The organism is Stenotrophomonas indicatrix, from assembly GCF_050573115.1.
GTDB classification, from domain to species: domain Bacteria; phylum Pseudomonadota; class Gammaproteobacteria; order Xanthomonadales; family Xanthomonadaceae; genus Stenotrophomonas; species Stenotrophomonas lactitubi_A.
In genome coordinates this window covers 54,808-273,555 of sequence record NZ_JBNYZT010000005.1, presented here as the reverse complement: position 1 = coordinate 273,555, position 218,748 = coordinate 54,808, and the positions used below count along the sequence as shown (strand labels likewise).

Below are 218,748 nucleotides of genomic sequence, written 5' to 3'. Positions count from 1 at the left end.
CCCATGCCGTGTTCGAACGCGGCGTGGCCATGGCTGTCGTACATGCGGCGCTTGTTGCCGTCGGACAGTACTTCGTAGGCTTCCTTGCACTCCTTGAAGGAGGCTTCGGCCGCCGCATCACCCGGGTTGCGGTCCGGGTGGAATTTCATCGCGCAACGACGATAGGACTTCTTCAGTTCTTCGTCGGTGGCGGTGCGGGCAACGCCCAGCACTTCGTAGTAATCGCGCTTGCTCATATCGTGGATCGCATTCCGGAAAGTCGGGATTCGTCAAAGCGGAAGAGCGGAACCAGGTCCGCTCTTGCGTCGGGCGCCCCGACACGCCAGAGGGCGGTCAGGACCCTGATACGACAACGGGACGCTGGCAAGCAGCGTCCCGCGTCGGTCCGGATCAGGACTTCTTGTCGTCCTTGACTTCGGTGAACTCGGCGTCCACCACGTCATCCTGCGCCTTGCCCGCATTGCCCGCGTCGGCACCCGGGGCTGCATCGCCCTGGTCGGCCGAAGCGGCAGCGAACAGCGACTGGCCGGCTTCTTCCAGCACCTTCGACTTGGCTTCGATCTGTGCCTTGTCGTCGCCCTTCATCGCGGTTTCCAGATCAGCCAGAGCCGCTTCGACCTTGCCGATCACTTCGCCGCCGACCTTGCTGCCGTGCTCGGTGATCGCGCTGCGGGTACCGTGGATCAGGGCATCGGCCTGGTTGCGGGTCTGCACCAGCTCCTGGAACTTCTTGTCTTCTTCGCGGTTGGCTTCCGCGTCGGCGACCATGCGTGCGATCTCTTCCTCGGACAGACCCGAACCGGCCTTGATCTCGACCTTCTGTTCCTTGTTGGTCTTCTTGTCCTTGGCCGACACGTGCAGGATGCCGTTGGCGTCGATGTCGAAGGACACTTCCACCTGCGGCAGGCCGCGCGGGGCCGGCTCGATGCCGGACAGGTCGAACTTGGCCAGCGACTTGTTGAAGCGGGCCTGTTCGCGCTCACCCTGCAGCACGTGCACGGTCACGGCCGACTGGTTGTCCTCGGCGGTGGAGAACACTTGCGAGGCCTTGGTCGGGATGGTGGTGTTCTTCTCGATGATCTTGGTGAACACACCGCCCATGGTTTCGATACCCAGCGACAGCGGGGTCACGTCCAGCAGCAGCACGTCCTTGACGTCGCCGCCGAGCACGCCACCCTGGATCGCAGCACCCAGTGCCACGGCTTCGTCCGGGTTGACGTCCTTGCGCGGTTCCTTGCCGAAGAATTCGGTGACAGCCTGCTGCACCTTCGGCATGCGGGTCTGGCCACCGACCAGGATCACTTCGCTGATATCGCTCGAACGCAGGCCGGCGTCATTCAACGCAACGCGGCACGGCTCGATCGACTTCTTGATCAGCTCTTCCACCAGCGATTCCAGCTTGGCGCGGGTCAGCTTGATGTTCAGGTGCTTCGGACCCGACGCGTCAGCGGTGACGTACGGCAGGTTCACTTCGGTCTGCTGGGCGCTGGACAGCTCGATCTTGGCGCGCTCGGCAGCATCCTTCAGGCGCTGCAGGGCCAGCGGATCCTTGCGCAGGTCGATGCCCTGGTCCTTGTTGAACTCTTCAACCAGGTACTCGATGACGCGGTTGTCGAAGTCTTCGCCACCCAGGAAGGTGTCGCCGTTGGTGGCCAGCACTTCGAACTGCTTCTCGCCGTCGACGTTGGCGATCTCGATCACCGAGACGTCGAAGGTGCCGCCGCCCAGGTCGTACACAACGATCTTGCGATCCTTGTTGTCGCCCTTGTCCAGGCCATAGGCCAGCGCGGCCGCGGTCGGCTCGTTGATGATGCGCTTGACGTCCAGACCGGCGATGCGGCCTGCGTCCTTGGTCGCCTGGCGCTGGCTGTCGTTGAAGTAGGCCGGCACGGTGATGACCGCTTCGGTGACCTTCTCACCGAGGAAGTCCTCGGCGGTCTTCTTCATCTTCTCCAGCACCTTGGCCGAGATTTCCTGCGGCGCCATCTTCTTGGCGTCGCTGGTGGACACCCAGGCATCGCCATTGTCATGGGCCAGGATGCCGTACGGGACGTGCGCGATGTCCTTCTGCACTTCGGCGTCGGTGAACTTGCGGCCGATCAGGCGCTTCACCGCGTAGAAGGTGTTCTTCGGGTTGGTCACGGCCTGGCGCTTGGCCGAGGCACCGACCAGGACTTCGCCGTCCTTGGTGTAGGCGACGATCGACGGGGTGGTGCGATCGCCTTCCGAATTTTCGATGACGCGGGCCTTGCCGCCGTCCATGATCGCCACGCACGAGTTGGTGGTGCCGAGGTCGATACCAATGATCTTGCCCATGGGGGACTCCTTGAAGGATGTTGTTTTTGTCAGTCCGGCCGTTCGGCCGGTGGATGAATGGGATGTGGGGGAGGCTCGTGGAACATTCAAGCCACCCCCCGAACGCTGTGTTTCCGTTCGCCCAACACGTTCAGCGTCGGTCGTGCCGAGGCCCCGTACGGGGCGAGGACACCCGCGCCAGGCCTGGCCCAGCGCGCGGGGTCAATCGGCGGCAACCACCACCAGCGCCGGCCGCAGCAGGCGCTCGTTGAGCAGGTAACCCTTCTGGAACACGGTCACCACGCTGCCCGGGGCGGCGCCGGGGGCGGCGACCTGGCTGATCGCCTGGTGGTGTTCCGGGTTGAACGGCTGGCCGGTCGGGTCCAGCAGGACCAGGCCGTTGTCGGCGGCAACCTTCAGCAGCTGCTTGTAGGTCATTTCCAGACCTTCACGCAGCGGATGGGCATCGTCGCCGGCGGCCTTGAGGCCGGCATCGAGGCTGTCGAATACCGGCAGCAGCTCACCCAGCAGCTTTTCGTTGGCAAACTTGCGCGCCTGCTCGATATCGCGGGCCACGCGCTTGCGCTGGTTGTCGAGGTCGGCGCGCTCACGCAGCGCTTCGGCCTTGACCTGCTCCACTTCGGCGCGGAGCTGTTCGATCTGTTCGTTGACGCCCTCGGCGGCAGCTGCGTCGGCGGCGGCCTGCTGGGCGGCGATGTCTGGCTGATCTTGATTCATGTCTGGGTCCCTGGCGGTCACTCTCCGCCTCCACCCACCCTAGTGTGGGCGGGATGCTGCGTTTCAAGCGTCCGATGCACCTGGACTTCGCCCGCCGGGCGAAAAGGCCGCTCCGAGCACATCGGCGGTGGCTTGGACCAGTGGGATCATGCGGTCGTAGGCCATCCGTTTCGGCCCGATCACGCCCAGCACGCCCAGTACCTGGCCATTGGCGGTGTACGGCGCGGTGACCAGCGAGACGCCCTGCAGGGGCACCACGCCGGTTTCTTCGCCAATGAAGATGCGCACGCCGGGGGCCTGGATGGTCCGCTCCAGCAGCTGCAGGATCTCCCGCTTGCTGGAGAACAGCTCGAACAGTTCGCGCAGGCGCTCCAGGTCGGACAGGTCCTGCACCCCCATCAGACGGGTCTGGCCGGCCACCAGCATGTCGTCGGCCGGCGGCTGCAGGGCCTGCTCGGCCAGCTCGATGCTGTGCGCCAGCACCTGTTCCAGCTCGGACCGCGCGTCGCGCAGCTCCAACAGCAGGCGGGTACGGATCTCGGCCAGGGGCAGCCCGGCGAAGTGGGCATTGAGGTAGTTGGCCACCTGCTCCAGCTGCCCCGGCGCGAAGTCCTGGCGGGTTTCGATCACCCGGTTCTGCACCTCATTGTCGGCAAACACCAGGATCGCCAGCACCCGGCGTCCGTCCAGCGCCACGAAATCGATCTGGCGGAAGGCGAACTGCTCACGGCGCGGGGCGCTGACCACGCCAACGAAATGACTCATCGCCGACAACAGCTCCGAGGCGCTGCCAAGCAGGGCCTGGGTACTGCCGCCTCCGGCCAGTTCCTGACGCAGCCGGGCCAGCTCACCTTCGCCCGGCGGCTGCATCTGCAGCAGGCTGTCGACGAACACCCGATAGCCATGCGCGGTCGGAATGCGGCCTGCCGAGGTATGCGGTGAGGCCAACAGGCCCAGGTCTTCCAGATCCCCAAGGATGTTGCGGATGGTGGCGGGACTGACCTCCAGGCCGGCCACACGCGCCAGCGTCTGCGAGCCCACGGGTTCGCCGTCCTGGATGTAGCGCGCGATCAGCGTGCGCAGCAGGTGCCGCGCGCGAGGGGCAAGTTGGTCGGGAGAACCGTGCATGGAATCAACCTGTGAGACAGGGACATTAGATAATGGCGACGCATCCCCTTGGCAAGTCATTGGACGACCCCGCCGCGCGTGCTAGCGTTGCGCGGCTGCAGACACCCCCTTACCCATGCTCAGACATCTTTCAATCAAGGATTTCGCCGTCGTCCGCGCCACCGAACTGGAGTTCGGGCCGGGCATGACCGTGGTTTCAGGCGAGACCGGCGCGGGCAAGTCGCTGATGGTCGACGCGCTGGGCTTCCTGTCCGGCCTGCGCGCCGACAGCGGCGTGGTGCGCCATGGCGCCGCCAGGGCCGAACTGTCGGCCGAGTTCGCGCTGGACCAGCTGCAGGCCGCCCGCCAGTGGCTGGCCAGCAACGAGCTGGACGATGAAGACCAATGCCAGCTGCGCCGCGTGATCCGCGCCGACGGCGGCTCACGCTCCTGGATCAATGGCCGCCCGGTCACGCTGGCGCAGCTGGCCGACCTGGCCGGCCTGCTGGTGGAGATCCATGGCCAGCACGAGCAGCAGGCCCTGCTGACGCGTCCGTCGCAGCTGGCCCTGCTGGACGCCTATGCCCGCAACGAAGGCGAACGCCGCCAGGTACGCCGCGCTGCCGCCACCTGGCAGGCGCTGGTCGATGAATCCCTGGCACTGTCGCAACAGGGCGATGTGAGTGACCGCATCGGCTTCCTCGAGCACCAGCTGCGCGAACTGGATCGTGAAGATCTGGAGCCGGAGTCGATTATTGCGCTCGGCGCCAGCCACCGCCGCCAGGCCCATGCCAGCGCCCTGCTGAGCGCCTGCCAGACAGCTACGGACCAGCTCAACGGTGACGAAGGCCATTCGGCGCTCGATCTGCTGCAGCAGGTCCGGCATGAACTGGCGCGAGTGGCTGAGCATGACCCGCGCCTGGGCGATGTCGATGCCTTGATCGACAGCGCCTCCATCCAGCTGCACGAAGCGCTGGCCCTGCTCGACCGGGTACATGACGACCTGGACGCCGATCCGGACCAGTTCGAAGAGAACGAGCGCCGCCTCGGCCGCCTGCACGATCTGGCCCGCAAACACCGCGTGCCGATGGACGAGCTGGGTGCGCAGCGCGAGCGCATGCACGCCGAAGTAGAACAGCTGCGCGGCGCCGACGAACGCCTGCAGCGCCTGGCCGGCGAGATTGAAAAGGCCGCAGCGGCCTGGCGTGTCGAGGCCGCGGTGCTGACCACCAGCCGCCGCACCGCTGCTGCCGAGCTGTCGGCCACCACCACCGGCATCATCGCTGAGCTGGGCATGGGCGGCGGCCAGTTCCTGATCGATCTGGAGCCGCAGGACAACGGCAAGCCGGACCCACAGGGTGCCGAGCGCGTCGAATTCCTCGTCGCGGCCAATGCCGGCCAGCCGCCGCGCGCCCTGCGCAAGGTCGCTTCCGGCGGCGAGCTGTCGCGTATCTCGCTGGCCATTGAAGTGGCCGCACTTGATCTGGATGCGGTACCGACGATGGTGTTCGACGAGGTCGACTCCGGCATCGGTGGCGCGGTGGCCGATATCGTCGGCCAGAAGCTGCGCGCCCTCGGTGAGAAGCGTCAGGTGCTGTGCGTGACCCATCTTCCGCAGGTCGCCTCCAAGGGCCACGCGCACTACCGGGTCAGCAAGGCGCCGGTGGAAGGCATGACCCAGAGCGCGGTGGAGAAGCTCGACACCAAGGCGCGCGAGGAAGAGCTGGCGCGCATGCTGGGTGGCGTGGAAGTGAGCAAGGAAGCCCGCGCCGCCGCGCGCAAGCTGTTGCAGGTGTAAGCCCGCATGCGTTTATCCACGCATGGCGTGGATCTACGGGTAGTGCCGGCCGCTGGCCGGCAACCCGATGCGGGTGGACGAAGGTCATGAGGTTGCCGGCCAGCGGCCGGCACTACCCTCGCGGCTGCGTCAGGTCGACGTTCTCCACCAGGAAATCGAGGAACGCGCGCACGCGCAGCGGCAGGTAGCCGCCCTGCCCCAGGAACACGGCGTGCACCTCTTCGAGGTCGCCCGGGTTGGCCTCCTCCAGTACTGGCAACAACCGCCCTGCCGCGATGTCGGCCTGCACCTGGAACGCCGCCAGCCGGGCCATGCCCAGCCCGCCCAGTACCAGCTGACGCAGCGCATCGCCATTGCTGGCACGCGCATTTCCGCTGGGCAGCACCCGCTGCTGCTGGCCATCCTGCAACAGCGGCCAGCCCTGTACCGACCGTGCATGGCCGATATCCAGCCGGTTGTGGGCCAGCAGCGCGTCGGCATTGCCCGGCAGTCCGTGTCGTGCCGCATAGGCTGGGGCGGCCACGATCATCATCCGCGTTGCCCCCAGCCGGCGCGCGACCAGGCTGGAACTCTTCAATGGGCCAGCACGCACCGCCACATCGGTGCGCTGCTCCAGCAGATCGATCACCTCGTCGGTCAGGGTCAGGTCCACCCCTACCTGCGGATGCCGCTGCAGGAATTCCGGCAGCAGCGGCAGCAGGAAGTGCTGGCCGAACGGCACGTTGGCATTCACCCGCAGCCGCCCGCGCGGCTCGGCGTGGGCGCTGGCGCAGCGTTCGGCCTCTTCCAGATCAGCCAGCACCCGCAGGCCACGCTCATAGAACGCGCAACCCTCCGGGGTCAGCTGCAGCTGGCGGGTGGAGCGCTGCAGCAGGCGCGTCCCCAGACGTTGCTCCAAGCGCGCAACCAGCTTGCTGACCGCCGACGGCGTCATCTCCAGGCTGCGGGCGGCGGCGGAAAAACCGCCGGTTTCTATTACCCGCACGAACACTTCAAGTTCGCCGGATCGGTTGATGTCGGTGCGTGCCATTTCAGTGAATGCGATTCACAGATAATTGTCCAGGCGCAGTCTAGTTCACAGATGGCTCCAGACGCACCATGGCGCTTCCTCCCACCGGGTCATTCCCATGAATCGCCTGAGCCAACTGACCGCCACCGCCTTGCTTGCCATTTCCGGCAACGCCGTCGCGTCGCCTCCCTCGCACTGGGTCGCCAGCTGGCAAGCCAGCCCGCAGCCGGTATGGGGCGGCGACTTTTTGTTCCCTGCCCTCATCCCCGGCCAACTGCAGGACCAGACCTTTCGCCAGAGCACCCGCCTCAGCCTGGGCGGGCCGCGCCTGCGGGTCCGGCTGAGCAATGCCTATGGCACACGGCCGTTGCGGATCGGCGCTGCCGGCGTCGCCGCGCATGCAGGAGACGCGCCCCAGCCGCTGCGCTTCGACGGCCAGCCCGGGGTCGTGATTGCGCCCGGGCAGGACCGCCTGAGCGATCCACTTTCCCTTCCCACCGCTGATCGGCAGGCCTTGCAGGTGAGCGTCTATCTGCCCGACCCCACGCCGCTGCAGACCTTCCATTGGGACGGGCGGCAGACCAGCTGGATTGCGCCGGGTGACCAGCACCGGCTGCCCGCATTGCACGGCGCCAGCAGCACCACGGCCCGCCTGCTGTTGTCGGGCATCGAGGTGGAGGCCGCGGCCAGTGCGCGCAGTGTGGTGGTGATCGGCGATTCGATCACCGATGGCGCCACCGCCAGCCTCGACCAGGACCAGCGCTGGACTGATCACCTCGCCGCGCGGCTGGCGCCGGAGGCCGTAGCGGTGGTCAATGCCGGCATTTCCGGAGGCAGGTTGCTGCGCGATGGCATGGGCCAATCGGCGCTGGAGCGCTTCCAGCGTGACGTGCTCGACCAGCCTGGCGTCGCCAGCGTGATCGTGCTGATCGGCATCAACGACCTCAGCTGGCCGGGCACGGCCTTTGCCCGCGACGAGACGCGGCCGACCCTGGCCGAGCTGCAGGCCGGCTACCGCGAACTGGCCGAACGCGCCCATGCCCGCGGGCTGCGCATCCTCGGCGCGACCCTGACACCGTTTGCCGGTGCCCTGCCCGGCACCCCGCTGGACGACTACTACGCCCCTGGCAAGGATGCCCTGCGCCAGCAGCTCAATGCCTGGCTGCGTACGGATGGTCCATTCGATGGGGTGATCGACCTCGACGCCGCCCTGCGCGATCCGGTCGATCCTTCACGGATGGCGGCTGCCTTCGACTCCGGCGATCACCTGCACCCCGGTGACGCCGGCAACCGGGCGATGGCCGAGGCGGTGGATCTGGAGGTCCTGATGGGGCCATCCACGCGTGGCGTGGATCTACTGCCCCGGTGACGCGGCCGCTGCGGTAAACGAAAAACCCCGGGCATGCCCGGGGTTTCGTCGCAATCAGCTGGCTGCGGGCCTTACTTGCGCTTCTTGCGCACGTACAGCACCAGCGAGTGCTCTTCCAGCTCGTAGCCGTGATCGGCGGCGATCTTGCGCTGCAGCTCTTCGATCTCGGTGCTTTCGAACTCGATGATCTTGCCGCTGTCCACATCGACCATGTGGTCGTGGTGACCGCCGCGGTCAAGTTCGTAGACGGCCTGGCCGCCTTCGAAATTGTGCTTGAGCACGAGGCCTGCGGCCTCGAACTGGGTCAGCACCCGGTACACCGTGGCCAAGCCGATCTCGTCGCCATGCTCCAGCAGCTGGCGATAGATGTCTTCGGCGGTCATGTGGTGCTGGGCATTGCGCTGCTCGAGCAGCGCCAGGATCCGCATCCGCGGATGGGTCACCTTCAGGCCGACTTTACGCAGGTCGTGGGTTTCCATAGGTCTCCGTTCATTGGCGATTTAGCGCCAGCTGCCTCGGATTGGGTCGCGGTGGCACGCCGGGAGTGTATCATCGGTTTGATTTCCCCAACCGCCAGTCCCGATGCGCAATCTCCTGTTGGTCGCCGCCGTCGCCTTGTCCACCACCGGGTGCGGCATCATCTACAAGCAACCCATCTACCAGGGCAACCTGATCCGGGAAGATGCCGTTGCCAAGCTGCAGGTCGGGCAGAGCAAGCAGCAGGTCACCGCGCTGCTGGGCACCCCGTCGGTGCCGGATCCGTTCCACGCCCAGCGTTGGGACTACACCTCGACCGAGCGCGTGAACCGCCTGGGCCGTACCGACGTGAAGAACTTCGTCGTGTACTTCGAAAATGATGTGGTCACCCGTTGGGATGGCGATTACTTCCCGGCCAACGACAAGGCCCTTGCCCAGCAGACCGTGCGCCAGTTCGGCCGCAATCTGCCGAAGGACAAGAAGAAGAAGGGCGGCCGCTGAGCCACCCTGCCCGTCCCTCGGGACGGGTCTTGAGGATCAACCGCCGCGCGCGCGTCGCCGGCGGTTGTCCTTCGGGTCGGCCTGCAGCACACGCAGCAGCTCGACACGATCACCATCCAGCAGCACCTGCTGCGGCCGCGCCAGCACGCCATGCACGGCAACGGCCGCACAATCGGCACTGCCTTCGAGCCCGGCCGCTGCCACGGCATCAGCCACGGTCGCCCCTTCCTCAAGCTGCAACCGGCGCGACAGCACCTGCTGTGGCCAGGCCAGCACGACCTCGACCTCGATCATGTTTCAGTCCTCGTCGGCGACGCGGACGAAATCGTTGACCATGCGATCGGCCAACCCCTGGAAGCCGATGGCCAGCGCCGGGCCCAGCAGGCGTGAGCTTGGTTCGAAGTCCAGGGTGAGGGTGACCTTGCAGGCATCTTCGGCCAGGGCATGGAATTCCCAGCGGCCGTGCAGCTGTTTGAACGGCCCCTCGCGCAGCTGCATGTCGATGCTGTGCGGACGCTGCAGGGTGTTTTCGGTCTGGAACCAGGTGCTGAACGAACCCAGGCCCAGATCAAGGCGAGCGACCAGCCGGTCTTCGCCCTGCTCGAGGATGCGGGCGTCCGAGCACCAGCGGAAACGGCGCGGATAGGCCTGGACGTCGTTGACCAGATCGAACATGCGTGCGGCCGAATGTTCGACCAGGGCACTGCGGCGGATAGTAGGCATGAATACAGGACGCTTCGGCAATCGACCGGGCGGGCCCGAATCGGAGACAATACGGAAATGAGCAAGAACACCGGCAAGGATAAAGCAAAGAGCGCGACGGCCAACAAGACCATCGCGTTGAACAAGCGTGCCCGTCACGAGTACCACATCGAAGACCGCTTCGAAGCCGGCCTGGCGCTGCAGGGCTGGGAAGTGAAGTCGATCCGCGCTGGCCGCGGCAACATCGTCGACGCCTACGCCTACGTGAAGGATGGCGAGATCTTCCTGATCGGCGCGCAGATCACACCGCTGATCCAGGCGTCCACCCACGTGGTGGCCAACGACCGGCGCGAACGCAAGCTGCTGCTGCACCGGAGCGAGATCGACAAGCTGGTCGGCAAGGTCGAGCGCGATGGCTACACGATCGTGCCCACGGCCATGTACTGGAGCAAGAACAAGATCAAGCTGGAAGTGGCGCTGGCCAAGGGCAAGCAGACCCACGACAAGCGCGATGCCGCCAAGGATCGTGACTGGGCGATCGAGAAGCAGCGGGTGATGCGTCGCGGCAACCGCGACGCATAAGGACCCCGCTTACCTTTTTGTAGAGCCGAGCCATGCTCGGCTGCTTTCAGCAGGGCTTCGATCAAGCCTGATCAGGGCCCCGGCCCTGCACAAGACCGATCAACCCGCCAACACGCCCTGCCCGCGCAGGCGCGGCGACAGCGCCGCGTGCATCACCGCCAGGTGCATCACCACCGACAGCTCCGGGGCATGGCGATCATCACCGGCCCGCCACTGCTGCGCCAACCGCGCGGCATCGACCGGCAGCAAGGCCAGCAGCTGGGCATCATCCAGCGCATCGGCGGACGCCTGCAGCTGCCGGGCCAACTGCCGCGACTGCCACACGTGCACGCCGATACTGAGGCTGGCCAGCGACATCAGGGTCAGGGCCAGGCCGTGCTCGAACCACTGTGACAGCACATCCGGGCCCCACAACAGCGCGGCCAGCACCGCCAACGCCGGCAGCCGCCAGCCCAGCCAGTGGAAGCGGCCACGCCGAGGCCAGTGCACCACCACCGCACTGGCGATCAGCGCAGCTGCAGCCGTGGCCGGCAGCTCGGTGGCCCACGTTCCAGCCAGCAACACCGCCAGCACCGCCCAGACCCAGCCGGGCGGCAACGCCCGCCGCTGGTAATCGGCCCCTACCGGGCCAACCAGCTGACGCAGGCTGCGCTTTTGCATTGCTTCGGTCACCGGCCGTCTCCGTATCTGTGCTGGCTCGAATGGTCGTGGCCAGTGTGTCGCAAATTCGTGCCAGCGACGTTAGCAATCCGCTATGACGGAGGCTCTACAACATGTTGTGGATTGACGTGGACGGTTGGGCCGGCCGGGTGACTGTTCAGGCTTTTTGGCGTAGCATGTGCGGTGTTAGGCAGGTACTGGCCGTGGCAACACGGAACAGGCCTTGTACCTTGCAGTACTTGAAGAAACCGGGGGTGCATTGGTTTCGACGGGGGTTGTGAAGTCGCCTGGCGCATGCCGAGGGGGTAGCTTTCCTCGTAAATCCAGCTGCAAAACTCTAGTTGCCAACGACGACAACTACGCTCCGGTCGCCCTCGCAGCCTAAAAACTGCGGTGCGTGACCTTCTGCCGACTTAGGCGGAGCCTCGAAACTGCTTGTGTCCATGCTCGCAGCGTAGAGTCATTATCATGGAATCGCGCTGGGCGGCTGCCTGTCAGTCCGGCACAAGAACACAACAGGCTGGTCCTTGGATGCGCTTTGCACGCCGTGCTGTCCCGGGATGAGATTCAACGGTGAGCTAAGCATGTAGTGCTGGGGATGGAGTGCCTTCGGACGGCGGTTCAATTCCGCCCACCTCCACCATTTGTACCGCCCTTCGGGGCACGAAAAGCCAGATCTCCCGTCGATTGGGGTCTGGCTTTTTTGTTGGCTGCTCTCCGGCCGTTCCAGATTTTCCGGGCAGCGCCGATACTGCCCGTTGGACCGGCGGACAACCCGCCCAGGACACGGAGCAGAACGATGGCGTTGGTGAATTGTGTGGAGTGCGACCGCGAGGTCAGTGACAAGGCCTCTAACTGTGTGGGCTGCGGCGCCCCGGTCGGATCGACCCTGCCGTCACCGCCACCTCTGCATGCGGGGCAGGTCTACGCCGCTCCGCATGCACAACCGCAGCCTGTCGCCCGTACCCGCGTTGCCTACATTCTGCTGGGCCTTTTTCTGGGCGGTTTGGGCATCCACAACTTCTATGCCGGCTACCACGGCCGCGGCATCGCCCAGCTGCTGATCACCCTGCTGCTGGGCTGGCTGATCATCGGCGTGGTCATCACCGGGTTGTGGGCGCTGATCGAGATCCTCACTGTCGATACCGACTCGGCCGGTGTACGCATGGTGTAAGCCTCGCGCGGGCAGTGGCCGCCGCCGGGTCTTGCCCGGCCAAGCCGCCCTCCCCCACACTCCGGGCATGCGAGGGGCTGACAGTACGGCCCCTCGCCTCCCCGCGAATTCCAGAAGGACCTGCAATGTACAAACCCCTGATCGCCCTGTTGCTGGGCCTGGCCTCAAGCACCGGCGCACTCGCTGCCGCCCCCTCCCCGCACGCAACCAGCACCGCCGCTCTGGAAGCCCTGCTGGCCTGCAAGGCCGGCTCCGACTTCACTGAAGCACAGGTGGACCAGGCATTCCATGCCGCCGGCCTGACCCGCGACCCCGGGAGCGTGTTCGAGCCGAAGAACAAGCCGGTGGCGCTGTTCGGAGGCACCGTGGCCAGCGCGGATGTGAGCGTGTCAAATGTCCACAAGAGCCTGCACGTGTACCTCAACAACGTCGACCACAAGCGCCTGGCTAAAGCGTGGTCGGTGACGACCGTCGACGATGCCGCCCAGACGGAGGAACCGTCGTACATCAAGCAGACCGACGCCCGTCACACCCTGCATGTCGGCGCCGCTGACGACTACGAGGGCTATTCGGCCTCGGTGACCTGCCAGATCCATCCGTGACCGGACCGATGATCGACTGAAGAGCCGATCCGGGCGCTACAACCAACGCCGGACCTTCTGCCGGAACGCGCTGTACTGGGCGCCGAAACGCTCGCCAAGAACACGCTCTTCCGGATGGATCTGAAAGCGCGTGATGTACAGGACAAACATCGGCACCACTGCGAGTGCCAGGAGGTTCTGCAGATACAGCATGCCTCCGAGCAGGAACGCCGCTTGCCCGAGATACATGGGGTTTCGGGTATAGCGATAGACCCCTCTGGTGATCAGCGCCGTGGATGATGCCGGCCGCATCGGATTGACCGTGGTACCCGCTCGCTGGAATGCCAGCTTGGGCAACAGGTTCATCACCAGCCCCGCGGCCATCACCACCACCGCAGCCCACCATGGCGTGGGCAATTCCGTTGCGGGAAGCCAGCGGCTGATGCCGAGACCGAGCAGACCGCACAGCAGCATTACAAGAGGCGGGGGAACGCGGGTTTCCAGCAATCGCATCGGCTGTCCCGGCATCGGATGTCCGAACCAGTGTCACACGCCGATGCCGGAGCCGCACATCGGCCAGCAATGACCCAGCTGCGCCCTGCTTCCGCGTTGACACGCCTGCCGCTAGAGTGGCGCCAGCGCAGGGAGTCCACATGGCAAGAACACGCATCGGCTTCATCGGCCACACCACCTTCGTCCTCATTGCCCTGCTCACGCTGAGCGGCTGCGCGACGCTGCGTCAGTTCGGCCCATCGGTGCAGGTGGGCACGGTCACGCCGGGCCAGTACATCGCGCTCAAGCGCGGTGACATCCTCACCAGCGGCAAGCTCAGCGCGGCCACCATGGAGACCCTGCGCGTGGCAGGCCTCGACGAAGGTGCCTGCGCCAAACCGGGCCTGCCGTGCATCGAAGCAATGGAGGCCAGCATCGTCGTCCGCGAGGAAGACAAGCGCTCGTCGCTGGCCGAGCTGTGGGTGCAGTACGCGATGACGATGCCGGCGCCGAAGCGCGAGTCAGCGTCGGTGGCGCGCAGCAAGGCCGCGACCGCTCAGCCCGACCCGACCTTCCAACCACGCCTGGATGCGTGGATGCAGATCGCACGGCAGTCCTATGCGTATCTGTTCTTCACCGAACGCACCGCCAACCAGCGTGGTTTCGAAGACCGCCAGACCCAGGTACGCGACTACTACAACCTGGCCGTGCAGGAATCAGCCGTGCTGCTGTTCGAGGCGTATTCGAGCAAGCAGGTACGCAACGACAACGGGCGATTCCAGTTGGGTCGCTGGACCTTCGTGCTGGCGCCTGCCGACGATGGCGCGGCCGCGGACACGCGCGAACCGATCGAACTGGTACCGGCGGCATCGATGTCCTTCACCGGCACCCTGCGCAGCGTGCATCGCCGCGATGGTTTCGGTGCCGAGCTGGTGGCGGTGATGGCCGACCCGGCCAGTACCGGACTGGCGGCGGCCGCTGCAGGCAACGCACCGGCTGCCGGGCGCGACTGGAGCGAGATGCCGTCGCCTTCGATGACCGTGCTGCTGCGCTTCTCGGGCAAAAACCTGTGGGAAGTGCTGCACGACGACGAACCGGAACTGGAGATCCACGACCCCTACCAGGTGGCGGTGGTGGAACTGCATGGCGAGCAGGTGCCGCTGGCGGCGAACTTCACCGCCGGCTATGCGCTGTGGCTGGCCCGCTCCAACTTCAGCCGGCAATCGCTGCGTTCGTTGTTCGGTGGCAAGGGTGGCATCGAAAAGCCGCATCTGTTCATGATGCAGCCGTACGATCCGAACCGGCGCGTGCTGCTGATGATCCATGGACTGGCCAGCAGCCCGGAAGCGTGGGTGAACGTGGCCAACGAGCTGATGCGCGACGATGAGATCCGCGGCGATTTCCAGATCTGGCAGTTCTACTACCCGACCAACATGCCGATCGCGCTCAGCCACGATGAGATCCGGCGCATCCTGCACGAGGCACTGCAGCACTTTGATCCGAGCGGCCAGGCGCTCGCATCCCACGACATGGTTGTGGTCGCGCACAGCATGGGCGGTGTGATTTCGCGGCTGATGGTGTCCTCCTCGGGTGATCATCTGGTCGACACCCTGTTGGCGACCGCGCAGATGACCCCGGCGCAGCGCGAACTGCTGCGCACGAAGGGCGCGCCGGTGCTGACATTCCAGCCGGAACCAGAAATTTCACGGGTGGTGTTCATCGCCACCCCGCATCGCGGCACCGATGTTGCCGGTACGCGTCTGGGACGCTGGCTGGGCCGTTTCGTGCGACTGCCGCTGACCGTGCTGGAGGATGTCGCAACGTTGGCAAACGACGGCAAGGTCGAGCGCAACGACGACAAGCACGGCTACCAGATGAACAGCATCCAGAACCTGGACAAGGACGATGCCTTCGTCAAGGCCGTGGCCGATCTGCCGATTTCGCCGAAGGTGCGTTACCACTCGATCATCGCGCGCACCCAGGCAGAAGGTCCGCTGGGAAAGACCGATGACGGGCTGGTCCCGTACTGGAGTTCGCACCTGCCCAATGCCGTCTCGGAAAAGGTGATCGTGTCCGGTCACAGCGTGCAGGAAGCTACACCGGCCATCGTCGAACTTCGCCGCATCCTGCATGAGGATATGGAGGCTCATCCTCTGCCGGCGAAGTAGTACACGAAATCCAGCAACCGTGGCCCGCGCTTGCCCATCTTCGGGTGCGGGAGGTTGAGTTCGTTCCCATGGGGCAACGTGCCTCATTGTTGAATGAACGGACTGCGGTCTGTAGCGTTGCAGCTGCCCATTCGGGCTACAACGGAGAACACGCATGAAGAGGATGTTCAGGCTGTCTGTTGCTATCGGTGCCGTGGCGCTGGTGTTCGGATTGAACGCTGTCGCGGCCGAGCCGACCCCTTGCGATGAGTGCTACCGCGGTTACCAGATCTGCCTGTCGCAAGGCAAAAGCGAGATCTGGTGTTACGGCGCACTATCCCGGTGCCTGAATTCCACCGGATGCAACTCGCCATACTGACTGCGCACTCCGGTCGATCCAGTACCCCGGTGAAACGGCGGATCGGCACCGCCAGTCCCACGCTGATGGGACTGGCATCTGCCAACTGGCGGCCCTATTGAGGGAAAACCCTCATCGTTCCTGCGCATCGCTCTGGCTAAGCTGGCCACTCTCTTCGCAGGAGGTCCACATGAACACGTCAGAGCCCAGCCGCCAGCCCAGTCCCGATCCCGCTGAGCGCGATGCGTTTTTCCCATCGCCGTATTCGCTGTCCCAGTTCACTTCGGCAACCACCGACCTGTCCGGCGCAGACTATCCCGATGCCCGTCGTGACGGACGCTGGAAAGTGCTGATGATCGCCGCCGACGAACGGTATCTGCCTACCGCCAATGGCCATCTGTTCTCCACAGGCAACCATCCGGTGGAGACGCTGCTGCCGATGTACCACCTGGACAAGGCCGGTTTCGAGATCGACGTGGCCACGCTGTCCGGCAACCCGGTGAAGTTCGAATGGTGGGCATTCCCACGCGAGGACCGCGAAATCGGCGGCCTGTACGAGCGCTACGAATCCCGCTTCCGCCAGCCTCTGCAGCTGAACGACGTGGCGGCCGCGCTCGATGCCGGTTCGGACTATGCCGCGGTGTTCATTCCAGGTGGTCACGGTGCATTGATCGGCCTGCCGGAAAGCCGCGCAGTGAAGGCCACGCTGCAGTGGGCGATGGACAATCAGCGCCACATCATCACCCTCTGCCACGGCCCTGCCGCGCTGCTGGCGGCCGGTGTGGATGAAGCCGAGGGTGACTCCCTGTTCCGCGGCCATCGGATCTGCGCCTTCCCCGATGCGATGGACCGACAGACACCGGATATTGGCTACATGCCTGGTCAGTTGCCTTGGTTCTTCGGCGAGCGTCTGGCCCAGCAGGGCGTGCAGATCGTCAACGAGGGCATCGATGGCAGCGTGATGCAGGACCGCCTGCTGTTGACCGGCGACAGTCCGCTTGCGGGCAATGCGCTTGGCAAGCTGGCCGCGCGCACCCTGCTGGATGCGTTGGCCGCGCGCTGAGAGGACAGGCACTTCCTGCCGGCGCAGGCTGCGTGCTACACAGGACCGCACCTGCGTTCTGCTGCAGGTGTGGCGCCGGCACGCTGTTGCCAGCCGCGGTCGGCAGTCATTGCATCAATGGAGTTTGGTAGCACCCACGACAACAAGGAGCGTGTTCGATGATGCTGCACAAGAAACTGTTCGCGTGTTCATTCGGTGCCGTGCTGGCGCTTGCCGCGCTGGTGCCTTCAGCGCCGGCAACTGCCGCCGAAGAGGTCGGCCTGCAGGAAGAGTGCGTGCCCTTCCGTGCCGGCTTCGGCATCCACCAGCGTTGCACGCTGTACGTGGTCTATGACGATGGCACCCGCGTGGCCAGCGACCACTACAACCGCGACGAGAACGGGATGATGTACGACCCCTGATCGCCCAGTGGCATCTGCCGGGCGGTCGCACACCGTCCGCCCGGCACCATTGCAGCCGCCCGTCCCGGCATACCGCTGCCCTTGCCTTCCGTGGCATCCTCCATGAAACCGCTTTCATGGAATGGAGGGATTCCACGATGTTGTCTCGCTTCCGCACGTCCGCGCTCTGCGCACTCCTGGCTTTTGCACTGCCCGCCGTCACCTGGGCAGCCTCGCCCGCGCCGTTGAAAGTGATGTCCTTCAACGTGCGTACGCCCGCCGACACCGACCCTGGCAAGCGCTGGGAAGATCGCCGCGATGCGATGGTCAAGGTGATCCAGCAGGCACACCCAGCCGTGATCGGCACCCAGGAACTGGTGCTGGAACAGGCCAATTACCTGGCCGAGCACCTGCCCGACTATCGCTGGTTCGGTGAAGGGCGGCGCGGTGGCAGCGGCGACGAGCACATGGGCGTGTTCTACGACAGCAAGGTGCTGGCGGTGGAGCAGTCCGGCAACTTCTGGCTGTCCGATACACCTGACGTTGCGGGCAGCATCAGCTGGGGCAACCTGTTCCCGCGCATGGTCACCTGGGCAGTGTTCCGTCGCCTGGATGATGGCCGTCGCTTCTACTTCATGAACACCCACCTGCCCTACCGCGACGAGGACGAACCACGACGGATCAAGGGTGCCGAGCTGATCGCAACGCGCGTGGCTGCGTTGCCTTCGGATCTGCCGGTCGTGCTGACCGGCGATTTCAACAGCGAGCCAGGCGGCGGCACCTACCAGGCCTTCACTCGCGTGCTTCAGGACACCCGGCGCCAGGTCAAGTCGCCGCAGGGTCCGCGCCTGACCTTCCACAACTTCACAGGAACGGCAACCGCCGAGCTGGACTGGGTGCTGGTACGCGGCTTCCAAGCACACAGCTTCCTCACCGATGACCGCCGCATCGACGGCGTGCTGCCCTCCGATCACTTCCCGCTGGTGGTTGAGCTGAACTGGCCGAAGCGCTGAGCACTGCAGCGACCCTCGCTACGGCGGGGGTCGCTTGCCCAGCAGCCTATACAGCGACTGGTGCTGGTGGTGTGCCTGGCAGATGCGGGCGCCGACGGCCAGGAACACCGCGATGCCGACAAGACCAACCCCCAGCATTGAATCGGGCAGGCGCAGGAAGCCGATCAACGCGGCCATTGCTGCCAGCACCACCAGCACCACTACGCCGACCGACAGCCCGGCTCCCGGCAGGCCGGGATCGCCCAGCAGCGTCCGTTGGGCCGATTGCTTCTGTTCGCTCATGTCCTGTGCTCCGTTACCTTTCCCACCTAGTTACACGGTGGGCGGTGCTTCCGGCAGAGTCAGAAACGTCATGGCGGCGAGAACGCGTGCGGCAACGTACGCGCTACCCTGCCGGCACCCTCATTGAGCGGAGACGGCACATGGCCCATCGCAGCCGACTGGCCGGGTTCATCATCGATTGTCAGGACACGCCTGCCGCGGACAGCGCGCGCTTCTGGGCCGCCGCGCTGGGCCTGCAGGCTGAGCCCGCCCGTGGCGAAGGCGACGCAGAGTACGCCGACCTGACAGGTGCGCCGGCAGGCTTGAACGTAGAAGTGCAGCGGGTAGATCACCCGTCACGGGTGCATCTGGATATCGAAAGCGACGACATCGACGCCGAGGCCGAAAGGCTCGAAAAGCTCGGTGCGCGCCGGGTCGGTTTCGTCAAACGCTGGTGGGTGATGGAAGCGCCCACCGCTCATCGTTTCTGCATCGTGCGCATGCGCGACCACGATGCCCCGGCCAACCTCTGGCCATAGCGAAAAAAAGGGGGACGGAAGCCGATGCTCCCGTCCCCTGCCGATCAGCGCGCTTGGGCCACGCTCGGCGCCTGCGGTGACTGGCCCCAGCCACCCAGTGCCTTGTACACGCCCACAACGCTGACGTTGACCTCTGATTCGGCAGCCGCCAGTGCATCATCGGCCACCAGCTGCGTGCGCTGCGCATCAAGCAGGGTCAGGAAGTCTTCCGAGCCCTCGCGGTAGCGGATCTGCGCCAGCGATTCGGCACGTCGCGCCGCCTGTGCCTGCTCGACCACGATGGCCAGTCGCGCCTGCTGCTTGGAATAGCGGGTCAACGCGTTTTCGGTGTCTTCCAGCGCCAGCAGCACCGCCTGTTCGTACTGCGCGGCTACGCCCTCGGCCTCGGCCTTGCTGGCACGCAGGCGTGCCTTGACCGTACCGAAGTCGAATGCCGCCCAGCTCAGCGACGGAGTCAGCGACCAGGCCTTGTTGTTGCCGTTGACCAGGCCACTGGCATCGCCACCGAGGAAGCCGACGAAACCGGACAGCGACAGCCGCGGGAACAGATCGGCTGTGGCAACGCCAACACGCGCGGTGGCGGCCGCCAGGCGACGTTCGGCGACCCGCACGTCAGCACGCTGACGCAGCAGTTCGCGGGTATCGCCCAGCGGCAATGCCTTGGCAAACGCCGGCACTTCATGCGGTGCCAGCATGGCGGTCAGCACTTCCGGGCGCTGCCCAAGCAGCACGGCAAGCCGGTTGCGCGACTGCGTCTCGGCCACTTCCAGCAGCGGGATGTCGGCCTCGATGGCCTTCAACCGTGCGCGGCTGCTCTGCACGTCCAGCTCGCTGCCGGCACCCAGTTCCCAGCGTGCCTCGGTCAGCCGCTGCGTATCGCGCAGATTGACCAGGGTGCGCTGGGCCACCGCGATGCGCTTCTGCGTGCCACGCAACTCGAAGTAGTTGCGTGCCACTTCGGCAGCGATCAGCACCTGCGCGTCGGCGAGGTTGGCCTGCTCGGCGTCCAGGTCGGCACGCGCGGCCTCTGCAGCACGGCGCTTGCGGCCGAACAGATCCAGCTCCCAGCCCGCATCGAAGCCGAGCTGGTAGCTTTCACTGAACACCCGCTGCCCACCCAGCTGCGGATCGGGTTGCTTGCGGCGGTCGTAGCTGCCGCCAGCGGTAACGTGTGGCGCCTGGTCGAAGCGGCTCTCGACGAACACTGCACGGGCCTGGCTGACACGGGCGACAGCCACGCGCAGGTCCAGGTTGTCCGACAGCGCGCCGTGCACCAGCTCTTCAAGCACCGGGTCATCGAACTGCGCCCACCAGCTGGCCACCGGCGAGGTGGTGCTGAAGACCGGCTGCTGCGCACCCTGCAGGACGACGGGCTCCTGCACCGGTGCTTTGTAGTTGGGGCCGACGCTGACACAGCCCGCCAGCACCAGGCTGGAGACGGCCATCGCCAGGGTGCGGATCACCATGGCAGCACCTCGCCCAGGTAAGTGAAGCTGCCGCTGGCGCCAGACTCGCCGATCAGCGACATCTGCACGCTGGAGCGTGCGCCCTCGGCGATTTCGATCTCGCCGTTGCCACCGTTCATATCGGTTTTCACGTAGCCGGGGTGCACGGTGTTGACCTTGATCGGCGTGCTGCGCAGCTCATGGGCCAGGGCCAGGGTCCAGCTGTTCACCGCGGCCTTGGACGCGTTGTACGCCGGGATCTTGAAATCGTAGATGCCCGAGGTCGGGTCGGCATGCAGCGTCTGCGAGCCCAGCATGCTGGAGACGTTGACGATGCGGCCGGACTTGGCCTGCTTGATCAGCGGCAGGAAGGCCTGGGTCACTGCCACCAGTGCGTACACGTTGGTGTCGAAGGTGCGACGCCAGGTGTCCAGCGACTGCTCCGACGGCAGCTGTGCCGGGTTCTCTATCATGATGCCGGCGTTGTTGACCAGGATGTCCAGACGGCCATGGCGCTGACGTACCTGCTCGACCGCCTCGGCGATGCTGGCGCCATCGTTGACGTCCAGCTGCAGCGCCTCCACCGGCAGGCCTTCTGCCTGCAGCTTCAGTGCCAGTTCGACAGCGGTCTCGCGCTTGCGCCCGGCCAGCAGCGTATGCACGCCGGCCTGCGCCAGCTGGCGCACGGTTTCCAGGCCGATGCCGCGGGTTGCGCCGGTGACCAGCGCGATCTTGTTCTGATGGGTGTTCATGGATTCATTGCCTTGGTAGGGGGAAGCGGGCGCCGGTGGTTGCCGGCGCCGCTGTTTTCCATGTCAGTGGTGGATGGTCGGCTCGCCGTGCTGCACCAGCTGGCCACCACCGTTGCGGGTGACGAACTTGCGCAGTGCCACGTAGAACACCGGGGTCAGGAACAGGCCGAACAGGGTCACGCCCAGCATGCCGGCGAACACGGTGATACCGGTCACCGAGCGCACTTCGGCGCCAGCACCATGCGACAGCACCAGCGGCACGGTGCCGGCGATGAAGGCGATGGAGGTCATCACGATCGGGCGCAGACGCAGGCGGCAGGCTTCCAGTGCCGCTTCGACGATGCCCTTGCCGCCCATCTCCAGCTCTCTGGCGAACTCGACGATCAGGATCGCGTTCTTGCACGCCAGGCCCATCAGCACCACCAGGCCGACCTGCACAAACACGTTGTTGTCGCCGCCGGTCATCCACACGCCGAACAGCGCGGACAGCAGGGTCATCGGCACGATCAGGATCACCGCCAGCGGCAGCGACCAGCTTTCGTACAGCGCGGCCAACACCAGGAAGGCCAGCATGATCGCCACCGGGAACACGATGAAGGCCGCCTTGCCCTGGGTCGCCTGCTGGTAGCTCAGATCGGTCCATTCGGTGGCCATGCCGACCGGCAGCACCTTGGCGGCGATGGCGGTGAGGTTGTTCATCGCTTCGGCCGAGGACAGCACACGCGGGTCGGCTTCACCGGCCAGGTCAGCGGCCGGGTAGCCGTTGAAGCGCAGCACCGGGTCCGGACCGTAGGTTTCCTTGACGGTGACCATCGAGCCGATCGGCACCATCTCGCCACGATCGTTGCGGGTGCGCAGCTTGCCGATGTCCTCGACGCTGTCACGGAACTGGCCATCAGCCTGTGCGATCACCTGCCAGGTACGCCCGAACTGGTTGAAGTCGTTGACGTAGGCCGAACCCAGGTAGGTCTGCAGCGTATCGAACAACTCGGTCAGCTGTACGCCCTGGGCCTTTGCCTTGACACGATCCACCTCGGCATCCAGCTGCGGCACGTTGGCCTGGTAGCTGGTGATCGGGAAGGCCATGCCCGGGGTCTGCGCAACTGCACCCTGCATCGACTGCACCGCGTTCTGCAACGCGCCATAGCCGAGGTTGCCACGGTCTTGGATGAACATCTGGTAGCCGTTGCCGTTACCGAGGCCAAGGATCGGCGGCGGCATCATGGCGAAGGCGAACCCTTCCTGCAGGCCTGCGATCTTCTGGTTGATCTCCGCATTGATCTGCGCGGCGGTGCGGCCATGGCGTTCGCTGAACGGCTTGAGCGGAATGAACGCGACACCGGTGTTGGGCGTGTTGGTGAACTGCAGGGCGTTCAGGCCCGGGAACGAGATGGTGTGGGCCACACCGTCGGTTTCCTGGGCGATCTTGGCGACCTTGCGCAGCATTTCATCGGTACGCGCGATCGACGAACCCTCCGGCAGCTTCACACCGGCGATCAGGTACAGCTTGTCCTGGGTCGGAATGAAGCCCGGCGGCACCAGCTTGAAGATGAAACCGGTACCGACCAGCAGCACCGCGTACACGACGAACACCGCGCCACGACGACCGAGGATCTTCGACACGCCACGCTCGTACTTTTCCGAGCTGGACTTGAAGAAGCGGTTGAACGGACGGAACACCCAGCCGAACAGGCGGTCGATGATGCGGGTCGGGGCATCCTTCGGCGCGCCATGCGGCTTCAGCAGGCGGGCGGCCAGGGCCGGCGACAGGGTCAGCGAGTTGATCGCCGAGATCACCGTGGAAATGGCGATGGTGACCGCGAACTGCTTGTAGAACTGACCGGTGACGCCCGACAGGAACGCCATCGGCACGAACACCGCACACAGCACCAGCGCGATGGCGATGATCGGCCCGGACACTTCGCGCATCGCCTGATGCGCAGCGGCCAGCGGGGTCAGGCCTTCTTCGATGTTGCGTTCAACGTTTTCCACCACCACGATCGCGTCATCGACCACGATGCCGATCGCCAGCACCAGGCCGAACAGGCTCAGCGTGTTGATCGAGAAGCCCAGCAGGTAGAGCGCGCCGAACGTACCGACGATCGACACCGGCACCGCGATGAGCGGGATGATCGAGGCACGCCAGGTCTGCAGGAACAGGATCACCACCAGCACCACCAGCGCGATGGCTTCCAGCAGGGTCGAGACCACTGCCTTGATCGAGTCGCGCACGAAGATGGTGGTGTCATACACCGCCTCATACTTCACGTCGGCCGGCATGGTCTTCTGCATCTCGTCCATGCTGGCCATCACCGCATCGCGGATCTCCAGCGCGTTGGCACCGGGGGCCTGGAAGATGCCGATACCCACCGCGTTCTTGCCGTCCAGCTGCGAGCGCAGCGTGTAGTCGCCGGCACCCAGTTCGACCCGGGCCACGTCCGACAACCGCACCACTTCACCGTCGGTGCCGCTCTTGAGCACGATGTCGCCGAACTCCTGTTCGCTGCGCAGGCGGCCCTGGGCGTTGATCAGGGTAAGGAACTGGCTGTTGGGCATCGGCTCGGCGCCGAGCTGGCCGGCCGAAACCTGCACGTTCTGCTCGCGCATGGCGCGCACCACATCGCTGGCGGTCAGGCCGCGCGAGGCTACCTTGTCCGGGTCCAGCCAAGCGCGCATGGCGTAGTCACCACCACCGAAGATCTGCGCATCGCCCACCCCCTGGATTCGCGCCAGGGCGTCCTTGACGTGCAGGCGGGCGTAGTTGCGCAGGTACAGGGTGTCGTACTTGCCGTTGGGCGAGGTCAGGTGCACCACCATCAGGAAGGTGGGCGACTGCTTCTGGGTAGTCACGCCTTGCCGGCGCACGTCCTCGGGCAGTCGCGCCTGGGCCTGGGCGACGCGGTTCTGCACCTTCACCGCCGCTTCGTCCGGGTCGGTGCCCGGGCGGAAGGTGATGGTCATCTGCAGCACGCCGTCAGAGCCGGCCACCGACTTGAGGTAGATCATGCCCTCAACGCCGTTGATGGCTTCCTCAAGCGGGGTGGCCACGGTTTCGGCGATCACCTTGGGGTTGGCGCCGGGATACACGGTACGCACCACGACCGACGGCGGCACCACTTCGGGGTACTCGCCGATGGGCAGCATCGGAATCGAGATCAGGCCGGCGGCGAAGATCACGATCGACAGCACCGCCGCGAAGATCGGCCTGTCGATGAAGAAACGGGAAAAGTCCATGGAAGAATTCCTGGAAAAGGCCGTCGGCGGGCAACAGCCGCCCTGCCCCTCACCAATCTGGTGAAGGCAGTGACGGCTGCCGCTGGCACCGGCAGCTAAGCGGGGACGCGGATCAGGAGCCGGCGGATCAGTGGTTCAGTGCAGCAGTTGCATCGCGACCCGGCGCCGGCGCAGCGGTGGGCTGCATCGCCACCGCCTTCGCCTGCACCGGCATACCGGGCATGAAGACCTTCTGCACGCCATCGATGATCACCTTGTCACCGGCAGCCAGACCCTTCTCGACAATGCGCAGGCCTTCGGCGGTGCGGCCAAGCTGGATGTCGCGGCGCTGGGCCTTGCCATCCTTGTCGACCACGTAGACGTACTTGCGGTCCTGGTCGGTCAGCACGGCTTTGTCGTCGATCAGCATGGCCTGGAACTGGCCGCTGCCGAGCAGCTGCACGCGGGCGAACAGGCCCGGGGTGAACTGGCGATCGGCGTTGTCCAGCAGCGCGCGGACGCGGATGGTGCCGGTGCTGCGGGTCACCTGGTTGTCGAGGAAGTCGACCTTGCCCGTGTGCGGGTAGCCTTCTTCACCCGACAGGCCGACCTTCACCGGCAGCTCGCTGTCGCGCTCGCTCGGGCGCTCGCCCTTGCGTGCCATCTGCGCGTACCGCAGGAAGGTGCTTTCGTCGGCATCGAAGTAGACGAACACCGTATCCAGCGAGACCAGCGTGGTCAGCACGCTGGCGCTGTCGCCGGCGGTGACCAGGTTGCCGGCGGTGACCATCGCGCGACCGGCACGGCCGTCGATCGGCGCACGCACCTTGGTGAACTCGAGGTTGAGGCGGGCTGCATCCAGGGCGGCCTGCGCAGCCTGCACTGCCGCACCGGACTGGTCGGCGGCCGCGCGACGCTGTTCGGCCGTTTCGGTGGAGATTGCCTGCTGCTCGGCCAGGCGCTTGGCACGCTCGGACTCGCTGCGGGCCAGCACCGCCTGGGTGCGTGCACGGGCCAGTTCGGCGTTGGCGCGGTCGTACTCGGCCTGGTAGCTGCGGGCATCGATGGTGAACAGGACGGCGCCCTTCTTCACTTCTTCGCCTTCAACGTAGTTGACCTTGTCGATGTAGCCGGACACGCGCGGGCGCAGTTCGACGCTCTGTACGGCCTCAACGCGACCGCTGAATTCGTCCCACTGGCTGATCTGCTTGAGCAGCACGGGGGCAGCGCTGACCTGCGGCGGGGGCGGTGCGCCGGCTTCTTCGGCATGGCCACCGCTGCAGGCAGCCAGGACGGCGGCAGCGAGGATCGACACGCCAGCCATCGCCAGGCGATGACGGAAACGATGTGGAGTGGTGTTGGGGGAAGTCATGGCATGCATCCGTACGGAGGGGTGGTACAGCTATTTGAGAATTGCTATCAACTTTTGGCGGCGTATCCTGCGACCTCAACAAAGGTCGAGGTCAAGCAACGCCTGCGGTGTCGCGCCACAGCGGCGGTATTTCCAGGTGCAGCAGGCCGCGCGGCAGTTCGGCATCGCTGCTGTCGCAACGGACGATCGCGCGGTTGTCGCGGCAACCATCGAGCAGGGACACCACGCGGCGACCGACCAGCAGCGAACTCGGCCATTCAATGCAGGCGTTGGCGGCATTGGCCGGCGTGCAGACCGGGCTGCACACTTCCAGCATCTGCGCGCGAACGCCCACGGCCTGCGCTTCCTGGTGCACCACCTGCGCGTACATGCGCAGCGCGGCCGTGGTGATCGAGGTCTCGCCATAACCGGCCCAGGGCTTGAGCCCGGCCGGGCTGCCGATCATCACGTAGCGACGGGCATGCACGTTGTCCTGCAGCAGCGGCAACAGATGGCGCACCGCGTGCACATGCGGCATCAGGTCAGCCTGCAATGCCGCCGCCAGTGCGTCACCGCCGCGCTCGACCACGCGACCGCGGTTGTACGGACCACCCATTGCGGCGATCACCGCTGCCAGCGGACGCGGACGCTGCGCCACGCGTTCGGCCAGCACGCGTGCCGAGCTGTCGTCACTCAGTGAGCCCAGCATCGTCTGCAGGCCCGGCTCATCGGCGAACTGCTCGTGCAATGCAGCCAAGCGGCGCGGATCGCGGCCGACCACCAGCACGGGGCTGCCGGCCTCCAGCAATGCGCCGACTACACCCTGGCCGACGGCACCAGTGCCGCCGAGAACCAGGACCTCGGGGGTCAGAATCCCATTCACGGGACATTTCCTCCCAAATCCGGGATAGTCCCGATTCGACGTAGTCGGTCACCCTTGCTCGAAGCAAGGCGCAAGGCCCCGCCACGCTGCTGACGCATGGGTGCGGTAAACTCACGAAAGTCCTTGTGTACCAAGGAACTAGGGCGGGATTCGACGGTCATCGCCAGGTCCATGGCGTTCTGGCCGGCGATCCGGAAGCGGGCAAGAATGTTGCGCAGGCTCATGGCGGACGGGCTCCAATTAGCGAATGGCGCCACGATAGACCTCAAACCCCTACTTGATTAGTCCTGATTAAGGGGAATAATCATCCCGTCCCCGGTCCAATCGTTCTGTCACGATTGCCCCATCCCCGACGTCCAGGATCCCTGACCATGTCCCACGATCTCAACGAGACGCTGATCTTCGTCAAAGTGGTCGAGCAAGGCAGCTTCATCGCAGCTGCCAAATCACTCGGCCTGCCCAAGACCACGGTCAGCCGCAAGGTGCAGGAACTGGAAACGCGCCTCGGTGCGCGCCTGCTGCACCGGACCACGCGCCGCCTTGGCCTCACCGAAGCCGGCTCGATCTATCACGAGCATTGCCAGCGCATCGCACGCGAGCTTGAAGAAGCCGAAAGTGCGGTCAGCCAGCTGCAGTCCGGCCCACGCGGCTGGCTGCGCTTCACCGTGCCCTATTCCATAGGCATCACCTGGATCGCACCGCTGCTGGGCCAGTTCCATGCGCAGTACCCGGAGATCCGTCTGGACATGCACATGGGCAACGAGAAGCTGGACCTGATCGCCGGTGAGGCCGATCTCGCCCTGCGCGTGGGTGCCCTGCCCGATTCCAACCTGGTGGCGCGCAAGCTTGGCAGCCTGCGCACGCAGGTGTTCGCCAGCCCCGCCTACATCGAGCGCTACGGCGAGCCGCTGCATCCGGAAGAGCTGCAGTTCCACCGCATCCTGGCCATGCGCAAGCCGTACCACACCGGCAACTCGCCGCGCTTTACCTGGCAGCTGGGCGAGAACGGTGGCGAACTGCGCGACTTCCCGGTGACACCGCTGATGACGGCCAACGACATGTCTGCACTGAATGGCGCGCTGGTGTGCGGCGAAGGCCTGCTGCTGACCGGTGACGTGATGGCCAAGCCGTTCGTCGAGTCGGGCATGGTGCGCCGCGTGCTGGCCGGCTGGACCGGGCCGGAAGTGGATTTCAATGCGGTGTTCGCCGGCGGCCGCCTGGTCTCGCCGAAGGTGCGCGCGTTCGTCGATTTCCTGGTGGAGAAGCTCAACTTCGACGCCAACTACATGCTGGCGCAGTGCCCCGGTGCGAAGCTGGCGCGGCAGCAGCAGGAACAGGAAGAGGCAGCGCTGGCGAGCAGCGGCAAGCGGATCCTGGAGAAGGTGGCGGCTTCGGCGGCGTAATCCACAACAATGCCGCGCGCCAATTTTCTGGTGGATGCCGACCTTGGTCGGCACGGCTCTCCACATGCGCTATCGGCGTGCCGGGCAAGCCCGACACCCACAAAAATGCCGCCTGCAAGGGCGGCATTTTCGTTCCGGCCGATAGCCTGACCGGCTCAAGCAACAACGCTAGGCATTATTGTTTGAGAGGAATCACACGGATCTCGACGCGGCGGTTCTTGGCACGACCCGCATCGGTGCTGTTGTCGGCAATCGGGTAGGACTTGCCAGCGCCCAGGGTCTCGATGCGCACGCTCTGCACGCCCTGGCCGATCAGGTACTGCGCCACCGAATCAGCGCGCTCCTTGGACAGGCGGTTGTTGACCGCGTCGCTGCCGATGCTGTCGGTGTGGCCGACCACTTCAATCATGGTCTGGTTGTAATCGCGCAGGGTGCCAGCAACGCCATTGAGCGAACCGTAGAACTGCGGCTTCAGTGCCGACTTGCCGAAGTCGAAGGTGATGCCGTCCGGCAGGTTCAGCATGATGTTGTCGCCCTGGCGCTCGACGTCGATGCCGGTGTTGGCGGTGCGCTCGCGCAGCGCGCGCTCCTGGCGATCCTGGTACTGACCCACGGCGGCGCCACTGAGTGCACCGATACCCGCGCCGATCAGCGCATGCTGACGACGTTCGGTCGCGCTGTCGCCGGTCAGCAGGCCCGCGGCCACGCCGATGGCGGTACCGATGAGGGCGTTGCGGCCGGTGCGGTTCTGCTGCTCGGTCGGGTTGCCGTACGGATCACTCTGCACATAGGAGCCGCCGGTGGCGCAGGCCGACAGGACGGCCGCACTCATCAGGGCCAGTGCGACGTTGCGGGTGGTGTTGCGGATCATGGTGTTCTCCTTGGTTTCCGGTCGGGCCGGCGGCTTGCGGGCGGCAACGAGGATAAACAGCCGGACGCGATGTCGGCATGATGATCGCGCCGGTCGACAGGGACGTGTTCAGCTAGCTGTCTGGACCGCTCAGCCAGCGCTTTACCCGGCGGCCGACTGCCGGTAAGCAGCGAGTGCCGCATCCCGGCCTGCCGCCAGGTCCACCAGCGGCGTGCGCGGGTACCCGGGCGCGCGTTCGGCCAACAGCTGCGGATGCTGCCAGGGAGCGAACCGCGCCTTCACCGGCAGCGCCGCCAGCTCCGGCACCCAGCGACTGATGTAGCGCGCGTGTGGATCGAACTTCTCGGCTTGGGTGACTGGATTGAACACGCGGAAATAGGGAGCCGCGTCGGCACCGGTGCCAGCCACCCACTGCCACCCCATCGTGTTGTTGGCCAGGTCCGCATCCACCAGCGTGTCCCAGAACCAGTGCGCGCCATGCAGCCAATGCGCACGCAGGTGCTTGCACAGATAGCTGGCGACGATCATCCGCACCCGGTTGTGCATGTAACCGGTGTGCCAGAGTTCGCGCAGGCCAGCATCGACGATGGGGACGCCGGTGTTGCCGCGCTGCCAGTCCTGCAACTGGGCAGCACTGGGGTTGGCCCAGGGGAAGCGATCGAAGCGTGGATTGAGATTGTCGGTCGGCGTCTTCGGAAAGTGGTGCAGCAGGTGGTAGGCGAAGTCGCGCCAGCCGAGCTGGCGCAGGTAACCGTCGATGTCCGCATCGGTCCCGGCGCTGCGCAGGCCTTCCAACGCGTGGGCAATGCGCCACGGAGCGATTTCGCCGAAATGCAGGTGCGGCGACAGCCGCGAGGTACCGACCCGGTCCGGCAGATCGCGCTGCTCGCGATAGCCGCGCAGCGCACCATCTTCGAACACGGAAAGCGCCTCGAGCGCGCCGGCCTCACCCGGCTGCCAGTGTTCCCAGAAACCGGCGTCCCACGGCAATGACGGCGCCAGCTGCAACGCGTCCAGCGCCAGGCCTTCAACCGTGTGTGCGGCCAACGTGCGCGGCGCCTCCTGCAGGGCCGGCAATCGCCAATGACTGAGCACGTTGCGCCAGTAGGGGGTGAATACCTTGTATGGCTGGCCCTGCTGGGTGGCGATGTCCCAGGGCTCGAACAACAGACTGCCGTTGCAGCTCTGCGCATCGATGCCCTGCTCTCGCAGGGTGCGTTTGACGGCGGCATCGCGCGGTTGCGTCGCCGGTTCGTACTTGCGGTTCCAGTACACCGCCTCGGCGCCGGTCTGGTCAATCAGCGCCTGCAGGGTCAGCAGGCTGTCGCCGGCACGCAGCACCAGCGAGGAGCCGCGTGCACGCAGGTCGGCATCCAGCGCCGCCAGCGAGCGGTGCCGCCAGGCGTTCGACGCGGCGCCCGGCGCCCAGTCGCCCTCTTCGTGCGGGGCGTGGATGTAGACCGGCACCACATCGTGGCCCGCGTCGAGCGCCGCCTGCAGCGCCGGATTGTCCTGCAACCGCAGGTCCCGACGGAACCATACCAACGCTACCGACACGTGCACTGCCTCTCTGTTGCTGGGCAGCCATGATAGCCAGTGACGGTGAAGGCGATGCGTGCGACCGGCTCTGCTAGGCTGCGCGCTCCTCCGCTTCCGCACCGCCCTCGTCATGGATGATCTTCGCGCCACGTTTGCCCGCTTCGGCCCCCTGCAGCCGCAATCCGCCGACGCGTGGCAAGGGCCGTTCCCGCTGCCTGACGTGCTGGCTGGATTCTATGCACACGTCGGGCCGTTCGGTGAGGTGTTCAACCCTGCCAAAGGCCCCAGCGGCATCACCGTACCGGGCGTAGAAGTGTGGCTGCCGCCGTTGCAGCGCCTGTGGGCGTACCAGGCAGGTTATCGCTGGAACGGCGTCGATGGCGAACCGATCAGCGACTGGCCGGCGCACTGGCTGGTGATCGCCGACCACGGTGCCGATCCCCTCATCCTCGACATCAATACCGGTCGCGTGCTGTTCGCCCGTCATGGCGCGGGCCACTGGGATGCCGACGAGTTCGTCACCGACGTACCGACCTTGATGGCCGCACTGGCGGCGGCCGGCAGCGTTTACCTCGAGGCCGATGAGGATCTGTACAGCGATGACGATGATGGCGGAATCCGTCCCGAGCATCGCGAAGCGGCACTGCGCGCTGTCGCTGCAGTGCTGGGCGGCACGGACGAAGCAGAACTGTTCCTGGACGCGATGCAGTAGATCCACGCCATGCGTGGATGGTGTACGGGTGGGTTCAATCCACGCGTGGCGTGGATCTACTCCATGCCTCCGCTGATCACCCGCCCGGCTTTCTTTCCTGCGGCGCCTGCTTGGGCGGTGCTGGGCGGCACGGACGAGGCACAACTGTTCCTGGACGCGATGCAGTAGATCCACGCCATGCGTGGATGGTGTACGGGTGGGTTCAATCCACGCGTGGCGTGGATCTACTTCATGCCTTCGCTGATCACCCGCCCGGCTTTCTTTCCTGCGGCGCCTGCTTCGGCTGTGCAGCCAGGAACGGGTGCAGTACCGAATCCGCAGCAGCCAGCGCGCTGCCCATCAGCAGCAGGGCAGCGGCAATGGCGGCCATCGGACCGAAGCGCGGTCGCGTTCTCATCGGTCTGTCTTCACTCCCAGCAGCGGTCAGTGCGACCCTTGGCGGTCTGGGCACGTGCACAGTCACGCGGTGCAATTCGTCCTTCCTGCAGCTCCACCCGTTGCTTGCTGCCACTGCCATCGCGCTTCAGTTCGAAGGCGTCGTACAGGCGTCCGGTGACCGTGCGCGCTTCGTAACGCAGGTGCTGCGGATCGATGCGCAACACCTGGAACAGCTGGGTGTCCTCGCCCACAGGTTCCATCGTCCTGCGTGCTTCGTCGGACAGCCGGTACTGCTTCGGCCCTGCCACGGTCACCACGTACTGCGGCGTTGCTGCCTGCCCTTCACCGCGACGGCCGTAAGTGTGATCATGCCCCTGCAGCACCAGATCCACCTTGTGGCGTCGCACCACCGGCAGCAGCACCTTGCGCAGGGCTGCATTTTCGCGGCCCTCGCGCGGCGAATAGAACGGTTGGTGCAGGAGCACGATTGTCCACGGCTGCCGGTTGCCGGCCAGCACCTTGTCCAGCCACTGCGCTTGCGCCTTGGCGGTTCCCAGATCCAGCGCTGATGTGCCGTCGACCACGGCCACGCGCACACCCTGCGCATCGAACCAGTAGCTGGTACCCGCCGCTGCATTGGCACCGTTGCCCGGCAGGGCGAAGGTCACCGGCCAATGACGGCCCAGCACGCGGCGTTCCTGCGGGGTGTCCTCGAACTCCTCGAAATACTCGTGGTTGCCGATCGCCGGCGCCACCAGCGTCTCCTGCGCCAGCCAGCTGGTGGCGGCGAACCATTCGCCCCATTCGCTGTCGTCCATGTTGTCGCCACCACTGACCAGGTCACCGGCGAACAGGCTGATCCGCGCATCCGGTGCAGCCTTCTGTGCAGCCCGCACCACGCGGCTGACATGGCTGACGTTCTTGTTCTGGGTATCGCCGAAATACAACAGGGTCAGCGGCTGGTCGGCAGCGGCCAGCGTACGCAGCTGGTTCCACGCGCTCCAGCTGCCGTTGCCTTGTACGCGGTAGACATAGAGGGTGTCCGGCTGCAGGCCATCGATGTCGGCGCGATGATGATGCGACAGGCCGTTCTCGGTCTGCAGCACCTGGGTCGTCGCGCGCACCTCGCGGATGCCTTCGATGGCCGGCGAATCGTCGGCCAGTGCGATTTCCAGCAGCGGCGCCTGCACGCTGCCATCGGTGCGCCAGGCCACCGCGAAACCGTGGCTGGGGTCGACCGACGGAGAGGCGACGATGCGGTCCGGCACCGATGCGGCTGCGTAGTAACGGCTGCCCGACGGCACCTGGGTGTTGGGCTCGGCCGCCGCCATCGCCAGCGATGGCAATGCCAACAACAAGCCGATCGCAAGCCTACGCATCGAACGCGCGCTCACGAACCACACTCCAACGGCAGGGCCAGCTGCTTGGCAATGCTCTCCCAATCAAAGGCCACCACGCCTTGGTCATCGTGCACCGCGTACAGGGCACCGTGCGGGAACCGCGGCGTCGGCTGCTGCATCATCCAGATGCCATCGGTGTTGGCCACGGTATTGCCCTGGAACGCGCCCACCGGCTTCAGCGTATGGCGGTCGAACAGATGGAACACGCTGCGCTGCTTGCCCTGCTCGGTGGTGATCCACCAGCCGTCCTTGCCACAGGTGCGCAGCATCACGCCTTCGGCCTGCGCCTTGAAAACATCGCGACCGAAGGTGGTGCCGGTGAAGTGCCCGGCCAGGGTGTAGACCTTGAATTCGCTGGCGTAGCTTTCGTCCTCTTCGGCGATCAGCAGGCGATCATTGGCCGGATCACCCCAGATCGATTCGACCACGCGCAGCGCGCCGGCTTCGCTGGTATCACCGATGCTGGCCGACAGCGTTGCCTGGACCTTGGTACCGTCGCGGGTCACGTGGTACTGGCGCACGCGCTTGTCCAGCTCAGCCAGCGGCGGCAGGATGTCCTTGCCCTGTGCATCCTCGCCGTTGTCCCAGGAGTCGGTGACGTAGACGCTGTAGCCATCGGCGCGGCGGTCCACCCACAGGCCGTAGGGCTTGCGCAGGTCGTCGGCACCGAAGGTGGCCAACGGAGCGAAGTCCGGCAGTGAAAGCACCTGCACACGGTGGTTGTCGCGCTCGACGATCCACAGCAGGTCATCGATCACCGCGATGCCATTGGGGCGATCAAACTGGCCCAGGCCGGTGCCAGTGCTGCCAACGTCACGCAGGTGCTGGCCATTGCTACCGTCGTAGACCACCAGCTTGTCGGTGGCCTTGGCCGTGGCGATCAGCCAGGTCTTGCCATCCGGTGCCTGCCAGGAGGCCGGCGAATCGATGTTGTCGGCCGGGGTCATCGGAGTCAGGAACGCCTCGGCGATGGTCGCCACCTTGCGCTCGACGGGTGCCACAGCACCCGTCGCGGCAGCCGCGGCCGGCGCCTTGTCCGCTGCAGGCGTGCAGCCGGCGGCAAGAACGGCGGCCAGCGAGACGGCCATCAGGGTCATGCCACGCACCATCACAGTGCCACCTTCAGGCCAACGGCGTAGGTGCGGCCGTACTCTTCCAGCTGCAGGGTGCGCGAGCGCGTGCCCTGGTACAGCTCCAGCGGCTTGTCCAGCAGGTTCTGCGCTTCGAAGTACAGGCTCACGTTCGCGTTGAACTTGTAGTCCAGCGAGAAGTCGAGCTGGGTGTTGGGTGCCACGTAGATATCGAACGCACGGCCCTTGCCGATGGTGTCCAGGTACTCGCTGCGGTACACCGCCGCCAGGCGCGTGCTGAGTCCGTACTTTTCATAGCCGATGTGTGCGCTGTATACGTGCTTGGAGGCGCGCGGCAAGGTGAAGTCCTCACCGGCGCGATCCTCGATGCCGGCGTCGAATTCGGTGTCCAGCCAGGTGCCGCTGGCGCCCACCAGCAGGCCGTCCAGGCCGGCGGGCAGGAAGGCCAGCTGCTGCTGCCAGTTCAGCTCCGCACCACGCACCGTGGCCTTGCGGCCATTGATCGGCTGGGTCACGTCGAAACCGCCGTACGCCGGATCATTGGTACGCACGGTCTGCACGATGTAGCCGTCGATGGACTTGTGGAACAGACCGAGCGAGACGATGCCGGTGCTGCCGAGGTACTTCTCCACCGACAGATCGATGTTCTTCGACTCGTACGGGTCCAGCGCCGGGTTGCCCAGGCGCACTTCCTCGTCACCGCGGCTGTAGCCGACGCGCGGCGAGATATCGCCGAAGGACGGGCGCGAAACGGTCTTGTTGGCCGAGGCGCGCAGCACCCAGTCATCGGCAGCGTCGTAGCGCAGGTGCAGGCCCGGCAGTACGTTGGTGTAGCTGCTGTTGGCCACGCGCGGGGTCACGGTATAGCTACGGCCGTTGGCAGCCACATCGACCTGATTGCCCTCGGCCTTGAAGCGGGTGTTCTCCACGCGCACACCACCGATGATGCGCAGCGCGCCGACATCCCAGGTGCCCATGGCATAGCTGGCGAAGATGTCTTCACTGGCGGTGTAGTCCTCTTCCAGCGAGGTCATCGCATTGGCACCGACGTCCTGCGGACGGGCGCTGTACTGGCCGCCGTTGGCCGCCCAGAACGCGCGCATGGCATCCGAATCCATGCCATCGCCCAGGGTGCCATGACGGTAGTCGGGCGAGCCGGTGGTCCAGCTCGACAGGGCAACTTTCGGGCCGACGCGCAACTCGCTTTCGTCCACGTTGACGTCGCGGTCGCGCCAGCGGCCCAGCAGGCCGAACTTGATGCTGCTGTTGTCGCCGTCGAAGCGCACGTTGACCTGCGCACTGTATTCCTTGTCGTTCACCTGCTTGGGCGAGATCACGAAGCGGTCGAACGCGTAGTTGCCGTTGTCCAGCCACTGCGGGTTGTGGAAGCTGTAGCTTGGCAGGCGGCTGCTCTGGTCCAGGGTGCCGTTGAACGCCTTGCCATTGAGCTTGAAGCGCGCCTCCATCTCATCGTTCACCCGCTCTTCGGTACGGGTGAAGCCGAGCTTGTAATCGACCACGGCGTTGGTCAACTTGTTCTCGCCACCCACGCTGGCGGCGAAGGTGTTCTCTTCCTTGGTGCGGTAACGCATGCGCTTGTCGATGGAATCCTTCGGCATGCCGTCCAGACGGTACTGGTCGGTACCGGTCTTGACCATTTTCGCGTCGTCGAAATTGAAGATCACGCGCTGGCGGGTTTCGGCATCGTCGAACTGGCTGTACAGCGCACGCAGGTAGTACTTGCTGTCCTCGTTCGGGCGCCAGTCCAGGTTGAGGTTGGCGCCGATGCGCTTGCGCTCGATCTCATACTTGCGGTGCTGCAGGTTGATGGCGGTGACGTCGCCCGGCGCGGCATCGTCTTTGCCGTCGTACTCCACTTCGGTGTTGTCCGATTCGAACTTGCGCTTCTGGTAGTTCACACCCAGCGCCACGCCGAAGGTGTCGTTGAACACTTCGCTGTAGTTGAAAGCGGCCTTCGGGCTGGTTTCGCCGGACAGCTGCTGGTGGCTTGCTTCGATCTTGCCGCGCAGGCTGCGGCCGTCACGGTCGAAGGCCGAGGCCGATTCGACCAGGATCGCGCCACCGATGGCGTCGCCCGGCATATCCGGGGTCGGCGACTTGACCACGCGTAGGCGCTCGGTCGAATCGGACGGAATCACGTCCAGCGGTGCAGCACGGCTGGAATCTTCCGGGGTGCCGATGGCGATGCCGTCGACGCTGACGCTGTTGAGGTTGGCATCCAGGCCACGTACCACCACGAAGCGGCCTTCGCCCTGGTCGCGGGTCACGCTGATGCCCGGCAGGCGCTGCAGCGACTCAGCCACGTTCTTGTCAGGGTACTGCCCCAGCGCATCGGAGGACACGGCATCTTCGATGGCATCGCTGCTGCGCTTGAGGTCAACGGCGCGGACCTGCGATTCCAGCTGCGCACGTACTTCGATGCGGTCCAGATCGGTCGCCGCAGCGCCGCCGCCGGCCGCTGCAGCAGTTTCGGCTGCCAGCACCGACGGGCTGGCCGTCACCAGCAGTGAGAGGCTGATTGCCAGGCCCAACGTGTTCTTCTTCTGCACAGCTATCCCCAACGGTGTAAAGATTGGGTCAGCACGGTATGTCCGCGAGGTTGCATGGGCATGACACCGGTGGAGCCTGGCCTGCCGGACCCGGCTCGGCACCACCGCGCATTCCGCTTAAAATGGGGCTCTCCCCTTCTGCCAGACCCTCCCATGAAGATCGTCGAAGTGCGCCACCCGCTGGTGCAGCACAAGATCGGCCTGATGCGCAACGCCGCGCTCAGCACCAAGGATTTCCGCGAACTGGCCAACGAACTTGGCACGCTGCTGGCCTACGAGGCCACCGCCGACCTGGAAACCGAGCCGCACACCCTGCCGGGCTGGTCCGGCCCGGTCACCGTGCAGCGCATCGCCGGCGCCAAGATCACCGTCGTGCCGATCCTGCGCGCCGGCCTGGGTATGCTCAGCGGCGTGCTGTCGCTGATCCCGGCCGCTCGTGTCAGCGTGGTCGGCCTGCAGCGCGATGAAGAAACCCTGCAACCGGTGCCCTACTTCGAGCGCCTGACCGGCCGCCTGGAAGAGCGCGACGCGCTGATCCTCGACCCGATGCTGGCCACCGGCGGCACCCTGATCGCCACCATCGACATGCTCAAGCGCGCCGGTGCCCGCCGGATCAAGGGCATCTTCCTGGTTGCCGCACCCGAGGGCATCGAAGCAGTGAAGGCCGTGCACCCGGACGTGGAGATCTACACCGCCGCGATCGACGCGCAGCTCAACGAAAAGGGCTACATCCTGCCGGGCCTGGGTGATGCCGGCGACCGCATCTTCGGTACCCGCGTGGGCTGAGATCGACCGGGGTCGGAGCGCTTTCGAAAGGAAGTGCTCCACCTGCTCCAGGCACCTTCACGCCGGCTTTGCGGAGACGGGCGAATGCTCCGCGCACCCGCCCTGCCCTGGAGCCACCATGAAAGCATCATTCCTGCTCGCCGCCGCCCTGCTGCTCAGCCTCCCGCTTGCCGCCAACGCCGCCACCCCGCAGCAGCAGCGCATGGCCGACTGTTCGGCCAAGAACAAAGGGCTGAAAGGCGACGCTTACAAGTCTGCGCAGAGCACGTGCCTGAGCTCGCACGCAGCCGCCCCGGCAGCCCCCACCACGCCGCAGGAACGCATGAAGAAATGCAACGCCGACGCCGCCACCAGGAAGCTCGCCGGTGACGCCCGCAAGACCTTCATGAGCAGCTGCCTCAAGGCATCGTAAAAACAGCGAAGAAAGGCCCATCCACGCATGGCGTGGATCTACTGACCGTCACTTGGAACCTGTCCGTCGAATGGGGTCAGAGCCCGTTGCGCAGCAACAGGATCCGACCCCGACGGGTCACGAAAATCTGTCAGCGGCGGGGCGGTGTCGGATTGCGGGGTGTCAGCCGCATGGATGCGGCTGCCAAGCCCCCAGGGATGGGTTTACGGCGTCCCCGCAATCCGACACCGCCCCGCCACCCCTCGGATAACCCGCTTTTGCCGTTGACGTTGACGTTGATTCGGCAGATGCAGGGCGCAGCCCTGCCCGCAAACGTCACCCCAACGCCCGCGCCTTCAGCTCGCCCTGCTCATGCAGCGTAACGAAACGCCCCTTCTCATCCCGCCCGACCTGCGCCAGCGCCACCTGCGGGTCATGGGTGAAGAACAGATGCACGTTGCGCGCCAGCTTGTCTTCCAGGAACTGCCGCTTCTCGTCGATCAGCAGCTCGGCATTACGGTCGTAGCCCATCGTGATCGGCACGTGCACCCACGAACGACCGGGAATCAGGTCGGCGCAGAACACCACGCCGCCGTGCGCCCCTTCGCCTGCGCGTCCCTGCCCCACGATCTCGGCCAGCATCAGCCCCGGTGTGTGCCCGTCGCTATAGCTGAAACGCACGCTGTGGCCGAGCACCTTCGAATACTCACCGTTCACCACTTCCAGGCGTCCACTGGCCTGCAGCAGGCCCGGCAGTTCCGGAATGAAGCTGGCGCGATCGCGCGGGTGCGGCTGCAACGCGCGCTGCCAATGCTGCGCACCGACCACGTACGTCGCATTGGGGAACAGCAGTTCCGGTTCACGGCCTTCGCGCCACGCCGCCAGCAGGCCACCGGCATGGTCGAAATGCAGATGGCTGAGCACCACCACATCGATGTCTTCGTGCTCGAAGCCGGCTTCGCGCAATGAATCGATCAGCACATGCTGGCTTTCCTGCACGCCATAGCGCTCGCGCATGCGCGGATCGAAAAACGCACCGATGCCGGTTTCGAACAGCACCGTCTTGCCCTCAAGCGGGCTTGCCAATAACGCACGACAGGCCAGCTCAATGCGATTGAGCTCGTCCGGTGCTGCCCATTTCTCCCACAACGCACGCGGTGCATTGCCGAACATCGCACCGCCATCCAGGCGCTGAGTATTACCGCGGATCGACCATAGTTTCATGGCGCAATTATCGGTCGCCGCTCGTTAAATAATCGCTAGCCGGGAAATGAAAAACCCCGCCGTTGCGGGCGGGGTTTCGGGATCGACCTGATTGCTGGCCAGCGGCCGGCACTACCGGATCAGGGAGCCTGCACGACCTGGGAGCTGCCGACCGGGTTGCGCGGATCGCTGCCGCCAAACAGCTTGTTGGCCTTGCGGTCCCACTCCACCGTCTGCAGGTTGCCCCACACATGGCTGGAACCACGGCCACCAGCGGCGACCTCGCCCGGCAGATCGATCTTGTGGCCCATCGCCTGCAACTGCTTGATGGTGCCAGCGTCGAAAGCGTTGCTCTCGGCCTCGATCAGGTCCGGCAGCCACTGGTGGTGGTAGCGCGGCAGCGCGGCGACCTGCTGCGCATCCAGGCCAGCGTCGTAGCCGAGGATGCCCAGCAGCACCATGGTGATGATGCGGCTGCCACCGGGCGTGCCCAGCACGATCACCTTGTCGTCGTTCTCCATGAACGTCGGCGTCATCGAGCTGAGCATGCGCTTGCCCGCTTTCGGTGCATTGGCGGCGTAGCCCATCACGCCAAAGGCGTTGGGCGTGCCCGGCTTCAGCGCGAAGTCGTCCATCTCGTTGTTCAGCAGCACACCGGTGCCCTTCGGAATCAGGCCCGAGCCGTACAGCAGGTTGACGGTCTGGGTGGCACCGACACGGTTGCCGTCACGGTCGATGATCGAGAAATGGGTGGTCTCGTCATCTTCCAGCGGCGTCGGGTTGCCCGACAGCAGGTCGCTGGGGGTGGCCTTTTCCGGGTGGATGGTGGCACGCAGGCCCTGCGCGTAATCCTTGCTGGCCAGCACCTTCTGCGGGATCTGCACGAAATCCGGATCGCCGAGGAAGAAGGTGCGGTCACGGTAGGCACGGCGCATCGACTCGACCACCAGATGGGTGCGGTGCGCGGCATCCATCTGCTTGATGTCCCAGCCTTCCAGGATCTGCAGCATGCTGGCCAGGGCGATGCCACCGGAGGACGGCGGCGGCGCGGTGGTGATCTTCCAGCCGTTGTAGTTGAAGACGATCGGCGCGCGCTGCTTGACGCGGTAGCCGGCCAGCTCCTCGGCGGTCCACTTGCCACCTGCCTGCTTCACGCCGGCCAGCAGCAGCTTGCCGGTCTGGCCCTTGTAGAAGCCATCGAAACCGCCGGCTGCCAGGCGTTCCAGGGTCTGCGCCAGTTCCGGCTGCTTGAACAGGTCACCGGTGGCGATCGGCTTGCCGTTGCGCAGGTAGACCTCGCGCGTACCGGGATAGCGCTCCATCACTTCGCGGCGCGAGGCATAGCCCTTGGCCATGCGCTCATAGACCGGGAAGCCGTCGCGGGCAATGCGGATCGCCGGCTGCAGCGAGGTCACCAGCGGCAGCTTGCCGTGCTTGGCCGACAGTTCGACCAGCGCCGCCGGCAGGCCCGGAATGCCGGCCGACCACGGGCCGTTGACCGAGCGGTCGCGGTCCAGGTCACCCTTCTTGTCGAGGAACGCCTGTGGCGTGGCTGCGGCCGGCGCGGTCTCGCGCGCGTCCAGCATCACGTCCTTGCCGGTGGCCGCATCATGCAGCAGGAAGAAGCCGCCGCCGCCCAATCCAGAACTGATCGGCTCGACCACGGCCAGCGTGGAGGAAACCGCCACCGCCGCGTCGAAGGCGTTGCCGCCCTGGGCCAGGATGTCGACACCGGCCTGCGTGGCCAACGCGTGGCCGCTGGCGATGGCCGCGCCATCAGGGCGCTCGGCGCGGGCCGGGGCATCAGCCCAGGCGACGGGGCTCAGCAGCAGGCCGAGCAACAACAGGGGGCGGGCGAACGGCTTCATTCGGATGGGGGCTCCGCATAGAGTTCGGGATGATCGTGCTGCAGCTGGCGCAACTTCGCCAGCAGCTCGATTTCGGTTTCGACAATGTCCGGATCGGGGTCGATGCATTCGACCGGACAGACGACCACGCACTGCGGTTCGTCGAAATGGCCCACGCACTCGGTACAGCGGGCGGGGTCGATCACGTAGATGGTTTCACCCATCGTGATGGCCTGGTTCGGGCAGGCCGGCTCGCATACGTCACAGTTGACGCAGAGCTCATTGATTTTCAGCGACATGGCGATACTCCACGCCCGCGCCTTGGGACAAGGACCGGCCTGCGCGGGCGCGCGGGCCGGTCAGGTCATCAGCGGCGCCCATCGCAGGGCGCCGCCCGGGTCGTGCCGCAGCACGACCGCCTCGGCTCGGTCTTACTTGGCTTCGACGAAAATGTACTCGGCACCGGTCGGCTGGACCACGGCCTGGACACGGGCGTTGTCGGCGGACTGGCCGATGAACACGACGCGCACGCCCTTCATCGAATCCGGCGAGACGTCCTTGAACACGACCTGGATCATGTCAGCCATCTTGCCCGAGGCCGACGAGCCGAAGGCCAGCATGTTGCCCGGCTGCACGCCACGGGCCACGGCCTGGGTCGCGCTTTCGGTCTGGCGCTCGTACTTGGCCTGGAAGTCCGGGTCGGTTTCCGGCGAGAGGTAGTACAGGAACGGGCTGTTGGTGATGTTGCCCATGTTCTGGATGGCCACTTCCTGCAGGTACTTCTTCCAGCCTGCGTCGTCTTCCTTGGCCGGGGCGACCAGCGCCTGCTTGGCTTCGTCGACCGGAGCGGCTTCTTCCTTCTTGCAGGCGGTGAAAGCCAGGGCAAACGAGGCGATCAGCATCGCGCGCATGGTGTTGTTCATGGGTTTCCTCCCGGAATGTTGCGTGTTGGTGTGCGTAATGGGGTGCGTGGTACTACAGGATCTACTGCTGGCCAAGGCTTACGACTGCGCCGACTTCGCTTCGCGGACCTTGCGCAGCGCCTCGAGCACGGCGGCCGGCACGAAGCCGGACACATCGCCACCCAGGCGTGCGATCTCGCGGACCAGCGAGGACGAGATGAAGCTGTGCTGCTCGGCCGGGGTCAGGAACAGGGTCTCGACCTCCGGAATCAGGTGGCGGTTCATGCTCGCCATCTGGAATTCGTACTCGAAGTCGGACACCGCGCGCAGACCGCGCAGCAGCACCCCGCCCTGCACCGAACGTACAAAATGGGCCAGCAGCGTATCGAAGCCGATGACCTCGACGTTGCTGTGGTGGCCAAGGGCGCCACGCGCCAGCTGCACGCGCTGTTCCAGCGGCAGTGCCGGCCCCTTCGAGGGGCTCTGCGCCACGCCCACCACGACCTTTTCAAACAGCGGCGCGGCCCGGCTCACCAGGTCGATATGACCGTTGGTGATGGGGTCGAACGTGCCGGGATAGACGGCGATGCGGCGGTTGGCCACGGTCATGGGCGGTTGCAGATGTTCAGATGAGGTCAAAGTGTAGCAGCGGCACGGCGGTACAGGGCAAAGCGCACCTCGCGGGTGCTGCCATCGCGGTGCAGCAGCCATTCCGGGGGCAGCACCGGCACGTGGCTGGCCGGCGACTCCAGGTACAGCCAGGCATCGGCAGCCAGGTGCCGCGGCAGCTGGGCCAGCACGTCCTGCCACAGGCCATCGGCGAACGGCGGGTCGATGAACACCAGATCTGCCTGCTGCGCCGGCGCGGCCTGCAGCCAGCGCAGCGCGTCGGCCTGGGCGACCGTGACGCTGTCGCCTGCCTGCAGTTTGGCCACGGCAGCGGACAGATTGCGCGCCAGTTGCGCATCGCGCTCGACCAGGGTGGCATGCGCGGCACCGCGCGAGACGGCTTCCAGCCCCAGCGCGCCACTGCCGGCGAACAGGTCCAGAACGCGGGCCCCGCCCAGCTTGGGCATCAGCCAGTTGAACAGGGTTTCGCGCACGCGGTCGCTGCTGGGCCGCAGGCCCGGCAGCGTCGGCACCGGCAGCCGGGTATTGCGCCAGCGCCCGCCGATGATGCGGACCTGGCCGTCGTTTGCACCCCGGCCGCTCATCGGCGCCCCCGGCGGGAGGTATTCGAGAATTTCAGCATGAGCGGGATTGTAGTTCGGCCGGGCTGCGCCCGGCACCCACAGAAGCCACAGCAACGGCCGAAGCAACGGCAAAAGCCTGCTATCCGTGGGTTGGCGGGGTGGGCCCGGTTGAGGGGGCCGCTGCAAGTACGTCCATGTAAGCTCGGTCGCCGCATCCATGCGGCTCACGCCCCCTCAACCGGACCCACCCCGCCTTCGACAGTTTCCTGCGATCTGTCGAACGGCTCTTGGGGTCAGATCCGTTTTCCCGCGGAAAACGGATCTGACCCTGGTTTGGATTTCGATATGTGGGAGATTTCATCCACGCATGGCGTGGATCTACAGATCGCGACGATCTGTCGAAGGCGGGGCACTGTGGGTTTGCGGGGTGTGAGCGGCATGGATGCCGCGACCAAGCCCCCATGGACGGGTTTACGGCGTCCCCGCAAACCCACAGTGCCCCGCCATCCCACGGAATGCCCGCTGTTGCTGTTGCCCTGGCCTCTGCGGGTGCAGGGCGCAGCCCTGCCAGAACAACCCCTTGATTTCGGGACAATCACCCTTACCCCTTGGCGAGGCCGCACGCGCTTGCGCGGCACCGCACATGGAGCCTTACCCGATGACCGAGACGATCCAGACCGAAACCCTTGGCTTCCAGACCGAAGTCAAGCAGCTGCTGCAGCTGATGATCCACTCGCTGTATTCCAACAAGGAGATCTTCCTCCGCGAGCTGGTCTCTAATGCCGCCGACGCCGCCGACAAGCTGCGCTTCGAAGCCCTGACCCAGCCCGAGCTGCTGGAAGGCGACAGCGAACTGCGCGTGCGCGTCAGCTTCGATCCGGCCGCGCACACCATCACCATCGAAGACAACGGCATCGGCATGAGCCGCGCCGACGCCATCACCCACCTCGGCACCATCGCCAAGTCCGGCACCGGCGACTTCCTGCGCCAGCTGTCCGGCGACCAGAAGAAGGACTCGCAGCTGATCGGCCAGTTCGGCGTCGGCTTCTACAGCGCCTTCATCGTCGCCGACGAAGTCGAAGTCACCTCGCGTCGCGCCGGCCTGGCTGCCAGTGGAGGCGTCCGCTGGACCTCGCGTGGCGAAGGCGATTTCGATGTCGCCACCATCGACAAGGCCGAGCGCGGCACCCGCATCGTGCTGCATCTGAAGGACAGCGAACACGATTTCGCCGACGGCTGGCGCCTGCGCAGCATCCTCAAGAAATACTCCGACCACATCGGCCTGCCGATCCAGATGCCCAAGGAAGATGCTGAAGAAGGCGCCGCGATCGAGTGGGAGACCGTCAACCGCGCCAGCGCGCTGTGGACCCGTCCGCGCACCGAGATCAGCGATTCGGAGTACACCGAGTTCTACAAGCACGTCGCCCACGATCACAGCGATCCGCTGGCCTGGAGCCACAACAAGGTCGAAGGCAAGCTGGAGTACACCTCGCTGCTGTACGTGCCGGGCCGTGCGCCGTTCGACCTGTACCATCGCGATGCACCCAAGGGCCTGAAGCTGTACGTGCAGCGCGTGTTCGTGATGGACCAGGCCGAGCAGTTCCTGCCGCTGTACCTGCGCTTCATCAAGGGCGTGGTCGATTCCAACGACCTGTCGCTGAACGTCTCGCGCGAAATCCTGCAGTCGGGCCCGGTCATCGATTCGATGAAGGCCGCGCTGACCAAGCGTTCGCTGGACATGCTGGAGAAGCTGTCCAACGACAAGCCCGAGCAGTACGCCGCGTTCTGGAAGGAATTCGGCCAGGTGCTGAAGGAAGGCCCGGCCGAGGACTACAACAACCGCGAAAAGGTCGCCGGCCTGCTGCGCTTCGCTTCCACCCGTGGCGAGGCCGATGCGCAGACCGTGTCGCTGGCCGACTACATCGGCCGCATGGCCGAAGGCCAGGACAAGATCTATTACCTGACCGGCGAGAGCTACAGCCAGGTGCGCAACAGCCCGCACCTGGAAGTGTTCCGCAAGAAGGGCATCGAAGTCCTGCTGCTGACCGACCGCATCGACGAGTGGCTGATGGGCTACCTGACCGATTTCGACAGCAAGGGCTTCGTCGACATCGCCCGTGGCGATCTGGATCTGGGCGCCCTGGAAAGCGAAGCGGACAAGCAGGAACAGGAAGCTGCTGCCAAGGACAAGCAAGGCTTGGTCGAGCGCCTGAAGAACGTGCTCGGCGATGACGTGGCCGAAGTGCGCGTGTCGCACCGCTTGACCGATTCGCCGGCGGTGCTGGCCATCGGCGAACAGGACCTGGGCCTGCAGATGCGCCAGATCCTGGAAGCCAGCGGCCAGAAGGTGCCCGACAGCAAGCCGGTACTGGAGATCAACCCGGGCCACCCGCTGATCGCCAAGCTGGATGCCGAAGCCGACGGCGCACGTTTCGACGACCTGGGCCGGGTGCTGTTCGACCAGGCTGCACTGGCCGCCGGTGACAGCCTGAAGGATCCGGGTGCGTACGTGGCCCGTCTGAACAAGCTGCTACTGGAGCTGTCGGCCTGATTGATGCCGGGATCGCCCGGTCTGGTGGGTGCCAACCTCGGTTGGCACCGCCATTGACCTGTAGAGGCCAACCTTGGTTGGCGCTGTCGCTGCGCTGGTAGGTGCCAACCTTGGTTGGCGCTTGGTTCGACTGCAGAAGCGTGCCAACCAAGGTTGGCACCTACCAAAGCGGATCGCGGTTGTCCCCCGAAGCACGGCGAGGTTGGTATTCCGCAGAAGCAGGCCACGGTTGCCCAAGGCCAGCCACCGGCCCGCCCAGAGCCGATCGGATCAGGCCTGTCGATCCAGCAGCGAGCCCAGCATCTGGTCCCCGCGGCGGATCACCGCCACGTTGGCAGCAAAGGCCACCACCTCGGCCTTGGCGGCCAACAGGTCACCCAGCGGCGCGGACGGGTCTGTGTCGCCAGTGGAGATCACGCGGGCGTCCACCCCGCCCTGCGCTGCGGCTTCGCGCTGCAGTTGCAGGCGCGGTGCATCCGCGGTCGCCAGGTTGGCCACGTTGTGTGCGGCCACCTGCACGCCCCGCTGGGCCGCACGCATCCCGCTGAGGGCAACACCGGTCACATCGTTCATCGGGGGTCTCCCAGGCCACCCAACGCAGCCTTCCGCACCGGTTAACGGCCGCGCGGCTGCGACCTTGAGTCCACGCCGGCCAGACAGGCCCGGGTGGTAGCATATCCCTCTGATTTCAGCGCCTTTTGCCAATGCTCAGTTTTTTCCGCCGCAAGAAGCCCCAGGACGCCGCCACACCGGACGCGCCCAAGACCCAGCACTACTCGGCCGAAGAGCTGGCGGCGGCATTCCCGTCGGCCGCGCCGCCCGAGCAGGCCCCGGCCACACCGGTAGCCCCGCCCGTGGCGGAAGCGCCGGTGCCAACCGCCACCCCCGAAGTCGTCGCGCCCGCAACGTCAGCAGCGCCGCCCGCGCAGGCGACGCTGGAAGCACCGCAGGAAACCACTGCGGAAGCCCTGCCGGAACGCGTGCTGGCACCGGAGAACTTCGCAGCCGAAGCGGCCGCCGCCGCTGCGGTCCTCGCTCCGCTGGCCCCGGTCATCCCCGCGCAGGAACCGGCCGCCCCCGCCGCCGACCTGCCGGTGCTGGTCGATGCCCCGCCTGCCACGGCCGGCAAGCCCGGCTGGCGCGAGCGCCTGCGCAACAGCGCTTTCGCCCGCAGCTTCGGTGGCCTGTTTTCGCGCAATCCCAAGCTCGATGACGACCTGCTGGACGAGATCGAGACCGCACTGCTGACCGCCGACGTCGGCGTTGCCGCCACCACCGACCTGATCGCCGACCTGCGCAAGCGCATGAAGGCGCGCGAATTCATCGATGCCAACGCCCTGCTGGCAGCGCTTCGCGCCGACCTGATCGCGATCCTGCAGCCGGTGTCCAAGCCGCTGATCATCGACCGCAACGCCAAGCCCTTCGTGGTGCTGACCGTCGGCGTCAACGGCGTTGGCAAGACCACCACCATCGGCAAGCTGGCCAAGCGCTTCAAGGACGAGGGCCATAGCCTGATGCTGGCCGCTGGCGATACCTTCCGTGCTGCCGCCGTGGCCCAGCTGCAGATCTGGGGCGAGCGCAACGGTGTGGCCGTGGTCGCGCAGGGGCAGAACGCCGATGCCGCCTCGGTCGCCTACGACGCGTTGCAGGCCGGCAAGGCCCGCGGGACGTCGGTACTGATCGCCGATACCGCAGGTCGCCTGCACACCCAGTCCGGGCTGATGAACGAGCTGGGCAAGATCCGCCGCGTGCTCGGCAAGATCGATGAGAACGCGCCGCACGAAGTGCTGATGGTGATCGATGGTACTACTGGTCAGAACGCGCTTTCGCAGCTGCGCCAGTTCAATGCCGCGGTCAAGGTGACCGGCCTGGTGGTGACCAAGCTCGACGGCACCGCCAAGGGCGGCGTGGTGTTCGCACTGGCCCGTGAGTTCGGGATTCCAATCCGTTTCGCCGGCATCGGCGAGCGCCCGGAAGACCTGCGCGTGTTCGATCCGGAAGCTTTCGTCGACGCCCTGTTGCCCGAAGCGCTGGGTGCCTGAAACACCGTGCAGCCACGCATGGCGTGGCTCTACTGCAACCCGGTAGAGCCACCCCGTGGGTGGCTGCCTTTTGGAGTACCAATGCCCCGCCAGCAGAACGCCAGCGCCATGCCAGCCCCCGAGCACGGCTTCGTCGCCCGCCTGCTGCACTGGTTCGACGACCACGGTCGCCACGACCTGCCCTGGCAGCATCCGCGCAGCCCGTATCGGGTCTGGTTGTCGGAAATCATGCTGCAGCAGACCCAGGTGGCAACGGTCATTCCGTACTTCCACCGTTTCCTGCAGCACTTCCCCACCCTGCCCGACCTTGCCGCCGCCAGCAACGACGCGGTGATGGCGCAGTGGGCCGGGCTGGGTTACTACGCCCGCGCGCGCAATCTGCATGCGGCCGCCAAGCGCTGCGTGAGCGAACACGCGGGCGACCTGCCGCGTGATTTCGATGCCCTGCACGACCTGCCCGGCATCGGCCGCAGTACCGCCGGCGCGATCCTCAGCCAGGCCTGGAACGACCCGTTCGCGATCCTCGACGGCAACGTCAAGCGCGTGCTCAGCCGCTATCACGGCGTCGAAGGCTTCCCCGGCCTGCCCGCCATCGAAAAGCAGCTCTGGGCCATCGCCGAAGCGCAGGTCGCGCAGGTGCCGGCGGGGCGCATGGCCGACTACACGCAGGCGCAGATGGACCTCGGCGCGACGGTCTGCAGCCGCGCTAGACCCGCCTGCGTAATCTGTCCCCTGCAGGCCGATTGCGTGGCCCGTCGCGAAGGCCGCACGGCCGAACTGCCAACAGCCAAGCCGAGCAAGGTGCTGCCCGAACGCGAGGCGGTGGCCCTGCTGCTGCGCGACAAACAGCAGCGCGTGCTGCTGCAGAAGCGGCCGGATACCGGCATCTGGGCGCAGTTGTGGACACTTCCGCAGGCCGATGCGGGCAGCGAGCTGCAGGACTGGTTCGACGTGCACGTCGATGGTTCGCTGGAAGATGCCGAGGAACTCCCGGTGCTGCAGCACACCTTCAGCCACTACAAGCTGCATCTGCAGGTATTGTCACGGCAGGTGCACGGCCTGCGTGTGGAAGAATCCACGCTGCGCTGGGTCGACGCCGCCGAATTGTCTGCACTGGGCTTGCCAGCCCCTATCCGAAAACTGCTTGATGGCACGCCCATCAAGGCCCCGAAGCGCCCCCCCGCGAAATCCCGCAACCACGAGTGAGTACCATGCCCCGAACCGTCTTCTGCCAGTACGAACAACGCGATGCCGAGGGCCTGGACTTCGTGCCTTACCCAGGCGATCTGGGCCAGCGTGTGTTCAACCACATCGGCAAGCCGGCATGGACCGCATGGCTGGCGCACCAGACCATGCTGATCAACGAGAACCGCCTCTCCCCGCGAAAGCCGGAGCATCGCGCCTTCCTGGAAACGGAACTGGTGAAGTTCCTGTTCGAGAAGGATGCAGAGAAGCCCGCTGGTTTCGTACCGGAGGCCTGACCCCGGTAGTGCCGGCCGCTGGCCGGCAACCTGGTATATCGGGGATGCCGGCCAGCGGCCGGCACTACCGCATCACTTTGCGGGCGACGCGGATTCTTCGCGTTCCTGCACCTGCGCCTGGCGCATTTCCTTTTCCTCCGCCCGCAGTGACTTCACGTCCAGCTTGCGGATGGTCTTGATGAAGCACGGCATGCGCGGGCCACCGGTTGGGTCGCGTACCAGCACTTTGTCGAACGGCGCCGAGACGCGGCCCATGTGGCTGGTCAATCCGATGGCCGGTGCGTAGGACAGATCTGGGCACGGCCCGCTCAGTTCCAGCAGGTAGGCCTCGCTGGGCTTGGTCCAGACCGCCAGCGCGCTGTCGCCCAGTTCGGTCCAGCCATTGAGGCTGCCGAAGAACTGCATGTCCTTCTGCGGCGTGCCGGCGTGGGCACGATACAGCTCCAGCTTCTCGGCACTGCCCAAGCGGCCGGTGGTTGCGCAGCCAGCCAGGGCCAGGCACAGCCCGGCGATCAGCAGCGGGGTCTTCATGGCGATCTCCACAGGGGAACTGTGTTGATCATGCACCCACCGGGGTGGCGCCGGCGCAACGGCCGGCAGCCCAGTTCAGCCGTTGGTCGGCAGCTTCAGGTCGCTTGCAACCGCGGTAGTCGCCAACCTTGGTTGGCGCTTGGCCTGCAGGAGCAGCCGACCAAGGTCGGCATCTACCAGAGCGGGCCCAGCCCGCTCAGACGTCGGCGTGCGCCAGCGCGTGCAGGCGCCCTTCGCGCAGCTCCAGCACCCGGTCCAGGCGCCGTGCCAGCGAGCGGTCATGGGTGACCAGCACCAGGCTGGTGTGGCGGGCACGGTTGAGCTCGAGCATCAACTCGAACACGGTCGCGGCCGTGCGGTCATCCAGGTTGCCGGTCGGCTCGTCGCCCAGCACGCAGGCCGGGTGATTGACCAGCGCGCGCGCCACTGCAGCACGCTGGCGTTCGCCACCGGACAATTCGCCGGGCTTGTGGTCCAGGCGATGGCCGAGGCCGACCGATTCCAGCAGCGCAGTCGCACGCGTGCTGGCCTCTGCCACCGCGGTACCGGCCAGCATCACCGGCATCATCACGTTTTCCAGCGCGGTGAATTCCGGCAGCAGGTGGTGGAACTGGTAGACGAAACCCAGCGCCTGGTTGCGCAGCAGGCCGCGCGAGGTGTCCGACAGCGCAGACATGCGCTGGCCGGTGACATAGACCTCGCCCGCGGTCGGCGTATCCAGCCCGCCCAGCAGGTGCAGCAGCGTGCTCTTGCCGGCACCGGAGGCGCCGATGATCGCAACCGTCTCGCCTGCGGTCACCGTCAGGTCCAGGCCATCGAACACCGGGGTCTGCATACGCCCTTCAGCGTAGGTCTTGCCCAGCGCTTCGGCACGGATCACTTCATCGCCGCGATTGAAGACCTTATTCATAACGCAGGGCCTCCGCCGGCTGGGTGCGTGCTGCCCGCCAGGCGGGGTACAAAGTGGCCAGGAAGCTCATCAGCAGCGCGATCAGGGTGATCACCACGATGTCGCTGGTCTGCATGTCGGTGGGCAGGCCGGTGATGTAGTACACATCCTCCGGCAGCAGCTTGATCTTGAACACCGCTTCGATCGCGCCGAGGATGCGCTCCAGGTTCAAGGTCAGGGTGATGCCGCCGATCAGGCCTGCGAGGGTGCCGAAGATACCGATCAGCGAGCCCTGCACCATGAACACCTGCATCACCCCGCCCGGGGTCAGGCCGAGGGTGCGCAGGATCGCGATATCGGCCTGCTTGTCGGTCACCAGCATCACCTGCGAGGACACCAGGTTGAATGCGCCCATGGCAATGATCAGCGAGAGCAGGATGCCCATCACCACTTTTTCCATGCGCAGCGAGTGATACAGATTGGCGTTCTGCTGGGTCCAGTCGCTGACCCGATAGGCGCCGCCGAGGTTCTGCGCCAGGTCCACGCCCACCTCCAGCGAGCGGTCCATGTCATGCAGTTTCAGGCGGACGCCGGTGGCGCCATCGGAACGCAGTACGCGCTCCAGATCTTTCATGTTGGCAAAGCCCACACCGCGATCGACTTCGTTGTAACCGGCCTCGAAGATGCCGCTGACGGTGAAGCGTTTCATCCGCGGCACCGCGCCGGCCGGCGTGCCCTGCACTTCGGCGAAGGTCACCAGTACCTGGTCACCGACATCCACGCCCAGCCAGACGGCCAGTTCCTTGCCCAGCAGCAGGTTGAAGCTGCCCGGGGTCAGGCTGCCGTAGCTGCCCTTGGTGACCTTCTTGTCGATCACCGACACCTTCGGCTCCAGCGCCGGGTCGATGCCCTGGATGATTGCCCCCTGCACGCGCGGGCCGCTGATCATCGACTGGATCTCGATATACGGTGCAGCGCCGGCGACGCGCGGATCCTTGCTGGCCACATCGACCACGCGCATCCAGTCCGGCATCGGTTCGCCGTCGCGGCTGATGGTGGTATGTGCGGTCATCTGCAGCAGGCGGCTGCGGATCTCCTTCTGGAATCCGCTCATCACCGCCAGCGTGGTGATCAGCACCGTCACCCCGAGCGCAATGCCCAGGATCGATGCCATCGAAATGAAGGAGATGAAGCCGTTGCGGCGCTTGGCGCGCAGGTAGCGCAGGCCAATGGCCACGGGAATGGGTTTGAACATGCAGGCACGCCAGTCGATTCAGCCTATGGTGCCACCGACCGGGGCTTACGGGAAACGGCGCGTGCGGATACGGCCAGTCGCAGTTCACGTCGCTGCCCGCGATCGAGTACGTCCGGCCAGAACAACAGCCGTCGACGGTGCCAGCGATCACCCCATTGCAGCAGCAGCCAGGGCCCACGCACCACCAGTCGCGGCGCGGGAATGTCCTGCCCGTCCACGCGCAATGGCTCCGGTAGGGGTGGCAGCTGCAGCATCACGGGGGGTCGCCGCAGCCGCCACGTCAGTTCGCCCAGGCCCAGCACCCATACCCCGATCAGCGCGGGAACCAGATGCGCGGAAGGCAGATCCGAAGCGCGCAGCAGCCACGGCGCGGCGAGCAGTACGGCCAACTGGGCACCGGCCTGCAGCCGCGACGGGCGCCACTCAAGGCTTGAGGGCGAGGATCTTGTGCATGAGGGGGACGGCGTGCGCATGTGGGCAGGCCTCGTAGCCCATGAACCAGCGCCACAACTTATCGTCCTCGCAATCGAGCAGGAACAGGAAAACCTCGCGCTCTTCGGTCGGTGCACTGCTCCACTCACGGTCCAGGTAGCGGCCGAACAACTGGTCCAGTTCGCGCATGCCGCGCCGGCAACGCCAGCGCAGCTTCTTCAGCAGAACATCTTCTTCCATCGTGTTTCTCCAGATACAGCAAAGCCACGCATGGCGTGGCTCTACTGGGGTCATGCAGCTACCCGGCGCCGTATCAGGCGCGGCGTTCCATCATCAGCTTCTTGATCTCGGCGATCGCCAGTGCCGGGTTCAGGCCCTTCGGGCAGGTCCGGGCGCAGTTCATGATGGTGTGGCAGCGGTACAGCTTGAACGGGTCTTCCAGATCGTCCAGGCGCGCACCGGTGTCCTCGTCGCGCGAATCGATGATCCAGCGGTAGGCCTGCAGCAGGATCGCCGGGCCCAGGTAACGCTCGCCGTTCCACCAGTAGCTTGGGCAGCTGGTCGAGCAGCACGCGCACAGGATGCACTCGTACAGACCATCGAGCTTCTTGCGGTCTTCCGGCGACTGCAGGCGCTCACGGTCCGGCGGTGCCGGAGTCTGGGTGCGGATCCACGGCTTGATCGACGCGTACTGCGCATAGAAGTGGGTCAGGTCCGGAACCAGATCCTTGACCACGTTCATGTGCGGCAGCGGGTAGATCGGCACTTCCTTCTTGCCGCAGTCCGAAATGGCTCGGGTGCAGGCCAGGGTGTTGGTGCCGTCGATGTTCATCGCGCACGAACCACAGATGCCTTCGCGGCACGAGCGGCGGAAGGTCAGGGTCGGGTCGATCTCGTTCTTGATCTTGATCAGCGCGTCCAGGACCATCGGGCCGCAGGCGTCCAGATCGACCTCATAGGTATCGGTGCGCGGATTGCTGTCGTCGTCCGGACTCCAGCGGTAGATCTTGAAGGTGCGCACGTTCTTGCCGCCGCTACTGGCGGGGAAGTGCTTGCCCTTCGTGATCTTGGAATTCTTGGGGAGTGAAAACTCGGCCATGGCTGCTCTCGTTGGCTCAGGCGGCCCGCGCCCGAGGGCGCGGATTGCATGTTAGGCGGGGTCGGATCAGTACACGCGCGGCTTCGGCGGCACCACGGACACGTCATCAGTCAACGTGTACATGTGCACCGGACGGTAGTCGAAGCTGCACTTGCCCTTCTCGTCCACGCTGACCAGGGTGTGCTTCTGCCAATTGACGTCGTCGCGGTTCGGGAAGTCCTCGTGCGCATGTGCGCCGCGGCTTTCCTTGCGCTGCTCGGCCGAGTTGATCGTCGCCACCGCGTTCAGCAGCAGGTTGTTCAGCTCGTAGGTCTCGATCAGGTCCGAGTTCCAGACCAGCGAACGGTCGGAGACCTTCACGTCCTGGAACGAGTCGAAGATCTTGTCCATCTTCTCGCAGCCTTCCTTCAGCGTCTGGCTGGTTCGGAAGACCGCCGCGTCAGCCTGCATGGTGCGCTGCATGCGATCACGGATGACCGAAGTCGGCGTATCACCGTTGGCGTGACGCAGCTTGTCGAGCAAGCCCAGCGCCTTGTCGCAGGCGTCGGCCGGCAGGGTCTTGTGCGAAGCGCCGGGGGTGATCGTCGCAGCGCAACGATTGGCCACCGCACGCCCGAACACCACCAGGTCCAGCAGCGAGTTCGAACCCAGGCGGTTGGCACCGTGCACCGAAACGCAGGCCGCTTCGCCGATGGCGTACAGGCCCGGCACGACCGCATCGGGGTTCTCGCCATCCTTGCGCACCACTTCGCCGTGGTAGTTGGTCGGGATGCCGCCCATGTTGTAGTGCACGGTCGGGATCACCGGAATCGGCTGCTTGTGCACGTCGACGCCAGCGAAGATGCGGGCGCTCTCGGCGATACCCGGCAGCTTGTCGTCGATCACGCCCGGGCCGAGGTGGGTCAGATCGAGCAGGATGTGATCCTTGTGCTCGCCGACGCCGCGGCCTTCGCGGATTTCGATGGTCATCGAACGGCTGACCACGTCGCGCGAGGCCAGATCCTTGTAATGCGGTGCGTAGCGCTCCATGAAGCGCTCGCCGCTGCTGTTGCGCAGGATGCCACCTTCACCGCGGACACCCTCGGTGATCAGGCAGCCAGCGCCGTAGATGCCGGTCGGATGGAACTGCACGAACTCCATGTCCTGCATGGCGATGCCGGCACGCATGGCCAGGCCGCCACCGTCGCCGGTGCAGGTGTGCGCCGAAGTGGCACTGAAGTAGGCGCGACCATAGCCGCCGGTGGCCAGCACCACGCCCTGGGCGCGGAACAGGTGCAGCGTGCCGTCGGACATGTCCAACGCCAGCACGCCGCGGCAGGCACCTTCGTCATCGAAGATCAGGTCGAGTGCGAAGTACTCGATCATGAAGCGTGCGTCGTGCTTCAGCGACTGCTGGTACAGCGTGTGCAGCATCGCGTGGCCGGTACGGTCAGCCGCCGCGCAGGTACGCTGCGCCGCCGGGCCTTCGCCGTACTGGGTGGTCATGCCACCGAACGGACGCTGGTAGATCTTGCCTTCGGCGGTGCGGCTGAACGGCACGCCGTAGTGCTCGAGCTCGATGATCGCCGGAATCGCTTCACGGCACATGTACTCGATGGCGTCCTGGTCGCCCAGCCAGTCCGAACCCTTGATGGTGTCGAAGAAGTGGTAACGCCAGTCGTCCTCGCCCATGTTGCCGAGCGCGGCGGAGATACCGCCCTGGGCGGCGACGGTGTGCGACCGGGTCGGGAAGACCTTGGTCAGGCACACGGTCTGCAGGCCCTTGGCGGCCAGGCCGAACGTGGCACGCAGGCCGGCGCCGCCGGCGCCCACCACGACCATGTCGTACTTGTGTTCGGTAATCTTGTAAGCGGACATCTAGTCTGGATTCCTGTCTTGGCGCCTGGGCTCAGGCAACGCCGAGGGCGATGCGGCCCACCGCAAACACACTGACGATCATGCCGAGCACGGCGACGAACTTCACCGCGGTCTGCAGCACCAGGGCCAGCAGCGATTCGTGGATGTAGTCCTCCAGCACGACCTGCAGGCCGAGCTGGGCGTGCCAGAACATGGCGATCAGCAAGCCGATCAGCGGAACGGCGTTCCACGGCTTGGCGATCGCGGCAGTGGCGGTCACGTAATCCGAGCCCAGCAGGCCCAGCACGAACACCAGGAACCAGATGCCCAGCACCACCAGTGCGGCGGCAGTCAGGCGCTGATGCACGAAGTGCTCGGTGCCGGTCTTGGCCGAACCTAGACCGCGCACGCCCTTCAACGGGGTACGGAACTTGCTCACGCGGCACCTCCGAACATCACATAGGCCCACACCGCCAGGGTGATCAGCAGGCTGCCGATCACCGACATCCAGCTGCTGCGGATGAAGGTGGCAATGCGGAATCCGATCGCGAAGTCCTGCACGATATGGCGGATGCCATTGCACAGGTGATAGGCGAACGACCATGTCCACGCGAACAGGAACACGCGGCCATACCAGGCCCCGGCATGGCCGGTGAAGCAGTTCCAGGATTCGGGCCCCATCATCAGAGCCAACAGGCCTCCGGCGATGATGAGGGCACCAACAGACAGAAAGACGCCAGTGGCTCGATGCAGGATCGAGGTGGCCATCTGAATCTGCCAGCGATACACCTGAAGGTGCGGAGAAAGGGGACGTTGTCTGGTCGCCATTCGCTGGGCTCGTTGTCTCGGCTGGGCGGCATGATGCCGCGTTGGCTCAATGCTGGATCAGAAATCGATGCAGCGTCCGTTTTTTTCCCAATCGCCATACCGCACCGGATCGAGTCCGCCGCGGCCACCGAATTCTTCTTCCACCTCTGGTTGTTCCACGGGCACAGGGACCGGGGGAACCAGCGGGGCTTCAGCTTCGGCGTCGGGAGTGGGGGTTGTTTGGCCTATCATGATGGGTCTCGCAACGCACAAATTTTAGACCTCGTTCACGTGCCTGACAACCTTCCCCCTGCTTTCGTCGCATATCCGCGCCTGCCCGGCCATCAATTGCTGAGCCTGCAGGGCGTGGATGCAGCCGCTTTTGCCCATGCCCAGTTCAGCAGCGACGTGACCGCCCTGCCCCTGCTGCACTGGCAGTGGAGTGCGTGGCTGAGCGCCAAAGGCCGCACCCTGGCGGTGTTCCAGCTGCTGCGGCTGGCCGATGACCATGTGCTGCTGGTGCTGGCAGACGGCGATGCCGATGCGATTGCGTCGCAACTGCAGCGCTTCGTGTTCCGCCGCAAAGTGAAATTGCAGGTGCATGCCGACTTGGCAGTAGCCGGGGCCTTTACTGCGCCGGAAGCCGCTGCCGGCGCCGCCATCGCGCTGGCCGGTAACCAGGGCTGGGAGCTGGATCTGGGCAGCGACGCACTTCCCCGCACGCTGCGTATCGGCCCGATCGAGGCTTTCCCGGCCAGCGACGAGGCCGAGGACACCGCCTTTGCTCTGGCCTGGCGCCAAGCCGACCTGCGCTTTGGCCTGCCGCGATTGGAAGAGAGCCAGCGCGAGGCGTGGACCCCGCAACAGCTGGGTTTGGACCGCCTCAACGGCTACAGCGTGAAAAAGGGCTGCTACCCCGGTCAGGAGATCGTCGCGCGCACCCATTTCCTCGGCAAGGCCAAGCGCGCGGTGCAGCTGCTGCATACCGCAGCACCGGCGCAGGCCGGCGATCACGTGCAGCAGGACGGTACCGCGCTGGGTACCCTGGCCAGCGTGGCCGGGGATCTGGCGCTGGCCGTGCTGCCGCTGGAGACCGGCGACAGCGAACTGCAGGTGGGTGATGCCCCCGCGCAGCGGATGCCGCTGCTGGACGGGTTGGCGCGCTGAGACGCCGATCCGGCACGTCATCCACTGAAAGATGGTAGTGCCGGCCGCTGGCCGGCAACCACGCATCGATGAGATTGCCGGCCAGCGGCCGGCACCACCTTTTACAGGCGCTCGCCGGTTTCCGGGTTGAAGAAGTGCAGGCCCTGCGGGTGGATCGCCACCCGGATGTCCTCGCCCACGCCCGGCAGCGACTGCGGCGCCACGCGCATGGTCAGCGCGTGCTGGCCGCTGCTCATGTTGACGAAGATCTCGTTGCCCACCGGCTCGATGCCTTCGATGCGCGCGGTGAACGCATGCGTATCCTCGCTGCCTGCAGGTTGCAGGTGTTCGGGACGCACGCCCACCGCGATCGGCTTCTGCAGCCACACCGGATCGATCGTTGCCTGCCCCAGCGGAGCCCGCCACTGGCCATCGACCACGGTCACGCCACCAGCATCGCCCTGCAGCGTGCCGCGCAGCACGTTCATCGCCGGGCTGCCGAGGAAACCAGCCACGAACAGATTGGCCGGACGGTCGTACAGCGCCATTGGCGTATCGATCTGCTGGATGACACCGTCCTTCAGCACCACGATGCGCTGGCCCAAGGTCATCGCTTCGACCTGATCGTGGGTCACATAGATCATGGTGGTGCCCAGCTTGCGGTGCAGCTGCGCGATCTCGGTGCGCACGCTGTGGCGCAGCTTGGCATCGAGGTTGGACAGCGGCTCGTCGAGCAGGAACACCGCCGGCTCGCGCACCAGCGCACGTCCCAGAGCAACACGCTGGCGCTGGCCACCAGACATCGCCTTGGGCAGCTTGTCCATCATGTCGGTCAGGCCCAGCGTCTGCGCGGCCTCGCTGATGCGCTTGTCGATGGTGGCCTTGTCATGCCCGCGCAGCTTCAGGCCAAAGGCCAGGTTCTCGGCCACGGTCATGTGCGGGTACAGCGCGTAACTCTGGAACACCATCGCGATGTCCCGATCCTTCGGTGCCACGTCGTTGACCACGCGATCACCGATGGTCAACGTGCCGCCGCTGATCTCTTCCAGCCCGGCCACCATCCGCAACAGGGTCGACTTGCCACACCCGGACGGGCCAACCAGCACCATCAGTTCGCCGTCGGCGACCTCGAAAGTGGCGTCCTTCACCGCGACCTGGCCGTTGTCGTAGACCTTGCGCACACCCTGCAACTGCACTTTTGCCATTTCACTCATCCAGTCCGCCCGACGCCGGGCTGTCTTTTGGGACTGCCTCGGCCCTCCCGATGGCAGTGATGATTGCGCGGTTGCCGCATGACGGCGACCACTGCAATCGAATACAGTTGCCCATTCTGCCATGTAAACGTTTTCACGTGGCACTATCCGAACGTCGGTGCGCGCCGACCTGCACCGTCGACCGAACGAAGGGTTGCCGCTGTAGTGGTTTCGATTGGAACGGTGCTCCGGCAACCCGGAAGGCCGATCCAGATGAGCCTCGGACAGGCAGTTGCGCGGATGTCCCCCGAACCCAGCCATGAAGCGATTGACAACGATGTCACCCGGATCTGAAACTCGAGCGATGCACGACACACTCTTCCTGTTTGGTGCCACAGGTGATCTGGCCCAGCGCTACCTGTTCCCTTCGCTGCTGCGCCTGCTTGGCGACGGCCTGCTGCCGGAGGATTTCCGCATCCGTGCGCTGGCCCTGTCCGGCCATGACACCGAAGCCTTCCATGACATCCTGCGCCCGCGCCTGCAGCAGGCGATGCCGATGGCCAGCCAGGAGGACATCGCCTCCCTGCTGCGTCGCATCGACTACCGCTCGGTCGACCTGCGTGACGTCGACTCGGTCGCCGCCGCGGTATCCGACCTGGTCGACCGCCGCTGCGTGAGCTACCTGGCGATCCCGCCGGGCCTGTACATCTCCACCTGCGAAGGCCTGGCCAAGGGCGGCGCACTGGCTGCACCCGCGCGCCTGATGCTGGAGAAGCCGATCGGCAGCGACAGCGAAAGCGCCGAGGAGATCATCACCACCATCGGCCAGTGGATCGACGAAGACCGCGTGTTCCGCCTCGACCACTACCTGGGCAAGGCGGCGGTGCAGAACCTGATCGCGCTGCGCTTCGGCAACACGCTGCTGGAAGCGGTGTGGAACCGCAACTACATCGAATCGGTGCACATCCTGGTCGCCGAAAGCGAAGGCGTGGATGGCCGCGATGCCTACTACGCGCGCTCCGGCGCCCTGCGCGACATGGTGCAGAGCCACATCCTGCAGCTGCTGTGCATGGTGGCGATGGAGCCGCCCGCCTCGCTGGAAGCCGACCGCATCCGCGACGAGAAGGTCAAGGTGCTGCGTGCGCTGCGCCCGCTGGATGCCAAGCACGCAGCGCGTGACAGCGTGCGTGGCCGCTATACCGCCGGCAGCATCAACGGCCAGCCCGCACAGGCCTACCAGCCGCCGGAAGGCAGCGATGTGGAAACCTTTGCCGGCGTCACCGCGCACATCGACAACTGGCGCTGGAGCGGCGTGCCGTTCCACCTGGTCACCGGCAAGCGCCTGCCCGAGCGCACCACCCGCGTGGTGGTGACCCTCAAGCCGGTCACGCATTGGTTGTTCGAGCGTCCGCAGCGTGCGCAGGCCGCACCGAATCGCCTGGTGTTCCAGCTGCAGCCGCAGGAGAACATCGAACTGGGCCTGATGAGCAGCCTGGCCGGCCCGGAATGGGGCGCGCTGGAACTGCAACCGCTGGAACTTGAACTTTCGGTACCGACCGGCCTGCATCGCCGCATCGCCTACGAACGCCTGTTCCTGGACGCCTTCAACGGCAACCACACCCTGTTCGTGCGCGATGACGAAGTGCGCGCCGCCTGGGCCTGGATCGACAGCGTTGCCGATGCCTGGAAGGCGGCCGATCTGCCGCTGGAGCCCTACCCGGCCGGCCAGTGGGGCCCGGCCAACGCGGTCGACTTCCTGCCGCAGGGCGTGGATGCGCCGGATAGCGGAGCGTCGGAATGAGTGCCAGCTCGCAGCCGGTGCTGGTCGCCGACATCGGTGGCACCAATGCCCGCTTCGCCCTTGCCGACACCTCGCAGGACGCCCCGCTGCTGAAAGAGAGCATCCGCGAGTATGCGGTGGCGGAGTTCCCGTCGCTGGGTGATGCCGCGCGCCACCATCTGGAGCAGATCGGCGCCACCGCAAGCCGTGGCGTGTTCGCAGTCGCCGGTCGTGTCGATGGTGACGAAGCCCGCATCACCAACCATCCGTGGGTGATTTCGCGCAGCCGCACGGCCGCGATGCTGGGCTTCAACGAACTGCACCTGATCAACGATTTCGCCGCGCAGGCGATGGCGATCTCGCTATTGCAGCCCGATGACGTGGTCCAAGTGGGCGGTGCCGCCTGGGTTCCGGGCAAGCCGGGCCAGCCGCGCAACTACGCAGTGATCGGGCCGGGTACCGGCCTCGGCGTTGGCGGCCTGATCCTTCGCCACGGCCGCTGTTACCCGCTGGAAACCGAAGGCGGCCATGTCAGCTTCCCGCCGGGAACGCCGGAAGAGATCCGCATTCTGGAGATCCTGTCCGAGCAGTTTGGGCGCGTCTCCAACGAGCGGCTGATCTGCGGCCCCGGCCTGGTCAACATCCATCGCGCAATCTGCGAGATGGCAGGTGTCGACCCGGGCCAACTGCAACCGGTGGACGTGACCGCCCGCGCCCTGCACGGCGATCCACAGGCGATGCGTACCGTGGATGTGTTCTGCGCGGTGTTCGGCGCCATTGCCGGTGATCTGGTGCTGACCCAGGGCGCCTGGGACGGTGTGTTCCTGACCGGCGGGCTGACTCCGAAGATGCTCGATTCATTGCAGCACTCCGGTTTCCGCCAGCGCTTCGAACACAAGGGCCGGTTCTCTTCGATCATGGCGCGGGTGCCGTCGCTAGCCGTGATGCATCCCCACGCCGGACTGCTGGGCGCCGCTGCCTATGCTGCCGACGCCGAACGTGACGCACCAGGAGTTGCCGCATGAGCCCCACCTTCCACGACGACCGTATCGATTTCATCAACCACGGCGATGCCGATGGCTGGATCGAAGCGGTTGCTGCCGAAATGGCACAGGCGATCAACCACGACATCAACGAGCTGGGCCGCGCACGCATCCTGTTGTCTGGCGGTACCACGCCGGCTCCGGTGTACCAGGCGCTGGCCGAGCTGGACGTGCATTGGGACCGCGTTGAAGTGAGCCTGGCCGACGAGCGCTGGCTGTCGCCGCAGGATCGCGACAGCAATGCGTGGCTGGTTCGCGAAAACCTGCTCACGCGTGCAGAAGGTGCGCACTTCGATCCGCTGGTGCGGATCGGCAAGCCGCTGCCCGAGTGCGTGTACACCGCCAACCTGCAGGCCCAGCACAGCCAGCCGCCAAGCCTGGTCGCACTGGGCATGGGCAATGACGGCCATACCGCGTCGCTGTTCCCGGGCTCGCGCGACCTGCAGCGTGCCCTCGAAAGCACCCTGCCCTATGCCGCGCTTGATGCGACCGGCTGCCCCGGTGCCAACCAGTGGCCGCTGCGCATCACCCTGACCCCGCGCGGGCTGGGTCAGTGCCGCCAGCGTCTGCTGCTGCTGCGCGGCAAGCAGAAGCTGCAGGTGCTGCGCCAGGCATTGGACAGCAACGACCCTCAGCAGTATCCGATCCTCAACGCGATCAACCTGGACGGCGCGCGCCTGCGCGTCCACTGGGCTGATTGATGTCGGCGGCGGCGCCCTGCCGCCGCTTGCCTCTCGCCACCTCGAACGCCGGTAGCCAATGAGCCTCCATCCGCAACTGCAAGCCATCACTGAGCGCGTCATCCGCCGCAGCGCCGCCTCGCGCGCCGCCTATCTGGCAGCGATCGACGCCTCCCTGCGCGATGGCCCGTTCCGCAGCCGCCTCAGCTGCGGCAATCTTGCCCACGGTTTCGCCGCCTGCGGTGGCACCGACAAGAGCCGCCTGCGCGGCGGCGTGACAGCCAATCTGGGCATCATCACTGCCTACAACGACATGCTGTCGGCGCACCAGCCGTTCGAGACCTATCCCGAACAGATCCGTGCGGTGGCCCGCGAACTCGGCGCTACCGCGCAGGTGGCCGGTGCCGTGCCGGCGATGTGCGACGGTGTCACCCAGGGCCGTGGCGGCATGGAGCTGTCGCTGTTCTCGCGTGATGTCATTGCCCAGGCCACTGCAATCGGGCTCAGCCACGACATGTTCGATACCACCGTGTACCTCGGTGTGTGCGACAAGATCGTGCCGGGCCTGCTGATCGGCGCCCTCGCCTTTGGCCATCTGCCGGCGGTGTTCGTGCCGGCCGGCCCGATGACACCGGGCATTCCCAACAAGCAGAAGGCCGAAGTGCGCGAGCGCTACGCTGCCGGCGAAGCCACCCGCGAAGAACTGCTGGAAGCCGAATCGGCCTCCTACCACGGCGCGGGCACCTGCACCTTCTACGGCACCGCCAATTCCAACCAGGTGCTGCTGGAGGCAATGGGCGTGCAGTTGCCGGGCGCGTCGTTCGTCAATCCGGACACCGCGCTGCGCGATGCACTGACCCGCGAAGCCACCGAGCGCGCGCTGGACATCACTGCGTTGGGCGACGATTTCCGTCCGCTGGGTCGGATCATCGATGAGCGCGCGATCATCAACGCGATCATCGCGCTGATGGCTACCGGTGGCTCGACCAACCACACCATCCACTGGATCGCGGTGGCGCGGGCGGCCGGCATCGTGTTGACCTGGGACGATTTCGACGAGCTGTCGCAGCTGATTCCGCTGCTGGCCCGCGTCTATCCGAACGGCGAAGCCGACGTGAACCGCTTTGCTGCAGCGGGTGGCCCGGCGTTCGTGTTCGGCGAACTGATCAAGGCCGGCCTGATGCATGGCGATCTGGTCAGCGTGGCCCGTGGCGGCATGGCCGACTACGCCCTGGAGCCGCAGCTGCGCGACGGCAAGCTGGTGTATCTGCCGGGCCTGGAACGCAGCGCCGACGAAGAAGTGGTGCGCGGTGTCGACAACCCGTTCGAGAGCCAGGGCGGCCTGCGCCTGCTGCGCGGCAACCTGGGCAAGTCGCTGATCAAGCTGTCAGCGGTGAAGCCGCAGTACCGCACCATCGAAGCGCCGGCCGTGGTGGTTGATGCACCGCAGGTACTGAACAAGCTGCACGCCGGCGGCCTGCTGCCCGAGCATTTCGTGGCCGTGGTGCGTTATCAGGGTCCGCGTGCGAACGGCATGCCGGAACTGCATTCGCTGGCACCGCTGCTGGGCCTGCTGCAGAACCAGGGCCGGCGCGTGGCGCTGGTCACCGATGGTCGCCTGTCCGGCGCGTCGGGCAAGATTCCGGCCGCGATCCACGTGACCCCGGAAGCCGCACGCGGTGGTCCGCTGGGCAAGGTGCGCGAGGGCGACATCATCCGCCTGGATGGCGAAGCCGGCACGCTTGAGGTGCTGGTGGACGCGGCCGAATGGGCCGCGCGTACGCATGCGCCGAATACGGCGCCGGCAGCACACGACCTGGGCCGCAACCTGTTCGCGATCAATCGGCGCGTGGTGGGTCCCGCGGATCAGGGCGCGATCTCGATTTCGTGCGGTCCGGCGGCGGCCGATGGTGGGCCGTGGGATTACGACGCGGAGTATGAGCTGGGGCACGATGCTGCGGCTGCGGCGGCGCCACATGAGGGTAAGGACGCCTGAGGGATTGAAGAGCGTTGCGGGTTTGTCGCAGCGGTAAATTTCCTGGCTGCGGGCGCGGTCAGCCCCAGCCGGGACACGCCGTAAACCCATCCATGGGGGCTCGGTCGCGGCATCCATGCCGCTCACGGTCCCGTCTGGGGCTGACCGCGCCCTCCTGACACTCTCCGGCGCGTCAACGCCGCGAAGTGATCATTGAAAGCACAACAAGAGCGAAAGCAAAGGCAGAAGCAGAGCTATGGGTATCGAACAACATCAGGTGCGGGCGGCGGAGTTGCTGCATGCGGCGGGCATCCTGCCGGTGGTGACGATTCATACGCTGGACCAGGCACGTGCGGTCAGTGCGGCGTTGCTGGAAGGCGGGTTGCCGGCGATCGAGCTGACGCTGCGGACGCCGGTGGCGATGGAAGCGCTGGCGATGCTCAAGCGCGAGTTGCCGGATGTGGTGGTCGGCGCCGGTACGGTGCTGACGGTGGAGCAGATGCAGCAGTCCATCGATGCGGGCGCGGATTTTCTGGTGACCCCGGGCACGCCGCCGGTGCTGGCCGATGCGCTGGCTGCGGCACCGCTGCCGGTGGTGCCGGGTGCGGCGACGCCGACCGAGCTGCTGTCGCTCTATGCGCGCGGTTTCCGCGTGTGCAAGCTGTTCCCGGCCACGGCCGTGGGTGGCCTGGCCATGATCAAGGGCGTGGCCGGCCCGATCGCCGACCTCAAGCTGTGCCCGACCGGTGGCATCACCGAGAACACCGCGGCCGAATACCTCGAGCAGAAGAACGTGGTCTGCATCGGCGGCTCGTGGATGGTGCCGGGCAACTGGATCGACGCCGGCCAGTGGGACAAGGTGCGCGAAAGCGCGGCGCAGGCCGCGAAGATCGTCAAGCGCGTACGCGGCCACTGAAGCACTACGGGGTCAGAGCCCTTTCCCGCCGGGAAAGGGATCCGACCCCAGTCTACGAGCGCGCAAAGCGCGCGACCCGCTCCTGCTCTTCCTTCTTCATTCCGCGGTGGATGCCACAGGAAACTGTCCAAGGTCGGGCAGGTCGGGTTCGCGGGGGTGTGAGCCGCATGGATGCGGCGACCAAGCCCCCATGGATGGGTTCACGGCGTCCCCCGCAAACCCAACCTGCCCGGCCATGCCACCGATGTCAGCGGCAATACACCGCGAGGGGCTCAGCCGTTGGCCGAAACCCTTACAGCGGCCGCGCCGGATCCACCAACCCGTACTGGCTGGCCATCCGCGCCAACGCGATGTTGTCGTGGATTCCCATCTTCTCGAACAACCGCGCCTTGTGCGTGTTGACCGTCTTCGCGCTCAGGCTCAGACGGCGGGCGATGTCTTCCTGGCGCAGGCCCTGGGTCAGCAGCAATGCCACCTCCAGCTCACGCGGCGACAGATTGTCGAACGGCGAGCCGTTGCCTTCCACGGTGGACAACGCCAGGTTCTGCGCGATGCTCGTGCCCAGGTAGCGTCGTCCGGCGGCCACGTCACGCACCGCGCGCAGCAGTTCCTGCGCATCACAGCCCTTGCCGATGTAACCGGCAGCGCCGGCTTCGAGCAGGCGCTTGGGCAGCGGACCGTCCTCCAGCACCGACACGATCACCACCCGCGTGCTGCGGTGGCCACGGACGATGCGCTCGGTCACTTCCATCCCGCTGACGCCGGGCAGGTGCAGATCACACAACACCACGTCCGGTTGCAGCTGGCGGATCGCGGGCAGCGCTTCTTCGCCCGTCTCGGCCTCGCCCACCACTTCAATGTCGGTTTCACTCGACAGTATCATCTTCATCCCGGTGCGGACCAACGCGTGGTCATCCACCAGGTAGACTCGAATCGTCATTCACGTACCTCTTCGAATGCGGCCAATACGGGTCAACCTAGGCAGGAGCACCTGACGACTGCAAGCGCGGATGTTGCGCAATTCCGGCGTTCTGCCTTGCGCATCACATTCTTCACGCTCTGATCGTGCCCCTTGCCCTGCAGAACCCGCTACAACGAAACAACCCGTCCCTCAGGTAGACGCCCTTGGGAGGGCATCCACGTCACTCCCCTTGCGTGATCGCTTCGCTGGCCGTCGCTGGCGGCGAACCGTGCCGTCTCCATGGGTGACGGCGACTGAACATGACCAGATAGCACCCTACCACCCAAACCAGCGCGGCACACCATCCGGCCAGGATGTCCGAGGGGTAATGCACCCCCAGATAGACCCGGGAAACGCTTACCAGCAGGCTGAACGACGGTGCCAGCAGCAGCACCGGCCAGCGCCAGCGGGTGTTCCAGGCCAGCAGCACCAGGGTGACCGCCAGGGTCATCGAGCCCATCGCGTGGCCGCTGGGGAAACTGAACGTGGATTCCGGCGCGATCGATTCCCACAGGCTGGGCCGGTCACGCTGGAAGAAGTGCTTGCTGCCCATGTTCAGCAGCGCGGACCCTACGAAGCTCACGGCCACGAAGGTCGCTTCGCGCCACCGCCGGTGCCAGGCCAGTGCGCCGACAATCAGCACATCGGCCGGAATCAGGAACCACTCGTAACCCAGTTTCGAAAGCAGCACGAAGATGCGGTCCAGCCACGGCGAATGCAGGCCGTGCATCTGCCACAGCAGCGGCGCATCGAAGTGGAAGGACTCGAACTCGTGCACTTCGTCGGCCAGGGCAACGAATCCGGCCAGCGGCAGCAGCACACCGGCAAACAGCAACAGCAGCCGCCAGGCATTGCGCGCCATCCAGTGGCGGAAACCGGAGGCTGGCTCCGGTGCAGCGAGGATCGTCGGCTTACCCGGCGCTTCGGACATAGGTGCGTTCAACGTAATCATCGATCAGGGCGACGAATTCCTGGGCGATGTTCTCGCCGCGCAGGGTCACCTTCTTCTCGCCATCCACGAACACCGGTGCCGACGGTGCTTCGCCGGTACCCGGCAGCGAGATGCCGATGTTGGCATGCCGCGACTCACCGGGCCCGTTGACCACGCAGCCCATCACCGCCAGCGTCATGTTCTCCGCGCCCGGATGCTGGATCTTCCACAGCGGCATCTTGTCGCGCACATGCGTCTGCACCACCTTGGCCAGCTCCTGGAAGAACTCCGAGGTGGTTCGGCCACAGCCTGGGCAGGCCGTGACCAGTGGGGTGAAGGCGCGCTGGCCGGTGGTCTGCAGCAGTTCCTGGGCGACGATCACTTCCTGCGTACGCGACTGACCCGGTTCGGGCGTCAGCGAAATGCGGATGGTGTCGCCAATGCCTTCCTGCAGCAGCACGCTCAGCGCCGCCGCCGAGGCGACGATGCCCTTGCTGCCGATACCGGCTTCGGTCAGTCCCAGATGCAGGGCGAAGTCCGAACGCTGAGCCAGGTCGCGGTACACCGCGATCAGTTCCTGCACGCCGCTGACCTTGGCCGAGAGGATGATGCGATCGCGCGGCAACCCCAGCTCGACGGCCTGCTCGGCCGAATCCAGCGCCGAACGGATCAGCGCCTCGCGCAGCACGCGGCCGGCATCCCAGGGTTGTTCGCGATGGTTGTTCTCGTCCATCAGCTTCGCCGCCAGGGCCTGGTCCAGCGAGCCCCAGTTGGCGCCGATGCGCACCGGCTTGTTGTAGCGGATGGCGAACTCGATCAGCTGGGCGAACTGCAGGTCCTTCTTCTTGCCGAAGCCCACATTGCCCGGGTTGATGCGGTACTTGGCCAGCGCCTCGGCACAGGCCGGTTCGGCCGTCAGCAGCTGATGGCCGTTGTAATGGAAGTCACCGATCAGCGGGACATCGATGCCCATCATCGCCAGCTTGTCGACGATGCGCGGGATCGCCGCGGCCGCTTCGACCGTGTTGACGGTCAGGCGCACCATTTCCGAACCGGCGCGCCAGAGCTCGGCAACCTGCTTCACGCTGGACGCCACGTCGGAGGTGTCGGTATTGGTCATCGACTGCACCACCACCGGCTTGCCACCGCCCACGGTGACTCCACCAATCTGGACCGATTGGGTCAGGCGACGGGGCCAGGCAGTGGCATCGGAGGGCGCTGTAGGGCGAGTGACGGCGTCATGCATGCGGGCATTCTAACGCCCGCCCCGACCTTGCGGGTGTGTCGCATTCAGGCGGCAGTGCGGCTGCGGCCGATTGTCGCAGGCAGGCATCCCTGCGAACGCATACGATGGGCGCGAATGACCGGTCCCGACGCCCCGTTTCTCCGAACCCTGTGCAGCCTGCGCTGGCTGGCCGTGGCTGGCCAGGCGGCCACCATCCTGGTCGCCACCTGGGTGCTGGGACTGCCTTTGCCGCAACTACCGTTATGGTCGGGCGTGGCCGTGCTCGCCGTGTTCAACCTGTATACGCAGCTGCGGCCGGAGCCGGCCGATACCGCGCCGCTGACCGCCTTCGGCCACATCCTGGTGGACGTGATCATCCTCACCTGGATGGTCAGCTGGAGCGGCGGCATCGCCAATCCGTTCGGCTCGCTGTTCCTGATCCTGATCGCCCTGGCTGCGTTCGCCCTGCCCCTGCGTTGGGCCCTGGCCGTGGCCAGCGCCTGCCTGCTGGGCTATGCCGCCAGCGGCCTGTTCGGGCAACCGCTGCCGGCGGGCTACTTCAATGCACTGGACCTCAATCGCTGGGGCGTGATCGCCACCTTCCTGCTGTCCGCTGCAGTCGTACTCATCTTCTCCACCCGACTGGCGATCGCCTTGCGCGAGCGCGAGCTGGAACTGTCGGCGCTGCGCGAACGCTTTGCGCGCAACGAAGGTATTGTCGCTCTGGCCACGCATGCGGCCTCCGTGGCGCACGAACTGAACACGCCGCTGGCGACCATGACCCTGCTTGCCGACGACGTGGCCGAGCGTAGCGAAGAGCCGGAAGTGCGCGAGGACATGGAAACCCTGCGCGAGCTGCTGGTGCAGTGCCGGGAACGCGTGCTGGCACTGGCCGCGCCGGCCTCCAACGACCGCCCTGGGCGCGCCCACTCCACCGCCCAGCAGGTGCTGGAGCAATGGCGGCTTGTACGCCCGACCATCGATCTGCATCGCAACGACGACGCACCGCTGCGCCTGCCGCTGGACCCCGGCGTCGGCCACTTGTTGATGGTGCTGCTGAACAATGCTGCCGATGCCGGCGAGCAGGCCGGGCGACCGCGCGTCGATCTCAGCCTGCGTATCGAAGGCGACGACCTGATCGGCGAAGTACGCGACTACGGCCATGGCTTCGATGCCCGCGCCGCCGTCCTGCCCGGCAAGCTGTTTGGCAGCAGCAAGAGTGAAGGCATGGGCGTCGGCCTGGCCCTGTCCCATGCCACCATCGAGCGCCTGGACGGCGAGATGTGGATGCGCCCGGCCCAAGGGGCCGGTAGCCGCGTCGGCTTCCGCCTGCCCTTGGCCCCCCGCGAGGAATGACCATGACTGCTTCAACCCTTGGCCTGCTGGTCGACGACGACGAACTCTATCTGCGCACGCTGCAGCGCAGCCTGGCCCGCAAAGGGCTGGAGACGCAGACCGCACAGGATGCCGCCAGCGCACTGGCACTGGCCCGCCAGCATCCGCCAGCCTTCGCGCTGATTGATCTGAAGCTGGGCAGCGATTCCGGCCTGGCACTGATCCAGCCGCTGCGCGCGCTGCGTGCGGACATGCGGATCCTGCTGGTGACCGGCTATGCCAGCATCGCCACCGCGGTGGAGGCGATCAAGCTGGGCGCTGACGACTACCTACCCAAGCCTTCGACGGTGCCGATGATCCTACGCGCACTGGGCGAGGAAGACGACGGCCCCGCCGATGACGGCGAGATGGAAGTGCCCGACGCGATGACCCCGATCAGCCGCCTGCAGTGGGAACACATCCAGCAGGCGATGCATGAAACCGGCGGCAATGTGTCGGCGGCCGCGCGCCTGCTCGGCATGCACCGGCGTTCGCTGCAGCGCAAACTGGCCAAGCGGCCGAGCCCGGAGCGCGATCCGAGCCGGTAACGCGGAACGCCCTTCACGGTAGTGCCGGCCGCTGGCCGGCAGCCTCATGAACGATCGAAGCATCACCGGGATGCCGGCCAGCGGCCGGCACTACCAGGGCGGATCAGCCCTTCAGCTGCGCCAGGATCTCGCGGGTCATCGGATCGGCAATCGCCACATCCTCGCCCTGCAATGCCGGCAGCAGGCCACTGGCCAGCTGCTTGCCCAGCTCGACGCCGAACTGGTCGAAGGCGTTGATGTTCCAGATCACCGACTGCACGTACACCGCGTGCTCGTACATTGCGATCAATGCGCCCAACGCGTGCGGGGTCAGCGCGTCGAGCAGGATCATCGTGCTCGGGCGGCCGCCCGGATAGTCGCGGTGCGGATCGTCGCTGCCCTGGCCGTTGGCCAGTGCTTCGGTCTGCGCCAGCAGGTTGGCCATCAGCGCCTGGTGGTTGACCGTATACGGATCGTCGTTATGCACGCAGCCGATGAAATCGGCCGGAATGATGCTGGTGCCCTGGTGCAGCGCCTGGAAGAAGCTGTGCTGCACGTCGGTGCCGGCACCGCCCCACCACACCGGCACGGTGTCGGTGGTGACCGGCTGGCCATCGCGCTGCACGCGCTTGCCCAGGCTTTCCATCACCAGCTGCTGCAGGTAGGCCGGCAGCAGCGCCAGGCGCTGGTCGTAGGTCATCACCGCATGCGTGGCAGAGCCCAGCAGATTACGGTTCCAGATGTCGGTCAGGCCGTGCAGCACCGGCAGGTTGCGCTCCAGCGGCGCGTCCAGCGCATGCGCATCCATCTGCGCGGCACCTTCCAGCAGCTGCTCGAAGCGCTCGAAGCCGATGGCCAGTGCGATCGGGAAACCGACCGCCGACCACAGCGAATAGCGGCCACCCACCCAGTCCCACATCGGCAGCACGCGCTCGGCGGCAATGGCAAAGGCCTTGGCGGCGCGTTCCGGATTGGCACTGACCGCGTACAGGCGCTCGCTGCCGCCCAGCCAGTCATGCAGGATCTGGCCGTTGAGCAGGGTTTCCTGGGTACCAAAGGTTTTGGAAATGAGGATGCCGGCGGTCTTCGCAGGATCCAGCGTGGCCAGCGTGCGCTGCATGGCGGCGCCGTCCACGTTCGACACGAAATGCACGCGCAGGCGCGCCCCACTGACCGGACGCAGCGCGTCGGCCACCAGGCGCGGGCCGAGATCGGAACCGCCGATACCGACGCTGACCACATCGGTCACGCCACTGTCTTCCAGCGCGCGCACCAGCACGCCCATGCGCTGGCGGATGCCGCGCGCGGTGGCATAGGCCTCGGCCGCCACCGGCGCATCGACCACATCACCGCGCAGCGCGGTATGCAGCGCGGCGCGGCCTTCGGTCAGGTTCACCTGCTCGCCACGGAACAGGCGCGTGATGGCGCCGCCGACATCACGTTCGGCAGCCAGTGCCAACAGCGCCTGCAACGCCGCGGCATCGTATTTCTGCCGGGCGAAGTTGACATACAACGGACCGACCCGCAGCGCCAGGTCCTGCACGCGGCCGGGTTCGGCGGCGAGGAGGCTGGGGATGCTTGCGCCCTTCAGGCGCTGGGCGTGGGAATGCAGCGAGGCGAATCCGTTGTTCGTTGTCATGCGGCCTGGGTCGGGATCGTGTCGTTGGTGTGGGAGATCTGGTTGTTGCCATCAACGTACACCAGCTTCGGCTTGAAGCTGTCGGCTTCCTGCTCGGTCATGCTGGCGAAGGCGGCAATGATGATGATGTCACCGACCTGCACGTGGCGCGCGGCGCCACCATTGAGCGAGACGACGCCGCTGCCGGCTTCGGCGCGGATCGCGTAGGTCGAGAAGCGCGCACCGTTGGTCACGTCCCAGATGTGCACCTGCTCGAATTCACGGATGCCAGTGGCAGCCAGCAGGTTGTCATCGATGGCGATCGAGCCTTCGTAGTTCAGCTCGGAATGGGTGACGGTGGCGCGGTGGATCTTGGTCTTGAGCAGGGACAGGTGCATGGGGGCGCTGCAACGGCAAAGGAAAGAGCGGATTCTAGCACCCGCTTGGCCGTCATCAGGGAGCTGGGACGGGACGCTGAAGACCGTTCAGGCGCCCTCGACCGGTAGCGCTGCCGGGCCATGCCCGCAGGCGCCCTGCAGCGACAGGCCGAACACCGTATGGAAGGTGAGCCCGGCGACCAGGCCGAAGCCACCCGCGGCCAGCACCGACAGACCGTAGCTGATCACGTCGAAGGTATCGACATAGCGCAGGCGCTGCAGCAGCGGACCATTGTCCGCGCCCGGCCAGGCACAGGTCGCCATCGCCAGCGCGCCCAGACCGAACCCCACGAGCAGGAAGGCGGTCCGGCGCAGACGCCGCTGGGACTGCAGGATCAGCGCCATCGGCAGCAACACCGCGATGGCGTTGCACACGCCCAGCACGAACATCAGCGCACCGCCGGTGAGTGCCGGTACGGGCGTACGCGCGAAGTCGAGCGCGAACAACAGGCCGCCCATCAGCTGGGCAGGCACCATGCCAGCGGCCAGTACCGCCAGGATCGAGGCCCGGGCAAGACGGCCGGCAGTGGTGGGGGTATTCATTTCCGGTCTCCCGTCCATGGGAAGGTGAGAGGCGCCCACTACGGGCGCCCTGCAGAACCGCGCGGGGCGGCTCAGAACTCCAGGTTGTCGATCAACCGGGTGGTGCCCAGGCGGGCAGCGATCAGGGCCACGCGGCCACCGCCGTCGAAGCTCGGTTCGGCCAGTTCCGGGGTGCGCAGCACCGCGTAATCCACCTGGAAGCCGGCCGCCTGCAACGCAGCCGTGGCTTCGGCCTCGATCTGCGTGCGCGTCTGCCCGGCCACGTAGCCTTCGCGCATGCCCAGCAGGGTGCGATGAAGGGTGGTCGCCAACGGACGTTGCTCGGCGCTGAGGTACTGGTTGCGCGAGCTCTTGGCCAGGCCATCCTCATCCCGCACGATCTCGGCACCGACGATCTGGATCGGGAACGACAGCTCAGCCACCATCTGCTTGATGACCGCCAGCTGCTGGTAGTCCTTGCGACCGAACACGGCCACATCCGGCTGTACCTGCAGGAACAACCGCGCCACCACCGTACACACGCCATCGAAATGGCCCGGGCGGCTCGCGCCTTCCAGCACTTCACTGACGCCGGGCGCATGCATCCGCGTGGTCTTGTCCACGCCCAGCGGGTACATCGCTTCGACGCTGGGCAACCACACCGCATCGCAGCCCACCTGTTCCAGCCCGGCCACATCGGCTTCGGGGGTGCGCGGATAGCGGCTGAAATCCTCGTTCGGCCCGAACTGCGTCGGGTTGACGAAGATGCTGGCCACGACCTTGTCGGCGTACTGCTTTGCCAGCGTGATCAACGCATGGTGCCCGCCATGCAGGTTGCCCATGGTCGGCACCAGCGCCACGCGCAGGCCCTCGCCCTTCCACTGCGCGATCTGCGCGCGCAGTGCGCCGAGTTCGTTGAAGGTCTGGATCATTGGGCGTACGCGTGCTCTTCGTCGGGGAAGCTGCCATCGCGCACGGCATCGGCATAGGCACGGGTGGCACCGGCCACCGAGCCACCTTCGGCCAGGAAGTCCTTGACGAACTTCGGACGACGGTGGCCACTGTCCAGGCCGAGGAAGTCGTGCAGCACCAGCACCTGGCCATCGCACTGCGGGCCAGCACCGATACCGATGGTCGGCACGGGAACGGCAGCGGTGACGGCAGCGGCAACCGGCGTCGGCACGCATTCGAGCACCATGATGCTGGCGCCCGCCTCGGCAACGGCCTTGGCGTCGTCCACCAGCTGGCGCGCGGCATCGCCACGGCCCTGGATCTTGAAGCCACCCAAGCGCAGCACCGACTGCGGGGTCAGGCCCAGGTGCGAGCAGACCGGAATCTCACGCTCGACCAGGTAGCGGATGATGTCGACCTTGAAGCCGGCACCTTCGATCTTGACCATCTCGGCACCGGCCTGCAGCAGCTGCAGCGAAGCATCCAGCGCGCGTTCCGGGGTGGCATCGGCGCCAAACGGCAGGTCGGCGATCAGCAGCGCACGCTGCAGCACGCGGGCGACCGCGCGGGTGTGGTAGACCATGTCGGCGACGGTCACCGGCAGGGTCGAATCGTGGCCCTGCACGACCATGCCCAGCGAATCGCCGATCAGGATCAGGTCGACACCATTGGCATCGAACGTGCGGGCGAAGCCTGCGTCGTAGGCGGTCAACATGACCAGCTTCTGGCCATTGCGCTTGGCCTCGGCAAGGGCGGGAACGGTCCAGGGCTTGCTGTCTGCGTGGGTGCTCATGTGCTGATAACCGGGGGAGATAACCCGGGCATTATCACCCTAACGGCGCGATCCCGCAGGCATCCACCCGCATCACTGCATCCCGCACGCGGCCATGGCCGGGAATGGCCAGATCGGCGGCGATTTCGGCCAATGGCACCAACACGAACGCACGCTCGTGCAGGTAGGGATGCGGCACTTTCAGCTCGGGCAGGTCCAGCACCTGCTCGCCGAACAGCAGCAGGTCCAGATCCAGCGCACGCGGGCCCCAGTGCACGGCAGGGTCGCGTACGCGGCCGAAGCGCTGCTCCAGCGCGAGCATGGCCTGCAGCAGTGCGACAGCGGACAGGTCGGTGTCGACCGACGCCACTGCATTGACGAAGGCGGGCTGGTCCTCGTTGCCCCATGCCGGCGTCACGTACAACCGCGACGCCTGTGTCAGCCGGGTTCCGGGCAGTTCGCCCAGCGCGGCGATGGCCGCGCGGACGGTGTTGGCTGCGTCGCCAAGATTGGCGCCCAGCCCGATCCAGGCACCGGTCATGGATTACTCGGCAGCACCGGCAGCTGCGCCGTCCGGACGACGACGGCGACGACGACGCTTGCGCGGCGCCCCACCCTCCTCATCACCGGCCTCGCTGTGCAGCGAATCCAGCGACGAATCCAGCTCCTGCCCGGACTGCGCCTGCGCTTCGCGCCAGAACGCGACGTCGGCTTCGTGCTCTGCCGATGCCACCTGGCGCAGGGCCAGGAAATCGAAGGCGGCACGGAAACGCGGATGGCTGAGCGTGCGCATCACGCGCTTGCGCTGACGCGAACTGAAGCGCGCCTGCAGCAGCCAGATCTCCTGCATCGGCAGCGAGAAACGGCGCGGCAATGCGATGGTGCTCAACTGCTGCACGGTGACGCGGTCGGCGGCGCGACGCTGTGCCTCTTCCGGTGCCACGCCCTGCTTGAGCAGGGTTGCCTGCGCGCGGCAATAGGCCGGCCACAGCAACAGCGCGAACAGGAACGCCGGCGACACGGGCTCGTCATTGGCCACGCGTGCATCGGTGTTGGCCAGGCCCTCGACCACCATGCGACGCAGCGCACCGGTACGGTTCGACTTCAGCGCCTTGGCGCTTTCCGGGAACAACACGTCGAACAGGCCATAGCGCTCCAGTCCTTCGAAGCTGGCCACGCCGTGCCCGGACAGGAACAGCTTCAGGACTTCTTCGAACAGGCGCGCCGGTGCGGCTTCATTGAGCAGGCCGGCCAGCTGCGGGATCGGTGCGGCGGTGCCCTCTTCGATCTGGAAGCCGAGCTTGGCCGCCAGGCGGACCGCACGCAGCATGCGCACCGGGTCTTCCTGGTAGCGCTGCACCGGGTCGCCGATGAGTTTCATCAGACGTGCCTGCACATCTTCGAAGCCGCCGGTGTAGTCACGCACCGAGAAATCCTCGATGGCGTAGTACAGGGCATTGCAGGTGAAGTCGCGGCGGATGGCGTCGTCTTCGATGCTGCCGTACACGTTGTCGCGCACGAGCATGCCGTTTTCCATCTCACGGTCGCCGCTACCGTCATCGATGTTGGCACGGAAGGTGGCAACTTCGATGATCTCGCGGCCGAACACAACATGGGCCAGGCGGAAACGGCGGCCGATCAAGCGGCAGTTGCGGAACAACTGCTTGACCTGTTCGGGCGTGGCATCGGTGGCCACGTCGAAATCCTTGGGTTGGCCATTGACCAGCAGATCGCGCACCGCGCCGCCGACAAGGTACGCGCCGAAGCCGGCATCGCGCAGTCGATAAAGGACGCGCAACGCGTTCGGACTGATGTCCTTGCGGGAGATCGTGTGCTGGTCGCGCGGGATGACGCGCAGGCTGAACGGTGATGTAGCAGAGGAAATGATGTTGGCGCTTCCGGTTGAAGTTTCGGGATTGCCCAATGGCATCGAGGTGCATATACTAGCGCTCCTGCACCGGCAGCGACACACTGCTCCCTTCGTCTAGTGGTTAGGACGTGGCCCTCTCAAGGCTAAAACAGGGGTTCGAGTCCCCTAGGGAGCACCAGTCGCCGCAGCAGGAACCGAAAAAGCCCGCCTTGTGCGGGCTTTTCTGTTTTCCGGATTCTCGATTCCAACCGGCGTGGTCGCTTTGGCGCCTCCCTGTTCCTGCGCGGGAGGGGGCGGGCCACCCTTCCCTGGACACGCTAAAGCCCATCCATGGTGCTCGATGGCGCCTTGCTCGCGTGCGCTGTCCTGCGCACTCGGCAAGACCGGGGCTGGGCGTCCTGCCCAGCCCGTCCGGCGCATGCGCCGAACCCTTGGCACCAACGGTCCAGGAAAGGGTGGCCCGCCCCCTCCTGACAATTTCCCGCGACGGCGGCCGCAACAGACTCGGCACCAGGCTTTGAAGCATCCGCCGAAGCCGCATGACCGGGCGCGAAGGCGGGGCAGCCCAAGCCGGGACCGTTGGCGCCATGCATGGCGCCATCGAGCCCCCAGGGATGGGTTTACGGCGTGTCCCGACTTGGGCTGCCCCGCCTTCGCTATCGACGACAATCAGGCGCCGACGAAATGCAACCGAAGCCAGACACACGTCAGCCTTCCATCTGCTCCAGTTCCTTGCCCTTGGTCTCGCGTACGTAGCGGATGACGAAGATGATCGAGAGGATCGCGGCGACGGTGTAGATGCCGTACGCACCGGCCAGGCCGATGCCGGCCAGCAGCATCGGGAAGGTCACGGTGATCGCGAAATTCGACGTCCACTGCGCCGCACCGGCCACGGCCAACGCCGGGCCACGGATCTGGTTCGGGAACATCTCGCCCAGCATCACCCACATCACCGGGCCCCAGGACATGTTGAAGAACACTACGTAGACGTTGGCCGCTACCAGCGCCAACCGGCCCATGCCGTCGGACAGCTGCAGGCGACCATCGGCCAGGCTGCCACTGGCGAAGGCGACCACCATCAGCACCAGGGCCACCGACATGCCGACCGAACCGACCCACAGCAGCGGCTTGCGGCCGATGCGATCGATCAGCACCACCGTCAGCAGGCAGGCGCCGATGCTCAGCGCACCCGACAACACGTTGATCAGCAGCGCGTCGCTTTCGGAGAAACCCACCGCCTGCCACAGCACGGCGCCGTAATAGAACACCACATTGATGCCGACCAGTTGCTGGAACATCGCCAGGCCGATGCCGACCCAGACGATGGGACGCAGCTTGCCGGTGGCCTTGTTGAGCAGGTCGCCGAAACGCGGCTTGTGCTGGTCCTGGGCCAGGCTTGCTTCGATCTCGGCCTGCTTGTTCGCTGCGGCACGTTCACCGTACAAGCGGCCAAGCACCGCCCTCGCCTGCGCCTGTCGGCCCTTCATCACCAGGAAACGCGGGCTTTCCGGGATCACCAGCAACAGCAGCAGGAACAGCAGTGACGGCAGCGCCTGCATCCAGAACATCCAGCGCCATGCCTCCTGCCCCAGCCAGAGCGGTTCGGTCGAGGCGCCTGCGGCCCGGGCCAGCAGATAATTGCTGAGGAACGCCGCGAACAGGCCGCAGATGATCGCCATCTGCTGCACGGTCGCCAGCCGGCCGCGATAGCGCGCCGACGCGACTTCGGCGATATAGGCCGGCGACATCACGCTGGCCGCACCAACGGCGAATCCACCGAGCACGCGTGCGCAGACGAACAGCCAGGACGCATGTGCGGCGCCGGCACCCAGCGCCGACACCAGAAACAACACGGCCGCCCCGATCAGCACGCCGCGGCGCCCCAGCCTATCGCCAAGCCAGCCGGCTGCGAACGCGCCGATTGCGCACCCCAGCAGCATCGAGGCGACCTCGAAGCCGAGCGCGGCTTCGCTGGAGTTGAAGGCCTGGCGCAGGCCGTCGACGGTGCCATTGATGACGCCACTATCGAAGCCGAACAGGAAGCCGCCGAGGGTGGCGGCGCAGCTGATCAGGACGATGAAGGCCGTGTTCTCACCGCCGTTGGAGGCGGCACCGGGCTGGACTGGTGACATGAAGGATCCTGCAAGGAAGGGGGCCGACCGAAGCGGGCCGGCGACCTCGGCAGCGTCGCACAGGGTGGGCATGCCGCCAAATGGGCGTTCCGGGCACCAATCCGGCCCACTTTCACACGGCGACCGACACCGGGGGCCAACCTGTTCTAGAATTGGCAGGTTCAGTAAGCGATTCGCCCCCTACCCATGCCCTTTGTCGTCACCGAAAACTGCATCAAGTGCAAACACACCGATTGCGTGGAAGTGTGCCCCGTGGATTGCTTCCACGAAGGCCCGAACTTCCTGGTGATCGACCCGGACGAGTGCATTGACTGCACCCTCTGCGAGCCCGAGTGCCCGGTCAACGCGATCTTCCCGGAAGACGATGTTCCCGCGGGCCAGGAAGGTTTCGTCGCCCTCAACGCCGAGTTGGCGAAGGCGTGGCCGGTACTGACCGTGCGCAAGGATCCGCCAGCCGACGCCGGCGAGTGGGACGGCAAGCCGGACAAGCTGAAGCTGCTGGAGCGCTGAGGCGCCGGCATCGCTGCTCTGGTAGGTGCCAACCTTGGTTGGCATACAGGCGCCGACCAAGGTCGGCCTCTACCACGGCAGGCACCAACCTGCAGGCAATGAAAAGGGCGCCCAGGGCGCCCTTTCCTGTTCTGGCCCTGGTAGGCGCCAACCTTGGTTGGCACACAAGCGCCGACCAAGGTCGGCCTCCACCACGGCAGGTACGAACCCGCAGGTCCGTACCCACCAGACTGGCCATTACGGGGCCAGCTTCGCCTTCAGCGCGGCAATCAGCTTCACCGGCGCAGCGGCGGTAGCCGGCAGGCCACGCGGGTCGACTGCGGAAATGTAGGCACCGGCGTCGACAGCGACCACGCGGACCAGGAAGTTGCTGCCTTCATAGGCCACGTCGTACGAGCCCAGCAGCTGCGCGCGGGTGGCGATGGTCAGGCCTTCCACGCCTTCCAGGGCGGTACCGACCTTGGCGAAGGCGTCTTCCTTGGTGCCGGCAATGGTGAAGCCGGTGGCGCTGACCGCCGGGGTGGCGGCAGCCGGGGTGGCCGGCTTGGTCGCCGAGCTCAGGGTCGGCACCTGGTTGTTGCCGGCGCCTGCCGGCAGGTTCAGGTCCGGCGGCACTTCCAGCGGACGCACTTCCGGGGCCAGGGCATAGTCGCCCTTGACGCCACGCTTGAAGCAGCCGGTGGTGCCGGCAGCGGTGGCGACGGCAAGGAGCGCGAAGGACAGCACGCGGACGGCGGAAACGGATTGGCGCATGTGAATCTCCTGGATCAGACCAAGACGGAAGGTCAGTGGCTGGAAAGGGCTTCGAGGGCGGCGATATCGCCGGCGAGATGGTCGGCGGCAGGCGCATGTGCAGCCGAAAGCGGCAGCAGCGGCAGGCGCAGATCGTGACCGATGCCGATCCGACGCAACAGCGCCTTGACCGGAATCGGGTTGGATTCGACACCGCAGAAGTCATGGAACGGCTGCAGGCGCGCATCCCAGGATTCGACGGCTTCATGGTCATGGGCAGCGGCCAGGTCGCACATCCGGCGGTAGGCGCCGGGCAGCACGTTGGAGCCAACCGAGATCAGGCCGTCCATGCCGGCCTGGATCGAACGTGCGGCAGTGCCGTCATCACCAGTAAGCACGGCGAAGGCCGGGCTGCGCAGGTCCAGCAGCGCACGCACGCGGCCGGTGTCACCCACCGCTTCCTTGATGCCGACGATGTTCGGATGGCTGGCCAGCTCCGCCACGGTCTCCGGCAGCATGTCGCAACCGGTTCGGCCCGGCACGTTGTACAGCACCACCGGCAATCCCCCCTGCTCGGCCACCGCGCGGTAATGCGCGATCAGGCCAGCCTGGGTCGGCCGCACGTACGGCGGGGTGACCACCAGCGCGTGGGTGGCACCCAGCGCGGCGGCGCGGCGGGTCTGCTCGATGGTTTTGGCGGTGCCGGACAGGCCGGTGCCGGCCAGGACCGGAACGCGGCCGGCGATGCGCTCGACGGCGCTGGCCAGCAGCTGGTCGTACTCCGCATCGGACAGGGTGGCTGCCTCGCCGGTGGAGCCGGCAACGACAACGCCTTGGACGCCGCCCTCCAGCTGCAGGTGCAGCAGGCGCTGCCAACCGTCGGGGTCGAGTGCACCGTCGGCCCGGAAGGGGGTCGCCAGCGCGGTGATGAGGCCGGAAAGGGACAAGGACGTGCTGCTCTTGGCTGGGGAGGGAAAACGCCCGCCACGAAAGGGCGGGGGCGATCTGAATGTTACTTGCGGCGCGAAAGCACGGGCAAGTATGCTGGACACCGGTGGATCCCCGCCTCTGGCGGGCATTCAGACTAACGCATGCATTACCCGGAATCGCCTTGACCGACACCACCCCGCGCCCAGCGCCGAGCGAAAACCACCTCCTGATCAACGCCTATACGACGCATCCGGAGTCCCCCCTGTTGTCCGTCACCCGCCGCATCGCCGACAGCGGGTGCAATCTGGTGGATGCACGTCTGGCCACCGTGGGCCGCGATGTCTCGGTGACCGCACTGGCCACCGGCTCCTGGGATTCGGTCGCCAAGCTGGAAGCGATGCTGACCCGGCTTGAGCGCGAGGAAGGCCTGAAGCTGGTCTGGTACCGCACCGAAGCCAAGCAGGCGCAGTCCAACCTGCTGCCGTACATCGTCGAGGTGATCGCCGCCGACAAGCCGGGCATCCTGTTCCAGCTGGCCGATTTCTTCGATCGCCAGGGCATCACCATCGAAACCCTGCAGAGCACGCGCTACCGCGCCATGCAGACCGGTGCGGAAATGTTCAGCGCACAGGTCACCATCGGCGTGCCGGCCAACATGCACATCGCTGCCCTGCGCGACGATTTCCTCGAGTTCTGCGACCACTTGAACCTGGACGCGATCATGGACCCGATGAAGTTCTGATTGAAACCCTGATTTTTCGCGCGCTCCTCACGGGCGCGTGGCGTTTCATGCAATTGTCGTAGAAAGAACCCAGGCTCGACAGAAGGACCTCATGAACAACGGCGATACCCTGGACAGCACCACCCTCTCCCTGCCGCTGGCGCTGTCCGGCGGCGCCCAGGCCACCCTCGGCGATTACGCCGGCCAGTGGCTGGTGCTGTACTTCTACCCCAAGGACAGCACACCGGGCTGCACCACCGAGGGCATCGACTTCAACGCACTGCTGCCCGACTTCAAGAAGGCGGGCGCAGTCGTGCTTGGCGTCTCCCGCGACTCGGTGAAGTCCCACGACAACTTCTGTGCCAAGCAGGGCTTCGCGTTCCCGCTGGTCAGTGATGCCGACGAAGCGCTGTGCACTGCCTTCGACGTCATCAAGATGAAGAACATGTACGGCAAACAGGTACGTGGCATCGAGCGCAGCACCTTCCTGATTTCCCCCGACAGCCGCATCGTGCAGTCATGGCGCAAGGTCAAGGTCGCCGGCCATGCCGACGCCGTGCTTGCCGAACTGAAGGCCAATCCCTCCAAGTGAGTCCCATCGCCCACTTTGTCAGCCACCACCCTGCCCTGCAGCAGGTCGTGGTGGTTTTTCCCTGTCCGTAACCAGGAACCGATGATGACCCGAGGCAAGCGCATCTACGTGCTGGATACCAACGTGCTGATGCACGATCCCACCGCGCTGTTCAAATTCGAGGAGCACGATGTCTACCTGCCCATGCAGGTGATCGAGGAGCTGGACAACGGCAAGAAGGGCACGACCGAAGCGAGCCGCAATGCGCGCCAGGTCAGCCGCTTCCTCAACGAGCTGGTGCAGGCTTCGGGCCTGGACAACCTGGCCGAGGGCATTCCGCTGCAGCGGCCGCAGGGCCTGCAGCTGCGCGGCAAACAGAGCGTGGGCAAGCTGCGCTTCCAGACCAGTCATTTCGACGCGGGCAAGAGCTTTGGCAAGGTCATCCCGGACAACGCCATCCTCGGCGCGATCCTGGCCCTGAAGGAAGAAACCCCTGAAATCCCGGTGGTGTTCGTCTCCAAGGACATCAACCTGCGGATCAAGGCGGCCATCGCCGGGATCGTTTCGGAAGACTACGAGAACGATCGTGCACTGGACGATTTCAGCCTGCTCTACACCGGCGCCACCGAGTTGCCGGAAGACTTCTGGAAGCGCCACGGCGACGATCTGCGCAGCTGGAGCGACAAGGGCCGCACCCATTACGAAGTGCTCGCCCAGGACGGCGAAGAGTGGTACCCGAACCAGTACGTCTACCTGCCGGGCGAAGACGAGGTCGAGCTGCGTGTCAGCAAGATCGTCGGCGATGGCAAGGTGGTGCTGTCCCTGGTCGATGACTTCCGCCACGGCAGCCATGCCGTGTGGGGCATCAGCGCGCGCAACCGCGAGCAGAACTTCGCGCTCAACGCACTGATGGACCCGGAAATCGACTTCGTCACCCTGCTCGGCACCGCCGGTACCGGCAAGACACTGCTGGCGCTGGCCGCCGGCCTGGCGCAGACGATGGACCAGCAGCGCTACCGCGAGATCATCATGACCCGCGCCACGGTCAGCGTCGGTGAGGACATCGGCTTCCTGCCCGGCACCGAGGAAGAGAAGATGACGCCGTGGATGGGCGCGTTGACCGACAACCTGGAAGTGCTGACGCACAACCAGGAAGGCGGCACCTGGGGCCGCCAGGCCACCAACGACCTGCTCGCCAGCCGCATCAAGATCCGTTCGATGAACTTCATGCGCGGCCGTACGTTCCTGTCACGTTACCTGATCCTGGACGAGGCGCAGAACCTGACGCCCAAGCAGATGAAGACGTTGATCACCCGTGCCGGCCCCGGCACCAAGATCGTCTGCCTGGGCAACGTCGAACAGATCGACACCCCGTACCTGACCGAAACCACGTCGGGCCTGACCTATGCGGTGGATCGCTTCAAGAACTGGCCGCACAGCGCGCACATCACGCTGCGTCGTGGTGAACGCTCGCGGCTGGCTGATTACGCGTCGGAGGTGTTGTGAAACGTTGCACCCGTCTGCTGCTGCCATCGATGGCGGTCGCCATCACCACGCTGCTCGGTGCCTGCGCGACCACGCAGGGACCGGCCAGCGTGCCGACCACCGAACGCAGTGGCCAGTCCTGGGTGGTCACCCGCCCGATCATCGCCGCGCAGGTACTCGATACCTGCTCGCGACCCAGTCCCGGCCGCGAGGCCGGGCGGGTCAGCGGCTACTGGGCACCGAGCCGGCAGCAGGTGGACCAGTTGGAAGCGAAGCTGGCATCGCTGGAAGCGCAGGTGCCGCGCGTCATGGATTTCGACCGCCAGTATGTGGGCATCGAACTGGACGGAAAGCGGGTGATCTATATCAACGCGTTCCACCTGCCTGAAGACAACAGTCTGCGACCCGCCCGCGAAGCGGTGCGGGTCTGCGACGGTGGCGCGCAGTTCTGGGGCGCGGTCTTCGATCCGGCCAGCGGCACCTTCAACGAGCTGCAGTTCAACGGCGGCTTCGGCGGGCCCTGAGGGCCTGCCATGGGAATCCGCCTGCCCACCTGGGTCTGGATCGGCGCGGTCGCTCTGTCGTGCGTGGCCGGCATGGTCAATGTGGTCGGCTTCCTGGGTTTTGAACACCAGGCGGTCAGCCACATGACCGGCAGCACCAGCCAGCTCGGCATGGCGTTGGCGCAAGGTGATTGGCGCGCGGTCGGCCACCTGTGGGGTCTGCTGATCGCGTTTTCATTGGGCGCGATGGTCAGCGGGCTGCTGATCCAGGACAGCGCACTGCAGCTGGGCCGCCGCTACGGCGTAGCACTGGCGCTGGAATCGCTGTTGCTGCTGGCGGCCATTCCGCTGTTCAAGCAGCATCAGATCTGGGGCGCACTGGCAGCCGCGATGGCGTGCGGACTGCAGAATGCGATGGCCACCACCTTCAGCGGTGCCGTCGTACGCACCACCCATCTCAGCGGCATGTTCACCGATCTCGGTATTGGCCTCGGCCACCTGCTGCGCGGACTACCGCTGCAGATACGACGCCTGACCCTGAGCGGCCTGATCATCAGCGGCTTCCTCGCAGGCGGCGTCCTCGGCGCCTGGCTGTTCGTGCGCTGGCAGTACGACGCCCTGCTCGCCCCTGCCCTGCTGACCGGACTGACCGGCCTGGGCTATGTGTTCTACCAGCAGTGGGCACGCTGGCGGCGCTGAGCATGGCGTCATCCACGCATGCCGTGGATCTACGATGCTCATCCAATCATTTCCGCGATATCCACGCATGGCGTTGATCTACTGACCGTCACCGGGAAGCTGTCGAAGGCGGGGCGGTGTCGGATTGCGGGGTGTCAGCCGCATGGATGCGGCTGCCAAGCCTACAAGGACGTACTTGCGGCGTCCCCGCAATCCGACACCGCCCCGCATTCCCCCAGATACCGCCGTTGCTCCTGGCGTTGCTGTTGCTTCTGCGGGTGCTGGGTGCAACCCAGCCGGCACTACCCCCACACTGGGCAGCACGGCACAATCAACGCATGAGCCCGACCACCCCCGTTTCCGCCCTGACCATCGCCGGCTCCGATTCCGGCGGCGGCGCCGGCATCCAGGCAGACCTGAAGGCCTTCGCCGCGCATCGCGTGCACGGCCTGTCAGTGATCGCCGCGCTGACCGCGCAGAACACCCGCGGCGTCAGCGCCGTGCACGTGCCGCCGATCGACTTCCTGCGCGCGCAGATCGAGGCCTGCTTCGACGACTTCGACATCCACGCAGTGAAGCTGGGCATGCTCGCCAACGCCGAGGTGATACACGCTGTGGCCGATGCCCTGGAACGCCATCGACCACCGCACGTGGTGCTCGACCCGGTGATGGTCGCCACCAGCGGCGCTCGCCTGCTGGAGGACAGCGCGCTGCAGGCAATGCGCGAACGGCTGCTGCCACTGGCCACCCTGGTCACCCCCAATACACCGGAAGCTGAGCTGCTGGTGGGCCACAGCATCGCCAATGGCAATGACGCGGAGCAGGTCGCCGCCTCACTGCTTGATCTGGGTGCCGGTGCGGTGCTGTTGAAGGGCGGTCACCTGCACGAAGGCAACCGCGTGGTCGACCGTTACTTCGATGGCGTCAGCAGCGAAGAATTCAGTCATGCCCGCCTGCCACTGGATGCGCACGGCACGGGCTGCACGCTGGCTTCGGCCATCGCCGCGCAGCTGTGCAACGGTCTGAGCCTGGCCAATGCCTGCGAAGCCGGCATCGATTACGTGGCGCGCGGGCTGCAGCAGGGCTATGCGCCCGGCCGCAGCGAGGTGCTGGTACTCGACCACTTCGGCGCGGCACCACACGCATGAGCGATTCGCCACACGCACTCGCCGTGGACAGCGGCGATGGCCACCGTTACGAGGTCATCGCCTGCGTGCCTGCACAGCCACTAGCGCGGCTGTTGTGGCTGCCGGCGCTGGGTGTGGCCGCGCGTCACTACCTGCCGCTTGCGCAGGCACTGGCAGCCAAGGGCGTGGCGGTTTACCTGCACGAATGGCGCGGCAATGGCAGCAGCTCGCTGCGCCCGTCGCGCACCGAGGATTGGGGCTACAGGCAGATTCTCGACCACGATCTTCCGGCCAGTCAGGCCCTGCTCGCCGATGCAGATGCTGGCCAGAACGTGCTGCCATGGATCATCGGTGGTCACAGCCTGGGCGGTCAGCTGGCCTGCGTACACGCCGGGCGCCAGCCGCAGGCATTTGATCGATTGTGGCTGGCCGCCAGCGGTACACCGTTCTGGCGCACGTTCCCTCCACCACGCGACTGGTTGCTGCCGCTGATCTATCGCTTCCTGCCATGGATCGCACGGCGTCAGGGCGTGCTGCACGGGCGCCAATTGGGCTTCGGCGGCACCGAAGCACGTGGATTGATCGCCGACTGGGCGCGCGTAGGGCTGAACAATCACTACGCCGCCGTCGGCATGGACGAGGATCTGGACGCGCAGATGGCGCGTGTGCATGGCAGTGCGCAGGCAGTGCTGATGGAAAACGATTGGCTGGCGCCCATCGGATCAATGCAGGCGCTGCTGGCGAAACTGCCGAATGTCGCCTCACAGGTGCGCGTGCTTTCTGCGCGGGACCTAGGTACGCGAGCTGACCACTTCGCGTGGATGAAACACCCGGAGGCTGTCGCAGAGGCGTTTTTCATTCAGTTGGGTGAAAATTTTCACAAAAGCGTTGACGACTCGCGTCGACATCCGCATAATTCCGCTCCTGTCGCAGGGCGCCCGTAGCTCAGTTGGATAGAGTACCTGGCTACGAACCAGGCGGTCGGGAGTTCGAATCTCTCCGGGCGCACCACTCGACAGACCTTCAGCATCCGCCGCTGGAAGTGCAGTAAAATAGAGAAGTAAGTTGATTGTGTACCGCGCGCCCGTAGCTCAGTTGGATAGAGTACCTGGCTACGAACCAGGCGGTCGGGAGTTCGAATCTCTCCGGGCGCACCACACACGATCAACACAACAAGTTTATGTAATTGGCGCCCGTAGCTCAGTTGGATAGAGTACCTGGCTACGAACCAGGCGGTCGGGAGTTCGAATCTCTCCGGGCGCACCATTACACCGAAACAGCAGGCCTCGGCCTGCTGTTTTTTTTGTGTTTTTGGCAGGGCTGCGCCCTGCACCTGCAGAGGCCAAAGCAACGGCAACGGCAACAGCAGAAGCAGGCATTCCGTGGGTGGCGGGGCGGTATGGGTAGGCAGGACACGCCGTAAACCCATCCATGGGGGCTCGATGGCGCCATCCATGGCGCCAACGGTCCTGCCTACCCATACCGCCCCACCTCTGACAGATCGCCGCGATCTGGTAGATCCACGCCACGCGTGGATGACTCCATCAAGTTCGAATATTTCGACAATTGAACGAAGAGCATCCACGCATGGCGTGGATCTACGTGTCGACCAAGGTCGACACCCACCAAGAGCAGGCCAAGAGCAGGCCATGCCATTCCGACAGATCGCGGGAAACTGTCGAAGGCGGGGTGGGTCCGGTTGCGGGGGTGTAAGCGCCATGGATGGCGCGCCCAAGCCTCCATGGACGGATTCACGGCGTCCCCCGCAACCGGACCCACCCCGCCATCCCACGGAATGCCCGCTGTTGCTTTGGCTTTTGCTTTGGCTGTTGCCGTCGATTCGGCAGGTGCAGGGCGCAGCCCTGCCGAACCCTACCCCTCTGCCATCGTCTGCCACCACTGTGCCAGCAGCTCCGGCCGTCGCAGGCGCTCGCGCCACCAGCGCAGGGCCGCGCCATCTTCGCCAGTGCGCCAGGCCAGCCAGAAAGTCTCCTCCGGCTTGTGCTCCTCGACCTCGCGGATCACCAGCTGGCCGCGCGCCACCGCCGCCCGCGCACACGGCTCGGGCAGGAAGCCGAATCCCAGCCCCTGGCACTGCAGCTTCAACTTGCTGGCCATGTCCGGCACGGTCAACGTCTCCTGGCCCATCAACAGGCCCACGGTGCGTGGCAGCAGGCGTCGTGCCGAATCGGATACCGCGATCGCGCAATACGGCGCCAACTGCTCGCGGCCCAGCACACCCGGCACGGTCGCCAGCGGATGGCTCGGCGCCACGGCAAACACAAAATCAACGCTGCCCAGCGGCTCGACCACGTAGCCCCCGCCACTGGGGCCCTCACCGGGCGCGCCCACCAGCAGGTCGGCACGCCGGTCCAGCAGCGCTTCCCAGGTGCCGGACAACGCCTCGCCGAACAGGCGCAATCGGGTCGGCGCCGCCACCTCGCGGAAGGCAGCAATATCCGGCCCCAGCAGCCAGGTCGGAAACACCGAATCCACCGCCATGGTCAATTCAGCCTCCCAGCCTGAGGCTACCCGCCGTACCCGCAGCTCAAGCTCCCGTGCCGCACGCAGCAGGTGCCTGCCCTCCTCCAGCAACGCGCGCCCGGCTTCGGTCGGCTCCGCCCGCGGGCCGATCCGGTCGAACAGCTGCACCCCAAGGTCCTCTTCCAGCTTGGCCACGGTGTAGGAAATGGTCGAGGGCACCTTGTGCAGGGCCTTGCCGGCGCCGGCAAAGGAGCCTCGGCGGTCGATCGCGTCCAGGATCTGCAGGGCATCGAGGCTGAGCTTGAGCATTCGAAATTTTCGATGATGGCTGTCAAAACTATCCGTTTTTCAAACCCAAGGTGCAAGCGGATACTTCTCTTCAACGGGGAAACGCAGTGGTTACCAACCCACTCCGCCCCATCGAAATCATCGAACAAGGAGATTCCATCATGCTGCAGATCCGCAAGAGCGCTACCCGTGGCCTGGCCGAGCATGGCTGGCTGTCCTCGCGCCATACCTTCTCGTTCGCCAACTACTACGACCCCCGCTATGTGAGCTTCGGCCCGCTGCGGGTCATCAACGAAGACAAGGTGACCGGCGGCCAAGGGTTCGGCACCCACAGCCACAGCAACATGGAGATCGTCTCGTACGTGCTGGGCGGCGCACTGGAACACAAGGACTCGATGGGCACCGGTTCGGTGCTGCGCTACGGCGACGTGCAGCGCATGAGCGCCGGCAGCGGCGTCAGCCACAGCGAGTTCAACCATTCGGCCACCGATCCGGTGCATTTCCTGCAGATCTGGATCTTTCCGCAGACCGAGAACATCACGCCGTCGTATGAGGAGACCCACTTCACGCCGGAGAGCAAGCGCGGCCAGCTGCGCCTGATCGCCTCGCCGGATGGCGCCGATGGCTCGCTGCACATCCATCAGGATGCGCGCATCTTCGCCACCATCCTCGATGGCGAGCAGAAGCTGCATCACGCCCTGGCTGCCGGCCGCGGCGCGTATGTGCAGGTGGCGCGTGGCCAGCTGCAGGTCAACGGCATCACCCTGGAAGCGGGTGACGCCCTGCAGGTCAGCGACGAGGCACAGCTGACCCTGGAAAACGGCAACGACGCCGAAGTGCTGGTGTTCGACCTGCCGCTGTAACCCACACGCCCGCGATGCCGTCCGGCATCGCGGGCATGTCATGTCGCAGCGCGATCAGAACTTGTACGTCACCGCCAGCCGCACGTTGCGCGGCTCGCCCCAGGTGTAGGTGCTGTACCAGCTGAAGATCGTGTAATAGCGCTTGTCCAGCAGGTTGTTGACGTTGACGGTGGCCGACAGGCGATCGTTGAACTGGTAGCGGGCCATGGCATCCAGCAGCCAGTACGGCTGGGTGCGATGAACCACCGACGCACCACTGGCCGGGTTGGTGATGTTGCCGAACGTGGAATCCTGCCAGCGCGCGCCGCCACCAACGGTCAGGCCCTGCCAGTCGCCGCGCAGGCGGTAGCTGGTGTGCAGGCTGAACTGGTTCTCCGGCTCCAGCGTGGACACCTTGGTTCCGGCCTGGCGTGCGATCTTGTGCGCAAAGCCGCCCTGCACTTGCCAGCCCTCGGCCAGTTGCCCGGACAACTCAAGCTCGTAGCCCTTGGTGCGCACCCCCATCAATCCGCGATAGGCGATATCGCCGGTCGGCGTTTTGCCGCCTGTCGGCTGGGCGAAGTTGTCCTGATCGAGCTGGAACAGTGCCGCGCTGGCATTGAAGCGGCCGTCGAGGAACTCCGCCTTCAGGCCCATTTCATAGCTGCGGCCTTCCAGCGGATCCAGCGTCCTGCCCTGTTCGTCGCGCTCACCCTGCGGCTTGAAGATGGTGCTGTAGCTGGCATAGACCGAATAGTGCTCGCCGAGGTCGTAGACCACGCCGGCATACGGCACGAACACGCCGGTCTCGCGCGTCTGCGGCGAACGGTAGCTGGCCAGGCGGCTGCCAACGATCACCTTCAACGGGTCGGCCACATCGAAGCGACCGACCACGTACAGGCCGTTCTCGCGGGTCACTTCATTGTTGCCATAACCGCGCTGCCATTCCGGTTCCGGGATATCCCCCTTCCAGCTGTTGTAGTCGGCAACGGCGGTCGGATAGCCGGGCTGCGGCGAATAACCAGTGTTGGTCCAGCGCTTGCGCGACGCACTGCCGCCGACCACCAGTTCATGCTGACGGCCGAACAGACCGAAGTTGCCGCTCAGATAGAAGTCGGCAGCGTTGCTGACCGTCTTGCCGACGTACTTGCCCAGCCACAACGAGACGCCTTCGCCGGTGACCGGATCGGGATTGCCACCGGCCGCACCCGCCAGCGCGGCATCGTAGCCGTTGACCTGGTGGTTGAGCTGCAGCTTGGCCACCCAGTCGTTGTCGAACGTGTGTTCCAGCGTGGCAAAGCCGGTGCGCACGTACTGACGCCAGCCACTCCAGCGGGTGCCGTTGTTGAACGAGCGCGGCATGTCATTGAAATTGCCCTGGCTGTCCAGCAACGGAATGCCGCCCCAGGTCGAGCCCTTGGGATCGCTCTCCAGCACGTCGCCACCCACGGTCAGCAGCGTGCGTTCGCCCAGATCGGCTTCCAGCACGGCATAGCCGACCTTGCTCGTGCGCTGGTAGAAATCCAGATTGGAATGCTTGTCCTGCCAGGCACCTACCGCGCGCCCACGCACGCGGCCATCGGCGGTCAGCGGGCCGCCGACATCGACCTCGGCGCGGTAGTCGTCCCAGCGGCCGACGCCGAGCGTCGCACTGCCGGCAAATTCCTTGCCCGGCTTCTTGCGCACCAGGTTGATGGTCGCGCCGGGATCGCCCATGCCGGTCAGCAGGCCGGTCGCGCCCTTGAGCACTTCGATGCGGTCGTAGATCGCGGTATCGCTGAGCGTATTGCCGGCCGAGTAGGCCGAGTCGCGCGACATCGGAATACCGTCGTACTGGAAGTTCTGCACGGCAAAACCACGTGCGTAGTACTCGGTGCGCTCACTGTCATAGGTGACGATGCTGATGCCCGGGGTCACCCGCATCACGTCATCGATGCCGTCCAGGCCGAAGTCGTCCATCTGCGCACGAGTGATCACGCTGATGGTCTGCGGGGTTTGCCGCGGTGTCAGTACCAGGCGGGTGGCGGTCGCGATGGTGCCCGGCGTGTAGGCGCCGCTGCCTTCGGTGATGGTGCCCAGCTGGTTGGCGGTGACCTGCACGGTCTGCAGGGTCTGCGAGGGCGTTTTGCCCTCCTCTTCAGCCGGTGCGGATTGCGCCGAGGTGGTGCCGGCAGCGGCCAGCGAGGTCAGCAGAAGACCATGGGCAAGGGCGTTCGCCAACGGGCGACGACGCAGGGACAGCACGGAAAAACGAACAGGCACAGACGACACGACGGGACCTCCACGAAGGGGTGGGATCCTCTGGCGGCGGCTCGAGGGTAAGGGGGGGAAATGGCGGCCAAGGGCCGCAGGCGCAGGAGTTTACTCTCCTGCGCCCCCGCTGTCGTGGGTGGCGCCTGGGTCTGGGCTGGCTCTGTCCGTGGCGATGGTCAGCCGTCGACGGCAGCTACGGCCTCCAGGATCAGTGCTGCCACTTCGGCCGGATGCGATGCCAGCGAGGCATGGCTCGCCTCCAGTTGCAGCAGGCGCTTGGGCTGCATGCGTTCGGCCATGGCCTTCTGGTTCTGCGGCGCGATCATCCGATCCTGGCTGGAAAGCTGGTACCAGCTCGGCTTGTGCTTCCATGCCGGGTCGCTGATCGCATCGCCGAAGGTGCTGGCCAGCGGCGCCTTCTGGGTCACGGCCATCACCCAGCCTTCGTCGGCGCTGAGGTCCTGACAGAAACTCTCATGGAACTTGTCGGCACGCAGCCACAGATAGCCATCACTGTCCGGGGCGAGATTCGGTGCCGCTTCGGGCAGGTGCTGCTGGGTAATGCCGCCGGGGCTCTCACCACTGTCCGGCGCAAATGCAGCGATGTAGACCAGGCCCTGCACGTTGGGCTGGTTGCCGGCTTCGGTGATCACCGCGCCCCCATAGGAATGCCCGACCAGCACCACCGGGCCATCGATCTGGCGGATCATCCGGCGCGTACGCTCGGCGTCGTTGACCAGCGAGGTCAGCGGCAATTCGACCGCCTTCACCTGGTCGTGGCCCTTGCGGTGCAGTTCCAGGATCACCTTGGCCCAGTGTGCGGCCCCGCCCCAGAAGCCATGGACGAGGAGGATGGTCGGTGTGGTGCTCATGCGCTGATCTCCGGCAGCGGCCGGGCGGAATGCCGACCGTCGGGCTACTGTCCACCGATGGCGTTAATCACTGGTGACGCATCCGGACCAATGCATTCGTATTCGACATTCGATGTCATTGATGGCACTTGCCCGGAACTTCTGAAAACGTTTTCATGGCGACGATCCTCTGGAGCCTTCCTCGCGCATGACGCCTTCTTCTCCCCGCGCCCAACAGCACGCCACCCGCGCTGCATTCTTCATTCCCGGCTTTGCCACCGCTGCCTGGGCACCGATGGTGCCGTTCGCCAAGGCCAAGGCCGGGTTGTCCGATGCCAGCCTCGGCGGGCTGCTGCTGTGCTTGGGGCTTGGCTCATTGCTGGCGATGCCGCTGGCAGGTGCATTGACCGCGCGCCTGGGCTCGCGCCGCTTGATGATCGCCACCACGGCGTTGATCCTGCTCGCTCTGCCGCTGCTGACGCTCGCCCCCACGCCGCTGTCACTGGGCGCGACGCTGTTCGTTTTCGGTGCGGGTGTGGGCGCAATGGACTGCACGATGAACATGCAGGCGGTAGCCGTCGAGCGCGATGCGGGACGCCCGATGATGTCCGGCTTCCACGCGTTCTACAGCATTGGTGGCTTCGTCGGCGCCGGCTGCATGACCGGCCTGCTGGTTCTGGGCACGCCACTGTGGCTGGCGTCGTTGGTTGCTGTAGCGGCAATGCTGCTGGTAGCCCTGCTGTCGGCACCACACTGGCGCCCGCAACGCATCCTGCATGACGGCCCGATGCTGGCCGTGCCGCACGGCGTCGTGCTGTTCATCAGCGTGCTGGCCTTCGTGGTGTTCCTGGCCGAGGGCTCGATGCTCGACTGGAGTGCGGTGTTCCTGGCCGAAGTGCGGCAGGTGCCGCGAGACCAGGCCGGTGCCGGCTTTGCGGTGTTCACGCTGGCGATGACCGCGATGCGCCTGTTTGGCGACGGCATCGTCGAGCGCCTTGGCCGCACCCGCACCATCGTCATTGGCGGCATCACCGCTGCGGCCGGTTTTGCGCTGGCCACGCTGGTGCCCTCCTTCGCGATGGCGCTGGTCGGCTACGTGCTGGTGGGCCTGGGCTGCGCCAACATCGTGCCCGCCCTGTTCTCGATGGCCGGCCAGCAGCGCGCGATGCCGGAGAGCATTGCGATCACCGCAGTCACCACGCTGGGCTACGCCGGCATCCTTGCAGGCCCTGCAGCGATCGGCGCGCTCGCCCATGCCACCAGCCTCGGGTTCGCCTTCCTGTGCGTGGCAGCGATGCTGCTGGGCGTTGCGGCATCGGCACGTTCGCTGGCGCGCCGCCTGCCCTGAAGGCTCAGCTGCGCGCTGGGGTCTTTGCTGGTGCATCGACGCCGTGCACCAGCCACTCGGCCTGTGCCGGCAACTGCGGCGCTGGGCACGCGGTCTTCGGGTGGTGCTCGTCGCGCGCCATCCAGTCATCGACCACGCCGGCCAGCAGGTCCAGCCGTAGCGGCAGGGTGATGTGATCTTCGCCGCGCATCTCGATGTAGTGCGCTCGCGGGTTGGCCTGCGCCAACACACGCCCCTGGCTGACCGGAATGTGCTGGTCACCCTGCCCGTGCAGCAGCAGTACGCAGGCACGGGTATCGGCCAGCGCGCGGGCAACATCCACCTTGTCCAGGTCCACGTCGATACGGCGGCTGGCGGCGGCCACCACCTGGTTGATGTCCTGGCTGCCGTAGCGCCAGCGTGCATACGAGGCGATGGCCTGTGCCTTCAAGCCTTCCGGCTGCAGCGCCATCAGATGCGGAATCATGGTGCGGATCGCTACGCCGGCATTGGCGAACGATTCCATCGCCACCACGCCGGCCACCTGGTCACCCAGCTTGTCAGCGGTGAACAGTGCGGTGGCCGCGCCGTAGGAAACACCGAACAGGTACAGCGGGCCGGTCACTTCGCCGCGCGCGCGCAGCTCGGCGATGACATCCACCACATCGTCCGATTCATAGGTGCCGTAGCCAGAGGGACCGGCGCCGGACTGGCCATGGTTGCGCAGGTCCAGGGTGACCACGCGGTAGCCCGACTCGGCCAGCTGCAGCGACCACGGCAGCATCGAATCACCGTTCATCATCCAGCCGTGCAGCAGCACCACGGTGCCACGCGGCGCCTGCGCGCGGAACGGTTGCGGTACCGCCAGGCTCAACCCGGTATCCAGCGGCAGGCCGTTCTGGTGCTGCTGCGGCAGGTAGTGATAGCGCGCACCATAGTCGCCCGGATCGAAAGCACGCCAGAAGATCGGCACGCCATCACGGCCCGCGGCGAAGCCATGCCGGTTCGGCAGCGCGGCCACAGCGGCGGCGATACGCGGTTGATCAAGCAGGGTCGAAACGCCACCGGGCGCGATCAGGCGATCGCTGAGCGAGGTGGACGAGGCGGTCATCGAAGAAGAGCATGCAGCCAGCCACAGGCCGGCGCACGCCAGCAAAAGCAGCAGCAGGCGCTTCATGGGCAGTCAGGGGAAAAGTGCGACAGCGTGGCAGGTTAGCGGTCACGCCCGATGCCATCTATCGCAGCTGGATGACGGGTTGATGACAGCGCAGGATCGATTCAGCTTGTCACAATGTCGCGACCGGCCAGAGCATTGATCCGGATCAATGAACGCCATCGCACGAATGGCCACAGTGCCCGCATGCGCACCTCGTTCAAGCTCGCCATTGCCTTGGCCGCCACATTGGCCGCCGCCTACGGCATCGCCCGCAGCACACCGTACTGGTTCTCCACACGGCAACAGGCCGAGGTCGATATCCACGATCCGACCCTGATCGAGCAGGGCCGGTATCTGTCGCGTGCCGCCGACTGCGCCGCCTGCCATACCGCACCGGGCGGCAAGCCCTTCGCCGGTGGGCTTGGCATGCAGACGCCGATGGGCACGCTGTACTCGACCAACATCACCCCGGACCCGGATACCGGTATCGGCGCGTACGACTATGCGGATTTCGAGCGCGCGGTGCGGCGTGGCGTCCGCCATGACGGCCAGCCGCTGTATCCGGCAATGCCTTACGCCTCGTACGTGATCGCCAGCGATGCCGAGATCAAGGCGCTGTATGCCTACTTCATGGGTGCAGTGCAGCCGGTGCGGCAGGACAACGCCGACAGCACCATTCCGTGGCCGGCAAACATGCGCTGGCCGCTTGCCTGGTGGCAGCTGCTGTTCGCGCGCCCGCGCAGCTTCACCCCCGATCCAACCCTGGATGCCGGCCAGCAGCGCGGCGCCGAACTGGTTGAAGGCCTGGCCCACTGCGGCGCCTGCCATACCCCGCGCGGGCTGGCCTTCCAGGAAAAAGCGATGGCCGATGATGGCAGCCGCCAGTTCCTGTCCGGCTCGGTGCTGGAAGGCTGGTATGCGAAGAACCTGCGCAACGAGGCCACCGGGCTGGCCAGCTGGAGCGAAGCCGAGATCGTCGAGTTCCTGCGCACCGGCCGCACCGATCGTTCCGCGGCCTTCGGCGGCATGGCCGATGTGGTCGAGCACAGCACGCAGTACCTCTCCGATGCCGATCTGCTGGCGATGGCGCGGTATCTGAAGCAGCTGCCAGCACGTGAAGGCCGCAGCGCGCAGTGGACGCCGGGCACCGACACCACTACCGCCGCACTGCGCGGCGGCGACTACCGGGTGGCCGGTTCGCTGGCCTACGCCGAACACTGCCAGGCCTGCCACCGTGCAGATGGCCGTGGCATGCCACGGGTCTACCCTGCCCTGGCCGGCAACTCCATCGTGTTCGCCGACGATCCCAGTTCGCTGGTGCAGGTAACCCTGATCGGTGGACGCACGCCGCACACGCCGCATGACCGGATGGCGTTCACCATGCCGGGCTTCGAGCAGCTGCCCAATGCGCAGCTCGCCGACATCCTCACCTTCATCCGCAACAGCTGGGGCAACCAGGCCAGTGCGGTCAGCGAACTGGACGTGGCGCGCATGCGCCGGGTAGTGCGTGACAAGCCGGTGCATGTGGTCCCGCAGGAGACGGCGCAATGAGGCGTTCGAAGAAGCGTTCCAGAGCGTTGATCGCCAGCGCAGTGGTTGCGGTGCTGCTGGCCGGTGCCGGCACGCTGCTGTACCAGCACCTGTACCCGGACCTGGATGCGGAGGTGGCAAGGACCCTGGACATCCTCGACGGCCACGGCCAGGTGGTGGGCCAGTACCACGTGCCCAGTGCCGAAGAGATCGCCAGCCTCGGCAACGCCGACGCGGTGATGTTCGGCCGTCGCCTGCTCAACGAGACCGCACGCCTGCTGCCGGACAACGTCGGCAACGATCTGAACTGCAATTCCTGCCACATGGCCGAGGGCAAGCGACCGTTCGGCAATCACTACTTCAACACCGGCGGTGGCAGCTACCCGCGCTACATGCCGCGCCCGGGCAGGGAAATCGGTCTGGCCGAGCGCATCAACGGCTGCCTGCAGCGTTCGATGAACGGCAAGCCGCTGGCCAAGGATGCACCGGAGATGCGCGCGATGCTGGAGTACATGGCGTGGCTCAGCCGCCCGGTACCGGAGGGTGCACGCGTGGCCGCGCCCAGCGAAGGGCCGATCGACAGCACGCTGATGCCGGACCCGATACGTGGGCAGGCGCTGTATGCCGCGCAGTGCGCTGCCTGCCACGGCGACAACGGCGAAGGCCAGCGCGATGCCAGCGGCGATATCGCGTTCCCGCCGTTGTGGGGCGAGCACAGCTTCAACATCGGTGCCGGCATGGCGCGGTTGTACAAGGCCGCTGGCTTCGTCAAGCACAACATGCCGCCGGCAGTGACCCGTGAACCGCCACTGGGCCAGCAGGTGATGCCCGACCAGGATGCAGTGGATGTCGCCAGCTACTTCATCAACCAGCCGCGCCCGGACTTCGCCGGCAAGGCAAAGGACTGGCCACGCGACCCGAAACCGAAGGACGCGCGCTACTGAGGAGCGCCGCCGGTGTTGCCGGCCGTCACACAACACACTCCCTGCATCTGCGCGTCACCGCCATGTCATCGGCACTGCCGACACTCCCGGACTTTCCTCCCCTGAAGGTCCGGTTTCGATGCGAACGATTGCGCGCTTTCCCCGTATCTCGCTGCTTGCCCTGCTGATTGCTCCCGCACTGGATGCCCTGGCTGAAGCACCGCAGGGCGATGCCGCCGATACGCGAAGCGCCGACGCGCGGACCCTGGACCAGGTGCAGGTGATCGGCCAGGCCACCAGCTATGCCAAGACCTCGGTGCGCCAGGAAACCTTGAACCGGCAGACCGTGCTGAGCAGTGTCAACGGTGCGCTCAACGAAGTGCCCGGCGTGGTCGTCAGCGAAGCCGATGCCACTGGCTCGTCGGTCTGGGGCACGCAGATCAGCATGCGCGGCTTCGTCACCAACCGCGATACCCAGCAGATCGGCACCACCATCGACGGCCTGCCCAATGGCGGTTCCGGTTATGGCGGCGGCTCGCTGGCCAACCGCTACATCGATACGCTCGATCTGGAAACGGTGGAAGTGAGCCAGGGCACGGCCGATATCTCCTCGCGCTCGAACGAAGCACTGGGCGGTACCCTGAACTTCCTCACCAGCGATCCATTGCAGGAGCAGCGCCTGCGCATGGTGGTGGGTGCCGGTGACAATGAAGCACGCAAGTACTACGTACGCTACGACACCGGTCTGCTGGGCGGACACACCCGCGCGTGGATCAGCGCATCATCGGCGCGCGTGCATGACTGGATCGATGGCACCGGCCACACCAGCAACGACAACATCGCCGGCAAATTCATCACCGAACTGGACCGCTGGACCTTGACCGGCTACCTGTCCTACAACGATGCCGACGAGCCGGAGTACACCAGCGTTTCACCGAAGGGTTTCGCCACCAACCCGGACCGCGATGGTCTGGTCGGCACCCTGACCGGCATTCCGTATCTGGACCAGAACTACCGCTCCGGTTCGCGCGCACTGCGCGAGAACACCTTCGGTTACCTGCGCGCGGCGTTTGACGGCGGCGACGGTTTCAAGGCCTCGATGGCCGCTTACGGGCACCGCATGCAGGGCCGCGGTGACTGGCTGCCGCCGTACCTGGCCGATGTCAGCGACGATGGCGCCGGTCGCCCGCAGTCGGAATACCTCGGCGGCAGGACGGTCTACGGCGGCAGCAACCGCGGCCAGATCTACTTCGTGAACCCCGATGGCAGTTCCGCCCAGCGTCTGGCCAACTGCACGCCGCGACTCGGCTTCAGCGCCGAGTACGACCCCAACTGCTACGCCGGCAATGTGCAGGGCGCGCAGTCCTACCGCCATTCCCACTACGACAACGATCGTATGGGCGTCACCGCCGACGTCGAATGGCGGCAGACCTTCGGCGCGATCGACAATACGATCCGCGGTGGTCTGTGGGTCGAGAAGCTGGACCGTTCCGTGCGCCGTGACTGGCACCGCCTGCTCAACGTCGGCCAGGATATCGCCTTCGACCACCAGCCCTACTGGGTGCAGTTCGAAGACAAGTACAAGGTCGATGAGCAGATGTACTACGTCGAGGACGTGGCCCGCTTCGGCCCGTTCAGCGCACGCCTCGGCGTAAAGCAGTTCTTCGTCGACCAGTCGCGTCGCCGTGTGATCGGCGCCGCCGAGAATGTGAAGTCCGATTCGAAGTCCGATCCGCTGCTGTCCACCGGCTTCACCTGGGCACCAGGTGTGGAGGGCATGGAGCTGTTCGCCGGCTACTCGCAGAACTTCGCGGCGATCCCCTCCGGCGTGCTGGGTGAAACCGATCCGCAGCGCTTCCGCAATGTCGAACCGGAAACCGCCGACAACATCGAACTGGGCATGCGCATCAGCCGCTGGCCGCTGACCGCTTCAATCACCCTGTACAACATCAAGTTCGACAACCGAATCGTCTACCTGCCGGCCGGTCTGGTCAGCGGCATCGACTACCTCGGCGAGACCGACGGCGTCTACGAGAACTTCGGCGGCGTGGAGAGCAACGGCCTGGAAGCGGCCTTCGGCTACGGCTGGGACAATGGCTGGCGCATCAATGCCGCCTACACCTACAACCGCTCCAAGTACCTGGGCAGTGGCAACGACGCGCGCGACAAGCAGCTGGGCATCGTCGACGGCGCCAAGGTGATCGGCCAGCCCGAGCAGATCCTGGTGGTGTCGGCCGACTGGCAGGGTGAGAACTGGAACTTCGGCCTGTCCGGTCGCTACCTCGGCGAGCGCTACCTGGATGCGGCCAACGTCAACAAGCTGCCTTCGGCCACCGTGTTCAACGCCAACATCGGCTTTGACCTGCAGGGCCTGTCGCCGCGCCTGAAGGGCATGGGCGCCAACCTGGTGGTGAGCAACCTGACCGACAAGCGCTATCTTGCAGGGGTGGACGGCCGCGACAACGCCTTCATCGGCGCCCCGCGCACCGTCGGCATCTCCTTCCGCGTGGACTTGTGAGTGTGACCCTGTGACCGATACCGGCCGACGCCGACTGTTGCAGGCCGGCGTCGCCGCCGGCCTTTCGCCGCTGCTGCCCAGCATCGCCCGGGCAGCAGCGATCGCCCCTGCTTCGCGCACGCGCAGCCTGCAGGACCTGCAGCACATCGTGGTGTTCATGCAGGAGAACCGTTCGTTCGACCACTACTTCGGCACCCTGCCGGGCGTTCGTGGTTTCGGCGACCGCTTCGTGGCCCCAGCGCCGCCCCTGCCCGGCGACGACCACCCGCGCAGCCTGTGGCTGCAGCCCGATGCCAGCGGCCAACGCGCGATCGCCCCTTTCCCGTTGGATACCGCCGCGCACTTCGGCTACATGCGGGTGGAGGGCACGCCCCACACCTGGCCGGATGCACAGCAGGCGTGGGACCACGGGCGCATGGCGCACTGGCCCAAGGCCAAGCAGAACCATTCGATGGGCTACTTCCAGCGCAGCGACATGCCGTTCCAGTTCGCCCTGGCCGATGCGTTCACCCTCTGCGATGCCTACCACTGCGCGATGCAGGCCGGCACCAACCCGAACCGCGTGTTCCTGTGGACCGGCCACAACGATGCCCAGGCCCGCGCAGGCGGCCCGGTGATCGCCAATTCGCACGACAATTTCCCCGAGCAGGGCGGCCATCCGGAGTCTTATCGCTGGACCAGCTATGTCGAGCGACTGCAGCAGGCCGGCGTGTCCTGGCAGATCTACCAGGACATGGCCGACAACTTCACCGACAACCCGCTGGCCGGGTTCGAGGCCTTCCGCCAGGCGCACCGCGGCGACCCGGGGCATGACCCGGAGCTGCGCGCACGCGGCGTCAGCACCCGTGGCCTGGCGCAGCTGCGCGAGGACGCGATCAGCGGCCGCCTGCCGCAGGTCAGTTTCATCATCGCCGATGCGGCCGGCAGCGAGCATCCGGGGCCGTCCAGCCCCGCGCAGGGCGCCGCCTATACTGCGCGCCTGCTGGATGCATTGACCGCCGATCCCGAGGTGTGGAGCCGCACCGCCCTGCTGTTGATGTTCGATGAGAACGATGGCTTCTTCGACCATGTACCGCCACCGGCACCGCCCTCCCCGCTTGGCGATGGCTGGGCCGGTGCATCGGCGGTCAGCACCGAGGGCGAATACCACCGCAACCCGGCACCGGGCGACGGGAAATACGATGCCGCCGAGCTGCGCGGTCGTCCCTACGGTCTCGGCCCGCGCGTACCGTTGTATGTGATTTCACCGTGGAGCCGTGGCGGCTGGGTCGACTCGCAGGTGTACGACCACACCTCGGTGCTGCGTCTGATCGAGCGCCGCTTCGGCGTGGCCGCGCCGGACATCTCGCCGTGGCGGCGTGCGGTCTGCGGTGACCTGAGCAACGCCTTCGACTTCGCCCAGCGCGACACGCGCCCCTTCGTCAAGGCGCTGCCGGATGTCACCGCCGTCGCAGCGCGCGCCGCCGCCCTGCCCGGCCGTACCGTGCCTGCGCTGCCCGATGGCCTGCATCCGGCTCGCCAGGCGCCGGGCGTGCGTCCGGCGCGGGCACTGCCCTATCGGCCGCAGGTGCAGGCCACGTCGGTGGATGGCGAGGGCCTCAGCCTGCAGCTGGCCAGCGATGGCGCCACGGCCGTGCTGCATGTCTACGACCGCTTGCAGCTGGACGCCATCCCGCGCCGTTACACCGTGGTACCGGGTACTCCGTTGCGGGATCGTTGGCCACTGGATGCACAGGGTCGTTACGACCTCTGGCTGCTGGGGCCGAATGGATTCCATCGCCACTATCGCGGCGCTGGCACGCTCGCGCCGTTGCACGCGCACGTGGAGCGCGCGGATGGCCAGATGCGGCTGGTGCTGCGCAATCCATCGCCTTCAGCGCGCAGGGTCAAGGTGCAGGGCGGCGCCTACGCGGGCCACATGCCCGCACAGGAACTGCAGCTGGTGGCCGGCGCGGAAACCGTACTGGCCTGGGACCCGACACCGACCGCAGGCTGGTACGACCTGATCGTGCATTCGGAGGGCGTCGAGCAACGTCTTGCCGGTCGTGCCGAAGATGGCCGCCCTGGTACGAGCGACCCCGCCATGGGCACCGCACCGTTGCGCTTCGAACACGGCTGAACGCACTTCCGTAGAGCCGGGCGATTGCCCGGCTCTACGGGCTCAGGCCTCCTGCAACCCCGGCCGGCCGTGCTCCACTGCATAGCGCTTCCAGCTCTGCAGCGTGCCGTTCGGCCGCATGACCGTATCGAGCGTCTTCATGTCACCGATCCAGGTATCGCGGGTGACATCACACAGCACGTAACCGCGCTTGTCCGTCGTCGCTTTCAGGTGGGGACTGTGCCGCAGCTGGTTCTCTGCATACGCATCCATACCCTGCCCGTCGGCGCCCGAGCTGATCGAGGTCGCCAGGAACTCGCTGGAGATCACCCCGGAATCGGTGCTGTCCTGCACCAGGTCGCTGGCATAGTGGCGGTGCGCATCGCCACAGGCGGTCACCACGTTGCCGAAGCCCACCTTCTGGATGTGATCAAGCAGGCGGCGGCGGCTGGACAGGTAGCCGGACCACTGGTCATCGGACGACTGCACGACGCCGTCCTTCTCGCGCATGTAGTTGCCCAGTGAGACCTGGTGCGCGATCGCGTGCCAGCGCGGTGCCGCATCGGCCAGGCCGTCGAACAGCCATTGCTCCTGCTTCGCACCCACAATGCTGCGCTCGGAAGATTCCACCTGTCCGCGCTGCGCCATGTCCACCTGCTTGCTGCGGTACTGGCGGGTATCGAGCAGGTGCAGGTCCAGCAACGTGCCGTAGCGCGCGCGACGGAACATCTGCATATGACCATCGCGCGGGAACGACGAAGCGCGCAACGGCATGTTTTCGTAATACGCCTGGAACGCCTGTGCGCGGCGCAGCAGGAACAGCTCGCTGGGCGTACCGTCCTGGTCTTCGGCACCCGCCCAGTTGTTGTCCACTTCATGGTCGTCGAACGTCACGAACCACGGTGACGCAGCGTGCGCCGCCTGCAGGTCCGTATCGGTCTTGTACTGCGCGTAGCGGCGGCGATAGTCGTCGAGCGTATAGGTCTGTGGGCCAACGTGGTTGCGCAGGTTGGTGAACGGCTGACCGTTCATCTTCCGCATGCCGGGTTGGCTTTCACCCTCATAGATGTAGTCGCCGTAATGGAACACGAAATCGAGTGGTTCCTCGGCAATGTGCCGCCAAGCCGTGTAGTGCCCTTCCTCGAAATGCTGGCATCCGGCCACCGCGAAGCGCACGCGCTTGATCGGCGCGTTCGCCGCAGGCAGGGTGTGGGTGCGTCCGATCGCACTGGCATGGCCTCCCACGGTGAAGCGGTACCAGTACGGCCGCCCAGGCAGCAGGCCGTCCAGTTCCACGTGCAGCGCATGGCCCAGTTCGGGGTGGGCCAGCGAGGTACCCTGCCGCACCACGGTGCGCATGCCCTCGTCATCAGCCACCTGCCATCCCACCACCATCGGCCGGGTGGGCATGCCGCCACCGAACACCAGGGGCTCGGTGGCCAGCCGCGTCCACAGCACCATGCCGTCGGCCGACGGATCACCCGACGCCACGCCGAGGGTGAACGGCGTACTGGCAAAGCGCGGCGAGGCCAGCAGATTGCGTGGATTCAGTGCTGCCGCATCGCTCTGCGCAGCCAGCGCGCGGGCAGTGCCGACCCACGCACCCAACGCGGAAAGTCCCGACAGGGCAAGGAAGCGCCTGCGATTGATCGTATCCAAGACGGCCGCCCTCAGTTGTAGATGATGTGGAAGTAGAAGAAGCGACCGTAGTCGTCGATCTCGGTGCGGAAGCGACCGTTCGGACCGGTGCTGTAGGTGGGCTGGGTATTGAACAGGTTCTTCGCCTCGTACTTCAGCGTCACGTGCTTGCTGGCCTTGTGGCTGAAGGCCAGGTTGAAGGTCATGTACGGGTCGTAGTACGAGTCCAGCCACTGGGTATCGCCGAAGTCGACCAGCATGCGGCTGCGGTAGGTACCGGACACGCGCAGCTGCGAGCTCTTCCACGGCATGCGCCAGATCACCGAGCCGTTCACCGACCAGTCGGGCTGGTACAGCAGGCGGTCCAGCCGGCGCTCGCTGCCATCGCTGATGCGGTAGTTGGTCTGCCCGTCCAGTCGGGTGGCATTGAGGTACATGTCGAAGCGGTGGCGGCCCCACTGCAGATTGCGGTTTGCCACCGCGAACTCGACACCGCGCAGCGTGGACTCATCGGTGTTCATCGGCTGCGTGACGCGATAGCGGACGTCGCCGATGTTCTCGAACGTGGTCAGGGTATAGATGTCGTCCTTGATCACCTTGTCGAACAACGCGACCGACACCAGGCCGTTGTTGCCGTTGAAGTACAGGTCCCAGGCCAGGTCGAGGTTGGTGGCGCGGCGCGGCTGCAGCGAGGCATTGCCCTGCTTGATGGTGCAGAAGCCTCCGCCCAGCTCGTCATCGCCACAGCTGGTGCTGGTGGCCTGGGCGATGTTGCTGGGTGTCGGCCGGCCCAGCGTGCGGCTGGCGGAGAAGCGCAGGCGCTGGTTCTCGCTCAGTTTGAAGGTCGCGTTCAATGACGGCAGCAGGTTGTTGTAGCCGCCACTGCTCTTGCGGAATGCCGAGGTGTAGGTGGTACCGCCATCATCACTGAACGGACTGAACGCATCGAAGGAGGTGTGGTCATAGCGCAGGCCGCCGATCAGCAGCAGCCGGTCCCAGGCGTAATGCGCCGAAACGTAGGCGTTGGCGATGTCTTCCACGTACTTGTAGTCGCTGGTGAAATCGGCATTCGGGTAGGCCGCATCGTTGTTGCCCAGCTTCGGGTACAGCTCGTCATGCCATTTGCGGTTGTCGATCAGCGGGAAGCCGGGGACGCTGCCCAGCAGGGTCGAACCCGGATACAGATAGTCGTTCAAGGTCGCGCTGGTCTTGTAGTAATCGAAATCGATGTCCTGCCAGATCTTCAGGTGGCGATATTCGGCACCGGCGGCGAGACCGAAGCCGCGCGCATCGGCATCGATGTTGTAGCTGAAGTCGGCACGCAGGTTGTCGATGCTCTCCTTCGCGTCGCGCGGCGAGATGTAGGCCTGCGCGGGATTGAGCTTGAACGCCGAGCTGGTCAGCAGACTGGAGTCCGACACACCCACCGCGTTCGGAAAGCCATGACTGTCGTTGGCATAGTCGACGAACAGGTTGCTCGGGTACGCGCGTACGCCCCAGTAGACTTGGGTGTTGTGGAAGGTCTCTTCGGTGTGGCCGGCGCGCAGGGTCAGCCGCGAGAGGTCGCCGATATCCCAGTTGAAGCTGGCGATCGCACCGCGGTTACTGCGGTCCCAGCGGTCATGGCGGTTCTTGATGTAGATGCTGTTGATCTGGGTGGTGCCGCCGTCCTCGGTCTGGTTGCGTATCGGGAACTTGGCGTTGCCATACAGATCGGTCTTGTTCATCGTCGAGTTCTCGTAGAACCGGTACGAATACAACAGCAGCGAGGCATAGAACGGATCGTCCGACGGCTTCCATTCCAGCTTGGCCGAGCCACCGAAGTTGGTGATGTAGTTGGTGTAGGTGCCGGTGCTGAAGTTGCCCGGCGCGCGCAGGCCGTTCCAGCCTTTCGCCTCGTCCGGGCCGGTGGTTCCGTCGGTGAGGTACTTGCCGGCATCGTTGTAGTAATAGTTCGATTCCACCCAGCGCTTGACACTGTTGCGTGATCGCTGCTCATAGCGCGCAACTGCGACGATGCCGAACTGATCGTCTGCACCGAACTGGTTGGAGAACACCGCTTTGGCGCTCTTGCCGAAGTGGCCCAGTGTCTTGTGGTCGCCACCCGCGCTGCGCCCCACATTGGTCTCGGCCGTGGAATAGATGCCGGCCACGTCGGCGAACACATACTTGCCGGAGCGGTCAAAGGCACTACGGCTGATGATGTCGATCACACCACCGATGGCATCAGGTGCCTGCTCGGCACTGAAACTCTTGTAGATGTCCGTGCGGGTGCCGATGTCGCTGGGAATCAGCTGCAGGTTGTTCATGCGTTCGCCGGAGCCACTGCCGCCCACGCTTGCGATCGCGATGCCATCGATGGTCGTGTAGTTGAGATTGGCCTGAACCCCGCGCACGGTCACATAGCGCGGTTCACCCGCATCCTCCACCGCACTGAGGCCCGGCGCAGCCATCAGGCTCTCGGCCAGCGTCTCATCGCCGTAGCTGTCCATCTCGTCGTAGATCACCGAATCCTTGATCACCGGCGAGGTCTTCTTCTGTTCGATCACCTCATGCGCAGCGATCACCCTGATCGTTCCCAGGGTCGGAGCGACCACGGCTTGCGGCTGCTGCGGTGCCGGTGCGGCCGGCCCGGTTTCGCGCTTTGCCGGTGCCGCATCGATGGCGATCACGTTGCCGTCCAGCACCGTGTAGCGCAGGCCGGTGCCGGCCAGCAGCGTGTCCAGCGCCTGCTTGACGGTGGCCCCCCGCGGTACCGCGCCCGCCATGGGTGCATTGCCCGCGCCGGCATACAGGAACTGCACGCCGGAGCTGCGTGACAGCTGCTCCAGTGCCTGGCTCAAAGGCTGCGCGGCGATCGCTGCAGTGACCCTGGTCTCAAGCCCGTTGGACGACGCCGCCTGCGCATGCGCGCCCAGACAGGGAGACAAGGCCAGTACCACCGACAGATAGAGCTTCTTGCGCATCACGGTTCCTTGCAGGAGAGAGGACTGCTGCTGCCGCGTCGGCATTCGACAGCGGCTTCTCCCAAGTAAGAGCCGGCATCGGCGGAAGTGGAGAACGCCGATTCGATGAATTTTTTCTGACAGCCCATCGCCCAACCGGGATCAGCGGCTGGAGACCCATACCGTGTCCTGTTCGCGACGGATGACGAAGCGCGCGTCCCGCTGCAGGAATGCCTGCAGCGCTGCGACCCGGTGCGCCTCCAGGCTGCCCGACAGGCGCGCCGCCCGCGCCACGTCATCGGTCACCCGTACCTGCACCTGGTTGTGCCGGTTGAACGCAGCAGCCACCTCGTCCAGCCGCTCATCACGGAACGACACCCGGCGCTGCTGCCAGTCCAGCAGCATGGACATCGGTATTTCCAGCGGCTGCACCGCATGGCTGAGATGATCGACCTGGACCACCCGCCCGGCGGGCAGCTGCGCCAGCCGGCGTTGCCCATCACCGGCGGTCCAGACCTCCACCTCGCCGGATACCACGCCGATACGCGTGCTCTGCAACCGGCGCGACACATCGAACACGGTGCCGATGTCACGGATCTGCAGATCACCGACCCGTACCTCGAAGGGCCGGCGATCCGCTGCGATATCAAATGTGGCCTCGCCCTGCAGCAGTTCGACGCGGCGGCTGAACCAGCCGACGGTCACCCGCAGACGGCTGTCTGCATTCAGCCGCACCTGGGTCCGGTCAGCCAGCACCACCTCACGCAGTTGCCCGTGCCCGGCGACCAGCATCTGTTCGCGCGGCATCAGCCACGGCAGCAGACCGGCCACCAGCAACAGTCCGCACGCCACCGCAGCCACCCGCCTCCAGAGCGGCCGGCGCGTTCGTGTTGCAACCACGGCGCGCGGCGCGGGCACGGGCGCGGCAAACAACGGCACCACTTTCGCCGTTGCCCGCAGCACGGGCAGGACTGCCCTGCTTCCCTGTTCCTGTACGTGCGCCGACATGGCCGCGCCCACCTGCCGGTGCAGATGCAGGGCATGCAGGTACGCGCGTACGTGCTCGGGCGAGCCCTTCATCCACGCCATGAACTCGGCGCGCTGCGCAGCGCTCAGGTCACCCTCGCGGTTGCACAGGAACCAGTGCGCAGCCTGTTCGGCCACCTCGTCATCCATCGCTGCAGGCTCCTGCCGGTTCATCCGTCCTTCCCGGCGCCCAGCGCCTTCCTGCAGGCATCCAGGCCCTTGCCGATGTGCTTGCGCACCATGTGCACCGACACGTCCAGCTGCGCCCCCACCTGTTGGCAATCCAGTCCTTCGCGGTAGTGCAGTTCCATCACCCGCCGCGTCGTGGGTGGCAGTTGCGCGATGGCGCCGCGGATCCCGCTCCAGCGCTGCGCACGCTCGAAATCACCCTCGATGTCCTCTTCGCTGCTGAGTACCTCGGCCAGCAGGTCGACGTCCTCGATCTGCGGCAGGCCGGAGCGCGAGCGTGCCTGTTCACGGGCCAGGTTGGCTGCCACGGCGAACAGATAGGCTTCAGGGTTCTCGATCGCCGCGGCGTCTTCGCCGGTGCTGCGCAACAGGCGCAGGTAGACCTCCTGCGCCAGATCCTCGGCATCGGCAGCCTGTGAACCACGCCGAAGGAAGAAGCCACGCAGCAGGCGGCGCCGCAAGGCGTAGCTCTTCTCCCAGATCCTGACGCTGTTCACAACCGACCAACCACCCCGAGGCTGGAAAACCCAGCAGGGTGCACACCGACGATGACAGCCGCATTGCAGCGCCGCCGGGCAAAGCGCAGGTTCGCGCAGACCCAACCCTCACCTGTCTACCGGCCAACCCATGCGCCGCCTACGCTTGTCTCCCCGGCAGCCACCAAGGCCGCCCCCGCGCCACGGCCCTGCCGGCGCGATTCCGCTCCAGAGCTGTCGCCCTGCCGGCGGTGTCGCGCAGATGCCGACCGGCGCTCTCTGGAGACGCAGCATGAACCAGGCACACTTCCCTCTCGACACCGATCCGCAGGAAACCCGCGAATGGCGCGAGTCCCTGCACGCCGTGATCGAGGCTGGCGGCCGCCCCCGCGCGCACTATCTGCTGGACCAGCTCGATGAGCTTGATGTGCAGCAGCATGGCGACCTGCACACCCGCGCATGGACCGCTTACACCAACACGATTCCACCCGAGCGCCAGCCCGCCTACCCGGGCGACCTGGCCATCGAGCGGCGGTTGAACGCGATGATCCGCTGGAACGCGATGGTGATGGTGCTGCGCGCCGGCAAGCATTCCAATGTCGGCGGCCACATCGCCACCTACCAGTCCGCAGCGGTCATGTATGACGTGGGCTTCGATCATTTCTTCCGTGGCCGTACCGACACCTTCGACGGCGACATGATCTACATCCAGGGCCATTCCGCGCCGGGCATCTATGGCCGTGCGTTCGTGGAAGGTCGCATCAGTGCCGAGCGCATGGACAACTTCCGCCGCGAGGCTGGGCGTGAGGGGCTGTCTTCGTACCCGCACCCGCGGTTGATGCCGGAGTTCTGGCAGTTCCCCACCGTATCGATGGGCCTGGGCCCGCTGACTGCGGCTTATCAGGCCCGTTACATGCGCTACCTGGAATACCGTGGTCTGAAGGAGCATCAGGGCCGCAAGGTCTGGGCCTTCCTCGGTGATGGCGAAATGGATCAGCCCGAATCGCTGGCGGCCATTTCGCTGGCCGGGCGCGAGCGCCTGGACAACCTGGTGTTCGTGGTCAACTGCAACCTGCAGCGCCTGGACGGTCCGGTGCGCGGCAACGCCAAAGTGATCCAGGAACTGGAAGGCACCTTCCGTGCTGCCGGCTGGAACGTCATCAAGGTGATCTGGGGCGGTGGCTGGGACGACCTGCTGGCACGCGATCACAGCGGGCTGCTGCGCCAGCGCATGATGGAATGCGTCGATGGTGACTACCAGACCTTCAAGTCACAGAGCGGTGCCTATGTACGCGAGCATTTCTTCGGACGCAATCCGGAACTGCTGGCGCTGGTCGCGCACATGAGCGACGACGAGATATGGGCGCTGGCACGTGGCGGCCACGATCCGCAGAAGGTGTACGCCGCCTACCAGCAGGCAGTGAACACCCCGGGCCGGCCGACCGTGGTGCTGGCCAAGACGGTGAAGGGCTTCGGCATGGGTGAGGCCGGCGAAGGCCAGAACATCAATCACCAGTTGAAGAAGATGAGCACCGATGCGGTGCGCGCTTTCCGCGACCGTTTCGATCTGCCGGTCAGCGATGAACAGCTGGAGGAAATGCCGTACCTGCGCCCGGCACCGGGCAGCCCGGAGGCGCTCTACTTCGCGAAGCGTCGCCAGGCGCAGGGTGGCCAGCTGCCGGCACGACTGGCACAGGTCGAACCGCTGCCGCTGCCGCCGCTGTCCACGTTCAACGTCCAACTGCAGGGCAGTGGTGATCGCGGCCAGTCCACCACCATGGGCTTCGTGCGCATCCTCACCACCCTGCTCAAGGATCCCGAGCTGGGCAGGCTGGTGATCCCGATCGTGCCCGATGAATCACGCACCTTCGGCATGGAAGGCCTGTTCCGCCAGATCGGCATCCACTCCTTCCTCGGCCAGCTGTACACACCGCAGGACGCTGGCCAGCTGAGCTATTACAAGGAAGCCAAGGACGGCCAGATCCTGCAGGAGGGCATCAACGAATCCGGCGCGATCTGTTCGTGGATCGCCGCCGGTACCGCGTACGCCAACCACGATCTGGCCACGATTCCGTTCTACATCTTCTATTCGATGTTCGGCCTGCAGCGCGTCGGCGACCTGGCCTGGGCCGCGGCCGACGCGCGCACCCGTGGCTTCCTGCTTGGCGCCACCTCGGGCCGCACCACGCTGATGGGCGAAGGCCTGCAGCACGACGATGGCCACAGCCACGTGCTGTCCTCGGTGATTCCCAGCTGCGTGTCCTACGACCCGACCTACAACTTCGAGCTGGCGGTGATCATCCACGACGGCCTGCGCCGCATGTACGTGGACCAGGAAGACATCTACTACTACATCACCCTGCTCAACGAGAACTACCCGCACCCGGCTCTGCCCGACGGTGCCGAAGCCGGCATCCTGAAGGGGCTCTATCTACTGCGCCCCGCCGCTGCCGACACCATTGCACAGCCGCGCGTGCAGTTGATGGGCAGTGGCTCGATCCTGCGCGAGGTGCTGGCCGCTGCCGATCTTCTGCAGCAGGATTTCGGTATCAGCAGCGACGTCTGGAGCGCCACCAGCCTGACCGAACTGCGCCGCGACGGCCTGGCCGTCGAGCGCTGGAATCTGCTGCACCCGGCTGACGAACCGCGTGTTGCCTACGTGCAGCAGCGCCTGCAGGACCATGCCGGCCCAGTGGTGGTGGCGACCGATTACATGAAGATCGTCGGCGACCAGATCCGCCCCTTCGTCAACGACCGTCGCTTCATCGCACTCGGCACCGATGGCTTCGGCCGCTCGGATACACGCGAATCACTGCGGTCGTTCTTCGAGGTTGATCGACACTTCATCGTGCTGGCGGCACTGAAGGCCTTGGCCGATGACGGGCATGTCGAACGAAGCCTGCTGCAGCAGGCGATAGACCGGTACGGGATCGATACCGGCAAGCGCGACCCCGCCGCCGCATGACAGCGCAGCAACGGCATCCGCAGAGCGCGCTTCTGCGGGTGTCGCTGCATCACACGTCTACGGCAAGCGCTTGAACAGGTTGGTCTGCAGGATCGGCGTGCCGTCATGACCGAAGAACGCCTTGGTTTCGGTCATCGTTGAACGGTCGGCGGCCACCGTATACACACGGGTGGATGCCGGCTCGCCGTGATCGACCAGCTGCATCACCAGCGTGTTCGGCGCCGGAAGTTTCAGCGTCGCCTGGTTGGCGCCGTAGCTGCCGGTCAGCGCAGCGGGCGTGCCATCCAGTGCCAGCGTACCGTCGGATTTCATCGTCTTGCCATCATGCAGGACGATATCCACGTGCGAGCTCCACCTGCCCGCGCCGGCATCCTTGAATTCCAGCACGACCTGTTGCGGACGCTGTGCTTCAGGCAGCGCGGACGTGGCGATATCCAGCGACCAGCGGCCGAGCAGCGGCGAGGACTTCGGGCTTTCAGCCAGGGCAGGCATCGCCTGCAGCAGGGCCACGGACAGCAACGCGGCGGACAACAGCTTCATGCGAGGCTCCTTTCAAGTGAGCAAGGTCCTGCAGGTGCATTGTGGGGACCTGCAAAGCCGGATGCTGCGCGCCAGCGGCCGGGCGTGCAAGCGGCCACGCTGCCGCCTATTGCCAGGCCAATCTCTACGCCTCCATTCCGCCGTCTCCTGCGACTTGTGAAGCTAAATAGTTACGTTATAACATTTCACATTCTCTTCACGGAGTGTGCCATGCGTCGTCAACTGCTTGCTGCAGCCATCCTGTTCGTCGTCCACAACGCCCATGCCGCGGACGACCCTACCCTGCCCGCCGTCCGGGTCGAGGCAAGCAAGCCCTCCCGGATCGACAGCATCGTCACTGTCGAGGCCTCGCAGGCCCAGAACCGCACCCTCGGCGGCATGCTTGAACATGTCTCCGGCGTGCAGAACAGCGCCTTCGGGCCCAACGCCGGCGCACCGGTCATCCGCAGCCTCAGCGGCAACCGCGTGCAGATCCTGGAGGACGGCCAGTCCATCCTGGGCATGAACGCCTTCAGCGGCGACATCAACATTCCGTTCGATCCGCTGTTCGTTCGCAGCGTCACCGTCAACAAATCCTCCGATACCGTCCGCTACGGCGGCAACGCGATCGGCGGCAGCGTCGACATCGACTCCGGCCTGATCTCGCGCACGATGGAGGACAAGGACCAGTCGATGGAACTGGTCCTGCGCAAAGGTTTCAACGCGGCCGATGCGCAGGGCTTCCGCATGAACTTCAACAACCAGCGGAATGTCTCGACGAACCTGCAGGTCTCGCGGCAACGCATTTCGTACTACGACATTCCCGGCAACAGCAAGGCGGGCGTCTGCAACACCCGGCTGTTCCCGGCCACCGGCGGCGTCAACTCGGCGCTGGCCGACAGCTGCCAGAAAGAAGCACGCGTCCAGCAGCTCTACAACAAGGCCTCGCAACCCTACATCGACCAGTTCATGACCGAGAACCCCGATTGGGCCGATGGCGATTTTTCCTTCTATACCAACAGCCCGACGTCGATCTGGCAGCGCCGCACGTACGTCAATCCGGTCAATCCGGCCTATGTGGCGGGCACGCCGTCGTATGTGCAGAAGCAGATCAACAACGATGTGACCCCCGATTACCACCACCGGCTGGGCAACAGCTACTCACGCAGTTCGCAGGTAGCACTCGGTTCGACCTGGTTCTTCGATCGCGGTTACGTCGGCGTCAGCATCGATGCCAAGGACAGCGAATACGGTGTGCCGGGCTTCTCGATGCAGAACCTGTCCTTCGGCGCGAACCCTGCCGACGGCCTGCCGGTGGGCGTGGTGATCAAACAGCAGCGCTACGCCCTGGAAGCGTTGCTGCGGGACCCACTGCCGTACGTCGAACGCGCCGAACTGCGGGTTTCAAAACTGGACAACACCTCGGGCGAGCGCCTGGGCTCGACCAGGGCCAACGACTACGACTTCCAGAGCACCCAGGCCGAGCTGCTGCTGGCACATCAACCGGTCGGGCCGCTCAGCGGCGTGCTGGGCCTGAGCCATCAGGCGCGCGACGTCACCGGCAGCGGCACGCTGCGCTACCTGCCTGATGTGGAAACGCGCAGCAACGCGGTGTTCCTGAAGGAAACCCTCGACTTCGGCTGGGCGTCCTTCGATGCCGGCGTCCGCCATGAACGCGTGGACCATGACCTGCAGCCCAGCCGCTTCAAGACCTCGCGCAATGCTGCCAACACCACGCTGCAGGACCGCTCCTATCGTCTCAACAGTTACAGCCTGGGTTCGTATGTCGAGCTCGGCCCGCTGTTCGCAGCCAAGGTGCGCTATTCGTCTTCGCAGCGCGCACCGGAGATCAACGAGCTGTATGCCAGCAATGCGCACTATTCGGTGATGACCCAGGAAGAAGGCAACCAGAACCTGGAGCCGGAACGCGCGAAGAACCTGGAGCTGACGGGGTTGTTCCACCTTGGCGGCTTCGCGCTGTCGGCCACCGCCTACCGGATGAAGTACGACAACTACCTCTACCAGGGCCACTCCGGCATGCAGATGGCCAATCGCCTGACGCTGAAGTACTGGAAGCAGACCGACACCACGGTGAAGGGATTCGAGATCGATGCCTCACAGGCGCTCGATCTTGGCGGTTACGGAAAATTGAATCTGTCCGCCTTCGCCGATCTGGTCAGGAACCACGCCGATCGCCCGGACACGCTGCGCGCGCACAACGACGGCGAGTACCTGCCGAACATGCCGACCAACCGCTATGGCGCCAACCTGCAATGGCAGCGCGACAGCTGGAAGGTACAACTGTCCAGTACCTACTACGACAAGCAGAAGTATCTGGGTCGCAACGTCAGCGAGGAGATTCCGCTGGATGCGTTCAACCTGGTCGATCTGCAGGTCAGCCGCGAGCTGCCGGTACGCAATGCCTACATCGCTGGGGTGGAGGTGTTCGTCAACGGCAGCAACCTTCTGGATGACGAAGCGCGTCCACACAACTCGCCGTTGAAGTACATCGCACCGCTGCCCGGTCGTGGGTTCCAGGTCGGTGTGACCGTGAAGCTTTGAGGGAGCTGAAAAGAAAAACGCCTGCAGATCGAGGATCTGCAGGCGCTTCTTTGCATCTGGCGGAGCGAGAGGGATTCGAACCCTCGATAGAGCTTTTGACCCTATACTCCCTTAGCAGGGGAGCCCCTTCAGCCGCTCGGGCATCGCTCCGGGGTTTTCTCCGCGTCTGGTGCGTTGCACCTCAGCGGGGCGTGAATCATAACGTTAATCACGCGCGAAGGTAAAGCCTTATTCCGCAGAATTTTCACCACCGGTGCTGCCGGCTTCGTCACCACGCTGGATGCGCTGGTAGATCTCTTCGCGATGCACAGCGACGTCCTTCGGCGCAGTGATGCCGATACGCACCTGGTTACCCTTGACGCCAAGCACGGTGACGCTCACCGAGTCACCGATCATCAGGGTTTCGCCGACGCGGCGAGTCAGGATCAACATTTTTTTAAGTCTCCATGGAACCGTGTGGAAGGGTATCCCCCACCGGCTTGACGCTCCGTCAAGAAGCGCGCCCACGACAAAGGGAAAAGATTCGCAATGGTACCGTCAGCCGTCCCGCTCCTACAAGGAGGGGGACGGCAAGGGTTCATCAGAGGCGGGGGCTGACCCACTCGACAACCGCAGCCAGCGCGGTGGCAAGGGCGGGCCCGTCCTCGCCACCACCCTGGGCGAGGTCCGGGCGTCCGCCGCCCTTGCCCCCGATCTGACCGGCGATATGGGACAACAGTTCCCCGGCCTTGACCTTGCCCATTGCACTGCCGTTCACGCCCGCGACCAGGGCCGCCTTGCCGTCCTGGGCACCGGCCAGCACGATCACCGCGTCGCCCAGCTGCTGCTTCAGGCGGTCCATGGCATCGCGCAGGGCCTTGGCATCGAAGCCTTCCAGACGGACGGCCAGGACCTTCACGCCGGCGACCTCGACGGCCTGACCGGACAGATCCGCTGTGGCACCGGCGGCGGCCTTGGCCTTCAAGGCCTCCAATTCGCGCTCCAGCTGCTTCTGGCGCAGGCCCAGCGCGCGGATCTTTTCGACCACGTCGGCTGCGCTGCCACCCAGCAGTTCAGCGGCCTCGGCCAGGCGCGCCTCCTCGGCGTCCACGTAGTCCAGCGCGCCCTGGCCGGTGACGGCCTCGATACGACGCACACCGGCCGATACGCCGCCCTCGGAGGTGATCTTGAACAGACCGATATCACCGGTCCGGTTGACGTGGGTACCACCACACAGCTCGGTGGAGTAGTCCCCCATCTTCAGCACGCGCACGTTCTCGCCGTACTTCTCGCCAAACAGGGCCATCGCGCCGAAGTCCAGCGCCTCCTGCATGCCCATGTTGTGTACTTCAACAGCATTGTTGACGCGCACCTGCTGGTTGACCTTGCGCTCGATGATCGCCAGTTCCTGGGCGCTGATCGGCTGGAAATGCGAGAAGTCGAAGCGCAGGCGGTCCGGCGCCACCAGCGAGCCCTTCTGCTGCACGTGGGTGCCCAGCACTTCGCGCAGGGCGGCATGCAACAGGTGGGTGGCCGAGTGGTTGAGGATGGTGGCGCCACGGCGCTCGCCATCGACCTGGCCGGACAGCACATCACCGATCTTCAGGCTGCCCTGGGTGAGCTTGCCGACGTGGCCATGGAACTGGCCCGCGAACTTCTGGGTGTCGCTCACCTGCATCTGCACGCCAGCAGCGGACAAGATGCCGGTGTCGCCGACCTGGCCGCCGGACTCGGCGTAGAACGGGGTCTGGCTGGTCAGCACGATGACCTCGTCACCGGCCTGGGCAGCGTCCACCGGGCGGCCATCCTTGAGGATCGCGACCACGCGGAGATCGTCGGCCTGCAGGCGGTCATAGCCGAGGAAGACGGTCGGCTTGAGCGTGGCGACCAGATCGGCCGACAGAGTCACGCCGCCGCCGAACTTGCCGGCCGCACGCGCGGTCTCGCGCTGCGTCTCCATCGCGGCATTGAAGCCGTCGATGTCCACGGTCAGGTCACGCTCGCGGGCGATGTCCTGGGTGAGGTCGAGCGGGAAGCCGTAGGTATCGTACAGGCGGAAGGCGTCCACGCCCGGAATCACGCCATTGCTGACCTTGGCGGCGACGTCGTCGAAGATCTTCATGCCCGAGTCGAGGGTTTCAGCGAAACGCTCTTCTTCTGCCTGCAGTGCACGCACGACGGTATCGGCCTGCGCCGGCAGTTCCGGGTAGGCCTCGCCCATCTGCTCGACCAGGGTCGGCACCAGCTTGCTGAAGAACGGCTGGCGCACGCCCAGCATCCAGCCGTGTCGCAGCGCGCGGCGGATGATACGGCGCAGCACATAGCCGCGGCCTTCGTTGGACGGCAGCACGCCATCGACGATCAGGAACGAACAGGCGCGGATGTGATCGGCGATCACCCGCAGCGACTTGTTTTCCAGATCGGCGGTGCCGGTCAGTTCCGATGCCTTGCGGATCAGCGCCTGGAACAGGTCGATCTCGTAGTTGGTGTGCACGTGCTGCAGGATCGCAGCCAGGCGTTCCAGGCCCATGCCGGTATCCACGCACGGCGCCGGCAGCGGCATCAGCGTGCCGTCCTGCTGGCGATCGAACTGCATGAACACCAGGTTCCAGATTTCAATGAAGCGGTCGCCGTCCTCATCCGGCGAGCCCGGAGGGCCACCGGCGATATGGTCACCGTGGTCGTAGAAGATCTCGGTGCACGGCCCGCACGGACCGGTATCGGCCATCTGCCAGAAGTTGTCCGAGGCGAAGGGCGCACCCTTGTTGTCGCCGATGCGAACGATGCGCTCTTCCGGAATGCCGATCATGTCGCGCCACAGCGCGTAGGCCTCGTCGTCGGTCTGGTAGACCGTGACCAGCAGGCGCTCGGCCGGCAGCTTCCAGACCTGGGTCAGCAGCTCCCAGGCCCAGGCGATCGCATCCTTCTTGAAGTAATCGCCGAAGGACCAGTTGCCCAGCATTTCGAAGAAGGTGTGATGGCGGGCGGTGTAGCCCACCTGGTCGAGATCGTTGTGCTTGCCACCGGCACGCAGGCAGCGCTGGACGTCGGCCGCACGCACGTAGCTGCGCTTCTCCGCGCCCAGGAACACGTCCTTGAACTGCACCATGCCGGAGTTGGTGAACAGCAGGGTCGGATCGTTGCCCGGCACCAGCGGCGCCGACGGCACGATGGTGTGGCCTTTGCCCTTGAAGAACTCAAGGAAGTCGCTGCGGATCTGGGATGTCGTGAATTTGGCGGATGCGTTCATGGGGGCTGGCAGTCTGCGGGCCGGGGCCCGCGCCGCCAGCCGCAGTGGCCAGGGTCGAACGGACCGCCGAAACCCCAAAGGGTATCAGGCCCGGCGCCATCAGTCTCAGTCGTCCGGATCGTAACGGGTCGCACGGCGGATGCTGTCGCCATCAAAGCCCCGGCGGGCCAGCAGATCGGCAGCCTTGCGACGCTGCGCCAGGTCCTGCGGGCCAGCCTCACCGAAGCGGCGACGGACCAGATCCCGGGCGTTCTCCGTCCAGTCGCCTTCAAAGGTCTCCATGGCGGCAGCGATCTGCTCGCTGTCCAGCCCATGGGTACCCAGTTCGGCCCGCACATGGATGGGGCCATAGCCGGTATTGGCGCGCATACGCACCAGATTCTCGGCAAACCGGGTGTCGTCCTGCCAGCCAGCCTCGGTCAGCTTGTCGACCGCGGCCTGCGCCGCCTCGCCCTCGATACCCCGGGAGGTCAGCTTGCGGGTCAACTCCTTGCGCGAATGCTCGCGCCGCACCAGCAACCCCAAGGCGCGCTGGACAGGCGTCTGTTCGCGTACGCGGCGCTTGCGGCCGGGTGCCGGGGCGTCGGAATCGTTCATGCTCGCCTTCAATCAAATGCGCCGTCCCTGGCGCGTCCCCCGTCGGGGAAACCGAATCTGCAGGACAGGGCGACGTCACTGACGGCGCCGCCCTGCCCCACAGCAAGCCTTACTCGTCGTCGCCGTCTTCGTCGTCGCCTTGCTCGCGGGCGGCTTCGCTCGGCTGGAACTTCTCGCGCAGCTCGGCCTCGAGCTTGGCCGCAACCTGCGGGTTGTCGCGCAGATAGCCGCGGGCGTTGTCCTTGCCCTGGCCGATGCGCTCTTCACCGTAGCTGTACCAGGCACCGGCCTTCTCGACCAGCTTGGCCTCCACACCCATGTCGATCAGTTCGCCTTCGCGGCTGATGCCCTCGCCGTACAGGATCTCGGTGATGACCTGCTTGAACGGGGGTGCCAGCTTGTTCTTGACGACCTTGATCTTGGTCTGGTTGCCGATGATCTCGTCACCCTTCTTGATCGCACCGATACGACGAATGTCCAGGCGGACCGAAGCGTAGAACTTCAGCGCGTTGCCGCCGGTGGTCACTTCAGGGCTCTGGCCCGGCATCATCACGCCGATCTTGTGACGCAACTGGTTGATGAACACCACCAGCGTATTGGAACGCTTGATGTTGCCGGTCAGCTTGCGCAGCGCCTGGCTCATCAGACGGGCCTGCAGGCCTGGCAGCTGGTCGCCCATCTCGCCTTCGATTTCAGCCTTCGGGGTCAATGCGGCCACCGAGTCGACCACCAGGATGTCCACCGAACCGGAACGGACCAGCATGTCGGCGATTTCAAGCGCCTGCTCACCGGTATCCGGCTGCGACAGCAGCAGATCGTCGACGTTGACGCCCAGCTTGCCTGCGTAGATCGGGTCCAGCGCGTGCTCGGCATCGATGAAGGCGGCCGTACCGCCCAGCTTCTGGCACTCGGCGATGGCCTGCAGGGTCAACGTGGTCTTGCCGGAGGATTCCGGGCCGTAGATTTCCACGACGCGACCCTTGGGCAGGCCACCAATGCCCAATGCGATATCCAGCATCAGAGAACCGGTCGGAATCGCCTCGACGGGCTCGACCACACGGTCGCCCATGCGCATCACCGAGCCCTTGCCGAACTGCTTTTCGATCTGGCCCAGAGCTGCAGCGAGGGCGCGCTTCTTGTTCTCGTCCATCGGATTGGTCCTTGCAGAGGTCACGTCGTTGGAGGTGCTGTCTTTGGAAGTTTTCTTGGCCATGGGTTCACTTTAAGGCTGGCGTATCGCACAGGCTGAGATTCTGCCCGGCGTTCGGAAAAAAATTATCGGACATCCGTACCAACCTCAGCAGAACCAGAGAATCGCCACAAAAGACCGCGGGAAATGCAGGGTGAATCGTCAACGGTTCGGTCGCAGCAGCCCGCAGTACAGGCCCTCGATCGAGAAATCCTGGTCAGGAAGCACGTCGATCGGTTTGTAATCGGGATTGCGCGGCAGCAGGCGGATCCGGTCCTTGGCGATCTTCAACAGCTTGACGGTGATCTCGTCATCGATGCGCGCCACCACGATCTGCCCGGAATGGGCATCACGGGTGCGATGCACACCGATCAGGTCGCCATCGAAGATGCCTTCGTCGATCATCGAGTCGCCCTGCACCTTCAGCAGGTAGTCCGGTGCCGGCGAGAAGAACACCCGGTCCAGCACCACGAAATCATCCGAGCCGATGTCGGCGCCGATCGGCAGACCTGCCGCAACCCGGCCCAGGATCGGCAGCCGCAGGACGCTGTCGGGCAGGCCCGGCTCGGCGAGCTTCTCCACCGGTGGCGCCTGCACCAGGCGGATGCCGCGTGCCTGGCCCGGTACGCGACGGATCGCCCCAGCCAGCTCCAGCGCTTCCAGGTGGTACTGCGCCGCACGCACCCCCTTGAAGCCGAAGGCACGTGCGATTTCAGTCTGCGAAGGGGGTGCCCCTTCGCTCTCGATACGCTCGGCGATCAACTGCAGGATCGCCTGCTGGGTGTCGGTCAGGTCCATGATTAGTAGTATTACTACTAACACCCAGGACTGCAAGTGCCGGGGGCGACAAGGCGCAATGCGGGCCGAAACCGACCTGTAGTGCCGAGCCATGCTCGGTAATCGGGCGAGTGCCCGGGCGGCAAAGGCGAAGGCAGCCGACCAGCGGTCGGCTCTACACGAATTGCTGCGCGATTCCGCGGTTCCCGGTGGGAACCGCAGCGGTAAGCGCACTACGTGTGCTTACCGCTTCTCCAGATCGAGAACAGGATCCACACCCCGCAGAACCCTGCGCCGATGAAACCGCACACGCCCAGCGCCAGCAGCCAGCGGCTGGAGACGCCGCCTACGCTGTGCATCACGATCGAGGAGCCGATGATCAGGGCGGCAGTGACGATGCCCATCACCATCCGGTTCGCGGCGCGATTGACCTGATCGCCGAAGCCCTGCAGCGCGCTGGTCTCGACCTTCAGCTGCAGGCGACCACGGCGCGCAGCCTGCACCAGCTTGCGCAGATCCCGCGGCAGTTCGCCGGCAAAGTCGATCATGCCCAGCAAGCTGCGTCGGCCACGCTTCAGCAGTGCCCGCGGTGCATAGCGCTGCAGCACTACCCGTTCCAGGAACGGGCGTGCGGCGCTGGCCATGTCGAAGTCCGGGTCGAGCTGGCGGCCCATGCCCTCCAGGGTCAGGAAGGCCTTGATCATCAATGCCAGATCCGCCGGCAGGGTCAGGTTGTAGCTGCGCAGCAACTGGGTGATGTCGCCCAGCATCAGGCCGATGCGCAGGTCCTTCAGTGGCACGCCGCGGTACTGGTCGACGAACAGGCTGATGTCGTGCTGCAACCGGTTCTCGTCCACTTCCACGCCTCCCGCCCAGTCCAGCAGCACGTCGGCCACGCCCTGCGGGTCCTGTTCCACCAGACCATGCAGCAGCTGTGCGACCTGGAAGCGGCGTACCTCCGACAAGGCCCCGACCATGCCGAAATCGATCACGCCGATGCGGCCATCACGCAGGTAGATGATGTTGCCCGGGTGTGGATCGGCGTGGAAGCTGCCGTCCTCCAGCACCATCTTCAATACGATGTCGGCGCCGCGCCGGGCCAGTTCACGGCGGTCGAGACCAGCCGCATCGACCCCGGCCAGATCACGTCCGGCAATGCCGTCGACGAAGTCCTGAACATTCAGGCTTTCGCAGGTCCATTGCCAATGCACCGCCGGAATCAGGATGTCGTCACGCCCCTCGAAGTTGCGCGCGATGCGCTCGGCGTTGCGGCACTCAGCGGCGAAATCCAGCTCGCGCCGCAGCGACACGGTGAACTGCTGCACCACCTCGGCGGGCCGATAGCGGCGCAGATCCGGCAGGCGTGCCTCAACGATCTCTGCCAGCCGTGCCAGCAATCGCAGATCGGCTTCAACCACGTCACGGATTCCGGGGCGACGCACTTTCAACACCACTTCGCGGCCATCGCGCAGCCGCGCACGGTGCGCCTGGGCCAATGAAGCAGCGGCCATCGGGGTTTCATCAAGGAAGGCGAACACCTGCGAAGGCGGCGCACCGAGATCGGCCTCCAGCTGTTCGCGGATCTTTTCATAGGGCAATGCAGGGACCGCGTTCTGCAACTCGGAGAGTTCGGCGATCCAGTCCGGCGGCAGCAGGTCCACACGGGTGGCGAGCACCTGGCCCAGCTTCACGAACGTCGGACCGAGTTCCTGCAGGGCGCTGCGCACGCGCACCGGCGCGGTCATCCGCAGCATCTCCTGCCGCTCCTCGTTCCAATGCAGCAGGCGGCCGGTACGTTCGAGCACCGTGGCCAGGCCGATGCGCCGCACGACGTCGCCGAAGCCGTAGCGGATCAGGACGGCGGCGATTTCCTGCAGCCGACCAAGGTCACGGACGGTGCCCAGCGTCTCCCACATCGTTGCCTACTCCGGTTGATTGCCGGAGCAGCATGTCACAGCTGGGCGTCGATGCCGTGCAATGCCGCCGCTACGGTTTGCCGGCGGATGGCTTCACGGTCACCGTCGAACTGGAACAGCTCGGCACGGGCATAGCCGCCGCGGCGCTTCCAACCGATCCAGACACTGCCGACCGGCTTGTCCGGGCTGCCACCGCCCGGCCCTGCGATGCCGGTCACTGCCACCGCGATGCCGGCACCGGAATTGACCAGCGCCCCGGACACCATTTCCAGCACGGTCTCGCGGCTGACCGCACCGAACTGCTCCAGCGTCTGCGCGCGCACGCCGAGCAGGCGCTGCTTGGCTTCGTAGCTGTAAACCACCATGCCGCAATCGAAGAACGCCGACGAACCGGCGATGTCGGTCATGCACTTGGCGATCCAGCCACCGCTGCAGCTTTCAGCAGTCACCAGCTGCAGCGAAGCCTGCTGCAGGCGCTGGCCCAGCGCAGCGGCCTGGGCGTTGAGTTCGGCGTCGGTCGGGAAGGACATCGGGGTAGCTGAAAGATGAAGAACCTGCACGTTGTACCGCAGATCGCAAGGTGGTGTCGCGGCACGGGGCCGCAGGAACTGCCGGCCAGCGGCCGGCACTACCTCACCATTCGGGCAGCTTTTCCGGCAGCAGGGCCCGGATCGGCTCGCCATCGGCGCTGGCCGCCAGCTTCTCGGCCTCGGCGATGGGAAGATCGACCTGCAACAGCCAGCCTTCTTCATCGGCCTGTTCACTGCGGACCACTTCCAGCTGGTGCAGGCGCGCGCGCAGGCGGCCGGCACTGGGTGGCAGGCGCAGCTCGCCGGTGACGTGCTGCAGACCCAACCGCTTGCCGAGCACGGCCTGCAACAGCTCGATGCCCTGCCCGTCGCGGGCGGAGATCCACACCCGCTCACGCCGCGATTCGTCCGGCACGCCGTCCTGGCCATCGTGGCGCACGTCGGCACCCTCGATGCGGTCGATCTTGTTGAACACCAGCAGCTGCGGCAGGTCGCCGGCACCGACGGCGGTCAGCACTTCGTCGACCTGGGCGATGCGCTCCTCGCGGTGCGGATCGGCGGCATCGACAAGGTGCAGCAGGAAATCCGCTTCCCGCGCTTCAGACAGGGTCGAACGGAAGGCCGCCACCAGGTCATGCGGCAGGTCGCGTACGAACCCAACCGTATCGGCCAGCACGACGTTGCCACCAGGCACGGCTATGCGGCGCACGGTCGGATCCAGGGTCGCGAACAACTGGTCAGCCGCATAGGCCTCGGCGCCGGTCATCGCATTGAACAAGGTCGATTTGCCGGCATTGGTGTAGCCCACCAGGGCCACGCGCGGCAATTCGCTGCGCACACGCGCACGGCGCATCTGGGTGCGCTGCACTTCGACTTTTTCCAGCCGCTTCTGCAGCTGTTCAACCCGCTTCTGCAGCAGGCGACGATCGGTTTCCAGCTGTGTTTCACCCGGGCCGCGCAGACCGATCGAACCACCACGCTGGCGCTCCAGATGGGTCCAGCCGCGCACCAGCCGTGTCGCCATATGGCGCAGCTGGGCCAGCTCGACCTGCAGCTTGCCTTCATGGCTGCGCGCACGCTGGGCAAAGATGTCCAGGATCAGACCGGTACGGTCGATCACCCGGCGCTCCAGGAAACGTTCCAGATTGCGCTCCTGACCCGGGCTCAACGCGTGGTTGACCAGAATCAGATCTGCGCCGGTTGCTTCAGCGGCGGCCTTGATCTCATCCAGCTTGCCGCTGCCGAGCAGGGTCGATGGATTGGGACGATCCAGGCGCGCGGTGATGGTCACCGCGATGCTGGCCCCAGCCGAGCGGGCCAGATCACCGAATTCTTCCAGCACATCGTCTTCCAGCTTGCCGAAATGCGGCTGGATCAACAGGGCGTGTTCGCCCTTTTTCGAGCGGTCAAACATTCACCGCTCCAACATCATTCGTCTGCTTCATCACCCGCCTGACCATCCTCACCTGATTGCACGTACCCACCACCCGGGCCGACCTTGACGTTGCGCGCCGGCACCACGGTGGAAATGGCGTGCTTGTAGACCATCTGGCTGACGGTGTTGCGCAGCAGGACAACGAACTGATCGAACGATTCGATCGTGCCCTGCAGCTTGATGCCGTTGACCAGGTACACCGAAACCGGCACGCGTTCGCGCCGCAGTGCATTCAAGAAAGGATCCTGCAGCGATTGCCCCTTGGACATTGCACACTCCTGATTATTGTTCTTATTGGTAGCCGGCGGTTGCCGCGGCCCCCGAGCCGCTTGCCGGCCCATGATGGTACACGGCCAGCGTCGGTTCAGCGTGCAACGAAGGTCGACACCGCGCCTGCCAGGCGCTCCCCATCCATATGGGGGTCGAACCAGCGCGCATCAAGCTCGCCGCGCAGCCAGGTCAGCTGGCGCTTGGCCAGTTGCCGGGTGGCGAAAATGGACTTGTCACGGAAGCGGACTTGGTCCCCCTCGCCGTCCAGGTACTCCCAGGCCTGGCGATACCCCACCGCGCGGACGGCTGGCAGGTCCAGCGGCGCGGCGACCGCCTGCATGTCCGGCAACGCACGCAGGGCGCGCACTTCGTCGAGAAAGCCCTGGGCGAGCATGGCGTCGAAGCGCGCCTCGATGCGCTGGTGCAGGACGGCGCGGTCGCGCGGCGCCAGAATCAGCTTCAACGTGCGCACCGGCAACGGGGCGACGCCTGGGCGGCGCTGCCATTCACTGATCGGCGTGCCGGTCAGCCGGTAGACCTCCAGCGCCCGCTGGATGCGTTGCGGATCGGTGGCATGGATGCGTGCAGCGGCGGTGGGATCGACGGTGGCAAGTTCGGCGTGCAGGGCCGCCCAGCCACGCTCGGCAGCCTCGGCGCTCAGCACATCGCGCATCGCCGGGTCTGCTTCCGGCATCGGCGACAGTCCCTGCAGCAGCGCACGGAAGTACAGGCCCGTTCCGCCGGCCAGGATCGGCGTCTTGCCCCGGGCGACGATGTCGGCCACCACGCGGCCGGCGTCGGCGGCGAACTCGGCGGCCGAATAGGTCTGCCAAGGATCGCGCAGGTCCAGCAGATGGTGCGGCGCCTGCGCGCGTTCGGCGGCATCAGGCTTGGCCGAACCGATATCCAGCCCGCGATAGACCAGCGCCGAATCGACGCTGACGATTTCGCCATCCAGTTGCTGCGCCAGCGCGATCGCGGTGGCGGTCTTGCCACTGGCGGTCGGCCCCATCACGGCGATCGCCAGCGGCCTCTGATCGACTGCCATCAGTCTTCGTCCGGCCAGCGGAGGGTCGGTTTGGCATCCACCCGGACAGCGGGCACCGCGTCGACCGCCTGCCAGACCTTCAAGGCATCGACCGTCGCCGCCACATCGTGCACGCGCACGATACGGGCCCCGCGCTGCACGGCGATGAGGTGTGCGGCCACGGATGCAGCGACGCGCTCTGCCGGTGACTCGCGACCGGTCAGCTCGCCCAGACTGCGTTTGCGCGACAGTCCGGCCAGCATCGGCACGCCCAGCTCGAGAAAGCGCTCGGAGCGGGCCAGCAGGGTGATGTTGTGCGCGGTGGTCTTGCCGAAGCCGAAGCCAAGATCGATCAGCAGATTCTTCTTGGCGATGCCGGCCATCTCGGCGGCGAACAACCGCTGCACCAGGAAGCCATGCACCTCGGTGACGACATCGTCGTACTGCGGGTCGGACTGCATGTGACCCGGCTCGCCCTGCATGTGCATCAGCACCACCGGCACGCCAGTGTCTGCCGCCGCCTCCAACGCACCCTCCTGGCGCAGGCCGAAGATGTCGTTGATCATCCCGGCGCCTGCAGCGACTGCGGCACGCATCACCTCCGGCTTGAAAGTGTCGATGCTGATCGGCACCGATGTGCGCGCAACCAGCTGCTCGATGACCGGCAAGACACGGCGCAGCTCTTCGTCGATCGACACCGGCGCTGCACCCGGGCGGGTGGATTCGCCGCCGATGTCGAGCAGGTCGGCGCCCTCCTCCACCAGCTTCAGGCCATGCGCGACCGCCGCTTCGGTGGTGTCATGGGCACCGCCGTCGGAGAACGAATCCGGGGTGACGTTGACGATCCCCATGACCCGGGCACGGTCCAGGCGAAGTATGCGGCCGGCACAATCGAGCCGGGGAGAGATATCGAACATGGCAGATCCTGCGGGCAACGAAGGTTAGTTTACGGCGGCAGGGCTGCGCCCTGCACCCGCAGAGGCCAGGGCGCAAGCCACAGCAACAGCGGGTTTCCGTGGGATGGCGGGGTGGGTCCGGTTGCGGGGGACGCCGTAAACCCATCCCTGGGGGCTTGGCCGCGGCATCCATGCCGCGGACACCCCCGCAACCGGACCCACCCCGCCTTCGACCGTTTTCCGGTGGCCGGTAGATCCACGCCATGCGTGGATGAATCTCCATCGGAATCGAATATGTCGACAATTGAACGAAGAGCATCCACGCATGGCGTGGATCTACGTGTCGACCAAGGTCGACACCTACCAACAGCAGCCCAACAGCAGCCCAACAGCAGCGGGAAATTGTCGAAGGCGGGGCGGTGACGGATTGCGGGGTGTCAGCCGCATGGATGCGGCTGCCAAGCCCCAGGGATGGGTTCACGGCGTCCCCGCAATCCGACACCGCCCCGCCATCCCACGGAATGCCGGCTGTTGCTGTTGCTGTTGCTGTTGAGGTTGAGGTTGCCGGCCAGCGGCCGGCACTAACGCGGGTGCAGGGCGCAGCCCTGCCGCAGAACCCTACTTGCGTCGACGCTTCCGGTCCACGTACAGCGTCTTGATGATGCTCAGCAGGATGCCCACTGCGATACCCACGCCACAGCCCAGCAGCAGATTGTCCACGGTCAGGCCAACAGCGACGCCGACGACGGTGGCGATCACCATCTCGGCAGTGTGGGAAATCGGTTCAGGCTTGAGGGCGGACATGCGGACTCCAGCGGACGGTCGGGATCAGATGGGCCGGGGCCCGGAAACAACAAGGCCGGGTTGCCCCGGCCTCGTCTTGCATTGCGTACGGCAGGCCGTCAGATCGATTCGGCCGGACCGGCGATCGGCGGCAGCGGACGGGCGTCGCCACCCTTGTCATTGCCGCCATCATCCTTGCTCGACTTGGTCCACCCCATCGGCGGCGGCGGATCGCGGCCTTCCATGATGGCGTCGATCTGCGGCGCGTCGATGGTTTCGTACTGCAGCAGCAGCTGGGTCATCGCATGCAGCTTGTCGACGTTGGCGGTCAGCAGCTCGGTGGTCCGGGCATAGGCCTTGTCCAGGATGCTGCGCACTTCCTCATCGATGCGGCGCGCCGTGTCATTGGACACGCTCTTGTGCTGGGTGACCGAACGGCCGAGGAACACTTCATCGTCCTCTTCACCGTAGGCGATCGGGCCCAGGGTCTCCGACAGGCCCCACTTGGTGACCATGTTGCGGGCCATCTTGGTGGCACGCTCGATGTCGTTGGACGCACCGGTGGTGACCTTGTCCGGCCCGAAGATCAGCTCTTCGGCGACGCGACCGCCATACAGCGAGCACAGTTGCGAGTTGATCGCCACGCGGTTGATCGAGTACTTGTCGCCTTCCGGCAGGTACATGGTCACACCCAGCGCGCGGCCGCGCGGAATGATGGTGACCTTGTAGACCGGGTCATGCTCGGGCACCAGGCGGCCGACGATGGCATGGCCAGCTTCGTGGTAGGCGGTGAGGGTCTTCTCCTCCTCGCTCATGGCCATCGAGCGACGCTCGGCACCCATCAGGATCTTGTCGCGGGCACGATCGAAGTGGTCCATGCGGACCTCCTTCTCGTTGCCACGGGCGGCGAACAGGGCGGCCTCATTGCAGAGGTTGGCCAGGTCGGCACCCGAGAAGCCCGGAGTACCACGCGCGATCACCATCGGCACGACGTCGTCGGCCAGCGGCAGCTTGCGCATGTGAACCTTGAGGATGTGTTCGCGGCCCTTCACGTCCGGCAGACCGACCACCACCTGGCGGTCGAAGCGGCCCGGACGCAGCAGCGCCGGGTCCAGCACGTCCGGACGGTTGGTCGCGGCGATCACGATCACGCCTTCGCCACCTTCAAAGCCGTCCATCTCGACCAGCAGCTGGTTCAGGGTCTGCTCGCGCTCGTCATGACCGCCGCCCAGGCCGGCACCACGGTGACGACCGACGGCGTCGATTTCATCGATGAAGATGATGCACGGCGCGTGCTTCTTGGCCTGCTCGAACATGTCACGCACACGGCTGGCGCCCACGCCGACGAACATTTCCACGAAGTCCGAACCGGAGATCGAGAAGAACGGCACCTTGGCTTCGCCGGCGATGGCCTTGGCCAGCAGCGTCTTGCCGGTACCCGGCGGGCCGACCATCAGCACGCCACGCGGAATCTTGCCACCGAGCTTGGTGAACTTGGACGGGTCACGCAGGAAGTCGACCAGTTCGCCGACTTCTTCCTTGGCCTCGTCGCAGCCGGCAACGTCGGCGAAGGTGACCTTGATCTGGTCTTCGCCCTGCAGCTTGGCGCGCGACTTGCCGAAGGACATCGCGCCCTTGGCACCGCCGCCACCGCCCTGCATCTGCCGCATGATGAACAGCCAGAAGCCGATGATCAGGATGACCGGCAGGAAATTCATCAGGATCGCGCCGAGGGAGATACCGCTGGACGGCTCCTCCTGCACGATCTCGACATTCTTGGTGCGCAGCACGTTGATCAGGTCGCGATCGAACGGCGCGGTGATGGTGGACGACTGTCCACCACGGGTGGTGTAGGTGATCTGGCTGGTACCGCCGCGCGTATCGCCGCCGAAGGCGACCTTCTGCACGTTGCCGGTGTCCACCTGGTCCAGGAACTGCGAGTACGAAGCGCCCTGCGCCCCGGCCCCTGAGGTCTTGGGTGAGAAGCTCTGGAAGACCACCATCAGCACGACGGCGACGACCACCCATAGCAGGAGGTTCTTGGTCAAGTCGTTCATCCTCATTGGCTCCGGTGTTCCTCTTAGTGCTGGCGTTGCGTTGGGGTCGAACTTACGGGGTCGAGCTTACTTCATGTGGGCGCGTTTTCCCTGACCCAAGGCATATACCTCGGGAGAGCGCTTGCGCGAGGCTTCCGGCTTGCGGATGGAGACCTTGTCGTACCGGCGGCGCATGTCGCGCACGTAGTCGTCAAAGCCTTCGCCCTGGAACAGCTTGATCAGGAATGCCCCACCGGTCTTGAGGTGGTTGTCGGCAAAATCCATGGCCAGCTCCGCCAGGTGCATCATCCGCGGCTGGTCGACCGCGCCCACACCACTCTTATTGGGGGCCATGTCCGACAGCACAAGGTCTACCGGCTGATCCCCGAGCATGGCTTCAAACTCCGATAGGACGGTTTCTTCCCTGAAGTCACCATGAAGGAACTCCACACCGGCCAACGGCGGCATGTCCAGGATGTCCAGGGCAAGCACGCGGCCGGTATCGCCGATCTGTCTCCGAACCTGCTGAGACCAGCCCCCCGGGGCTGCGCCGAGGTCGACCACCACCATGTGCGGCTTCAGCAGCCGGTCACGTTCGAGCAGTTCTTCCAGCTTGTAGGCCGCGCGGGAGCGCATGCCTTCAGCCTGGGCCTTCTTCACGAAGGGATCGGAGAAGTGTTCCTTGAGCCAGCGCTGGCTGCTTTTGCTGCGGGTAGCCATTGGAAATAGGGGCTGAGGGGGTCGCCATGATACCCTGATCGTCCCATTCAACCGTGTTTTCTGCATGCCCACTGCCTTGACCCCTTCCCAGACCCGTTTCCTGCGCGGCCAAGCCCATGACCTGAAGGCCCTGCTGCAGATCGGCGGCAAGGGCGTCAGTCCGGCCTTCCTGACCGAGCTGAACGAAGTGCTGGAACGCCACGAACTGGTCAAGGTGAAGGTTGCCGCCGAAGACCGTGACGCCCGCGACGTAATGATCGGCGAGATCGTGCAGGCCACCGACAGTGCGCTGGTGCAGCGTATCGGCCATGTGGCCGTGCTGTATCGCCCGAGCAAGGAACACCGCCAGATCGTGCTGCCGCGCGGCTGATCGGCCCCTGCCATGCAGCTGAACCACGAACTGCCCGACTACGCCTACAGCCTGCGCGCCGCTGACGGTCGTTCGGCGCGGGTCAATGATCGCGTTCTGGGCAAGAGCTTCTTCCTGACCCCGGACCAGCTGGTCGAGCAGTGGCCGGTGACCGACGTCACGGCGCTGCAGGTGGCTGACCTGGAGCCGATCCTGGCACTGAAGCCGGCGTTGATACTGCTCGGCACCGGCGAGCGCCAGGCGTTCCCGCCGGCGGTTGTCTTGGCCGCCTGCCTGTCGCGTGGTATCGGCCTGGAAGTGATGAACAATCCGGCTGCCGCGCGCACCTTCAACATCCTTGCCGGCGAAGGCCGCAAGGTGGCGGCCGCCTTCATTCTGGAAGGCTGAGGCCTGAAGCCGCCGGGCATGGCCCGGCGCTCCCGCCCCTGGACCACACGTTGCGTGTAGCGCCCGAGATCATGCTCGGGCAGCGTCGTATCGCAGCAAAGAGCGGCCGAGCATGGCTCGGCGCTATAGGTGAGTTACGCCAGGCATGGCCCGGCGCTACCCGTATCTGCCCGCGCTAGCGCGCCGGCAGATACTGCTGCGGGTCGACCGGCTTGCCGTTGTAGCGGGTGAGCCGAGGGTGCTTGCGGCCCATGGGCCGCGCCCCCGGCGAACGCCCGGCGCGCTGCGCCGGGCCGGGGATCCGCCTGGAAGGCGGATGTGGAGTTACTTCGCCGGCAGATACTGCTGCGGGTCGACCGGCTTGCCGTTGTAGCGGATCTCGAAGTGCACCATGTCCCGGTTGGCGCCGGTACGGCCCATCTCGGCGATCTGCTCGCCGGCCTTCACGCTCTGCCCTTCATTGACCAGGCGCTTGCGGTTGTGGCCATAGGCCGACAGCCACTGGTCGCTGTGCTTGATGATGATCAGCTCGCCATAGCCGACCAGACCGGCGCCGGAATACACCACCACGCCATTGGCGGTAGCTTTCACCGGCGCGCCGCTGGTGCCGGCGATGTCTACGCCCTGCTTGGTCGCATCGCCGGCCACGTAGCGGCCCACGACTGCGCCGTCGGCCGGCCAGCGCCAAGCGATGTTGCTCTTGACCGGACCCGCCGGACCCGGCGTCGGCGCGGTGCTGCCGCCGGACGTGCTGCCACCCGGACGCGGCGCGGTGACCACGGTGGTCGGCGCACGGCCACCGCCGGAACCGGCCGGATACAGGCGGATCACCTGCCCCGGGTAAATCGTCGACGGATTGTCCAAATTGTTCCAGGCGATCAGGTCGGCCGGGGTGATGTCGTGGATGCGGGCCAGTGCGTAGATGGTGTCGCCCTTGCGCACAACCACGTTCTGCCCCGGCTTGGGCACTGACGTCTTCGGCGTGCTGACGCCACTGCCGCCGCTGCCACTGGGCCGGACCACGGTGGCGGTGCCACAGGCGGCCAGGGTGGATACCAGCAACGCCAGTGCGCCGATGCGCACTCCCTTGCTCAGACGATCTGCACTCATGCGAACTTCGACCTCCATACAAGCCAGGCGATCAGCACCACCACCAACGTGGTGGCGATCCAGCCCAGCGGTTCAATCCATCGGCGCAGCGCTGCTTCGGCGCGCGCACCACCGATACGGATGACCGCGGCCAGCACGAACACGCGCTTGCCACGACCGATCAACATGCTCAACAGGTACTGCGGCATCGGCACGCCGACGATACCCGATGCCCACGTGAAGACCTTCATCGGAATCGGCATGAAGCCGCCCAGCACCAGGAACGTGAACACCGCCCAGGGCGACTCCACCATCTTCGCCTGCACGGTAGCGATGCCCTGCTCGATCGCCGGCAGCATGCCCAGCGCCTCGAACACCGGCTTGACCGCTTCGAACGCGTAGTGACCCAGCGCGTAACCGATCACCGCGCCAACCATCGAGCCGGCCAGGCTGAGGGTGGCGAACCACCAGCCGCGCTTGGGCTGGGCCACGCACATCGGCGCCAACATCACTTCCGGCATCACCGGGAAGATGATGGCTTCGAAAAAGCTCAACACCATCAGATAGGTCGGCGCGCGCTCGTGCGCGGCCCACTTCATCGCCCGCTCGTACAGCGGCCCGAAAATTTTCATGCAACCCTGCTCCGTGGATTCAATCGAGCATGCCAGACAGCAGCGGCACGAAAGTGACCGGCGCCAGCACGCGTTGTTCGATGCTGCCGTCGTCCTTGCGGTCAAGCTGCACCAGCGACTGTGCGCCCGGCCCACCGACCGGGGCGACCAGGCGGCCACCTTCAGCCAGCTGCTCGACCAGGGCATCGACCAGGGCCGGTGCGGCAGCGGTGACCACGATGGCATCGAACGGACCATGCTCGGCCCAGCCGACACGCCCGTCGTCGTGCTTGGTGCGGATGTTCATGCCCAGCGCACGGAAACGCTTGCGCGCCTGCCGCAGCAGATCGCCGATGCGCTCGACGGTATAAACCTCAAGCCCCAGCGCACCGAGGACTGCAGCCTGGTAGCCCGAGCCAGTGCCCACTTCGAGCACCTTCTTCGGCGCCACCTGCAGCACGGCCTCGGTCATCCGCGCCACCACCCACGGCTGGGAAATGGTCTGGCCGTGGCCGATCGGCAGCGCGGTGTCTTCATACGCGCGGGAGGCCAGGGCCTCGTCGATGAACAGATGGCGCGGCACCACCCGGATCGCGTTCAGCGTCGACTCGTCGACGATGCCGGCTTCGCGCAGGCGGTCGACCAGGCGGTCGCGCACGCGCTGCGATGTCATGCCGATGCCGACCGCTTCCGGTTGCAGGCGCAAGCGCGGGCTCATGCCGGCTGGTCCAGCGCGGCGGTGAGGCCGCCGACCCAGCTGGCGACCTTTTCCAGCGCCTGGTAGCGGGTCAGGTCGACCTGGATCGGAGTGATCGAAATGTGGCCGGTGCGCACCGCATGGAAATCGGTACCCGGGCCGGAGTCCTGCTCGCGGCCGGCCGGACCGATCCAGTACACCTCGTTGCCGCGCGGGTCTTTCTGCGCGATGCAGCCTTCGGCGCGATGGCGGTTGCCCAGGCGGGTGACTTCGAAGCCTTTGACCTCGCTCCACGGCAGGTCCGGCACATTGACGTTGAGGATGGTGTCGGCCGGCAGCGGATCGGCCTTCAGCCGGGCAACGATCTCCACTGCGGCACGCGCCGCCGTCTCGAAATGCTTCGGGTCGTGGTTTCGGGTCACCAACGACACTGCGACAGCGGGCAGGCCGAGGAAACGACCTTCCATCGCCGCTGACACGGTGCCGGAATAGATCACGTCGTCGCCGAGATTGGCGGCATTGTTGATACCGGACACGACAATGTCAGGCTCGAATTCCAGCAAGCCGGTCAGCGCCAGGTGGACGCAATCGGTAGGCGTACCGGCCACCGACACGGTGTAGTGGTCGATGCGCTTGAGCCGGATCGGCAGATCCAGGGTCAGCGAATTGCTGGCGCCGGAGCGATCGCGGTCGGGTGCGACCACTGTCACTTCGTGCCCGGCCTCGCGCAGTACGGATGCCAGCATCCGGATGCCCGCCGCGTCGACACCGTCATCATTGCTGACCAGGATGCGCATCTTCGATTTAACCGCTTGATTTTCCAAGAATTCGATCCCGTCACCTTGCAGCGTGGGCGAAGCCGGCCAGTCTCCTACAAGGAGGCGGCGACTCCGCAAGTGCGCCGACTATTGTGCCGCAAGCGGGCGCTGGGTCCTACCCTGTCTGCGGTCACGGCCGACATCAAACGGTCATAGGCAGACCCGCGCAGGCGGTTTAACCTGTGCGCATGTCGCACCCTGAAGACGAAGATCCGGCTGCATTGTTCCGTGCAGCCATCGGCGAAGTGACGCCGCTGCGCAAGGAAGTGGAGCCCGCGCCTGCCGCGCCGCGCCCCAAGCCGCGCGCGCGCATGGCCGAGCGCGACGACGCCGAAGCTGCCGGAGAGTTCGCCCGGCTGCTGCGCGACAACGCTCCCCTCGAAGCGGGCGACGTTGCCAGCTACCGGCGCGACAACCTGCCACCCCGCCTGTTCCAGCGCTTGAAGCGCGGGCAGTACTCGGTGCAGGACGAACTGGATCTGCATGGCGCCACTGCCGCGCAGGCAGAGGCGATGCTGCGCCAGTTCCTGCTGGAGGCGCACGCCCACGAGTACGGCTGTGTGCGCATCATCCACGGCAAAGGTCTGCAGTCCGATGGCAGTGCGCCCGTGTTGAAGAACCTGGTGGACCGCCTTCTGCGCCTGCGCAACGACGTGCTGGCGTTCCATTCCGCCCCGACCGGGCAAGGCGGGACCGGCGCAGTGCTGGTGCTGCTGGCGCGACGCTGACGTTTTGCCGGTGGGATTCATCCACGCGGGGCGTGGATCTACTGACGGCCCATCCACGCGTGGCGTGGCTCTACTGACGACCCAGCCACGCATGGCGTGGCTCTACTGACGACCCATCCACGCGTGGCGTGGCTCTACTGACGGCCCATCCACGCGTGGCGTGGCTCTACTGACGACTCATCCACGCGTGGCGTGGCTCTACTGCGGCGAGCGGAGGAAAGTAGATCCACGCCATGCGTGGATGCTCTTCGCCCCCGCCCCCCATTTTCTTTCAAACCTGCGACGCGTCTTCGACCGGCCCGAGCTCGTGCAGGACGGCCGTGGCGTAGCAGCCCGGCGGCAGCGCGAAGGACAGCTCCAGTACGTCATCTGCCAGCCACTGGTGCTGCAGCAACGCCGGACGCAGCCGCAGCGCGCGCCGCTCCTGCTTCAGTCGCGCCTCTTCCAGGCCAACACGCAGCGCCTTGGATTCATCATCATCCAGCGCCGCCAGTTCCAGCTCGCGGGCGGCGTCACTGCTGCGCAGCTCACCCTCGCCCCACAGCGGGGCGCTGGGGTGGATGTCGAAGCGCGCCAAGCGCTCGGCCAGCACGTCGCTGTACGGCTCGGGACCGAACACGCTGCGGCTGCCATCCAGCATCCACACTTCACCCTGCAGCGGTTGATCCCAGCTGCCGTGCTCCACGCGTGCGGCCAGCACGCGGTTGAACAGCGCCGAACGGGCGGCCGACAACAGCAGCGAACGCTGGTCCTTGCGCATGCGGCGGCCACCGAACATCGCCAGCGCAGCCGGCACATTGCCGCCATCGCGACCGAAGCGCTGCTCGCCGAACCAGTTCGGCAGGCCGCGCATGGCGATCTGCTGCAGGCGCTCGTCGATTGCCGCAGCGTCACCCTGAACATCACGCAGCACCAGCTTGAAGCGGTTGCCCGCCAGCGCACCGCGCTGCAGCTTGCGGTTGTGCCAGGTGGACTCGATCACTTCGATCTCGTCACTGGCCAGTTCGGCCAGGTCCGGCGCAACGCGCTTGGGCAGATGCACGCTGAAACGCTGGGTAGTGACCGCGTTGCGATCCTTCATGCCGGCATAGCTGACCGCCATTTCCGGCAGGCCCGCCCACTTGGCCAGCACCTTGGCCACATGCACCGTGTTCGCGCCGCGCTTGCGGATATGCAGCAGCAGGTGTTCGCCTTCACCGGTGGCCTCGAAGGCCGGCAGTTCATCGACCTGGAAGTCTTCCGGCGTGGTGCGGATGCGCGCCTGCAGCAGCGGCGCGCCGAACGCGAGCGGCAACGGAATCATGCGGCCACCAGCAGAACGACGGCCTGCGCGGCGATGCCTTCGCCGCGGCCGGTGAAGCCCAGCTTCTCGGACGTGGTGGCCTTGACGCTGACCGCATCCAGCGGCAGCTGCAGCAGTTCACCGATGCGTTCACGCATGGCCAGAGCATGCGGGCCGACCTTGGGCCGCTCGCAGATCACGGTGATGTCGGTGTTGCCGACACGCCAGCCGCGCTCGCGCAGCAGACTGTCGCAGTGGCGCACGAACTCGCTGCTGTCCGCACCCTTCCAGCGGTCGTCGCTTGGCGGGAAGTGCTGGCCGATGTCACCCAGCGCGATCGCGCCGAGCATGGCGTCGCACAGCGCGTGCAGGATGACGTCGCCATCGCTGTGCGCAAGCACGCCGCAACTGTGCGGTACCGCGACGCCGCCGAGCATGATGTGGTCGCCTTCACCGAAGGCATGGACGTCGTAGCCCTGGCCGATACGGACGGGCGGGAACGGGGAGGTGCTCATGGATGCAGCCCTTGCAGCAGGGCCGCGCGGGCGGTCAGCCGGCGCGGCGGGAGAGTACGAATTCGAAACGATCGAGATCGGCCGGGGTGGTGACCTTGAAGTTGTCCTCGCTGCCTTCCACCAGCAGCGGGCGCTGGCCCTGGCGCTCCATGGCCATGGCATCGTCGGTGACGTCGACGCCGGCAGCAGCCGCTTCGGACAAGGCGCGGATCAGCTGGTGACGGCGGAACAGCTGCGGCGTCAGTGCGCGCCACAGGCGCTCACGCGGTTCGGTGCCATCGATGCCGCCATCGTCGCCAGCACGCTTCAGCGTGTCGCGCACCGGCGCGGCCAGAATGGCGCCGACGGGGTCGGTGCGCCCTACTTCCAGCAGGCGGCCAAGATCGGCCTGCGACAGGTTCGGACGCGCCGCATCGTGCACCAGCACGAATTCATCGGCACGCACACTGTCCGGCAGCGCCTGCAGCCCGGCCAGCACCGAGGCGGCGCGGGTGGCGCCACCGGTGCAGGTCAGCACCGGCTTGCCGGCCCATTCGGTCCAGCCAGGCCAGTCAGCATCGTCCGCGCCGATCACCACCATCGCCCCGGCCACGGCCGGATGTGCCAGCAGCGTGTCCAGGGTATGGGCGAGCAGCGTCTGCCCGCCCGCCTGCAGGTACTGCTTGGGCAACGGCGCACCAAAACGCGTGCCGCGCCCCGCCGCCGGAACAACCACCCAGATCGCCGCGCTCATGGCACGTCCGCCGGATGGTCACCGGCCTGGGCCGTGATCGGCGCAGGCTGCGCCGGACGCGTTGGTGCATCTTCCACGACGCGATAGAACTTCTCGCCGGGCTTGATCATGCCCAGCTCGCTGCGCGCGCGTTCTTCGATGGCGGACTGGCCTTCCTTGAGGTCCTTCACTTCGGCAGCAAGCGCATCGTTGCGCTGCTGCAGACCGTCATTGTCCCGCTCCTGGTTGGCGACCTGGGCTTCGAGCATCATCACTTCACCCGAATTGCCCGGGCCGAACCAGAAACGGTACTGCAGCCATGCCAGCAGCAGGGCCAGCAACAACAGCAGCCAGCGCCAGTCGCGCATCGGCTCAGCGCTTCAGCGACACGAACGCGTCACGACCCGCGTAACGCGCGCCGGCACCGAGGGCTTCCTCGATGCGCAGCAGCTGGTTGTACTTGGCCACGCGATCGCTGCGGCACAGCGAACCGGTCTTGATCTGGGTGGCGGTGGTGGCCACCGAGATATCGGCGATGGTGGTGTCTTCGGTTTCGCCCGAACGGTGCGAGACCACGGCGGCGTAACCGGCACGGTCAGCCATGGCGATCGCTTCCAGGGTTTCGCTGAGGGTGCCGATCTGGTTGACCTTGATCAGGATCGCGTTGGCGGTGCCCGAATCGATGCCTTCCTGGAAGATCTTCGGATTGGTGACAAACAGGTCGTCGCCGACCAGCTGCACCTTCTTGCCGATGCGATCGGTCAGCAGCTTCCAGCCTGCCCAGTCGTTCTCGGCCAGACCATCTTCGATGGTGATGATCGGGTACTGCGCGGCCCAGTCGGCGAGGAAGTCGACGAACTGTTCGGAGGTCAGGCGCTTGTTCTCGCCGACCAGGTTGTACTTGCCGTTCTCGAAGAATTCGCTGGAGGCCACGTCCAGGCCCAGCAGCACGTCTTCACCGGCGGTGTAGCCGGCCTTGCCGATGGCTTCGAGGATGGTGTCCAGCGCTTCGACGTTGCTGCGGAAGTCCGGCGCGAAGCCGCCTTCGTCGCCCACCGCCGTGCTCAGGCCGTGGCCCTTCAGCACCGACTTCAGCGAATGGAAGATTTCGGTGCCGGCACGCAGCGCTTCGGAGAACGAGGTGAAGCCGACCGGCAGCACCATGAACTCCTGGAAATCGACGTTGTTGTCGGCGTGCGCGCCGCCGTTGATGATGTTCATCATCGGCACCGGCAGCGACGGGGTCGCGCCGGTCTTGCTGGCCAGGTACTGCCACAGTGCCTGCTTGCTGGAGGCAGCGGCGGCGTGCGCGGCGGCCATGGAAACACCCAGCAGTGCGTTGGCGCCCAGGCGGCCCTTGTTCTCGGTGCCATCCAGATCGATCAGGCGACGGTCCAGGCCGGCCTGGTCGGTAGCCTCGAAGCCCTTCAGCGCGTTGGCGATGGCGCCGTTGACGTTGTCGACGGCCTTGCGCACGCCCTTGCCGAGGTAACGGGTCTTGTCGCCGTCACGCAGCTCCACCGCCTCCTTGGTGCCGGTCGATGCGCCGGAGGGAACCGCGGCGCGACCGAACGAACCGTCCTCCAGGGTGACTTCGGCTTCCAGCGTGGGGTTGCCACGGCTGTCGAGGATTTCACGGGCATGGATGCTGCGGATCGTACTCATGGTCGGGCCGGTTACCTGTATGGAGAGGGGGCGACAAAAACGAATGCCGCGTGATTATCCCCGGCTACCCCTCACTTGCCAAATGGCCTGAGTGGCATCAGCCCCAACTGGACCCGATCACGATCATCACCAGCGACACCAGCATCACCAGCAGCGCACCGGCAATGGCCGCGCATACCGGCCCGCGTCCCCGTCGCCAGGCCATCACCATCGCGACCAGGCTGCCCATGAAAGACAGCACCAGCGTGACCAATGCGCCCAGCATCCAGTACTGCATGGCCTGCACGCCGTTGTTGCCATCCCCCGGGGGACGGAAGCTGGCGGCAAAGGCCAGCACGCCAAGCAGCAAGGCGCCCCAGGCGAGCACGGACAGCAACAGCGCGATCAGGCCCCAGGGCCGGCTGCGCGAGGGTTCGGCCGTCGTATTCATCAAAGCAGATCGTGCAGCAGGATGCCCGCCCACAGCGACAGCAGGACCATCGCCAGTGCAGCGGTGACCCTGCCCCGGTTCAGACGCCAGCCGAGCACCGCGGCGAAAAACCCTGCGGAAATGGTCAGCACTTCGGCCACCGCCAAGGCGATGACGAAGGGCATCAGGTTCACTACCGGGCCGCCGGCGCTGGACGGGCGCATACCGGCACCGAACAGCATGCCAATGGCGAATACGCCCGATACCGAGAGCAGGGCCAGACCGAGTGCGATCGGGCCCCACGGCCACCGCCGCCACTGCCGGCGACGACGCTGGATCTCCAGCGCCGCCTGCGGGTGCTGACTCACGCGAAGCGCGAGAAGCCGTGCTTCTTTGTCACCGCATCGAGCTCCATCAGGGTCTCGAGCAGGGCTTCCATCTGGTCCAGCGGCCACGCATTGGGGCCATCGGACAGTGCCTTGGACGGGTCCGGATGGGTCTCGGCAAACAGGCCGGAGATGCCCACGGCGACTGCGGCACGGGCCAGGACCGGCACATGCTCGCGCTGGCCACCGGAACTGGTGCCCTGCCCGCCCGGCAGCTGCACCGAATGGGTGGCGTCGAACACCACCGGGCAGCCGGTATCGCGCATCACCGCCAGCGAACGCATGTCGCTGACCAGGTTGTTGTAACCGAAGCTGGCGCCACGCTCGCAGACCATGATCTGCTCGTTGCCGGTGGCCTTGGCCTTCTCGACGACAGGCTTCATGTCCCACGGCGCCAGGAACTGGCCCTTCTTGATGTTGACCGGCTTGCCGGCCGAGCACACCTTGCGGATGAAGTCGGTCTGGCGGACCAGGAACGCCGGGGTCTGCAGCACGTCCACCACCGAGGCCACTTCGTCCATCGGGGTGTACTCGTGCACGTCGGTCAGCACCGGCACGCCGATCTGCTTCTTGACCTCGGCCAGCACCTTCAGGCCCTCTTCCATGCCCGGGCCACGGAAGGCCGTGCCGGAGGTACGGTTGGCCTTGTCGAAGCTGGACTTGAAGATGAAGTTCACACCGAGCTTGTCGGTCACTTCCTTCAGCTTGCCGGCGGTATCCAGCTGCAGCTGCATCGACTCGATCACGCAGGGGCCGGCGATCAGGAACAGGGGCTGGTCCAGCCCGACCTCGAATCCACACAGTTTCATGGCGTTTCCTTGTTGTCCGCTACACCGGCAGTGCCGGTGCGCTGGGGTTGAAGCGAGCAAGATGGGGGCCGGCGGCCCCCATGACAAGTCAGGCGCGCACTTCCTGCAGCAGCTTGCCACCGGCCTTGCGCTCGCGCGCGGCACGGATGAAGCCGATGAACAGCGGGTGGCCATCACGCGGGGTGGACAGGAATTCCGGGTGCGCCTGGCAGGCCAGGAACCACGGATGCTGGTCGCGCGGCAGTTCAACCACTTCCACCAGGGTGTCGTCCATCGACTTGCCGGCGATCACCAGGCCTGCGTCTTCCAGCTGGGTGCGGTAGCGGTTGTTGAACTCGTAGCGGTGGCGGTGGCGCTCGGAGACCACGTCCTTGCCGTACAGCTCGCGGGCCAGCGTGCCCGGCTTCAGGCGCTGCTCCTGCAGACCCAGGCGCATGGTGCCGCCCAGGTCGCTCTTGTCGTCACGCTTTTCCACGTCGCCGGTGGCGGTGCGCCATTCGGTGATCAGGCCGATCACCGGGTTCGGCGACTGGCGGTCGTTCTCGGTGCTGTTGGCGTCTTCCAGGCCCACAACGTGGCGCGCGTAGTCGACCACGGCAGCCTGCATGCCGTAGCAGATGCCGAAGTACGGAACCTTCTGCTCACGGGCGTACTGCGAGGTGAGCACCTTGCCTTCGAAACCACGGTCGCCGAAACCACCCGGCACCAGGATGCCGTCGACATCGGCCAGCGCCGACATGTCGCTGCCTTCCAGGTCCTGCGCTTCCAGCCACTTCAGGGTGACCTTGGTGCGCTGGCGCAGGCCACCGTGCTTGAGCGCCTCGCCGACCGACTTGTAGGCGTCCTGATGGTCGATGTACTTGCCGACCACCGCGATGGTCACCGCATCCAGCGGATGCAGGGTGGCATCGACGGCGTCTTCCCACATCGACAGGTCGGCCGGGCCGGCCTTGTCGGCCAGCTTCAGCTGGTTGATGACGATCTCGTCCAGGCCCTGTGCGTGCAGGCCCATCGGAATGCGGTACAGCACATCGACGTCGGGCACGCTGATCACCGCGCGCTCGGAGACGTTGGTGAACTGGGCGATCTTGCGACGCTCCGAATCCGGCACCGGCTGTTCCGAGCGGCACAGCAGTACGTCCGGCTGGATGCCGATCGAGCGCAGTTCCTTCACCGAGTGCTGGGTCGGCTTGGTCTTCAGCTCACCCGCAGCGGCGATGTACGGCACCAGGGTGAGGTGCATGAACAGTGCCTTTTCCGGGCCACGCTCGGTGCGCACCTGGCGGATCGCCTCCAGGAACGGCAGCGACTCGATGTCACCGACGGTGCCGCCGATCTCCACCAGGGCCACGTCGAAGCCCTCGGTGGCTTCGTCCATGCAGCGACGGATCTCATCGGTGATGTGCGGAATGACCTGCACGGTCGCGCCCAGGTAGTCGCCGCGGCGCTCCTTGCGGATCACTTCTTCGTAGATGCGGCCGGTGGTGACCGAGTTCTTGCGGCTCAGGCGGGTGCGCACGAAGCGCTCGTAGTGGCCCAGGTCGAGATCGGTTTCGGCGCCGTCGTCGGTGACATACACCTCACCGTGCTGGAACGGGCTCATGGTGCCCGGATCGACGTTGATGTACGGATCGAGCTTCATCATCGTGACCTTCAGGCCACGCGCTTCGAGAATGGCGGCCAGTGACGCGGCGGCAATACCTTTGCCGAGCGAGGACACCACGCCGCCGGTTACGAAAATCAAGGGAGTCATGGCTGCAAGCATCCTGTCTGGAAATGGAAAACGGCAGCGCCACGCCTGCCCGGGGGGCGGGCGTGGAGCAGAAAGGGGGTTTTCCGGTTCGCTGGAGCAGCGAGGGAGGTGCGGGCCCGGCCGGCGCCAGGCGCCAACGGGGAACCACCCTGCGAGGTCGGGGCGGCCGTGCCGGTCACTTCGACCGTCACCTGCGACCCGCTTTGCTGGAGGCCACGCTTGGCCGTGCCAGCCCATTCGCAAATGGTGGACACGCACTTACTCCCGGAAAGCCATAGTTTACAGATAGATGGCCGCCAACCCAAGGGGCAGATGACGCCATCGGCAAAAAGAAACGCCCCGCTGGGCGGGGCGTTCAAGGCTGAAACCCTTGTGGCAAGGGCTTCGGAGGGGCAGAAGAATTACTTCTTCTTGCGTGCCTCTTCCTCTTCTTCCTGCTGCGGCACCGGCTGGCCCTTGGCCTTCATCTCGGCATTGGCCTGCGCGCGGCGCTTGGCCTTGGCGTCGGCTTCGGACTGCGCCTTGTCGGCCTGGTCACCCTGCTGCGGAGCAGGCTGGCCGGCGTTCTGCGCCAACACCATCGGCACTGCAACAGCGGCGGCAGCCAGGATCGCAATGGTCAGCAACTTCTTCATGGAGTCCTCCTCGCGGTATGGCTCGGATATGGGGGGCGCCGGTGTTCGGTTCCAGCGCCTGCCATTTTACCCCCTCCCCGCCAACGAGGCTGAACCGCAGGCGTGCAAATTCCCGGTCCAGACCGCACACTTGCCCGTCGCTCCACGCTTTCGAAGACAGATGAACGCCCGCTATAACGCCGCCGATATTGAAGTCCTGTCCGGCCTTGACCCGGTCAAGCGCCGCCCCGGCATGTATACCGACACCGCACGCCCGAACCACCTGGCGCAGGAAGTGATCGACAACTCGGTGGACGAGGCCCTCGCCGGCCATGCCCGCTCGATCGAGATCACCCTGTTCAAGGACGGCAGCGTGGAGGTCAGCGATGACGGCCGCGGCATGCCGGTGGACATCCATCCGGAAGAGAAGATCCCGGGCGTCGAGCTGATCCTTACCCGCCTGCATGCCGGCGGCAAGTTCAACAACAACAACTACACCTTCTCCGGCGGCCTGCACGGCGTCGGCGTCAGCGTGGTCAATGCGTTGTCGACCCTGGTGGAAATCCACATCAAGCGCGAAGGTGCCGAACACCGCATCACCTTCCGCAACGGCGACCGCGCCTCGCCGCTGGAAGTGGTCGGCACCGTCGGCAAGAAGAACACCGGCACCCGCCTGCGTTTCTGGCCGGACCCGAAGTACTTCGATACGCCCAAGTTCGCCGTGCGCGCGCTCAAGCACCTGCTGCGCGCCAAGGCCGTGCTGTGCCCGGGCCTGACCGTCAAGCTGACCGACGAAGCCACCGGTGAAGTCGATACCTGGTACTACGAGGACGGCCTGCGCGATTACCTGCGGCTGGAGCTGGGCGATCGCGAATCGCTGCCGGCCGAGTTGTTTGTCGGCACGCTGAAGAAAGAAACCGAGATCGTGGACTGGGCCGTGGCCTGGCTGCCGGAAGGCGAGCTGGTACAGGAAAGCTACGTCAACCTGATCCCCACCGCGCAGCACGGCACCCACGCCAACGGCCTGCGCACCGGCCTGACCGAAGCGCTGCGCGAGTTCTGCGACTTCCGCAACCTGCTGCCGCGTGGCGTCAAGCTGGCCCCGGAAGACGTGTGGGACCGCGTGTCGTTCGTGCTGTCGCTGAAGATGACCGACCCGCAGTTCAGCGGCCAGACCAAGGAACGCCTGTCTTCGCGCCAGGCCGCCGGTTTCGTCGAAGGCGCCGCGCACGATGCGTTCAGCCTGCTGCTGAACCAGAACGTGGAGCTGGGCGAGAAGATCGCGCAGATCGCCATCGAGCGCGCCAGCGCGCGCCTGAAGACCGAGAAGCTGGTCGTCCGCAAGAAGGTCACCCAGGGCCCTGCCCTGCCCGGCAAGCTGGCCGACTGCATCAGCCAGGACCTGTCGCGCACCGAGCTGTTCCTGGTCGAGGGCGACTCGGCAGGCGGCAGCGCCAAGCAGGCCCGCGACAAGGATTTCCAGGCGATCCTGCCGCTGCGCGGCAAGATCCTCAACACCTGGGAAGTGTCCTCCAACAGCGTGCTGGCCTCGGAGGAAGTACACAACCTGGCGGTGGCCATCGGCTGCGACCCGGGCAAGGATGACATCACCGGCCTGCGCTACGGCAAGGTGGTGATCCTGGCCGACGCCGACTCGGATGGCCTGCATATCGCCACCCTGCTGACCGCGCTGTTCCTGAAGCACTTCCCGGCGCTGGTCGATGCCGGCCACGTGTTCGTGGCGATGCCGCCGCTGTTCCGCATCGACGTGGGCAAGCAGGTGTTCTACGCCCTGGATGAGGAAGAAAAGCGCTCGATGCTGGACAAGATCGAACGCGAGAAGATCAAGGGCGCCATCAACGTGACCCGCTTCAAGGGCCTGGGCGAGATGAATCCGCCGCAGCTGCGCGAGTCCACCATCCATCCGGACACGCGCCGTCTGGTGCAGCTGACCATTGATGATGGTGAGCAGACCCGTTCGCTGATGGACATGCTGCTGGCCAAGAAGCGTGCATCGGATCGCAAGGGCTGGCTGGAGAGCAAGGGCGATCTGGCTTCGCTGGAAGCCTGATTCCCGGCGCGTGATTGCGCGGGGCCGTGGCGACGGCCCCGACCTTGGGCGATCCCCGCACGTGTGGTAGTGCCGGCCGCTGGCCGGCTGCTTTCTGTGAACCATCGGGATACCTGGGTTGCCGGCCAGCGGCCGGCACTACCAGGCCTCACCGCGCTGCCGGCCAGCGGCCGGCACTACCGGACCTCCCCCGCGTTGCCGGCCAGCGGCCGGCACTACCGGGCCGCTTCCGCCCCCATCGGCAAACCCTGCGGGTCCATAATGCGCGCTCATCCGCGTGGACGACCCCATTGCCCGCCAACTCGCTGCTGTTTCCCGGGCTGCCGCTGCACAGCGCGCGGCTGGTGCTGAGCCCCATCCGCCGCGATGACGCCGCGGCCCTGTTCGCCCTGCAGTCCGACCCGGACGTGATGCACTGGTGGAACCACGCGGCGTGGACGCGCCCGGCCGAGGCACGCGCGCAGATCGACGATGACCTGGCTGCACAGGCGACCGGCACGCAATTGAAGCTTGCCCTGCGTGAATCAGTGGACGGCCCGCTGCTGGGCATCTGCGTGGTGTTTGCGCTGGATCGGGACGCGGCACGTGCCGAAATCGGCTATCTGCTGGCACCTGGCAGGCAGGGCAATGGCTACATGCATGAAGCGCTGCAGCGGGTGCTGGCCTATCTGTTCAACACCCTGCAACTGCATCGGGTGGAAGCCGAGATCGATCCACGCAACGAGGCGTCGGCACATGTGCTCGAACGCCTGGGTTTCCACCGAGAAGGCCTGCTGCGGCAGCGCTGGCGTATCCGCGGTGAACTGGCGGACTCGGCCGTGTATGGGCTGCTGGCCGACGACGCTGCGCGAGCTGCCACCTCCGCTTGACCGGATCAGGCCACAACGCCGGCCCATGCCTTTGGACACATACGGTACGCGGCACCCCGCCCTAGCATCGGGGTCCCTTCCGCTGCCGTTCCGGTGCCATGAAGTTCCTGCTGCACTCTGCCGCGCTCTGCGTCGGCCTGCTGATCGCCCCTGTCTGCGTGCTGGCCGCTCCTGCTGCTGACAGCGCCTCCGAAACGAAAGAAGAAAAGACCGAAGCCGCTCCGCTGCCGGCCGATGCGTCGGCTCGCCAGAGCATGCGCCTGGCGGGCCGCACCCTCGACTACACCGCCACCGTCGGCACGCTGCCGGTACGCGATGCGAAGGGCAAGGTGATCGCCGATGTGGTGTTCACCGCCTACACGATGCCGGGCAAGGACCGGCCGGTCACCTTCGCGCTCAATGGCGGCCCCGGCGCGTCGTCGGTGTACCTCAACCTGGGCGCCATCGGACCGAAGGTGGTGACCTTCGGTTCGGAAGGCGACAGCGCATCGGCGCCGGCGAAGCTGCACGACAACCCGGGCACCTGGCTGGACTTCACCGACATGGTGTTCATCGACCCGGTCGGCACCGGCTTCAGCCGCGCGCGCATCGGCGATGACGAAGCGAAGAAGCAGCTGTACAACCCCAGCGCCGACATCGAGTACCTGTCGCGCTCGATCTACGACTGGCTGCTGCGCAACCAGCGCATGGCGTCGCGCAAGTACCTGACCGGCGAGAGCTATGGCGGCTACCGTGGTCCGCGCATCACCCACTTCCTGCAGACCCGCCTGGGCGTGGCGATGAACGGCCTGGTGCTGGTGTCGCCGTACCTGAGCCCCACCTTGGAAGACAACGCCGATGTCTCGCCGATGGCGTGGATGCAGACTCTGCCCTCGATCGCTGCCGCGCACCTGGAGCGCCAGGGCAAGCTGACCGACGCGGCGATGCGCGAGGTGGTCGAGTACACCCGCGGCGACTACGCCACTGCGTTGATGAAGGGCCGCAGCGATCCGCAGGCGACCGAGGCGATGCTGCGCCGGGTGGCCGAGTTGACCGGCCTGGACCCGCAGTTCGTGCGCCGCGCCGGCGGCCGCCTGGAAACCCAGGCCTACCTGCGCGAGGTGTTCCGCGACAAGGGCACGCTGGGCAGCCGCTACGATTCCAACGTCACCGCGTTCGATCCGTTCCCGAACGATCCGGAGCAGCGCGCCAACGATCCGCTGCTGGACAGCATCATCGCGCCGACCACCACGGCGATGGTCGACTTCGTCACCCGCGAGGTCGGCTGGAAGGTGGATGCGCGCTACCAGGCACTGAACTACGACGTGAACCGTCTGTGGGATCGCAATGGCGACCTGCGCGAGGGTGCGGTGACACAGCTGCGCCAGGCGGTTGCTATCGACCCGCATCTGCAGGTGCTGATCGTGCACGGTTGGAATGATCTGTCGTGCCCGTTCATGGGCTCGATCCTGACGGTGGACCAGATGCCGACAATGGGCAGCAATCCGGACCGCGTGCAGGTGCGCAGCTATCCGGGCGGGCACATGTTCTACAGCAGGGCTGACAGCCAGGCGGCGTTCCGCAGGGATGTGCAGGCGCTGTTCCAGCGTAATTGAGGGGTGTGTGGGCCGGGCCTGCGGCCCGGCACCCGCAGAATCAACGGCAACGGCAACGTCCAAAGCCACGATCCGTGGGATGGCGGGGTGGGATGGGCTTGCAGGACACGCCGTAAACCCATCCATGGGGGCTCGATGGCGCCATCCATGACGCCAACGGTCCTGCAACCCCACCCCACCCCGCCACTGACGGGTTCCTGGCGCTCTTGGTAGGTGTCGACCTTGGTCGACACGGTAGATCGACGCCATGCGTGGATACGGGAAAATGATCTGCCCATGAAAAAAGCCCGCCGGAGTCCGGCGGGCTTTTTGTTTTGCCGGGGTCAGATCCTTTTCCCGTAGGGAAAGGGCTCTGACCCCAATGCCTCGTGCATCAGGCCCAGCCGAACAGCTCGAACAGCTTCAGGATCAGGTAGGCACAGCCGCCTGCCGCGGGGATGGTCAGGATCCAGGCCCAGACGATGCGCTCGATCACGCCCAGGCGCAGCGAACGCGGGTTCTTGGCGAAGCCGACGCCCATGATCGCGGTCGAGATGCTGTGGGTGGTCGACACCGGCATGCCGAAGTGGGCAGCCACGGTCAGCACGGTGGCCGAACTGGTCTCCGCGGCGAAACCATGGATCGGATGCAGCTTGACCATCTTGTGGCCCAGCGTCTTGATGATCTTCCAGCCGCCCGAGGCGGTACCGGCGGCCATCACCACGGCGCAGGTCAGCACGATCCACATGGCGATGCCATCACCGGCGTGCGCGTCCGGATGCATGAAGGCCAGCCACGACGGCAGGTCATTCAACGCGCCGGTCGCTTCGGCACCGATCAGGGTCATGGCGATGATGCCCATGGTCTTCTGCGCATCGTTGTGGCCGTGGGCGAAGCCCATGTAGGCCGCCGAGGCGATCTGTGCCTTGCCAAAGAACGCATTGACAATGCGCGGGCGTGCCAGTCGGCCGATCGCGCCGCCGATCTTTGCCAGGCCGGCGATCAGCGCCCACAGCAGCACCATCACCACGATGCCGAGCAGGAAGCCGGCAATCGGCGAGGTGATCATCGGCACGAACACCTTCCACAGCAGGCCCTTGTTCTGCGCCCAGCTGCCGAAGCGTTCCGACCAGATCAGCGCGTCCCAGTTGTTGTGGGCTGCGGCGAGGCCGGCACCACACAGGCCGCCGATCAGCGCGTGCGAGGACGAGGACGGCAGGCCCTTCCACCACGTGATCAGGTTCCAGATGATGCCGCCCAGCAGCGCGCACAGGATCACCTGCGGGGTCACATCGACCACGTTGGTGTTGAGCAGGCCCGACGCGATGGTCAGGGCCACGGCGGTGCCGGTCAGCGCACCCAGCAGGTTCATGAACGCGGCGAGCATCACCGCCCAACCGGGCGAGAGCACCTTGGTCGCCACCACGGTGGCGATGGAGTTGGCGGTGTCGTGGAAGCCGTTGATGAACTCGAAAACGAGCGCGGCCAGGATCACCACCAGAACGAGGGTCAGCATGCTGTGGCGTCCGTCAGCTGTTCTTCAACACGATCTGGTAGGCCACCACGCCGGCTTCGCGGCAGCGGTCGATGGCCTTTTCCAGGATCTCGAAGAATTCCTTCAGCAGGAACATCTGCAGGTTGTCCAGGCGACCGGAATAGATGTCGCGGTACAGCTCGAGCATCAGGCGGTCGGCCTCGTTTTCCAGCGAACGCAGACGCTCGTTGAGCGCGGTCATCCGGTCCAGGTTCATGTGGCGCAGGTCGGCGACCATCTCCACCACCACGCCAGCAGCCTGCTCGAGCATCGCCGCGCGCGGCGCGAAGTCGATGTGCTCCAGGTGGGTCGTGGCCAGCGAATAGCGATCGGCGAACTTCTCGATCTGCTTGGGAATCTTGTACAGGGCCGAGCCCAGCGCTTCGATGTCTTCGCGCTCGATCGGGGTCATGAAACTGTCCACCAGCGCCTGGCTGATCTTGTCCGAGGCCGCGCGTTCGCGCAGTCGGGCCAGCTTGAAGGCATCCAGGGCGGGCTGGCGATCGGCGTCGCGCAGCATCGAATGCAGTGCCTTGGCGGCATCGGAAGCCGCGACGGCAGCCTCATCAAGCAGGGTGTAGAACTGTTTGCCGGAACCGAAAATGGTCTGCAGAGAGAACATTGAGAAACCTGTCAGCCGTCGCGGGAAGGACGGCACCAGGGCGAATTATGACGGCTAGATGACCATCACGGGTATCCCTGCCCCCTTTTTGGCGCCGGGAGGCCCAAAACTGAACAGGCATTTGCCACCCGGCCACGGCCCTTTGCTAAGATGCCAGCGCGCCTTCGGGCGCACCTTATGGACGACGACCCTTATCCCCCAGCGCCGCGCCGGACCCTGTTCCTGAGCGCCTGCCGCCATCGCAAGCACCCGCCCTCCCTGTCACCAACCGGGGACGATGCCCGTGTTTGAAATGATCCTGATTGTCTTCGCGCTCGTTCTGTTGAACGGCTTCTTTGCCATGTCCGAGATGTCGGTCATGACCTCGCGCAAGAGCCGGCTGAAGCAGCTGGCCGGCACCTCCAAGCGCGCGGCCAAGGCACTGGAGCTGTCGGAGAAGCCGGAAGCGTTCCTGTCCACCGTACAGATCGGCATCACCGTGATCGGCGTGCTGACCGGCTTCCTCGGCGGCGAAGCACTGGGCGAGGCCATCGGCGGCTGGATCCAAGGGCTGATGCCGGGCTTCGCCTATGCCGGAGCCGTTGGCAAGGCGCTGGCAGTCACCTTCATTACCTTCATCACGCTGATCTTCGGCGAACTCGTGCCCAAGCGCCTGGCCCTGACCCGTTCAGAGGACATCGCCGGACTGGTGGCGCTGCCGATGAGCTGGCTGGCCAAGCTGGCCTTCCCCTTCGTCTGGCTGCTGTCCAAGACCACCCAGCTTGTGCTGCGCCTGTTCGGCCTGGGCAAGGACGAGGTTGCGTCGGTCACCGAAGAGGAGATCCGCATGCTGGTGGCCGAGAGCCACGAAGCCGGCGTGATCGACAGCCACGAACGCGACATGATGAACCGCGTGATGCGCCTGGGCGACCGTACCGCCGACAGCCTGATGACCCCGCGCAACCGGATCGCCTGGCTGGACACGCTGGGTGGCCTGGACAAGAACCTGGAAATCATGGCCGAGCACGAGTTCTCGCGGTACCCGGTGTACCGCGACAACGACATGGACGTGGTTGGCGTGCTGGAGCTGAAATCGCTGGCCACGCGGATGGCGCGCGGCGACAACGCGCTGTTCCAGACCCTGCGCGAGCCGCTGTACGTCTCTGAATCCACCCATGCGATGAAGCTGCTGGAGATCTTCCGCGAAGAACAGCAGTCGATGGCGCTGGTGGTAGACGAGTACGGCGAGATCCAGGGCCTGGTGACCATCAGCGACCTGATGGGCGCCGTGGTTGGTCGCCTGCAGGCGACGGAGAATGCCGACGAAGACGCGCTGGTGGTGACCCGTGAAGACGGCTCGCTGCTGGTGGACGGTTCGCTGCCGATCGAGGACCTGCGCGAGCTGATAGGCAGCAACGACCTGCCCGACGCCGAGGATGGCGACTACTACACCCTGGCCGGCATGTGCATCCACTTCTTCGGCCGCATCCCGCACGCAGGCGAGTACTTCGACTGGGCCGGCTGGCGCTTCGAGGTGGTTGATCTGGACGGTGCGCGCGTGGACAAGCTGCTGTTGCGCACCCTGTCCGATGAGCAGGCCGATGAGCTCACCGCCTGAGTCCGGCCCCGGCGCTGCGCCGCCGGAGTATCGCAACGAGGGCATCCGCACCCTGCTGGCGATGTTCGCCTTCGGTGACCCGGCCCAGCACATGAAGCTGGGGCAGATCCTGCAGGATCTGCAGCAGAGTGCCTTCGGTGTGTTCCTGTTCGTCGCCATCCTGCCGGCCTTCATCCCCATCCCGGGGCTGGGCGGCGCGGTCAGCGGGCCGCTGGTGATCCTGATCGGCCTGCAGATGCTGTTCTGCATGCGCCGGCCCTGGCTGCCGGGGTTCATCGCCCGGCGTGGGCCCAAGCGCGGCACCATGCACCGGTTCCTGGACCGCATCGACGGTGCCCTGCGCCGGCTCGACCGCATGCTCAAGCCGCGCATGCCACAGCTGCTGACGCCTGCCCCGGCCCACGCCTTCAGCGGTCTTCTACTGGTGCTGCTGGGCCTGCTGCTGTCGCTGCCGATTCCGTTCACCAACTATCTGTTCGGCTTCCAGCTGCTGTTGTTCGCGCTGGCTCTGCTCGAGCGCGACGGTGCGCTGATGTTGTTCAACTGGGTGGCTGCGGTGGTAGCGATCGCGTTCTTTGGTTTCAGTTCCGGGCAGCTGGTGGGTTACACCGTCGAACTGTTCCAGCGCTGGTTCTGAGCCCCGCCGTGGTGGAGCCGGCCGTTGGCCGGCTGCCACGTTTACCTGATTGCCGGCCAGCGGCCGGCACTACCACGGGCCGGAATCAACCGGCATTGCCACGGGCCCGGATCAACCCGTATTGCCACGGACCGGGATCAACGCAGGTCAATGAACCCGTTGTCGGCCAACTGTGCCGGCTCATCCTGCACTGCCGACAACACGAAACTGAGCGCGGAACCCAGCAGCGTGCCCGGACCGTCCCAGTACTCGGCGGTCTCGGCGCGTACGTGGATCAATCGCAACTTCGGATCATCCGGGCCACCGGGAAAGAACAGCTTCATCGCCGGCGACCACAGCTCTTCGACCTTGGCGCGGTCATCGACGATGCGCGCCACACCCGCCACCGACACATACGTGTTCTTCGACGGTGAGGCATAGGCCACGTTGACCCGCGGGTCGAGCGCGATCTCGGCCACCTTCGGGCTGTCGGCGGCGGTGGCGAACCACAGGTCACCATCGAAGGCGACCTGCTGGGTGCCGAGCGGGCGGCTGTAGAGGCGCCCGTCGACACCGCGGGTGGTGAACATCGCCACCTCCACGTCCTTGATCAGTTCGGCCAGCTGCGCAATGTGTTCGGTACGGGGCTCGTCCATGGGGGACTCCGGAGGTAGGAGCCCCCATCAGACGCGCCTGCGCCGCAAATTGCCGTGACGCAATTGTTCAGCCCGCGTGGCGGGCATGCCAAGCGTGCATCGCCAGCTCGAACGAACGCAGGCGCGCGCGGTGGTCGTACAGGTTGGCGGTAAGCATCAATTCGTCGGGCTGGTGGCGTTCGACGAACGCCGCGATACCGTCGGCCACCTGCTGTGGATCACCCAGCACCGTGCACGCCAGCGCCCGCTCCACGCCCAGCTTCTCGTGGGGTTCCCAGAACGACTCGATGTCATCGATCGGCGCCGGGATCTTGCCGGGACGGCCGCGACGCAGGTTGACGAAGCTCTGCTGCTGGCTGGTGAACAGCCGGCGCGATTCGGCCTCGCTGTCACTGGCCACCACGTTCAATGCCAGCATCGCGTGCGGTTGCTTGAGCGTGGCCGAAGGGCGGAATTCGCGGCGATACACCGCAAGCGCTTCATCCATGGAATCGGGGGCGAAGTGCGAGGCGAAGGCGTACGGCAGCCCCATCGAGGCGGCCATGCGCGCGCCGAACAGGCTGGAACCGAGGATCCAGGTCGGCACCCGCAGGCCGCCACCCGGTACGGCCTGCACCGCCTGCCCCGGCTGCACCGGTTCGAAGTAGTGCAGCAGCTCACGCACGTCCTGCGGGAACTGGTCGGCGCTGTCGAAATAGCGGCGCAGGGCGCGCGCGGTCGGCTGGTCGGTACCCGGTGCGCGGCCAAGGCCGAGGTCAATACGGTCCGGGTACAGCGAGGCCAGGGTGCCGAACTGCTCGGCCACCTGCAGCGGCGCATGGTTGGGCAGCATGATGCCGCCAGCGCCGACACGGATGCGTTTGGTGCCACCAGCCACGTGACCGATCAGCACCGCGGTGGCGGCGCTGGCGATGCCAGGCATGTTGTGGTGTTCGGCCAGCCAATAGCGGCGGTAGCCCAGCGCATCGGCATGCTGGGCCAGTTCGAGCATGTTGGCGAAGGCAGCAGTGGTATCACTGCCCTCGCAGACCGGGGCCAGGTCGAGGATCGACAACGGGATCATCAGGCGGTTTTCCGTCACAAGATCCCCTGTTGATGGGGTCGCCCTGCTCCGGCGGCCAGTGCCGGTAGCGGGACGCTGATTCCTGTGTCACGGATTCAGCGCCCGCCGGGCTTGATCCGGTAGTGCCGGCCGCTGGCCGGCAGGCAGAGCGCCGTTGCAGCCGACCAGCGGCCGGCCTACCGGGGCACCGACATTTCGGGTCAGAAGGCGCTGGGGCGCGGTTCGGCCAGCGGTTCGTCCACCAGCGGCTTCAGTTCGGCATCCAGCGCCACGCGTTCGTCGAACACGAAGCAGCGGCCTTCGTAGCCCTCACCGCCCACTTCCTCGAAGTAACCGAGAATGCCGCCATCGAGCTGCAGCACGTTGTCCATGCCGTCGTTGAGCATCCACAGCGCGGCCTTCTCGCAGCGGATGCCACCGGTGCAGAAACTGACCACGGTGCTGTCCTTCAGCGCCTCGCGATGGGGTGCGAGTGCTTCTGGCAGATCGGTGAACTTGTGGATGGGCAGTACCAGCGCATCCTTGAAGGTGCCGTACTCGATCTCCTGCAGGTTGCGCGTATCGAGCATCACCACCGGCTTGCCAGCATCATCGTGCCCCTGCCGCAGCCAACGCTGCACGGTGGCAGGATCGATCGCCGGCGCGCGCGGATAGTCCAGCGGCTGGCCATCGTCCCGGCGGAAGCTGATGATCTCGTCCTTGACCTTGGCCTTCAGCCGCGCGAACGGCTGGTGCTCGCTGAAGCTGGTCTTGACCCGCATGTCGGCGAAGCGCGGATCGGCATGCAGTTCCGCGTAGAAGCCATCGATAGCAGACGGTGCACCCGCCAGGAACAGGTTCAGCCCCTCGCCCGCCACCAGGATCGTGCCCTGCAGGCCGGACGCCTCGGCACGCGCCTGCAGCTGGTCGCACAGGGCCTGGGGAGCGTCGATGACGGCGAAATAATAAGCAGCGGTGTTGGCGATCATGCCGCCATTTTACCGCCTGACCGCCCCCATCGACAGATTCACGGGTCGGAGCCCTCTGCGCAGCAGAGGGATCCGACCCCGCAGATCGCGGGAACTGTCAGAGGCGGGGCGGTGTGGGCAGGCGGGGGCGCAGAGCGCCATGGATGGCGCTCTACGAGGCACGCAGGAGCAGCTTTTGCCGTCCCCCGCCTGCCCACACCGCCCCGCCCACCACGGAACGCCCGCCGTTGCTGTTGCCGTTGCCGTTGCCTCTGCAGGTGCCGGGTGCAACCCGGCCCCTCACCCTTACCCCCGCAGCAGCATGAACGGCAGCAGCACCAAGGCCGCCGCCACCGCCATGCCCAGAAGCACCAGCACCACGAACCCAGGACGGCGCCGGAACAGGCTGCCAAAGGTCTCGGCGGTGCCATCGCGCAGGGCCTGCTCGCGCTCAGCGCGGACCCGCACGCCGCGGGCCGCCTGGTAGTCGGCCATCAGCGCCTTGGCACGCGGCTGGTCGGTATCCTCGCGCAGCCACAGGCCGCCATTGGAGATTCCCCAGGGACTGGGTTCGGTGCGGTACCAGGCGATGCCGTGCTGGTCGAGCAGCGTGCAGACATCGGCATATTCGTCGTTGCCGACATTGCGCAGATTGAGCAGGAGTTTTGCCATGTGCCCATGATACCCGGCGCCGATGCGCTAACCTTGCCGCCCTTGACTCATCACCCACGGAGACGCCGATGCGCCGCCTGCTGCTTCCCCTGCTGCTGTCCCTCGCCGCCGTTGGTTGCTCGTCGGAACCGTCCGGTCCGCCGCCGGGAGGCACCATCGCCGCTTTCGAGCGCATCGACACCCAGCCCGGCACCGGCGCCGAGGCCGTGCCGGGCCAGAAGGTCAGCGTGCATTACACCGGCTGGATCTACGACGAGCGCGCCGACAACAAGCACGGCAAGACCTTCGACAGTTCGGTCGAACGCGGCGAGCCGTTCACCTTCACGCTGGGCGCGGGCCAGGTCATCCGTGGCTGGGATGAAGGCGTGGCCGGCATGAAGGTCGGCGGCAAGCGCACGCTGATGATTCCGCCGGAATTCGGCTATGGCGATCGCCAGGTCGGCCCGATCCCGGCAGGTTCGTCGCTGGTGTTCGATGTCGAGCTGCTCAATGTCCAACAGTGACGTACATCCGCCGCGCCGCGTCGCCGTCATCGGCGGCGGCCCGGCGGGGCTGTTTGCCGCCGAGCGGTTGCGCGCGGCCGGGCTGGACGTTGATCTGTACGAGGCCAAGGGCTCGCCGGGCCGCAAGTTCCTGATCGCCGGCAAGGGGGGGCTCAACCTCACCCATTCCGACCCGCGCCCGCTGTTCGACAGCCGCTACCGCAAGCAGGCCGCCAGTGTCGGTCATTGGCTGGACGGCTTCGATGCACAGGCGCTGCGCGACTGGGCCGCAGGCTTCGGTGTGGAAACCTACGTCGGCAGTTCCGGGCGCGTGTTCCCGGTTGATCGCAAGGCCGCTCCGCTGCTGCGCGGCTGGGTTCGCCGGCTGAAGGAACAGGGCGTGCGCCTGCACGTCAACCATCGCTGGCTGGGCTGGAGCGAAGACGGCGCACTGCGCTTCGCCACCGAGAGTGGTGCATTGGATGTTCGCGCCGACGCGACCGTACTGGCACTGGGCGGCGGCAGCTGGCCGCAGCTCGGCAGCGACGGTGCCTGGGTTCCGGCCCTGCAGGCCCGCGCCGTGGATATCGCGCCGCTGCAATCGGCCAACTGCGGCTTCGACATTGCATGGACACCGTTCTTCGCGCAGCGCCACGCGGGTGCGCCACTGAAGCCGGTCGTCGCACATTGGCATGGCTTGGACGGTGAACCCCGCTCCCTGCAGGGCGAGTGTGTGGCCAGCGAATACGGTATCGAAGGCAGCCTGATCTACGCCCTGTCGGCCGACCTGCGCGACACCATCAACCGCGATGGCCATGCCACGCTGCGGCTGGACCTGGTTCCGGGCCGCGACGAGGCACGCCTGCAGGCCGATCTCTCGCAGCCGCGCAAGGGTCGCAGCTTCGGCGAGCACCTGCGTCGCCAGGCTGGGCTGGATGCAGTAAAGACTGCATTGATATTTGAAACACTGGGCACGGATGCCGGCAACGATCTGGCCGCCGTAGTCACCACATTGAAGCGCCTGCCGTTGCGCCTGCTGCGCCCGCGACCGATGGCCGAGGTGATCAGCACTGCCGGTGGCGTGCGCCTGGGCGCGCTGGACGACGGCTTGATGCTGCGTGCCGTGCCGGGGGTGTTCTGCGCAGGAGAAATGCTGGACTGGGAAGCCCCAACCGGTGGCTACCTGTTGACGGCGTGCTATGCCAGCGGACTGCGCGCGGCAGAGGGCGTGACAGCGTGGTTGGCCACGCGCTGACCCACCCGCGGTAGCGCCGGCGACATCAGGCTGGCCGGCGCATTTTCACCGAAGCCAATGCCACGCCACTGGGGTGCGGATACAGTTCCTCGCGTTCGGCGACAAAGCCCTGCCGCTGGTAGAACGGCACGGCATTGAGCGAGGCCGACAACACCACCTCGCGCGTCGGGTCGGCCAGGGCCAGCAACCGCTGCATCAGCGCCTGGCCAATCCCCTGCCCGCCTCGATCCGGATCGACGAACAGCGCGTCGATCTCGTTGCCCTCGGCATCGAGCACACCGAAAGCCAGCACCTCGCCCCGATCATCCTCGGCGACGACACAGCCGCCCTGCCCCAGCAACCGCGAATACTGCACCGGCGGTGGCGATGCCGACCACGGCGCGATCACCTCCGGCGGATAGTGGCTGCTGCACAACTCACGTACGCAGCGCGTACGCAGAGCCCACAGCGTGCTTACATCATCGATGGTGCCGATCCTGAACTGCATGCAGCCTCCGTATGCCTCTGCTTTTCATGCCCTGTAACGCGGGTCATCGCGACTTGCTGGCCCGCAGCGCTTGTATCTTCGGCGGCGGCTGGAACGAGTCACTGCGCGCGTCGGCCCAGAACGAATGGAACACCGCGTGGTCGGGCACCTTGTGCAGCAGCTCGCCCGGCTCCAGGTAGCGGTACAACGAGGCCAGCGAACGGATCTCGACCGGCGACACCCGGCGCAGGATGTGTTCCGGGCCAAGTTCGGCCGGATCGTTCAAGCCTGCCGCACACAGCAACTCCTTCAGCGCATGCAGGGTGTGCTCGTGGAAGCTGTACACGCGCGTGGCCTTGTCCGGTGCATCCAGATGCTTCCAGCGCGCCGGATCCTGGGTAGCGATGCCGGTCGGGCACTTGTCGGTATGGCAGCTGAGCGACTGGATGCAGCCCAGCGCGAACATGAAACCGCGCCCGGCATTGCACCAGTCGGCGCCCATCGCAATGGTGCGGGCGATATCGAACGCGCTGGTTATCTTGCCGGCCGCGCCGATACGGATGTGCTCGCGCAGATCCAGGCCCACCAGGGTGTTGTGCACGAGCAGCAACGCCTCGTGCATCGGCACACCCACGTGATCGACGAACTCGGCGGGTGCCGCGCCGGTGCCGCCTTCAGCGCCATCGACCACAATGAAGTCGGGCAGCAGACCGGTCTCGTGCATCGCCTTGGCGATGCCGAACCATTCCCAGGGGTGGCCGATGGCCAGCTTGAAGCCAACCGGCTTGCCACCGGACAGCTCGCGCAGGCGTGCGACGAACTGCAGCAGTTCAACCGGCGTGGAGAACGCCGAATGGCGTGACGGAGAAACACAGTCCACGCCCATCGGCACGCCACGCGTCACCGATATCTCAGCCGTCACCTTCGGCGCCGGCAGCACGCCGCCGTGGCCGGGCTTGGCGCCCTGCGACAGCTTGATCTCGATCATCTTGACCTGATCGTGATTGGCATTGGCAACGAAGCGTTCCTCGCTGAAGCCGCCCTTCTCGTCACGACAACCGAAGTAGCCCGAGCCGATCTCCCAGACCAGGTCGCCGCCCATCTCGCGGTGGTACGGCGAAATCGAGCCTTCGCCGGTGTCGTGGTAGAAGCCACCCCGGCGCGCGCCTTCGTTCAACGCACGGATCGCGTTGGCCGACAGCGAGCCGAAACTCATCGCCGAGATGTTGAATACGCTGGCCGAATAGGGCTTGGCACAGTTCGCACCGATCAGCACGCGGAAATCGTGCTTGGCGATGGTGGTCGGCGCCAGCGAATGGTTGATCCATTCGTAGTCCACCGCGTACGTGCTGCGCAGGGTGCCGAAGGGCACCGTGTCCATCTGGTTCTTGGCACGCTGGTAGATCAGCGCGCGCTGCTGCCGCGAGAACGGCACATCTTCCAGATCGCTCTGCACGAAGTACTGGCGGATCTCCGGGCCGATCGATTCCAGGCCATAACGGAAGTGCGCCATCACCGGATAGTTGCGGCGCAGGGTGCTGCGCTTCTGCAGCAGGTCCCAGGTCCCCAGCGCCACCATCGCGGCTGTAAGTCCGACGCCCCAATACCAGGCCGGCCAGATCGTGGCCAGCCACAGGCAGATCGGAAACATCAGGATGGCGAGCAGGTAGACGATATACCGGTGCATGGCGTTCCTCGGTTGCAACTGCCCACGAGTCTACCGCGCAAGCACCTACAGGCGATCGTCAACCACGCTGCGCGGCCAGGCGGACTTCACGTCGTAGACCAGTCCACCCGGTGCCAGCAGGCTGCGGATTTCGGCATCGTCCATCGCCTTGAAGCTCTCATGAGCCACCGCCAGCACCACCGCGTCGTAGCTGCCGGCCGTCGGCTCGGCCAACCAGTTCACACCTTCGTCCGCCAATGCAGCCGGCCCTACCCACGGATCGCTGACGTCCACGTGCGCGCCGCTGTCGGCCAGCCGCTGGGCCAGTTCCAGCGCGCGACTGTTGCGCAGGTCCGGGCAATCCTCCTTGAAGGTCACGCCCAGCACCAGGATGCGCGATTGCGCCGGTGCACGACCTCGTTCGGCCAGCATCGCCAACACTCGATTGGCCACATGTTCGCCCACCCGGTTGTTGACCTGCCGCGCGGTATGGATGAGGTCGGGGTGGTAGCCCATGCTTTCGGACTTGTGCAGCAGGTAGTACGGGTCTACGCCAATGCAGTGGCCTCCCACCAGCCCCGGCCGGAACGGCAGGAAATTCCATTTGCTGCCCGCGGCGTCGAGCACATCCTGGGTGTCGATGTCGAGGCGATCGAAGATCAAGGCCAACTCGTTGACCAACGCGATGTTGACGTCACGCTGGATGTTCTCCACCACCTTGGCCGCTTCGGCAACCCGCATCGATGGCACCGGGAACGTACCGGCGGTGATGATCCGCTGGTACAGGTCATCCACCACCGCAGCCACTTCCGGCGTTGAGCCGGACGTGATCTTGCGGATGTCGGCCAGACGCCGTTGGCGATCGCCGGGGCTGACCCGCTCGGGGCTGTAGCCGCAGTAGAAATCCTCGTTGAAGCGCAGGCCCGAGCCCTGCTCCAGCAGTGGTACGCAGACTTCTTCGGTGGTACCCGGGTAGACGGTGGATTCGTAGATCACCAGGTCACCGGCGCGAAGATGGCTGGCGATCAGTCGCGTCGCCGAGCGCAAGGGCTCCAGATCGGGCTGCTCGTAGGCATCGATCGGCGTGGGCACGGTGACGATGTAGACGTTGCAGGCGTCCAGCTGCGCGGGATCGCTGCTGTAGCGCAGCAGCGAGGCGCTGGCCAGTTCGTCCGACTCCATCTCCAGCGTGTGGTCCTGCCCACCGGCCAGTTCGGCGATGCGTGCGGCATCGATGTCGTACCCCAGAGTGGGCAGCTGCCGCCCGAAGGCCACCGCCAACGGCAGCCCGACGTAGCCCAGGCCGATGATGGCCGGGGACGGCATCTGCGCCGCGCCGATCGGCGCACTCATGCGCGGCGTCCGGCAGCTGGCGACGGTGTCCACTGGGTCATGCGAGGGTCCGGGTGCAGGCAATCATGCCGACAAGATTAACCGCGGTGGCGGCGCCAGACCACGCCCTGATCAGGATCCGAGGCTGACGGCGGCCGGCTCGAGCTCGCCGTGGCCCCCGGTCCAGGCCCGCAGCAACAGGCAGAAGCCGTGGTCCAGATGATTCTGCTCCAGACTGAAACCGTGCCACGGGGCCGCCACGATGCTGGCCAGCGTCGCCGGATCCACATGCCGGTTGGCCATCGTCCAGCGCGGGAACCAGCGGGTCGGGATCGGGCCTGCGGCAAGCTGGACGACGCTGCCGTGGCGTCGCGCGTTGCTGATGCGCGCGTGCACCGAGGCCAGTCCATCCCGCGGACCTTCGATGTACTGCAGGAAACGGCTGCCATCGAACATCAGCACCCCGGTCACTCCGGCCATGCGATTGAACGCAGTCGCATCGGCCAGCAGCGCATCGAGCTCGGGCACGTCCAGTCCCTCCCTGGCCGTGCTGACATAGGCGTACGCATGCAACGGCATGTCCATCACTCCCCTCCTGAGTGCAGAGGAATATGACAGGAAGCACGAGGACTTCAAGCGTTGGCTATTCCGGCGGCGCCTCGACCTGGTAGCCGCGCTGCACCAGCGCATCCAGATAGCCTTCGCCCAGCAGCAGGCTGACCGGCACCGTCGCGAAGGTGCCAGCGTGGTGGGTCAGTGCCGCATCCACGCCCTGCAGCCAGCGCGTGCGCACCTGCTGCGGCATGTCGCTCCAGCCACGCCTGCGCACGAAGGCCGAGTCCTGCAGCAGTTCACGGCAGGTCTGCGCCATGGCCGAACCCGACAGCCGACGCAGTGCAGCGACATCCCCCAGTGCCCAGGCATTGGCCCGCTCGCGCAATACCGGCGCCTGGAATTCCACGGTGTCCAGCGTGCGTTCGAAGCACGCGCGGTCATCGACTTCGGTGGCCTGCAGCTCCTTCAACGTGCCACGGATGTCGTCGACCTTCAGCTTCACCTGCATGTCTTCAGGCTTCAGATCGCGGGCCTTGTAGGCGCGCCCGAGCGCTTCCTTCACCTGCTTGCCGTCGCGCAGGCCGTTGCGCTTGAGGAAGGCCTGGTACAGGCGACCGGAGGCCACCAGCGGACGGTCCTTTTCCACGCCACGGTCATTGCCCATGTAGGTCTGTTTCAGCCCCAGCCAGCGTGCGTACGTTGCCGCCGGCAGGATCTGATCCAGCGTGCGCCCCTGCGGATCGCGCGCGGTCTTCATCGCCAGCGGCAACAGGGTCAGGCCCCTGAACACACCGATCTTCGCATCGAGGCTGAAACCCGGATCGCCCAGCACATGGTCGACACCGGCGATGGTCCGTTCGACTTCGTCGGAACGCCATTGCACACCGCTTGGCAACGGCGAGACCGTTCCCAGGATCCACAGCACATGCCCCTGTGGAGCGGTGACCTTCCAGAGGCCGGGGCCGGGTTGCTCGCCGGTCACCTGCACCGTGTCCATGTCCACCACCGGGCCAGTGGGCGCTGGTGCCTGCTGCGCGGCGGCCGTGCCTATCGCCAGCATCAGCCCCAGTACGGCACTGCATCCGATCCATCGCTTGCCACGTGCACGCATATCGCCATTCCCGGAAACGTTGGCGGACTGTACCCAGCCCCGCGGCCGACTGCGTAAAAGCAGCGTTAGCCGGCGGCAGCGGCGGCGATTCCGTTACAATCGGCGCGCGCTGCAGGCCCGGATGGCGAAACTGGTAGACGCATCGGACTTAAAATCCGCCGGGGGCAACCCCATGCCGGTTCGATTCCGGCTCCGGGCACCACCCAATCGCGCATCGACGCCCCCGCACCAGGCCCGCGCATCGCTGGTTCTACAGCAGCCCACTGAACGGGATGCGGTCATTCGGCTGCCGTCGCTGCGATCGAGACGCCTTCAGGCCGGCATGGCAGAATCGAACGTGCTGCCCCCGGCCGCCGAACGACGCATAAGGAGATCACCCATGAAGTGGACATGGCTCGCATCATCGCTGGCACTGGTCACGCTGCTCGCCCAGCCCATCGCACCGGCATCGGCGCAGAGCCGTTCGAACAGCCACCGCAACCTCGACGGAAGTCGCGATATCCGCAACAGCGACGGCTCGTCCAGCCGCATCAGACGCGACCTGTCCGGACGCGAGATCGCCGAGCACAGCAACGGCAGCCGTTCGACCACCACCACCGACCTGAGTGGCCGCAAGCGCACTACCCACAGCGATGGCAGCTATTCCAACAGCAGCACGGACCTCAACGGCAACATCCGCACCCAGTACAGCAACGGGGCCTACTCGGTCAGCAAGCGTGACCTGAGCGGCAGGTGGCGCACCGAGTACAGCGATGGCTCCTACTCGACCAGTGTGCGCGATCTCAACGGCAACTGGACCACCACCTCCAGCGGCGGCATGGCCGCGCGCCACCCCGAACGCGGCGTCGGCAAGCGCTGAACCCTGCGCTCAGATCGCCCGCGAGTAGCGAGGCTGCTCCTGGGCGGTACGCAGATAGGGATCGAAACACATCGCCAGCAGGCGCAGCAGCGGCCGCCCCGGCTCGCTGGTGCGCACTACCCCATCACGGTACTCGGCCAGGCCATCCTGCTGCAGGCGCTGCACGGCCTGCAGGTCTTCGGCGAAGTAGTGTTCGAAGTCGATGCCATGGCGCTGCCCAAGTGACACTCCATCCACTTCACCCTGGCACATCAACTGCTGTATCAACTCGGCGCGCAGCTCGTCATCGGCGCTGAGCGCGACGCCGCGCCAGACCGGCAACTGTCCCTGGTCCACCGCGTTTTCCCATGACGGCAGGTCACGCGGATTCTGGCTGTAGGTGGCGCCGATGTGGCTGATCGCACTGACACCGAGGCCAAGCAGATCGGTGTCGGCATGGGTGGTGTAGCCCATGAAGTTGCGATGCAGCTGGCCGGCGCGCTGGGCACGCGACAGATCTTCTTCCGGCAATGCGAAGTGGTCCATGCCGATGTACTGGTAACCGGCTGCGGACAGGCGCTCCACCGCCAGGCCCAGCAGCGCCAGCTTGGCTTCCGGCGAAGGCATCCGGCTTTCGTCGATCTGCCGCTGTGCACGGAACAGGTGTGGCAGGTGCGCATAGCCATACACCGCCAATCGATCCGGGCGCAGCGCCAGCACCAGTTCCAGGGTGCGGCCGAAGCCCTCAAGGCTTTGCCCGGGCAGGCCGTAGATCAGATCGACGTTGACCGAACGCATGCCGCTGTCGCGGCACGCGCGCAGGATGTCCAGCGTCTGCCGCACGCCCTGCACGCGGTTGATCGATTCCTGCACCTGCGGATCGAAATCCTGCACCCCCAGACTGGCGCGGTTGAAGCCGAGCCGGGCCAGCATCGCCACGTCGCTGGTATCGATGAAACGCGGGTCCAGCTCGATCGAAAAATCACGCTGCGACGAATCGCTGAAATCGAAGCGGCGGCGCAAGCCTTCGACCAGCGCAGTCATCGCATCGGCATCGAGGAAATTGGGCGTGCCACCACCGAGATGCAGCTGGATCACTTCACGGCCATCGGCGAACTGCGGTGCCAGCAGGTCTGCCTCGGCCAGCACGCGTGACACATAGCTGTGGCCACGTCCGCGGTCGCGGGTGATCACCCGGTTGCAGCCGCAGTAGAAGCAGGGGCTGGAGCAGAACGGCACATGGACGTACAACGACAACGCACGCGCCAGCGGGTTGCTGTCGGCGATTGCCTGGCGCAGCGCCGGTGCATCGAAGCCGTCATGGAAGTGCGGTGCGGTCGGATAGGAGGTGTAGCGCGGGCCGGGCCGGTCATGCCTGCGCAGCAGATCGGGATCGAAGGTCCAGGCCAAGCCACCGGCAGCGGGAGAGAACGTGTCCATGGCGCCAGCATCACGCCAAGCCAGGTGATGCGCCTTGACCCAGATCAATCCTTGGCGGGGACGCCCAGCACCGGCAGCATGACCTGCGGCCAGCGCAGCATCTGGTAGCGGCGCCAGAAGGTCTCGGCGATGCGGGCGGCCACATCGTCGGCCAGCGCCTGCATCGGCGGATTGTTGCATTCAGCCGTGGTGATGTGGAACAGCACCAGCCAGCGGTCGAACAGATCCTTTTCCAGATCGATCGCCATGTGCTTGGACATCGGCGAACCCTTGAACCGGCGCGTCCCGCGCAGCATTGCCGACCAGAAATCGACGAGCTGGGCCAGGTGCTCCGGCCAGTCGTGCACATGCCCTTCGAACACCGGCCCCAGACGTTCCTCGTCACGCACGCGCGCGTAGAAATCGTGAACCAGCCGGGTCACTTCCTCCTCGCTGCACAGCTCGGGCGACGCGATGGGAAGGACGGTCGTGGGCGTTGCGTTCATCAAGGCACCAAATGCGGATCGGCAGTGTGCCGCATGCCGCCACGACCGCTGTTGATCCAGATCAATGTCAGCGCACGGGGGCGCACCTAGGCTGGCACGCTTGCAGGAAGCATGCCCTGCGGATGCTGCGCCAACCACGGCGAAGTATACGCGCCGCCCCCTTCTTCAACCCGAACCCGCATGAACACACCGTCTTCCAGCCGCCAGCGGCTGATCCAGCACTGGGGCGCAGTCCTGTGGCCCAGCTTCATCGCCGCCGGCCTGGCCTGCGTGGTGTTCTTCGCCTTCGTCGATCCACTGCGGCTGCAGGCGATCAGCTTCCCGGGTACAGCCATCAGCCGTGAGCTGGGCTACACCGCAGGTTTCTTCATGTTCTGGGCCGTCACCGGACTGTCCAGCGCGGTGACCGGGTATCTGCTGCGGCCGATGCCGAACGATGAGGATGAGGAGCTGCCGCTGGGATGAGCATCACCGCTTCCCCGCCGCCCCGCCCATGGCGTTGGCGCCGCACCCTGGGCGTTGCGCTGCTGGTCCTGTTCCATGCGCTGCCGTGGCTGCAATGGAATGGCCGGCAGGCGCTGCTGCTGGACCTCACCGCGCGCCGCTTCGACCTGTTCGCGTGGACCCTGTGGCCGGACGACATCGGCGTGCTGCTGGGCCTGCTGGCAGTGATGGCAGTGGGCCTGGCCCTGCTCACCCATCTGGCTGGCCGGGTGTGGTGCGGGCATGCCTGCCCGCAGACACTGTGGACACGGGCCTTCGATGGGACCGCGCAGGCACTGGCCCGCATCCTGCCCGCGCAGGCAGCGCGGCCGGTCACCCATGTGGTCTGGTTGCTGCTGTCGCTGTGGACCGGGATCACCTTCGTAGGACTGTTCAGCCCGATCCGCGAACTCGTCGCCGGCGCGCTCGATGGTCGCTGGAGCGGCTGGGAGACCTTCTGGGTGCTGTTCTATGCGGGCGCCACCTGGGGCAATGCCGGGTTCCTGCGCGAGCAGGTGTGCCGATCGCTCTGCCCCTTCGCGCGCATGCAACCGTTGCTGACCGACCCGCATACCCCACGCATGTTGTATGACCCGCGCCGTGGCGAACCGCGCGGGGTCCGCCCGCCGGCACTGGGCGGCGTGCTCGGCCGCGGTCGTGGCCTGCTCGATCCGACCACTGCGCAGGACTACGTCTTCCGCGCCGCGCATCCACTGCTGGCCGGACCGATGCCCACCTTCAGTGCGGATCGGCTGGGCGACTGCATCGATTGCATGGCCTGTGTACGCGCCTGCCCGATGCAGCTGGACATCCGCCATGGCCCACAGGCCGACTGCCTGGCCTGCGGTGCCTGTCTGGAAGCGTGCACCCGGCAGCAGCATCAGGCAGGCTTCGGGCCCAGCCTGGTGCGCTATTGCAGCCCGCAGGTGATGTCAGGCCAGCCGCGCCGGTGGTGGCGCCCGCGCACCACAGCCTTGGCATCAATGCTGCTGGCCCTGCTGGCCTGTGGCGCTTGGCGCCTGCTTTGAGTCAGCCCGGGTCGCCCGGGCGTGGCGGTACCAGCTGGGCGCGACGGACGATGCCCAGTTGTTCGATGATCAGGGCCATTTCGTTGGTGACGTCGGTCCGCCCGGTCCCCTGCGGAACCAGACGATCAAGCACCTGCTGGTAGGTATCCCAGAACGCCGGACCGCATCCGTGTTTGTGATAACTGGCTTCCAGTTCGCGGCGTACCCGTTCAGCCAAGCCATGCATGCCGTATTCCATACGACCTCCGTTTGACTTGTTCTGCATCGTTGACGGTCGACCAATTCACTTGCGAGCTACTGAAAGACTCCCGGCCTTCACAACCGGTTGATGCCAATTAGTCATAGATTTCACGACACGTCAATTACAGGGCGCGACTTTCGCGATTGAAATTATTAATCGTTCATGAAAGGACGTGACGACGGGGATCGGGAATCTCCGTGCCGATGTCGACATCGCCCACCTGCGAACCCGGATGCCCATCACAGATCAGGCCATCGCCGCCGGTAAGTCGATCAATCCTGATCCTATTGCTAAGCATAATTAGCGAATTGATCTTAGTGGTCTTTCCGCGACAACCCCCGACGCATCTCACGCGGTTTCATCGTGCGAGTTCTGATCCACCGGGAACAGCGCGGGGTATCGCTGCTGCAGGATGTAGCGCCTCAGCGGCGGGATGGGAAAGCCTCTGGGCCATTGCGAGACAGCGGATCTGCTGATTCCAAACAACTTGGCGAGCTCTGCGTCGGTGGAAAAGCCCAGCCGCGTGCGGACCTGCCGCTTGCTCCAGAATTCGTCCATTTTCGATCCCTTTCATCATCAAACTTATTCTTGCGCCAAGGCCTCTTTCGATTCCACGCGTTAAGCTGGCTTGCATAGATGAATACTCTTGGACAACGACTCGCGGTCGCCATGAAGGACGCCGGGCATCCCCGCCCGGCCGACCTGGCGCGTGCCGCCGACACGACGACGGCGACGGTCAGCAACTGGCTCAACGACCACGTCAAAGCCAACCATGTGAAAGCCGAACAGCTGTTCCGCATGGCCGACGCGGTGAAGCTGGACCCGCGGGAGCTGTTGTTCGGCGCGTTGGGACGGGGTGTCGGCGAGCGCGGCACGGCGTACATGCACATGCCCAGCGAAGCCCATCTGGACGTGTGGCAAGCGGCCTATGAGCTGGTCGCCCACATCCTTGCCGAGCGCGGGCTGGAGGTGGGCTACCGGCGCGAGGCCACGCTGGGGCTGATGGCCCATGACCTGCTGATGGAAGGCGTCAGCCGCGGCAAGGTCGCACGCGTGGTGATGACGGCCCTGCCCTGACCCTACGCGGGCTGGTAGCATTGCGGTCGATGGGGATGGGGCTCCCCCGATAACCGCCTGAGATGGCTGATGGCTCCTGCTGCGACGAACCCGGCGTTCGTCGATGGCAGGTCTTGCCCGCCATCGCGCACGCCGTCGAACCTGCGAACACGCACTCGAGGCAAGCAATGCAGACGTTGAACAACTATGTGCTGGTATTCCTGGGCGGCGGTGTCGGCGCATGCCTGCGCCACGCCTGCAATCTGATCGGCGCGCGCGTCGCCGTCGGCAGTTCCTGGCCCTGGTCGACCTTTCTGGTCAACATCAGCGGCGCTTTGCTGATGGGCGTGGTGGTGGAGACATTTGCCCTGCGCAACGGCGCCTCGCCGCAACTGCGCCTGCTGCTGGCCACCGGCATTCTTGGCGGCTATACCACCTTCTCCACCTTCTCGCTGGAAACCGGCCTGCTGCTGCAGCGGGGCCAGCATGGCCTGGCCGCACTCTACGCGGGCGGCTCGGTCGCCCTTGGCCTGGCCGGGCTGTTCGCCGGCATGAAGCTGACCCGGCTCGCGCTGGGGTGACACTCAACCGGCAGCAACGCGCGCCTGTCCCCGCCACTGCCGTGGCGATTGCCCGGTGTGTGCCTTGAACGCCCGCGACAACGCCGCCTCGCTGCCATAGCCGACCTCGTCGGCAATCCGTTTCAACGGTCGCCCCTGACGCAGCGCCTGCTGCGCCAAGCCGACCCGCCACCCCTGCAGATAGTGACCGGGCGTGGTCCCCATGGCCTCACGGAAGCTGGCGGCGAACACGCTGCGTGACATGCCTGCGACGTCGGCCAGATCTTCCAGCGTCCAGGCCTGGGCAGGTGCCTCATGCATCGCCACCAGCGCCAACCGCAGACGTGGATGACCGAGCCCGGCGAACAGGCCACCGCGCATCTCGCCCCCCTCCATCAGCTGCCGCAGCACCTGGATCATCACCACCTCGAACAGGCGGTTGACCATCACCGCCCGACCGCAGCGTTGCTCGAATGCCTCCTCGAACAGCAGCTCCAGGGCGGCATGGCCGCCGTACAGATCGGCCAAGGGCAGGCAGATGAAGTCGGGCAGCGCCGCACTGATCGGGTTGAGCCTGCCACCTTCGAAATGGAGATTGGCGCAGGCCATGTCGGCGCCGTGCTGTGGATCGGTGTGGAAGCGATGCGGCATCGGGCGCGGGTACAGCAGCAGGCTGGGAACCTCGACCTGCACCATCTGCGCCCCATGACTGACCTGCAACGGACCGCGCCGCACCAGATGCAGCTGGCCGGCCTCGCCCTCTCCTTCGAGGCTGTTGATGCCACACAGCGCGCCGGCATGGAACACCGAGGCGGTGACCGCGAAGCGTTCGAGCAGGATGGCGAGGCGATCGGCCATGGCGGGACTCCAGGTCAAACGAAGGGAGGCAGATACGCCAGATCGTATCGGATTCAAGACCTACCGGCACGGCGGCTCAAGCCGGAACAAGGGCTCATCCTCCGGGAGGGTGGATCACGTCGAATCCTTCTTCCTCGGCAGGAGCAATGAAATGGCGGGTAATCCGCTCGAACTCGGCCTCTGTGGCCTGGAATGGATGCGCGCCAGCAGCATTGCGCGCGTGCAGCCTCGCCTTGCAGACCTCATCAGGGACGTCCAGGAAGTGCAGCCGATGCGCCGCGCCGGCGCGAACGAATATCTGCCGCGCCCATGCGCGGCTGGCGGGGGTATTGGAGGGAAAGTCGAGCACTACCGACATCCCCGCCTGCAGCAGGCAGCAGACGTGGTCGGCAAGAATGCCGCGCAACGCCGCCGCGTTCCGCATGTAGTCGGCCACGGACGTGATCTGGCCGGGATAGAGTGCCGCCAGCCAGGTGTCTTCGCAGATCAGCGCAGTCCGCGGCTGCATCGACAACTGCCGGGACAGCGTGGATTTGCCTGCTCCGATCTTGCCGCATACCAGGTGCAGGGTGGCCGGGCAATCGTGTGTACCGGCGGGAAGTAGCTGCATGTGCCATCTCCGAGGGCGAAGGAACGTCGATCGCCCGGGAGCGGTGGCAGCCCGCCCTCCCGGGCGGGTTGCATGGCTGGAACATCCGCGCGCTAACCCGCCTTCCCGTGGGGAATTCGGATAATCGCCGGAATGCGTTGAGTCACCATTCCCCCATACCAGCGTCAGATCAGGCGCCTGGGCAAGCCACTGATGCGGTGCAGTGCGCGCCTTGCACTATCCAGCCCTATCCTCGCCACACGCCCTGCAAGGAAGGTCACGATGCGTCCATGTTTTCGACTCGCCCTGGCCGTGGCCCTGCTGCTGCCACACACCCTGCTGTCGGCCGCGCCCGCAGCCCCGCCGCGCACCTCCAGCGGCGAGCTGCAGGGCGCACGCTGGCGCCTGGACGTGCCCGCCGGCTGGAACGGTGAACTGGTGATGCTGGCGCATGGCTATGAGCCGGTCGGCTCGCCGCAGCCTTCACCGATGCCGGCAAACGACAGCACCGCTGGCCTGCTTGCAGCGGGCTACGCCGTTGCCCAGAGCGCCTATGCCAGCCAGGGCTGGGCAGTGGCAGATGCGATCGACGACATGGAACGCCTGCGCGTGCAGGCCCTGTCCGAATTGAAGGACGTGCGTCGCACCTGGATCCTCGGCTTTTCGATGGGCGGTGCGGTAGCCGTTGCCACCCTCGAACGCCTGCCGCAGCATTACAACGGCGGAGTTTCGCTGTGCGGCGCCAACCTGCCCGGTGAGCAGTTGGCCAATGACCTGCTGACCACACTGGTAGCGTTCGATTATTTCTTCCCCGAGGCCGAAGGGCTGCCCCGCCAGGGGCTGGCATCGGCAGAAGCGACGGCGCTATCGCAGATGGCGCTGTATCAAGGCATCGCTGCCGCGCTTCAGACCCGACCGGCAGTCACTGCGCAACTGGCGGCACGGCTGCAGGTAAGCGCCGAGGCATTGCCGGGCACGATCAGCCTGCACGCGATGATCCTGCACGAACTGGCCACGCGCGCCGGCGGCATGCCGGTCGGCAACCTGGCAACGGTCTACCGCGGATTCGGCGATGACGAAGCCTTCAACGCAGGCGTGCAGCGGCGCGCGCCGGTCACGCATGCACAGCGATATGTGCGCGGCAAGCTGGCATTGACCGGCGCGGTCAAGCGACCGCTGGTTATCCAGTTCAACAACGATGACCCAAGCATCGTGCCGCGCATGCAGACGGTGTATCTGCAATTGGCCAGGCGCGCCGGCGCAACGCCATTGCCGCGCGTCCTGCCTGCGGTTGGCGAAGGCCACTGCAGCTTTATGGATTCACAAGTGGTCGAGGCGCTGAGGGCAGCAAGAACTTCGTTGTGATCCGCACCTTGCGGCAGCGCACCAGGCGTGCCGGGCCACCACTGCTATTGTTGCCTCGCCCATTGAAGGGCGAACAAAGGACTGACGTGATGATCAAGACGACCTTGAAGACCATGATGTTCCTTGCTGTAGCAGTTTCAGGTTTCGCATTCGCTGCCAACACCTGCGAATTCTGCGACCTGAAGTATCAGCAGTGCCTGCGTGCCACCCATAATCCCGGTGGCCCCACTTCTGCACAGTGCGACCTGCAGTATCGCCTCTGCAGGGAAACGGATTGCCCGTCGCCCTGACCTGCACTCCGGCCGGCTCCCAGCCTGGGAGCCGGTTCGCGCGTTCGGTTGCTGTCGGTGCCTTCCGCACCGGTGACAGATGCAGGCGTGGCAATGGCCGACCAGATCAGTGGCCCAGCGTACCCATGGTGAAGGTATAGCCGGAGCGCATGAGGAAGTCGCGCATGCGCAGCTCCGCGCGCCGGGGAGACGGAAGGTCTGGCGGACCATACAGCGCATAGACCACACCAGCGCCCTCGATGCGCTCGCGGCGCACGTCACAATGGCGGCTCTCCGAAGCGAGGACCCAGCCGTCCTTCAGTTGATCGGGGCCGATGGACTGCCCGTTCTTCAGCCGGAATGTAAGCCAGCGCACATCTGCGGTGGATCTGCTCATTGCCCGCCAGCCGCATCGTGCATGCGGCCCCTCATGTCCTTGCCTGCCATTGCTGCTCCCGAAGACCAGAACTCGACCATACCCCGATGCTATGTCGTGGCCGGCTGAGACTGACAGGGGGACGCGGCGCACGTCAGGCGCGTATGCCAAACGGACTGCGCAACGCAGGACCGCGGCTTCTCGTGGCCGCAGGCTTATCTGCAAGCCTGATACAGTGATCAGGAAGAAGACGCTGGCGCGTTAGCGTACTTCTCGTGTACCTCTTTCTCGCGGTCGCGACGCGCGTTTGAACAGCGCTCGCGCGCTGTCGACATCTGGCTGTCGGCCGAGGTCCGTTCCGAGCTCAACGACTGCTGCAGACTGGAAATCTGCGCCCGGATGCCAGATCCGCTGGTGGCGCCGGCCAGACTGCTGCTGGCAGCAGCCAGCTGCCGGTTCAGATCGGCCACCTGCCGATTGACCGCCTGGCTGCGCGATTCGAACGGGCCATAGATGCGCGACTGCTCGCTCTGCAGACAGTTGCGCTCGGCAATGCCGGCGTCATTCATTTCGGCAGTGCGGTAGACCGCGGTGCGATTGGCAAGCTCGGCAACCGATTCCGATGCGGCGCGGTTGGAGCGCAGCTTCATCGGTTCCGAGCCGGCACTGCACGGATTCTGCGAGTAGGTTGTCTCACCGGATGCCCCCTTGCATTTGTAGACCTGCGCCGATGCCAGCGGGGCGACCAGCAGCAATGCCAGCGTAATGCCAGGTTTCATGTTCATGCCAGACCTCCTGTCCAGGGCCCTGCGGCCCGTTTGACCATACGCTACGACTGATCGTGCGTCCGGGCAAATGCCATTCCCCCGGCGAATCACCGCCGGAATGAACGCAGCTCCAGCGCCGCCAAGGTGTACCAGCCAAACGCCGGCAGCAGCGCAAGGCGCTGGGTGAGGCCGCGATAGGGCTCCGGGTCGAAGCCGGACATCATCAGCCACAGATAGGCCATCCCCAGCAGCGAGCTCGCGCGCGCGAACCATGCCATCCGCGTTGACGCCTGCGGGCCCAGCTCTGCCAGGAACAGCAGCGGGGTGAGGATCGAGAAGATGCCGATGCCATAGAGGCCATGCATGGGGCTGCCGATGGTGAAGACGCCATTGCTGACCATGGACACCCCGAACAGGGTGGAGGTGAGCGCAGTGAGCGCGAAACGGCGGCCCTGGGCTAGCAGCGCGAGGCTGAAAAGGATGATGGCCGAGCCACTGACCATCGGGCCGACCTGCACGGCATTGGCCGGCAGCCCCGGCATCAGGCCCATCTCGCTGAGGTGCTGCGAGACCGGGTGGTAGCCGGGCACGGTGAATGCAAAAGCGATCAGGGCCAGCATGGCGCCGAGAGGGAGGTACACGGCCTGCTGGATCGCCAGGTTTCGCACTGCGGCCACCACTGCTGAAGAGAAGTGCGGCGACGTTAGCAGCCGCCCCGCCGGGTCGCATGTGCATTTTGGTACAGCCTGATGGCACCTGATTGCGCGCAAAGAAAAAGCCCTGACCGGAGTCAGGGCTTTTCAATTGGAGGCCTCAAGCGGAATCGAACCGCTGTAAACGGATTTGCAATCCGGTGCATAGCCACTCTGCCATGAGGCCAACGTACTGCGATCAGGAACGACGCCCCTGACATGACAAAACCCCGCGGAGGGGCCTGTCGGAACATGGAGCGGGAAACGAGACTCGAACTCGCGACCTCAACCTTGGCAAGGTTGCGCTCTACCAACTGAGCTATTCCCGCATAAGCCGTCATGGTACCGGAAGCCCGGGACACACACCAGCCATTTCACAACTGTTTTCACTTTTCTGACTGCGCGCAAAGCCTTGTGGCTCAACGTGCCCCGCCTTGCCGGGCGGGAGAAAAACAAGGCCCCAACCGGGGCCCTGTGCAATCTGGAGCGGGAAACGAGACTCGAACTCGCGACCTCAACCTTGGCAAGGTTGCGCTCTACCAACTGAGCTATTCCCGCAGATTCTCCGACCTGCGTCGAAGGAGCGCTATTGTGTCGAAATTCCTTCACGCCGTCAACAACCCGCCTACCCGATGAACCCGCACACGAGACCTCGCTACGTCCGCCTGTTCTGGATCCTTGTCGCCCTCACCTGGCTGGCGGTGATCGCCGCACTGATCAATGCGGGCTTCACCCCGGACTACTGGATGTTGCGACACTTCGATGGCGGAACCCTGCCCTACCCGACCAGCAGCGTTGTCGTGTTCGCGCTGTTGAGTACGGTCGAGCTGGTGATCGCTGCGCTGATCGTGCGCCCCTGGAGATTCGATCGCTTATGGCTGCGACTGTTGATCGCCTTAGTGTTGCTGCTGGCGTGGACCTTCCCGTGGCTGGCGTCGATGATGCATCAGCCACCGGTACAGGGAATGCACCTTCTGTGGTTGGTGCTTCTGGATGTGGGATTGCTGCTGGCGCTGTGCGTGGTGTCACTGGTCAGTGCGTGGCGGGCGTTGGCCAGAAGGAAGCAAGGCCACGCGCTCCCATAGAGAGCGGCGCCGTTACTTCCGGAACTCCACCCGTACGTGCTGGCCAACGCGCGCCGTTGCCGCACTCTCGAATTCCAGCACGCACTCCACTACCTTCGCCACGCCGCGCCCTGCGTCTTCGGGCAGCCGCGCCGCCGCGAACACCGGGCTGATGCGGACCACGCGCGCTACCGGCAGCGGCTTGCCCTCGGTGCCATCGCTATCGATCACCACCGTCGCGCGCATGCCCACCTGCACCGCATCGGCATAGGCCGCGCTCAGTTCGGCGCGCACCTGCAGGGGCCGCGCCGGCAGCAATGACATCGCCGGCTTGCCGGCCGGCACGAATGCACCCACGCCGGGCACCTGGCCAATCACGGTGCCGGCATCCGGCGCGGTCAGCGACATCTGGCGCAGCTTGAGCCTGGCGTGCTCCAGCTTGTGCTGGGCCATCTCGACCTGTGCTCCAGCCACATCGACATCGGCGCGAACACCAGCCAGCTGCTGCCTGGCCGCGTCGGCCTGCTGGCTGGAAGAAACGCCTTCGCTTGCACCAGTGGCCAAGCGGGTGGCATTGCGCTCCAACTCGCGTAGCTGCGCCTGGCTGCCCTTCAGCCGGTCGGCGGCCAGCGCGAGATCGGCGTTGGCCATGCCCACTTCCTGTTCAAGCAGTGCGCCATCCAGGGTGAGCAGGACATCGCCCTTGCGGACCACCGCCCCCTCCTTCACCGGCGCGGTACTGACGGAGCCATCCATAGAGGGGACCAGTGCGATCAGCCCGCCTTCCACATCGATGATGCCGCGAGCGACGGCTACCTTGTCCGCGGTAGCGGGCGTGGTCGCCGCCGGCCGCGCGGGCGCAGGTGCATCCTTGCTGCAGGCACTCAGCAGCAGGGCCGCACCCAAGGAGATGCTGAGGGAGAACAACGGCGGCATTCTGGTCATCGGTTGGGCTCTACGGTTTCGTTCTGGCGACGGTCATCGCGGACCGTGCCGTCTTCCATGGCGATCACCCGATCCGCATGGCGGATCAGGCGTGGATCGTGGCTTACGCACAGCACCGTGGCCTGATGTGCGCGTGCATAGCGGTGCAGGATGTCGATCACACGCTGGCCGTTCTCGGCGTCCAACGCACTGGTGGGCTCGTCTGCAAAGATCAGTGTGGGTGACTTGGCGAAGGCACGTGCAACCGCTACGCGCTGCTTCTCGCCGCCGGACAACTGTGCCGGACGCATGTGGCTGCGGTGCGAGAGACCGACCTCGTCCAGCGCCTGCCGCGCCAGCGGTTCGCTGTCACGATTGCGCATGCCGCGATAGCCCAACGGCAGCTGCACCTGTTCCAGCGCGGTGAGCGCCGGAAACAGATTGAAACCTTGGAACACGAAACCAACATGGTGCAGGCGGAAGCGCTCCACCTCACTGCGGGTCATATGGCTGACGTCCTGTCCAAGCGCATGCACGCGACCGCCGTCGGGCGTGGAGAGTCCGGACATCAGCGACAGCAGCGTGCTCTTGCCGCAGCCGGAGGGACCCGACACCAGGGTCAGTTCGCCTGGATAGATGTCCAGTGACAGGCCACGCAGCACGGGAACGTGCACATCGCCGGACACGAAGCCCTTTTCCAGTGCATCGGCTCGCAGGGTCGGGGACGTGATGGGGGTGTTCGTCATCGGTCGCCCATCAACGCAACAGCAACGATGGATCGGAGCGGACGACACTGCGCACCGCCATGATGCTCGACAGCATGGCCATCACCGCGACCAGCGCCACGCAGCCGAGAACCACCATCGGCGTGAGCTGTACCGGCACGCGCTGGGTCTGCGCCGCCAGCAGCACCACCGTGCTGAAGGCTGCAGCCAGCAGCATGCCGAAACCGCCGATCAGTACCGCCTGTTCGAACACCACCCGGGCCAATGCGTAGCGACCGGCACCGAGCGCATTCAGGGTGGCGTACTCGCGTACCGAACCGGCCACCACCGCCGCGAAGGACTGGTTGGTGATCACCGCACCGACGAAGCAGACGATGACCGCCATGAACAGCACCGCGATACCGGCACCGGTGTCGAACAGCCAGTACTGCTGCGAGCGGCTGGCGAACTCCGGTGCTGTCCAGAATTCGACAGACGTGGCGCGGCCCGTTGAATCGTTGAGGCGATCGCGCACGCGCGCGGCCAACTCCGGTGACCGCGTGCCCGCCACGAAATAGGTACTGCCCTCATGCGGGTCGGTTCCGGCGATGGCACGTGCGGTATCCAGTGACGCCAGCACGTTGACGCCGCCGAGACCGCGCAGACCGGGTTGCGCGGCAACCACACGCACGGCCTTGCCGTTGATCCAGGCCCGGTTGCTGCGCAGATCAACGCCCAGCGTGTCCAGGTCCGCACTGTCGACGATCACCGCACCGGGTTCGCGCAACTGTGCACGCAGCTCAGGCGGCAGGATGCGCGAGAACATCATCGCGTCGTTCGCCGTCGAGATGCCGGACAGATACACCGACACGTTGCCGGTGCCCTGCGCGCTGGAGCGCCACTCGCCGTCGACCCATTCGTAGGGCTCGACGCGGGTGACATCCGGGTCCATGCGCAGCCGGCTTTCGACGTCCGCGCTGATCGCATGGCCGTAGTTCACGCTCTGCGTACCGGCAAAGCCAGCCCAGACATCGGCGGTCGATGCCTTCACGTAGATCGCAGCGGTGCCGAAGATACCCAGCACCAGCGCTGCCTGCACTATCAGCAGCACACCGGCGAAACACATGGCCAGCACCACCGGCAGGAACCGGCGCCACTCGTAAACCAGCGTTTTGCGCGCAAGCGCGATCATTGCACGTCGCCTTCAGGCTCGACCGGCAAGGGTGCGCCGCCGACGGCGCGATACAGCGATGCGAAGGCGAGCACGCGCGCACCCTGCGCACCAATCAGATCGGCATGCGCGGACAACGCCGTACGCTGGCTTTCCAGCCCGTCGAACTCACTGGAGAGGCCAAGCTGCACCTGCCGGGCCTGTCGCGCGACCTGCTGCCGGGCAGTTTCATCGGCCACCTGCAGCGATTGGATGCTGCTGTCCTGACGGGCCAGGCTGCCCAATGCGCCTTCCACTTCAGCCACGCCTTGCAGTACGGCCTTGCGATAGCCCAGCAATGCCGCATCCAGCTGCTTGTCGTCGGACTGGTAGCGCGCGCGCCGCTGGCCCCAATCCCACAGCGGAATGTCGATGTAGGGACCGATCGATGGGCTGGAATCGGAGTTGGAGCGTGCGTTCTGGGTGAGGTTGTAGGCGTACAGGATGGAACCGCCCAGGCTCAGTTTTGGAAACATCGCCGCGCGTGCGCTGCCCTTCTCGGCGGTGGCCTGCAGTACATCGGCCTCGGCCAGCAGGATCTGCGGGCGGTGGCGCAGCAGATCAGCCGGCACCTGCTGCAGGGTGAAGGCGCTCAATTGCGGCGGCGTGCGGTAGGCATTCCAGGCCGGATCCGGCCCATCGCGCCCCAGCAGCAGCGCCAGCGCACGCGCGGCGTTGCCTGCATTTTCATCCGCCTGTGCAATGGCAGCGCGTGTGACAGCCTGCCGCGCACGCAGACGATCCAGTTCGCCAGGCTCGTCCAGACGCAGGCGCTGCCGCACCAGCCCCAGTTGCTCGCCGCGTGCATCAACGGCCTGTTGCTTACCCAACAGATCCGCCTGCGCCTGCGCGACGGAAAGATCCAGATAGCTGCGCACCACATCAGCGATGACCGCCACCTGCGCGGCACCGCGCAGTGCCTCTGCATTTCCGTTGGCCGCCTGCGCGCTTAGACGGGCACTTTCCGCTGCGCCAAACAGGCCAAGATCCCAGATCGCTTCGATGCCTGCGTGGAAGTAGGTGTCGACGGCGGCGGCGTCCTGTACCTGCTTGGCACTGGCCGTTATCTCTGGACGGAAACGCGCATCAGAGGTGCCAGACACAAGGCGTACCGCCTGCAGCCGCAGGGTGGCCTGCTGCAGGTCCAGATTGCCGGCGATGGCCTCTTCCACCAGCGCGTTCAAGCGCGCATCGGCCAGCACCTTCCACCACTGCCGCGCATCGACCGCGACGCCCTGCGCAGGGGCCGGTTGATTCCAGACCGCTGGAGCGCGATCGGGCAGATCCGGAACCGTCACCGACATGCAGCCGGCCAGCATCGCGCTGGCCAGCAGCGTTCCGGCCCCCAGGACGATGCGGGGCAGCGATGCACGTTGTCGAACGGACGCCGCAGGGGAAGTGAAACGATTGGCCACCCGCCCACCTTCGTGGAGAGAGAAGCCGAGGAGGCTACGCCGCGATTGTGGAGTGGACATGGAGAATCAGTCGGAGCTGCGTTACAGCGCGTATGGGGTGCATGCATTGCGAACCCTCGGCCTTTCCCCAGCCTTTCATGGGCGCCGCCAAGCTGAACGCTGGACTGTTCGCAGGCGCTGCGGCACATTGGCCGGAACGCTTCCACCGGCAGGCAATACGCTTGAAATCCAGTCCTCGCCGCGCGCTCGGCATCTTCATGGCCGTGCTTATCCTGGGCACGATGGCGATCTGCCTGGCTACGCCACTGGCGTCAAACGCGACCATGCTGCTGATGGACAGAAGCAACTTCATTCCTGCGCAGTCATCGATCTTTTCCTTCGAGCCCTACGTGATCAACGACGGCTCGTCGAACTACTGGCTGTATGGGCAGGACCGGACCTACTACTACCACTTTACCTACCAGGACGACGCGCCTTATCTGTACATCCTGCGGAAGAACGCCTGCGCCGGCTTCGACCGTGCGGACGTACGTACCTGGTGCAGCGCGAGCCGGGGCATCCCGCACTAGCGAGGCTGCATCTGGATGGCGTCGCGCAAACGAAAAACGCCCCCTTTCGGGAGCGTTCTTCTTGAATCTGGAGCGGGAAACGAGACTCGAACTCGCGACCTCAACCTTGGCAAGGTTGCGCTCTACCAACTGAGCTATTCCCGCAGATTCCGTTCGACCTGCGTCGAAGGAGCGCTATTGTGTCGGGATTGCTGCACGGCGTCAACAGGATTCTGCCGCCCTTTCACGGGGCAGCGTTCAGCTTCCGGGTCACACCCGCACGCCCCGTCGGTGGAAGTAGATCTGTTCGGCCAGCCGGCGCACCGGGCCGGTGCGCAGCAGCGCGTCGACCGGCCAGTCCCGCTGCAGGTGGTCCATCGCCCAGCGCAGTACGCGCTTGCGGTGAAAGGTCGGCGCCGCCTGTCGCGCCACATGCTCAGCGGCTGTCCCCTTGCCGCGCCGGTGCAGGCCGATTGCATCGCCGACCGCCCAGCCATGCCGCCATGACGAGTGGATGCCGCCGGCCGACAGCGGCGAGACGACACCTGCCGCATCGCCCGTAAGGATCACGCCCGGCGCGGTGATCGGGCCATCCGGCAACCCGCAGGGCACCAGCCCCGCGCGGGTGCCGGCAGCCTCGGCCGAGCGAGGAAGGCCCACCACGTCGCGCACATGTTCAAGGAAACCCTCGATATCCGGCGGGCGGGCGTGGGCCGGATCGTGGCGCAGGGCCAGCCCCACCTGCACACCGGTGGGATTCTGCGTGGCCCAGCCGATATAGCCAGGTGCGAAGCGGCGGCTGACAAAGCAGTGCAAGGCATCGCCTTCCGGTAGCTGCACGTCGGCAAATTCGCGCTCGACACCGTACAGGTTGTCGCGCACCTGCCCCAGGCCGGTGCGCTGCGCGACACGCGAACGTGCGCCGTCAGCGCCGACCAGATAGCCGGTGCGCCCCACCCCTTCAATCTGCCACGCATCGCCGTCGCGGCAGGCGCCGCTGAACGGCTGCTGCAACCGCAGGTCCACGCCGCTGGCATGCAGTTCGCTGGCCAGCCAGCGCATCAGGTTCGGTGTATCGGTGGTGAGGAAGTAGTAGCCCGGTGCGGCCAGCAGCACGTTGCGCAGGTTCGGCGCGTACAGGCGCACACGCGCTACACGTTGCACCAGATGCTCGGGCATGCGCCCCAGCCAGGTCTGCTCCATCGCCTCCTTCACCACGATGCCGGTGGTGTGCAGGCGTTCGCCGGGGTCGGCCTTGCGTTCGAGCACGCAGACGCGCAGGCCGTATTGGGCGGCGGCGAGTGCGCAGGCGGCACCTGCAAAACTGGCGCCGACGATGACCACGTCGTAGTCGTAGGCGGTAGGAGTGTGAGGCATCGCGGCATCACCACTTGAGAAGGGAGATGCAGCATCGAGCCTGCGCGTGGTGAGGCGATGGAGTGGCGGTGAAGCGGGTATGAAGCGCGCGGGACACAAACGAAAAACGCCCCCTTGCGGGAGCGTTCTTCTTGAATCTGGAGCGGGAAACGAGACTCGAACTCGCGACCTCAACCTTGGCAAGGTTGCGCTCTACCAACTGAGCTATTCCCGCTTGGGAGGCGAAATTTTACCTATTCCAAGGATTGCGTCAAGCGCTTTTTTTCAGGGATTTGCAGGAGTGGCCGACATTGCGTGTCCACGCATGGCGTGGATCTACCGCAAACCCACATTCCCGTAGATCCACGCCATGCGTGGATGAGGCATCCTGCGTAGAATGCATACCCAGTAGATCCAGGCCATGCGTGGATGGAGGCGTCCCTGGGCTCAGAGCCCTTTCCTGCGGAAAGGGATCCGACCCTGGGGCTCAGTTGCCCAGCTTCTTCTGCCGCGAGCGCTCGCGCGCGGCGCGTTCGTCGTCGCGCAGACTCGGCCACGCGGCGTGCAGGTACTGCAGGCCCGACCACAGGGTCAGCACCGCGGCGATCGCCAGGGTCCAGTCACCGATATGGAACACCGGCGGGCCCATCCAGATGTCGTTGACCGGCACGTTGGGCGCCACCGAATACAGCAGGCACAACAGTGCGACCATCTGCGCGGTGGTCTTGACCTTGCCGATCATCGCCACGCGCACCTTGGCGCGCTGGCCGAGTTCGGCCATCCACTCGCGCAGCGCCGACACCGCGATCTCTCGACCGACGATCACTGCCGCCCAGAACGCCATCCACGGGGTCGGATGACCCTGCACGATCAGGAACAGCGCCACTGCCACCATCAGCTTGTCCGCCACCGGGTCGAGGAAGGCGCCGAACGCCGACTCAAGGCCGTAGCGACGCGCGATCCAGCCATCGAGCCAGTCGGTGATCGCGGCCAGGCCGAAGATCGCCGCCGATGCGAAGTTGGTCCAGGTGTAGGGCAGGTAGAACACCAGCACCAGCACCGGGATCATCACGATCCGCAACAGGGTCAGCCAGGTGGGCAGGGTCAACGTCATGCTGCTTTATTCTCTCTTTACTCGGCCGGATCCGGCGCGGCCAACCCGTGCAGGTTAGCGTAGATGCGTGCTGCGAGGGCGTCATTGATGCCTTCCACCTTGGCGATTTCCGCTTCTCCGGCCGCTTTCAGGCCGACCAGACCGCCGAAATGCTTCAGCAGACTGGCGCGCCGACGCGGCCCGATGCCGGGAATGTCTTCCAGTTTGCTGGTCATCCGGGCCTTCTGCCGGCGCCCGCGATGGCCGGTGATGGCGAAGCGGTGCGCTTCATCGCGCACCTGCTGGATGAACTGCAGGGCCGGATCGGCCGCACCCGGGCGCAGTTCGCGGCCATCGGGCATCACCAGGGCTTCGTGGCCGGCACGGCGTTCCACACCCTTGGCCACACCCACCAGCAGCACGCCTTCCACGCCCAGATCGGCCAGCGCCGCCTGCGCCTGGGCCAGCTGGCCAGCGCCACCGTCGATCAGCAGCACGTCCGGCAGCACGCCCTGCTCTTCCACGGCGCGGCGGAAGCGGCGGTCGATGGCCTGGCGCATCGCGGCGTAATCATCGCCCGGCTCAATGCCACTGATGTTGAAACGGCGGTACTGCGCACGCACCGGACCGGCGGCATCGAACACCACACAGGAGGCCACGGTGGCTTCGCCCATGGTGTGGCTGATATCGAAGCACTCCACCCGCTTCACCGGTTCGGCCAGCCCCAGCATCACCCGCAGCGCTTCGCTGCGCGCGTGCTGCGCGGTGCGGCTGTTGATCTCGGTCGCCAGGGTCAGCTGCGCGTTGCGGCTGGCCAGTTCCAGGTAGCCGGCGCGCTCGCCACGGACGTTCCATTTCAACTGCACCTTGCGCTCGGCCGAGGCCGACAGTGCAGAACCAATCAAGTCGGCGTCAGGAATTTCGCGGTCGAGCAGGATCTCGCGCGGCGGCTCGAATTCGATGTAGTACTGCGAAACAAAGGCCGCCAGCACTTCATCAGGGCTTTCCTCACCGTTGGTGCGGGGAAAGAACGGACGGGTGCCCAGGTTGCGGCCGTCGCGGAACGCCAGCAGCATCACGCAGGCCTGCGAGCCCTGCATGGCCACCGCCAACACGTCCAGGTCGGCCGCGCGGCCGTCCACGTACTGGCGGGTCTGCATGCTGCGCAAGGACGTGATCAGATCACGCAGACGCGCGGCCTGCTCGAATTCAAGCGCTTCGCTGGCGGCCTGCATCTGCTCGCCCAGTTCCCGGGTCAGCTCGTCGCTCTTGCCTTCCAGGAACATCGCCGCGCGGCGCACCGACTCGGCGTAGTCCGCGGCCGGCACCAGCTCCACGCACGGCGCACTGCAGCGCCCGATCTGATACTGCAGGCAGGGTCGCGAGCGGTTGCGGAACACGCTGTCTTCGCAGCTGCGCAGCTTGAACAGCTTGTGCATCAGGTTCAGCGTTTCGCGTACCGCGGTGACGCCGGGATACGGCCCGAAGTAGCGCCCGGGAATGGCGCGCGGGCCGCGATGCAGGGCGATGCGCGGCCAGTCCTCGCGGGTCAGCAGCACATGCGGATAGGTCTTGTCGTCGCGCAGGGACACGTTGTAGCGCGGCGACAGTGACTTGATCAGCTGGTTTTCCAGCAGCAGCGCTTCGGCTTCCGAGCGCGTCACGGTCACGTCCATGCGCACGATCTGCGAGAGCATCGACATGATGCGCGCGTTCTTCGGACTGCCGTTGAAATAGCTGCCCACGCGGTTGCGCAGCGCGCGGGCCTTGCCAACGTACAGCAGCGTGTCGTCAGCGGCGTACATGCGGTACACGCCCGGGGCGGTACTCAGCTGGGCCGCGAATGCCTTGCCATCGAAGGGCGGGACGGGAACAACGGTCATTCGCTGATCGGCACTTCGCTGAGTACGCCGCTGTCCGGGTCCAGACGCAGTACGGCGTGGGAATCTGTTTCGGCAATCCACACAGCACCGGCACCAATGGCCAGACCGGCCGGGCCGTGCAGGCGCCGCGGCAAGGGCTGGGTGGTCAGTTCGCCGCCGCCCAGACGCAACGTGCGCAGGCGGCCATTGCCGGTGTCGGCGATCCACAACAACGGAGCATCCGGGCTCAACGCGATCGCCTGCGGGAACTGCAGACTGGCCTGCGCGCGCGGACCATCGTCTTCACCGAATCGCCAGGTGCCCTGCCCGACCAGGGTCTGCACCAGATCGCCGCGCAGCTGCAGCGAACGGATCGATGAACCCAGTGCGTCGGCCACGTAGAGCACCTGCTGGACCACGGCCACGGCCGTGGGCTGGGCGAACGCGGCCAGGTGGCCGCTGCCGTCGCGCTCGTCGATGGCGCCGCTGCCGGCGCGCCACTGCAGGCTGCGCTGGCCGAGGTGATAGCTCCAGATGCGGTTGTCGCCGGCCATGGCGATGTGCAGCTGGTTTTCGGCGATGGCCAGGCCAACCGGATGGTCCAGCGATACCTGCCGTGGCTGCGCCACCGGCCCTTCCTCGGGAGCGCCCGGACGGCCGCTGCCGCACAGGGTGTCGACCAGGCCGGTAAGCAGGTTGATGCGGCGCACGGCGTGGTTGCCGGTGTCGGCCACGTACAGCGACTCGCGTTCCAGCGCCAGCGCCTGCGGCCTGTGGAAGGCGGCTTCGGCGAGGTTGCCGTCCATGAAGTCGGCGGTGCCCAGGCCGAACTGACGCAGCACGCGGCCGCCGTGACTGCATTCCAGAATGCGGTGGCGGCCACTGTCGGCGATGTACAACCGTTCCTGGTTCACCGCCAGACCCATCGGGAACCGCAGCGCCTGGCGCGGCTCGGGGTGCAGTTCACTGCCGCCGCGCGAAGGCGCCGACGGCGCCCCCTCGCAGAGGGTGTTCAATGCCCGCTCCAACTCGCCGGGCGCGCCCTGGCCGATCAAGCGCTGCTGTTCGCGGCCCTGCGCGTCCAGCAACACCATGGTCGGCCACGCGGTGATGCCGAAGCGGCGCCAGCCATCCCAATCGGCATCGAGCAGCACCGGCATGGTCAGGCCCTGGCGGCGCAGCAGTTTCAACGCAGCACTGGCGTCACGCTCGAAATCGAAGCGTGGCACCTGCAGCACCAGGGGTTGCAGCTTGCCGGGGTGGCGCGACAGCCACTGGCTGAACTCGGCCAACCGTTGCGCGCTCCACGCCGACGCGGCGTTGACGAACAACAGCGCGACCGGCCGGCCACGCAGTTCGGTCAGGGTGCAGGGCGCGGCATTGAGCCAGGCGGCGAACTCGGGCAGGTCCGGGACGGGCTGGATGTTCATGGCCCGATTATGCCGGAGTGGGCGTGATGCAACAGGCGTGCCACGGTACGTTCAGCGGCAGCATCGACCAGCGACCAGACCTGTTCGAAATGATCACTGCCACCGGTATAGGGGTCGGGAATCGCGCGCTCGCCCTGCCCGCCCGACCACGGCAGGTAGAGCGCCAGGCGCTCGCGCTGGGCGGCGGTGGCAAGGCGCGCGGCATCACGCAGATTGGCCTCGTCGGCGCACAGGATCCAATCGAAGGCGTCGAAGTCCCGCGGCTGCAGCTGCCGCGCGCGCAAGCCGCCAAGGTCCACGCCATGCCCGGCTGCGCATGCAATGGCACGTCGATCGGGGGGCTGGCCCGCATGCCAGTCGCCGGTACCGGCCGAATCGACCTGCACCCGTCCGGCCAGCGCCGAGGCATCCAGGCGAGCGCGCAGCGCACCTTCGGCCATCGGCGAGCGGCAGATGTTGCCGAGGCAGACGACCAGCAGCTTCATCGCGCCGCCATTGCCTGCAGCAGCGTTTCGGCGCGCTGCAGGTCTTCAGGGGTGTCGATGCCCGGCGGGAAGGGTTCGGGCGAGATCGCTACGGCGATCGGGTAGCCCGCTTCCAGCACGCGCAACTGCTCCAGCGATTCCATTTGTTCCAGCATGCCCGGCGGCATCGAGGCGAACTGCTGCAGGAAGCCGGCACGGTAGCCGTAGATGCCGATGTGGCGCAGCCACTGGTGGCCCTCGGGCAGGATCTCGCGACTACGCGCGAAGCCATCGCGATGCCAGGCGATCGGCGCACGGCTGAAGTACATGGCCTCATTGCGCACGTTGCGCACCAGCTTGACCACGTTGGGGTCGAACAGCGTGTGTGCATCCTCGACCGGCGTGGCCAGGGTCGACATCGGCGCGCTGCCCTCCACCAGTGCCGCGGCGACGGCGCGGATGCCGGCGGCCGGTGCGAACGGCTCATCGCCCTGCAGGTTGACCACGACGGTGTCGTCCGCCCAGCCGGCGATGCGCGCGCATTCGGCCAGGCGATCGGTGCCGGAGGCATGCGAAGCCGCGGTCATCGCCACCTTCACTTCCTCCAGGCCGGACAACGCGTCGGCAATGCGCTGGTCGTCGGTCGCAACCCAGACCTCACCCGCGCCGGCCTGCAGCGCGCGGCGGGCTACATGCAGCACCATGGGCTCTCCGCCCAGCAGGCGCAGCGGCTTGCCCGGCAACCGCGAAGCGGCATAGCGGGCCGGGATGGCAACAACGAAGTCGGTCATGCGGGCGGTACTCGGCAGGCGCGATACAGCAGGAATGCGGCCGGCGGCGTGCATTTGCAAGCGCAGCGCGGCCCCTCAGTTCGGTCGCAGCTTGTCCAGGCGATCAGTCAGCGCGATCCAGAAAGCAGCAGGCATCTCGGCACGCAGCGGCACGGCGTAATGCCAGTCGTTGCCGAAGGCGCGGCACTTCACGGCATCCTTTTCGGTCATCAGCACCGGCAACTGGCTGCCAAAGGACAGATCCTGCGGCTGGTAGGCGTGATGGTCGGCGAAGGCATGCGGCACCACGCCGATCGCACGTGCGCGCAGCATGTCGAAGAAGCGCTGCGGATGGGCGATGCCGGCCACGGCATGCACGCGCTGGCCCGCGAAGTACGAGAGCGGACGCGCCCGTCCGCCGGCCAGCGGTTGTGCGCTGTCGATGTGCAGGGCCATCGGCCATTGGCCGAAGCCGCAGGCCTGGGCAGCAGCCGCTTCATCCGCCTGACCGAGGTTGACCACACGGAAATCGCATTCGGTGGCGCGGCTGACCGGCTCGCGCAGCGGGCCGGCCGGAATCATCCGTCCATTGCCATAGCGGCGCTGAGCATCGACCACCTCGATCTCGATGTCGCGCGCCAGCCGGTAGTGCTGCAGGCCGTCATCGCAGACGATCACGTCGCAGCCGGCGGCGATCAACGCCTTGCCCGCCGCCACGCGATCACTGTCGACGCGCACCGGCACGCCGGTTTTCCATGCAATCAGCACCGGCTCGTCGCCACCGAGGGCGGTCGGCGTATCGGCTTCCACCCAACGCGCCTTGTCGGCTTCTTCGCGGCCATAGCCGCGACTGGCCACACCGGGCTTCCAACCGGCTGCCCGCAGGCGCTCGACCAGGGCGATGGTCAGCGGCGTCTTGCCGGTGCCGCCTGCGGTGATGTTGCCGACCACGATGACCGGCACCGCCAGCGCATGGCGCTTGCGCCAGCCACGCCGGTACAGGCGCCGACGCAGCGCAGTGACGCCCGCGTACAGCGGTGCCAGCAATCGCATCGGCCAGGGAACCGGGCTGCCGTCATACCAGTACGGCGGGGTCTGGGTACCTTTGCCCGCCATCAGTCCTGCCTTTCGCGGAACTGCATGTTGTGCAGGTGCTGGTACAGGCCACCCATCGACAGCAGTTCCTGGTGGGTGCCGCGTTCAACGATGCGACCATGGTCCATCACCAGCACCTGGTCGGCATGCTCGATGGTCGACAAGCGGTGCGCGATCACCAGCGTGGTGCGCTCGGGCATCAAACGCTGCAGCGCATCCTGCACCAGACGCTCTGATTCGTTGTCCAACGCCGCGGTGGCCTCGTCCAGGATCAGGATCGGTGCATCGCGCAGGATCGCGCGGGCGATCGCCAGGCGCTGGCGCTGGCCGCCGGACAGCAGCGCGCCATTCTCACCCACCGGCGTCTGCAGCTGCTGCGGCATGCGTGCAATGAACTCCCAGGCATTGGCCGCTTCGGCCGCCGCGCGGATCTGCTCGTCTGTCGCATCCATGCCGTAGGCGATGTTGGCGGCGATGGTGTCGTCGAACAGCATCACCTTCTGGCCGACGATGGCCACCTGTCTGCGCAGATCGGCCAACGGATAGTCATCCAGGGCGACGCCGTCGAGCAGGATGCGGCCGCCGTTGGGTTCGTAGAAGCGCGGCACCAGCCGGATCAGGCTGGTCTTGCCGCTGCCGGAACGACCCACGATGGCAGTGACCGTACCCGGTCTGGCGACGAAACTGATGTCGTCCAGGGCGATGCCGCTGTCTTCCCGGTAACGCAGCATGACGTGCTCGAAGGCCAGTTCGCCGCGTACGCGCTGCACCGCGTGCTTGCCGTGGTCGCGCTCGACCGGCATGTCGATGATGCTGAACAGGCGCTCGGCAGCGGCCACGCCGCGCGAGATCGAGGTCTGCACGCTGGTCAGCCGGCGCAGCGACGGAATGATGGCCATCATCGAGGTCATCAGGCCCATGAACTGACCTGCATTGAGCTTGCCGGCCAGCGCTTCGCGGGTAGACACCCATACGATCACCGCCAGCGCCAGCGCCGCCAGGAACTGGACGACGCTGGAGGCGGCCGCACGGGTCACTTCCACCTTCATGTTCAGTGCCAGCATGCGGTTGGCCAGGCGCGAGTAACGCGAGATCTCGTGCTGCTGGGTGCCGTGCACCTTCACTTCCTGCTGCGCGGCCAGCGACTGCTCGGCGGTCTGCGCCATGGTGCCCATGCCGTCCTGGATGCCGCGGCTGATGCGCCGGTAGCGCTTGCCCACGTAGGAGACAATCACGCCGATCAGCGGCACCACCACCAGCATCGCCAGGGTCACCTTGACGCTCATCTGCAGCATCACCGCCAGCATGGCGATGATGGTGAGGGTATCGGCGACCACGGTCTTGAGCGCGTCGGCGCTTGCCTGGGTGACCTGTTCGGTATCGAAGTTCAGGCGGCTGACCATCACCGGCGTCGCTTCGGCGTCGAAGTGCGAGGACGGCAGGTGCAGGTACTTCTGCAACACCTGTTCGCGCAGGTCGCGGACCACGCTGCGGCCGGTCTTGGCCAGCGTGTAGTCGCTGACCCAGGTCGCCACGCTGCGCATCAGGAACAGGCCGAGGATGGTCAGCGGCAGAATCACCGCCATGCGCGGCTCAGGGTTGACGAAGCCCCGGTTGACCAGCGGCTCCATCAGCTTGGTGAAGTGATAGCCGGCCAGGGCTTCGACCACCATCGCGATGACCGCGCCGATCATGAACACCCAGTAGGTGCGGGTATAGCCCAGCAGACGTTTGTAGATCGGCCACACTGGCGCGTGATGGGAACTCATGGACGCACCTCTGGCGCTGTTGCAATGGCGATACGACGGAAGCCGAGCTGGCCCAGCGCATCCTGCGCGGTGACCACGGCCTGGTAGGGAGTGCGCGCGTCGGCACGCAGCAGCACGGTCTGTTCACGATCGCTGCCGGCGACGGCGGCGATCGTCTGCTTGACCGATTCGACGTCGCTGCGCAGCACTTCCTGATCGTTCACGAAGTAGCGACCGTCCGCGTTGATCAACACGCTCAGCGAGCGCGGCGGCTCGTTGGTCTGCTGCTGACTGGCGGTCGGCAGCTGCACCTGCAGGGTCGAACGCGCATCGAAGGTGGTGGTGACCACGAAGAAGATGATCAGCACCAGGATGACGTCGATCAACGGCACCAGATCGATATGCGGCTCATCCTGCGACCGGTCGTTGCCGATGCGCACGATCAGGCCTTTGCCGTGGCGGCGGAGGCCGCGCGCGTGGCGGCTGCCGGGGTCATCACCCCGGGCCGGCCATCCAGCGTATCCAGCAATGCGCTGGCTTCCTGCTCCATTTCCACCACGTAGCCGTGGATGCGGCCCTTGAAGAAGCGGTGGAACATCAGCGCTGGGATCGCCACGATCATGCCGGTCGCGGTGCACACCAGCGCCTTGCCGATACCGCCGGCAAGCTGGTTCACATCACCCACGCCGTGGTCGAGGATGCCCAGGAACATCTGGATCATGCCGACCACGGTGCCGAGCAGGCCCAGCAACGGGCCGGCCGAGGCGATGGTGCCCAGCGCATTGAGGAAACGCTCCATGCGGTGCACCAGGTGGCGACCGGTGTCTTCGATGCGCTCGCGGATCTGATCGCGCGGGCGGTTGCGCGCTTCCAGTGCGGCGGCCAGCAGGGCGCCCAACGGTGAATTGGCACGCAGGGTCTGCAGATGCGCCGGGTCGAGCTTGCCGCGCGCGGCCCAGTTGCGCACTTCCTGGCCCAGGCCAGGCGGCAGCACCTCGTTACGCCGCAGTGACCAGAAACGCTCCAGGACGATCGCCAAAGCCAGTACGCCCAACAGCAGCAGCGGCACCATCGGCCAGCCACCGGCCTTGACCAGTTCCCACACGTTTCAACCCTCCGGCCCAACGGCCGCTTGTTCGATCGACGATAGGATAGCAGCCGACCGTGCCCGCCCAGCGGCATCCCACCACCGGGCTGCGTGGATACGCTGTTCACGCAGCTGCAGGCCTTGTGCGCCAAGCCATACACGGATCGCGCCGGACTCGGCGGTGGACAGCACTTCGGCGCCTGCCGCCTGCCAGCGCTGCACGACGTCACGTTTCGGGTGTCCAAAACGGTTCTGGTGCCCGGCAGAGACCAGCGCCAACCGTGGCGCCACCGCCTTCACCCAGCCGGGGGTGGAGCTGCCGCCACTGCCGTGATGGGGCACCAGCACCACGTCAGCACGCAGCGCAGCGGCAGCGCCCGCCAGCAGCGTCTGCTCGCCGGGCCGGCCGATGTCACCGGGCAGCAGCACCACCCCGTGCGCGCCGGCAACCCGCAGCACGCAACTGGCCTCGTTGTCGACGCCCGTTGCAGGAGCTGCGGGCATAGCGGGCGGATGCAACACCTGGAAATCGACCCCATCCCATTGCCAGCGCAGTCCCTGTTGGCAGGTGCGGGCAGTGGCAATCGCACTGCCCTGTGGCGCCAGTACGTCCAGACCCGGCAGTTGTCGGCGCAACGCGGCGAGGTTGCCGCTGTGATCCAAGTGGTCGTGACTGATCATCACCCGTGCCGGCGGCACCTGTCCCAACGCCCGCAACGTCGGCAGCAGCATCCGCTCCTCGCCCCCGCTGCCCGCCGGCGGGCCGACGTCGTACCAGAGTGCGTGGTGGGCGGTCCGCAGCAGCACGGCCGCGCCCTGGCCGACATCGTGTACCACCAGTTCCAACTCGCCCTGCTGCGGCACCGACCGTGCCGGCCACAGCAACGGCAGGCACAGCAATGACCCGGCAAGGACCGCACCCGCACCACGTGGCAACAGCCACCAGAACACCCCGAGCAATGCCGCCGGCACCGCCCAGGCTGGCCCCTGCGCCAACCACCACATCGCCTGCGGGTGCTCGGCCAACGGCTGCATCAGCTGCCAACTGGCATCGAACACCCAGGCTGCCGCGCGCCAGGGCCAGTGCCCTGCTCCGCTACGCAGGGCCTCCAGAGCGGTTCCCAGCAGGGCTAAAGGCACTACCAGCAGGCTCCACAGCGGAATGACCGGCAGATTCACCAGCGGCCCCAGCCGCGCGGTTCCACCAAACAGCGCCACTGCCAGCGGCAGCAGAGCGACGCTGGCCACCCCCTGTCCTGCGACAGCGCCGCGCAGCATCGCGGAGAACCCCTTCGGCCGCCCCTGCGGCAGGCACCACAACAACCACAGGACGCCGCCGAAACTGAGCCAGAAGCCCGCAGACAGCACCGACAGCGGCGCCGGCAGCAACATCGCCAGCGCGGCCAGCGCCAAGCCCTGTGCCACGGTCACCGGACGGCGGACGACGCGCGCCAGGGCGACCACCGCGATCATCAACGCGGTGCGAACGGTCGGCAGCTCGCTGCCTGCGACAACGGCATAGCCGGCCGCTGCCACCGCTGCCGCGCAGGCCGCCGCCTGTGGTCGTGGCCAGAACGCGGCAAGCCCCGGCCAGCATCGCCAGAGAACAGAACACAGCAATGCGGCGAAGCCCGCCACCAGACCCACATGGAAGCCGGAAATGGCGATCAGGTGGGTCAGGCCCAGCGCGCGCAGCTGCGCCCAGTCGATATCGGACAGGCCACGCGTATCGCCCAGCGCCAACGCCTGGATGAACCGCGCCGAGGGGTGTGCGATCTGTTTGGCGATGGCCGCACTGGTGCGCTCGCGCCAGGCGGGCAGGCCATGCGCAGGGCGCAGCTGCCGCGTAACGCCGGCATCACGCACGTTGCCACTCGCTGCCAGCCCGTGCAGCAACGCATGCCGTTCGCCATCGAAGCCCCCCGGATTGATGCGCGAGCGTGGCGGCCGCACGCGCAGCGACAACTGCCAGTCCGCGCCAGCGTGCAGGCGATGTCTCTGATCAACCCCGGCGTCGACCGGCCCGCGCCGGGGCGCGTGCCAGAACACCTGCAGCCGCTTTCCACGCAGCATTGGCGTCGCATCGGATGCATCGACCCGGAATTCGAACCGGGTGTATCCAGGCGCTTGCTTCGGCAGGTCGACGACCTGACCCCGGACCAGCACATCCTGCGCAGCAGCACCGGCCGGCAGCTGCGCCTGCAGTGCCCAATGCCCATGGCAGGACGTCCAGGCCAGGCCGAACAGCAGCGCGGCCGCCGCGCGTCCGCGCCAGCGCAGCACCCAGCCCAACGCCGCGATGGTCGCCGCCAGAACAGAAAGCCACAGCGGCGGCAGCACCGGCAACAGCACGCAGGCCAAAGCACCGGCGACCAGAGCGGCTGCGCACGCGGGGCCCAGCAACGGCGACAAGGTCCGATCGGCAGCCATCGACACAGCGTGCCGAGGTACGGCCTCACGCAACCATCAGGCAACTCCCTGTGGTTCTGTCAGCGCCCGACTAGCGACGCACGTTGCCGCGGTGGAAGTTGACCCGGAAACTGGCGCCGCCTCCGACAGCCTCGCCCACGCTCACCGTGCCCCCGTGGTGCTGCACGATTTCCTTGACCAGGTGCAGGCCCAGGCCGCTACCGCTGCCAGCGGCGCGCAGGCGATGGAACGGCTCGAAGATCGCCTCGCGGTCGCCGACCGGCACACCCGCGCCCTGGTCACTGACTTCCAGCAGGCCCTGTCGGTCCAGGCGCACGCAGATGGTGCCGCGCCCGCCGCCGTGGACAATGGCGTTGTGCACCAGGTTGGCGATCACCCGGCCCAGGGCCAGGCCATCACCATGGATCCATACCGGCGTTTCCGGCGCATCCACCTCGAAGCCATAGCCGGCGCCAACGACCAGCGGCGCGAGGTCGGCGGCCGCTTCGCGCACGACATGCGCCAAGTCCAGGCGCTGCAACGCGGCGATGTTCCTGTCCAGGCGCTGCAGGTCGAGCAGGTGCTCGGCGACATTGCCGAGGCGGGCGACATCGGTCAGCAACTGCGATTTCAACTCTCCCTGCGGCAACTGCGACAAGCGCGCCTGCACCACCGCAATCGGAACCCGCAGTTCATGCGCGGCATCGGCCAGGAATTTGTCGCGTGCTGCGTAGCCCTGCTGCACCTTGTCGATCGCATCGTTGAACGCTTCGACCAGAGGCGCCACTTCGGTCGACACCAGCTGCGCGTCCAGGCGCGCACCGGGCTGGCCAATATCCAGCTCCTTGGCCTGCTGCGCGGACCGGCGCACGCCACGCATGGCGCGGTGGATCACTGTCGGCATCACCAGCAGCGTGACCACGATCAACGGCAGGAAGAACCACAGGCCGATCAACCGCAGCACCATCAATGCGCCATCCAGCAGGCCGCCCTTCGGCGCCCCGCCCACCATCACCGTGATGCGGCGGCCGTCTTCGTTGCGGATCATCACCCGGGCCACGTCCAGGTACGGCGGTACCAGCGACCCCAGCTCGGTGGCGCCCAATGTCGGCAGGCGGGCCAGCAGCGGCGCGTGGATGGCAGGCAGCGTGCCGCGCTGCAGCCATGCGCCGCGATCGTCGACCGCGGCAAACCACAGGTTGCCACCGGAACGCGCATCAAGCTTCTGCCAGCGTGCTTCATCCAGCACCAGCCGGCCGCCTTCGCTGTGCACGGCGTTGGCCGCGCTCTCGGCCATGAACATGTCCATGCCCCAGGTGTCCTTGTCGCCCCAGGTCAGGATCAGCGCGACCACGGCAAACAACACCGTGAAGGCCTGCGCCAGGAACAACCGCCATGCCAGACCCAGCGTGATCGAACGGATCGGTCGTGCCATCTCAGGCCTCCGCCAGCAGGTAGCCGACGCCACGGATCACGTGGATCTCCACGCCCGCCCCGGCCTGCTGCAGCGCCTTGCGCAGTTTTGAAATATGCGCGTCGAGCGCATTGGACTGGATCTCATCATCGAACCCGTACACTGCCGCTTCCAGCGCACTGCGGGTGACCGTGCGACCCTGCCGCATCGCCAGCGCCTGCAGCACCAGCACCTGCCGCCGCGGCAGGGCGACCGGCTGTCCATCCACCTGTGCCTGCAGCGATTCGAAATCAAACTCCAGCCGGCCCAGCCGCAACCGGGGGGTGACCATTGCCGACGGTCGACGCGATACGGCGCGGATGCGCGCCATCAGCTCTTCGATCGCCACCGGCTTGACTAGGTAGTCATCGGCACCGACATCCAGCCCCTCCACCTTGTCCGACAGGCCACCCTTGGCGGTGAGCATGATCACCGCCAGGTTCGGCCGCAGGGCACGGGCAGTCGCCACGAAGCCCACACCATCACCATCCGGCAGCTGCCGATCAAGCAACATCAGCTGGTGCACCGGCTCACGCAGGGCCAGCGCCGCTTCGGCCAGGCTGCCGACCACGTCGGCGACCACACCCTGGCGCTCCAGCCCGGACTGCAGGGCTCGCGAGAGATCGGGATCATCTTCGACCAGGAGAATGCGCATCGGGGGCTCGGCAACCGGAAACGGAGCCGATCATAGTGCCTTCGGCGTGCAAGTGGCGCCGATTCCAGCAGATTGCGCCTGCGCAATGTTCCGACAATGTTGTGCGCGCAGCATGCATCGCCATCCCCGCAAAGTAGTACGTTGATGACTTCACTGCCCCCTGCCCTGCTGCGCCCCCTGCTGTGCACCGTCGTTCTCTCCACGCCGCTGCTGGCAAACGCGCAGGAACAGCGCCCGGGCGTGCAGGCCGGCATCACCTTCGGCGCGACGACCGGCGCGTACGCGCACTATGACGACAAGCCGCTGGTGCTGCCGGCGCTGTCCTGGCAGGGCAAGCGCTTCTTCGCCAGCCCCGGCTCGCTGGGCATGAACCTCTACAAGGCCGATGGCCTGCGCCTGTCGGCCGTGGCTACGCCCTACACGTTACGCTTCAAGACCGACGACGTGAACGATCCGCAGCTGCGCCGCCTGCACAGCCGGCAGATGTCGGCGATGGTCGGCATCAATGCCGACTACAGCGCGGACTGGGGTGCGATTGCGGCCAGCGTGAAGCGCGAAGTGAGCGGGCATGGCGGCGGTGTTGAATCAAGCCTGCATTACAGCTATCCGATCCAGGCCGGTCGCTTCACCTGGGTGCCGCGCGTGGGCGTGGTGCATTCCAGCGCCCGCCTGCTCGACTACTACTACGGCATCAGCGACGAGGAAGCCCTGCGCTCCGGGCTGGCAGCCTACAAGCCCGGCAGTGCCACCTCGCCGAGCCTGCAGATTGCGGTCAGCACGCCACTGGGCACGAAATGGCGCGCGACCGGCGTCGTCGCCAACCAGTGGTTCGGTGATGCCGTCGAGGACAGCCCGATGGCACGCCGCAGCAGCCAGACATCCGCTTTCATCTCGCTGATGCGCGCGTTCTGACCGAACCTGCATCCGCCCCACGGACAACAAGGATCCCGCATGGCCGCCGTCTCCCCCACCGCCGATGCCAACGCGATCCTGCGCGCGCCGGATCTGGACAGCGCCGAGCGCGCCTATCTGGGCCTGCTGCCGGACATGGATCATGTCGATGCGCTGACCCGGCGTGCACTTGGCCTGTCGCGCGCTGCCGACGCCGCGCGCGGCTATGCGCTGTCGATGACGTTGGTCGGTTTGCGCCTGCAGGAACTGGAGATGGGCGAGCCGTGTGCGGCCGAATATCGCCAGGCGACGCTGCGCAGCCTGCGGCAGGCGTTCACTGCTGCCTGAGCACTGCGTCAGCGGAAGGTTGTCCAGGCAAGGACCGCAGACAGCAGTGCGACCCACACCACGGCCTTGAACGTGCCTTCCAGCATGTTGCCGCCGAACAGCAGTTCGATGACCGGGTTCGGCCGTGAAACGGGAGCATGGTCACTCATTGTGGCGTCCTGTGGTTTGGGAACTGCGTCACCGATGATACAAAAGCTTGACATTCCTGTTGCTGTTTCCGGTATGGTCGATGCAACGCGGCGTTCAAGGATGATCGATGCTCAAGCGTGCACTGTTTCCTGTATTCGCCCTGCTGCTGGCCGCTCTGGTCATCATGCTTTCCTGGCAGAACCGCCAGTTGCGGCAGGTCAACGAACAGATGGCGGCACAGCTGCAGCAGACCCAGCTGGATGCGCATGGTCTTGCAACCGGCACCCGGCCTGAACTGTTGACGCTGCGGACGACGCAGCAGACCCATGTCGATATCGGCGGCGTGCGCGCCGTTCCGCAGATCCTCTACTTCTTCTCTACCGCCTGCCGCTACTGCCTGGCCTCGGTGCCACAGCTGCAGCAGATCGCGGCTGCACGTGGCAGCGCCGAACTGGTGGGCGTCGGCCTGCCACCGTATGACCAGCTTGCCGGGTACGCCGGCAAACACGCGCTGGCATTTCCGATCGCCGTCGACGATCAGGGCGAAGTCTCCAAGCGCTACCGCGCCACGCTGACACCGATGCTGATGGTGCTCGCCGCAGATGGCAGCGTCGCCTACAAGCATGTTGGCCAGCTCGACACAGAGACGGTACAGGCCGTCGCCAAGGCAATGAATCCGGGAAGCCACACCAACTGAAGGAGATACACATGATCGGGAAGAAAACGCTGTTCTCGTCTGTCGCCGGTATCGTCATCGTTGCTGCAATGTCATTCGGGGCCGCACAGGCCTTCGCCACACCGGTGAAGACCGGCTTTGCACCGGGTTGCGTGGATACCCCCGGGTGCATGTTCGGCGGCAACGGCCGCGCCGGCGGCACGCGCATCTGCTGCGTCGCCAACTGATTCCTCTTCGACACCGCCCCGCATGCGGTGACTTCATGTTCCATCGCCACTGCAAGGAGATACACATGATCGGAAAGAAGAAGCTGTTCTCGTCCATCGCCGGTATCGTCGTGGTTGCCGCCATGTCGTTCGGTGCCGCGCAGGCCTTCGCCACGCCGGTGAAGACCGGCTTCGCACCGGGCTGCAAGGAACATCCCAGCTGCCCGTACGGCAATGCCGGCTCCCACGGCCTGCTGGTCTGCTGCGATCCCATGTGATCCACCTCGACGCTTTGCAAAGGAGATACGGATGATCGGAAAGAAGAAGCTGTTCTCGTCCATTGCCGGCATCGTCGTGGTTGCCGCCATGTCGTTCGGTGCCGCGCAGGCCTTCGCCACGCCGGCCAAGGCCGGGTTCGCACCGGGCTGCGAGTTCACCCCGGGTTGCCCGCATGGCGGTTCAGGGCATTGGTCCGGCCCTCGCCTGTGCTGCGATCCGCTCTGAGCCTGCTTGAAGGTTCCAGCCATGTCGTGACCTGAGCCCAGGCTTCCCGGCCAACGGGGTCACTTCCGGGCAAACGGGCCGGACTGCCTTCACAGGCGGCCCGGCCTTTTTCATGGCCGTGTCCCGCAGCCGCCCCGACCCAGCCCGGATTCATCCTTGCGGGCTCTCGTTGGCACGCGCTTTTCCAGCCTTCGTCGCATACCGGTTTCACACCGCAGGCCACAGTGCAACGCTGGACTCCCTTCTCCGGAGCACCGTGCCATGCCGATGCTTGCCTTGCTGCTGTTGATGGCCGGTCTCTGCAACCGCGACGCCGGCACCGGACACGATTCTCTGCGCTTGCAGATCCTGCAGGCCGATGCCCAACGCGCCGCCAGCGAGCCAGCCACGCACGGCCAGACGGACAGCCAGAGCGTGCAGATCCTGCGCTTGAGTGCAGACCGCGTACTGCAGGTGGCCCATGGTCGCGTGCACGCTGAGGCACCTGCGGGACAGCGCGGGCAGGCGCGCAGCCGCGGCCTCATGCAACTGTGGCAGCGCGTGGATGGTCATTGGCAACTGCAGCGCAGCGCCAGCGTCGAGCAACGCGGTTGATGGTGGCAGCAACCGGCCAGGTGCAGACGACCGCGAATCGCAGGCACAAAAAAACCGGCCCAGGGCCGGCATTCATCGTGTCCACCGCTGCTCCGGCGATGCCGGGAACCGGTGGTGGGCGGTACAGGGTTCGAACCTGTGACCCCTACCATGTCAAGGTAGTGCTCTACCGCTGAGCTAACCGCCCAAAAATTCCGTACAGCCCGCAGGCTGGTGCTTCTACGTAAAAACCCGGCGCCAGGGCCGGGCTTTTGATCCTCACGACAGCCCCCTGGGGGACTTCGTGGTGGGCGGTACAGGGTTCGAACCTGTGACCCCTACCATGTCAAGGTAGTGCTCTACCGCTGAGCTAACCGCCCGTTTGTTGCTTCTGCAGCGCCGCGATTGCGTCGGTGCAGGCCGCGTATATTACGGACGACGGCCGGCAAGCGCAATACTTTTGTGAAGAAAAGCCGCTTTACCGCGTTCAGCCCAGGCTGGCTTCCTTCAGCTGCCTGATCTGGTCGCGGACCCGGGCGGCATCTTCGAATTCCAGGTCCTTGGCATGCTGGTACATCCGCTGCTCCAGCGCCTTGAGGCGAGCAGCCAACTGCGCCGGACTGAGCGAACGGTAGTCGGCCGCATCCTCGGCCACACCGGAACGGCCTTTGCCCTTGCCCTTGCGGGATTCCTTTTCGGCGGCATCCGAGCGCGCGCCCTCCAGCACGTCGACAATCGGCCGCAGGACCGAGCGCGGAATGATGCCGTGCTCCTGGTTGTACTCGACCTGCTTGGCGCGACGACGGTCGGTCTCGTCAATCGCCGCCTGCATCGAACGGGTGATCCTGTCCGCGTACAGGATCGCCTTGCCGCGCACGTTGCGGGCCGCACGGCCGATGGTCTGGATCAACGAACCGGTCGAGCGCAGGAAGCCCTCCTTGTCCGCATCCAGGATCGCCACAAGCGAGACCTCGGGCATGTCCAGCCCTTCGCGCAGCAGATTGATGCCGACCAGAACATCGAACTTGCCCAGGCGCAGGTCGCGGATGATCTCCACCCGCTCGACGGTATCGATGTCCGAGTGCAGATAGCGCACGCGGATCCCGTGCTCGGTCAGATACTCGGTGAGGTTCTCGGCCATGCGCTTGGTCAGGGTGGTGACCAGCACGCGGTCACCGGCCTTGATCCGCTCGTTGGCCTCGCTCATCAGGTCATCGACCTGGGTACCGACCGGGCGGATCTCCACCACCGGATCGATCAGGCCGGTCGGGCGCACCACCAGCTCGGCCATGTCCTCGCCAGCCTCACGGAATTCGTAAGGGCCCGGCGTCGCCGACACGTAGATGCTGCGCGGGCAGCGCGCTTCCCATTCCTCGAAACGCAGCGGACGGTTGTCCAGCGCCGATGGCAGGCGGAAGCCGAACTCGACCAGGGTTTCCTTGCGCGAACGGTCACCCTTGAACATGGCGCCGATCTGCGGAATGGTCACGTGCGACTCGTCGATCACCAGCAACGCATCGGCCGGCAGATAATCGAACAGGGTCGGCGGCGGCTCGCCCGCGGTCTTGCCGGTCAAGTGCCGCGAGTAGTTCTCGATGCCGTTGCAGAAGCCCACCTCGGCCATCATTTCCAGGTCGAACTGGGTACGCTGGGCCAGGCGCTGCGCCTCGACCAGCTTGTTCTGCGCGTACAGCTGCTCCAGCCGCTCCTTCAGCTCCACCTTGATGGTCTCCACCGCTGCCAGCACCCGTTCACGCGTGGTGGCGTAGTGGGTCTTCGGGTACACCGTGAAGCGCATCAGGTTGCGCATGGTCTCGCCGGTGAGCGGATCGAACATCGTGATCTTCTCCACCTCGCCATCAAACAGTTCGATGCGCAGGGCCTCACTGTCCGATTCTGCCGGGAACACGTCGATCACTTCGCCCCGCACGCGGAAGGTACCGCGCTGCAGCTCGTACTCGTTGCGCGTGTACTGCAACTGGGTCAGGTGATTGATGAGGTCGCGCTGGTCGATGCGCTCGCCCTTGGACAGGATCAGGCGCAGCGACAGGTAGTCTTCCGGTGCGCCCAGGCCGTAGATGGCCGACACGGTCGCCACCACGATCGCATCCGGTCGCGACAGCAGGGTCTTGGTCGCCGCCAGCCGCATCTGCTCGATGTGCTCGTTGATCGAACTATCCTTCTCGATGAAGGTGTCCGACGACGGCACGTAGGCTTCCGGCTGGTAGTAGTCGTAATAGCTGACGAAGTATTCCACCGCGTTGTGCGGGAAGAATGCCTTGAACTCACCGTACAACTGCGCCGCCAGGGTCTTGTTCGGCGCCATGATCAGCGTCGGTTTCTGGATCTGCTGGATGACGTTTGCAATGGTGTAGGTCTTGCCCGAGCCGGTCACGCCCAGCAGGGTCTGCTTGGCGACGCCGGCTTCGAAATTGCTGGTCAGCTTGGCGATGGCGTTGGGCTGGTCTCCCGCCGGCGAATACGGCGAGACAAGTTGAAAACTGTCGCTCATGGTGTTGCCAGGTCTCGGGGAAGGTGAGTATACGGGGCGTCCGGTGACGGTCGGCTGAGGGGAAGCCTGCCTCAAAGATGGGGGTCTGGCTGATGGTGGCAGTCAAGAACTGCAGTCAACCTGTGGCCATGACTGCGGCCACGCACCTCCCCCACCCTGCGCGATTGGCACGCGGCCTTCACCTGCTGGAACTGGTGATCGTACTGATGGTGCTGTCGGTGCTCCTGACCCTGGTCTGGGGACCTTGGCAGCGCACGCTCCGCCACCTGCAAGCGGAATCACTGCGCGCCGAACTGACCAGCAGCCTGGTACTGGCGCGCAATACAGCCATCACCCAGCGCCGAAGAGTGACGATCTGTGGGTCTGCCGATGGCGTCAACTGCAGCAATGCATGGAGCCAGGGTTGGCTGGTACGGACAGAGCCCTCGCCGTGGGCCGCCGCGACTGCCGCCGCCGTCATCCACGTGCGGGACCGCATACCGTCGCCTGTGCGGATGGAATCCAGCCAACACCGGCGGCATGTACAGTTCCTGCCGGATGGCCGCAATGCCGGCACCAATCAGTCGCTGGTGCTCTGCGTAGACGGGAAAGAGCACAGCAGGGTGATCATCAACGTCGGCGGGCGCGTGCGCAGCGAGCGGCCACGATCTGAGAAGCCTTGCTGAACGCGGCCGATGGCGGATAGAAGAACGAAAAAAGCCGCGATTTCTCGCGGCTTTTTCGAATCTGGCGCCCGAAGTTGGACTCGAACCAACGACCCCCTGATTAACAGTCAAGTGCTCTAACCGGCTGAGCTATTCGGGCGGGGAGGCGCATTCTAGACGCTCATTGCGAGGGTTGCAACACCTTCGTCCCTTACCAGCAACCCGCCACCTTGGCCTCAGTGGGCGTCTTGCGCCCCGCCTGGTCCAGGGTCAGGGTGCCGCACTTGTCCTTGTCCTGACCAGTCCCCGGCACCGCCTGCAGCGTGAACGCCGATGACGTCGCCGCACCGGACAGCGACAGCGTGTAGTACGACTTGCCATCCCGGGGCGACTCGGTGAACGGCAACGACATCCCGCTGTACGTGTTCTGCACGGTATGGAAGCGCTCCAGCTGCTGCGCCAGCTCCACCAGATCGGCCTTCGCCTGCGCACGCCGGGACTTGCGCACGTGCTCGCTGTAGGACGGAATGGCGACGGCGGCGAGGATCGCAATCACGGCGACCGTGATCATCAGCTCGATCAGGGTGAATCCGCGAGCCTTGCGGCGAAGGGTAAAGACGTTCATTCAATGTCCTCGAACTGCATCATCAACGGATCTGCCGCCACGACTGGCGACCACACGCACGCGGCTTGTACAGCGGATCGGCGCCCGGGCTGCGCAGTACGAACGTGCAGGCCTCGGCTTCCAACAGCTTGTCGACCGTACAGCTGGAGGTAGCAGGGTCACACGACCCCAGCTTGGGCACGAACATGTTGGTACCTGTCACCGGAGGTCCCTGCCCAAGATCTCCGCCCTTGGTCAGGGCTACGGCCGCACAGTCACCGGTACAGATCGAGGTGCCGCCGATGGTCGAGCTCAACCCACTCATTGAACCACCGCCGGACAACAGGTTCAGGCCGTACATCCAGTTCACACCGCCCCCGCTACCGCAGATGGCGGTACCTGGAACATAAGTGGTGAAGTACACCGTGCCGCCCTGTACGTTCGGGTTACCCACGAAGCGCTCACCTTCGATGCTGCTGTTCACCACAAGGTCCACATACCAGCCGCGAACAGCGCCGTACACGAAACTGGTGCTGCTGACGGCACGCGCCGAGTAACCATCGGTAGCCGTAGTGGTGATGATGTTCTGCTGCACCAGGTTGGCGCGTCCGCCAGCCGCCGTCTGCAGGTTGTCCCACACACCGTACAGGCTCTGCACCGGCGAGGAACTGCTGACTGCGTTGTCATCGGCCGCGAAGTACTGGCCGGTGCCGAAGAACAGGCTGACGCCACCGCTGGGACCACGGGTGACTTCGATGCCGCCCATGATCGGCTGCGGTTTGCTGTTGCGCACAGCGGTGAACAAAGGAACCCCTCCCAATGCCACCCCCCAGTTGGCCGGGTTGGTATCGGACAGGTCGAACTTCCACAGGTTGCCCTGCATGTCGCCGCTGTACACCGTATCAGTGATGCCATCGTTGTTCTTCAGCGCCACTGTGGCCATGTTGATCAGCCCGTTGCGGTTGGCGTAGGCCGCACCGGTCGGGGAGATCCTGCGCAGCACCTTGCCGGTGGCGATGTCGACCACGAACAGCACCGGCTTGCCGCTGGTGGAATTGACACCGTTGCCGAACAGCGCCACGAAACGTGGCTGACCGCCAGCGGTGGTGCCCGACACCGGAACCACCACCGGCTTGCCCAGTACGAAGCCCAGATCCGACTCGGTCTTGCCCGACACTTCCCACAGCACGTTGCTGGCACCGAAGCCGGTCGGGTTGCCCACGTCCAGCGCGAACACCGAACCGTTGCTGGCCTTGCCACCACTGGGTGCGACCGACGAGCCGCCACCACCGGTGGTACCCACCAGCACGGTGCGCCAATTGCTGCCGTCGTACACATCCGACGATGTCAGCGGACCATCCACGTAGTAGCGGTGGCCGTACTTGGGATTGGCCAGTTCAGCGATGTGCTGCAGCGACGACGACGGAATGAACGCCAGCTCCTCGTTCCCGGCTGCGACAGTGTCCGAGCCGTTGAAGCCATGCAGCATGCCGTCGTTGGCACCGACATAGATCATCGTCGGCGGGCCACTGCTCGCCTGCTTTGCCTTCAGGTACGTGGCGTACGACGTGCCCAGCGTCTTCTTCCATGGAGCCGCTTGAACGCTCCAGTAGCCATAGCCGAAGTCATCACGGTTGGAGACGACCTCGGTACCCGAGTTGACGATATCGCCCAATGGGGAGCTGCGCGTGCGGAAGCCACTGATGGCAGCGCCACGGAGGTAGCTGACCAGGTTGGCCGAGGTCTTGCCGGTGTACCAGTCCGGACGCGTGACCAAGCCCAGGGTCGCGGCCTTCGCATTTTCGTCGGCGCCGGGCACGTTGGCCGAAGTGAACTCTGCCACCGTGGCAGCGGTGACTGTGTCCTTGGCCGAATCGGTGGATGTGGGTGTCGTCGCCATGTAAATACGCCGGCTCGACGACGCGAGCTTGCTCGATGCCCGCCACAACTCTGCACCATCGGCGCCGGTATTGGTCACCCGAGTAGCGATGACATCACCGGTCCAGTCGTTGCTGCCGGAGGGCACGCGGAAATGCGACGCTACGGTGAACGAGCCCGTACTGATGCGCGCGCCCGAACCGCTGCCACCCACCGGCGCATCGCCTTCGGCCGCACTGTCGAAGATTTCTTCCAGCGCCTGCTTCAGCTTGGTCGGGTTGCGGGCCAGGAAGTAGTTGTCCGGCACGCCCTTCTTCTTGCTGTCCCAAGCCTTGCCACCCGCGCGCACACCGTACTTCGCCGCGTACCACAACGGGCTTTCCATCTGGCCTGCAGCGGTGGTCGACGCCTTGTACTTGATGACCACCGGCTTCTGCCAGTTGCTGGGGAAGTTGTTGGTGGTGCTCAGCACGGAGGCGTTGGAATTGCCCGGGCGCAGCGCCAGGCGCTGCACGGTGTTTGCTGCATTGGAACCGGTGATCGTATAACCCGTCAGCATCGCGTTGCCGGCATAGGCAGACAGGTTTTCGATACGGATCAGCACTTCGTCAGCGGCAACGTCATTGACCAGCGTCGTCCCGATCCACTCGTCGTTGCTGTTGCGGGTGTAGTTGCACAACCGGGTATTGCCGACCGCGCTGTTGCTCACTTTCGCATCGGCGCGCCAGCAGATGTTGTTGAAGGCACCCGTATCGTTGCAGGCCGCGCCCACGCAGTAGCTCAACATGGCCACAACGTCATTGTCATGGTCGTTGCCCCACAGCGAATCCTCCCAGACCAGCGAGAAACTGCCGGCCATGGCATCGGAACGGTAGGTGCGGCCGTAGACGAGGTTGCCGCCGGCGCTGTTGGCCTCTTTGGTGCCGATGCCAACCGAGCCCAGGAAGCAGCTGCGCCAGCCATTGGTGGTCTGCGTTGCGCTGCCGGAATTGTTGGCCTGGCACAGCGGCGCCAGGCCGATCTTGCGTCCACCCACCGCAATTTCGAACTGCGGCAGATTCTCGGCCATCGCCACGGTATAGGTGGTCGCTGTCAGCTTGTAAGACGAAGGTTTGCCCTGCACACCCGGGCGCATGTCGGTCTCGGCAGCCGCCTTGGCCAGGCCGGCCATCATGTAGCTGCCCTCCATCGAGGGGATATCGGGGCAGATGCCGCGCGCCTTGCTCAGGCTGGTTACGGTCCGGCCTTGGCAGATATCTTCATGGGTGTTCAGCGACGTGCCTTTTGGGGTGTCGCCGACACGACCGATCATATAGGTGTTGCCGGCGATGCCCTCGGCGGCGCCGACGGCATCGGTGGCTGTGGTGGCCGCGGCAAGATTGGCCACCGACCCGATGTTGTCGCTGTCGAACGAGGGCAGGCCCGAGGACAGCACGAGGATGCTGCAGGTCGCGCAATAGGAATTGCCGCCATCGGCCGGCAAGCGGTAGGGATCCTTCCAGGCCACGCTGGTAGGCAGGCCGCTGAGGTCGCCACTGTCACCATAGACTTTGGCGCCGCCCCCCACATAGCGAAGCGCCTCGGCATACATTTCCGCCAGCGGATTACCCCAGGCACTGCACTTCTGGCCACTGGTACCCGGATCGGCCAGGTTGCCATTGCCGCCCTGATCCTGACGATTGAGGATGCCGTAGGTATTGCAGTCGTTCCAGTTGCTGCTCCAATTCCATTGATCAATGCGGAAGTTGGAGATGGTGTTGATGATGCCTTCGGAACCACTGGCCAGCGCGTTGCAGAACTGGCCGGTGGACAGGTTGATTTCATCGCCGGCGGCACAGAACGTGGTGCCATTGCCGGCGATCTTGCCTATGTTGCGACGCAGGACGCCGCCATCGCGTGGGCTGGAATACGTGCCACTGATCAGGCCAAAGCGCAGGCGCCCGCTTTCGCCATAGGTCTGCAGCACGCCAGCCGGCTTGTAGCGATCGGTGGCGCCATCGTTGTACTTGCGGCAGTAGCCTTCGCGCAAGGCGGCATTGGTCGAGCCACAGACTTCCGCACGCACGGTGTAGTCAGCCGTCGAACGTGGCGTGTCCGCACTGCCCTCGCCGGAGCGATTGACGCCGCACTGGTAGGATGCAGTGGACGCCCACTCGGACCAGTTGCCAGAAGCAACACGCATCAGCGGCGCACCATTGGCGGCAATGGTCGCATTGCAGAATGACTGCGTGCCGGAAAGCGGCGTGAAACTGCCGATGTCGCTGCCGCTGTAGACCTTGACCCAGGCATGTAGATCACTGGGGATCTGCGCGCGCTCGATGATGGTCTTGTCCTTCGTATCTTCCGAACGCTGGCCGCCATAGAGCACGCCGCGCATCACGTCCAGACGACTCATCGTCACCCAGTTGAGGAAGTTGCCCGACCAGGCGCTGCTGCAGCTGTGGCCGTTGGTGCCACCTGCGGCGGCCGACGCCTTGAACACGCCACTGGCGTAGCCATAGCACAGCTTGGAATCGAAGTAGCCACCGTATTCGAATGCATCCAGATAGGTGGTATCGAGGATGCCATCCGGTTCACCGCCCGGTCCGCCACCGATGTCGCTGTAGTCGCTGTAGGCCTTGTTGAACAACTGCTCATCGCGCGACATCACCATCATCATCAGCGGTGGCTGGCTCTGCTTGGTGTACAGCGGCTCCTGGGCGATGTCATAGTCGCCGAGCGCCGCCTGCAACGGAAGAATCAGCGCGGCCAACCCGGCCAACACGGCAACCCCGGCCCCGGCACGCAGCCAGGTAGCGGGACGGAGGCGAAGGAAACGACGTTCGTTGTTCATGGGATGAAGACCGTGTCGATGACGGCACTGGCAGAGGCGTCGGTGGGGGCATCACTGGCCAGGGCCGTGACCTGGTAGGTGTTTCCGGTTTCTTCGTTGGCCCGCTTGCCGGTCTTGATGCTGGAACCGGTATTGCCCGAAGAGCATTTGTCGATGCGCCGGGTGTAGCTGGCCGCGGTCTTGGTGATTGCGTTGGCCCAGGTCAGCGGGTCGTAGGTCGGGCTGCACTCTTCCTGATCAGCGAGGAAGACGTTCGCGCCATCCAGCGCGGTTTCAATGCCGGTCTCGACCTGGCGCGCACTCGACTCAGCGTTCTGGAACGCCAGGTTCGTGCGCAGGTAATTGGAGGCCATGCGCTCCTGCATGCTGGTGACCTGCATGCCCGCGATGCCGATCAATGCCAACAGAATGAGCATGATGAGGGCCACGTAGAGCACCGCGCCGCGTTGACGGCGGGGAGCGACGGGCCGGAATCGGTGTGAGCGCATGATGACCTCAGTTGCCGAACAGGCGGTTGCGCAGTGCGACGGTGGTCTGGTAGACCGCGCGCATGCGTCCATCGGTAGGGGCGGTATAGGTAACCCCCATGGATACCAGCGAGGCGTTGGAGTCTGCCTGGCGGGCTGCTGCCGGATCCGGACTGGAGACCAGCAGGCCCACCTGGACGACGCCGACACGTCGCCAAGCCAGGCCGATGTCGCTGGGCAGCGAGTCCTGCACGGCCTTCGCCGTACCCTGACGATCGATGTAACCGGAAGGCCGAGCGCCCAGACTGCGGTCCTGGCCGTAAAGCAGTTGCAGGTTCTCTACACCCTCCACCATCGCTTCCGGGCTGGACGCAACCAGATCGCCGTTCGGGGCCGCACCGAAGCGCACGCGGTACAGCGAGCTCTGTTTGGTCGTCGCGTCGTAACCCACGTAGTAGACGGCGCTTTCAGCGCGATACAGCATCGCTTGACCAAGCATGTATCCATTGCTGAAGGTGCGCGAGCCGTTCAACTTCACGGTGTCAAAGGTGATGGTGCCGGTCGTTGCGTTGACTGCACTGGCCTGGAAGACCGTGGCCGAACCACAGTCGGCAACGCCGAAAAGACCCGGATTGGTCACGCCGCTGCGCAGCACCGACCAACGCGCCGCCTCAAAGGTGTACACCGGCTTTTCGATGGTGCCACCGATGGCCGTGATCGGAACACCGTCAGGCATCAGGTAGCGCAGCGCAATGATGTCGCTGCCATCGACCCGGTTGGTCAACGCGCTGGCGATCGCCGTCGGCAATGCCGGGGTATAGGCAGTACCTCCCGTCGCGGGCGTCGCTGCCAACGTGAGCGTCTTGCCCGGCTCCGTGCCGGTGGCCTCGTAGCCTTGGATGGAACGCATGAAATCGAGGCCAGGGTTAGCCGCGCCATCCAGGGTGGACTGCAAGGTGGACAGCGATTCCAGCGTGTGCGCCTGGTCGTTGGTGCAGCCGAAATGTCCGGCCATACGGATCTCACGCTGCAGCGTATCCATCGCGAAACGGCTGTTTTCCTGCACGCGGGCAAGACCTTCGGACAGCTGATAGGCCGTGCGCGAGGCAGAGAACACCTGCACCACCGCCAACAGGATGATCAAGCCGATGACCAGCGAGATCATCAGTTCGATCAACGACAGGCCCTGCATGCGCCGGGCAGAGGAGCTGACGCGGCTCACAGGCGGGTACTCGCGGTGAAGGTGGTGTCGACCGCATCCGCCTTCCAGCGTTCGTCGCCCCACGTGACCTGGACCGAATACTGATTGCCATTGCGGGTGACCGAAGCTTTGCTCTCCGCACCCAACGATTTACCCAGGCGGCAGCGCCAGTCGGTCATGTAGGTGTCCTTGGCGATGGCCGCGCCGGTTGGCGGCTCACACTTGGTGGTCGTTGCGGTGTAATCACCCACGTAGAGCGGCGCGGCAACGCGGTTGGCGCGGATCTGATCCAGCAGTTCGTAGCTGAGATTGGTGGCCTGAGTGCGGAAATTCGCGCTCTGCACGTAGCGGACATTCATCGTCTGCAGCAGGGCGAAGCCCAGCAGGCCGAAGCCCAGCACAAGGATCGCGATCAGCACTTCGATCAGGGTGAAGCCCTGCTGCGTGCGACCGGAAATCCGACGGCGTTGGTGAGCGGCGCGTGTCACTTGCAGGCCTCCTTCTGCAGGCGGGTCTGCCCGGTAAGCGAGATGGACAATCGCCGCTGCAGCGGCTGGCTGCCGCAATCTGCCGGACGCAAAGTAATGTCCTGCGCGGTCACGGCACGGCTGCGGCCACGAGGGTCGAATGCGATGGTAAGCGCCTGGTCGCTGACGCCCTGCATCTTCGTCCGGGCCTCTGCGTAGCGCAGCACGACCTCACCGGCGTCGAAGCTGCCATTGCCATTGGCGTCGTTCCAGACCATCCAGCCATCTGCCCAGGACTTGCCATCGCAGCTGGTGCCCGCCGTGGAAGCACAGACCCCGCCGCCACGCGTGCCACGAATGGCTTCCGAGCGCGCCAACGCGAGCGCAGCAATCAACTCGTTGCTGGTGGTGGCCATCCGATTGGAGCGGATCGTGCCCTGAAAGCTGGGATAGGCAATAGTGCTCAGGATCGCCAGCACGGCAATCGTGACCATCAGTTCGACCAGCGTGAAGCCATTGGACCGGCGCGATGACATTGGACGCTCCCCAGCGTGTTGGTGGCCACGATGGCGCACCGGCCTGCCGCCGGCAAGCGGCGGCAGGATGAACGGTCAGATCCGGGCGACGGGCGTCAAAGCCTTGACGTCCCGCCCTCCCCCGGGCGGTCCGGCACGGCCCCCGCCGCGCCGTCCAGCCACCATCGCCCGGCTTACGCCAGCACCTGGTAGCAGGGCTGGTACTCGCCGGAGATCTTCATCCGGCGCTGCTCGACGAAGGCGCGCAGCAGCTCGTCCAGCGCCTGCATCATGTCGGTGTCGCCATGGATCTGGAACGGTCCGAACTCCTCGATGCGGCGCATGCCGTCTTCCTTCACGTTGCCGGCGACGATGCCCGAGAACGCCCGGCGCAGGTCAGCCGCCAACGCGTGCGGCGCACGCCCGTGGTGCAGGTCCAGCGCCGCCATCGCTTCGTGGGTCGGCACGAACGGCTGCTGGTATTCCCACGGAATCTCAATGGACCAGTTGAAGAAGAACGAATCCTTCTGGGCCAGGCGATGCTCGCGCACGCGCTTGATGCCGGACGACATCTTCTTGGCCACCGCCACCGGATCGCCGATGACGATTTCGTAGCGCTCGGCCGCGGCGTCGCCCAGGGTCAGGCGGATGAAGCGGTCGATCTGCTCGAAGTACGGCGCAGCCACGGTCGGGCCGGTCAGGATCAGCGGGAACGGCAGGTCCTTGTTCTCCTCGCGCAGCAGGATGCCGAGCAGGTACAGGATCTCCTCGGCGGTACCCACGCCACCGGCGAATACGATGATGCCGTGGCCGATGCGGACGAAGGCCTCAAGGCGCTTCTCGATGTCCGGCATGATCACCAGGTGATTGACGATCGGATTCGGCGACTCGGCGGCGATGATGCCCGGCTCGGTCAGGCCGATGTAGCGGGTCACCGTCCGGCGCTGCTTGGCGTGGGCGATGGTGGCGCCCTTCATCGGGCCTTTCATCGCGCCCGGGCCGCAGCCGGTGCAGATGTCCAGGCCGCGCAGGCCCAGCTCGTAACCGACCTGCTTGGTATACAGGTACTCGTCGCGCGAGATCGAGTGGCCGCCCCAGCAGACCACCAGGTTCGGGTCACCCGGGTTGAGGATGCGCGCGTTGCGCAGCAGCCCGAACACCGCATTGGTGATGCCCTCGGACGACTCCAGCTCGGCCGCGTAGGCCGGGCCCATCTCGATGGCCATGTAGGCCAGGTCGCGGACCACCGCAAACAACAGTTCGGCCACGCCGCGGATGATTTCGCCATCGACGAATGCCATCGCCGGCGCATTGGCCAGGTCGATGCGCACGCCGCGATCCTGCTGCGCCACCTGGATGTCGAAGTCGGGATAGAGATCGCGCGCCGCGCGCGGATCATCGGAAGCACTGCCACTGGTCAGCACGGCCAGCGCGCAGCGGCGCAGCAGCTCGTGCATGCCGCCGCCGGAGGCATCGCGCAGGCGCGCAACCTCGGCCCGCGACAGCACATCCAGGCCACCACGCGGGTAGATCCGCGCGTCCTGCACCGGCAGCGTCCGCGCTGCCTTTTCGTTCGTTGTCATATCCACTTTTCTGCTTCCTTTAAGGTGTCCGACTGTACTGCCGCCCCCTTAAAAAGCAAAACGGCCGGGAAGCCCGACCGTTGGATAGGTGCGTCCCGCGTTCGCCGCTTCGGGACCGCTTCGGCGGCATCTGCGCCGCGCACGTGTCTGGATGCTACGCCGATGCAGGCACCCCCGCAAGGACTTTCGCCTGAACGGGAAACGGCCGGGTTTCCCCGGCCGTTTCCGTGCACAGCTGTTGCTACGTCAGTTCATCAGAACTGGTAGCGGAAGCCCAGCTGCAGCGACCACTGCGACACACCCACGTCGAAGCCATCGGCGTCGGCGTTTGCGACGGTCGGCGCATCGGCGTTGCGGTAGTTGTACACGTACTTGCCCTGGTACATGCCCTGCAGGGTGGCCACACGAGCATCGGCAAAGAAGCCGTAGTCGTAGATGTTGCCCCACTTCTTGTTCAGCATGTTGCCGACGTTCTGCACGTCCAGCCAGATTTCCGACTTGTGGCCCTTCATGAAGCCCGGCAGCTGCTGGCTGATGCGGATATCGAAGGTGTTGATCCAGCCAGTGCGGAACTCATTGGCACCCGGCGTGCTGCCGGCGTACTTGGCCAGGTCCGGATTGGCGGCCAGCCAGGTGAAGAAGTCCTTTTCCATCTGCGCGTTGGCGGTGAACTGGCCATTGGCGGCCAGCGTACCGAACAGCACATCGCCCGGGCCCTTCGGCACGTAGAACAGGTCGTTGGCGTTACGGCCGTCGCCGTTGGCGTCGTTGACGTAGACGTAGCTGTACGGACGACCGCTGCGGCCTTCGTACACCAGACCAACCTTGGTCTCGTAGTCACCGAAGAACTTGTGCTTCCAGTTCAGCGAACCCGACAGGCGGTCGCGGATCTGGTAGCGCGAGGTGTTCTCGACCGGAGTGTTGGCGTCGAAGGCGTACTGGTAGTTCCAACCCGAGCTGGCGGTGGAGCTGGTCAGCGAGCCGACTTCGGTGGCATCGGTGTAGGTGTAACCGATGTTCCAGGACCAGTCACTGGCATCCGACCACGGCTTGGACAGCGACGCGGTGAACTGCGAGGTGCGGCCCTTGTCGGTGTTGTTGATCAGGTAGACGTCAGCGTACTGCCTGGAGTTGCGACCGATGCGTGCATCGCCGGTGGTCCAGGAGCCGACCTTGCTGGCGCTGTAGAACATGTCACGACCGTCCGGACCCTGGTACTGCACCGGGCCCAGATTCAGGTTCTGGTAGAACAGGCCATCCTTGACCTTGGTGACCAGCAGTTCGGCCGAAGCCACGATGCCGTACCAGGGGGTCTCGTGATCGAAAGCCAGGTTGGCCTTGTAAGTCGACGGCATGCGGAAATCGTTGCCGACGAAGTTGACGCTCTGCACAGCCGAACCCGGGGCAGTCGGCACCGGCTGGCTGTTCTTGTCGCCGCTGAATCCCACCGCCGGGTTGTAGGTCTTGATGCTGTAGACGGTGTTGTTGAAGCCGGTCCCCGAGTAGCTGTTGCTCAGCCACACCTGCGGGGAATCACCCTGGAACAGGCCAACGCCACCACGCAGCTGGGTCGGACGCTCGGTGTCGAAGGTGTAGTTGAAGCCCACACGCGGCTGGATCAGGAACTTGTTGTTCAGGACCTTGCTGTTGTCGTAGCCGAAGAACGTCGAAGCAGGACCGTTGTAGGCCGGCGACGGGCTGGTGTCCGGACGGTCAGCGCGCAGACCCATGGTCAGGGTCAGGTTGCTGTTGACGTACCAGGTGTCCTGCACGAACAGCGCCAGGCTGCTGTACTTGTAGTCGGCGGGGATGGAACCCGGGGCGCGCTCCGGCTTGTAGTCGTAGGTGCTCCAGATACCCTTGGCGAAGTTGTCCAGGCCATAGAAGGTATAGGCGCCCCAGGAACCAGAGCCGAAGTAGTTGTAGATGTCGTTGGTATCGTAAGAACCACCGAACTTCAGGTCGTGGTTGCCCAGGGTCAGGGTACCGGCGGCGTAGTAGTTCCACGCCTTGGTCTTCAGGATGTTGTCCTGCGAGTTGACTTCAGTACCCAGGTACAGCGAGTCACCCGACGGTGCAGCTGCCGAGCCATCGAAGAAGATGCGGACGCTGGGCGCATTGGTGTTGACCGCACGGATCGCCGAGTACTCGCGGTAGGACGCCTTCAGTTCGGTCGAGAAGGTGTCGGTCCAGTCGCTGAACAGCTGGGCGACGTAGCTCTCGTTGGTCTTGTTGTGCTGGTACCAGTACGAGTTCAGCGATGCCGAGCTCGTGGTCATGCCGTTGATGCGCAGCTTGCTCTGGTCGATCTTGCTGTAACGGATGTTGGCACGGTGGTTGTCGCTGATGTTCCAGTCCAGCTTCAGCGCGTACTCTTCCATCGAGGTGTCGCCGTTGCTTTCCAGGCCACCGGCGTCGATGCCGTAGCCCTGCGCGATCTGCTGCGCACGGGTCACGTCAGCCAGGGTGAACTGGCCATTGGCCTTGCCCAGCGGGGTGGTGCTGATGTCGGCGCCCGGGGCGGACTGCTCGAACTTCTCGTAGTTGGCGAAGAAGAACAGCTTGTCCTTGAGGATCGGACCACCGACGGTCATGCCGTAGGTCTTTTCCTTGGTGAAGCCATTGAACGGCTGGCCTTCCGGGTTGTCACCGAACCAGTCGCCGTCACGGTAGGTGCCGTACACCGAACCGTGGAATTCATTGGTACCCGACTTGGTCACCGCGTTGACGGTGGCGCCGGCAGCGGCAGCGATGCTGACGTCGTAGTTGGACAGGTTGATGTCCAGCGCTTCGATGGCTTCCATCGCGACCGGCTGGCGGCGGGTCGGCATGTTGTTGCCTTCCAGGCCGAAGGTATCGCTGGCCGAAACGCCGTCGATGCTGATCGAGTTGAAGCGCGGGTTCTGGCCGCCGGCCGAGATCGAGCCCGAAGCACGATCGATGAAGGTCACGCGCGGATCCAGACGCATCAGATCCTGGATGTTGCCGCCGATGGACGGCGCAATTTCGATCTGCTGCTGGCTGATGTTGGTGCCCGAACCCATCTTGGTGGCGCTGAACACTTCCGAGCCGCCGCCGACAGCGGTGACCTGCACGGTGTCCAGGTTGGTCGCGGCGAGGTCGCCGGCCAGGGTGGCGTTGATGGTGCCGGTCTGGTTCACGCCCAGGTAGACGCCATCTTCGGTCTTGGTGCCTTCACCGGACTTGGTGATGGTGATCGAGTACGGACCGCCCACGCGCAGGCCGCGCGCGTTGTAACGACCCGCCGCATCGGTGGTCGCACGCGAAACGGTGCCCGACTCGGTGTGGGTGATGGTGACTTCAGCACCGGCGACGGGCTGGCCGGCACGGGACACGACCTGGCCGCCGACACCGGCAGAGGTGCTCTGGGCGAAGGCGGGAGCGGCGGCGAGCGCAGCCACGAGACCAAGGGTGAGCTTGGACATCCGGAATGGGTGAGTCATTGTTCGGTAGCCTCGATGCGAGTTGGCGATGGCGGAAAAAAAGCGCATCCAAGCAGCCTTGCGGGCGGCTGTTCGGACATTTATCTGGGGTTCCCTACCGTGAACGGCAGCTGCCGCAACGGTTAACACTAGATTAACACGCTACGCTTTCAATGTGACGGTTGTGCGACAAACGGCACCGGATCGCAACGCTATCGTGACGGGATCTTCATTCCGCTTTACGAACGTCTTAACCCGTCGATGGCGGATTGCCCGCATCGAACACCTGCCCCCGCCACGCCTGTCCAGCGGCGGACAACAGGGTCACGGCCGCCGCTGCGGCAGCCTCCGGGCCACGTGCGGCCGGGTCCTGGTCGATCGAATAGGCCCGCGCCCGCAGGGCGGTACGCAAGGGGCCGGGGTAAAGACCACTTACCCGCACCGGGCTGCGGGCCAGCTCGTCATGCAGGCTGCCGATCAGCCCGCGCAGGCCATGCTGGGCGGCGCCATAGCCGCCCCAGTACGCCTGCCCCACCCGCTCAGGGGCATCCACGGTGAATACCAGTGCCGCGTCTTCACGCTGGCGCAGCAACGGCAGGCAGGCCTGGGCCAGCCAGGCAGGAGCGGTCAGGGTGACGTGCACGGCACGGGCGAAACTGGCCGGGTCGGCCAGCTCGAACGGGGTCAGGCCGGGAAAGTGCGCTGCACAGACCAGCAGCCCATCAAGACGTCCCAGCTCCTGCGCCACGGCCTGGGCCAGTTCGGCATAGTCGTCAGGACCTGCACCTTCCAGGTCCAACGGGTACAGCAGGGGTTCCGGCCCGACCGCCTGCACCTGGGCGTAGACCCGGTCCAGCCGGCGTGGCTTGCGCCCCAGCAGGACCACGGTGGCTCCCGCCTCGGCGGCAGCCACAGCGGCGGCACTCCCCAGCCCACCACCGGCGCCGGCAACGAGCACCACGCGATCCTGCAACGGGCGGCCATCGAGCGCCCCGTCTGCCGGTGACGTCGATGGCCAGGCGCTCATCCCTGCGCAGCCTCTTCGACGATGCGCTTGAGTTCGCCGGCTTCGAACAGTTCCATGACGATGTCACAGCCGCCGATCAACTCACCGTTGATGAACAGCTGCGGGAAGGTGGGCAGGTTGGAGAAGCGCGGCAGGTTGGCGCGGATCTCGGGCTCTTCCAGCACATTGACCGTGCGCAGCGCAACGGCGCCTGCGGCCATCAAGGCCTGCACGGCACGGCTGGAATAGCCGCACATGGGGTATTGCGGGGTGCCCTTCATGAACAGCACGAGCGGGTAACGATCCACCTCGGCCTGGATTTGCTGCATTACCGCCACACCTCACTCCTTGCGTCGCCGGACAAACCAACCGTGATGGTCGGCTAGACTGCCCACGGTAGCCCCCATTGTAAGCCGATGGTACCGGCTGCCGCCGCCCCCTGGCCACGAACCTGTCCATGCCCGTCGAATTGCCCGCCCTGCCCTACCTGCCCTCGTCCCTGCAGCCGCACCTGTCGGCACAGACCGTGGAACTGCATCACGGCCGCCACCATCGCACCTACGTCGACGCGGTCAACGCCGCCATCGTCGGCACCGAATGGGAAGAAGCCACGCTGGAGGACATCGTCCGCCACGCCCAAGGCGCGCTGTTCGATGCCGCTGCCCAGGCCTGGAACCACGGCTTCTACTGGCAGTGCCTGCGCCCGCGTGGCGGTGGCGAACCGCAGGGCCGCCTGGGCGAACTGGTCAAGCGCCAGTTCGGCGACGGCCAGCGTCTTCGCGAAGAGTTCAACCGGACCGCGCTTGGCCTGTTCGGCTCCGGCTGGGTGTGGCTGGTACAGCACCCGGGTGGGCAGCTCGGCCTGCAGGCGACGCGCAACGCGGGCACGCCGCTCACCGGCGACAGCACGCCACTGCTGTGCTGCGATGTCTGGGAGCACGCGTACTACACCGACTACCAGAATGATCGTGCGCGTTATCTGGAAGCATTCTGGCAACTGGTGAACTGGGAGTTCGCCGAGAGCCAGCTGCGCTGATACGGGCTGATATCCGCCGGGCATTACCCGGCGCTGCCGGCATCACGCCACGCCGTGGTGGATGCCCACCCTGGTGGGCTTTGCCCTGGCAGATGCCCACCTTGGTGGGCTTTGCCGGCCAGCGGCCGGCACTACCGGGATCAGCGGCGTCTGCCGGCCAGCGGCCGGCACTACCGGGATCAGCGACGCCTGTCGGCCTACGGCCGCAAAGCCTTCGCTCAGCCGTTGCGCAACGCGTGTACGGCAGGGGCCACCTGGTCCTGGCGGTCCAGTTCCAGGCCGACCTGCACCAACGCATCGGCCAGTGCACCAGCATCATCATCCCGCAGCGTCGCGTGACCGACCTTGCGGCCGTCACGCGATTCCTTGCCGTAATCGTGCCAATGGCCACTGGCCTGCTGCAGCACCGGGGCCGGATCAGGCATCGCCCCCAGCCAGTTCAGCATGCAGGCATGGCCAAGCATGCGGGTACTGCCCAGCGGCAGGCCGAGGACAGCGCGCAGGTGGTTCTCGAACTGCGAGGTTTCGCTGCCTTCGATGGTCCAGTGACCGGAGTTGTGCACGCGCGGTGCCATTTCGTTGGCCAGCAGCTCACCGTCGCGGCAGAACAGCTCCAGCGCGAACACACCCACGTACTGCAGGTGTTCGGCGACACGGTGGGCATAGCCGATCGCCGCTTCGTGCTCGGCAGCGGACAGCACCGCCGGTGCCACGCTGGCCGACAGCACACCGTCGACATGCCAGTTGCCGGTGACCGGCCAGGCCTGGAAGCTGCCATCGCGGCCGCGCACAGCAACCACGCTGACCTCACGCTGGAAGGCGACAAAGCCCTCGAGGATCAGACCTGTGCGCTCGACCTGCGCACCCAGCGCCTGCCATGCCGCATCGATGTCCGCTTCGCTGCGCAGGCGGAACTGGCCCTTGCCGTCGTAGCCCAGGCGGCGGGTCTTGAGGATGCACGGCAGACCGAATTCGGCCGCCTTGGCGGCCAGCTCGGCGCGGCTGCGGATATCGGCGAACGCCGGCAGCGGAATGCCCAGCTGCTGGAACAGGGTCTTCTCGCTCAACCGGTCCTGGGCCACGGCCAGCGCCGACGGCGGCGGGTAGACCGGCACGCGGTCGGCCAGCCATTGCGCGCTGTCAGCGGGCACGTTCTCGAAATCGAAGGTGACCACATCGACTTTGGCAGCGAAGTCCGCCAGTGCCTGACGATCGTCGAATGCGCCGACGGTGAGCGGCGCCAATGGGCCGCTGCAGGCATCGGCCGCCGGATCGTACAGTTCGAAGCGCAGTCCCAGCGGCGCACCGGCCAGGACCATCATGCGGGCGAGCTGACCGCCGCCGAGGATGCCGACGGTCAGGCTCATTGGCGCGGATCGTCGTGGGCCATCACGTCTTCGGTCTGGCGCGCGCGGAAGCTGTCCAGCGCCTGGCCGATGGCCGGCTGGTCGCTGGCCAGCATTGCGGCGGCGAACAGCGCGGCATTGGACGCGCCGGCATTGCCGATGGCGAAGGTGGCGACCGGGATGCCGGCCGGCATCTGCACGATCGACAGCAGCGAATCCATGCCATTGAGGGCCTTGGACTGCACCGGCACGCCCAGCACCGGCACCGCGGTCTTGGCCGCGATCATGCCCGGCAGATGCGCGGCGCCGCCGGCGCCGGCAATGATCGCGCGTAGCCCGCGCGAACCGGCCTGCTCGGCATAACTGAACAACACATCCGGTGTCCGATGCGCGGACACCACCTTCACTTCGAACGGAACACCCAGAGCTTCAAGCTTCTGGGCGGCGTGCTGCATGGTTTCCCAGTCGGAGCGGGAACCCATGACGATGCCGACAAGCGGCGCGATCGGGTTGGGGGTCATTGGCCGTCACCTGCCTTAAAGACGTATTCTAGCCATCTTCCACGCAAGACGAAGAACCATGGATCGCAAGCTGCTCGACCTGCTGGTATCGCCCGACACCCGCCAGCCCCTGTCCCTGCTGGATGGCAAGGGCCTGGAAGCCCTCAACCGGGCGATCGCCGCCGGCACCATCAACCGCGCCGATGGCAACCCGCTGGCGCAGCCGCTGCGCGAAGCCCTGGTCACCCGCGACCGCAAGCAGGTATTCCGCGTCGATGACGGCATTCCGGTGCTGCTGGCCGAAGAAGCCATCCCGACCGCACAGATCGCCGATTTCCCGACCGCATGAGCGCGCTGCCGACGCCGGACCCAGCCGTCGTCGCGGCCGACGTCGCCCGCGCGTTGGCCGAGGACCTGGGCAGCGGTGATGTCACCGCCGCCCTGCTGCCCGACCAGCCCGACAGCGCCTACCTGCTGTGCAAGCAGGATGCGGTGATCGCGGGCCGCCCGTGGTTCGATGCCACCCACCGCGCACTTGATGCGGACGTGCAGATCGAGTGGCAGGTGGCCGAAGGCGACCATGTCAGCGCCGGTACCGTGCTGGCGCTGCTGCATGGGCGCAGCCGCAGCCTGGTCAGCGCCGAACGCACCTCGCTGAATTTCCTGCAGACCCTGTCCGGCACCGCCACCACCACAGCCCGCTATGTAGCTGCGGTGGAAGGTACAGGCACGCGCATCCTCGATACCCGCAAGACCCTGCCCGGCCTGCGTCTGGCGCAGAAGTACGCGGTGCGTTGCGGCGGCGGCGACAACCACCGCTTCGGCCTGTACGACACGGTGATGCTGAAAGAGAATCACATCCGCGCGGCCGGCTCCCTGGCTGCCGCGGTGTCAGCCGCCCGCCGGCAATGGCCGCAGCTGCCGCTGGTGGTTGAAGTCGAGGACCTGGACCAGCTGCGGCAGGCGCTGCAGGCCGGCTGTGAACGCATCCTGCTGGACGACTTCAGCCCGGAGCTGCGGCGCGAAGCGGTGCGCATCACCGAAGGCCGCATTCCACTGGAAGTGTCCGGCAGCGTCGGCCTCGGCGGCCTGCGTTCGATCGCTGAGGATGGCGTGGACTGCATTTCCATCGGTGGCCTGACCAAGCATGTGCAGGCCATTGACCTGTCGTTGAAGCTGGGTCCGCCGCCGGGTTGAGTGTGGATTCGCGGATTGTGATGTTGCCGGCCAGCAGCCGGCACTACCGTTCTCACACCCGGCGTTCACAACAGCGCTGCGACGCTGCGACCATCCCCCACAGGAGCCGCGCATGCGCCGGATGCTCTTGCCCGCCTGCCTGCTGCTGGCCGCGGCGCCCTTCTCGGCCGCCGCCGTCGAAGCCTGCGATGTGCCGCCGCGTTTCGGCCTGAGCCCGTTGGCAGTTGCGATCCGCAATACCGCCTGCAACGAACATCGCCTCTGGTTCCGCCCCTTCATCGACCGTGACGGCCGCGCCGCCAGCCTCAGTGTCACCGAGGCCGAGAGCGATCATCTGGCTGACAACGGCCTGATCGCCTGGCAACGGGTCAGCAGCTACTGGCGCGAAAGCGGCACACTGAATGCATTGGGCAGCCAGCCGGGTGCCAGCAGTTGCCTGGCCCCGCTGGGAACCCGCTACACCGACAGCGATTGCCGCGCTTTCCTGATCGACAATCCATGGTCAGCGGCGTTCATTT

At 65.8% G+C, this 218,748-nt stretch carries 216 protein-coding genes, 14 tRNA genes, 1 other RNA gene, 1 pseudogene and 1 riboswitch (2 of these 233 cut by a window edge); of the genes and pseudogenes, 81 read left to right on the top strand and 151 right to left on the bottom strand.

What is annotated here, in order from left to right; all coding sequences use genetic code 11:
• The 4 genes from dnaJ to hrcA all read right to left on the bottom strand — a co-directional run.
• Positions 1 to 236: the 5' end (the start) of a molecular chaperone DnaJ gene (dnaJ, locus tag ACQ5SA_RS14060; protein ID WP_025878872.1), read on the bottom strand. Its footprint begins 898 nt before the window's first position; the window shows 236 of its 1,134 coding nt (coding positions 1-236); the start codon lies at positions 234 to 236; its stop codon lies off the left edge, out of view.
• Between the two features lie 154 nt (positions 237 to 390).
• Complete coding sequence (gene dnaK, locus ACQ5SA_RS14055; RefSeq protein ID WP_499314538.1) at positions 391 to 2,316, bottom strand: molecular chaperone DnaK; 1,926 nt, start codon at positions 2,314 to 2,316, stop codon at positions 391 to 393.
• Positions 2,317 to 2,517: 201 nt separating this feature from the next.
• Positions 2,518 to 3,033 carry a nucleotide exchange factor GrpE gene (grpE, locus tag ACQ5SA_RS14050; protein WP_089240452.1) on the bottom strand — a complete coding sequence of 172 codons (516 nt, stop codon included), beginning with the start codon at positions 3,031 to 3,033 and terminating at the stop codon, positions 2,518 to 2,520.
• A 63-nt stretch (positions 3,034 to 3,096) separates the two neighbouring features.
• Positions 3,097 to 4,161 (bottom strand): heat-inducible transcriptional repressor HrcA, encoded by a 1,065-nt coding sequence (gene hrcA / locus ACQ5SA_RS14045; RefSeq protein ID WP_089240450.1) that lies wholly within the window; start codon positions 4,159 to 4,161, stop codon positions 3,097 to 3,099.
• Positions 4,162 to 4,276: 115 nt separating this feature from the next.
• Between hrcA and recN the strand changes: the two genes are divergently transcribed.
• Positions 4,277 to 5,938 (top strand): DNA repair protein RecN, encoded by a 1,662-nt coding sequence (gene recN / locus ACQ5SA_RS14040; protein ID WP_499314536.1) that lies wholly within the window; start codon positions 4,277 to 4,279, stop codon positions 5,936 to 5,938.
• A gap of 112 nt (positions 5,939 to 6,050) precedes the next feature.
• Here recN and ACQ5SA_RS14035 read toward each other — a convergent pair whose 3' ends face one another.
• Positions 6,051 to 6,968, bottom strand: coding sequence for a LysR family transcriptional regulator (locus tag ACQ5SA_RS14035; RefSeq protein WP_499314534.1), 918 nt, complete (start codon positions 6,966 to 6,968; stop codon positions 6,051 to 6,053).
• Between the two features lie 97 nt (positions 6,969 to 7,065).
• On the opposite strand from ACQ5SA_RS14035, the gene ACQ5SA_RS14030 reads away from it, so the two are divergent.
• Positions 7,066 to 8,316: an SGNH/GDSL hydrolase family protein gene (locus tag ACQ5SA_RS14030; RefSeq protein ID WP_499314532.1), complete on the top strand. Its 1,251-nt coding sequence runs from the start codon at positions 7,066 to 7,068 to the stop codon at positions 8,314 to 8,316.
• 71 nt (positions 8,317 to 8,387) lie between these two features.
• On the opposite strand, the gene fur is transcribed toward ACQ5SA_RS14030, so the two are convergent.
• Complete coding sequence (fur, locus tag ACQ5SA_RS14025; RefSeq protein WP_100552275.1) at positions 8,388 to 8,795, bottom strand: ferric iron uptake transcriptional regulator; 408 nt, start codon at positions 8,793 to 8,795, stop codon at positions 8,388 to 8,390.
• A 103-nt stretch (positions 8,796 to 8,898) separates the two neighbouring features.
• On the opposite strand from fur, the gene ACQ5SA_RS14020 reads away from it, so the two are divergent.
• On the top strand, positions 8,899 to 9,294 hold the full coding sequence (locus tag ACQ5SA_RS14020) for an outer membrane protein assembly factor BamE (RefSeq protein WP_025878864.1): 396 nt from the start codon (positions 8,899 to 8,901) through the stop codon (positions 9,292 to 9,294).
• A 36-nt stretch (positions 9,295 to 9,330) separates the two neighbouring features.
• Here the strand turns inward: ACQ5SA_RS14020 and ACQ5SA_RS14015 are convergent, their stop codons facing one another.
• Together ACQ5SA_RS14015 and ACQ5SA_RS14010 are read right to left on the bottom strand one after the other, a co-directional pair.
• A complete protein-coding gene (locus tag ACQ5SA_RS14015) occupies positions 9,331 to 9,588 on the bottom strand; it encodes an RnfH family protein (RefSeq protein WP_230111383.1) in 258 nt (85 codons plus the stop codon).
• A 3-nt stretch (positions 9,589 to 9,591) separates the two neighbouring features.
• Complete coding sequence (locus tag ACQ5SA_RS14010) at positions 9,592 to 10,017, bottom strand: type II toxin-antitoxin system RatA family toxin (RefSeq protein ID WP_080149115.1); 426 nt, start codon at positions 10,015 to 10,017, stop codon at positions 9,592 to 9,594.
• Positions 10,018 to 10,074: 57 nt separating this feature from the next.
• Here ACQ5SA_RS14010 and smpB point away from each other — a divergent pair, with 57 nt between their 5' ends.
• A complete protein-coding gene (gene smpB / locus ACQ5SA_RS14005) occupies positions 10,075 to 10,578 on the top strand; it encodes an SsrA-binding protein SmpB (protein ID WP_025878861.1) in 504 nt (167 codons plus the stop codon).
• 99 nt (positions 10,579 to 10,677) lie between these two features.
• On the opposite strand, the gene ACQ5SA_RS14000 is transcribed toward smpB, so the two are convergent.
• Positions 10,678 to 11,250 carry a hypothetical protein gene (locus tag ACQ5SA_RS14000; protein WP_499314529.1) on the bottom strand — a complete coding sequence of 191 codons (573 nt, stop codon included), beginning with the start codon at positions 11,248 to 11,250 and terminating at the stop codon, positions 10,678 to 10,680.
• A gap of 238 nt (positions 11,251 to 11,488) precedes the next feature.
• Between ACQ5SA_RS14000 and ssrA the strand changes: the two genes are divergently transcribed.
• The 3 genes from ssrA to ACQ5SA_RS13985 all read left to right on the top strand — a co-directional run bounded on the left by ssrA (position 11,489) and on the right by ACQ5SA_RS13985 (position 13,014).
• Positions 11,489 to 11,881: a transfer-messenger RNA gene (gene ssrA, locus ACQ5SA_RS13995) on the top strand.
• 156 nt (positions 11,882 to 12,037) lie between these two features.
• Positions 12,038 to 12,412: an NINE protein gene (locus ACQ5SA_RS13990; protein WP_499314527.1), complete on the top strand. Its 375-nt coding sequence runs from the start codon at positions 12,038 to 12,040 to the stop codon at positions 12,410 to 12,412.
• Between the two features lie 125 nt (positions 12,413 to 12,537).
• Complete coding sequence (locus tag ACQ5SA_RS13985) at positions 12,538 to 13,014, top strand: hypothetical protein (RefSeq protein ID WP_230111387.1); 477 nt, start codon at positions 12,538 to 12,540, stop codon at positions 13,012 to 13,014.
• Positions 13,015 to 13,050: 36 nt separating this feature from the next.
• Here ACQ5SA_RS13985 and ACQ5SA_RS13980 read toward each other — a convergent pair whose 3' ends face one another.
• On the bottom strand, positions 13,051 to 13,506 hold the full coding sequence (locus ACQ5SA_RS13980) for a methyltransferase family protein (RefSeq protein WP_499314525.1): 456 nt from the start codon (positions 13,504 to 13,506) through the stop codon (positions 13,051 to 13,053).
• A 140-nt stretch (positions 13,507 to 13,646) separates the two neighbouring features.
• On the opposite strand from ACQ5SA_RS13980, the gene ACQ5SA_RS13975 reads away from it, so the two are divergent.
• The 5 genes from ACQ5SA_RS13975 (at position 13,647) to ACQ5SA_RS13955 (ending at position 18,446) form a co-directional block, all read left to right on the top strand.
• The gene (locus ACQ5SA_RS13975) at positions 13,647 to 15,653 is read left to right on the top strand and encodes an esterase/lipase family protein (RefSeq protein WP_499314523.1); all 2,007 of its coding nucleotides are present in this window, start codon (positions 13,647 to 13,649) and stop codon (positions 15,651 to 15,653) included.
• A 154-nt stretch (positions 15,654 to 15,807) separates the two neighbouring features.
• The gene (locus ACQ5SA_RS13970) at positions 15,808 to 16,011 is read left to right on the top strand and encodes a hypothetical protein (protein WP_499314522.1); all 204 of its coding nucleotides are present in this window, start codon (positions 15,808 to 15,810) and stop codon (positions 16,009 to 16,011) included.
• A 169-nt stretch (positions 16,012 to 16,180) separates the two neighbouring features.
• Positions 16,181 to 17,053, top strand: coding sequence for a glyoxalase III HchA (gene hchA, locus ACQ5SA_RS13965; protein WP_499314520.1), 873 nt, complete (start codon positions 16,181 to 16,183; stop codon positions 17,051 to 17,053).
• Positions 17,054 to 17,211: 158 nt separating this feature from the next.
• Positions 17,212 to 17,454: a hypothetical protein gene (locus ACQ5SA_RS13960; RefSeq protein ID WP_230111396.1), complete on the top strand. Its 243-nt coding sequence runs from the start codon at positions 17,212 to 17,214 to the stop codon at positions 17,452 to 17,454.
• A gap of 137 nt (positions 17,455 to 17,591) precedes the next feature.
• A complete protein-coding gene (locus tag ACQ5SA_RS13955; RefSeq protein ID WP_499314518.1) occupies positions 17,592 to 18,446 on the top strand; it encodes an endonuclease/exonuclease/phosphatase family protein in 855 nt (284 codons plus the stop codon).
• Between the two features lie 18 nt (positions 18,447 to 18,464).
• Here the strand turns inward: ACQ5SA_RS13955 and ACQ5SA_RS13950 are convergent, their stop codons facing one another.
• Positions 18,465 to 18,728 (bottom strand): hypothetical protein, encoded by a 264-nt coding sequence (locus ACQ5SA_RS13950; RefSeq protein ID WP_394198345.1) that lies wholly within the window; start codon positions 18,726 to 18,728, stop codon positions 18,465 to 18,467.
• A gap of 140 nt (positions 18,729 to 18,868) precedes the next feature.
• Here ACQ5SA_RS13950 and ACQ5SA_RS13945 point away from each other — a divergent pair, with 140 nt between their 5' ends.
• Positions 18,869 to 19,246, top strand: a complete 378-nt coding sequence (locus ACQ5SA_RS13945; protein ID WP_499314516.1) for a VOC family protein — start codon at positions 18,869 to 18,871, stop codon at positions 19,244 to 19,246.
• Positions 19,247 to 19,290: 44 nt separating this feature from the next.
• Here ACQ5SA_RS13945 and ACQ5SA_RS13940 read toward each other — a convergent pair whose 3' ends face one another.
• The 6 genes from ACQ5SA_RS13940 to ACQ5SA_RS13915 form a co-directional block, all read right to left on the bottom strand.
• Positions 19,291 to 20,712, bottom strand: a complete 1,422-nt coding sequence (locus tag ACQ5SA_RS13940) for an efflux transporter outer membrane subunit (RefSeq protein WP_025878845.1) — start codon at positions 20,710 to 20,712, stop codon at positions 19,291 to 19,293.
• Positions 20,706 to 21,443 carry an SDR family oxidoreductase gene (locus ACQ5SA_RS13935; protein WP_089240412.1) on the bottom strand — a complete coding sequence of 246 codons (738 nt, stop codon included), beginning with the start codon at positions 21,441 to 21,443 and terminating at the stop codon, positions 20,706 to 20,708. Before ACQ5SA_RS13935 ends, ACQ5SA_RS13940 begins: the two co-directional genes overlap by 7 nt.
• 63 nt (positions 21,444 to 21,506) lie before the next feature.
• Positions 21,507 to 24,677, bottom strand: coding sequence for an efflux RND transporter permease subunit (locus ACQ5SA_RS13930; protein ID WP_230111406.1), 3,171 nt, complete (start codon positions 24,675 to 24,677; stop codon positions 21,507 to 21,509).
• A gap of 127 nt (positions 24,678 to 24,804) precedes the next feature.
• The gene (locus ACQ5SA_RS13925; RefSeq protein WP_340568447.1) at positions 24,805 to 26,028 is read right to left on the bottom strand and encodes an efflux RND transporter periplasmic adaptor subunit; all 1,224 of its coding nucleotides are present in this window, start codon (positions 26,026 to 26,028) and stop codon (positions 24,805 to 24,807) included.
• Between the two features lie 91 nt (positions 26,029 to 26,119).
• On the bottom strand, positions 26,120 to 26,890 hold the full coding sequence (locus ACQ5SA_RS13920; RefSeq protein WP_089240405.1) for an SDR family NAD(P)-dependent oxidoreductase: 771 nt from the start codon (positions 26,888 to 26,890) through the stop codon (positions 26,120 to 26,122).
• Positions 26,887 to 27,114, bottom strand: coding sequence for a hypothetical protein (locus ACQ5SA_RS13915; protein WP_499314514.1), 228 nt, complete (start codon positions 27,112 to 27,114; stop codon positions 26,887 to 26,889). Before ACQ5SA_RS13915 ends, ACQ5SA_RS13920 begins: the two co-directional genes overlap by 4 nt.
• A 147-nt stretch (positions 27,115 to 27,261) precedes the next feature.
• Here ACQ5SA_RS13915 and ACQ5SA_RS13910 point away from each other — a divergent pair, with 147 nt between their 5' ends.
• Positions 27,262 to 28,293 carry a LysR family transcriptional regulator gene (locus ACQ5SA_RS13910; RefSeq protein ID WP_025878839.1) on the top strand — a complete coding sequence of 344 codons (1,032 nt, stop codon included), beginning with the start codon at positions 27,262 to 27,264 and terminating at the stop codon, positions 28,291 to 28,293.
• A gap of 175 nt (positions 28,294 to 28,468) precedes the next feature.
• On the opposite strand, the gene ACQ5SA_RS13905 is transcribed toward ACQ5SA_RS13910, so the two are convergent.
• Both ACQ5SA_RS13905 and ACQ5SA_RS13900 read right to left on the bottom strand, forming a co-directional pair.
• Positions 28,469 to 29,164 carry a YiaD family glycine zipper/OmpA-like lipoprotein gene (locus ACQ5SA_RS13905; RefSeq protein ID WP_089240401.1) on the bottom strand — a complete coding sequence of 232 codons (696 nt, stop codon included), beginning with the start codon at positions 29,162 to 29,164 and terminating at the stop codon, positions 28,469 to 28,471.
• Between the two features lie 141 nt (positions 29,165 to 29,305).
• Positions 29,306 to 30,721 carry a cryptochrome/photolyase family protein gene (locus ACQ5SA_RS13900; RefSeq protein WP_499314512.1) on the bottom strand — a complete coding sequence of 472 codons (1,416 nt, stop codon included), beginning with the start codon at positions 30,719 to 30,721 and terminating at the stop codon, positions 29,306 to 29,308.
• A 112-nt stretch (positions 30,722 to 30,833) separates the two neighbouring features.
• Between ACQ5SA_RS13900 and ACQ5SA_RS13895 the strand changes: the two genes are divergently transcribed.
• Positions 30,834 to 31,415 carry a hypothetical protein gene (locus ACQ5SA_RS13895; RefSeq protein ID WP_499314510.1) on the top strand — a complete coding sequence of 194 codons (582 nt, stop codon included), beginning with the start codon at positions 30,834 to 30,836 and terminating at the stop codon, positions 31,413 to 31,415.
• Between the two features lie 262 nt (positions 31,416 to 31,677).
• Here ACQ5SA_RS13895 and ACQ5SA_RS13890 read toward each other — a convergent pair.
• The 4 genes and pseudogenes from ACQ5SA_RS13890 to ACQ5SA_RS13875 form a co-directional block, all read right to left on the bottom strand.
• Positions 31,678 to 31,812 (bottom strand): annotated as a pseudogene (locus ACQ5SA_RS13890) (inorganic diphosphatase); the annotation flags it as partial.
• Positions 31,813 to 31,822: 10 nt separating this feature from the next.
• Positions 31,823 to 33,172 carry a purple acid phosphatase family protein gene (locus tag ACQ5SA_RS13885; RefSeq protein ID WP_499314627.1) on the bottom strand — a complete coding sequence of 450 codons (1,350 nt, stop codon included), beginning with the start codon at positions 33,170 to 33,172 and terminating at the stop codon, positions 31,823 to 31,825.
• An 11-nt stretch (positions 33,173 to 33,183) separates the two neighbouring features.
• Positions 33,184 to 34,302 carry a phytase gene (locus ACQ5SA_RS13880; protein WP_499314508.1) on the bottom strand — a complete coding sequence of 373 codons (1,119 nt, stop codon included), beginning with the start codon at positions 34,300 to 34,302 and terminating at the stop codon, positions 33,184 to 33,186.
• On the bottom strand, positions 34,302 to 36,854 hold the full coding sequence (locus tag ACQ5SA_RS13875) for a TonB-dependent receptor (protein WP_499314506.1): 2,553 nt from the start codon (positions 36,852 to 36,854) through the stop codon (positions 34,302 to 34,304). The genes ACQ5SA_RS13880 and ACQ5SA_RS13875 overlap by 1 nt, the downstream gene beginning before the upstream one ends.
• A gap of 153 nt (positions 36,855 to 37,007) precedes the next feature.
• On the opposite strand from ACQ5SA_RS13875, the gene upp reads away from it, so the two are divergent.
• Both upp and ACQ5SA_RS13865 read left to right on the top strand, forming a co-directional pair.
• Complete coding sequence (gene upp, locus ACQ5SA_RS13870) at positions 37,008 to 37,640, top strand: uracil phosphoribosyltransferase (RefSeq protein ID WP_089240393.1); 633 nt, start codon at positions 37,008 to 37,010, stop codon at positions 37,638 to 37,640.
• Between the two features lie 118 nt (positions 37,641 to 37,758).
• On the top strand, positions 37,759 to 38,052 hold the full coding sequence (locus ACQ5SA_RS13865; protein WP_230111422.1) for a PsiF family protein: 294 nt from the start codon (positions 37,759 to 37,761) through the stop codon (positions 38,050 to 38,052).
• Between the two features lie 315 nt (positions 38,053 to 38,367).
• On the opposite strand, the gene ACQ5SA_RS13860 is transcribed toward ACQ5SA_RS13865, so the two are convergent.
• From ACQ5SA_RS13860 to rsmD, 6 genes are all read right to left on the bottom strand, one after another.
• Complete coding sequence (locus ACQ5SA_RS13860; protein WP_499314505.1) at positions 38,368 to 39,255, bottom strand: MBL fold metallo-hydrolase; 888 nt, start codon at positions 39,253 to 39,255, stop codon at positions 38,368 to 38,370.
• A 119-nt stretch (positions 39,256 to 39,374) separates the two neighbouring features.
• A complete protein-coding gene (gene ggt / locus ACQ5SA_RS13855; RefSeq protein ID WP_499314503.1) occupies positions 39,375 to 41,102 on the bottom strand; it encodes a gamma-glutamyltransferase in 1,728 nt (575 codons plus the stop codon).
• Positions 41,099 to 41,380: a YfhL family 4Fe-4S dicluster ferredoxin gene (locus tag ACQ5SA_RS13850; protein WP_025878828.1), complete on the bottom strand. Its 282-nt coding sequence runs from the start codon at positions 41,378 to 41,380 to the stop codon at positions 41,099 to 41,101. Before ACQ5SA_RS13850 ends, ggt begins: the two co-directional genes overlap by 4 nt.
• A gap of 132 nt (positions 41,381 to 41,512) precedes the next feature.
• A complete protein-coding gene (locus tag ACQ5SA_RS13845; RefSeq protein ID WP_089240385.1) occupies positions 41,513 to 42,004 on the bottom strand; it encodes a hypothetical protein in 492 nt (163 codons plus the stop codon).
• A 78-nt stretch (positions 42,005 to 42,082) separates the two neighbouring features.
• Positions 42,083 to 42,592 (bottom strand): pantetheine-phosphate adenylyltransferase, encoded by a 510-nt coding sequence (gene coaD / locus ACQ5SA_RS13840; RefSeq protein ID WP_008267036.1) that lies wholly within the window; start codon positions 42,590 to 42,592, stop codon positions 42,083 to 42,085.
• A 26-nt stretch (positions 42,593 to 42,618) separates the two neighbouring features.
• Positions 42,619 to 43,197: a 16S rRNA (guanine(966)-N(2))-methyltransferase RsmD gene (rsmD, locus tag ACQ5SA_RS13835; protein ID WP_499314501.1), complete on the bottom strand. Its 579-nt coding sequence runs from the start codon at positions 43,195 to 43,197 to the stop codon at positions 42,619 to 42,621.
• A gap of 637 nt (positions 43,198 to 43,834) precedes the next feature.
• On the opposite strand from rsmD, the gene htpG reads away from it, so the two are divergent.
• Positions 43,835 to 45,727 carry a molecular chaperone HtpG gene (gene htpG / locus ACQ5SA_RS13830; protein WP_499314499.1) on the top strand — a complete coding sequence of 631 codons (1,893 nt, stop codon included), beginning with the start codon at positions 43,835 to 43,837 and terminating at the stop codon, positions 45,725 to 45,727.
• Positions 45,728 to 45,997: 270 nt separating this feature from the next.
• Here htpG and ACQ5SA_RS13825 read toward each other — a convergent pair whose 3' ends face one another.
• Positions 45,998 to 46,300: a hypothetical protein gene (locus ACQ5SA_RS13825; RefSeq protein WP_499314497.1), complete on the bottom strand. Its 303-nt coding sequence runs from the start codon at positions 46,298 to 46,300 to the stop codon at positions 45,998 to 46,000.
• A gap of 131 nt (positions 46,301 to 46,431) precedes the next feature.
• Between ACQ5SA_RS13825 and ftsY the strand changes: the two genes are divergently transcribed.
• From ftsY to ACQ5SA_RS13810, 3 genes are all read left to right on the top strand, one after another.
• Complete coding sequence (gene ftsY / locus ACQ5SA_RS13820) at positions 46,432 to 47,769, top strand: signal recognition particle-docking protein FtsY (protein WP_230112498.1); 1,338 nt, start codon at positions 46,432 to 46,434, stop codon at positions 47,767 to 47,769.
• Between the two features lie 81 nt (positions 47,770 to 47,850).
• Positions 47,851 to 48,975, top strand: a complete 1,125-nt coding sequence (gene mutY / locus ACQ5SA_RS13815; protein ID WP_499314495.1) for an A/G-specific adenine glycosylase — start codon at positions 47,851 to 47,853, stop codon at positions 48,973 to 48,975.
• Positions 48,976 to 48,980: 5 nt separating this feature from the next.
• Complete coding sequence (locus ACQ5SA_RS13810) at positions 48,981 to 49,250, top strand: oxidative damage protection protein (protein WP_353101276.1); 270 nt, start codon at positions 48,981 to 48,983, stop codon at positions 49,248 to 49,250.
• A gap of 72 nt (positions 49,251 to 49,322) precedes the next feature.
• On the opposite strand, the gene ACQ5SA_RS13805 is transcribed toward ACQ5SA_RS13810, so the two are convergent.
• The 10 genes from ACQ5SA_RS13805 to ACQ5SA_RS13760 all read right to left on the bottom strand — a co-directional run bounded on the left by ACQ5SA_RS13805 (position 49,323) and on the right by ACQ5SA_RS13760 (position 56,351).
• The gene (locus ACQ5SA_RS13805; RefSeq protein WP_230112501.1) at positions 49,323 to 49,781 is read right to left on the bottom strand and encodes a DUF6491 family protein; all 459 of its coding nucleotides are present in this window, start codon (positions 49,779 to 49,781) and stop codon (positions 49,323 to 49,325) included.
• Positions 49,782 to 49,977: 196 nt separating this feature from the next.
• The gene (gene lolD / locus ACQ5SA_RS13800; RefSeq protein WP_089240372.1) at positions 49,978 to 50,691 is read right to left on the bottom strand and encodes a lipoprotein-releasing ABC transporter ATP-binding protein LolD; all 714 of its coding nucleotides are present in this window, start codon (positions 50,689 to 50,691) and stop codon (positions 49,978 to 49,980) included.
• On the bottom strand, positions 50,684 to 51,925 hold the full coding sequence (locus ACQ5SA_RS13795; protein WP_100464876.1) for a lipoprotein-releasing ABC transporter permease subunit: 1,242 nt from the start codon (positions 51,923 to 51,925) through the stop codon (positions 50,684 to 50,686). Before ACQ5SA_RS13795 ends, lolD begins: the two co-directional genes overlap by 8 nt.
• A gap of 23 nt (positions 51,926 to 51,948) precedes the next feature.
• The gene (locus tag ACQ5SA_RS13790; RefSeq protein WP_499314492.1) at positions 51,949 to 52,398 is read right to left on the bottom strand and encodes a hypothetical protein; all 450 of its coding nucleotides are present in this window, start codon (positions 52,396 to 52,398) and stop codon (positions 51,949 to 51,951) included.
• The gene (locus ACQ5SA_RS13785) at positions 52,349 to 52,597 is read right to left on the bottom strand and encodes an FAD assembly factor SdhE (protein WP_089240366.1); all 249 of its coding nucleotides are present in this window, start codon (positions 52,595 to 52,597) and stop codon (positions 52,349 to 52,351) included. Before ACQ5SA_RS13785 ends, ACQ5SA_RS13790 begins: the two co-directional genes overlap by 50 nt.
• A 73-nt stretch (positions 52,598 to 52,670) precedes the next feature.
• Entirely contained in the window at positions 52,671 to 53,456 is a 786-nt protein-coding gene (locus tag ACQ5SA_RS13780; protein WP_230112504.1) for a succinate dehydrogenase iron-sulfur subunit, read from the bottom strand.
• A gap of 66 nt (positions 53,457 to 53,522) precedes the next feature.
• Positions 53,523 to 55,313, bottom strand: a complete 1,791-nt coding sequence (gene sdhA / locus ACQ5SA_RS13775; RefSeq protein WP_089240362.1) for a succinate dehydrogenase flavoprotein subunit — start codon at positions 55,311 to 55,313, stop codon at positions 53,523 to 53,525.
• Between the two features lie 31 nt (positions 55,314 to 55,344).
• Positions 55,345 to 55,731, bottom strand: coding sequence for a succinate dehydrogenase, hydrophobic membrane anchor protein (gene sdhD, locus ACQ5SA_RS13770; protein ID WP_025878813.1), 387 nt, complete (start codon positions 55,729 to 55,731; stop codon positions 55,345 to 55,347).
• Positions 55,728 to 56,120, bottom strand: a complete 393-nt coding sequence (sdhC, locus tag ACQ5SA_RS13765) for a succinate dehydrogenase, cytochrome b556 subunit (protein WP_089240360.1) — start codon at positions 56,118 to 56,120, stop codon at positions 55,728 to 55,730. The genes sdhD and sdhC overlap by 4 nt, the downstream gene beginning before the upstream one ends.
• A 57-nt stretch (positions 56,121 to 56,177) precedes the next feature.
• Complete coding sequence (locus ACQ5SA_RS13760; protein ID WP_080149151.1) at positions 56,178 to 56,351, bottom strand: DUF1674 domain-containing protein; 174 nt, start codon at positions 56,349 to 56,351, stop codon at positions 56,178 to 56,180.
• 39 nt (positions 56,352 to 56,390) lie between these two features.
• Here ACQ5SA_RS13760 and ygfZ point away from each other — a divergent pair, with 39 nt between their 5' ends.
• Positions 56,391 to 57,266: a CAF17-like 4Fe-4S cluster assembly/insertion protein YgfZ gene (ygfZ, locus tag ACQ5SA_RS13755; protein WP_499314490.1), complete on the top strand. Its 876-nt coding sequence runs from the start codon at positions 56,391 to 56,393 to the stop codon at positions 57,264 to 57,266.
• Positions 57,267 to 57,367: 101 nt separating this feature from the next.
• On the opposite strand, the gene ACQ5SA_RS13750 is transcribed toward ygfZ, so the two are convergent.
• Entirely contained in the window at positions 57,368 to 58,450 is a 1,083-nt protein-coding gene (locus ACQ5SA_RS13750) for an ABC transporter ATP-binding protein (protein ID WP_499314488.1), read from the bottom strand.
• Between the two features lie 352 nt (positions 58,451 to 58,802).
• On the opposite strand from ACQ5SA_RS13750, the gene zwf reads away from it, so the two are divergent.
• The 5 genes from zwf to ACQ5SA_RS13725 all read left to right on the top strand — a co-directional run bounded on the left by zwf (position 58,803) and on the right by ACQ5SA_RS13725 (position 64,832).
• On the top strand, positions 58,803 to 60,239 hold the full coding sequence (gene zwf, locus ACQ5SA_RS13745; protein WP_089240355.1) for a glucose-6-phosphate dehydrogenase: 1,437 nt from the start codon (positions 58,803 to 58,805) through the stop codon (positions 60,237 to 60,239).
• The gene (glk, locus tag ACQ5SA_RS13740) at positions 60,236 to 61,243 is read left to right on the top strand and encodes a glucokinase (RefSeq protein WP_230112508.1); all 1,008 of its coding nucleotides are present in this window, start codon (positions 60,236 to 60,238) and stop codon (positions 61,241 to 61,243) included. Before zwf ends, glk begins: the two co-directional genes overlap by 4 nt.
• Positions 61,240 to 61,962: a 6-phosphogluconolactonase gene (pgl, locus tag ACQ5SA_RS13735; protein WP_499314486.1), complete on the top strand. Its 723-nt coding sequence runs from the start codon at positions 61,240 to 61,242 to the stop codon at positions 61,960 to 61,962. Before glk ends, pgl begins: the two co-directional genes overlap by 4 nt.
• A 58-nt stretch (positions 61,963 to 62,020) precedes the next feature.
• Positions 62,021 to 63,937 carry a phosphogluconate dehydratase gene (gene edd, locus ACQ5SA_RS13730; RefSeq protein WP_499314485.1) on the top strand — a complete coding sequence of 639 codons (1,917 nt, stop codon included), beginning with the start codon at positions 62,021 to 62,023 and terminating at the stop codon, positions 63,935 to 63,937.
• Positions 63,938 to 64,172: 235 nt separating this feature from the next.
• Positions 64,173 to 64,832 carry a bifunctional 4-hydroxy-2-oxoglutarate aldolase/2-dehydro-3-deoxy-phosphogluconate aldolase gene (locus ACQ5SA_RS13725; protein ID WP_099820140.1) on the top strand — a complete coding sequence of 220 codons (660 nt, stop codon included), beginning with the start codon at positions 64,173 to 64,175 and terminating at the stop codon, positions 64,830 to 64,832.
• Between the two features lie 292 nt (positions 64,833 to 65,124).
• Here the strand turns inward: ACQ5SA_RS13725 and ACQ5SA_RS13720 are convergent, their stop codons facing one another.
• The 3 genes from ACQ5SA_RS13720 to ispG form a co-directional block, all read right to left on the bottom strand.
• On the bottom strand, positions 65,125 to 65,772 hold the full coding sequence (locus ACQ5SA_RS13720; RefSeq protein WP_108267058.1) for a response regulator: 648 nt from the start codon (positions 65,770 to 65,772) through the stop codon (positions 65,125 to 65,127).
• Between the two features lie 202 nt (positions 65,773 to 65,974).
• The gene (locus ACQ5SA_RS13715) at positions 65,975 to 66,724 is read right to left on the bottom strand and encodes a phosphatase PAP2 family protein (RefSeq protein ID WP_089240345.1); all 750 of its coding nucleotides are present in this window, start codon (positions 66,722 to 66,724) and stop codon (positions 65,975 to 65,977) included.
• The gene (ispG, locus tag ACQ5SA_RS13710; protein WP_108267060.1) at positions 66,705 to 67,970 is read right to left on the bottom strand and encodes a flavodoxin-dependent (E)-4-hydroxy-3-methylbut-2-enyl-diphosphate synthase; all 1,266 of its coding nucleotides are present in this window, start codon (positions 67,968 to 67,970) and stop codon (positions 66,705 to 66,707) included. Before ispG ends, ACQ5SA_RS13715 begins: the two co-directional genes overlap by 20 nt.
• 114 nt (positions 67,971 to 68,084) lie before the next feature.
• Between ispG and ACQ5SA_RS13705 the strand changes: the two genes are divergently transcribed.
• Positions 68,085 to 69,305, top strand: a complete 1,221-nt coding sequence (locus tag ACQ5SA_RS13705) for an ATP-binding protein (RefSeq protein WP_089240341.1) — start codon at positions 68,085 to 68,087, stop codon at positions 69,303 to 69,305.
• On the top strand, positions 69,302 to 69,871 hold the full coding sequence (locus ACQ5SA_RS13700; protein WP_032952096.1) for a response regulator transcription factor: 570 nt from the start codon (positions 69,302 to 69,304) through the stop codon (positions 69,869 to 69,871). Before ACQ5SA_RS13705 ends, ACQ5SA_RS13700 begins: the two co-directional genes overlap by 4 nt.
• Positions 69,872 to 69,974: 103 nt before the next feature.
• Here ACQ5SA_RS13700 and pgi read toward each other — a convergent pair whose 3' ends face one another.
• The 7 genes from pgi to pcnB all read right to left on the bottom strand — a co-directional run bounded on the left by pgi (position 69,975) and on the right by pcnB (position 76,074).
• Positions 69,975 to 71,489 carry a glucose-6-phosphate isomerase gene (pgi, locus tag ACQ5SA_RS13695; protein ID WP_499314482.1) on the bottom strand — a complete coding sequence of 505 codons (1,515 nt, stop codon included), beginning with the start codon at positions 71,487 to 71,489 and terminating at the stop codon, positions 69,975 to 69,977.
• The gene (gene panD / locus ACQ5SA_RS13690; protein WP_004153087.1) at positions 71,486 to 71,866 is read right to left on the bottom strand and encodes an aspartate 1-decarboxylase; all 381 of its coding nucleotides are present in this window, start codon (positions 71,864 to 71,866) and stop codon (positions 71,486 to 71,488) included. Before panD ends, pgi begins: the two co-directional genes overlap by 4 nt.
• 87 nt (positions 71,867 to 71,953) lie before the next feature.
• Positions 71,954 to 72,448 carry a hypothetical protein gene (locus ACQ5SA_RS13685; RefSeq protein WP_499314480.1) on the bottom strand — a complete coding sequence of 165 codons (495 nt, stop codon included), beginning with the start codon at positions 72,446 to 72,448 and terminating at the stop codon, positions 71,954 to 71,956.
• A 71-nt stretch (positions 72,449 to 72,519) separates the two neighbouring features.
• On the bottom strand, positions 72,520 to 73,359 hold the full coding sequence (panC, locus tag ACQ5SA_RS13680) for a pantoate--beta-alanine ligase (protein WP_488765409.1): 840 nt from the start codon (positions 73,357 to 73,359) through the stop codon (positions 72,520 to 72,522).
• The gene (gene panB, locus ACQ5SA_RS13675; RefSeq protein WP_025878796.1) at positions 73,356 to 74,171 is read right to left on the bottom strand and encodes a 3-methyl-2-oxobutanoate hydroxymethyltransferase; all 816 of its coding nucleotides are present in this window, start codon (positions 74,169 to 74,171) and stop codon (positions 73,356 to 73,358) included. The genes panC and panB overlap by 4 nt, the downstream gene beginning before the upstream one ends.
• A gap of 34 nt (positions 74,172 to 74,205) precedes the next feature.
• Positions 74,206 to 74,691, bottom strand: coding sequence for a 2-amino-4-hydroxy-6-hydroxymethyldihydropteridine diphosphokinase (gene folK / locus ACQ5SA_RS13670; RefSeq protein ID WP_230112515.1), 486 nt, complete (start codon positions 74,689 to 74,691; stop codon positions 74,206 to 74,208).
• Between the two features lie 3 nt (positions 74,692 to 74,694).
• On the bottom strand, positions 74,695 to 76,074 hold the full coding sequence (pcnB, locus tag ACQ5SA_RS13665) for a polynucleotide adenylyltransferase PcnB (RefSeq protein WP_230112525.1): 1,380 nt from the start codon (positions 76,072 to 76,074) through the stop codon (positions 74,695 to 74,697).
• Between the two features lie 49 nt (positions 76,075 to 76,123).
• Here pcnB and ACQ5SA_RS13660 point away from each other — a divergent pair.
• Positions 76,124 to 76,198: transfer RNA gene (locus tag ACQ5SA_RS13660), tRNA-Glu, on the top strand.
• Between the two features lie 529 nt (positions 76,199 to 76,727).
• On the opposite strand, the gene ACQ5SA_RS13655 is transcribed toward ACQ5SA_RS13660, so the two are convergent.
• The gene (locus ACQ5SA_RS13655; RefSeq protein ID WP_353101694.1) at positions 76,728 to 78,152 is read right to left on the bottom strand and encodes a sugar porter family MFS transporter; all 1,425 of its coding nucleotides are present in this window, start codon (positions 78,150 to 78,152) and stop codon (positions 76,728 to 76,730) included.
• A gap of 186 nt (positions 78,153 to 78,338) precedes the next feature.
• Between ACQ5SA_RS13655 and fdxA the strand changes: the two genes are divergently transcribed.
• Positions 78,339 to 78,662 carry a ferredoxin FdxA gene (gene fdxA / locus ACQ5SA_RS13650; RefSeq protein ID WP_049411316.1) on the top strand — a complete coding sequence of 108 codons (324 nt, stop codon included), beginning with the start codon at positions 78,339 to 78,341 and terminating at the stop codon, positions 78,660 to 78,662.
• A gap of 237 nt (positions 78,663 to 78,899) precedes the next feature.
• Here fdxA and ACQ5SA_RS13645 read toward each other — a convergent pair whose 3' ends face one another.
• Complete coding sequence (locus tag ACQ5SA_RS13645) at positions 78,900 to 79,415, bottom strand: hypothetical protein (RefSeq protein WP_353101696.1); 516 nt, start codon at positions 79,413 to 79,415, stop codon at positions 78,900 to 78,902.
• A gap of 32 nt (positions 79,416 to 79,447) precedes the next feature.
• Positions 79,448 to 80,341, bottom strand: a complete 894-nt coding sequence (gene dapA, locus ACQ5SA_RS13640) for a 4-hydroxy-tetrahydrodipicolinate synthase (RefSeq protein WP_478032961.1) — start codon at positions 80,339 to 80,341, stop codon at positions 79,448 to 79,450.
• A 164-nt stretch (positions 80,342 to 80,505) separates the two neighbouring features.
• Here dapA and ACQ5SA_RS13635 point away from each other — a divergent pair, with 164 nt between their 5' ends.
• From ACQ5SA_RS13635 to ACQ5SA_RS13590, 10 genes are all read left to right on the top strand, one after another.
• Positions 80,506 to 81,066, top strand: coding sequence for a glycine cleavage system transcriptional repressor (locus ACQ5SA_RS13635; protein WP_025879444.1), 561 nt, complete (start codon positions 80,506 to 80,508; stop codon positions 81,064 to 81,066).
• A gap of 91 nt (positions 81,067 to 81,157) precedes the next feature.
• Positions 81,158 to 81,637 (top strand): peroxiredoxin, encoded by a 480-nt coding sequence (locus ACQ5SA_RS13630; protein WP_230112519.1) that lies wholly within the window; start codon positions 81,158 to 81,160, stop codon positions 81,635 to 81,637.
• A gap of 84 nt (positions 81,638 to 81,721) precedes the next feature.
• Positions 81,722 to 83,122: a PhoH family protein gene (locus ACQ5SA_RS13625; RefSeq protein WP_100552169.1), complete on the top strand. Its 1,401-nt coding sequence runs from the start codon at positions 81,722 to 81,724 to the stop codon at positions 83,120 to 83,122.
• The gene (locus ACQ5SA_RS13620; protein WP_353101872.1) at positions 83,119 to 83,625 is read left to right on the top strand and encodes a hypothetical protein; all 507 of its coding nucleotides are present in this window, start codon (positions 83,119 to 83,121) and stop codon (positions 83,623 to 83,625) included. The genes ACQ5SA_RS13625 and ACQ5SA_RS13620 overlap by 4 nt, the downstream gene beginning before the upstream one ends.
• Before the next feature lie 9 nt (positions 83,626 to 83,634).
• Positions 83,635 to 84,303 (top strand): YoaK family protein, encoded by a 669-nt coding sequence (locus ACQ5SA_RS13615; RefSeq protein ID WP_499314476.1) that lies wholly within the window; start codon positions 83,635 to 83,637, stop codon positions 84,301 to 84,303.
• Positions 84,304 to 84,620: 317 nt separating this feature from the next.
• Positions 84,621 to 85,430 carry a bifunctional hydroxymethylpyrimidine kinase/phosphomethylpyrimidine kinase gene (gene thiD, locus ACQ5SA_RS13610; protein ID WP_499314474.1) on the top strand — a complete coding sequence of 270 codons (810 nt, stop codon included), beginning with the start codon at positions 84,621 to 84,623 and terminating at the stop codon, positions 85,428 to 85,430.
• Positions 85,427 to 86,353 (top strand): alpha/beta hydrolase family protein, encoded by a 927-nt coding sequence (locus ACQ5SA_RS13605; protein ID WP_499314472.1) that lies wholly within the window; start codon positions 85,427 to 85,429, stop codon positions 86,351 to 86,353. Before thiD ends, ACQ5SA_RS13605 begins: the two co-directional genes overlap by 4 nt.
• Positions 86,344 to 86,420 (top strand) — tRNA-Arg (locus ACQ5SA_RS13600). Before ACQ5SA_RS13605 ends, ACQ5SA_RS13600 begins: the two co-directional genes overlap by 10 nt.
• A gap of 69 nt (positions 86,421 to 86,489) precedes the next feature.
• Positions 86,490 to 86,566 (top strand) — tRNA-Arg (locus tag ACQ5SA_RS13595).
• Between the two features lie 32 nt (positions 86,567 to 86,598).
• Positions 86,599 to 86,675 (top strand) — tRNA-Arg (locus ACQ5SA_RS13590).
• A 606-nt stretch (positions 86,676 to 87,281) separates the two neighbouring features.
• On the opposite strand, the gene ACQ5SA_RS13585 is transcribed toward ACQ5SA_RS13590, so the two are convergent.
• Entirely contained in the window at positions 87,282 to 88,202 is a 921-nt protein-coding gene (locus ACQ5SA_RS13585) for a LysR family transcriptional regulator (RefSeq protein WP_499314470.1), read from the bottom strand.
• Positions 88,203 to 88,342: 140 nt separating this feature from the next.
• On the opposite strand from ACQ5SA_RS13585, the gene ACQ5SA_RS13580 reads away from it, so the two are divergent.
• Positions 88,343 to 89,044, top strand: a complete 702-nt coding sequence (locus tag ACQ5SA_RS13580; protein ID WP_180167564.1) for a pirin family protein — start codon at positions 88,343 to 88,345, stop codon at positions 89,042 to 89,044.
• Between the two features lie 54 nt (positions 89,045 to 89,098).
• On the opposite strand, the gene ACQ5SA_RS13575 is transcribed toward ACQ5SA_RS13580, so the two are convergent.
• Positions 89,099 to 91,294, bottom strand: a complete 2,196-nt coding sequence (locus ACQ5SA_RS13575) for a TonB-dependent siderophore receptor (RefSeq protein WP_499314468.1) — start codon at positions 91,292 to 91,294, stop codon at positions 89,099 to 89,101.
• A gap of 158 nt (positions 91,295 to 91,452) precedes the next feature.
• Complete coding sequence (locus ACQ5SA_RS13570) at positions 91,453 to 92,148, bottom strand: alpha/beta hydrolase (RefSeq protein WP_230112447.1); 696 nt, start codon at positions 92,146 to 92,148, stop codon at positions 91,453 to 91,455.
• Between the two features lie 187 nt (positions 92,149 to 92,335).
• Here ACQ5SA_RS13570 and ACQ5SA_RS13565 point away from each other — a divergent pair, with 187 nt between their 5' ends.
• Positions 92,336 to 93,475, top strand: coding sequence for an MFS transporter (locus tag ACQ5SA_RS13565; RefSeq protein ID WP_353099346.1), 1,140 nt, complete (start codon positions 92,336 to 92,338; stop codon positions 93,473 to 93,475).
• Between the two features lie 4 nt (positions 93,476 to 93,479).
• On the opposite strand, the gene ACQ5SA_RS13560 is transcribed toward ACQ5SA_RS13565, so the two are convergent.
• The gene (locus tag ACQ5SA_RS13560) at positions 93,480 to 94,631 is read right to left on the bottom strand and encodes an alpha/beta fold hydrolase (protein WP_353099347.1); all 1,152 of its coding nucleotides are present in this window, start codon (positions 94,629 to 94,631) and stop codon (positions 93,480 to 93,482) included.
• Between the two features lie 183 nt (positions 94,632 to 94,814).
• Between ACQ5SA_RS13560 and ACQ5SA_RS13555 the strand changes: the two genes are divergently transcribed.
• The 4 genes from ACQ5SA_RS13555 to ACQ5SA_RS13540 all read left to right on the top strand — a co-directional run bounded on the left by ACQ5SA_RS13555 (position 94,815) and on the right by ACQ5SA_RS13540 (position 101,700).
• Positions 94,815 to 96,161, top strand: coding sequence for a c-type cytochrome (locus ACQ5SA_RS13555; protein WP_353099348.1), 1,347 nt, complete (start codon positions 94,815 to 94,817; stop codon positions 96,159 to 96,161).
• On the top strand, positions 96,158 to 97,084 hold the full coding sequence (locus ACQ5SA_RS13550; protein ID WP_353099349.1) for a c-type cytochrome: 927 nt from the start codon (positions 96,158 to 96,160) through the stop codon (positions 97,082 to 97,084). The genes ACQ5SA_RS13555 and ACQ5SA_RS13550 overlap by 4 nt, the downstream gene beginning before the upstream one ends.
• Positions 97,085 to 97,202: 118 nt before the next feature.
• The gene (locus ACQ5SA_RS13545; protein WP_353099350.1) at positions 97,203 to 99,581 is read left to right on the top strand and encodes a TonB-dependent receptor; all 2,379 of its coding nucleotides are present in this window, start codon (positions 97,203 to 97,205) and stop codon (positions 99,579 to 99,581) included.
• Positions 99,582 to 99,591: 10 nt separating this feature from the next.
• Complete coding sequence (locus tag ACQ5SA_RS13540) at positions 99,592 to 101,700, top strand: phosphocholine-specific phospholipase C (protein ID WP_499314465.1); 2,109 nt, start codon at positions 99,592 to 99,594, stop codon at positions 101,698 to 101,700.
• A gap of 42 nt (positions 101,701 to 101,742) precedes the next feature.
• Here the strand turns inward: ACQ5SA_RS13540 and ACQ5SA_RS13535 are convergent, their stop codons facing one another.
• The 4 genes from ACQ5SA_RS13535 to ACQ5SA_RS13520 form a co-directional block, all read right to left on the bottom strand.
• Positions 101,743 to 103,338 (bottom strand): alkaline phosphatase D family protein, encoded by a 1,596-nt coding sequence (locus ACQ5SA_RS13535; RefSeq protein WP_499314464.1) that lies wholly within the window; start codon positions 103,336 to 103,338, stop codon positions 101,743 to 101,745.
• An 11-nt stretch (positions 103,339 to 103,349) separates the two neighbouring features.
• Complete coding sequence (locus tag ACQ5SA_RS13530; protein ID WP_499314463.1) at positions 103,350 to 106,283, bottom strand: TonB-dependent receptor; 2,934 nt, start codon at positions 106,281 to 106,283, stop codon at positions 103,350 to 103,352.
• 141 nt (positions 106,284 to 106,424) lie between these two features.
• Positions 106,425 to 107,462: a FecR family protein gene (locus ACQ5SA_RS13525; RefSeq protein WP_499314462.1), complete on the bottom strand. Its 1,038-nt coding sequence runs from the start codon at positions 107,460 to 107,462 to the stop codon at positions 106,425 to 106,427.
• Complete coding sequence (locus ACQ5SA_RS13520; RefSeq protein WP_089240285.1) at positions 107,459 to 107,974, bottom strand: RNA polymerase sigma factor; 516 nt, start codon at positions 107,972 to 107,974, stop codon at positions 107,459 to 107,461. The genes ACQ5SA_RS13525 and ACQ5SA_RS13520 overlap by 4 nt, the downstream gene beginning before the upstream one ends.
• 271 nt (positions 107,975 to 108,245) lie before the next feature.
• Between ACQ5SA_RS13520 and aceE the strand changes: the two genes are divergently transcribed.
• On the top strand, positions 108,246 to 110,918 hold the full coding sequence (gene aceE / locus ACQ5SA_RS13515) for a pyruvate dehydrogenase (acetyl-transferring), homodimeric type (protein WP_499314461.1): 2,673 nt from the start codon (positions 108,246 to 108,248) through the stop codon (positions 110,916 to 110,918).
• 57 nt (positions 110,919 to 110,975) lie between these two features.
• Here aceE and ACQ5SA_RS13510 read toward each other — a convergent pair whose 3' ends face one another.
• Positions 110,976 to 111,458, bottom strand: a complete 483-nt coding sequence (locus ACQ5SA_RS13510; protein ID WP_353099358.1) for a LuxR family transcriptional regulator — start codon at positions 111,456 to 111,458, stop codon at positions 110,976 to 110,978.
• 210 nt (positions 111,459 to 111,668) lie between these two features.
• Between ACQ5SA_RS13510 and ACQ5SA_RS13505 the strand changes: the two genes are divergently transcribed.
• Positions 111,669 to 113,999, top strand: a complete 2,331-nt coding sequence (locus ACQ5SA_RS13505) for a TonB-dependent receptor (protein ID WP_499314460.1) — start codon at positions 111,669 to 111,671, stop codon at positions 113,997 to 113,999.
• Positions 114,000 to 114,056: 57 nt separating this feature from the next.
• Here the strand turns inward: ACQ5SA_RS13505 and ACQ5SA_RS13500 are convergent.
• From ACQ5SA_RS13500 to rlmE, 15 genes are all read right to left on the bottom strand, one after another.
• Positions 114,057 to 114,149: transfer RNA gene (locus tag ACQ5SA_RS13500), tRNA-Ser, on the bottom strand.
• Positions 114,150 to 114,227: 78 nt separating this feature from the next.
• Positions 114,228 to 114,431 (bottom strand): carbon storage regulator CsrA, encoded by a 204-nt coding sequence (gene csrA, locus ACQ5SA_RS13495; RefSeq protein WP_025878924.1) that lies wholly within the window; start codon positions 114,429 to 114,431, stop codon positions 114,228 to 114,230.
• Positions 114,432 to 114,579: 148 nt separating this feature from the next.
• A complete protein-coding gene (alaS, locus tag ACQ5SA_RS13490) occupies positions 114,580 to 117,228 on the bottom strand; it encodes an alanine--tRNA ligase (RefSeq protein ID WP_499314459.1) in 2,649 nt (882 codons plus the stop codon).
• Between the two features lie 105 nt (positions 117,229 to 117,333).
• Complete coding sequence (gene recX / locus ACQ5SA_RS13485; protein WP_089240275.1) at positions 117,334 to 117,825, bottom strand: recombination regulator RecX; 492 nt, start codon at positions 117,823 to 117,825, stop codon at positions 117,334 to 117,336.
• Positions 117,826 to 117,934: 109 nt separating this feature from the next.
• On the bottom strand, positions 117,935 to 118,975 hold the full coding sequence (gene recA, locus ACQ5SA_RS13480) for a recombinase RecA (RefSeq protein WP_089240273.1): 1,041 nt from the start codon (positions 118,973 to 118,975) through the stop codon (positions 117,935 to 117,937).
• A 201-nt stretch (positions 118,976 to 119,176) separates the two neighbouring features.
• Complete coding sequence (lexA, locus tag ACQ5SA_RS13475) at positions 119,177 to 119,812, bottom strand: transcriptional repressor LexA (protein ID WP_499314458.1); 636 nt, start codon at positions 119,810 to 119,812, stop codon at positions 119,177 to 119,179.
• A gap of 212 nt (positions 119,813 to 120,024) precedes the next feature.
• Positions 120,025 to 121,707, bottom strand: coding sequence for a 2-polyprenylphenol 6-hydroxylase (gene ubiB / locus ACQ5SA_RS13470; RefSeq protein ID WP_353099732.1), 1,683 nt, complete (start codon positions 121,705 to 121,707; stop codon positions 120,025 to 120,027).
• 35 nt (positions 121,708 to 121,742) lie between these two features.
• Positions 121,743 to 122,237, bottom strand: coding sequence for a CinA family protein (locus tag ACQ5SA_RS13465; RefSeq protein ID WP_140225895.1), 495 nt, complete (start codon positions 122,235 to 122,237; stop codon positions 121,743 to 121,745).
• A gap of 103 nt (positions 122,238 to 122,340) precedes the next feature.
• Entirely contained in the window at positions 122,341 to 123,651 is a 1,311-nt protein-coding gene (gene hflX / locus ACQ5SA_RS13460) for a ribosome rescue GTPase HflX (RefSeq protein WP_089240267.1), read from the bottom strand.
• Positions 123,652 to 123,665: 14 nt separating this feature from the next.
• Positions 123,666 to 123,941 (bottom strand): RNA chaperone Hfq, encoded by a 276-nt coding sequence (hfq, locus tag ACQ5SA_RS13455; protein WP_025878916.1) that lies wholly within the window; start codon positions 123,939 to 123,941, stop codon positions 123,666 to 123,668.
• A 95-nt stretch (positions 123,942 to 124,036) separates the two neighbouring features.
• Positions 124,037 to 124,990 (bottom strand): tRNA (adenosine(37)-N6)-dimethylallyltransferase MiaA, encoded by a 954-nt coding sequence (gene miaA / locus ACQ5SA_RS13450; RefSeq protein WP_499314457.1) that lies wholly within the window; start codon positions 124,988 to 124,990, stop codon positions 124,037 to 124,039.
• Complete coding sequence (folP, locus tag ACQ5SA_RS13445) at positions 124,990 to 125,886, bottom strand: dihydropteroate synthase (RefSeq protein ID WP_499314456.1); 897 nt, start codon at positions 125,884 to 125,886, stop codon at positions 124,990 to 124,992. Before folP ends, miaA begins: the two co-directional genes overlap by 1 nt.
• Positions 125,887 to 126,483: 597 nt before the next feature.
• On the bottom strand, positions 126,484 to 126,669 hold the full coding sequence (locus tag ACQ5SA_RS13440) for a hypothetical protein (RefSeq protein ID WP_230112967.1): 186 nt from the start codon (positions 126,667 to 126,669) through the stop codon (positions 126,484 to 126,486).
• Positions 126,670 to 126,767: 98 nt separating this feature from the next.
• The gene (gene ftsH / locus ACQ5SA_RS13435; RefSeq protein WP_162292006.1) at positions 126,768 to 128,705 is read right to left on the bottom strand and encodes an ATP-dependent zinc metalloprotease FtsH; all 1,938 of its coding nucleotides are present in this window, start codon (positions 128,703 to 128,705) and stop codon (positions 126,768 to 126,770) included.
• A 66-nt stretch (positions 128,706 to 128,771) separates the two neighbouring features.
• Positions 128,772 to 129,404, bottom strand: a complete 633-nt coding sequence (rlmE, locus tag ACQ5SA_RS13430; RefSeq protein WP_100552143.1) for a 23S rRNA (uridine(2552)-2'-O)-methyltransferase RlmE — start codon at positions 129,402 to 129,404, stop codon at positions 128,772 to 128,774.
• Between the two features lie 64 nt (positions 129,405 to 129,468).
• Here rlmE and yhbY point away from each other — a divergent pair, with 64 nt between their 5' ends.
• The gene (gene yhbY, locus ACQ5SA_RS13425) at positions 129,469 to 129,774 is read left to right on the top strand and encodes a ribosome assembly RNA-binding protein YhbY (RefSeq protein WP_108266546.1); all 306 of its coding nucleotides are present in this window, start codon (positions 129,469 to 129,471) and stop codon (positions 129,772 to 129,774) included.
• 12 nt (positions 129,775 to 129,786) lie between these two features.
• The gene (locus tag ACQ5SA_RS13420; protein ID WP_499314455.1) at positions 129,787 to 130,161 is read left to right on the top strand and encodes an Mth938-like domain-containing protein; all 375 of its coding nucleotides are present in this window, start codon (positions 129,787 to 129,789) and stop codon (positions 130,159 to 130,161) included.
• Positions 130,162 to 130,485: 324 nt separating this feature from the next.
• Here ACQ5SA_RS13420 and ACQ5SA_RS13415 read toward each other — a convergent pair whose 3' ends face one another.
• The 4 genes from ACQ5SA_RS13415 to surE are packed head-to-tail and all read right to left on the bottom strand — an operon-like array spanning position 130,486 to position 133,355.
• Complete coding sequence (locus tag ACQ5SA_RS13415) at positions 130,486 to 131,271, bottom strand: peptidoglycan DD-metalloendopeptidase family protein (protein ID WP_353099742.1); 786 nt, start codon at positions 131,269 to 131,271, stop codon at positions 130,486 to 130,488.
• Positions 131,268 to 131,882: a YqaA family protein gene (locus tag ACQ5SA_RS13410; protein ID WP_230112971.1), complete on the bottom strand. Its 615-nt coding sequence runs from the start codon at positions 131,880 to 131,882 to the stop codon at positions 131,268 to 131,270. Before ACQ5SA_RS13410 ends, ACQ5SA_RS13415 begins: the two co-directional genes overlap by 4 nt.
• Positions 131,883 to 131,901: 19 nt before the next feature.
• A complete protein-coding gene (locus ACQ5SA_RS13405) occupies positions 131,902 to 132,579 on the bottom strand; it encodes a protein-L-isoaspartate(D-aspartate) O-methyltransferase (RefSeq protein ID WP_499314454.1) in 678 nt (225 codons plus the stop codon).
• Complete coding sequence (gene surE / locus ACQ5SA_RS13400; RefSeq protein WP_089240247.1) at positions 132,576 to 133,355, bottom strand: 5'/3'-nucleotidase SurE; 780 nt, start codon at positions 133,353 to 133,355, stop codon at positions 132,576 to 132,578. The genes ACQ5SA_RS13405 and surE overlap by 4 nt, the downstream gene beginning before the upstream one ends.
• Positions 133,356 to 133,564: 209 nt before the next feature.
• Between surE and ACQ5SA_RS13395 the strand changes: the two genes are divergently transcribed.
• Entirely contained in the window at positions 133,565 to 134,104 is a 540-nt protein-coding gene (locus ACQ5SA_RS13395; protein ID WP_099820096.1) for a Smr/MutS family protein, read from the top strand.
• A gap of 271 nt (positions 134,105 to 134,375) precedes the next feature.
• On the opposite strand, the gene truD is transcribed toward ACQ5SA_RS13395, so the two are convergent.
• From truD to ACQ5SA_RS13345, 10 genes are all read right to left on the bottom strand, one after another.
• Positions 134,376 to 135,407 carry a tRNA pseudouridine(13) synthase TruD gene (gene truD, locus ACQ5SA_RS13390; protein ID WP_312786310.1) on the bottom strand — a complete coding sequence of 344 codons (1,032 nt, stop codon included), beginning with the start codon at positions 135,405 to 135,407 and terminating at the stop codon, positions 134,376 to 134,378.
• Positions 135,404 to 135,901 carry a 2-C-methyl-D-erythritol 2,4-cyclodiphosphate synthase gene (gene ispF, locus ACQ5SA_RS13385; protein ID WP_089240241.1) on the bottom strand — a complete coding sequence of 166 codons (498 nt, stop codon included), beginning with the start codon at positions 135,899 to 135,901 and terminating at the stop codon, positions 135,404 to 135,406. The genes truD and ispF overlap by 4 nt, the downstream gene beginning before the upstream one ends.
• Before the next feature lie 34 nt (positions 135,902 to 135,935).
• Entirely contained in the window at positions 135,936 to 136,634 is a 699-nt protein-coding gene (gene ispD / locus ACQ5SA_RS13380; protein ID WP_100464707.1) for a 2-C-methyl-D-erythritol 4-phosphate cytidylyltransferase, read from the bottom strand.
• Entirely contained in the window at positions 136,631 to 136,981 is a 351-nt protein-coding gene (gene ftsB / locus ACQ5SA_RS13375) for a cell division protein FtsB (RefSeq protein ID WP_499314453.1), read from the bottom strand. The genes ispD and ftsB overlap by 4 nt, the downstream gene beginning before the upstream one ends.
• Before the next feature lie 4 nt (positions 136,982 to 136,985).
• Entirely contained in the window at positions 136,986 to 138,278 is a 1,293-nt protein-coding gene (gene eno / locus ACQ5SA_RS13370) for a phosphopyruvate hydratase (RefSeq protein WP_089240235.1), read from the bottom strand.
• 97 nt (positions 138,279 to 138,375) lie between these two features.
• Positions 138,376 to 138,708, bottom strand: coding sequence for a hypothetical protein (locus ACQ5SA_RS13365; protein WP_353099750.1), 333 nt, complete (start codon positions 138,706 to 138,708; stop codon positions 138,376 to 138,378).
• Positions 138,708 to 139,055: a hypothetical protein gene (locus tag ACQ5SA_RS13360; protein WP_353099751.1), complete on the bottom strand. Its 348-nt coding sequence runs from the start codon at positions 139,053 to 139,055 to the stop codon at positions 138,708 to 138,710. The genes ACQ5SA_RS13365 and ACQ5SA_RS13360 overlap by 1 nt, the downstream gene beginning before the upstream one ends.
• Entirely contained in the window at positions 139,052 to 139,882 is an 831-nt protein-coding gene (kdsA, locus tag ACQ5SA_RS13355) for a 3-deoxy-8-phosphooctulonate synthase (protein ID WP_014036736.1), read from the bottom strand. The genes ACQ5SA_RS13360 and kdsA overlap by 4 nt, the downstream gene beginning before the upstream one ends.
• Positions 139,883 to 139,970: 88 nt before the next feature.
• Entirely contained in the window at positions 139,971 to 141,635 is a 1,665-nt protein-coding gene (pyrG, locus tag ACQ5SA_RS13350) for a CTP synthase (RefSeq protein WP_230112977.1), read from the bottom strand.
• Between the two features lie 401 nt (positions 141,636 to 142,036).
• Positions 142,037 to 142,270, bottom strand: coding sequence for a hypothetical protein (locus tag ACQ5SA_RS13345; RefSeq protein ID WP_089240228.1), 234 nt, complete (start codon positions 142,268 to 142,270; stop codon positions 142,037 to 142,039).
• A 160-nt stretch (positions 142,271 to 142,430) separates the two neighbouring features.
• Here ACQ5SA_RS13345 and parE point away from each other — a divergent pair, with 160 nt between their 5' ends.
• From parE to ACQ5SA_RS13330, 3 genes are all read left to right on the top strand, one after another.
• Positions 142,431 to 144,320 carry a DNA topoisomerase IV subunit B gene (gene parE / locus ACQ5SA_RS13340; protein WP_230112978.1) on the top strand — a complete coding sequence of 630 codons (1,890 nt, stop codon included), beginning with the start codon at positions 142,431 to 142,433 and terminating at the stop codon, positions 144,318 to 144,320.
• Between the two features lie 290 nt (positions 144,321 to 144,610).
• Complete coding sequence (locus ACQ5SA_RS13335; protein ID WP_230112979.1) at positions 144,611 to 145,189, top strand: GNAT family N-acetyltransferase; 579 nt, start codon at positions 144,611 to 144,613, stop codon at positions 145,187 to 145,189.
• Positions 145,190 to 145,287: 98 nt separating this feature from the next.
• On the top strand, positions 145,288 to 146,784 hold the full coding sequence (locus ACQ5SA_RS13330) for a S10 family peptidase (protein ID WP_230112980.1): 1,497 nt from the start codon (positions 145,288 to 145,290) through the stop codon (positions 146,782 to 146,784).
• Between the two features lie 373 nt (positions 146,785 to 147,157).
• Here ACQ5SA_RS13330 and ACQ5SA_RS13325 read toward each other — a convergent pair whose 3' ends face one another.
• Together ACQ5SA_RS13325 and ACQ5SA_RS13320 are read right to left on the bottom strand one after the other, a co-directional pair.
• On the bottom strand, positions 147,158 to 148,279 hold the full coding sequence (locus ACQ5SA_RS13325) for an inorganic phosphate transporter (protein WP_089240221.1): 1,122 nt from the start codon (positions 148,277 to 148,279) through the stop codon (positions 147,158 to 147,160).
• A 13-nt stretch (positions 148,280 to 148,292) separates the two neighbouring features.
• The gene (locus ACQ5SA_RS13320) at positions 148,293 to 148,919 is read right to left on the bottom strand and encodes a DUF47 domain-containing protein (RefSeq protein WP_025878890.1); all 627 of its coding nucleotides are present in this window, start codon (positions 148,917 to 148,919) and stop codon (positions 148,293 to 148,295) included.
• Between the two features lie 292 nt (positions 148,920 to 149,211).
• On the opposite strand from ACQ5SA_RS13320, the gene ACQ5SA_RS13315 reads away from it, so the two are divergent.
• Positions 149,212 to 150,516, top strand: coding sequence for a hemolysin family protein (locus ACQ5SA_RS13315; protein WP_223880018.1), 1,305 nt, complete (start codon positions 149,212 to 149,214; stop codon positions 150,514 to 150,516).
• A complete protein-coding gene (locus ACQ5SA_RS13310; RefSeq protein ID WP_230112981.1) occupies positions 150,500 to 151,153 on the top strand; it encodes an exopolysaccharide biosynthesis protein in 654 nt (217 codons plus the stop codon). The genes ACQ5SA_RS13315 and ACQ5SA_RS13310 overlap by 17 nt, the downstream gene beginning before the upstream one ends.
• Before the next feature lie 137 nt (positions 151,154 to 151,290).
• Here ACQ5SA_RS13310 and ACQ5SA_RS13305 read toward each other — a convergent pair whose 3' ends face one another.
• The 4 genes from ACQ5SA_RS13305 to ACQ5SA_RS13290 all read right to left on the bottom strand — a co-directional run bounded on the left by ACQ5SA_RS13305 (position 151,291) and on the right by ACQ5SA_RS13290 (position 154,470).
• A complete protein-coding gene (locus ACQ5SA_RS13305; RefSeq protein WP_230112982.1) occupies positions 151,291 to 151,788 on the bottom strand; it encodes a pyridoxamine 5'-phosphate oxidase family protein in 498 nt (165 codons plus the stop codon).
• 67 nt (positions 151,789 to 151,855) lie between these two features.
• A complete protein-coding gene (locus ACQ5SA_RS13300) occupies positions 151,856 to 152,851 on the bottom strand; it encodes an LLM class flavin-dependent oxidoreductase (protein ID WP_100552129.1) in 996 nt (331 codons plus the stop codon).
• A 200-nt stretch (positions 152,852 to 153,051) separates the two neighbouring features.
• Positions 153,052 to 153,819, bottom strand: coding sequence for a sulfurtransferase (locus tag ACQ5SA_RS13295; protein ID WP_499314452.1), 768 nt, complete (start codon positions 153,817 to 153,819; stop codon positions 153,052 to 153,054).
• A 285-nt stretch (positions 153,820 to 154,104) separates the two neighbouring features.
• Positions 154,105 to 154,470, bottom strand: a complete 366-nt coding sequence (locus tag ACQ5SA_RS13290) for a DUF6164 family protein (RefSeq protein ID WP_499314451.1) — start codon at positions 154,468 to 154,470, stop codon at positions 154,105 to 154,107.
• 68 nt (positions 154,471 to 154,538) lie between these two features.
• Here ACQ5SA_RS13290 and ACQ5SA_RS13285 point away from each other — a divergent pair, with 68 nt between their 5' ends.
• Positions 154,539 to 154,973 carry an FKBP-type peptidyl-prolyl cis-trans isomerase gene (locus tag ACQ5SA_RS13285; protein WP_236511565.1) on the top strand — a complete coding sequence of 145 codons (435 nt, stop codon included), beginning with the start codon at positions 154,539 to 154,541 and terminating at the stop codon, positions 154,971 to 154,973.
• Positions 154,960 to 156,207: a TIGR03862 family flavoprotein gene (locus tag ACQ5SA_RS13280; protein ID WP_499314450.1), complete on the top strand. Its 1,248-nt coding sequence runs from the start codon at positions 154,960 to 154,962 to the stop codon at positions 156,205 to 156,207. The genes ACQ5SA_RS13285 and ACQ5SA_RS13280 overlap by 14 nt, the downstream gene beginning before the upstream one ends.
• A gap of 25 nt (positions 156,208 to 156,232) precedes the next feature.
• On the opposite strand, the gene ACQ5SA_RS13275 is transcribed toward ACQ5SA_RS13280, so the two are convergent.
• The 5 genes from ACQ5SA_RS13275 to ACQ5SA_RS13255 form a co-directional block, all read right to left on the bottom strand.
• Positions 156,233 to 156,694, bottom strand: coding sequence for a GNAT family N-acetyltransferase (locus tag ACQ5SA_RS13275; protein ID WP_230110696.1), 462 nt, complete (start codon positions 156,692 to 156,694; stop codon positions 156,233 to 156,235).
• Positions 156,695 to 156,737: 43 nt separating this feature from the next.
• Positions 156,738 to 158,360: an FMN-binding glutamate synthase family protein gene (locus ACQ5SA_RS13270; RefSeq protein WP_236511571.1), complete on the bottom strand. Its 1,623-nt coding sequence runs from the start codon at positions 158,358 to 158,360 to the stop codon at positions 156,738 to 156,740.
• Between the two features lie 45 nt (positions 158,361 to 158,405).
• On the bottom strand, positions 158,406 to 159,692 hold the full coding sequence (locus ACQ5SA_RS13265; RefSeq protein WP_499314449.1) for a nucleotide sugar dehydrogenase: 1,287 nt from the start codon (positions 159,690 to 159,692) through the stop codon (positions 158,406 to 158,408).
• A 111-nt stretch (positions 159,693 to 159,803) separates the two neighbouring features.
• On the bottom strand, positions 159,804 to 160,256 hold the full coding sequence (locus ACQ5SA_RS13260) for a BLUF domain-containing protein (protein WP_230110701.1): 453 nt from the start codon (positions 160,254 to 160,256) through the stop codon (positions 159,804 to 159,806).
• A 58-nt stretch (positions 160,257 to 160,314) separates the two neighbouring features.
• Complete coding sequence (locus ACQ5SA_RS13255) at positions 160,315 to 161,337, bottom strand: TraB/GumN family protein (protein WP_499314448.1); 1,023 nt, start codon at positions 161,335 to 161,337, stop codon at positions 160,315 to 160,317.
• Between the two features lie 115 nt (positions 161,338 to 161,452).
• Between ACQ5SA_RS13255 and ACQ5SA_RS13250 the strand changes: the two genes are divergently transcribed.
• Both ACQ5SA_RS13250 and ACQ5SA_RS13245 read left to right on the top strand, forming a co-directional pair.
• A tRNA-Leu gene (locus tag ACQ5SA_RS13250) sits at positions 161,453 to 161,539 on the top strand.
• 177 nt (positions 161,540 to 161,716) lie between these two features.
• Complete coding sequence (locus ACQ5SA_RS13245) at positions 161,717 to 162,196, top strand: hypothetical protein (protein ID WP_089240195.1); 480 nt, start codon at positions 161,717 to 161,719, stop codon at positions 162,194 to 162,196.
• Between the two features lie 9 nt (positions 162,197 to 162,205).
• Here ACQ5SA_RS13245 and hemN read toward each other — a convergent pair whose 3' ends face one another.
• Together hemN and ACQ5SA_RS13235 are read right to left on the bottom strand one after the other, a co-directional pair.
• Complete coding sequence (gene hemN / locus ACQ5SA_RS13240; protein ID WP_499314447.1) at positions 162,206 to 163,615, bottom strand: oxygen-independent coproporphyrinogen III oxidase; 1,410 nt, start codon at positions 163,613 to 163,615, stop codon at positions 162,206 to 162,208.
• 44 nt (positions 163,616 to 163,659) lie between these two features.
• Complete coding sequence (locus ACQ5SA_RS13235; protein ID WP_230110707.1) at positions 163,660 to 164,100, bottom strand: group III truncated hemoglobin; 441 nt, start codon at positions 164,098 to 164,100, stop codon at positions 163,660 to 163,662.
• Positions 164,101 to 164,280: 180 nt separating this feature from the next.
• Here ACQ5SA_RS13235 and ACQ5SA_RS13230 point away from each other — a divergent pair, with 180 nt between their 5' ends.
• A complete protein-coding gene (locus tag ACQ5SA_RS13230) occupies positions 164,281 to 164,565 on the top strand; it encodes a hypothetical protein (protein ID WP_499314446.1) in 285 nt (94 codons plus the stop codon).
• Positions 164,562 to 165,611, top strand: a complete 1,050-nt coding sequence (locus ACQ5SA_RS13225; RefSeq protein ID WP_499314445.1) for a 4Fe-4S dicluster domain-containing protein — start codon at positions 164,562 to 164,564, stop codon at positions 165,609 to 165,611. The genes ACQ5SA_RS13230 and ACQ5SA_RS13225 overlap by 4 nt, the downstream gene beginning before the upstream one ends.
• A 1-nt stretch (position 165,612) precedes the next feature.
• Here ACQ5SA_RS13225 and ACQ5SA_RS13220 read toward each other — a convergent pair whose 3' ends face one another.
• Both ACQ5SA_RS13220 and ACQ5SA_RS13215 read right to left on the bottom strand, forming a co-directional pair.
• Positions 165,613 to 165,849, bottom strand: a complete 237-nt coding sequence (locus ACQ5SA_RS13220) for a hypothetical protein (protein ID WP_025875165.1) — start codon at positions 165,847 to 165,849, stop codon at positions 165,613 to 165,615.
• Positions 165,850 to 166,200: 351 nt separating this feature from the next.
• Positions 166,201 to 166,410, bottom strand: a complete 210-nt coding sequence (locus ACQ5SA_RS13215) for a helix-turn-helix domain-containing protein (RefSeq protein ID WP_353101433.1) — start codon at positions 166,408 to 166,410, stop codon at positions 166,201 to 166,203.
• A gap of 78 nt (positions 166,411 to 166,488) precedes the next feature.
• Between ACQ5SA_RS13215 and ACQ5SA_RS13210 the strand changes: the two genes are divergently transcribed.
• Positions 166,489 to 166,929, top strand: a complete 441-nt coding sequence (locus tag ACQ5SA_RS13210) for a helix-turn-helix domain-containing protein (protein WP_230110714.1) — start codon at positions 166,489 to 166,491, stop codon at positions 166,927 to 166,929.
• Positions 166,930 to 166,951: 22 nt separating this feature from the next.
• Positions 166,952 to 167,015, top strand: a riboswitch (Fluoride riboswitch).
• Positions 167,016 to 167,096: 81 nt separating this feature from the next.
• Positions 167,097 to 167,489 carry a fluoride efflux transporter CrcB gene (gene crcB / locus ACQ5SA_RS13205; protein WP_312786233.1) on the top strand — a complete coding sequence of 131 codons (393 nt, stop codon included), beginning with the start codon at positions 167,097 to 167,099 and terminating at the stop codon, positions 167,487 to 167,489.
• Positions 167,490 to 167,492: 3 nt separating this feature from the next.
• Here the strand turns inward: crcB and ACQ5SA_RS13200 are convergent, their stop codons facing one another.
• Both ACQ5SA_RS13200 and ACQ5SA_RS13195 read right to left on the bottom strand, forming a co-directional pair.
• A complete protein-coding gene (locus tag ACQ5SA_RS13200) occupies positions 167,493 to 168,326 on the bottom strand; it encodes an AraC family transcriptional regulator (protein WP_499314444.1) in 834 nt (277 codons plus the stop codon).
• Positions 168,327 to 168,420: 94 nt separating this feature from the next.
• The gene (locus ACQ5SA_RS13195) at positions 168,421 to 168,936 is read right to left on the bottom strand and encodes a P-loop nucleotide/nucleoside kinase family protein (protein ID WP_499314443.1); all 516 of its coding nucleotides are present in this window, start codon (positions 168,934 to 168,936) and stop codon (positions 168,421 to 168,423) included.
• Between the two features lie 261 nt (positions 168,937 to 169,197).
• On the opposite strand from ACQ5SA_RS13195, the gene ACQ5SA_RS13190 reads away from it, so the two are divergent.
• Both ACQ5SA_RS13190 and ACQ5SA_RS13185 read left to right on the top strand, forming a co-directional pair.
• Positions 169,198 to 170,280, top strand: coding sequence for an alpha/beta hydrolase family protein (locus tag ACQ5SA_RS13190; protein ID WP_499314442.1), 1,083 nt, complete (start codon positions 169,198 to 169,200; stop codon positions 170,278 to 170,280).
• An 89-nt stretch (positions 170,281 to 170,369) separates the two neighbouring features.
• Positions 170,370 to 170,570 carry a hypothetical protein gene (locus ACQ5SA_RS13185; RefSeq protein ID WP_353101424.1) on the top strand — a complete coding sequence of 67 codons (201 nt, stop codon included), beginning with the start codon at positions 170,370 to 170,372 and terminating at the stop codon, positions 170,568 to 170,570.
• A gap of 106 nt (positions 170,571 to 170,676) precedes the next feature.
• On the opposite strand, the gene ACQ5SA_RS13180 is transcribed toward ACQ5SA_RS13185, so the two are convergent.
• The 6 genes from ACQ5SA_RS13180 to ACQ5SA_RS13155 form a co-directional block, all read right to left on the bottom strand.
• Positions 170,677 to 170,946: a hypothetical protein gene (locus ACQ5SA_RS13180; protein ID WP_089240177.1), complete on the bottom strand. Its 270-nt coding sequence runs from the start codon at positions 170,944 to 170,946 to the stop codon at positions 170,677 to 170,679.
• A 218-nt stretch (positions 170,947 to 171,164) separates the two neighbouring features.
• Positions 171,165 to 171,710 (bottom strand): DUF4124 domain-containing protein, encoded by a 546-nt coding sequence (locus ACQ5SA_RS13175; protein ID WP_499314441.1) that lies wholly within the window; start codon positions 171,708 to 171,710, stop codon positions 171,165 to 171,167.
• A gap of 89 nt (positions 171,711 to 171,799) precedes the next feature.
• On the bottom strand, positions 171,800 to 172,369 hold the full coding sequence (locus ACQ5SA_RS13170; RefSeq protein ID WP_499314440.1) for a DUF998 domain-containing protein: 570 nt from the start codon (positions 172,367 to 172,369) through the stop codon (positions 171,800 to 171,802).
• Positions 172,370 to 172,497: 128 nt separating this feature from the next.
• Positions 172,498 to 172,571 (bottom strand) — tRNA-Cys (locus tag ACQ5SA_RS13165).
• 66 nt (positions 172,572 to 172,637) lie between these two features.
• Positions 172,638 to 172,713 (bottom strand) — tRNA-Gly (locus ACQ5SA_RS13160).
• A 153-nt stretch (positions 172,714 to 172,866) separates the two neighbouring features.
• Positions 172,867 to 172,942: transfer RNA gene (locus tag ACQ5SA_RS13155), tRNA-Gly, on the bottom strand.
• Positions 172,943 to 173,016: 74 nt separating this feature from the next.
• On the opposite strand from ACQ5SA_RS13155, the gene ACQ5SA_RS13150 reads away from it, so the two are divergent.
• A complete protein-coding gene (locus tag ACQ5SA_RS13150) occupies positions 173,017 to 173,469 on the top strand; it encodes a hypothetical protein (RefSeq protein ID WP_499314439.1) in 453 nt (150 codons plus the stop codon).
• A 12-nt stretch (positions 173,470 to 173,481) separates the two neighbouring features.
• On the opposite strand, the gene ACQ5SA_RS13145 is transcribed toward ACQ5SA_RS13150, so the two are convergent.
• From ACQ5SA_RS13145 to ACQ5SA_RS13130, 4 genes are read right to left on the bottom strand one after another with little or no spacing between them, the layout of a single operon-like run.
• Positions 173,482 to 174,393, bottom strand: coding sequence for an HlyD family secretion protein (locus ACQ5SA_RS13145; RefSeq protein ID WP_499314438.1), 912 nt, complete (start codon positions 174,391 to 174,393; stop codon positions 173,482 to 173,484).
• Positions 174,390 to 175,118 carry an ABC transporter ATP-binding protein gene (locus ACQ5SA_RS13140; protein WP_499314437.1) on the bottom strand — a complete coding sequence of 243 codons (729 nt, stop codon included), beginning with the start codon at positions 175,116 to 175,118 and terminating at the stop codon, positions 174,390 to 174,392. Before ACQ5SA_RS13140 ends, ACQ5SA_RS13145 begins: the two co-directional genes overlap by 4 nt.
• Before the next feature lie 10 nt (positions 175,119 to 175,128).
• Positions 175,129 to 176,268, bottom strand: coding sequence for an ABC transporter permease (locus ACQ5SA_RS13135; protein WP_499314436.1), 1,140 nt, complete (start codon positions 176,266 to 176,268; stop codon positions 175,129 to 175,131).
• Positions 176,265 to 177,590, bottom strand: a complete 1,326-nt coding sequence (locus ACQ5SA_RS13130) for a TolC family protein (RefSeq protein WP_499314624.1) — start codon at positions 177,588 to 177,590, stop codon at positions 176,265 to 176,267. The genes ACQ5SA_RS13135 and ACQ5SA_RS13130 overlap by 4 nt, the downstream gene beginning before the upstream one ends.
• A 248-nt stretch (positions 177,591 to 177,838) precedes the next feature.
• Between ACQ5SA_RS13130 and ACQ5SA_RS13125 the strand changes: the two genes are divergently transcribed.
• The gene (locus ACQ5SA_RS13125) at positions 177,839 to 178,270 is read left to right on the top strand and encodes a hypothetical protein (protein WP_499314435.1); all 432 of its coding nucleotides are present in this window, start codon (positions 177,839 to 177,841) and stop codon (positions 178,268 to 178,270) included.
• 68 nt (positions 178,271 to 178,338) lie between these two features.
• On the opposite strand, the gene ACQ5SA_RS13120 is transcribed toward ACQ5SA_RS13125, so the two are convergent.
• The 15 genes from ACQ5SA_RS13120 to ACQ5SA_RS13050 all read right to left on the bottom strand — a co-directional run bounded on the left by ACQ5SA_RS13120 (position 178,339) and on the right by ACQ5SA_RS13050 (position 193,671).
• Positions 178,339 to 178,414, bottom strand: a tRNA-Gly gene (locus ACQ5SA_RS13120).
• Positions 178,415 to 178,519: 105 nt separating this feature from the next.
• The gene (locus ACQ5SA_RS13115) at positions 178,520 to 179,626 is read right to left on the bottom strand and encodes an NAD(P)/FAD-dependent oxidoreductase (protein ID WP_499314434.1); all 1,107 of its coding nucleotides are present in this window, start codon (positions 179,624 to 179,626) and stop codon (positions 178,520 to 178,522) included.
• A 138-nt stretch (positions 179,627 to 179,764) separates the two neighbouring features.
• Positions 179,765 to 179,840: transfer RNA gene (locus ACQ5SA_RS13110), tRNA-Gly, on the bottom strand.
• Positions 179,841 to 180,092: 252 nt separating this feature from the next.
• Entirely contained in the window at positions 180,093 to 180,719 is a 627-nt protein-coding gene (pgsA, locus tag ACQ5SA_RS13105; RefSeq protein WP_049469025.1) for a CDP-diacylglycerol--glycerol-3-phosphate 3-phosphatidyltransferase, read from the bottom strand.
• A gap of 17 nt (positions 180,720 to 180,736) precedes the next feature.
• On the bottom strand, positions 180,737 to 182,581 hold the full coding sequence (gene uvrC / locus ACQ5SA_RS13100) for an excinuclease ABC subunit UvrC (protein ID WP_205403950.1): 1,845 nt from the start codon (positions 182,579 to 182,581) through the stop codon (positions 180,737 to 180,739).
• Complete coding sequence (locus tag ACQ5SA_RS13095; protein ID WP_353098304.1) at positions 182,578 to 183,990, bottom strand: hypothetical protein; 1,413 nt, start codon at positions 183,988 to 183,990, stop codon at positions 182,578 to 182,580. The genes uvrC and ACQ5SA_RS13095 overlap by 4 nt, the downstream gene beginning before the upstream one ends.
• A complete protein-coding gene (locus ACQ5SA_RS13090; RefSeq protein WP_230110733.1) occupies positions 183,987 to 184,475 on the bottom strand; it encodes a low molecular weight protein-tyrosine-phosphatase in 489 nt (162 codons plus the stop codon). Before ACQ5SA_RS13090 ends, ACQ5SA_RS13095 begins: the two co-directional genes overlap by 4 nt.
• Positions 184,472 to 185,245, bottom strand: a complete 774-nt coding sequence (gene kdsB / locus ACQ5SA_RS13085) for a 3-deoxy-manno-octulosonate cytidylyltransferase (RefSeq protein WP_230110735.1) — start codon at positions 185,243 to 185,245, stop codon at positions 184,472 to 184,474. The genes ACQ5SA_RS13090 and kdsB overlap by 4 nt, the downstream gene beginning before the upstream one ends.
• A 75-nt stretch (positions 185,246 to 185,320) precedes the next feature.
• A complete protein-coding gene (gene lpxK, locus ACQ5SA_RS13080; protein WP_230110736.1) occupies positions 185,321 to 186,340 on the bottom strand; it encodes a tetraacyldisaccharide 4'-kinase in 1,020 nt (339 codons plus the stop codon).
• Positions 186,340 to 188,088 (bottom strand): lipid A export permease/ATP-binding protein MsbA, encoded by a 1,749-nt coding sequence (gene msbA, locus ACQ5SA_RS13075; protein ID WP_230110737.1) that lies wholly within the window; start codon positions 188,086 to 188,088, stop codon positions 186,340 to 186,342. Before msbA ends, lpxK begins: the two co-directional genes overlap by 1 nt.
• Positions 188,085 to 188,507, bottom strand: a complete 423-nt coding sequence (locus tag ACQ5SA_RS13070) for an ExbD/TolR family protein (protein WP_025875217.1) — start codon at positions 188,505 to 188,507, stop codon at positions 188,085 to 188,087. The genes msbA and ACQ5SA_RS13070 overlap by 4 nt, the downstream gene beginning before the upstream one ends.
• Before the next feature lie 2 nt (positions 188,508 to 188,509).
• Positions 188,510 to 189,172: a MotA/TolQ/ExbB proton channel family protein gene (locus ACQ5SA_RS13065; protein ID WP_499314433.1), complete on the bottom strand. Its 663-nt coding sequence runs from the start codon at positions 189,170 to 189,172 to the stop codon at positions 188,510 to 188,512.
• 3 nt (positions 189,173 to 189,175) lie between these two features.
• A complete protein-coding gene (locus ACQ5SA_RS13060) occupies positions 189,176 to 191,584 on the bottom strand; it encodes a DNA internalization-related competence protein ComEC/Rec2 (RefSeq protein WP_499314432.1) in 2,409 nt (802 codons plus the stop codon).
• Positions 191,585 to 191,654: 70 nt separating this feature from the next.
• Positions 191,655 to 192,998, bottom strand: coding sequence for a sensor histidine kinase (locus ACQ5SA_RS13055; RefSeq protein ID WP_499314431.1), 1,344 nt, complete (start codon positions 192,996 to 192,998; stop codon positions 191,655 to 191,657).
• 1 nt (position 192,999) lies between these two features.
• Entirely contained in the window at positions 193,000 to 193,671 is a 672-nt protein-coding gene (locus tag ACQ5SA_RS13050; protein WP_025875225.1) for a response regulator transcription factor, read from the bottom strand.
• Positions 193,672 to 193,815: 144 nt separating this feature from the next.
• Between ACQ5SA_RS13050 and ACQ5SA_RS13045 the strand changes: the two genes are divergently transcribed.
• The gene (locus tag ACQ5SA_RS13045; RefSeq protein WP_251476325.1) at positions 193,816 to 194,583 is read left to right on the top strand and encodes a MipA/OmpV family protein; all 768 of its coding nucleotides are present in this window, start codon (positions 193,816 to 193,818) and stop codon (positions 194,581 to 194,583) included.
• 39 nt (positions 194,584 to 194,622) lie between these two features.
• Entirely contained in the window at positions 194,623 to 194,910 is a 288-nt protein-coding gene (locus ACQ5SA_RS13040) for a hypothetical protein (protein WP_230110741.1), read from the top strand.
• An 8-nt stretch (positions 194,911 to 194,918) separates the two neighbouring features.
• Here ACQ5SA_RS13040 and ACQ5SA_RS13035 read toward each other — a convergent pair whose 3' ends face one another.
• Positions 194,919 to 195,059, bottom strand: coding sequence for a hypothetical protein (locus ACQ5SA_RS13035; protein ID WP_230110743.1), 141 nt, complete (start codon positions 195,057 to 195,059; stop codon positions 194,919 to 194,921).
• Positions 195,060 to 195,166: 107 nt separating this feature from the next.
• On the opposite strand from ACQ5SA_RS13035, the gene ACQ5SA_RS13030 reads away from it, so the two are divergent.
• The 5 genes from ACQ5SA_RS13030 to ACQ5SA_RS13010 all read left to right on the top strand — a co-directional run bounded on the left by ACQ5SA_RS13030 (position 195,167) and on the right by ACQ5SA_RS13010 (position 197,019).
• On the top strand, positions 195,167 to 195,736 hold the full coding sequence (locus ACQ5SA_RS13030; protein WP_353098309.1) for a TlpA family protein disulfide reductase: 570 nt from the start codon (positions 195,167 to 195,169) through the stop codon (positions 195,734 to 195,736).
• Between the two features lie 11 nt (positions 195,737 to 195,747).
• Positions 195,748 to 195,942 (top strand): hypothetical protein, encoded by a 195-nt coding sequence (locus tag ACQ5SA_RS13025; RefSeq protein WP_025875233.1) that lies wholly within the window; start codon positions 195,748 to 195,750, stop codon positions 195,940 to 195,942.
• Positions 195,943 to 196,007: 65 nt separating this feature from the next.
• On the top strand, positions 196,008 to 196,199 hold the full coding sequence (locus ACQ5SA_RS13020) for a hypothetical protein (protein ID WP_032975717.1): 192 nt from the start codon (positions 196,008 to 196,010) through the stop codon (positions 196,197 to 196,199).
• 31 nt (positions 196,200 to 196,230) lie between these two features.
• Entirely contained in the window at positions 196,231 to 196,425 is a 195-nt protein-coding gene (locus tag ACQ5SA_RS13015; protein WP_108264753.1) for a hypothetical protein, read from the top strand.
• Between the two features lie 261 nt (positions 196,426 to 196,686).
• Positions 196,687 to 197,019: a hypothetical protein gene (locus ACQ5SA_RS13010; protein WP_353098310.1), complete on the top strand. Its 333-nt coding sequence runs from the start codon at positions 196,687 to 196,689 to the stop codon at positions 197,017 to 197,019.
• A gap of 112 nt (positions 197,020 to 197,131) precedes the next feature.
• On the opposite strand, the gene ACQ5SA_RS13005 is transcribed toward ACQ5SA_RS13010, so the two are convergent.
• The 3 genes from ACQ5SA_RS13005 to uvrB all read right to left on the bottom strand — a co-directional run bounded on the left by ACQ5SA_RS13005 (position 197,132) and on the right by uvrB (position 199,510).
• Positions 197,132 to 197,206: transfer RNA gene (locus tag ACQ5SA_RS13005), tRNA-Val, on the bottom strand.
• Between the two features lie 97 nt (positions 197,207 to 197,303).
• Positions 197,304 to 197,378, bottom strand: a tRNA-Val gene (locus ACQ5SA_RS13000).
• Positions 197,379 to 197,485: 107 nt separating this feature from the next.
• The gene (uvrB, locus tag ACQ5SA_RS12995) at positions 197,486 to 199,510 is read right to left on the bottom strand and encodes an excinuclease ABC subunit UvrB (RefSeq protein ID WP_499314430.1); all 2,025 of its coding nucleotides are present in this window, start codon (positions 199,508 to 199,510) and stop codon (positions 197,486 to 197,488) included.
• A 92-nt stretch (positions 199,511 to 199,602) separates the two neighbouring features.
• On the opposite strand from uvrB, the gene ACQ5SA_RS12990 reads away from it, so the two are divergent.
• The gene (locus tag ACQ5SA_RS12990) at positions 199,603 to 200,175 is read left to right on the top strand and encodes a GspH/FimT family pseudopilin (protein WP_353098312.1); all 573 of its coding nucleotides are present in this window, start codon (positions 199,603 to 199,605) and stop codon (positions 200,173 to 200,175) included.
• Between the two features lie 62 nt (positions 200,176 to 200,237).
• Here the strand turns inward: ACQ5SA_RS12990 and ACQ5SA_RS12985 are convergent.
• The 11 genes from ACQ5SA_RS12985 to grxD all read right to left on the bottom strand — a co-directional run bounded on the left by ACQ5SA_RS12985 (position 200,238) and on the right by grxD (position 214,489).
• Positions 200,238 to 200,314: transfer RNA gene (locus ACQ5SA_RS12985), tRNA-Asn, on the bottom strand.
• A 51-nt stretch (positions 200,315 to 200,365) separates the two neighbouring features.
• Entirely contained in the window at positions 200,366 to 200,779 is a 414-nt protein-coding gene (locus ACQ5SA_RS12980) for a type IV pilin protein (RefSeq protein ID WP_230110752.1), read from the bottom strand.
• A 22-nt stretch (positions 200,780 to 200,801) separates the two neighbouring features.
• The gene (locus tag ACQ5SA_RS12975; protein WP_499314429.1) at positions 200,802 to 205,469 is read right to left on the bottom strand and encodes a pilus assembly protein; all 4,668 of its coding nucleotides are present in this window, start codon (positions 205,467 to 205,469) and stop codon (positions 200,802 to 200,804) included.
• Positions 205,466 to 205,906, bottom strand: coding sequence for a pilus assembly PilX family protein (locus tag ACQ5SA_RS12970; protein ID WP_343245338.1), 441 nt, complete (start codon positions 205,904 to 205,906; stop codon positions 205,466 to 205,468). The genes ACQ5SA_RS12975 and ACQ5SA_RS12970 overlap by 4 nt, the downstream gene beginning before the upstream one ends.
• 58 nt (positions 205,907 to 205,964) lie before the next feature.
• Complete coding sequence (locus ACQ5SA_RS12965) at positions 205,965 to 207,158, bottom strand: PilW family protein (RefSeq protein ID WP_353098314.1); 1,194 nt, start codon at positions 207,156 to 207,158, stop codon at positions 205,965 to 205,967.
• Entirely contained in the window at positions 207,155 to 207,625 is a 471-nt protein-coding gene (pilV, locus tag ACQ5SA_RS12960; RefSeq protein ID WP_230110757.1) for a type IV pilus modification protein PilV, read from the bottom strand. Before pilV ends, ACQ5SA_RS12965 begins: the two co-directional genes overlap by 4 nt.
• A complete protein-coding gene (locus tag ACQ5SA_RS12955) occupies positions 207,622 to 208,140 on the bottom strand; it encodes a GspH/FimT family pseudopilin (RefSeq protein ID WP_353098316.1) in 519 nt (172 codons plus the stop codon). The genes pilV and ACQ5SA_RS12955 overlap by 4 nt, the downstream gene beginning before the upstream one ends.
• Before the next feature lie 173 nt (positions 208,141 to 208,313).
• Positions 208,314 to 209,702, bottom strand: coding sequence for a nucleotide 5'-monophosphate nucleosidase PpnN (gene ppnN, locus ACQ5SA_RS12950; RefSeq protein WP_499314428.1), 1,389 nt, complete (start codon positions 209,700 to 209,702; stop codon positions 208,314 to 208,316).
• 254 nt (positions 209,703 to 209,956) lie between these two features.
• Positions 209,957 to 213,148, bottom strand: a complete 3,192-nt coding sequence (locus ACQ5SA_RS12945) for a TonB-dependent receptor (protein WP_499314427.1) — start codon at positions 213,146 to 213,148, stop codon at positions 209,957 to 209,959.
• A 247-nt stretch (positions 213,149 to 213,395) separates the two neighbouring features.
• Entirely contained in the window at positions 213,396 to 214,172 is a 777-nt protein-coding gene (locus ACQ5SA_RS12940; RefSeq protein WP_499314426.1) for an SDR family NAD(P)-dependent oxidoreductase, read from the bottom strand.
• On the bottom strand, positions 214,169 to 214,489 hold the full coding sequence (grxD, locus tag ACQ5SA_RS12935; protein ID WP_025875264.1) for a Grx4 family monothiol glutaredoxin: 321 nt from the start codon (positions 214,487 to 214,489) through the stop codon (positions 214,169 to 214,171). The genes ACQ5SA_RS12940 and grxD overlap by 4 nt, the downstream gene beginning before the upstream one ends.
• Positions 214,490 to 214,608: 119 nt before the next feature.
• On the opposite strand from grxD, the gene ACQ5SA_RS12930 reads away from it, so the two are divergent.
• Positions 214,609 to 215,187, top strand: a complete 579-nt coding sequence (locus ACQ5SA_RS12930; protein ID WP_205403965.1) for a superoxide dismutase — start codon at positions 214,609 to 214,611, stop codon at positions 215,185 to 215,187.
• A 218-nt stretch (positions 215,188 to 215,405) separates the two neighbouring features.
• On the opposite strand, the gene ACQ5SA_RS12925 is transcribed toward ACQ5SA_RS12930, so the two are convergent.
• Both ACQ5SA_RS12925 and purE read right to left on the bottom strand, forming a co-directional pair.
• On the bottom strand, positions 215,406 to 216,554 hold the full coding sequence (locus tag ACQ5SA_RS12925) for a 5-(carboxyamino)imidazole ribonucleotide synthase (protein WP_499314425.1): 1,149 nt from the start codon (positions 216,552 to 216,554) through the stop codon (positions 215,406 to 215,408).
• Positions 216,551 to 217,054 (bottom strand): 5-(carboxyamino)imidazole ribonucleotide mutase, encoded by a 504-nt coding sequence (purE, locus tag ACQ5SA_RS12920; RefSeq protein ID WP_025875268.1) that lies wholly within the window; start codon positions 217,052 to 217,054, stop codon positions 216,551 to 216,553. The genes ACQ5SA_RS12925 and purE overlap by 4 nt, the downstream gene beginning before the upstream one ends.
• 58 nt (positions 217,055 to 217,112) lie before the next feature.
• On the opposite strand from purE, the gene ACQ5SA_RS12915 reads away from it, so the two are divergent.
• The 3 genes from ACQ5SA_RS12915 to ACQ5SA_RS12905 all read left to right on the top strand — a co-directional run.
• Positions 217,113 to 217,382, top strand: coding sequence for a Trm112 family protein (locus tag ACQ5SA_RS12915; protein ID WP_230110763.1), 270 nt, complete (start codon positions 217,113 to 217,115; stop codon positions 217,380 to 217,382).
• On the top strand, positions 217,379 to 218,230 hold the full coding sequence (nadC, locus tag ACQ5SA_RS12910; protein ID WP_499314424.1) for a carboxylating nicotinate-nucleotide diphosphorylase: 852 nt from the start codon (positions 217,379 to 217,381) through the stop codon (positions 218,228 to 218,230). Before ACQ5SA_RS12915 ends, nadC begins: the two co-directional genes overlap by 4 nt.
• A gap of 112 nt (positions 218,231 to 218,342) precedes the next feature.
• Positions 218,343 to 218,748, top strand: partial view of a DUF2272 domain-containing protein gene (locus tag ACQ5SA_RS12905; protein ID WP_499314423.1) — the 5' end (the start) only. It continues 578 nt past the right edge of the window; only the first 406 of its 984 coding nucleotides appear in the window; its start codon is at positions 218,343 to 218,345; its stop codon lies beyond the right edge, outside the window.

What these genes read in the sequence shown, in the direction of transcription:
- purE (WP_025875268.1), bottom strand. Translation starts at nt 217,054, where the DNA reads ATGACCCCCAACCCGATCGCGCCGCTTGTCGGCATCGTCATGGGTTCC.
- ACQ5SA_RS13625 (WP_100552169.1), top strand. Translation starts at nt 81,722, where the DNA reads ATGACCCGAGGCAAGCGCATCTACGTGCTGGATACCAACGTGCTGATG.
- ACQ5SA_RS13930 (WP_230111406.1), bottom strand. Translation starts at nt 24,677, where the DNA reads ATGGACTTTTCCCGTTTCTTCATCGACAGGCCGATCTTCGCGGCGGTG.
- ACQ5SA_RS13150 (WP_499314439.1), top strand. Translation starts at nt 173,017, where the DNA reads ATGAACCCGCACACGAGACCTCGCTACGTCCGCCTGTTCTGGATCCTT.
- ACQ5SA_RS13630 (WP_230112519.1), top strand. Translation starts at nt 81,158, where the DNA reads ATGAACAACGGCGATACCCTGGACAGCACCACCCTCTCCCTGCCGCTG.
- ACQ5SA_RS13410 (WP_230112971.1), bottom strand. Translation starts at nt 131,882, where the DNA reads ATGAAAATTTTCGGGCCGCTGTACGAGCGGGCGATGAAGTGGGCCGCG.
- ACQ5SA_RS14020 (WP_025878864.1), top strand. Translation starts at nt 8,899, where the DNA reads ATGCGCAATCTCCTGTTGGTCGCCGCCGTCGCCTTGTCCACCACCGGG.
- ACQ5SA_RS13320 (WP_025878890.1), bottom strand. Translation starts at nt 148,919, where the DNA reads ATGTTCTCTCTGCAGACCATTTTCGGTTCCGGCAAACAGTTCTACACC.
- ACQ5SA_RS13055 (WP_499314431.1), bottom strand. Translation starts at nt 192,998, where the DNA reads ATGGCACGACCGATCCGTTCGATCACGCTGGGTCTGGCATGGCGGTTG.
- upp (WP_089240393.1), top strand. Translation starts at nt 37,008, where the DNA reads ATGAAGATCGTCGAAGTGCGCCACCCGCTGGTGCAGCACAAGATCGGC.
- eno (WP_089240235.1), bottom strand. Translation starts at nt 138,278, where the DNA reads ATGAGTACGATCCGCAGCATCCATGCCCGTGAAATCCTCGACAGCCGT.
- ACQ5SA_RS13130 (WP_499314624.1), bottom strand. Translation starts at nt 177,590, where the DNA reads ATGTCGGTGACGGTTCCGGATCTGCCCGATCGCGCTCCAGCGGTCTGG.
- ACQ5SA_RS12945 (WP_499314427.1), bottom strand. Translation starts at nt 213,148, where the DNA reads ATGTCCAAGCTCACCCTTGGTCTCGTGGCTGCGCTCGCCGCCGCTCCC.
- ACQ5SA_RS13265 (WP_499314449.1), bottom strand. Translation starts at nt 159,692, where the DNA reads ATGAGTGCGCCGATCGGCGCGGCGCAGATGCCGTCCCCGGCCATCATC.
- ACQ5SA_RS13790 (WP_499314492.1), bottom strand. Translation starts at nt 52,398, where the DNA reads ATGCGCACGCCGTCCCCCTCATGCACAAGATCCTCGCCCTCAAGCCTT.
- ACQ5SA_RS13510 (WP_353099358.1), bottom strand. Translation starts at nt 111,458, where the DNA reads ATGAAGCTGTTGTCCGCCGCGTTGCTGTCCGTGGCCCTGCTGCAGGCG.
- ACQ5SA_RS13195 (WP_499314443.1), bottom strand. Translation starts at nt 168,936, where the DNA reads ATGCAGCTACTTCCCGCCGGTACACACGATTGCCCGGCCACCCTGCAC.
- ACQ5SA_RS12925 (WP_499314425.1), bottom strand. Translation starts at nt 216,554, where the DNA reads ATGAGCCTGACCGTCGGCATCCTCGGCGGCGGTCAGCTCGCCCGCATG.
- ACQ5SA_RS13215 (WP_353101433.1), bottom strand. Translation starts at nt 166,410, where the DNA reads ATGGACGAATTCTGGAGCAAGCGGCAGGTCCGCACGCGGCTGGGCTTT.
- recX (WP_089240275.1), bottom strand. Translation starts at nt 117,825, where the DNA reads ATGAACGATTCCGACGCCCCGGCACCCGGCCGCAAGCGCCGCGTACGC.
- hchA (WP_499314520.1), top strand. Translation starts at nt 16,181, where the DNA reads ATGAACACGTCAGAGCCCAGCCGCCAGCCCAGTCCCGATCCCGCTGAG.
- panC (WP_488765409.1), bottom strand. Translation starts at nt 73,359, where the DNA reads ATGATCCAGACCTTCAACGAACTCGGCGCACTGCGCGCGCAGATCGCG.
- ACQ5SA_RS13605 (WP_499314472.1), top strand. Translation starts at nt 85,427, where the DNA reads ATGAGCGATTCGCCACACGCACTCGCCGTGGACAGCGGCGATGGCCAC.
- folK (WP_230112515.1), bottom strand. Translation starts at nt 74,691, where the DNA reads ATGACCGGTGCCTGGATCGGGCTGGGCGCCAATCTTGGCGACGCAGCC.
- ACQ5SA_RS13140 (WP_499314437.1), bottom strand. Translation starts at nt 175,118, where the DNA reads ATGACGAACACCCCCATCACGTCCCCGACCCTGCGAGCCGATGCACTG.
- aceE (WP_499314461.1), top strand. Translation starts at nt 108,246, where the DNA reads ATGAACCAGGCACACTTCCCTCTCGACACCGATCCGCAGGAAACCCGC.
- ACQ5SA_RS13985 (WP_230111387.1), top strand. Translation starts at nt 12,538, where the DNA reads ATGTACAAACCCCTGATCGCCCTGTTGCTGGGCCTGGCCTCAAGCACC.
- ACQ5SA_RS13275 (WP_230110696.1), bottom strand. Translation starts at nt 156,694, where the DNA reads ATGCAGTTCAGGATCGGCACCATCGATGATGTAAGCACGCTGTGGGCT.
- ACQ5SA_RS13720 (WP_108267058.1), bottom strand. Translation starts at nt 65,772, where the DNA reads ATGACGATTCGAGTCTACCTGGTGGATGACCACGCGTTGGTCCGCACC.
- ACQ5SA_RS13440 (WP_230112967.1), bottom strand. Translation starts at nt 126,669, where the DNA reads ATGTCCGCCCTCAAGCCTGAACCGATTTCCCACACTGCCGAGATGGTG.
- hemN (WP_499314447.1), bottom strand. Translation starts at nt 163,615, where the DNA reads ATGGACACGTTCTCTCCCGCTGCCGGTGGCTTGGCCTGGACCTTCGAT.
- ACQ5SA_RS13545 (WP_353099350.1), top strand. Translation starts at nt 97,203, where the DNA reads ATGCGAACGATTGCGCGCTTTCCCCGTATCTCGCTGCTTGCCCTGCTG.
- ppnN (WP_499314428.1), bottom strand. Translation starts at nt 209,702, where the DNA reads ATGACAACGAACGAAAAGGCAGCGCGGACGCTGCCGGTGCAGGACGCG.
- rsmD (WP_499314501.1), bottom strand. Translation starts at nt 43,197, where the DNA reads ATGAGCGGCCGGGGTGCAAACGACGGCCAGGTCCGCATCATCGGCGGG.
- sdhC (WP_089240360.1), bottom strand. Translation starts at nt 56,120, where the DNA reads ATGGCGACCAGACAACGTCCCCTTTCTCCGCACCTTCAGGTGTATCGC.
- ACQ5SA_RS12930 (WP_205403965.1), top strand. Translation starts at nt 214,609, where the DNA reads ATGCCCGTCGAATTGCCCGCCCTGCCCTACCTGCCCTCGTCCCTGCAG.
- fdxA (WP_049411316.1), top strand. Translation starts at nt 78,339, where the DNA reads ATGCCCTTTGTCGTCACCGAAAACTGCATCAAGTGCAAACACACCGAT.
- ggt (WP_499314503.1), bottom strand. Translation starts at nt 41,102, where the DNA reads ATGAAGCCGTTCGCCCGCCCCCTGTTGTTGCTCGGCCTGCTGCTGAGC.
- ACQ5SA_RS13040 (WP_230110741.1), top strand. Translation starts at nt 194,623, where the DNA reads ATGGCCGCCGTCTCCCCCACCGCCGATGCCAACGCGATCCTGCGCGCG.
- ACQ5SA_RS13220 (WP_025875165.1), bottom strand. Translation starts at nt 165,849, where the DNA reads ATGGAATACGGCATGCATGGCTTGGCTGAACGGGTACGCCGCGAACTG.
- ACQ5SA_RS13300 (WP_100552129.1), bottom strand. Translation starts at nt 152,851, where the DNA reads ATGATCCCGTTGTCGATCCTCGACCTGGCCCCGGTCTGCGAGGGCAGT.
- ACQ5SA_RS13230 (WP_499314446.1), top strand. Translation starts at nt 164,281, where the DNA reads ATGAACACACCGTCTTCCAGCCGCCAGCGGCTGATCCAGCACTGGGGC.
- ACQ5SA_RS13255 (WP_499314448.1), bottom strand. Translation starts at nt 161,337, where the DNA reads ATGCGTGCACGTGGCAAGCGATGGATCGGATGCAGTGCCGTACTGGGG.
- csrA (WP_025878924.1), bottom strand. Translation starts at nt 114,431, where the DNA reads ATGTTGATCCTGACTCGCCGCGTCGGCGAAACCCTGATGATCGGTGAC.
- sdhA (WP_089240362.1), bottom strand. Translation starts at nt 55,313, where the DNA reads ATGTCCGCTTACAAGATTACCGAACACAAGTACGACATGGTCGTGGTG.
- crcB (WP_312786233.1), top strand. Translation starts at nt 167,097, where the DNA reads ATGCAGACGTTGAACAACTATGTGCTGGTATTCCTGGGCGGCGGTGTC.
- ACQ5SA_RS13795 (WP_100464876.1), bottom strand. Translation starts at nt 51,925, where the DNA reads ATGTTCAAACCCATTCCCGTGGCCATTGGCCTGCGCTACCTGCGCGCC.
- ACQ5SA_RS13705 (WP_089240341.1), top strand. Translation starts at nt 68,085, where the DNA reads ATGACCGGTCCCGACGCCCCGTTTCTCCGAACCCTGTGCAGCCTGCGC.
- ACQ5SA_RS13570 (WP_230112447.1), bottom strand. Translation starts at nt 92,148, where the DNA reads ATGAGCACCACACCGACCATCCTCCTCGTCCATGGCTTCTGGGGCGGG.
- ACQ5SA_RS13955 (WP_499314518.1), top strand. Translation starts at nt 17,592, where the DNA reads ATGTTGTCTCGCTTCCGCACGTCCGCGCTCTGCGCACTCCTGGCTTTT.
- ACQ5SA_RS13200 (WP_499314444.1), bottom strand. Translation starts at nt 168,326, where the DNA reads ATGGCCGATCGCCTCGCCATCCTGCTCGAACGCTTCGCGGTCACCGCC.
- ACQ5SA_RS13270 (WP_236511571.1), bottom strand. Translation starts at nt 158,360, where the DNA reads ATGCACCGGTATATCGTCTACCTGCTCGCCATCCTGATGTTTCCGATC.
- ACQ5SA_RS13310 (WP_230112981.1), top strand. Translation starts at nt 150,500, where the DNA reads ATGAGCTCACCGCCTGAGTCCGGCCCCGGCGCTGCGCCGCCGGAGTAT.
- ACQ5SA_RS13970 (WP_499314522.1), top strand. Translation starts at nt 15,808, where the DNA reads ATGAAGAGGATGTTCAGGCTGTCTGTTGCTATCGGTGCCGTGGCGCTG.
- msbA (WP_230110737.1), bottom strand. Translation starts at nt 188,088, where the DNA reads ATGAGTTCCCATCACGCGCCAGTGTGGCCGATCTACAAACGTCTGCTG.
- ACQ5SA_RS13655 (WP_353101694.1), bottom strand. Translation starts at nt 78,152, where the DNA reads ATGTCACCAGTCCAGCCCGGTGCCGCCTCCAACGGCGGTGAGAACACG.
- kdsA (WP_014036736.1), bottom strand. Translation starts at nt 139,882, where the DNA reads ATGAAACTGTGTGGATTCGAGGTCGGGCTGGACCAGCCCCTGTTCCTG.
- ACQ5SA_RS13330 (WP_230112980.1), top strand. Translation starts at nt 145,288, where the DNA reads ATGAAGTTCCTGCTGCACTCTGCCGCGCTCTGCGTCGGCCTGCTGATC.
- ACQ5SA_RS13810 (WP_353101276.1), top strand. Translation starts at nt 48,981, where the DNA reads ATGCCCCGAACCGTCTTCTGCCAGTACGAACAACGCGATGCCGAGGGC.
- ACQ5SA_RS13530 (WP_499314463.1), bottom strand. Translation starts at nt 106,283, where the DNA reads ATGCGCAAGAAGCTCTATCTGTCGGTGGTACTGGCCTTGTCTCCCTGT.
- ACQ5SA_RS14010 (WP_080149115.1), bottom strand. Translation starts at nt 10,017, where the DNA reads ATGCCTACTATCCGCCGCAGTGCCCTGGTCGAACATTCGGCCGCACGC.
- ACQ5SA_RS13465 (WP_140225895.1), bottom strand. Translation starts at nt 122,237, where the DNA reads ATGTCCTTCCCGACCGACGCCGAACTCAACGCCCAGGCCGCTGCGCTG.
- ACQ5SA_RS13865 (WP_230111422.1), top strand. Translation starts at nt 37,759, where the DNA reads ATGAAAGCATCATTCCTGCTCGCCGCCGCCCTGCTGCTCAGCCTCCCG.
- ACQ5SA_RS13950 (WP_394198345.1), bottom strand. Translation starts at nt 18,728, where the DNA reads ATGAGCGAACAGAAGCAATCGGCCCAACGGACGCTGCTGGGCGATCCC.
- ACQ5SA_RS13525 (WP_499314462.1), bottom strand. Translation starts at nt 107,462, where the DNA reads ATGAACCGGCAGGAGCCTGCAGCGATGGATGACGAGGTGGCCGAACAG.
- zwf (WP_089240355.1), top strand. Translation starts at nt 58,803, where the DNA reads ATGCACGACACACTCTTCCTGTTTGGTGCCACAGGTGATCTGGCCCAG.
- ACQ5SA_RS13505 (WP_499314460.1), top strand. Translation starts at nt 111,669, where the DNA reads ATGCGTCGTCAACTGCTTGCTGCAGCCATCCTGTTCGTCGTCCACAAC.
- ACQ5SA_RS13015 (WP_108264753.1), top strand. Translation starts at nt 196,231, where the DNA reads ATGATCGGAAAGAAGAAGCTGTTCTCGTCCATTGCCGGCATCGTCGTG.
- ACQ5SA_RS13555 (WP_353099348.1), top strand. Translation starts at nt 94,815, where the DNA reads ATGCGCACCTCGTTCAAGCTCGCCATTGCCTTGGCCGCCACATTGGCC.
- ACQ5SA_RS13825 (WP_499314497.1), bottom strand. Translation starts at nt 46,300, where the DNA reads ATGAACGATGTGACCGGTGTTGCCCTCAGCGGGATGCGTGCGGCCCAG.
- ACQ5SA_RS13715 (WP_089240345.1), bottom strand. Translation starts at nt 66,724, where the DNA reads ATGTCCGAAGCGCCGGGTAAGCCGACGATCCTCGCTGCACCGGAGCCA.
- ACQ5SA_RS13975 (WP_499314523.1), top strand. Translation starts at nt 13,647, where the DNA reads ATGGCAAGAACACGCATCGGCTTCATCGGCCACACCACCTTCGTCCTC.
- ACQ5SA_RS13135 (WP_499314436.1), bottom strand. Translation starts at nt 176,268, where the DNA reads ATGATCGCGCTTGCGCGCAAAACGCTGGTTTACGAGTGGCGCCGGTTC.
- ACQ5SA_RS13685 (WP_499314480.1), bottom strand. Translation starts at nt 72,448, where the DNA reads ATGAATACCCCCACCACTGCCGGCCGTCTTGCCCGGGCCTCGATCCTG.
- ACQ5SA_RS13305 (WP_230112982.1), bottom strand. Translation starts at nt 151,788, where the DNA reads ATGGACGAGCCCCGTACCGAACACATTGCGCAGCTGGCCGAACTGATC.
- mutY (WP_499314495.1), top strand. Translation starts at nt 47,851, where the DNA reads ATGCCCCGCCAGCAGAACGCCAGCGCCATGCCAGCCCCCGAGCACGGC.
- ACQ5SA_RS13060 (WP_499314432.1), bottom strand. Translation starts at nt 191,584, where the DNA reads ATGGCTGCCGATCGGACCTTGTCGCCGTTGCTGGGCCCCGCGTGCGCA.
- ispG (WP_108267060.1), bottom strand. Translation starts at nt 67,970, where the DNA reads ATGCATGACGCCGTCACTCGCCCTACAGCGCCCTCCGATGCCACTGCC.
- yhbY (WP_108266546.1), top strand. Translation starts at nt 129,469, where the DNA reads ATGCCCACTGCCTTGACCCCTTCCCAGACCCGTTTCCTGCGCGGCCAA.
- ACQ5SA_RS13290 (WP_499314451.1), bottom strand. Translation starts at nt 154,470, where the DNA reads ATGGCAAAACTCCTGCTCAATCTGCGCAATGTCGGCAACGACGAATAT.
- ACQ5SA_RS13980 (WP_499314525.1), bottom strand. Translation starts at nt 13,506, where the DNA reads ATGCGATTGCTGGAAACCCGCGTTCCCCCGCCTCTTGTAATGCTGCTG.
- truD (WP_312786310.1), bottom strand. Translation starts at nt 135,407, where the DNA reads ATGATTCCGTTGCCGCTCGCGTTCGGCGCGCCGCTGCTGCAGGCGCGC.
- pyrG (WP_230112977.1), bottom strand. Translation starts at nt 141,635, where the DNA reads ATGACTCCCTTGATTTTCGTAACCGGCGGCGTGGTGTCCTCGCTCGGC.
- pgsA (WP_049469025.1), bottom strand. Translation starts at nt 180,719, where the DNA reads ATGACGTTGACCCTGCCCACCTGGCTGACCCTGTTGCGGATCGTGATG.
- ACQ5SA_RS14015 (WP_230111383.1), bottom strand. Translation starts at nt 9,588, where the DNA reads ATGATCGAGGTCGAGGTCGTGCTGGCCTGGCCACAGCAGGTGCTGTCG.
- ACQ5SA_RS13580 (WP_180167564.1), top strand. Translation starts at nt 88,343, where the DNA reads ATGCTGCAGATCCGCAAGAGCGCTACCCGTGGCCTGGCCGAGCATGGC.
- ACQ5SA_RS13185 (WP_353101424.1), top strand. Translation starts at nt 170,370, where the DNA reads ATGATCAAGACGACCTTGAAGACCATGATGTTCCTTGCTGTAGCAGTT.
- ACQ5SA_RS13125 (WP_499314435.1), top strand. Translation starts at nt 177,839, where the DNA reads ATGGGCGCCGCCAAGCTGAACGCTGGACTGTTCGCAGGCGCTGCGGCA.
- ACQ5SA_RS13395 (WP_099820096.1), top strand. Translation starts at nt 133,565, where the DNA reads ATGTCGCACCCTGAAGACGAAGATCCGGCTGCATTGTTCCGTGCAGCC.
- ACQ5SA_RS13850 (WP_025878828.1), bottom strand. Translation starts at nt 41,380, where the DNA reads ATGTCGCTGAAAATCAATGAGCTCTGCGTCAACTGTGACGTATGCGAG.
- ACQ5SA_RS12915 (WP_230110763.1), top strand. Translation starts at nt 217,113, where the DNA reads ATGGATCGCAAGCTGCTCGACCTGCTGGTATCGCCCGACACCCGCCAG.
- ACQ5SA_RS13090 (WP_230110733.1), bottom strand. Translation starts at nt 184,475, where the DNA reads ATGAAGCTGCTGGTCGTCTGCCTCGGCAACATCTGCCGCTCGCCGATG.
- ACQ5SA_RS13225 (WP_499314445.1), top strand. Translation starts at nt 164,562, where the DNA reads ATGAGCATCACCGCTTCCCCGCCGCCCCGCCCATGGCGTTGGCGCCGC.
- pgl (WP_499314486.1), top strand. Translation starts at nt 61,240, where the DNA reads ATGAGCCCCACCTTCCACGACGACCGTATCGATTTCATCAACCACGGC.
- ACQ5SA_RS14030 (WP_499314532.1), top strand. Translation starts at nt 7,066, where the DNA reads ATGAATCGCCTGAGCCAACTGACCGCCACCGCCTTGCTTGCCATTTCC.
- ACQ5SA_RS13960 (WP_230111396.1), top strand. Translation starts at nt 17,212, where the DNA reads ATGATGCTGCACAAGAAACTGTTCGCGTGTTCATTCGGTGCCGTGCTG.
- hfq (WP_025878916.1), bottom strand. Translation starts at nt 123,941, where the DNA reads ATGTCCAAGGGGCAATCGCTGCAGGATCCTTTCTTGAATGCACTGCGG.
- ACQ5SA_RS13725 (WP_099820140.1), top strand. Translation starts at nt 64,173, where the DNA reads ATGGGTATCGAACAACATCAGGTGCGGGCGGCGGAGTTGCTGCATGCG.
- ACQ5SA_RS12980 (WP_230110752.1), bottom strand. Translation starts at nt 200,779, where the DNA reads ATGAACGTCTTTACCCTTCGCCGCAAGGCTCGCGGATTCACCCTGATC.
- ACQ5SA_RS13880 (WP_499314508.1), bottom strand. Translation starts at nt 34,302, where the DNA reads ATGGTGCGTGGCATGACCCTGATGGCCGTCTCGCTGGCCGCCGTTCTT.
- ACQ5SA_RS13030 (WP_353098309.1), top strand. Translation starts at nt 195,167, where the DNA reads ATGCTCAAGCGTGCACTGTTTCCTGTATTCGCCCTGCTGCTGGCCGCT.
- ACQ5SA_RS13760 (WP_080149151.1), bottom strand. Translation starts at nt 56,351, where the DNA reads ATGATAGGCCAAACAACCCCCACTCCCGACGCCGAAGCTGAAGCCCCG.
- ACQ5SA_RS12955 (WP_353098316.1), bottom strand. Translation starts at nt 208,140, where the DNA reads ATGTCATCGCGCCGGTCCAATGGCTTCACGCTGGTCGAACTGATGGTC.
- ACQ5SA_RS13295 (WP_499314452.1), bottom strand. Translation starts at nt 153,819, where the DNA reads ATGATCGCCAACACCGCTGCTTATTATTTCGCCGTCATCGACGCTCCC.
- ACQ5SA_RS13895 (WP_499314510.1), top strand. Translation starts at nt 30,834, where the DNA reads ATGGATGATCTTCGCGCCACGTTTGCCCGCTTCGGCCCCCTGCAGCCG.
- hflX (WP_089240267.1), bottom strand. Translation starts at nt 123,651, where the DNA reads ATGTTTGACCGCTCGAAAAAGGGCGAACACGCCCTGTTGATCCAGCCG.
- surE (WP_089240247.1), bottom strand. Translation starts at nt 133,355, where the DNA reads ATGCGCATCCTGGTCAGCAATGATGACGGTGTCGACGCGGCGGGCATC.
- ACQ5SA_RS13860 (WP_499314505.1), bottom strand. Translation starts at nt 39,255, where the DNA reads ATGAAACTATGGTCGATCCGCGGTAATACTCAGCGCCTGGATGGCGGT.
- ACQ5SA_RS12975 (WP_499314429.1), bottom strand. Translation starts at nt 205,469, where the DNA reads ATGAACAACGAACGTCGTTTCCTTCGCCTCCGTCCCGCTACCTGGCTG.
- ACQ5SA_RS13785 (WP_089240366.1), bottom strand. Translation starts at nt 52,597, where the DNA reads ATGGAAGAAGATGTTCTGCTGAAGAAGCTGCGCTGGCGTTGCCGGCGC.
- ACQ5SA_RS13780 (WP_230112504.1), bottom strand. Translation starts at nt 53,456, where the DNA reads ATGGCCGAGTTTTCACTCCCCAAGAATTCCAAGATCACGAAGGGCAAG.
- panB (WP_025878796.1), bottom strand. Translation starts at nt 74,171, where the DNA reads ATGAGCACCCACGCAGACAGCAAGCCCTGGACCGTTCCCGCCCTTGCC.
- alaS (WP_499314459.1), bottom strand. Translation starts at nt 117,228, where the DNA reads ATGAACGCATCCGCCAAATTCACGACATCCCAGATCCGCAGCGACTTC.
- ACQ5SA_RS13210 (WP_230110714.1), top strand. Translation starts at nt 166,489, where the DNA reads ATGAATACTCTTGGACAACGACTCGCGGTCGCCATGAAGGACGCCGGG.
- coaD (WP_008267036.1), bottom strand. Translation starts at nt 42,592, where the DNA reads ATGACCGTGGCCAACCGCCGCATCGCCGTCTATCCCGGCACGTTCGAC.
- ACQ5SA_RS13990 (WP_499314527.1), top strand. Translation starts at nt 12,038, where the DNA reads ATGGCGTTGGTGAATTGTGTGGAGTGCGACCGCGAGGTCAGTGACAAG.
- ACQ5SA_RS13260 (WP_230110701.1), bottom strand. Translation starts at nt 160,256, where the DNA reads ATGGACATGCCGTTGCATGCGTACGCCTATGTCAGCACGGCCAGGGAG.
- parE (WP_230112978.1), top strand. Translation starts at nt 142,431, where the DNA reads ATGAACGCCCGCTATAACGCCGCCGATATTGAAGTCCTGTCCGGCCTT.
- ACQ5SA_RS13315 (WP_223880018.1), top strand. Translation starts at nt 149,212, where the DNA reads ATGATCCTGATTGTCTTCGCGCTCGTTCTGTTGAACGGCTTCTTTGCC.
- rlmE (WP_100552143.1), bottom strand. Translation starts at nt 129,404, where the DNA reads ATGGCTACCCGCAGCAAAAGCAGCCAGCGCTGGCTCAAGGAACACTTC.
- ispF (WP_089240241.1), bottom strand. Translation starts at nt 135,901, where the DNA reads ATGAGCACCTCCCCGTTCCCGCCCGTCCGTATCGGCCAGGGCTACGAC.
- ACQ5SA_RS13405 (WP_499314454.1), bottom strand. Translation starts at nt 132,579, where the DNA reads ATGAGCCCGCGCTTGCGCCTGCAACCGGAAGCGGTCGGCATCGGCATG.
- ACQ5SA_RS13945 (WP_499314516.1), top strand. Translation starts at nt 18,869, where the DNA reads ATGGCCCATCGCAGCCGACTGGCCGGGTTCATCATCGATTGTCAGGAC.
- smpB (WP_025878861.1), top strand. Translation starts at nt 10,075, where the DNA reads ATGAGCAAGAACACCGGCAAGGATAAAGCAAAGAGCGCGACGGCCAAC.
- ACQ5SA_RS13280 (WP_499314450.1), top strand. Translation starts at nt 154,960, where the DNA reads ATGTCCAACAGTGACGTACATCCGCCGCGCCGCGTCGCCGTCATCGGC.
- htpG (WP_499314499.1), top strand. Translation starts at nt 43,835, where the DNA reads ATGACCGAGACGATCCAGACCGAAACCCTTGGCTTCCAGACCGAAGTC.
- edd (WP_499314485.1), top strand. Translation starts at nt 62,021, where the DNA reads ATGAGCCTCCATCCGCAACTGCAAGCCATCACTGAGCGCGTCATCCGC.
- ACQ5SA_RS13145 (WP_499314438.1), bottom strand. Translation starts at nt 174,393, where the DNA reads ATGACCAGAATGCCGCCGTTGTTCTCCCTCAGCATCTCCTTGGGTGCG.
- ACQ5SA_RS13750 (WP_499314488.1), bottom strand. Translation starts at nt 58,450, where the DNA reads ATGGCAAAAGTGCAGTTGCAGGGTGTGCGCAAGGTCTACGACAACGGC.
- ACQ5SA_RS13550 (WP_353099349.1), top strand. Translation starts at nt 96,158, where the DNA reads ATGAGGCGTTCGAAGAAGCGTTCCAGAGCGTTGATCGCCAGCGCAGTG.
- ACQ5SA_RS13175 (WP_499314441.1), bottom strand. Translation starts at nt 171,710, where the DNA reads ATGAACATGAAACCTGGCATTACGCTGGCATTGCTGCTGGTCGCCCCG.
- ubiB (WP_353099732.1), bottom strand. Translation starts at nt 121,707, where the DNA reads ATGTGGGAGACGCTGGGCACCGTCCGTGACCTTGGTCGGCTGCAGGAA.
- lolD (WP_089240372.1), bottom strand. Translation starts at nt 50,691, where the DNA reads ATGAATAAGGTCTTCAATCGCGGCGATGAAGTGATCCGTGCCGAAGCG.
- ACQ5SA_RS13035 (WP_230110743.1), bottom strand. Translation starts at nt 195,059, where the DNA reads ATGAGTGACCATGCTCCCGTTTCACGGCCGAACCCGGTCATCGAACTG.
- hrcA (WP_089240450.1), bottom strand. Translation starts at nt 4,161, where the DNA reads ATGCACGGTTCTCCCGACCAACTTGCCCCTCGCGCGCGGCACCTGCTG.
- ACQ5SA_RS13915 (WP_499314514.1), bottom strand. Translation starts at nt 27,114, where the DNA reads ATGAGCCTGCGCAACATTCTTGCCCGCTTCCGGATCGCCGGCCAGAAC.
- ACQ5SA_RS13345 (WP_089240228.1), bottom strand. Translation starts at nt 142,270, where the DNA reads ATGAAGAAGTTGCTGACCATTGCGATCCTGGCTGCCGCCGCTGTTGCA.
- ACQ5SA_RS13415 (WP_353099742.1), bottom strand. Translation starts at nt 131,271, where the DNA reads ATGAGTGCAGATCGTCTGAGCAAGGGAGTGCGCATCGGCGCACTGGCG.
- ACQ5SA_RS13910 (WP_025878839.1), top strand. Translation starts at nt 27,262, where the DNA reads ATGTCCCACGATCTCAACGAGACGCTGATCTTCGTCAAAGTGGTCGAG.
- ftsB (WP_499314453.1), bottom strand. Translation starts at nt 136,981, where the DNA reads ATGCGCGACTGGCGCTGGCTGCTGTTGTTGCTGGCCCTGCTGCTGGCA.
- ftsH (WP_162292006.1), bottom strand. Translation starts at nt 128,705, where the DNA reads ATGAACGACTTGACCAAGAACCTCCTGCTATGGGTGGTCGTCGCCGTC.
- ACQ5SA_RS13905 (WP_089240401.1), bottom strand. Translation starts at nt 29,164, where the DNA reads ATGATCCGCAACACCACCCGCAACGTCGCACTGGCCCTGATGAGTGCG.
- pgi (WP_499314482.1), bottom strand. Translation starts at nt 71,489, where the DNA reads ATGACAACGAACAACGGATTCGCCTCGCTGCATTCCCACGCCCAGCGC.
- ACQ5SA_RS13940 (WP_025878845.1), bottom strand. Translation starts at nt 20,712, where the DNA reads ATGGTGATCCGCACCCTGGCGATGGCCGTCTCCAGCCTGGTGCTGGCG.
- miaA (WP_499314457.1), bottom strand. Translation starts at nt 124,990, where the DNA reads ATGGCAGTCGATCAGAGGCCGCTGGCGATCGCCGTGATGGGGCCGACC.
- ACQ5SA_RS13025 (WP_025875233.1), top strand. Translation starts at nt 195,748, where the DNA reads ATGATCGGGAAGAAAACGCTGTTCTCGTCTGTCGCCGGTATCGTCATC.
- ACQ5SA_RS13615 (WP_499314476.1), top strand. Translation starts at nt 83,635, where the DNA reads ATGGGAATCCGCCTGCCCACCTGGGTCTGGATCGGCGCGGTCGCTCTG.
- recN (WP_499314536.1), top strand. Translation starts at nt 4,277, where the DNA reads ATGCTCAGACATCTTTCAATCAAGGATTTCGCCGTCGTCCGCGCCACC.
- ACQ5SA_RS13180 (WP_089240177.1), bottom strand. Translation starts at nt 170,946, where the DNA reads ATGAGCAGATCCACCGCAGATGTGCGCTGGCTTACATTCCGGCTGAAG.
- ACQ5SA_RS13700 (WP_032952096.1), top strand. Translation starts at nt 69,302, where the DNA reads ATGACCATGACTGCTTCAACCCTTGGCCTGCTGGTCGACGACGACGAA.
- ACQ5SA_RS13050 (WP_025875225.1), bottom strand. Translation starts at nt 193,671, where the DNA reads ATGCGCATTCTCCTGGTCGAAGATGATCCCGATCTCTCGCGAGCCCTG.
- ACQ5SA_RS14035 (WP_499314534.1), bottom strand. Translation starts at nt 6,968, where the DNA reads ATGGCACGCACCGACATCAACCGATCCGGCGAACTTGAAGTGTTCGTG.
- ACQ5SA_RS12940 (WP_499314426.1), bottom strand. Translation starts at nt 214,172, where the DNA reads ATGAGCGCCTGGCCATCGACGTCACCGGCAGACGGGGCGCTCGATGGC.
- dnaK (WP_499314538.1), bottom strand. Translation starts at nt 2,316, where the DNA reads ATGGGCAAGATCATTGGTATCGACCTCGGCACCACCAACTCGTGCGTG.
- panD (WP_004153087.1), bottom strand. Translation starts at nt 71,866, where the DNA reads ATGCACCTGTCCCTGCTCAAGACCAAGATCCACCGCGCCACCGTCACC.
- ACQ5SA_RS13845 (WP_089240385.1), bottom strand. Translation starts at nt 42,004, where the DNA reads ATGAACAACACCATGCGCGCGATGCTGATCGCCTCGTTTGCCCTGGCT.
- ACQ5SA_RS13885 (WP_499314627.1), bottom strand. Translation starts at nt 33,172, where the DNA reads ATGCGTAGGCTTGCGATCGGCTTGTTGTTGGCATTGCCATCGCTGGCG.
- kdsB (WP_230110735.1), bottom strand. Translation starts at nt 185,245, where the DNA reads ATGACCGACTTCGTTGTTGCCATCCCGGCCCGCTATGCCGCTTCGCGG.
- ACQ5SA_RS13925 (WP_340568447.1), bottom strand. Translation starts at nt 26,028, where the DNA reads ATGACTTCCCCCAACACCACTCCACATCGTTTCCGTCATCGCCTGGCG.
- ACQ5SA_RS13585 (WP_499314470.1), bottom strand. Translation starts at nt 88,202, where the DNA reads ATGCTCAAGCTCAGCCTCGATGCCCTGCAGATCCTGGACGCGATCGAC.
- ispD (WP_100464707.1), bottom strand. Translation starts at nt 136,634, where the DNA reads ATGAGCGCGGCGATCTGGGTGGTTGTTCCGGCGGCGGGGCGCGGCACG.
- ACQ5SA_RS13115 (WP_499314434.1), bottom strand. Translation starts at nt 179,626, where the DNA reads ATGCCTCACACTCCTACCGCCTACGACTACGACGTGGTCATCGTCGGC.
- ACQ5SA_RS13420 (WP_499314455.1), top strand. Translation starts at nt 129,787, where the DNA reads ATGCAGCTGAACCACGAACTGCCCGACTACGCCTACAGCCTGCGCGCC.
- ACQ5SA_RS13565 (WP_353099346.1), top strand. Translation starts at nt 92,336, where the DNA reads ATGACGCCTTCTTCTCCCCGCGCCCAACAGCACGCCACCCGCGCTGCA.
- ACQ5SA_RS13245 (WP_089240195.1), top strand. Translation starts at nt 161,717, where the DNA reads ATGAAGTGGACATGGCTCGCATCATCGCTGGCACTGGTCACGCTGCTC.
- ACQ5SA_RS13935 (WP_089240412.1), bottom strand. Translation starts at nt 21,443, where the DNA reads ATGAACACCCATCAGAACAAGATCGCGCTGGTCACCGGCGCAACCCGC.
- lexA (WP_499314458.1), bottom strand. Translation starts at nt 119,812, where the DNA reads ATGGACCTGACCGACACCCAGCAGGCGATCCTGCAGTTGATCGCCGAG.
- ACQ5SA_RS13235 (WP_230110707.1), bottom strand. Translation starts at nt 164,100, where the DNA reads ATGAACGCAACGCCCACGACCGTCCTTCCCATCGCGTCGCCCGAGCTG.
- uvrC (WP_205403950.1), bottom strand. Translation starts at nt 182,581, where the DNA reads ATGACCGTTGTTCCCGTCCCGCCCTTCGATGGCAAGGCATTCGCGGCC.
- ACQ5SA_RS13095 (WP_353098304.1), bottom strand. Translation starts at nt 183,990, where the DNA reads ATGAACATCCAGCCCGTCCCGGACCTGCCCGAGTTCGCCGCCTGGCTC.
- glk (WP_230112508.1), top strand. Translation starts at nt 60,236, where the DNA reads ATGAGTGCCAGCTCGCAGCCGGTGCTGGTCGCCGACATCGGTGGCACC.
- recA (WP_089240273.1), bottom strand. Translation starts at nt 118,975, where the DNA reads ATGGACGAGAACAAGAAGCGCGCCCTCGCTGCAGCTCTGGGCCAGATC.
- ACQ5SA_RS13285 (WP_236511565.1), top strand. Translation starts at nt 154,539, where the DNA reads ATGCGCCGCCTGCTGCTTCCCCTGCTGCTGTCCCTCGCCGCCGTTGGT.
- folP (WP_499314456.1), bottom strand. Translation starts at nt 125,886, where the DNA reads ATGTTCGATATCTCTCCCCGGCTCGATTGTGCCGGCCGCATACTTCGC.
- ACQ5SA_RS13365 (WP_353099750.1), bottom strand. Translation starts at nt 138,708, where the DNA reads ATGAATACGACGGCCGAACCCTCGCGCAGCCGGCCCTGGGGCCTGATC.
- grpE (WP_089240452.1), bottom strand. Translation starts at nt 3,033, where the DNA reads ATGAATCAAGATCAGCCAGACATCGCCGCCCAGCAGGCCGCCGCCGAC.
- ACQ5SA_RS13805 (WP_230112501.1), bottom strand. Translation starts at nt 49,781, where the DNA reads ATGAAGACCCCGCTGCTGATCGCCGGGCTGTGCCTGGCCCTGGCTGGC.
- ACQ5SA_RS13645 (WP_353101696.1), bottom strand. Translation starts at nt 79,415, where the DNA reads ATGCGCCAATCCGTTTCCGCCGTCCGCGTGCTGTCCTTCGCGCTCCTT.
- ACQ5SA_RS13010 (WP_353098310.1), top strand. Translation starts at nt 196,687, where the DNA reads ATGCCGATGCTTGCCTTGCTGCTGTTGATGGCCGGTCTCTGCAACCGC.
- ACQ5SA_RS12990 (WP_353098312.1), top strand. Translation starts at nt 199,603, where the DNA reads ATGGTGGCAGTCAAGAACTGCAGTCAACCTGTGGCCATGACTGCGGCC.
- nadC (WP_499314424.1), top strand. Translation starts at nt 217,379, where the DNA reads ATGAGCGCGCTGCCGACGCCGGACCCAGCCGTCGTCGCGGCCGACGTC.
- ACQ5SA_RS13045 (WP_251476325.1), top strand. Translation starts at nt 193,816, where the DNA reads ATGACTTCACTGCCCCCTGCCCTGCTGCGCCCCCTGCTGTGCACCGTC.
- thiD (WP_499314474.1), top strand. Translation starts at nt 84,621, where the DNA reads ATGAGCCCGACCACCCCCGTTTCCGCCCTGACCATCGCCGGCTCCGAT.
- ACQ5SA_RS13325 (WP_089240221.1), bottom strand. Translation starts at nt 148,279, where the DNA reads ATGCTGACCCTCGTTCTGGTGGTGATCCTGGCCGCGCTCGTTTTCGAG.
- lpxK (WP_230110736.1), bottom strand. Translation starts at nt 186,340, where the DNA reads ATGGCGGGCAAAGGTACCCAGACCCCGCCGTACTGGTATGACGGCAGC.
- ACQ5SA_RS13560 (WP_353099347.1), bottom strand. Translation starts at nt 94,631, where the DNA reads ATGAAGCGCCTGCTGCTGCTTTTGCTGGCGTGCGCCGGCCTGTGGCTG.
- ftsY (WP_230112498.1), top strand. Translation starts at nt 46,432, where the DNA reads ATGCTCAGTTTTTTCCGCCGCAAGAAGCCCCAGGACGCCGCCACACCG.
- ACQ5SA_RS13190 (WP_499314442.1), top strand. Translation starts at nt 169,198, where the DNA reads ATGCGTCCATGTTTTCGACTCGCCCTGGCCGTGGCCCTGCTGCTGCCA.
- fur (WP_100552275.1), bottom strand. Translation starts at nt 8,795, where the DNA reads ATGGAAACCCACGACCTGCGTAAAGTCGGCCTGAAGGTGACCCATCCG.
- ACQ5SA_RS13020 (WP_032975717.1), top strand. Translation starts at nt 196,008, where the DNA reads ATGATCGGAAAGAAGAAGCTGTTCTCGTCCATCGCCGGTATCGTCGTG.
- uvrB (WP_499314430.1), bottom strand. Translation starts at nt 199,510, where the DNA reads ATGAGCGACAGTTTTCAACTTGTCTCGCCGTATTCGCCGGCGGGAGAC.